Raw genomic sequence first — 230686 nt, forward strand, 5'->3', positions numbered from 1 at the left:
CCGGAATCGAGGGTGGTCTACCCATGCCTGACTCTCCTTCAGGACCTACATAACGGCCCTGCCACTAAGTCTGACGCGCGACACTTGGAACCGAACTCCCACTCGTGGAAGGACATGCCGTCGTAGACCTCGGCGTCGCTCTCGACGAAGTTCTTCCACGCCTTCGAGCCGATGACGGCATCGGATTGCTTGAGCGGAAGCATCGAGACCTCGACGAGCGGGTACTGGTCGGGCTGGTAGGTCGGCAGGAAGAGTGCGATGTCGATGACGTCGGTCTGCAGCGCATGCGTCTCGCCCTTGAGCTCGACGAGCTCACCGCCTGTGAACGACTGGAAGGTCACCGCGCCGTCGGTCGCTTTCTCGACTTCTTCCATCCACGGGACGACCCCCTCGGTCCACGCCAGATTCTGGCTGCTGAGTCCGGAGGCGACGCGCAGCACCAGCGGGTCGGATTCGGCTTCTGCAGAGCAACCGGCGACGAGCATCAGCGATGACAACGCGGCGACTGCCGAGGCGACGAGACGACGTCTCATGTGGTCATAACCTCCTCATTAAGTTCACGAGTGGTGGCGGTTGTGATCCGCCTTACACGCTATGCGGACTAAGGGCTGTGCCAAATCCTGTCCACGAAGTGGGATCCGGATGTCGCTCAGCAGAACTCAGCGACTCAGTCATGGCACCAACCGGATCTAAACATCATTACAACTTTAATGTTGCCATGATTACAAAGTGTGTCTAGTCTCACATCCATGGCGCGAGCGAAGCATGTCGAGATCCGCGAGTGGATCGAGAGCGAGATCCACAGCGGTCGGCTCGTGGTGGGCGATCGTCTGCCATCGGAGCGGGTACTCATGGAGCGCTTCGACGTCAGCCGCAACCCGGTTCAGACTGCCATGTCCAAACTCGTCGAAACCGGTCTGGTCCAACGTCGGCGGGGCTCCGGCACGATCGTGGCGTCAACAGGTTTGCGCAGCAGCCTGATGCGTCTGCTCCACGCGTCCACCGATGGCCCAGAGGTCGAGGGTCTGCACCGCGTCGTCGGAACTCGGGTCATCGCTGCGGAGAAACATCCGCTCGCCCTCGACCTGTTCCCGGTCGGCACCCCGGTGGCAGAGCTTGTGCGCGTAAAGCTCGACAGTTCCTCGCGCGGCATCGTCGTCGAGCGCTGCGTCCTCGACCTGTCTGTCGCCCCGAACATCCTCAACGAGGACCTAGCGGTCCTGACAACCGCGGTGTACTACACGTCGATCGGAATCGCACAGCTCAGAGCATCGAGCATCCTTTCCGCGACTCTCCTCGATGAGCCGGACGCAGAACGTCTCGATCTCGACCTGACGACTCCCGTAGTCAGGCAAGTGCGAACACTGCATACCGGGAACGGTCAGCCGGTTGAACGTCTTGAAATGCTTTTCCACCCCACCAAACTCACTTTGGAGGTCACGCAAATTGAACACTGAGAAACCTGCAACCCAGAAACAGATCGAAGGCGAGCAACGACGTGTCGCCGTCGTCGGAGCTGGAATCATCGGCACGATGTCGGCCTGGCAGTTGGCGCAGCGCGGACACTCCGTCACCGTCTACGACCAGTGGAACACACCCAACGATCGGGGCGCCTCTGCCGGCGAGTCCCGCATCTTCCGGACTCTGTACAAGGAGGGCCCGGAGTACGTCGAGTTCATCCAGCGCTCCGGCGAGAAGTGGCAGGAGCTCGAGTCCGCGCAGAGCGTGCATGTGCTCGAATGGTGCGGCGGTCTCACCATCGGCCGCCCTGACCACCCCGACGTCGCCGCCGTTCTCGAATGCGCTGACGAGCTCGACCTCGACCACCGGGTCCTCGATGCCGACGCCATGCGAAATGAGTTTCCCGCGTACGGCGTCGATGACGATGAGATTGGCGTGTTCGACCCCAATGCTGGAGTCTTTCGTCCTGAACTCGCAGTGCTCGCAGCGCGCAACGAGAGCATCCGATTGGGTACAACGTACCGTCCGTACAGCGAGGTGCTGAATATCCGACCCCTCGCAGACCGAGTCATGGTGCACACTGCAGACAGCGCCGATGCGTTTGACTCGATTGTCATCGCGACAGGACCGTGGGCTGCCGAACTATCAGGCCTCAGCGCCGGGACCATCTTCAACAAGCAGCTCGTCGGCTGCTGGTTCCCAGCCGCTGACGTTGCAGTTCACGAACCGTCACGAATGCCGATCTCCATCCGCCGACACCCAGAAGGCGCGTTCTCCGGTTTCCCGTGTCTCGACGGCGTCGGCGTGAAGATCCTGACCCATCATCTCGAATGGCCTCGCATCGACAATGTCGACAGCCTCTCGCGTTTCGTCGATCCGGCGTTCGTCCGCTCCGCTGAGACCGCGGTCGCCCGCCTCATGCCCGGGCTCGATCCGACAGCAGTCCGAGTATCGACATGGACGGAAGGGTTCACTCCTGACGGTGCGCCGATCGTCGGACCCAGCCCGATCGATGATCGAATCGTCCTCGCGGTGGGCATGTCCGGTCAGGGATTCAAATTCTCACCCATGGTCGGTTCGGTCGTCGCCGACATCATCACGTCGGGAGCGTCCAACGATGCGCTCGACATCATGAATCCGTCCCGTTTCACCACTGGAGCCTCATCATGAACTTCGGCACTATCGCCCTTGTCACCGTCACTGCGTGCATCGTCCTCGGCATCGGCGCTTGGATCTCATTCTATGTCGGCAAGAAACACAATACGGAGGACGACTGGCTGGTCGGTGGACGCAGCCTGCCGATGATCGTCGTCGCGTTCACCCAGTACGCCACTGCAGTCGGTGGTGGCGTGCTCGTCGCGCACGTCGGTATCAGCTATGCGTGGGGTCTGTCGGTCTTCTGGTACGAGCTCTTCGTCATCGTCGGCATGCTCATCATCGCGATGTTCGCTAACTGGCTCCGAAAGGGCCGGTTCTCCACGATCCCTGAAGTCTTCACCCGACTGTACGGGCAGAACAAGGCGCTCCTGTCCATCGTGGCTATCGCGGTGATCCTCGTGCCCTTCGGGTGGCTGGCCACCCAGTTCGTGGCCTTCGCGAATCTCTTCAGCGAGGTCACTGGCATTCCGTTCACCCCGCTCATCATCGCCATGGCGATCATCAGTCTGCTGTTCGTTCTGCCCGGCGGGCTCACCTCCGTTGCATGGTCGGACTTCTTCTTCGGCGTCTTCATGGTCGGCACGTCCATTGTGATCGCCGTGTATGCGGTCATGAGTGCAGGTGGCTGGGGCCAGGTCGTCGAGAACGTGCCGGACGACATGTTCACCATGCCTCAGGGTCTGACGCTGGCCGGTGCCGGCACCATCGTCCTATGGTTCTTCGCCATCGTCCCCGGCACGCTCACCAATCAGCTGTACTACCAGCGCGTTTTCGCGTCCAAATCCGGAAAGGACGCACGCTCGTCCCTCTACCTCGGAGCGATCATGGTGATGATCGCCGGCGTCTACGCATTCTTCATCGGCGTGTCCGTCCGAGCGATGAACCCTTCCCTCGGTGAAGACGGTCGAGAGATGGCCGCCGGATGGTTCCTCACCCAGGTTCCCACGTGGTTGCTGGCCCTCTACGGCGCGTTCCTCATGGCGACTATCGTCTCCACGACAGGGTCAGCGCTGCAGTCCGTCGTGGCAAACCTCATCAATGACCTCCGCGGGGCGCTCATCAAGGAGAAGACGACTCAGAAGAAGACCATCTCGCTGTCCCGCTGGTGCACCGTTGGCGTCACGGTGATCGCAGCAACGCTGGCGATCATCTACCCGCGCGCACTCGAATGGCTCGTTGCTACGTACGCATATTCGGCATCGATCCTCGCTGTCCCGATGCTCCTCGGCATCATCCTCTCGAAGCGCTTCCGAGTACCGGTGCAGGTGGCGTTCCTCTCGATGGGTGTCGGACTTGCAGCCTGCGGGGTTGCATACCTCATGGGCACGACAGTCCCCTATGCAGTTTTCGGGATCATCGGCAGCGGGATCGCCTACGCGGTCGCTCTTGCGATCTGGAAGCCTGCACGCTCGGAGGGCGGTCATGTCGTCGAAGACAACCCGTCACAGGACTCGCCAGCACCCATCTCGACCCAGGACGGTGAGCGCGCATGAAGATCATCGTCATCGGCGCCGGAATTCTCGGCCTGACTGCCGCTTACTCGCTGTCCGAGCGCGGGCACGAGGTCGTAGTGCTGGAGAAAGAAGCTCCGTTTGCCGGCGCCAGCCACCGCTCGTTCGCATGGCTCAATGCGAACAACAAGTTCCCTCGCTCGTATTACCAGATCAACCGATCAGGACTCGACGAGCACAAACGGTTGCAGTTGGAGTTCCCATCGGACCGAACGTGGTTCCACCCATCTGGAAACGTGCTGGTCGATTTCACCGAAACCCGCACCGCGACGTACGAGAAGCGGATCAGCGATGCGAAAGAAATGGGATATCCGGTCGAAATGATCGATCTTTCCACGTTGCGTGCACTCGAGCCATCGATTCAGTGGCCCGAGAAGATCGAGTCTGCGCTCTTCTATCCAGAAGAGGCATGGCTCGACAACGACGTGCTCGGTGAGGAGATCGTCCGGGTGCTGGGCGAACGAGGCGTCGAGATCCGGATCGCACAGGTGGCGAGCATCGAATCCGATGATCGTGGAGCGCAGGTGAACCTGACAGATGGAACTGGAATCTCGGCAGATTTCTCGGTCCTCGCCACCGGCGCGTGGTCGAGAGAATTGGCACAGGCGTCCGGCCTCTTCGTCCCCGTTGCGGACCTTGCCGAGCAGTCCACGCGCACGCACAGTCTTCTCGGACTCACCGAGCCGGTGACCGTTCCGCTTCAGCGGATCGTGATCTCAGACCGCCTCAACGTCCGGCCACGTCACGACGGCAGGATGTGGGTGCAGGTCGCCCGCCTCGAAGAGCGCGTGACAGAGGGTCAGAATCAACGCATGCTCGATGAGGTTGCTTCCGAAATGGAGGTTGAGCTCGAGCGATTCTTCGGACAGAAGGTCCCGATGGAGAAGGTGTACTACTCCGGCCGCAGCTTCCCAGAGGACGGTCATTCGATCGTCGGCTTCCTCGATGAGCCACGAAAGGTGTACACGATCGTCACCCACTCCGGTATGACGCTCGGTCCACTCTTCGGCAGACTTGCGGCCGAAGAGCTCGAGGGACAGGATTCGGAACTCTTGGCCGACTTCCGTCCCTCGCGATTCGCCGGCCGCGAAGTCGAGCCGGCGGAGTTCGACTACTTCATCGGTCGGCAATGAGTGCGGCCTGACTCTCGCGCTTCAACGTCGCCGGGTGTCCCTCGTCAAGCTTGTGGGACACCCGGCGAGGTCTATGGTGTTAACCCACTCATCGAAATGAGCTCCTAGAACTCCGCGCGTTGAAAACGCTTCACCCCACCCCGAGCTCCCGCGCGATGAGCATGAGCTGCACTTCGGTGGTCCCCTCGCCGACCTCGAGGATCTTCGAGTCGCGGTAGTGGCGGGCGACGAGGTACTCGTTCATGAAGCCGTAGCCGCCGTGGATCTGGGTGGCGTCGCGCGCGTTGTCCATCGCGGCATCGCCGGCGACGAGCTTCGCGATCGAGGCCTCCTTCTTGAACGGCAGGCCGGCGAGCATCCGTGAGGCCGCCAGGTAGTACGCCGCCCTGGCCGCCACCACACGCGCCTCCATGCGAGCCAGCTTGAACGAGATCCCCTGGTACTCCCCGATCGGCTTCCCGAAAGACCTCCGCTCGTTCGCGTACTTCACCGACTCGTCCACGCAGCCCTGCGCAGCGCCGACGGACAGCGCAGCGACTGCGATGCGGCCCTCGTCGAGGATGCGGAGGAAGTTCGCGTAGCCGCGGCCCCGCTCCCCCAGCAGATTCTCCTCCGGCACCTTCACGTTGTCGAAGGTCAGCGGATGAGTGTCCGAGGAGTTCCAGCCGACCTTGTCATATGCCGGCTCCACGGTGAACCCGGGCGTGCCGGACGGGATCATGATCGTCGAGATCTCCGGCTTCACCACCCCGTCCTTGCCCGTCCGGGTGCCGGTCACCGCGGTGGCGGTGACGAGCCGGGTGATGTCGGTCCCGGAATTCGTGATGAAGCACTTGCCGCCGTTGACCGTCCACATGCCGCCTTCGAGCACGGCCCGGGTCTTCGTGCCGCCGGCATCGGAGCCGGCCTCGGGTTCGGTGAGGCCGAAGGCCGCCAGGCCGGAGCCGTCGGTGAGCTGGGGCAGCCATGCGCGCTTCTGCTCCTCGGTGCCGAACCGGTGGATGGGCATGGCACCCAGCGACACCCCGGCCTCGAGCGTGATCGCGAGCGACTGGTTGACCCGCGCGATCTCCTCGATCGCCAGGCACAGCGCGAAGTAGTCCCCGCCCATCCCGCCGTGCTCCTCCGCGAACGGCAGGCCGAACAGGCCCATCTGCCCCATCTTCGCCACGAGCTCATAGGAGAATTCGTGCTTGGCGTCGAGCTCCGCGCTCACCGGCGCGACGTCGTCATCGGTGAACTTCGCGACACCCTTCCGCAGCGACTCGTACTCATCGGGGAGCATTCCGGGGGTGAAGGTCGTGGTCATGACTGGCCGTCCTTGTCTGTCGAAGATGCGTCGGTGGAGGAATCGCTGGTCTCAGAAGTGTCGGTGCCCGCGTCATCGGTCACGGTGGCAAGCAGCTCGTCGAGCGCCACCTGGGCGCCAGCGGCGGTGCGGAGGTGCACGGTGCCGGCCATGGGCGCGGTGAGGACGTGCTCCATCTTCATCGCCTCGACGACGATGAGCGGCTGGCCCGCCTCGACCGCCTCGCCGTCCGCGGCGCGCACGTCGATGACGAAGCCGGGCATGGGGGCGGTGACCTCTGCGCCGGCCTCCCCGGGGTCGAGCGTCGGGTCGGCGACCGCGCGGGTGAACCGGAAGATCCCGGTCTCCGAGCGGACCCAGATCTCCAGGGTCGGCCGCTGCGCGCGGGAGTCGATCACCCGGGTCGTCCACACGTGCGCCCGCCGGTCCACCCCGTCCTCCCGGACCGTGATCTCCCGGCCGCGGGGCGCCTGGGCCGAGGTGCCCGCGGGCCTCGCAACACCGGCACCTGCCGTGCCCCCACCACCACTGCCGGCCCCGTCGCGTTCGAACCGGGCGAGGTCGACATTCTCGAGGTCGACCCCGATCAGGCGCTCGTCGCCCTCGTGGGTCAGCGGCACGCGGAGCACCGCTGGCTGGGAGGTGCGCCAACTGCTCGGCCGGTTCCACACGCTGTCCGAAGTCCGGGCCTTCGTCGCGTCCCCGAGCACGGCGAGCGCGGCAAAGGCCCAGTCCGCCTCGCTCGGCGTGTGCTCGATCTCGCTGCCCGTGCTCATCCGGTCGATGAGCCCGGTGTCGAGTTCGCCTGCCACCACGTCCTCGCGGCTCAGCAGGGTGCGGAGGAAGTCGATGTTCGTCACGATGCCGGGCACCGCGGAGCGCTGCAGGGCGTCGCGGAGCTTCGCGACGGCCGCCGGGCGGTCCGGGGCGTGGACGATGAGCTTGGCGATCATCGGGTCGTAATCCGTGGCGATCCGCTGCCCGGCGTCCAGCCCAGCGTCCACGCGGACGCCCTCCCCTTCCGGGAACACGACGTCGAGGGCGGTGCCGCCGGTGGGCAGGAAGCCGCGGGCGGGATCCTCGGCGTAGATCCGGGCCTCGATCGCGTGCCCGGTGAGCGTGACCTCGTCCTGGGCGAAATCGATGCGCTGCCCGGCCCCGATCCGCAGCTGCCATTCGACGAGGTCGAATCCGGTGACCTCCTCGGTGACGGGGTGCTCGACCTGGAGGCGGGTGTTCATCTCCATGAAGAAGAACTCCTCCGGATTGTCGGCGGCGACGATGAACTCCACCGTGCCCGCCCCCCGGTAGCCCACCGAACGCGCCGTGTTGCAGGCGGCCTCGCCGATGCGCGCCCGGGTCGCCGCATCGAGCAGTGCTGAGGGTGCTTCCTCGATGACCTTCTGGTGGCGGCGCTGGAGGGAGCATTCGCGCTCGCCGAGGTGGACGACGGTGCCGTGCTCGTCGGCGAGCACCTGCACCTCGATGTGGCGCGGCGTGGCGACGAGCCGTTCGAGGAACAGCGTGTCGTCGCCGAACGAGTTCGCCGCCTCGCGCCGGGCGGCCCTGAGCGCGGCCGGGAGGTCAGCGGCATCGAACACCGCGTGCATCCCCTTGCCGCCGCCCCCGGCCGAGGGCTTGATGAGGACGGGGAAGCCGACGTCCTCGGCTGCGGTGATGAGCTGCTCGTCGGTGAGTCCCGCCTCGGCGACCCCGGGGACCAGGGGCACCCCGTGGGCGGCGACGGCCTGCTTGGCGGTGATCTTGTCACCCATGGTGCGGATCGCAGCCGCAGTGGGGCCGAGGAACACGATCCCGGCGTCCTCGCAGGCAGCGGCGAACGCGGCGTTCTCCGACAGGAAGCCGTAGCCGGGGTGGATCGCCTGCGCGCCGGTGGCCCGGGCGGCGGCGATCACCTTTCCGATGTCGAGGTAGGACTCACTCGCGGCTGCCGGGCCGAGCCGCACGGCGGTGTCGGCGGCGCGCACGTGCGCAGCGTCGGCGTCCGCGTCGGAGTAGACGGCGACGGTGCGGATGCCGAGCCTGCGGCAGGTGCGGATGACGCGCAGCGCGATCTCGCCGCGGTTGGCGATGAGTACGGTGTCGAAGAGCATGTCACATCCTGAAGACGCCGTAGCCGGGCGCATCGAGTGGGCGGGTCAGCGGTGAGTAGCGGCACGCCTCGAGGGCGAGCGCGAGGACGCGGCGGGTGTCACCGGGTTCGATGATCCCGTCGTCCCACAGCCGGGCGGTCGAGTAGTAGGGGTTGCCCTGCTGCTCGTACTGCTCGAGGATCGGGGCCTTGAACGCGGCCTCCTCCTCGGCCGGCCAGTCCTCGCCGCGGGCCTCGTACTGGTCGCGGGTGACGGTGGCGAGCACACCGGCAGCCTGCTCCCCGCCCATGACGGAGATCCGGGCGTTGGGCCACATCCACAGGAAGCGCGGGGAGTAGGCGCGCCCGCACATCGAGTAGTTGCCGGCCCCGTAGGAGCCGCCGATGACCACGGTGAACTTCGGCACGCGGGCGGTGGCGACGGCGTTGACCATCTTCGCCCCGTGCTTGGCGATGCCGCCGGCCTCGTAGTCGCGGCCGACCATGAACCCGGAGATGTTCTGGAGGAACACGAGCGGGGTGTCGCGCTGGTCGCACAGCTCGATGAAGTGCGTGCCCTTCATCGCCGACTCCCCGAACAGCACGCCGTTGTTCGCGATGATGCCCACGGGGTGGCCGTCGATGCGGGCGAACCCGGTGACGAGCGTGGAGCCGTACTCGGCCTTGAACTCGTGGAACTGCGAGCCGTCGACGATCCGCGCGATGACCTCGCGCACGTCGTAGGGGACCTTCGAGTCGACGGGGACCACCGCGGTGAGCTCCGCGGGGTCCCAGGCGGGTGATTCGGGGGCGGCCCGCTCCCAGGCCGGGGCCGGGCGGGGGGCGAGGGTGGTGACGATGTCGCGCATGATCTCGAGCGCGTGCGGGTCGTTCGCCGCGAGGTGGTCGGTCACACCCGAGGTGCGGGAGTGGAGCGCTCCCCCGCCGAGCTCCTCGGCGGTGACGACCTCGCCGGTGGCGGCCTTGACCAGGGGCGGGCCGCCGAGGAAGATCGTCCCCTGCTCGTTGACGATGATCGACTCATCGGCCATCGCCGGGACGTAGGCGCCGCCGGCGGTGCACGAGCCGAGCACCGCGGCGAGCTGCGGGATGCCGGCGGCGGACAGGGTGGCCTGGTTGTAGAAGATCCGGCCGAAGTGCTCGCGGTCGGGGAACACCTCGTCCTGGTTGGGCAGGTTCGCGCCCCCGGAGTCGACGAGGTAGATGCAGGGCAGGCGGTTGTCCTTGGCGACCTCCTGCGCGCGGAGGTGCTTCTTCACGGTGATCGGGTAGTAGGTGCCGCCCTTGACGGTGGCGTCGTTGGCGACGATGACGCACTCCCGGCCGGCGACCCGGCCGATCCCGGTGATGATGCCGGCGCCGGGCGAGGCGTCGTCGTACATCCCGTTCGCCGCGAGCGGGGAGAACTCGAGGAACGGCGAGCCGGGGTCGAGGAGCTGCTCGACGCGGTCGCGCGGCAGGAGCTTGCCGCGGTCGAGGTGCCGCTGCCGGGACTTCTCGGACCCGCCGCGCGCGGTGGCGGCGATCCGCTCACGGAGCTCGGCGATGAGCTCGGCGTGCGCCGAGGCGTGGGTGGCGCCAGTGGTCGTGTTCAGCGGTGAACCGATCACTTTCATGGATGATCCCCATTTCAGTTAATTGCGGCTAACTCAGTTGGTATCCTAGCGACCATGAGCACGATGGACAAGGGAACGGGCGCGACGATGCGGCAGACCGCGAAGGCCCGGCGGCGGCAGGCGATCCTCGACCACGCCAAGCGACTGTTCGCCGCCTCGGGATTCCGGGCGGTGTCGATCGAGGAGATCGGGGCGGGCGCGGGGATCTCCGGTCCGGCGGTCTACCGGCACTTCGGGTCGAAGGAGGACATCCTCGCCGAGCTGCTCGTCGGGATCTCGGAGTACCTCCATGCCGGGGGCGCGGAGATCGCGGCCGGCGGGGGCGGGCCGGAAGGTGTGGGCGCCTCGGCCGGGGACGGCGCGGTGGTGCGGGAGAGCGACCCGGCGGGCGTCCTGCGGCGGCTCGTCGACTTCCACCTCGCGTTCGCGCTCGGCGAGCCCGAGCTCATCCGGATCCAGGACCGGGACCTCGCCTCGCTGCCGGCCGAGGCGCGCAGCAGCCTGCGCCGCCTGCAGCGGCAGTATGTGTCGCTGTGGGTCGCCGCGCTGAGGCGGCAGGCACCCGGGTTGTCGGAGGACGCTGCGACAGTGACGATCCACGCGGTGTTCGGCATGGTGAACTCGACGCCCTACGTCGTGCGCCGGATCGACACGGCGGTGGTCGCCGAACGTCTCCGCGCCGCGGCGCTGGCGACGCTGGGAGTCGCCGACGTGGTTGCTTACCGGAAGTGATTGTGGGCCGGTGACTCACGGTCGACGGGGACTCAGGACACATGGCCCTTCTCATCCGCCTCCGGAGCAGGGGCGGCGCTCGCTGGCGAACACAGCCGCCGGGGCCGGCGTCGGCCGGGACATCGCCGGTATTCACGATCTCCTGCCAGGTGAGCCCGTCGGTGAAGGTGAGGAGCGGCACCTTGCTCGAGCAAGGAGAAGGTGACACCCAGCCTCACCTCGGTCCCCGGGAACCAGCACCAGAACCTTTGACGATAGAACCTGGGAGTTCTATAGTTTGGTCATGTGGGTCGTTGACATCGAACTGATCTCAGAATGGCTCGCGTCACTCGATGACGACTCCCGCGAACACGTCGTCGCAGCTGTCGAACTTCTCGAGGAACATGGTCCGCACCTGGGGCGTCCACTTGTGGACACCGTGGTCGCATCTCGCCACCGGAACATGAAGGAACTGCGACCGGGCTCGAGCGGCCGGTCGGAGCTGCGAATCCTCTTCGCCTTCGACCCGCGTCGCCACGCGATCCTCTTGATCGCTGGAGACAAGGCGGGACGCTGGAAGAGCTGGTATCGGAGACACATCCCGAGTGCCGACGACCTCTTCGATGAACATCTGCGCACCATGGAAGGAAAGTGACCATTATGGCAATGAAGATCAACGAGTTCCTTGCCGAGCACCCGATCGATCGCGAACGCGTCGATGCGCACAAGGAACGGATGCTCAGCGAAGTGCGCGCCTACCGACTCCGTGAACTGCGGGCCGATGCTGGTCTGACTCAAGTGGAGGTGGCACAACGGATCGGCGTCTCACAGCGCCAGGTCTCGAAGATCGAGCGCGGCGACCTCGAGAGTACGAAGATCGGCACGATTCGCCGCTACCTGGAAGCGGTGGGCGGCGACCTCGCCATCGAATTCGTCACCGGAGACTCACGGGTTCAGGTCGCCTGACACCCGTTCCCACCACTCAGGCGGCGATACAGGACCGGAGGTGCGTCTCGATGGTGTCGGCGGTCCAGCCGTGGGCCTCGCGCAGGCCGTTGCTCAGCATCGACAGGTACGGGGTCGAGGGCACGGTGTGCTCGACGGCGGCACTGCCGTGGGGTGCGGTGAAGGTCAGCATCGGGGTGCCCTCACGGCGGCCGACGTCGATGAGCGTCTCGTAGTGGCCGGGGCCGGCCCGGTGGCGGGCGTTCTCCTCCAGGCCGACGACGATCTCCTCGATCGGGTCCTCGGGGTCCGGGATGCGGTGCATCTCCTGCGCGGCGATGTCGGCGAACTGCCCGGCGGTCACCAGATAGGCCTTGGCCGGGGTCGGGCCGGGCACGTCGTGGTCGTAGAACGCCATCCCGCCACCGCCCCACACGCGGGACTCACCGGCGAAGTAGAGGCTGCCCGGCAGGTCGACGCCCGCCTCGGCGCGGGGCATCGAGGGGTCGCGCGCTCCCCGGTAGGTCACCTGCGCGCCCGGCGGCCGGCCGCCCTGCAGATAGCAGGCGAGGCGCTCGCGCGACATATTGGATCCATAGCTGACGTACCAGACAAGTGTTTCAGACACTCTCTCTACGCTGGTGGCTCGGACGGCGTCGTTCAAGCTCACACGGGGTTTCGGCGTCGATGACCAGACGATTCCCACCGGCCTCGGATGGAGCACGGCGTTCCTCAAAGATTGCTCAGCGCCTTTCAGCGGCGGTGGATGCACTCCCACGGATCGCCTGCCCGCGGCTCCGAGCCCACGGCGAGGCACCCTGTTCTTCATGCGCAGCACGCAGCGCCAGGACGGGCCGCTCACCGGCCGAAGGTGAGCTCCCCACTCGCGACGTCCACCGCGGTGAGCTCGAGTGCGATCCGGCTGCCCACCTCGGCCGCGCCCTCGACGAAGGCGACGACCGCGGGCTCGGGGAAATGCACCTCGAACCGGGGCGAGCGGTCACGGTTGGCGTCGCGCTGGGACACGACGACGCCCTCGAAGGTCTCCCCCACCCGGTCGGCGAGGAGCACGGCCTCGGTGGCCTCGACGACGGCGTTCTCGACCTTCCGCGAGCGCGACCCGGCCGCGCTCATGAGGTCCGGCAGCTCGGGCAGTGCGGCGAGCGCCCACTCCGGTGCCGCGACCCCCTGGGCGGCGGCCCAGGCGATCGGCAGGACGAACCGGTCGACGAGCCGGCGCAGGGGCGCGGTGGTGTGGGCGTAGGGTGCGCCGACCGCGGCCTGCACTGCGGTCTCGGGGTCCATGCCGGGTTCGATGACGGTGTAGCCGGCGCCGCGGAACAGCATGGGCGAGGCGTAGTGGACGGCGAGCGCTGCGGGGTCGGCGCCGGTGTGGTCGATCCGCTCGAGGACCTCCTGGTAGGTGCCATCCGCCTCGAAGCCGAGCGATCGCACGACGGCGGTGAACTCCGCGACCGTCTCCTGATCCGGGCGGGGCAGGGTGCGGAGGATCCCCTGGCCGGCGGAGAGCATGAGGTCAGCGGCCACCCGGCCGGCGAGCAGGGAGATCTGCGCGTTGGCGTCCTCGATCTCCCGGCGCGGCCGGAACGCCAGCGTGTAGGTGTCCTCGTCGCTGCGGGCGACCTCCTGGTCGGGGATCGCGAGGTCGATGCCGCCGCGATCGTGCTGCTGGGCGAGCAGGGCGGCGCCGAGCGCGGGGAGGGCGGCCATGCTCGGGTGCAGCGGGCGGCCGGCGTCGTGGTCGGCCTGGACGGTGTCGTAGTCGAGCTGCGCGACCGAGGCGACGACGGCCCGCACGAGGTCCTGGGCGACGACGGACCCGGATTCGGCGACGTCGACGACGAACACGTAGGCGGCCTTCGCAGCTCCCGGCAGGAGTGAGGCGGCATCTTCGGAGATCACCGGCGGGTGCAGGGGGATGCGGCGGTCGGGCAGGTAGTCGGTGAGGCCGCGGGCGCGGGTCTCCGCATCCAGCGCGCCGCCGGGCCGGATGAACCGGCCGACGTCGGCGATCGCGTAGCGCACCCGCCAGCGGGCGCCCTCGATGGGGCTGTCGCCGAGGTGCATCGCCTGGTCGAGGTCCGTCGCCCCGTCCGGGTCGATGGTGACGAAGGCGAGCTCGGTGAGGTCCTCCCGCTCACCGTCAATGCCGTCGTGACCGGGTGCGTTGGGGTCGGTGAGCTCGGCGACGGCGGCCTGCGCCTCGGCGAGGGCCTCGGGCGGGTACTCCTGCGGGAGCTCGGCGGCGATCCGGTCGTAGGCCTCGGTCAGGACCGGGCCGGGCAGGTGGGCGCGCATCCGGTGGGAGATCATGACAGCACCCTACTGCCGGTCCCTACGTCCGGTGCACGAACAGCCGGGAGGGGCGGCCGCGGCGGCCGTCGGTCATCTCCCCGGTGGGCTGGAGCAGCGGTTCCATGCGGCGGCGGAAGGCGTCGCGCTGCAGCTCCTCGCCGAGGATCGCCTCGTGGAGCAGCTGGAGGTCGCGCAGGGTGAAGGAGCCGGGAAGGAGCCGCCACGGGTCCGGGATGTCGGCGTAGTCGGCGCGCACCCGGGCGAGCGCCTCGGCGACGACGCGCGGCTGGTCGTAGGGCAGGCTGATCGACCCGCCAGGGGCCGCCTCGACGGCGGGGACGAGGGTGATGCGGCCGGCGGCGATCCCGGCGCGGACCACCTCGGCCTCGACGACGTCGAGGTGGGCGACGGTGACGACCCAGCCGCGCTGGTCGCGGTCCGGGTCGTCGAACACCTTGAGCTGCTGGGGTTCACGCCCGGAGATCCCGGCCTTCTGCGCCTGGCTGCGCAGCACTGCGGCGGCGAGGCGCTCACGCTCGTGGACGAAGGTCCCGGGGAGCACGAGCCGGCCGTGCCGGTCGGTGACGAGCACGACGTGGAGGGCCCCCTCGGCCACGGAGAAGGTGGCGGTGTCGACGGCGAGGGACGGCCGCGGGAACGCGGTGAGATCCGATGTCATGGGGACGCAGGTGTCATGGGGCGCGAGGGTCGAGCCGGGGCTCAGTCGGCGCTGCGGCGGTGCGCGAGCGCCGGGTCGTCGCGGAAGGGCACGAGCAGCAGCGAGCACTGCGCGGCGTCGAGCACCTGGGAGCTCGTGCGTCCGAGCTGCACGCGCATGCTCGAGAACCGGCCGAGGCCGCGCTTGCCCATGACGAGCAGGTCCGCGCCGGCAGAGCATTCGGTGAGGACGTCGACGGGGTCGCCCTCGACGAACTCGGTGCGCACGCTCAGCCCGGGGACCTGGGAGCGCAGCCAGGCCATGTCGAGCTCGGTCTGGGCGCGCACGCGGGCGTCGTCGCGCAGCGGCGTGGTGACGACGACGATGGTGAGCTCCGCGCCGGTGCGGGCGGCGTGGGCGGCGGCGTCGAGTGCGGCGACCCCGGCGTAGTCCGAGGTGTCCTGGCCGACGACGACCCCTCCCCCGCCGGTGACGTGGGCGTCGGCGGAGTCGAACTCGCTGGCCTCGGTGTCGCGGTAGATGAGGACGGGGCACAGGGCGTGGCCGGGCAGGCCGGAGGAGATCGTGCCGATCCGCCCACCGGTGCGCTGGTCGGAGCCGTGCTGGCCGATGACGACGAGGCCGGCGTGCTCGGACTTCGCGGCGAGCACCTCGGCGGGGTCGCCGGTTTCGAGCACGGTGTCGAACCGGGCGTCGGGCAGGAGCTCGCTCAGCTGCGCGGAGACGGAGTCGAGGGCCTGCTGAGCGGCGGCACGGGCCTCATCGGTGGGAGCGGAGCCGGGGGCGCTCGGGGCGACGACGGAGACGAGGCGCACGCCGACGCCGTGGTGGCGGGCCTCCTTGAGGGCCCAGGCGGCGGCCTCGCGGCAGGCGCGGGATCCGTCGATGCCGACGATGATCTCGCCGTTGATCTGCATTGCTCCACCTCGCTTCCCGGTGCGCGGACCGGGAATGACCTCGCCGAACGTCTGTTCCCCCGATCCTAGAGAACAAAGCGGTCCGGTGGTAGTCGCAAGCGCCGGTGTGCGTCGGGCCGGCAGTGGGTCCGAGAACGGGCGAGGCCCCGTCACCGGGTGGTGACGGGGCCTCGAGTGCGAGCCTCCTGCCGGAATCGAACCGGCGACCTTCTTATTACGAGTAAGACGCTCTGCCGACTGAGCTAAGGAGGCAACCAGTACAGGGTAACCGGCGGCCCTGAACCGGTCAAAACCGCGGGTGCCGCGACCCCGAGCGGTAGAGTGAGGTGGCGCCCCACCCCGAAAGGACCCAGCCGTCGTGGCCATAGATCTGCAGCGATTCACCCGTGAGTTCGAGGAGCTCATCGAGTGCGAATCGCCGTCCTCGGACCCGGCATCGCTCGTCCGCTCGGCGAACCTCCTCTCCCGCATCGGCACCGAGCTGCTCGGCGTCGCTCCGCGCATCGTCACCGTCGAGGGCTGCCCGCACGTGCTGTGGCGGTTCGGCGATGGCCCGCGCCGCGTGGTCCTCATCGGCCACCACGACACCGTGTGGCCGCTCGGCACGATCCGCCGCCTGCCGTTCTCCGACGTCGAGGGCATCATCCGCGGTCCCGGTGCCGACGACATGAAGGGCGGCGTGCTCGTCGCTCTCTACGCCCTGGCCGCCCTGCAGGCGCGCGGTGCCTTGCTCGACGGCGTGAGCCTCCTCGTCACCGGCGACGAGGAGCTCGGCTCGCTCACCTCCCGCCCGCTCATCGAGGCCGAGGCCGAGGGTGCGCGTGCGGCACTCGTGTTCGAGAGCGGGGGCGGCGACGGGGCGGTGAAGATCGCCCGCAAGGGGGTCGCGATCTACGAGCTCGAGGTGCGCGGTCGCGCCTCCCACGCCGGCGTCGAGCCGGAGAAGGGCATCAACGCCACGACCGAGGTGGCCCACCAGGTGCTGAAGATCGCGCAGATGGGCGACGCGAAGGCGGGCACCTCCGTGGTGCCGACGGTGCTGCACTCCGGGACCACGTCGAACACCGTGCCGGCGCTCGCGAAGGTCGGGATCGATTCCCGCGCCACGAACGTCACCGAGCAGCTCCGCGTCGACGCCGCGCTGCGCTCGCTCACACCGGTCCACCCGAGCGCCCGCCTGCTACTGCGCGGCGGGATCAACCGCGCCCCGCTCGAACCGCGCCAGTCGATGGGCCTCTACGGCCGTGCGCAGCGGATCGCCGGCCGGCTAGGGCACCCGCCGCTGCGGTCGATCGCGGTGGGCGGCGGCTCCGACGGGAACTTCACCGCCGGCATCGGCACGCCCACGCTCGACGGGCTCGGCACTGTGGGCGGCGGTTCGCACGCCGACAGCGAGCATGCCGTGAAGACGTGGATCCCGCGGCGGGTCGAGCTCGTCCGCGACCTCGTCGGTGAGCTCATCCTCGACTGATCGGTTTGGGGCGAGTGCCGGCCGGCCCGTTCCGGCGCCCGCGTGCGTTCAGTCCGCGGTGAGCCAGGGGTTCGACAGCCCGATGAAGGCGGCCTCGACGATGAGCAGCGGGGTCATGTTCGTGCTCAGCCTGGTCCGGGCCTGCCCGATGACGTCGATCCGGCGCAGGGTGCTCAGCGCGTCCGAGGCAGTTGCCTGCTCCCGGATCCGCTCCTCATCACCGCGGTTGATCCAGCCCTCGGTGAGTCCGAGCTGGCACAGCAGCACGTCGCGGTAGAGCGAGAGCAGCTCGAGGAGCATCGCGTCGATCTCGTCGTTGCGCGCCCGGGTGGAGCGTCGCTTCTGCTCCTCCTCGAGCCGTTTGACCTGTCCGCGCACCGCGGGCGGCACGGCCTTGCCCGGTTCCACCCCGAGGGTCTCGAGGAGGGCGGCGCGCTCGTGTGCGTCGCGTTCGGCGGAGCGCTCCTTGGCGCTCTCGGTCGCCTCTTCGACGATCCGTCCGGCCATGCGCACGGTGGAGCCGAGCGAGGTGAGCGTCTGCGGGATGTCGAGGATCCGGGCCCGCCGGGTGCGGGCGTCGTCGTTCGTCGCGAGGTGCTTGGCCCGCCCGATGTGGTTCTGCGCGGCGGCTGCCGCCCACAGTGCGGTCTCTGAGTCGACGCCGTCGCGGGTCTGCAGGAGTTCGGCGATCGCCTCGGTGGGCGGGATGCGCAGAGTGACGCTGCGGCAGCGCGAGCGGATGGTGGTCAGCACGTCCTGCGGGCTCGGCGCGCAGAGGATCCACACCGTGGCCGGCGGGGGCTCCTCGATCGCTTTGAGGAGGACGTTCGAGGTGCGTTCGGCCATCCGGTCCGCGTCCTCGATGATCATCACCCGCCACGGGGCGTTCACCGGGGCGCTCTGCGCCTGGGACACGAGTTCGCGCACTTCGTCGATGGTGATGAGGGACTTCTGGGTGGCCATGATCGTCATCGACTCGTGCGTCCCGGCGAGTGCCCGCTGCGCGGCGGGGCTGCGGGATTCGCCGCGGTCCGGGCTCAGCAGCGCGGCGGCGAAGGCGCGCGCGGCGTTCGAGCGGCCGGAGCCGGGCGGGCCGGTGATGAGCCAGGCGTGCGTCATCGCCGCCGAGGCGCCGCCGGAGTCGGTGGCCCGGGCCGCCTGCCGGAGCTGCTCGATCGCGGTGTCCTGGCCGACGAGCTCGTCCCAGACGCTCACCGGGAGCCGCCGTTCGGGTCGTACCCGCCGCGGTCGCGCGGCTGCTCCCGGCCGGAGCGCCGGAGCCGGGACTGGCGGAGCCGTTCGCGGGCCTGCCGCTCGAGTTCCGCCTGTGCGACGAGCCGGTCGCGGCTCACGCGCTGGTGGAAGTGCGGCAGCGGCATCTCCCGGGCGTTCTCAGCCTCCGGATCGGCGGCAGCGTCCCCGCCGGTTCCCGCGGCCGGACCGGTTCCCGCAGCCGGGTCGGTTCCCGCAGCCGGGTCGGTTCCCGCGGCCGGACCGGTTCCTGCAGCCGGGACGACGACCGGCATCCGAGCGGTCTCACTCGCCGCGGGGCCCGCGGGCTGCCGGGGCGCTGCGTGCGGGTTCGGCTCCGGTGCCCGGGATCCCAGCGGCGGCTGGGAGCCGGGTGCCGAACGGTTCGCGTGGCGGGCCGGGAGCACGGTCGTGGGATCGTCCTCGCCGAACCCTGTGCCGCCAGGGACCGCCGGCGGCAGGACCGTGGTGGGGTCGTCCTCACCGGGAGCTCCGCGGCCGGGGGCCGAGGCGGGCAGCACCGTGGTCTCCGCTTCGGACGGGTCGCTGCCGGCAGTGGCGCTGCCCGCCGGCGGGGCGCCGAGCACGGTGGTCTCCGCCTCGTCCGAGGCAGGCGCAGACACCGGCGACGCCGATGCCGATGGGCCGGACTGGGCTGCGTTACCGGCCTGCTCGGCTGCGTTACCGGGCTGTTGGGCTGTGCTGCCGGGATGCTGGGTTGCACTGCCGTGCCGCTGCCCCGCGGTGCCGGGAAGTGCGGTGTCGGAAGGTACAGTACCGCGGGGTGCTGTGCCGGAAGCTCCAGTGCCGCAGGGTGCGGTGTCACCAGGCGCGGCTAGTCCTCCGGCGTGCGGGTGGTTCTGCGACCGGTGGTCGCCGCGGGAGGACATGTGCGCGTCGACGACCGCGGCGATGTCCGCGGCGACGGCGGCAGGTTCCCGGTTCGCGTCGATGACGGCGTAGCGGGAGGGTTCGCGGGAGGCGAGTACCAAGAACGCCTCCTGCACCCGGCGGCGGAAGGCGAGGTCCTCGCGGTCGAGGTGGTTCTCCTCGCCGCGGGCGGCGGTGCGCTGCGCGGCGGTCTCCGGGTCGATGTCGAGGACGAGCGTGAGGTGCGGCACCAGGCCTTCGGTGGCCCAGCGCGACAGCCCGGCGATGTCCTCGGTGGAGAGCTCACGGCCCGCCGACTGGTAGCCGAGCGAGGAGTCGATGTAGCGGTCGGTGATGACGGTCTCACCGCGCTCGAGCGCCGGGCCGATGAGCGAGGCGACGTGGTGGGCGCGGTCGGCGGCGAACAGCAGCGCCTCGCTGCGCGGCGCCACCCCGGAGCCGCCGAGCACGACCTCGCGGATGGCGCGCCCCGCGTCGGTGCCGCCGGGTTCCCGGGTGAGGACGACCGGGCCGATGCCGCGGGCGCGCAGGTGCTCGTCGAGGAGCTGGATCTGGGTGGTCTTCCCCGAGCCGTCACCGCCCTCGACGGCGATGAAGAATCCCGGCCCGGTGACGTGCTCGGTGGCGTGGGCTGCGAGTTCCGAGGCGGCGGGCACCTCGGCCCGTTCAGCGGCGACCGCGGGGGTGCGGAAGGCGTGGACGAGGTCCACGCCGAGACCCTGGATGCCGTGCGGGGAGAAGGTGAAGAGCGCGATGATGCCGCCGACGAGCGCCACCAGCCCGACCACGGAGTAGGCCACGGTGGTGGCGCTGATGTTCCAGGAGGCGTTCTCGCTGAGCGCGACGACGGTGTCGAGGTCGAGCATGGTGAGCAGGAGCGCTGCGACCACGCCGGCGCCGACCCCGATGCTGCGGGAGAAGTCGTACCGCTGGGCGCGGACGCCCACGCCGACGGCGAAGGTGACGATCGCGGTGAGGACGGCCTTGCCGGACAGCTCCTCGATGATCCCGAGCGCCAGGGTGAGCACTCCGGCGGTGAGCAGTGCCAGGGAGGTCAGGCGGGGGCGCGACATGCCGGGGGCGAAGGTCGGACCGGCCTCGTAGCCGACCGCCCAGCCGAGGAACGCGGCGCACACGATGACGGCGAATCCGGCCTGCCCGAACCGGTGGTCCGCCACGGCGGGCTGCGCGAGGGCGAGGACGGCGCCGAGCACGCCGAAGAGCAGGTAGCACGCCCACGGCCGGGCGATCGGGGTGGGACCGCGCAGCGCCTGGCCGGCCGACCCGGCGGGGAACGCCCCGGTGACCGGGTCTCCGGCACCGGCAGGTGCGCGCATGGCGAGGGCGGAGGACACGAAGAGCAGCACCGCGCCGATGAGCAGGTACCAGCGCACACCACTGATGCCGGCCTGGGTGCCGCCGACGATCTGGAAGGCGTAGGTGGTGAGCAGGAGCAGGACCGCGGCGACCCCGGCGGTGCGCCAGGGCTTGCGGTGCAGGTGCGGGGCCTGGAGGACGAGGAGCGCGGTGGTGATCCCGAGGAACAGCGCGGTGATCCAGATGAGCCAGACGACCGGGAAGAAGAACACGCACACCGACGCCACGGCGGTCGCGGCCGCCCCGCCGGCGAGCAGCCCGCGGCCGGCCGGTGTGCTCAGCCTGCTGAACACCGAATGCGGGACGAACACCCCGGCGGCGACGAGCACGAATACGACGAGCAGGGCGCCGGCGGCCTGCGGAAGGGAGAAGGAGGTGTCCGCGAAGGACTCCGCGATCCGGTGCGCGGCACCCGGGTCGAGCACCCGCCAGACCCCGTGGAGACCGGCGATCCCGAAGGCGAGCGCGGTGAGGGCGAACATCACCATCCACCCGGTGACCTCCACGGCGACCGGGCCGAGGGAGGCCGGGGGCGCTGCGGAATCCGGCCGGGAGGCAGAGCGGTGATCCGTAGTATTCACGCCATCCACTCTACGACCCGGCACGGACACGGCGTCACAGCCGACTGTCGGATTCGCACCTATCCTGGACGGGTGCCGATCACGCTCACCGCCCTGAACGACGTCTCCCCCGACCCGACCATCGCGCTCGCACAGGCGCGCGCGCTCCTCGACGAGGTCAAGGCCGGGCGCCGCGCAGGTGTGCTGCGCCTCTACCGTCCGGAGCCCTCGGCTGCGTTCGGCGCCCGCGACCGGTTCCTCCCCGGCTTCCCCGCCGCGGTGGCCGCCGCCCGCGACCACGGTTTCACCCCGGTGCTGCGTTCGCTGGGCGGTCGGGTGGCCGTCTACCACCGCGACAGCCTCGTCATCGACCACCTCGAGCCCGCCGCCGGTCTGCTGTCCGGCACACAGGAGCGGTTCACCGGGTTCGGCGACTGGTACACCGCGATCCTCCGGGGCCTGGGCGTCGATGCGCGGCTCGGCGAGATCCCCGGCGAGTACTGCCCGGGCGAGCACAGCGTCAACGTCGCCGGTCGGATCAAGGCGATCGGCACCGCGCAGCGGGTGACCCACAGCGGCTGGCTGTTCTCCTCCTCCGTCGTCGTCGCCGACCCGGATCCGATCCGCGCGGTGCTCACCGACATCCAGTCAGCACTCGGCGTCGACTGGGATCCGGCCACCGGCGGGGCGATCAGCGAGGTGCACCCGGACGTCACTGCCGATGCCGTCGAGGCCGCATTCCGCACCGCGTATTCCGAGCGGTTCACCGTGGAGCCGGGCACCCTCACCGCGGTCGAGGCGCGCGCCGCCGAGGGGTACGTCGAGCAGCACCGGCTCTGACTCACGCGGGCCGGTCACGCGGCAGGAGAACGCGAACTGCGCGGTATCCGAAACCGGACGCGCAATTGCGCGCTCGGTTCGGGATACCGCGCAGTTCGGATCAGGCGGTGGTCGGCTTGCCGGTCGACTTCGTCGCCGTGGCCTTCTTCGCAGCCGTCTTCTTCGCCGCGGTGGTCCGCGCCGTCGTCGACTTGGCCGCCGGCTTCTTCGCAGCCGTGGTCTTCGAGCCTGCCGTCTTCGACGCCGTGCTCTTGGCCGTCGTCGACTTCTTCGCGGCAGGCTTCTTCGCGGCAGGCTTCTTGGCTGCGGTCTTCTTGGCCGGGGCCTTCTTCGCGGTCGTCTTCTTCTTCGCAGGCCCCTTGGCCCGCTTCTCCGCGAGGAGCTCGAAGGCGCGCGCCGGGGTGATGCCTTCTACGGAGTCGTCCTTGCGCAGGGTCGCGTTCGTGTCCCCGTCGGTGACGTAGGGCCCGAACCGCCCGTCCTTGACGACGACCGGCTTCTTCGACTCCGGGTCCTCGCCGAGCTCCTTGAGCGGGGGTGCGGCGGCGCGGCGGCCGCGCTGCTTGGGCTGGGAGTAGATCTCGAGCGCCTCGTCGAGGGTGATCGAGAAGATCTGCTCCTCCTCGGTGAGCGAGCGCGAATCGGTGCCCTTCTTGAGGTAGGGCCCGTAGCGGCCGTTCTGAGCGGTGATGACCGTCCCCTCGGCGTCGGTCCCGACCTCGCGCGGCAGGCTCAGCAGCTTGAGCGCCTGCTCGAGGTCGACGGTCGCGAGGTCCATGGACTTGAAGAGGGAGCCCGTGCGCGGCTTGACCTTCTTGCGGCCCTTCGTCTCCTCGGCCTCGGGCAGCACCTCGGTGACGTAGGGGCCGAACCGGCCGGACTTCGCGACGATCGTGTGCCCGGTCTCCGGATCGGTGCCGAGCTCGCGATCCCCGTCGCCGTGGCTGGCGATGAGTTCGCGGGCCTTCTCCGCGGTGAGCTCGTCGGGGGCGAGGTCCTCCGGCACGGACACGCGCTTGGGATCCTCGCCGTCCTGCGCCACCTCGAGGTAGGGGCCGTAGCGGCCCACCCGCAGGTCGATGCCCTCGGCGATCTCGATCGTGTTGATCTCGCGCGCGTCGATGTCGCCGAGGTCGTCGACGGTCGGCTTGAGACCGGGATGATCCTCGGTCCGGTCGCCGAAGTAGAACGCGGTCAGCCAGTCGTTGCGGTCCTCCTCGCCGGAGGCGATCCGGTCGAGGTCGGACTCCATGCCGGCGGTGAACTGGTAGTCGATGAGCCCGCGGAAGTGGAGCTCGAGGAGCCGCACCACGGAGAACGCGACCCAGGTGGGGACGAGCGCATTGCCGCGGGTGCGGACGTAGCCGCGGTCCTGGATCGTGGAGATGATCGCGGCATAGGTCGAGGGGCGCCCGATCCCGAGCTCCTCCATGGTCTTGACCAGGCTCGCCTCGGTGTAGCGCGGCGGCGGAGCGGTGGTATGGCCGGTGGCCTCGGCGCGATCGACGGTGAGCTGCTGGCCCTCGGACACCTCGGGCAGGCGCGATTCGCCGGCCCCGGTGTCGTAGCGGTCGACGTCCTTGCCCTCCTCGTAGGCGGCGAGGAACCCGCGGAAGGTGATGACCGTGCCCGAGGCGGTGAAGCCCGCCGTCTTGTCCTCACCGAGGTCGGCGGTGATCCGCATCGTGGCCGTCTTGCCCTTGGCATCGGCCATCTGGGAGGCGACGGTGCGCTTCCAGATGAGGTCGTAGAGGCGGAACTCGTCGCCGGAGAGCTTCCCGGACACCTGGGCGGGCGTGCGGAAGGAGTCGCCGGCGGGTCGGATCGCCTCGTGCGCCTCCTGTGCGGACTTCTGCTTGCCGGAGTACATGCGCGGCTTGTCCGACACGTATTCGGGACCGTACAGCTCCGAGACCTGACGGCGGGCGGCGGAGACCGCCTGGCCCGACAGCGCCGAGGAGTCGGTGCGCATGTAGGTGATGTAGCCGTTCTCGTAGAGCGACTGGGCCACGCGCATCGCCTGGCGGGAGGACAGGCGCAGCTTGCGGCCGGCCTCCTGCTGCAGGGTCGAGGTGGTGAAGGGGGCGGCGGGTCGGCGGGAGTAGGGCTTGGTCTCCAGCGCGGAGACGGTGAGCCGATCCTTGGCCGTGGTGTTGAGGGTGTTCGCGAGCGCGGTCGCCATCTCCTCGTCGAGCACGACGACGTCGCTCTTGCCCTTGAGCTTGCCGGCGTCGTCGAAGTCGCGGCCGCTGGCGACCTTGGTGCCGTGGTAGGTGGCGAGACGGGCGGAGAAGGAATTGCCCTTGCCCGGCACCGCGAGGTCGATGTCGAGGTCCCAGTAGTCGGCGGACACGAACGCCATGCGCTCGCGCTCGCGCTCGACGACGAGGCGGGTCGCCACGGACTGCACGCGACCGGCGGACAGGCCGCGGTTGACCTTGCGCCACAGCACCGGGGAGACCTCGTAGCCGTAGAGGCGGTCGAGGATGCGGCGGGTCTCCTGCGCGTCGACGAGCGAGGTGTCGAGCTCACGGGTGTTCTCGAGCGCGCGGGAGATCGCCTCGGGGGTGATCTCGTGGAACACCATGCGCTTGACCGGGATCTTGGGCTTGAGGACCTCGAGGAGGTGCCAGGCGATCGCCTCGCCCTCCCGGTCCTCATCGGTGGCGAGGAAGAGTTCGTCGGCGTCCTTGAGGAGGGCCTTGAGCTCGGAGACCTTCTTCTTCTTGCCCGGGTCCACGCGGTAATAAGGAGCGAAGCCGTTGTCGACGTCGACGGCGAACTTGCCGTAGGGCCCCTTCTTCATGTCGGCGGGCAGCTCGGAGGGCTGCGGGAGGTCGCGGATGTGGCCCACGGAGGCTTCGACGTCGTAGCCGTCACCCAGGTATCCCACGATCGTGCGGGCCTTGGTCGGCGACTCGACGATGACGAGTCGGCGCGGCTGCGAGGTGGAGGATGCCACGGCGGTCCTTTCGTGGGCGACTGTCACCGACGCGTCCGTCGGGCAGTCCCGCTGTTGCTGGTGAGAAACTCTGAGAAATGTAGCACTTGCCTCTTCTACCGTCTCACATGTCGATGTGCAGGGTCCGGGCGGGAGGCGGAGCGCGGCGGTGCGGTGCGGGTGCTGCGGGTGCGGATGCCGTGGTGCGGGTGCGGGAGTCGCGCCGGGCGCCGGAGCCGGGCCGCGCTGCGGGTGCGGCTGCGCCTGCAGCTGCGCCTGCACCGCGGGATAGGTCAGCGTTCGGTGTATGGTCAGTACATGCTGACCATTGCCTCTCGCCTCGACGTGATGAACCGCCTCGGCCGCGCGATGGCCGACCCCACGCGCTCCCGGATCCTCCTCTCCCTCCTCGAGTCACCCGGGTACCCGGCGGAGCTCGCCCGCATGCTCGGCCTCACCCGCACGAACGTGTCGAACCACCTCACCTGCCTGCGCGACTGCGGGATCGTCGTCGCCGAGGTCGAGGGCCGCCGCACCCGCTACGAGATCGCCGACGGCCACCTCGCCCGCGCGCTCGACGCGCTCCTCGACACCACCCTCGCCGTCGACGCCGACGCCCCGTGCCTCGACCCGCAGTGCCCGGTGGCCGGATGCTGCGAGGACGGCGCAGGGGAAGGTACGGGCACCGCTGCGGACGGCGGCTCTGCAGGCGAGCCGGATGCCGGAGGAGGCGCCGGCAGCGATGCAGCCGTCGTCACCGGGGCGCGATCGTGAGCGGGTCCGCGTGCGGGTGCGAGGCCACCTCGCTCGCCGACGCCGGTCCGACCGGGTCCGAGGAGCACACTCCGTGGTGGCGCAGGACCTCGGTGATCATCCCGGTCCTCTCCGGCGTCGCGCTCGTCGCAGGCCTCGCGCTCGAGTGGTTCGTCCCCGGCGCCCTGCCGGAGCCTGCCGCGCAGGTGCTGTTCTGGGCCTCGCTCCTCCTCGGCGCCTCGCAGTTCGCACCGGGCGCGCTGCGGGGCCTCGTCACCCGCGGCAGGCTGGGCATCGGCCTGCTCATGACGATCAGTGCGATCGGCGCGGTCGTCCTCGGCTTCGTCGAGGAGGCGGCCGCGCTCGCCTTCCTCTATTCCATCGTCGAGGCGCTCGAGGACATCGCGATGGACCGCGCCCGCACCGGCCTGCGGTCGCTGCTCACGCTCATCCCGGCGAATGCGACGGTTGTCGCACCCCACGGCACGACGCGCACGGTCCCCGTCTCCCAGCTCGCGGCGGGCGACAGGTTCCGGCTCTTCGCCGGTGAGCGCAGCGCCACCGACGGCGTCGTGCGCGCCGGGCGCAGCAGCCTCGACGTCTCGGCGATCACCGGCGAGTCCATCCCGGTGGAGGTCGGTCCCGGGGACGAGGTGCTCGCCGGTTCGATCAACACCTCGGGCGTGCTCGAGGTCGAGGCGACCGCCCCCGGGGCGGACAACTCGCTGACCACGGTCGTCGGGCTCGTCGAGCAGGCGCAGGCGCGGAAGGGCGAACGGGCCCGCATCGCCGATCGTCTCGCCCGGCCGCTCGTGCCCGGCGTGCTCGTCCTGGCACTGCTCGTCGCGGTGGTCGGCTCACTGCTCGGCGACCCCGGCCTGTGGATCGAGCGGGCGCTCGTCGTGCTCGTCGCGGCCTCGCCGTGCGCGCTCGCGATCTCCGTGCCGATCACTGTCGTCTCCGCGATCGGCGCGGCCACGCAGTTCGGCGTGGTCGTCAAGTCCGGCGCGGCATTCGAGCGCCTGGGTGGAATCCGCCACCTCGCGCTCGACAAGACCGGCACCCTGACCAGCAACCGACCCGCCGTCGCCCGGATCCTCACCGTGGACGGGTTCACCGAGGCCGAGGTGCTCGGCTGGGCGGCCGCGCTCGAATCCCACAGCTCCCACCCGCTCGCCGCCGCGATCACCGCCGCCGCACCCGGTTCGGTGCGCGCCGAGGAGCCTGCTGCGGCCGGAAAGGAGACCGGCCGGGCCCAGGAGATCTCCGAGGCAGCCGGACAGGGGATCACCGGTGTGATCGATGGCGACCGGATCGCGGCCGGCAGTCCGCGGTGGCTCGCTCCCGGCGTCTGCGCGGCGGAGGTCGCGGAGCTCGAGGGCCGGGGCATGACCGTCGTCGTCGTCCACCGGGACGGCCGGATGGCCGGTGCCATCGGGGTGCGCGACGAGCTGCGCCCGGAGGCGTCTGAGGTCATCGCCTCGCTCCGTGAGCGCGGACTGGGGACGACGATGCTCACCGGCGACAACGCTCGAACGGCCGAGGCGCTGGCCGGAGAGGCCGGGATCACCGACGTGCGCGCGGAGCTGCGGCCGGAGGAGAAGGCGCGCGCCGTGGCCGAGCTGCAGGAGAGCGGGCGCGGCCCGGTGGCGATGATCGGCGACGGGATCAACGACGCCCCGGCGCTCGCCTCGGCGGACATCGGGATCGCGATGGGCGTCACGGGTACGGATGCGGCGATCGAATCTGCGGACGTGGCGTTCACCGGCGACGACCTGCGGCTCATCCCGCGCGCGGTGGACCATGCGCGCCGGGGGCGGCGCATCATCAACGAGAACATCGTCCTGTCGCTGGCCATCATCGTGATCCTGCTGCCGCTCGCGATCACCGGCGTGCTCGGACTCGCGGCGGTCGTCCTCGTCCACGAGATCGCCGAGGTCGTCGTCATCCTCAACGGCCTGCGCGCGGCCCGCGTGCGGGGGCTCGGGGCAGTGGAACGCCGGTCGGCCTGACCCTCACACCTGCGGGTAGACGACTCCGGCGGGCACGAGTGTGCGGACCTGGGCGATGAGCTGGGCGCGCAGCGCGGACTCCTCGACCTCGAGCAGGCCGGAGAGCGCGGCGGCCACCGCGCCGAGGGTGAGCGAGCCGTCGGCCACGCCGAGGAATCCGGACAGCGCCGCGTCGGAGGAGAATGTCCGTGCGAAGCCGGTGCCCTGCTCGATCGTGATCATCGTCGGCGCCTCCTGGCCCGGCATGAAATGCCGGTGCTCGGTGACGTCCCCGGAGCGGACGAACGCGGTCTCCGCGAGTTCGGCGTCGTCGGCCGCGGCGAGCCATTCGAGCATCGCCAGGCGGGTGTCGAGGTGCGCGGCGATACCGGCGGCGTTCGCGCCGAGCGGCTGATCGAGCTCCTCGAAATGCCGCACCGCTGCGTCGCTGCCCGGGTTTCCGTCGTCATTGCCCGCAGTGCCGGCTTCGGATCCGGTGGCGGACCCGGGTCTGCTGCCGGCCGCGGGCCCGGTACCCGAATCGGCACCGGCGCCCGCTTCTGCCCCGGCGCCGGGTGCCGTCGCGCCGAGCTCGGAGGCCTCGCCGGTGAGGCGGTGCATGCGCACCCACCCGAACCCGATCCGATCGACGGAGCGGGAGGCGAAGTCGGCGAGCCACGCCTCGGTGTCGGCGGCCCAGCGCTGGGTGGCGCGCGCGACTCCCCCGTCGCGGATCCACGTCTCCGCGTACGCCACGGGGTCGAGCCGCTCGCGTTCGATGACCATGATCGAGGTCTGCGCGTCGCCCACCCGGCCGGTGGGGTCGACGGTGTCCGGCCCGTACTCCCAGTTGCCGAGGAACACCGCGTGCCCATCGGGACGCAGGTGGCCGGGCGTCTGGGCGAGGAGGGTGCGCATGATCCCGTCGCCCTCCATCCCGCCGTCGCGGTACTCGAGCTGGCCGTCGCGGCCCTGCGGGGTGATGACGAACGGCGGGTTGGACACGATGAGGTCGAAGGACTCCGGCACCGGGTCGAACAGGGAGCCGAGCCGGAACTCGATGCTCTCCTCCACCCCGTTGAGCTGCGCGGTGAGCGCCGCGAGGTGGAGGGCGCGGATCGAGAAGTCGGTGGCGACGACGCGGTCGGCGTGGCGGGCCAGGAGGATCGCCTGGATCCCGCAGCCGGTGCCGAGGTCGAGCGCGGAGTGCACACGGTGGCGCGGGGTGATCTCCGCGAGCGTCCGGCCGGCCCCGCCGAGTCCGAGCACGAAGTCGTCGGACACCGGTTCGGACTGCGTGAGCGTGCCGTGGTCGGAGAACAGCCACACCGTCTCATCACCGGGGCACTGCCCCCGCGGCACCCCGGTGGGCACCGCGTAGGGGGTGAGTGCCAGGCGCGACATGAGCCGCGGCGGCGAGGCCGCCGGGCGGGCGGCGGACGGGGCCGGGTCGTCCTGCGCCGCAGGGACCGAGCTCGAATCACTCCGAGCAGCGGCGCCCGCCCCCGCAGCACCCGGCGCTGCAGCACGGACCAGGGGAAGCCCGGCACCGAGCGCAGGGGCCGTGCCGGCGATCTGTACGAGCAGTCCGGATTCGGTGAGGGCATCGCAGAGCTCCTCGCCGAGCGCGGCCCTCACCGCGGTGACCGGCTGCGGCACGCGGAGCACGAAGAGCCCGGCCAGCACGGCCTGCGGCTCGCTCCTCCCGCGGAGGCGGAGCCGGGCCGGGGTCGCGTTGTTGCGCTGCAGCGCGGCGTCGGCGTCGACGCCCCACAGTGCCCGCAGACCGGCCGGGGTGAATTGGGCGGCGCGGAGCCGCTCGGCGAGGGCACGGAGGCAGGCGACGTCGGGCTGGGGCAGCGGCGCGGAGGCAGGCGAGGGAGTCACCGCACCAGGCTACGTGGTCGCACATCCGCCCGGCCGCCAGCCGTCGACTCCGCTGCTTCGGTGCAGGTGCCCGTGGGAGAATGTGCGCCATGTCCGACTCCCGTTCCGCGCTCCTCGATCTCATCGGCGACTTCGGGGCGCGCGAGGACCGGATCCGGCACATCGAGCACTTCCCGGCCCGCGTCGGCACCACTGCGGACTGGCCGGAGTGGGCGGACGACGAGGTGGTCGCAGCCCTGCGGTCGACGGGCATCGACCGGCCGTGGACGCATCAGGTGGCGGCCGCGGACGCGGCACACCGGGGTGAGGACGTGGTCATCGCCAGCGGCACCGCCTCGGGCAAGTCCCTGGGGTTCTGGCTGCCGGTGCTCGACTCGGTGGTCCGCACCCGGGATGAGATCCCCACCCGCGCGGCGACGACGCTCTACCTCTCCCCCACGAAGGCACTCGCCGCCGACCAGTACGAGAAGCTCCGCTCGGTGGTGCTGCGGGGCCTGCGGCCGGGCACCTTCGACGGCGACACCTCGCAGGCGGACAAGGCCTGGGCGCGCAAGCACGCGAACGTCCTGTTCACGAACCCGGACATGCTCCACCGCTCGGTGCTGCCGCGGCACGGGTACTTCACCCGCTGGTTCAAGACGCTGCGCTTCATCGTCGTCGACGAGGCGCACCGGTACCGCGGGGTGTTCGGCTCCCACGTCGCGCTGATCCTCCGCCGGCTGGTGCGGGTCGCCCGGCACTACGGCGCCGACCCGGTGATCGTCGGGGCCTCGGCGACGATGGCCGACCCCGCCGCGGCGTTCGCCCGGATCACCGGGCGCGAGGCGATCGCGATCACCCAGGACGCCTCGCCCCGGGCGGCCGGGGACTTCGTCCTCTGGGAGCCGCCCCTCCTGCCGGAGCCGTGGGGCCTGGAATGGGAGGATCCTGATCCCGCCGTCGTCGGTGGCCCGGGGCACGACCCGTTCGCGGACTCGCGCGGCCCATCCGCCCGGGAGTCGGCCTTCACACCTGTCCCCGGCCCTGCCCCGGGGACTGACCAGGAACGGGCCCAGGAGCCCACCGGCACGGATGCATCCCGGCGGAGCACGATCGCGGAGTCCGCCGACCTCCTCACCGACCTCACCTGCGCGGGTTTCCGCTCGATCGCGTTCATCGCCTCCCGCCGCGGCACCGAGGCGCTCGCCGAGGCGGTCCGCGACCAGGTGGCGCGCGTCGACTCCACTCTGCCGCGCACCGTCGCCGCCTACCGCGGCGGCTACCTGCCCGAGGAGCGCCGGCTGCTCGAGACCGGCCTGCGCAACGGCCGGCTCCGCACGGTCGCCTCGACGAACGCGCTCGAGCTCGGGATCGACATCGCCGGTCTCGACGCGGTCGTCATGGCCGGCTGGCCGGGCACGCTCGCCTCGCTGTGGCAGCAGGCCGGGCGCGCCGGCCGGGCCGGACAGCAGTGGGCGGCCGTGCTCATCGCGCGCGACAACCCGCTCGACACCTATGTGGTCAACCACCCCGAGGCGGTGTTCGGCGCACCCGTGGACGGCGGGGTGATCGATCCCGGCAATCCGTTCGTGCTCGCCGGGCACCTGTGCGCGGCCGCGGCCGAGATCCCGCTCACCGAGGCCGATCTGCCGCAGTTCGGCGACACCGCGGAGCAGGTCCTCGCCTCGCTCGCCGAGGCCCGCATACTCCGGCGGCGCCCGGCAGGCTGGTTCTGGGCGAAGGCCGAGGATGCCGCCGCGCTCACCGACATCCGCGGCTCCGGCGGCGGACAGGTGCGGATCGTCGAGGAGTCCACCGGCGCGCTGCTCGGCACCATCGAGGACGCCGGGGCGCACACGCAGAGCCACACCGGGGCGGTGTACATGCACCAGGGGCGCACCTTCACCGTGCGCGAGCTCGACCTCGACGCCCGCGTGGCGTTCGTCGAGGCGGCGAGCGTCGACTACTCGACGCAGGCGAAGTCGGTGACGGAGATCAGCATCGAGTCGACCGACCGCTCGATCACGCTGCCGTCCGGCGCGCGTGTGTTCACCGGGATGGTCGAGGTCGTCGATCAGGTGGTCGCCTACCAGATGCGGCAGCAGCGCACGGGGGTGGTGCTCGCCGAGCACCCCCTCGAGCTGCCCGAGCGCACTCTGCGCACTCAGGCGGTGTGGTTCACGGCCCCGCCGGAGCTGCTCGCCGATGCCGAAGTGGGGCGTGCCGACGTGCCGGGCACGGTGCACGCCGCCGAGCACGCCGCGATCGGCCTGCTGCCGCTGTTCGCCGGCTGCGACCGCTGGGACGTGGGCGGGGTGTCGACCGCGATGCACGCCGACACGGGGATGACGACGGTGTTCGTCTACGACGGACAGCCCGGCGGTGCCGGGTTCGCCGAGCGGGGCTTCGACTGCTTCACCGACTGGCACCGGGCGACGCTCGAGGCGATCGAGTCCTGCGAGTGCATCTCCGGCTGCCCCTCGTGCATCCAGTCGCCCAAGTGCGGCAACGGCAACGAGCCGCTCGACAAGGCCGGCGCGGTGCGCATCCTGCGCGCACTCCTCGGCTGAGACCCTACTCACCTGCTCTCCCCGGTCGGGGATCCGGCGACCGCTGTCGCGCTGACCTTCCCGAGCGGAGGTGGGAGGTCGACCTCGGTGACGACCTTCGCAGTGCCGAGGTCCGGCCGGGCGATGCACTCGGTGACCTCCACTCCGCTGCGCTCCGCGGTCTCCGCGGCGATCTCGCACGGGTCACCGGGGGTGATGCCGCGGGCGGCATCGGCGGCGGCGATCGCGGCGAGGTCAGCCGCACCGTCGGCGCGGGCGTGGGCGAGGAAGGCCTGGGCGCCGAGCCCCAGGCCGGCGACGAGGGTGAGTGCCGCTGCGCCGAGCGACACTGCGAGCACCGTCGAGGAGCCCCGGTCGTCGCGGAGGTGCCCGGGCCGGATCACCGGATGCCCTCCGTCCGCGCGGTGGCGGTGGCGCTCACCGATTCCTGGACGAAGCGCAGGGTTTCCGGCAGCGGCAGCGTGACCTCGACCGTGGTGTACCCGCCCTCGTGGCGGACGGCGACCGTGGATCCGTCACCGGCCTTCTCCGTCGCCTCGTGGCGCACCGTGCGTTCGGGTTCGCCGCGCGCGGCCTCCCGGGCGGCGGCGCGTGCGGCGTCGTGGGCGCGCAGCTGGGACAGGCCGATCGTGCCGGCACCCGTGATGAGCGCGATGAGGAGCACGAGCGCGGGCATGAGCATGGCGAACTCCGCGGTCGCGGCACCGCGGTCATCACGGGCGGCCGACATCGGTTCAGGCCCCCAGTCCGAGGGCGGTGGAGATCACGCCGGTGATCGCCTCCTTGATCGGGTCGGACTTGAGGACGACGACGAGGAGCGCGGCGAAGCCGCAGGCTGCGAGCGTGGTGATCGCGTACTCCGCTGTCGTCGCTCCGCGGTCGTCCTCGAGCACGGCGAGTGCTGCGCTGCGGGTCGGTACGAGTGCCGCGGCGGGGTCGTCTGCGGGTGGGGTGGTCGTCGGGGTGTGTGCGGTGGTGTCCATCGTGAGTCCTTTCCGTGAGATCCGATGGTCCTCCGATCCTCTGCCGCCGCCGCACCGCGGACCAGAGCCCATCTGCGCCTGTGGATGGCGGCGGGCTGTCCACAGGCCGGAGGTCGCAGCCGCGGGAGCCCCTGTGACCAGCCGCCGCGGGCCCGGCTCAGCCGAAGAGCACTCCGAGGTCGTCGACGAGGCTGAGGACCACCGGGACGACGCCGAGCAGGAGGAACGCCGGGAGCACGCACACACCGAGCGGCACGACGAGCTCGACACCCAGGCGGGCGGCCGCGATCTGCCGCCGCCGGTGCTCCGCGCGCCGCAGGTCCCCGGCGAGGCCGCGCAGCAGCGGGGCGAGTGCGACGCCGGTGGAGCGGGAGAAGAGGACGAGCCGGCTGACCGCGGCGAGCTCCTCGTTCGAGTCGTCGATCTCCCCGAGCGCAAGGGACCGGCCGAGCCGGTCGAGCCCGGTCCGGTCGCCCCCGGCGGCTGCGGCGAGCGACAGCGCCCGCTCCGTCGGCAACCCGGTCTGCAGACAGATCGAGACGAGGTCGAGGTCGAAGGCGAGCGCGTCCACAGCACTCATCGCCGAGGTCGGCGACGGGCCCGGCTCTCCGGCACCCGCCACCCTCTCGCCCGAGCCTTCCGCAACCCGACTTCCCATTGCACCGCTGCGCGCACCTCGGCCCCGGTCCGAATCCCCGACGCTCTTCCCACGACCGCCCTGCGGTGCTCCGAGAAGCGACTTCAGCCGGGTGTCCGCGCCGGGATCGAACAGCCACCAGCCGCAGCCGACGAGCAGCCCGGCCACCGCTGCGATGAGGAGGATCATGCCGTCGCCCTCCGCAGCAGGGACCGCATCCACAGCCGGCCGACGAGGAGCAGCACCGCTCCCCCGCCCAGGCTGATGAGCCCGGGCACGGAGGACAGGAGTGCGGCGAGGTCGGTCCCGATGAGCAGTCCGAGTCCCAGTGACAGCAGCGGCAGCCAGGTGAGGACCTTGACCGTCGAGGCGGGCCCGGCGAGCGCCACGGCTCTGTCACGGGCGGAGTCGGCCTTCTCCCGGCAGGTGTCGCCGTAGCGGGCGAGCATGTCGGCGGCCGGCGCCCCGGCGGTCTCCGCGACGAACCACACGGCCGCCATCCCGTCGAACACCTCGGCCGCTGCCGGGATGAGAGAGCCGGTGTGACGGCGGATCGCCTCGTGCGGCGGGTCACCGAGCTCGAGCGAGCGGCTCATCCGCAGCAGTGCCTGCTCGAGGTCGGAATCCTCGGCGAGCCCGGCGAGCTGGGCCATGACGACGGACGGGGGCATGCCGACGCGGAGCAGCTCGACGGCCCGGTCGACGACGGCGACCGCGGCGGCGTGCCGGTCCTCCGGGGTGCGCCGGCGCCGAGGTGCGCTCGCGCGGGGGCGCGGCGAGGTCAGCGCGCGCAGGCGCCGGGCACCGGCGGGATCGGCGAGCAGCCAGTACCCGCAGCCGACGAGCAGCCCGGTGACCAGGCCCAGCTGCCAGCTCATCGCGCCTCCCTCCAGTCCACGACCGGGCTCACGTCGCGGCCCGCTGCTCGAGGAGCCGGCGCACCGCCGTCACTCCCGCCTCGGAGAACCCGTCGCCGGCATCCCACACCGGCAGCATCTCGATCCGGGTGTCACGATCCGCGGCGGGAACCGCGATCTGCGCGATGCCGCGGGTGTTTCCCTCACGGCGGACGTGGATGACGAGGTCGATCGCTGTCGCCATCTGGGACCGCACAGCCGCCGGACTCATCCCGGCGAGCGCACCGAGCGCCTCGAGCCGGGCGGTGACGGCCTGCGCGGTGTTCGCGTGGATCGTCGCGCACCCGCCCTCGTGCCCGGTGTTGAGCGCGGTGAGCATGTCGCGGACCTCCGCACCGCGGCACTCGCCGACGACGAGCCGGTCGGGGCGCATCCGCAGCGCATTGCGCACGAGGTCGGTCATCGCGACCTCGCCGACGCCCTCGACGTTGCTCTGCCGGGCGGCGAGCTGCACGACGTGGGGGTGGCTGATGAGGAGTTCGCGGGAGTCCTCGACGACGAGCAGCCGCTGATCCGCGGCGACCTCGGAGAGCAGCGCACCGAGGAGCACGGTCTTGCCCGAGCCGGTGCCCCCGGAGATGAGGAAGTTCGCCCTCCGGGCGAGCACCTCGAGGAGCAGCTCGTGGGCCGGCGCCGGTACGAACCCGTCGGCGAGGAGTTCGTCGAGGCGGAAGCCGGAGGCGCGCGGAACGCGGAAGGACAGCACGGTGGTGTCCCCGGACAGCGGTGGGATGACGGCGTTGAGACGCACCCCGTCGGGCAGCCGGACGTCGACGAGCGGGCTCGAGTCGTCGAGACGGCGGCCGCCCAGCCCCGCGAGCCGGACGGCGAGCGCCCGGACGTCGGATTCGGTGCCGAGCGAGATCGGCACCGGTTCGAGACCCGCCCCGCGATCGGCCCAGATGTCGCGCGGGCCGTTGACGAACACGTCGGTGGTGCCCGGCGCGTCGAGGATCGGCTGGATCGGCCCGGCCCCGGCGAGCTGCGCGGAGATCCGGGACACGAGCTCGAGCAGGGCGCCGGCGCCGAGCACCCGGCCGGTGCGCTGCACGGCGGTGGCCACGGCTGAGGCGGTCACCGGCCCCGGGTTCTCGAGCAGGTGGTCGCGCACCTCGGCGATGAGGGCGGGCTCGATCCACTCGCTCATGAGGCGATCCCGGCCGCCGCATCGAGGGCGAGGAGGTCTGCGAGGAGGTCCTCGGCGAACCGGCCCAGGCGGGTGCGGCCGGCGGGGATCCCCTCCCCGCGGTCGATCCGGGCGGCGAGCCCGCCGTCGTCGGTGAGCGTCCCGGCGAGGTCGAGCCCGATGGTGTCGGCGACGAGGTGCGGGTCGAGGCCGAACCGGTCGGACTCCCGCACGACGAGGCGCACCCCGGGGTGGACCTCGGCGAGCCGGCGGGCGACGCGGGCGGCGGCGACCGCGGCGCGCACCCGGGCCGGGGTGACGAGCACGAGGTGGTGGCAGGCGCGCGCCCACGCGGCCGGGGCGTGGCGGGGCAGGTCGACGATGACGAGGTCGAAGGCCTGCTGGGAGGCGGTGAGGACGGCGTCGAACACCTCCCCGGTGAGCTCCTCACGGCCCTCCCGGTCCCAGGACAGGATCGCGAGCTCGTCGAAGCGCGGCAGCGCCTGCGTCAGCGTCGAGGGCCGCAGTCGGCCCTTCGAGGCGGTCAGCGCCGGCCAGCGCAGCCCCGGGATGTCCTCGCAGCCGAGCACGAGGTCGAGGCCCCCGCCCAACGGGTCAGCGTCGAGGAGGACGGTCGCGGTCGACTGGCCGGCGGCCTGCCGGGCGAGCGCGCAGGCGAGCACCGAGGCGCCCGCCCCGCCGGACCCGGCGACGACGCCGATCGTCGTGGCCGGGGCGGCCGGGGGTTCGACCGCGGTGATCATCCGCTGGGTCAGCCATTCCCCGGCCGCCGGCAGGAGGGCGACGTGGTCCGCGCCGAGCCGGGCGGCGTTCGACCAGGCGTCGTGCGCCTCGGCCGGGGCGATGAGCACGGTGGGCACGCCGGCGGCCTGGGGCGGGTCGACGACGTCCTCACCGAGCAGGATGAGGACGGCGCCCTGCCACCCGCCGGACTGCGGGGCGAGCACGTCGAGGGTGATGCCGATGCTGTCGGCGATCGCTGCGCAGTGGTCGACGAGGCTGGGGAGCTGGGTGAGGAGCGCGATGCGGGGCATGCTCCCACGGTGCGCCGACGGCCGCCGAGGCGCACGCCGGGACCACCGACCTGTGGACGGACCGGCGCCAGCGAGCGACCTGTGACCTCACGTCGACGGCCTGTGACCTGAGGACGAACCGCGCGGTGTCGTCACTGGTCAGATGTTCTGCGGGATCTTCCCGGACTGGACGGCCTGGCACACGGTGCGGCCCTCCCCGGCGCCCTTCTCCACAGCCGTGGCGCAGGAGACGATCCACCCGGGCACGTCAGAACCGGAGGTGTAGGCCGCCCCGCCCTGGCCGTAGCCCTGCACATCGGAGAGGAACGCGGCCTCGGGCACGCCCACCCCGGTGGGGTCGACGCCGGAGGACACGAGCTGGATCCGGAACAGGGCGCGGGCGATGAGCCCGTTGCCGATCACGAACGGGCGCAGGGCGATGATCTCGCCCTGGAGGATCGCGGCGACGACGAGTCCGGGCAGGGTCGGGTCGGTCAGCAGCGCGTCGAGCTGCCCGAGGCGGTCGGCGAGCTCCTCGGGCCCCGGGGCCGGCGGCAGCCCGCCGAGGTCGCCGGGCACCTCGCCGGCGAGCCGGGGGCGGCCGAGCTGCTCGTCGGGCACGAGACCGGCGCCGGCCGCGAGCGAGAGCTTGGAGAGGATGTGAGCGAGCCCGCCGCGCAGCGCGTCGGGCCGCTCCGAGTACTCCTGGGCGACCGCGGCGACGCGCACGGCGGCGGACAGCTGGGTGCCGGACATGTCATCGGGCACCTCGCGCCCGGCGCCGATCACCTCGCGCACGTAGGCGATGGGATAGCGGGCACCCTCGAGCGCGGACGAGGCGCGGGCGGCGCGCACCGTGGATTCGACGCGGCACTCGGGCATCCGCTTGCGCAGCGCGTTGTGCCAGCGCAGCTCCGTGCACGCATTGCGTGCCCTGGTCACGGCCTCGTCCACCGGGTCGAGAGCGGCCAGGGCACGCAGCGCGGAGCCGAGCTCACTCATGCTCAGCCACGCTGGATGCCCTCGGTGTTGCGGAGGATGCCTTCGCGGCCGTCGGTGTTGCGGACGGTGAACTCCCCGCCGTTGTCCGACAGCGCGAGGAACCACTCACCGGGGGTGACGGTGAACGCCGGGAACCCGGTCGCGGGGTCGACGGCGTCGCGGGGCTCCGGCACGGCGAACCAGAAGGCCTGCTGGACCGGCTGCGCCTGGTCCTGTTGGGCGGCTTGGTCCTGCTGGGCGGCCTGGTATCCGTACTGCGACTGCTGGGCCTGGTCCCCACCGGCGGGCGCGGCGGAATCGACGGCGGTGGCGTCCGTGTCCTCGATCCGGGCGAAGCCCTTCTCCGAGTAGTCGAAGGCCTTGAACCACTGGGTGGGCTCCTCGGCGGCCTCGCGCTGCGCCTGTTCCGGGGCACCCGGCTTCTCCCAGCCCTGGCGCGCGGTGTCGTCCGCCGAGGTGGCGGCCGAGGTGCTCTCACCGACGGCGGGTGCCGGGGCGGAGTCGCCGGTGGGCGAAGCCGACTCCGGCGCGGGGTCGCCCTCGCCGGTGGCGTTCTGCAGGTCTGCGGCCGACATCATCACCGTGGACTCGCCGTCGGTGCCGGTATCGGCAGTCGGGGCGTCGGTGGTCGACGAGTCGGTCGTGGGGTCTTCCGCGGATCCACCGCTGTCGGAGGTCTCGCGATCTCCTGCAGGGGCCTCGGCGGTCGCCCCATCGGTCACTGCGGAGTCGTCGGCGAGTGCACCGTTGGCTGCGGGAACGGGGCCGTCGGTCTCCGGGCGGACGTCGGCGGCACCGGCCTCGGTCGAACCGCTGCCGTACCCCGGAGAGCCGGTGTCCGCCTCGGCGTCGCGCGAGAAGCCGCCGGACATGAAGGACTGGGTGGGCTCGTTCTGGGCGTGCGCCGGGGCGTCGGCCGAGCGACGGCCGAGATAGGCCTGGTCATCGCCCGACACCTGCTGCACCGGGCCGTCGGAGTCCGGCGCGCCCGATCCTGCGGCGGCACCTGCGCCCACCGCGCCTCCTCCGGCGACCGAACCGAAGCTCGGCGCGGCGTCGGAGAGTGCAGGAGCAGAGGCACCCTGCGGGCCCGATCCGAACTGCTGGCCCTGCGCCTGCTGCCCGTATCCCTCCGGGCCGGAGCCGTACTGCTGGCCGACGGGGCCGGAGCCGTAGGGCTGAGCCTGGTGCTGGGCGTCGACGCCGAACTGACCGGAACCGTAGCCCTGGGGACCGGAACCGTACTGCTGGCCGGCAGTGCCCGGGCCGTACTGGTCGCCCGCCGGACCGGAGCCGTACTGGTCGCCGGCGACTGCGCCGCTGTGGCCGAGTGCCCCGAAGCCCTGCGCCGACTCGCCCTGCTGGCCGTGCGCCTGCTGGCCCTGCTGGCCATAGGCCTGCGGGGCGGAACCGTAGGGCTGGGCGCCGGCGTTCGCAGCGGTGCTGCGGGTGACCGGGCGGGCCTTGGGGTGGGCGGGCGCTTCGGCGCGGGCGGTGAACTCGGAGCCGAGGAACGGGATCACGGTGAGCACCCCGGCGAAGAACGCGATGAGCGAACCGAGGAAGGCGAACCATCCGCCGACGTGGAAATGCTGCACCGAGGTGACGAGGACGAGGAAGTTCGTCGCGAAGCCCACGGCGGTGAGCACCGCGATGAGCTGATCGGGGCTGAGCGAGCCGATCCGCTGCGGGAAGCCGCGGACCACCTTGTTGAGCAGGGTGAGGATTCCGGCGGCGAGGATCGTCAGCATGCCGAGGATGAGCCACATCAGGGCGAATCCATTCCAGGAGAAGTTCGGCATCCAGGACCAGATCCATGTCCTCTCCCGGAAGCCCTCGCCGAATGCGAATCCGAGCACCGGGGTGACGAGTGCGATGAGCGCGAACAGGGAGCCGACGAGAAGGAGGATGTCGCGCAGCGTGAGCGGACCGATGATCCCGGCGCCGGGTTTCTTCTCCTTGACCGGCGCCTGCCCGTAACCCGCCTGCCCGTAACCGGGCTGGCCGTAGCCGGCGGGACCACCGGCCTGCTGAGCATCGTAGGGACCCGGCTGGGAGCCGTAGGCCTGCACTGGACCCGAACCATAGGCCTGACCGGGCTGGGAACCATACTGTCCGGCAGGCTGGGAGCCATAGGCCTGGGCAGGCTGGGAGCCATAGGCCTGGGCAGGCTGGGAGCCATAGGCCTGGGCAGGCTGGGAGCCATAGGCCTGGGCAGGCTGGGAGCCATAGGCCTGGGCAGGCTGGGAGCCGTACTGCCCGGCGGGCTGCGAACCGTACGCCTGTCCCGCCTGGGAACCGTACGCTGGGCCGGGGCCGCCGGTCTGGTCACCGGGGACGTCGGACTGCGGGCCCGGAGTTCCGGGCTGCGCACCGTACGGGCCCGGCTGCTGGGCGCCGGAGGACTGGGGACCGGGTGCTCCGTAGGGACCGGGCTGCTGGCCCCACTGCGGCTCGGAGCCGGAGGGCTGATAGGGGGTGCTCATCGTTCGAAACTCCTTCGGAGGCTTCCGGCGGCCGTGACCGGTCCCGGGACGTTCTCGCTCACATCCTGACAAACTACCCCGAGTCTTGCACACCGGATGCGGCACCCAGGCCCGGATTCCGCACTCGCGGGAGGGCACCTCGGGAGCGGGACCCGATCCGACCCGACAGCCGTTCGGGAACCGTGTGCGGGCTTAACCCGTGTCCGGGACTCGTTGTACAGTGCGAACGTGCCCGGCAACGCCGCCGGGGCGTGAGCGCGGGTACCCCGGGCCTCTCACTCTCACCGTCGGAGGGAAGCATGACGAACACGACATCACAGGACCGGCAGCACGGCGAGGAACAGACGTTCGAGCCGAGCGCGGAGTTCGCAGCGCAGGCCAACGCCACCGCCGCCCTCTACGACGAGGCCGCCGCGGACCGCCTGGGATTCTGGGCCGAGCAGGCCCGCGAGCTCATCTCCTGGGACACCGACTTCACCGACACCCTCGACTGGTCCGACCCCCCGTTCGCCCGCTGGTTCGTCGGCGGGAAGCTCAACGTCGCCTACAACTGCGTCGACCGCCACGTCGAGGCCGGCCACGGCGACCGCGTCGCCATCCACTTCGAGGGCGAGCCTGGCGACACCCGCACGATCACCTACGCCGACCTCCAGCGCGAGGTCAGCCGCGCGGCGAACGCGCTCGCAGCGCTCGGTGTGGTGCAGGGCGACCGGGTCGCGATCTACCTCCCGATGATCCCGGAGGCCGTGATCTCGATGCTCGCCTGCGCGCGCCTCGGCGCCGCCCACTCCGTGGTGTTCGGCGGGTTCTCCTCCGACGCCCTGCGCTCCCGCATCCTCGATGTCCAGGCCAAGGTCGTCATCACCGCCGACGGCGGCTACCGGCGCGGCAAGCCCTCGGCTCTCAAGCCCGCCGTGGACGAGGCGCTCGCCGGCGGGGACACCCCGGTGGAGAAGGTGCTCGTCGTCGAGCGCACCGGCGAGGACGTCGCCTTCGACGCCGAGCGCGACCTCCACTGGGCCGAGGCGCTCGCCGCGCAGCCCGACACCCACGAGTACGAGTCCTTCGACTCCGAGAACCCGCTCTTCGTCCTCTACACCTCCGGCACCACCGGCAAGCCCAAGGGCATCCTCCACACCTCCGGCGGGTACATCACGCAGAACGCGTTCGCCATGCGCACGGTGTTCGACATCAAGCCGGAGACCGACGTGTTCTGGTGCACCGCGGACGTCGGCTGGGTCACCGGCCACTCCTACGTGGCCTACGGTCCGCTCGCGGCAGGCGCCACGCAGGTGATGTACGAAGGCACCCCGGACACCCCGCACCGCGGCCGCTGGTGGGAGATCGTCGCGAAGCACGGCGTGACGATCCTCTACGCCGCGCCCACCGCCATCCGCACCGCCATGAAGTGGGGCGACGAGATCCCCGCCGAGCACGACCTGTCCTCGCTGCGCCTGCTCGGCAGCGTGGGCGAGCCGATCAACCCCGAGGCGTGGATGTGGTACCGCCGCGTCATCGGCGGCGACCGCTGCCCGATCGTCGACACCTGGTGGCAGACGGAGACCGGCGCGCACATGATCGCCCCGCTGCCCGGCGTCATCGCGACCAAGCCCGGCTCCTCGCAGCGCGCCCTGCCCGGCATCTCCGTGGCCGTCGTCGACGACACCGGCGAACCGGTCGAGCGCAACGTCGCGGGCTACCTCGTCATCACCGAGCCGTGGCCGGCGATGCTGCGCGGCATCTACGGGGACCCGGAGCGTTTCAAGGACACCTACTGGTCGCGGTTCGAGAACATGTACTTCGCCGGCGACGGGGCACGCTACGACGACGACGGCGACATCTGGTTCCTCGGCCGGGTCGACGACGTGATGAATGTGTCCGGCCACCGGCTGTCGACCGCGGAGATCGAGTCCGCTCTCGTCTCCCACGAGGCCGTCGCCGAGGCCGCCGTCGTCGGAGCGCAGGACGAGACCTCGGGCCAGGCGGTCGTCGCCTTCGTCATCCTCCGCGGCGGCGAGGAGCAGACCGAGGGCACCGTCGAGGAGCTCCGGGCTCACGTGGGCCGCGAGATCGGGCCGATCGCCAAGCCCAAGCGCGTCCACATCGTCGAGGAGCTGCCGAAGACGCGCTCGGGCAAGATCATGCGCCGGCTCCTCAAGGACGTCGCGGACAACCGGCTGGTGGGCGATGCCACGACGCTCGCCGACTCCTCGGTGATGGACGTCATCTCCGCCTCGGTCGCCGGCGAGAAGTCCTCCGACGAGGGGTGAGGCCCCGGTCCTCGCCCGGCCGCACCGTGCAAGTGGGTGCGCGGTCGGGTGAGGGATTAGTCTAGGATCAGATCCGTACGTTTCGCACCGAATTCAAAGGAGCCTCCATGCCCGAGCGGTCGATCTCGCAGCTCATCAAGGACATCAAGGCGGATACTCAGGCCCTGGCCCAGGAGGAGTCCGCGCTCGCGAAGTCGGAGATCCAGGCCGGCGCGAAGAACCTCGGCATCGGAGCCGGGCTCGCCGGCGCCGGGGTCTTCCTCCTGTTCCTCGCCTCGATCATGGCGATCTTCGCCGGCGCCGCGGCCTTCCACGAGGGCCTCGGCTGGCCGTGGTGGGGCAGCTTCCTCATCGTGTTCGGGATCCTCGCACTCATCGCGCTCATCCTCGTCGCGATCGCGATCCCGCTGTTCAAGAAGGGCAACCCGACCCCCACCTCGGCGATCAACGGCGGGAAGTCCGCCGTCGAGGCGCTCAAGCGCTCGCTCACCAACCCGAGCGGCCCCCGCTACTGAGCCCACGGCCGGCTCCCGGCCGGGCGCGTCCGACGGCACTGCCCCGGCTCGGTCACGCCCGAGCGAACCGCTGATCGGGCGGTGCGAGATTGCGATATCCCGCGGATTCCTTCACAGGAACCGCGGGATATCGCTGTCTCGGGTGAGTCTCAGAGCTGGATGTGGATGTAGGCCTCGCGGTCCCAGTCGCTCGCCCAGCCGAGCTCCTCGAGGGCGAACTCGAGCAGACCGGCGGTGAAGCCCCACACGCGCAGCACGCCGACGTCGAATGCCGGAGTCGAATAGGCCCGGTCCGGGGGCGAGAAGGTGCCGCGGTTCGCCGGGGCCACGAGGTCGGCGATCGGCACGCGGTACACCCGGGCGGACTCCCCGTGGTCCATCACGCGCACCTCGGTGGGATCCGGCCACCAGGCGATGACCGGGGTGACGTCGAAGCGGCTCACCGGGATGAACAGCGGGTCCATGGTGCCGATGACGTCGATGCCGTGCGGGTCGAGCCCGGTCTCCTCCTCCGCCTCGCGCAGGGCGACGGCCACGGCGTCCACGTCCTCGGGGTCCCGGCCGCCGCCGGGGAACGCGACCTGCCCGGGGTGGTGCCGCAGGGTCGAGGCGCGCTCGAGGAGCAGCACGTCGACGTCGGCGACCCCGAGCGCGTCGAGGCGCTCCGCCTCCGCCTTCCCGGCCGGGGTGCGCGGCGGCACCCCGCGGCCGAACAGCATGAGGACCGAGGCCTCGCGCACGATCTCGTCCGGCTGGGCATGCCGACGGCGCAGCCACTGCTCGTTGCCCATCGAGCCGGGCAGCGCCTCGAGCGCGCGACGGGCCGGGTCCGGGTGCGGACGCGGATCTGCGGGTTCGGTCGTCATGCGGACGCGTCTCCTCTCGGCCCGGCACCGGACGGTGCGGATCCCCGTGCCTCCGGCTCCCCCGGCGCCCGTCCCGCCGCGTCCGGTCCCGTCCGCGCAGCGCGGTCGAGCTGCACCGCCGTCGCGGTGCGCACGAGTGCCTGGGCCTTCTCCGGGTCGGGCTCGCCGATCCCGAAGCTCGGGCACAGCCGCGTGAGCGGGCAGACCCCGCAGGCCGGGCGACGGGAGTGACAGATCCGACGGCCGTGGAAGATCAGCCGGTGCGACAGCATGGTGAGGTCGCGCGGCGGGTAGAGGGCGGCGACGTCCCGCTCGACGGCCACCGGGTCGGTCGCGGCGGTGAGGCCGAGGCGTCGCACGAGCCGGCCGACGTGGGTGTCGACGGTGAGCCCGGGCACGCCGAAGGCGTTGCCGAGCACGACGAGCGCGGTCTTCCGGCCCGTCCCCGGCAGCGCGACGAGCGCGTCAAGGTCGGCGGGCACCTCGCCGTCGTGGTCGTCGACGAGGTCCCGTGCCAGGGCGACGATGTTGCGGGCCTTGGCGCGGAAGAAGCCGGTGGGGCGGATGATCTCCTCGACGTCGGGGAGTTCGGCGGCGGCCAACGCGGGGGCGTCCGGGTAGGCGGCGAACAGCACCGGGGTCACCCGATTCACCCGCACGTCCGTGGTCTGGGCGGAGAGCACGGTGGCGACGAGGAGCTGGAACGGCGTGTCGAAATCGAGCTCGCAGGCGGCGTCGGGGTGCGCCTCGGCCAGGACCCGGTTGATCTTCCGAGCACGTCGGGTCCGTCCCAGCGGCGTCTCGGCGGCGAACCGGCGCGCGCTCTTCTCCGCAACTGTCAGCACGGATCCCAGCTTAGGCCACCGTGCGGCGGGCCGGCCGACGGTCCGGCGGGAGCATCGCCTGCGGTGATGCCCGCCGGAACTCTCTTCCGACGATCGTGTCCGAATCCGCTACCAGCCTGTAGATTTGAGGGCAGGGAACCTAGAGGAGGAAATCAGTGGACATCGAAGTAGTGCGGAACGCCAGTCTGTTCAACGGTCTCGACGACGAGTCGACCAGTGCGCTGGTGAAGATCATGAAGCCGCGCAGCCTGCGCCGCGGCACCGCGCTGTTCCACGAGGGCGACCCGGGCGACGAGCTCTACATCGTGTCGACCGGCAAGCTCAAGATCGGACGCGAATCCCCCGACGGCCGCGAGAACCTGCTCAGCGTCGTGGGCCCCGGCGAGATCATCGGCGAGCTCACCCTCTTCGATCCGGGCGCCCGGTCGACCACGGCCACCGCCGTGTCCCAGACCGAGCTGCTCAGCCTCAAGCACGAGGACCTCATGACCTGGCTGCGGGAGCGCCCGCAGGCTGCGATGAACCTGCTCAAGTCGCTCGCCCAGCGCCTGCGCCGCACCAACGACATCGTCGGCGACCTCGTGTTCTCCGACGTGCCAGGTCGCGTCGCCAAGTCGCTGCTCGACCTCGCCGAGCGGTTCGGCAAGCAGGCGCCCGATGGCACCCTCGTCGCCCACGATCTCACGCAGGAGGAGCTCGCCCAGCTCGTCGGCGCCTCCCGGGAGACGGTGAACAAGGCGCTGGCCGACTTCGCGGCCCGCGGCTGGCTGCGCCTCGAGGCGCGCGCCGTCGTCATCCTCGACTTCGACCGGCTGCGCAACCGCGCGCACTGAGCGCTTGACGGCGCCGACCGCGCGGCCAGTGTGCGCCCGGTCGGCTGAAGTCGCAGCCTCGTCCACGTCCAGCGGCCCCGGACCACTCGGTCCGGGGCCGCTGTCGCGCTCCGTGTGCCCGCCCGGTGGATCTGCTGGGATCACCGGGCGGATGCTCTGGGTTCACCGCGGTCCGGCGTCCTCCCGGAGGGCGCCCTCCGGGCCGACCGAGTCCTCGGCTCAGAGACGCCCGAGGTAGTCGAGCTGCGCCTTGACGATCTGGAGGGCGGCGCCCCGGACGTCGTCGGGCACGTCGTGGTAGACGGCGTCGCGCACCTCCTCGGGCGTGCGGGCGCCGGCTTCGAGTGCATCGCGGACCTGCTCGATGCGCTCCGCACGGTGTGCGGCGTAGTGGGCGAGCACCTCGGCGGGGTTCTCGATCGTCGGCCCGTGCGCGGGCTCGATGACCTCGACCCGCCCGGTGTCGACGAGTCGGCGCAGCGCTTCGATGCTGTCGAGGTAGTCCCGGATCGACCCCTCCGGGTGGGTGACGACGGTGGTGCCGCGGCCCAGCACGGTGTCCCCGGAGTACAGGGTGGCGCCGTGGATGAGGCTGATGCTGTCGGAGGTGTGGCCCGGGGTGGCGACGACCTCGACCACGTCCTCCGGGGCGTCGCCGAAGGTGATCTCCTGCCCGTGGACCACCGGCTCCGTGTGCCGGGCGAAGCGCTCGAGCACGGCGTGGACGGGCACCTCGGGCGCCCAGTCGTCGATCGAGCCGAGCATCTCCGAATGGTCGGCGTGCTGGTGGGTGAGCACGATCGCGCGGAGCTCTCGCGCGCCGATCTCGGTGAGGAACGCCTCGCGGTGGGCGGCGAGCTCGGGGCCCGGGTCGATGAGCAGCGCGCCGGAGTCGTCGGCGCTGAGGAGCACGTAGGTGTTCGTACCGTCGAGGGTCATGGGCGAGGGGTTGTCGGCTCGGATGCGCATGGGGCCTCTCGTCGTCGAGGAAGGTGCGGATGGCCCCAGTCTATCGAGGTGCGACGGGCAGCCGGGCTCAGGCACCCGATTCGTCGATCACCGGCTCGTCCTCCTCGTCGTCGACGAGCGAGGCGGATTCCTCCTCCGGCGGCTCCTGGAGATCCGTCGCCTCGCTGTCGCGCAGTGCGCGGCGCGCCGGCTCACCGGGGGCACGCACGGTCGCCCACCACCGGTCGTCGTGGCGCACGATCTCCGGGTGCATGGGCCGCACGTCGCGCACCCGCGCCATCGCCGCACCCACCGTCGGCACGGCGGCGAGGCTCTCGCAGACGAGGCGCATCGCCACGGAGATGTGTTCGCCCCCGGAGGGGCCGATCGCCTCGAGCACCTCGGCCGGGGTCATCCAGCCGCCCCAGGAGTCGTTGCGGGAGCGGAACTCGAGCGTCTGCACGTGCGGCAGCGCGGCGACGAAGAACACGGTGTCGAAGCGCCGCAGCTGCCAGGGGGTGTTGACCCAGCGCAGCCACGGATGGAGGAGGTCCGGGCGGAACCGCAGGCTGCGGTCGTCGAGCAGCTGGGGGAAGGTCAGCCGGCGTTCGGCGAGCTCGGACCGCCCGTCGTCCCAGTCGGGGGCGTCCACGGTCGTCACCACGCGCCCGTCGATGTCCTCGGCGAGCAGGATGCCGGTGGTGAGGAGCGCGGCCCGGGCGGCGCCGGCGAAGTACGACAGCGCCCGTCCGGAGCTGCTCATCTGCAGCTGCTCGGCGCACTTCCCCGGCGACCAGCCCGCCAGGGGGAGCCTCCGCAGGTCGCTCGGGCTGAGCTCGACGCTGGGGAACGACCACCGGTTCCGGTCGGCGTTGCCGCGGGCATCGGACTGGCGGGTGACGAAAACCTGCACCCCGGCCGCCGTGTCGCGGATGAGCGCGATCGCGGCGGCCGGGGTGGGGGTGTCCGGGTGCGGGGGCCGGTCACCGGCGGCGAACAAGCTGAGCAGACGCTCGAGCTCGCGCGAGACCGGGAACTCCCTGTCAGACGACGGCATCCAGGCGGCGCACCTTGACGATGAGCTCGATCTCCACCGGGGTGTTCATCGGCAGGGCGGCCACGCCGACGGCGCTGCGGGCGTGCGCGCCGCGCTGGCCGAACACCTCGTGGAGGAACTCCGAGGCGCCGTTGATGACCTTCGGGTGGTCGGTGAAGTCCGGGGCCGAATTCACGAACCCGGTCATCTTGACGACCTGCTCGATGTTGTCGAGGTCGCCGATCACCGACTTGATCGCGGCGAGCGCGTTGAGGGCGGCGATCCGGGCGGCGTCGTAACCCTTCGCGACGTCGACCTCGGCACCGAGGGTGCCGGTCACGGCGAGCTCGCCGTCGACGATCGGGAGCTGCCCGGAGGTGTAGACGAGGTCGCCGACCTCGAGGGCGGGGACGTAGGCGCCGGCGGGTGCGGCGACCTCGGGCAGGGTGAGGCCGATCTCGGAGATCTGGGTCTCGATGCGGGTCATATGAGCCTCCTCGCTCAGGGTGTCGGTGCTGATGTCGTCGCAGCTGCTGCGGCCGGCGCGGCCGTTGCAGCCGGGCCCGTCGTCACTGCTTGGGGCGCTTGAGGTAGGCGACCAGGCCGTTGTTGTCCGGTCCCGGGATCACCTGGACGAGCTCGTAGCCGTCCTCGCCCCACTGGTCGAGGATCTGCTTGGTCGCGTGGACGATGAGCGGAACGGTGACGTACTCCCACTTCTGCATGTCTGGTGCCTTTCTGTCGCTGTCGTGGTGCGGTGTCAGGTGTCTGCTGCCACGGTACCCGGTGTCGCCGTGTCGGGGCTCCGGGTCTCCCCCACCGGGCCGCCGAGGTGCGGGCCGGGTGGTGTGCTGCCGCCGAGGTGTGCGGCGCGCCGGTTCCGTGCCGGTCCGGTCGAGGTCAGCCGCCGATGGCCGGAGCGAGGTCGTTGCCGCCCTCGTCCTCCTGGCCGCCGCCACCGCCACCGGTGTCGCCACCGCCGCCGTTGCCACCGCCGCCGTTTCCTCCACCGTTGCCGCCGCCGTTGTCCGGGGCAGGCGCCGGTGCCGGGCGGTTGTTGCCGCCACCGCCGCCACCGGTGCCGCCGCCTCCACGACGGTTGCGCGGGCCGGATTCGCCCCCGCCCCCGCCGGAGCCGCCGCCGCGCATGATCGAGGGGTCGGGCCGGGCGAAGGACGTGTTGCCGTCGGTGTGGTCGACGGCCTTGCTCATGTAGGACTGCCAGGTCTTGCCGGAGATGGTCGCGCCGTAGACGAAGCCGCGGACCTTGCCCTTGCGGTTCTTGCGCCAGTCCATGCTCTTGTCCGGGTGGCCGGTCCACACTGCGGTGGAGATCGACTTGGTGAACCCGGCGAGCCAGGTGTGGCCGACCTCGAAGTTCGTCGTACCGGTCTTGGCGCCGGCCGGCTTGCCGATCTTGAGCGAGGACGTGGTGCCGCCATTGAAGGTCTGGGTCAGCGCATAGGCGACGCCCTGGGCGACCTTTTTGTCGAGCACCTCATGGCAGTCGGCGTTCGGGATCTCCACCTTCTCACCCTTGCGATCAGTGATCTCGGTGATCGGGGTGGGGCGGCAGTAGGTGCCACCGGAGGCGAACACCGCGTAGGCGCTGGCGAGGTCGATCGGGGCGACCTCGACGGTGCCGAGGACCGAGGACGGCAGCAGGGCCAGGGTGAGGCCGCTCTCCGTCGTGGTGTCGAGCTGCTCGCCGGTGCCGTACTTGAGCCCCATGTCCATCGCGGTCTTCATGGTCCCGCACATGTTGAGCTGATTCGCCATCGCCGCATAGCCGGTGTTGACCGAGCTCTTCGTCGCCTGCAGCGCGGTCATGCTCGAGTTGCCCTTGCCGTCGCCGGCGTTGTTCGGGTTCCAGTTCGCGCCGTTGTTGTCGCAGCCGTCGTACTTCCACGATCCGGCCGCATATTCGCGCTTGGTGCCGTTGACGGTGGTGTTGAGGCTCTTGCCCTCCTTGAGCCATTCGGTGAGCACGAAGGGCTTCCACGTCGATCCCACCTGGAAGCCGTTAGCCCCGTTGTGCTTGCGGTCGACGTTGTAGTTGATCTGGGTGTCCGATCCCTTCTCGCCCTCCGTCACCGTGTAGTTGCGGTTCTGGGCCATCGCGATGACCTGACCGGTGCCGGGTTCGACGGACACGATCGAGTGGCCCGCACCCGAGGGGTCGCCGACGGGGATCCGCTTCTTGACCTCTTTGTCCGCGATCTTCTGGATCTCGGGGTTGATGCTCGTCTTGATCTCGAGCCCGCCGCGCTGGAGGAAGTTGATGCGCTCCTCGTCGGTCTCGCCGAAGGCCGGATCGGTCTCGATGACGCGCTGCACGAAGTCGCAGAAGTACGCCATGTTCCCGGCGGAGGCGCACCCGTTCGGGGTCGTGTGGATGTCGAGGTCGAGACCGGAGTCGACGGCTTCGTCGTACTGCTCCTGGGTGATCTTCTCCTGGTCGAGCATGAGCCCGAGCACGACGTTGCGGCGCTCGATCGTCTGCTCCTCGAACCGCTCCGGGTTGAAGGCCGAGGGGTTCTTCACGATCCCGGCGAGCATCGCGGACTGCGGGATGTCGAGCTCGCTCGCGGACTTGCCCCAGTAGCGGTAGGCGGCGGCTTCGACACCGTACACGTTCGGGGAACCGGAGTAGTTGTTGATGTTGAGGTAGCGGTTGAGGATCTCGTCCTTGGAGTACTTGTTCTCCACCGCGACGGCGAGCTTGGCCTCGCGGAGCTTACGGGCGTAGCCGGCGGTCCCCTCGCTCTCCTTGGCCGCGTCGACACCCTCGGCGTCGTCCACGGCGTGGGCGTTCTCCGCCAGCACGTTCTTCACGTACTGCTGTGTCAGCGTCGACCCGCCCTGGGTCTCGTCGGTGATGAGGTTGTGGACGACGGCGCGGGCGATGCCCTGCACGTCGACGCCGCCGTGCTCGTAGAAGCGGGCGTCCTCGACGGCGACGGTGGCGTCGCGCATCTCCTGCGAGATGTCCTCGAGCGGGACCTCGCGGCGGTTCTGCCAGTAGAACGTCGCGATCTCGGAGCCGTCGGCGGCGAGCATGCGCGACTGCTCGGCGAGCGGACGCTCCTCGAGCTCGGCGGGCAGGGCGTTGAACACGTCGACCGCGGTCTCCGCGCCGGCGGAGACCGCACCGACCGAGGGAATCGCCAGACCGGCACCGACGACACCGGCGATCACGCTGACCGCGATGAATTGGAACCAGGCCCGGACCTTGTTCTGCTGGGGATCTGACGCAGGAGACACCATGCTCGCCATGATAGCGAAGCCGCGCGCCCGGAGCTTTCAGCGCGCGCCCAGCCCGATCGCGGGATTCCGACCCTCCTGATGAGGCGCTGGTGAGGCGCCTGCGGACCCCTGCTCGAACTCCCGAAGCCCTGCTCGAACTCCTGAGCCCCCTGAGGCCCCTGAGGCCCCTGAGGCCCCTGAGGCCCCTGAGGCCCCGTGCTCCATGCTCCGTGCTCCAACTGCGCGGTATCCGAAAGCAACCACGCAATTGAGCGCCGATCTTCGGATACTGCGCAGTTCGCGCGGCCGACGCCCGGCCGGCGCCCGAGCCCGGGCCCGCCTGCGGTGGTGGCCGTCAGTCCGCGCGGGGCACGAGCTCGAGCAGCGACACCTCGGGCGGGCAGGAGAAGCGGGCGGGCGCGAACGGGGAGAACCCGAGCCCGGCCGACACGTGCACCGTCGTGCCGCGGTGGTCGAACACACCGCGCGCCCGTGTCCGGTCGAGGTCGCAGTTCGTCACCGGGGCACCCCAGAAGGGGATCCGGATCTGCCCGCCGTGCGTGTGTCCGGCGAGGACGAGGTCCGCGCCGGTCCGGGCGAAGGCGTCGAGAGTGCGGAGGTAGGGAGCATGGGTGACGCCGAGGCGCACCCCGGCGGTGGGATCGAACGCCGGGTGGTCCGCGGTGATCCGGTCCCGGTCCATGTGGGCGTCGCCGAGGCCGGAGACGGAGAACCGCACCCCGTTGACGGTGAGCTCCGTGCCGCGGTTGTCGAGGAGCTGCCAGCTGCGGGCGGTGAGGGCCTCGACGAGATCCCGGGTGGGCAGGGGATGCGGCGGACGCTCCTCCTCGATCTCCGAGGGACCCCTGAGATAGCGCGCCGGGTTCTTGGCCCGGGGTGCGAAGAAGTCGTTCGAGCCGAGCACGAACACGCCGGGCACGTCGAGCAGCTCCCCGTAGGTGTCGAGGACGGCGGGCAGGATCGGCGCGGACCAGTTGTCCCCGGTATTGACGACGAGGTCGGGCTCGAGCGCGGCGAGCCCTCGCACCCAGGCCATCTTGTGGCGCTGCCACGGCGCGAGGTGGAGGTCAGAGAGGTGGAGCACGCGCACGGGCGCGGAACCGGCAGGCAGGACGGGCAGCCGGTGCCGGCGGATGCGGAACAGGTGCGGCTCGATGCCCAGGGCCCAGACCGCGCCGAACGCACCGGCCGCGGCGAGTGCGCCCGTCGCCCGGCCGAGGCCCTGGCGGTTCAGGATGCCGTCCCACCCTTCTGCGCGGCGATGAGCGCGGCGATCTGCACGGTGTTGAGCGCGGCACCCTTGCGGAGGTTGTCGTTGGACACGAAGAGCACGAGGCCGCGGCCGGCCGGGGCGGACTGGTCGGCGCGGATGCGGCCGACGTAGGACGGGTTCCGCCCGGCCGCCTTGAGCGGGGTCGGCACCTCGTCGAGTTCGACACCGGGGGCCTGGGCGAGCACCTCGCGGGCGCGCTCCGGGGTGATCTCGCGGTCGAACTCGGCGTGGATGCTCAGGCTGTGGCCGGTGAACACGGGGACGCGCACACAGGTGCCGGCGACGAGCAGGTCGGGGAGGCCGAGGATCTTGCGGCTCTCGTTGCGGAGCTTCTTCTCCTCGTCGGTCTCGTTCTCCCCGTCGTCCACCACGGAGCCCGCCATCGGCAGGACGTTGAAGGCGATCGGCTCGACGTAGATCTCCGGCGACTGCTGCACGGCCCCGCCGTCGCGGACGAGCGCGCGGGCCTCGGGCAGCGCGGACTCGGCCTGCGTACAGAGCTCCTCGACCCCGGCGAGCCCGGATCCGGACACCGCCTGGTAGGTGCTGACGATGAGGCGGGTGAGCCCGGCCTCGGCGTGGAGCGCCTGGAGCGGAGGCATCGCGGCCATGGTCGTGCAGTTGGGGTTCGCGATGATCCCCTTGCGCGCCTCGGCGATGGCGCCGGGGTTGACCTCGCTCACGACGAGCGGGACCTCGGGGTCCATGCGCCAGGCCGAGGAATTGTCCACCACGGTGACGCCGGCGGCGGCGAAGCGCTCGGCCTGCGCGCGCGAGGTCGCCCCACCGGCGGAGAACAGCGCCACGTCGAGCCCGCTGGGATCGGCGGTCGCGGCGTCCTCGACGGTGACCTCGCGGCCGGCGAACGGCAGCGTGCTGCCGGCGGAGCGGGCGGAGGCGAAGAAGCGGATGTCGCCGATCTCGAACCCGGGGTCCGCGGCGAGGAGGTCGCGCATGACCCCGCCGACCTGGCCGGTGGCGCCGACGACGCCGATGTTCAGTGCGCTCATCGTCCGGTCCCTCCGTACACGATCGCCTCGGTGTCCGCGGTGTCGAGCCCGTAGGCGGAGTGGGCGGCGCGGACGGCGGTGTCGAGCAGCTCGGCGCTGGTGACGACGCTGATCCGGATCTCCGAGGTGGAGATCATGTCGATGTTGATGTGCGCCTTCGAGAGCGCGTCGAACAGGGTCGCGGTGACGCCGGGGTGCGAGCGCATGCCGGCGCCGATCACCGAGAGCTTGCCGATCTGGTCGTCGTACTGGAGGTGGTGGAAGCCGATCGAGCCCTTGGCCGCCTCGAGCGACTCCATCGCCTTGCTGCCGTCGGCCATGGGCAGGGTGAAGGAGATGTCCGTGCGGCCGGGATCCCGGGTGGAGATGTTCTGCACGATCATGTCGATGTCGATCTCCTGGCCGGCGATCGTCCTGAAGATCTCGGCGGCCTTGCCCGGCACGTCGGGCACGCCGACGATGGTGAGCTTGGCCTCCGAGCGATCGTGCGCGACTCCGGAGATGATTGCCTGTTCCATGGATGCGTCCGTTTCTGGTTCAGTGGTCGAGGTGCGCAGGTCTTCCGGGATGGGCGAGTCGGTCACCCAGGTGCCCTGCCGCTGGGAGAACGAGGAGCGCACGTGGACGGGCACTCCGTAGCGCCGGGCGTACTCGACGCACCGGAGCATGAGGATCTTGGCGCCCGAGGCCGCCATCTCGAGCATCTCCTCGTAGCTGATGATGCCGATCTTCTTCGCCGAGGGCACGATCCGCGGGTCCGCGGTGAACACGCCGTCGACGTCGGAGTAGATCTCGCAGACGTCCGCGCCGAGCGCGGCGGCGAGCGCCACGGCGGTGGTGTCGGAGCCGCCACGGCCCAGCGTGGTGATGTTCTTCGTCGTCTGGCTCACGCCCTGGAAGCCGGCGACGATCGCGACGTTGCCGTCGTCGAGCGCGGACCGGATGCGGCCCGGGGTGACGTCGATGATGCGGGCCCGGCCGAAGGACTCGTCGGTGATGACCCCGGCCTGGGAGCCGGTGAAGGACTGGGCCTCGTAGCCGAGGTTCGCGATCGCCATCGCGAGCACCGCCATCGAGATCCGCTCGCCGGCGGTGAGCAGCATGTCGAGCTCGCGGGCCGGCGGGATCGGGGAGACCTCCTTGGCGAGGTCGATGAGGTCGTCCGTGCTGTCGCCCATCGCGGACACCACGACGACGACGTCGTGCCCGGACTTGCGGTATTCGACGATGCGCCGTGCGACGCGCTTGACTGATTCCGCGTCGGCGACGGACGAACCGCCGTATTTCTGGACGACTAGGCTCACGGCTGTCACTTTCCTCGGGGTGCGTTCGCGACCATTGTACGGTCGGCCCCGCGCACGGTGCGGACCCGCCCGGCATGCGGATCCACGGGCAGGAACGGAGCGAACTGTGGGGCGTTCGGCGGAGAGTGCGACCGTTGATGGTCCTACTCTTCGCCGAAAGTCCTACAGTCGCGTGGTGCCGGGGTCGAGGGGTGTGCGGGTGGGTGTGCTTCCGGGTCGAGGGGTGCCGGTGGGGAAGGTGCCGGGGTCGAGGGACTCGCCGCCTCGGGTCACTCGTTCGGGTCGGTCATTCGACGGTGAAGAGGTCTCCGGGCTGGCAGTCGAGGGCGCTGCACAGGCTCACCAGGGTGGTGTAGCGGATCGCCTTGGCCCGGTTGTTCTTGAGGACCGACAGGTTGGCGACGGTCACGCCGACCTCGGTGGAGAGCTCCGTGAGGGTCTTGCCGCGCTCCGCGAGCAGGCTGTCGAGATGGCAGCGGACGCTGTGGGTGCCGATGTCGACGCTCATCAGATGACCCCTTCGAGCTCGTCCTCGACGCGGGCACCGCGATCGAGGAGCAGGCCGATGACGCCGATGCCGCCGAGGACCGCGAGCCAGCCCCAGATCAGTCCGCTCTGGATGCTGTTGTCGATCGGGAGCTCGGCCAGACCGAGGTCGCGGATCACGAGGTTGTCGCCGAGCATCTGCACGATGCCGGACACCGCGCCGGCGGCGAAGACGGAGAAGAACAGTCCGCGCATCGAGCGTCGCGTGCGGGGGTCGAAGGCCAGCCCCTTGGACACGAGGCCGATCGCGCGCACGGCGCACCAGCCGGCCAGCAGCAGCCCGAGGACGAGGATGATGTCGGCTGCGATGAGGAAGCCCTGGGTCGCACCGGCGAGGTCGTCGGCCGGCAGCCGGAAGTCGATGACGCCCCGGGCGAGCACCTCATGGTCGCCGAGCTGCGTGGTGACCGGCTCCTCGCCGCGCAGGGCGAGATCGACCTCGAAGGTCCGGTCGATGAAGGCCCGGAACAGCTCGGTGACCCGTCCGCCGATGATGAGGATGACGACGACGAGGGGGTAGATCTCCAGTCCCGTCCAGGTGCGCTTCGATCCGCTCGGCGCGGAGGTCTCCGGAGTGGGTGATGCGGGGGTGGGTGAGGGGGTGCTCATGGTGACTCCTTGTCTTCGATGGACTCGATGTCTTCGATGGACTCGATGTCTTCGATGGACTCGATCGACATATCGATTTTCGATGTATCGATAGTCAATATCCTTATCGAGATTCGATATGGAGTCAAGCGGTTCGAGGTATCGATTTTCGATACGCGTGAAGGTGCAGGTGAGGCGGGGCCGCGGGATCGATCCCGGCGCCCCCCTGCGCGGTCGTCCTCGGCCGCGACAGGCGGGCGGCCGGAGCCGAGGTGCGGGCTCAGGTGACGGAGCGGCGGCCCTCGAAGGCGCGACCCAGGGTGACCTCGTCGGCGTACTCGAGGTCACCGCCCACGGGCAGGCCCGAGGCCAGGCGGCTCACCGTGATGCCGACGCTCGAGAGGAGCCGCACGAGGTAGGTCGCGGTCGCCTCGCCCTCGAGGTTGGGGTCGGTGGCGATGACGCACTCGGTGACCTCGCCGGACTGGAGGCGTGGCAGGAGCTCCTTGATCCGCAGATCGTCGGGGCCTACTCCGGCCATCGGGTCGATCGACCCGCCGAGCACGTGATAGAGGCCCCGGAACTCGCGGGTGCGCTCGATCGCGACGACGTCCTTGGGCTCCTCGACGACGCAGATGAGCGTCTGATCGCGGCGCGGGTCCTTGCAGATCACGCACTGCGTGTCCTCGGACACATTGCCGCAGGTCTCGCAGAAGCGCACGCGCTTCTTGACCTCGGTGAGCGCCGAGCTCAGCGCCTCGACGTCCTCCGACGGGCTCTGCAGGACATGGAAGGCGAGACGCTGAGCGGACTTCGGACCGATCCCGGGGAGCTTGCCGAACTCCTCGACGAGGTCCTGCAGGGCGCCTTCGTAGAGCATGCTCATTCGTTGACCTCCTCGATGACGACGCCGCCGAGGAGGCGCTCGACCACAGGCACGCCGAACTCCGGCGCCTCGCTGATGTCGATGTCGCCCTCGGTGTCGTAGTCGACGTAGTTCTCCACCGGGTCGGGCTCCGGTTCGGCGGGTGCGGGTGCGGCGGCGGGTGCGGAACCCTGGCCGCGGCGGGCGGCGAGGTGCGCGAACCGGTGGTCGGCAGGGGGTTCGGAATCGTCCCGGGCGGCTTCGCCAGGGGCCGGTTCGGTCCCGGTGTTGCTCGTGAACGCGATGTCGGGGTCCGCGTAGGCCCCGAGGAAGTCGAGGTCGTCGTCGAGGCCGCCTGCGGTATCGGTGTCGCCGGAGCCGGTGTCCGGGGCGCCCGCGCCTGCGGGGTCGGTGTCGTTGGGGCCGACCCGGTGGGTTTCGGGCGGCTCCGGCTCACCCGGACCGTCGCCATGATCGGGCTCGTCGTAGGGCTCGCCGTAGTCCTCGCCGTAGGGGTAGTCCGGGATGTCGGAGGGAGGCGGGACCGCGACGAAGGGAGCGTCGACCGCACCGCTGCCGGCACTGGTGTCGACGTCCCTGGCCATGCTCTCCATGGGAAGTCCACTGTCGGTCTGCCCGCCGCCGGCCGGTCCGCCGTCCTCGGTGCCTCCGTCGCCGCCGGCCTCTGCGGCGCCCTCGACAGGCACGGAGTCCCGAGCGCGCTCGTCTCCGGCGGAAGGCACCCTGCTGGCAAGGGTCCCGCCGTCTGCAGGCTCCGCACCGGTGGGTCCGGTGCCGTGGCCCGAATCGCGCCCACCCTCGAGCGCGGCGGTCTCCCCGGGAGCGGGGTCCGAGTCCCCGGGGGCGAGGTCGGCGCCCGCGCCGGGCCCATGATCGGCGTCGATCGAGTGGTCAGCCGGCGGGTCGCCCTCCGCGTCGTCGTCGCCGGAGTCCTCGGTGCTCCAGGCACCCGCGGGGGGTGGGGTCTGCCAGAACCGGTCGTGGTCGACGGGCTCACGGTCGGCCTCGCGCGGGCCGACGACCGAGTCGACCTCCTCACGGCTGGGCCGGCGCGCGGCCGGACCGCGGTTCGGCTCGCCGCCGGGTCCCGGCGCGGTACGGCCGACGGTGGCGCCGACCTCGCCGACCTCGACGCGGGCCTCGATGCCGAGGACCTCGGCGACGGATTCGGCGAGCTTCACGGCGTTGGCTCCGCGGGTGAACCCGGAGACCGAGCCCTGGTTGTTGAAGCCGAGGGTGAGGACGCCGGCGGCGAAGGCCTGCGGCACCGCGTTCGAGCTCACGATGGCGCGCGCGAGCTTGCTCCGCCGACCGAGGGCTTCGAGGATGTCCGGCCAGGCGCGGCGGATCGCATCGATCTCCGCACCCGCCGCGGCACCGGGAGCCGCAGGCTCCACGGACCGCGGACCCGGCTGCTGCTGCGAGGTCGGCCGCTGTGGTGCGGCCCCTTGCTGCTGCGCCGCCGGCTGCGGTGAACGCTCCGTCGAGCGCTCCGGCGCCTCGCCCTGTTCCTGGCGCGGGGGCGCCGCCGGTCCCTGCGCGCCGGTTGCGGGCTCTCCCCGCCGGACGGAATCCGCCCGGCTCGCAGCCGGATCTGCTGCGCGTGCCGCGCCCGGCCCCGGCGCAGGTGCAGGCGCAGGCTCAGGTGCAGGGGCAGGTGCTTGTTCCGCACGGGACGAGGGCTCACCGCCGGCAGGACCCCCACCGGACGGTGCCCCATCGTTCGCAGTCCGTCCGCCGCTCGAGGCCGGCCCGGCATCCACGCTCGCTCCGGCACGTGCGGCCGGCCGGGCCGTCGGCGTGGGCCCGGCGGGGTCCTCTTCGAGGAAGGATTCGGCTGCGGCCGCCGCTGCCGCGAAGTCGCCCAGCGCGTCATCGACCTGCCGGGCCGCGGGGGTGGTGGGTCGGCCCGCCTGCTGAGTCATGCCCCGGCCGTGCGCGGTCTCCTCCGGCGCACCGGGGCCCGTGGCCGCCGGGCCCGGGGACCCGGCCTGTCGTCCGAGAACCGGACCACCGGCTCCGGCCCCGTCGGCCACCGTTCCACCGCCGGCCGCGCCTCCGGCACCCGAACCGCCGGCTTCCGATGCTGCAGGGATCGCGCTGCCCGGGACCACGCCGGCGGGGGTCATGCCGATCCGTCGTTCGAGCCGCTCCACCCGGGAGAGTGCTGAGCGGCGGGAGTCCTCCGCACCGGGGAGCAGGATGCGGGCGCACATGAGTTCGAGCTGCAGACGCGGCGAGGTCGCCCCCGACATCTCCGTCAGCCCGGTGTTGAGAAGGTCCGCGGCGCGCGACAGCTCAGCCTGTCCGTAGATACGGGCCTGCTGGACGAGCCGCTCGAGCCGGTCCGCGGGCACCTCGGGCAGGAATGCCGCCGCGTGCTCCTGGGCCGCGCCGATGACCACGAGGTCGCGGAACCGCTCGAGCAGGTCCTCGACGAAGCGGCGCGGGTCCTGACCGGATTCGATGACCCGGTCGACGACCCGGAACACCCCGGCGCCGTCGCCGGCGGCGAATGCGTCGACGATGTCGCCGAGGAGCGAGTCCGGGGTGTAGCCGAGCAGCGCGACCGCCGTCCGGTAGTCGATGCCGTCCGCGGTGGAGCCGGCCATGAGCTGGTCGAGCACGGACAGGGAGTCGCGCACCGAGCCGCCGCCGGCGCGCACGACGAGCGGCAGCACACCCTTGCCCACCGGCACCGACTCCCGTTCGCAGAGCTCGGACAGGTAGCGGGTGAGGATCTCCGGGGGGACGAGCCGGAACGGGTAGTGGTGGGTGCGTGAGCGGATGGTGCCGATGACTTTCTCCGGCTCCGTCGTCGCGAACACGAACTTCACATGCTCCGGCGGCTCCTCGACGAGCTTGAGCAGGGCGTTGAAGCCCTGGGTGGTGACCATGTGCGCCTCGTCGAGGATGAACACCTTGTACCGGTCGCGCGCCGGGGCGTAGACCGCACGCTCGCGCAGGTCGCGGGCATCGTCCACGCCGTTGTGGCTGGCCGCGTCGATCTCCACGACGTCGAGCGAACCCGGGCCGCCGTTGGCGAGGTCGCGGCAGCTGGGACACTCTCCACAGGGCTGCGGAGTGGGCCCCTGCTCGCAGTTGAGGCAGCGGGCGAGGATCCGCGCCGAGGTGGTCTTGCCGCAGCCGCGCGGGCCGGAGAACAGATAGGCATGGTTGATGCGGCCGTTGTCGATGGCGGCCTGGAGCGGCCCGGTGACATGGTCCTGTCCGATGACTTCGTCGAAGGACTCCGGGCGGTAGCGGCGATACAGTGCGGTGGACACATCGACCACCCTACTGGGTGCCGCGGACACGGCCCACCGAACGCTGATCCGCGCCCGGCCGCCCGCCGCGAATGCTTGAGGCGGCCCGCCGCCTCGGGCAGGATGGTCCCATGACGACACCCCCCGCCCGCTCCCCCGAACCTCCCGAGAACACGCCGGCCGACCCGGCCCGGACCATGCGGATCGGCCACGCCGAGCGCGATGAGGTCATCGAGGTGCTGCGGGAGGCCGCGGGCGAAGGCCGCCTCACCACCGAGGAGCTCACCGAGCGGATCGAGCTCACCGCGGCCGCGAAGTTCTACGTCGACCTCGACGCGATCGTCGCCGACCTGCCGGTGCCTCCGCCCTCGGATCGGATCCGCCCGACCCAGCGTCCGCCGCGGGCCGCACCCGGGGCCTCCGACGCCCCCGGTCACCACCCCTTCGACCCGCTCGTCCTGCGCGCCTCCTGGGACAACGCCAAGCGCAAGGGCCGCTGGACTCCCCCGCCCTTCATCCGGCTCGAAGCCGTCGGGGCGACCGCAGAGGTGAATTTCCTCGAGGCGACCACCGACCTGCCCGAGATCGACGTCGAGGTCTCCGGCGGCATGGGCAACGCCGTGGTCGTCGTACCCGAGGACTGGGGCGTCAACATCGATCGCCTGAGCTCCAGCTGGGGCACCGTGCGCTCGAAGGTCGCCGCCGACCCGCAGCCGGGCAAGCCCCTCGTCCGCGTGCACGGCTCGATGGGCATGGGCGCCTTTACCGCCCGCCACGCGGGCTGCTTCGAACGCAAACGGCTGGAGAGCAGCGGGAATGGATGAGCCCCAGATCCTGGTCGTCCTCATCGTCATCGCGTTCTTCGCAGTGGCGCTGTTCGGCGGGGGCTACCTCATCTTCCGGGTGATGAACCGGCCGGACTCCTACATCGGCTCGCACCTTCCCGGTGACCGGGCGGAGGAGACGACGCCCCACTTCGTCGACGACGACACCACGGACGACACCCCCGACGGGTCCCCGCAGGGTCCCGAGGAGCCGCACGAGGACACCGACCGCGGTCCGCGCTACTGAGCGCCGCCACCGGTCCCGACAGTCCCCGCATCCGACAGGCCCCCACATCCGATGAGGACCCCCGCCCGGCGTGCCCGCATCCGACAGGCCCCCACATCCGATGAGGACCCCCGCCCGGCGTGCCCGCATCCGGCAGGATCCGCGTCCGGGCGTGTCCCGTGCCGTCGCGGAGCCGAGGCGCGGGCTCAGTCCGCCGCGGACTCGCTGACCTCGACCCGCGCATGCTCGTCGCGGCCGAACAGCCACAGCAGGAGCTCCACCGGCGTGCCGCGCAGCGTGGTCGAGGCCGCGCCGGTGCGTCCGGCCGAGGTCGTCCCGAACCCGGTCGCCTCCACCACGAGGTGGGTGCCGGACTTGAGGCTCGCCGGCAGGATCATCGCCTTGACGAGCGCGAAGCAGCGGGAGTGGAGCTCCCAGGGCAGGTCGCGCGGCTCCCAACCGGGCTGGGCGCGGCGGACGTCCTCGTGGTGGACGAGGAACTCCGCAGTATTCATGAGCCGGTCCACCGGACCCCAGCTCGCCGGGTTCCAGACCGGAGCACCTTCGGCCACACGGCCGACGAGCTGTTCCCAGGGCAGTGCGGTGAGTTCCGCCTCGGCGCCGGCGGCCCGCTCCTGCAGGAGCTGCGACTTCCCTGCGAGCGCGGGGAACGCATTGCCGACGAGGGCGTCCGGCCGACGGTCGCGGATCACGATGTGCACGGCGAGGTCCCGGGTCGTCCACCCCTCGCACAGGGTCGGGGCATCGGGGCCGACGGTGCGGAGCAGGGCGGCGAGGGAGCGGCGCTCGGAGCGGGCGAAGTTCGTCATCCGTCCAGTCTGCCCTGCCCGTGGGCGCCTGTCGACGCGTCGGGCTTGCGGGCTGCGGGCTGCGGGCTTGCGATCAGCCTGCGCCCTCCAGCGCGCTCTCCCAGACGGCGAGGAAATCGGCGACGCGGCTGATCGAGCGCAGCACGGGGAGCTCATCGGCGCGCGTCGGGCCGTCGGTGACGACGACCACCGGCATCCCGGCCTTGACGGCCGCGCGCACGAACCGCAGCCCGGAGTGCACCGCCAGCGAGGTGCCGAGCACCGCCAGGCCCGAGGCCTCCTCGACGAGGGCGAAGGCCGCGTCGACCCGCGGGCGGGGCACCGATTCCCCGAAGTACACGACATCGGGCTTGAGAAGCCCGCCGCAGCGCGGGCAGTCGAAGACCCGGAAGCCCGCCGTGTGCTCGAGCTCGACATCGCCGTCCGGAGCGGTCTCGAGCGTCTCCGTGGACACCGCGAGCTCGGCGAGGAAATCGGGGTTGAGCGCGTCGAGCTCCTCCTGCACGCGGTCCCGGCCGAGCGTGAGCCCGCAGTCGAGGCACACCACCCGGTCGAGGCGCCCGTGGAGATCGATGACCGGCTCCGAGCCGGCCGCCTGGTGGAGGCCGTCGACGTTCTGCGTGATGATCCCCAGCGGTGCGATCCGGGCGAGCGCACGATGCCCGGCGTTCGGGTGGACCGCAGTCATCCGCTTCCAGCCGATCCACCCGCGTGCCCAGTACCGCGCGCGCTGTGCGGGGTGCGAGAGGAAGGTCTGCACGGTCATCGGGGTCCGCGCCGGGGAACCGGGCCCGCGGTAGTCGGGGATGCCCGAATCAGTGCTGATCCCGGCACCGGTGAGCACCGCCCACCGCTGCGGTGGGATCGGGGTCATGGCGGCGACGATCTGTTCGTCGGTGTGCTCCGGAGCGGGGCGCTCCCGTCCGCGCAGCGGATCCCGGACGACTCCCATGCACCCTCCTCCGCGTCGATGTGCGGCGCTCGTCCGCCGCCGGTCCCAGTGTTCGGGATCCCGGTCCAGCCTACGGCCTCAGCGGTTGTCCGCACGCGTTCCAGGACCGCAACACGGACCCCGTCCCCGTGTCCGCTCCGCACTGTAGTCTTGGCTCTGTCAGCCGCCCCCGAACCCGACCGGAGCCGTCATGGGAGACTTCCTCTCCACCCTCGTCACCGCCGTGATCGTCATCGGGATCGTGCTGGTGATCATCCTCGTCGTCAAGCGGATGCGCGCATCGGATCGCCCCGTGCACGTCGATGCCGGGCCGCGCGCCCACGACCCGTTCGCACCCGGTCAGGACACCGGCGGGGACCCGTTGAAGATCCACGCCGGCGACATCCTCGAGTTCGGTTCGGAGAAGCACTTCGTGCGCGGCACCCTGCGGATCGCGGAGGGCGGCTACACCTGGGCCGAGCACTTCTTCCAGGGCGACGGCAGCGCACAGCGGCAGTGGCTCACCGTGGAGGAGGATCCGGACCTCCAGCTCTCGATCTGGAAGGACCGCCCGGATCTCGACATCGAGCCGCGCTCCGAGCAGATCGACCTCGAGGGGACCTCGTACACCCTCGTCGAGCACGGCACCGCGACCTACCGCTCCGAGGGCACCACCGGGCTGCGGCCGCAGGGCGCGCTCGACTACGTCGACTACGAGGCCGGCGACGGCACCCACCTCTCCTTCGAGCGGTTCGACCACGGCCGCTGGGAGGTCAGCACCGGACGACCCGTGACCCCCGGCTCCTTCACGATCTACCCGGGCAGCTGAGATGCACAGCCTCGACGTCCCCTTCGCCGACACCGCGGCGGCCGACCTCACCTTCTCCCTCGCCCAGGGACGGCTCCCGTCCGTCCACAGCACCGTCGCCCGCCTCACCGCGCGCTCCGGCCACGCCCTGCGGGTCGAGCTCGCCGTGCTCGGCTGCTCCCACCAGGTGATCGTCACCGGCGGCGGTGCCGAGCTCATCGAGACGCTCGCCTGCCTCCCCACCGCGGACCCGACGCTGCCGGAGAGCCGCCTCACCGCCGGGATCGCCGGGACCGGGGTCCATGACTTCCGCTCCCGTGTCGACCATGTGGGGACCGATCGGTTCCTCGCGGCGGTGGACGACATCGTCGCGGGGGCACAGCGGGCCGCGCACCACGCCGTCGTCGACTTCCCCGGGCACCCCGGCGCCGTCACCGCCCTCGCACTGGGTCCCTCCGCGGCCGCCGGGACCGAGGCAGGAGCCGGGACCGAGGCCGGGACCGAGGCCGGAGCCGACGGCACGCAGCGGGTGGGCGATGCGCTGTCCTGGCAGACCTGGCACTGCTACCCGCAGCACGGTGAGATCGTGCACACCCGCACCACCCTCACCGGCCTCGAGCACGCCTTCCGACCGACCGCCGGCGCCCACCCGTGCCCGGCTCGACCGAGCGAAGTCTCGATATGAGCTTCCCGCCCCCGAACCCGCAGCCCGGGCCCGGAGACCGCATCCCGCTCCCCGGCTCCGGCCGGCCCGGCCCAGGACAGTCCGACCGTGGCCGGTCGGGTCCGCGGCAGTCCGGACCCGGCCGCCCCCGGGTGACGATGAGCGGCCGGAGCTTCGACTTCGACGCGGAGAACGGCCGCGGCGGCTCCGGCGGCGGACACCAGCCGTGGACGCCGGGCGAGAACGAGTCGGCCAAGCGCGGCGGCAAGGGCTGCGGCTGCATCATCGGCCTGCTCGTCGTCCTCTTCCTCCTGCTCTCGCTCATCGGCTCGTGCTCGAGCTCGGCGACGACGGGCTCGGCGCAGTGCGGCGACTACGACCTCGTCGACGGCGAGTACGTCAGCGCCCCGAACCGCGGCGACTACGACAAGCAGGGCGAGAACTACACCTACGTCGGGTGCGATTCCTCGTCCCGCTCCGGTGGTGGGGGCTTCTGGTTCTTCCCGTTCATCTTCGGCGGCTCCTCCGGATCCGATTCGAACTACGGCGGCGGCTCCGGCTACCGCGGCGGCGGCTCGGGCACCGGCAAATGACCGGCACTCCCGCACCCGCCGGAATCGCCGAGCACACAGCCGCAGCGACCACCGCCGGGCACCCGGCACCCGACCACCTCAGCTGACATCCACCGTCCGAAAGGCCCATCATGATCGTCCCCCTCCTCATCGAATCCGGAGTCGTCCTGGCGTACGCGGTGGCCGGGCTGCTCCTCATGCTCGTCGGCTACGGCGTCGTCGACCTCATCACCCCCGGCAAGCTCCACGAGCTGCTGTGGACGGAGAAGTCCCGGAACGCCTCGATCCTCGTCGCCTCGAACCTGCTCGGTGTGGCGATCATCGTGGCGGTCGCGATCCGCGCGAGCGCCGGCGACCTCGTCTGGGGGCTCGTCTCGACGATCGTCTACGGCGTCATCGGGATCATCATCATGGCGGCGAGCTTCCTCATCGTCGACGCCCTGACCCCGGGCCGGCTGGGTGAGATCGTCCACTCCGAGACCGTCCACCCCGCGGTATGGGTCAACGCCTCGGCGCACTTCGGCATCGCCATCATCATGGCCTCCGCCCTCCTGTGATCGGCTGACCCGCGACCTCCGTGAGCACCGCCGCCGACCCGGAGTCCATGCGCCTGCCGGTGCGCCCCGGGCCGGCGCGATTCCTCGTCCTCTTCGCCGTCTTCCTGTGCGCCTCGTGCGGCATGGTCTACGAGCTCGCACTCGTGGCGCTCGGCTCGTTCCTGCTCGGCGACACCATCGTGCAGGCCTCGATCGTGCTGTCGGTCATGGTCTTCGCGATGGGCGTCGGATCGATCCTCACCAAGCGGCTGACCCATCTCGCCGCGGTGTCGTTCGCCCTCATCGAGGCCGCGCTCGGGATCATCGGCGGCCTGTCCGTCCTCTCCCTCTACCTCGCGTTCGCCTACCTCGACCTCTACACCGCGGCGATGATCGTCATCGCCTTCGTCATCGGCGTCCTCATCGGGGCGGAGATCCCGCTCCTCATGGAGCTCATCCAGCGCATCCGCGCCCAGCGCGCCTCGGCCGCGGTCGCCGACCTCTTCGCGGTGGACTACGTGGGCGGGCTCATCGGCGGCCTCGCCTTCCCGTTCCTCCTGCTGCCGCTGCTCGGGCTGCCCCGCGGCGTGCTCGCCGTCGGGATCGTCAACGCCGTCACCGGCATCCTCATCGTCGTGTGGCTGTTCCGGCACGAGCTCTCCCGCCGCGTGCGCACCGGGCTGACCCTGCTCCTCGTCCTCATCGTCGGGGTGCTCACCGCCGCCTGGGTCTACACGGATGCGATCGAGGTGACCTCGCGGCAGAAGATCTACCGGGATCCGATCGTCACCGCCGAGCGCAGCGCCTACCAGGACATCGTCGTCACCCGCCATCCGCGCACCGGCGACACCCGGCTGTTCCTCAACGGCGACCTGCAGTTCGCCTCGAACGACGAGCACCGCTATCACGAGTCGCTCGTGCACCCGGTGCTCGACGGCCCGCGTGACCGGGTGCTCGTGCTCGGCGGCGGCGACGGCATGGCCCTGCGCGAGATCCTCAGGTACCCCGACGTCGAGGAGGTCACGCTCGTCGACCTCGACCCCGCCGTCGTCGAGCTCGCCCGGACGGACGAGGCGTTCACCGAGTTCAACGGGGAGTCGTTCGCCGACCGCCGGGTCGACTACGTGCCCGCCGACGCCTTCACGTGGCTGCGGGAGGAGAACGACCGGGCCTACGACGTCGTCATCGCCGACCTCCCCGACCCGGACGACGTGTCGACCTCGAAGCTCTACACCATCGAGTTCTACGGCCTCGTCGAACGCGCGATGAACCCCGGGGCGCGGCTCGTCGTGCAGGCCGGGTCCCCGTTCTTCGCCCCCGAGGCGTACTGGGGCATCGGGGAGAGCATCGCGCAGGCCGGATTCGCCACCACCCCCTATCACGTCGATGTCCCGAGCTTCGGCGACTGGGGTTACTTCCTCGCCGCGACCGGCGAGGCGCCGGAGGTCGAGGTGCCCGTCGATGCCCCGTCCGACCTGCGCTTCCTCACCCCCGAGGTGGCGCGCGCCGCACTCGTGTTCCCGCCCGACCGCGATCGCGCCTCCGTCGGCACGGTCGAACCGTCCTCCCTCCTCCACCCGCGGGTGATCGACCAGCAGCGCGGAGCGTGGATCGGGTACTGATCACCGCCGGCAGGCGCACTCCCCCACGGGCCGGGGCACCCTGCGGATGTCCGCCGGGGGTCCGGCGAACCTTCGCCGGGACCATCGACCGCGGCGCGCTCCCTGCGTAGAGTGGATGCATGAGCACTGTTCTCCTCGTCCACCACTCGCCCTCCGATGCCACCGCCGCGCTCGCCGAGGCTGCCCGCGCCGGGCTGACCATGCCGGAGCTCGACGGGGTGGAGCTCGTCGAGAAGGCCGCGCTCGAGGCGACCGTCGAGGACGTGCTCGCCGCCGATGCGTTCGTGCTCGGCACCACTGCGAACTTCGGCTACATCTCCGGGGCGCTCAAGCACTTCTTCGACACGACGTACTCCGCGACCCGGGAGCAGACCGCCGGCCGCCCGTTCTCCCACTGGATCCACGGCGGCTACGACACCACCGGCGCGGAGCGCGCGATGGAGTCGATCACCACCGGCTACGGCTGGGAGCAGGTGTGCGCCCCGGTCGTCTTCACCGGGGAGGTCACCGAGGAGCACACCGCAGCGGTGACCGAGATGGCGGCCACGGTCGCCGCGACGACGATGGCCTGAGCCGCCGACCTCAGCGGGAGCCGAGCAGGTAGCTCACCGATTGGGCCGCGGCGGCACCGGATTCGAGCGCCCCGTTGTGCGAGCTCGTCCGGTAGCGGTCGCCGGCGACGACGATCGGCCCGTCGAGCGTGGGCTCGCGCCGGTCGAGCACTCCGACTCCGGAGGCCGGCAGGGCGTGGGCGATACGATCGATCGCGACGACCTCCCACCGGGCGGTGTCCACCCCGGAGAGGTCGGCTGCGGCGGCGCGCACCTCGCCCTCGGTGGGCTCCCGGTACTCCGCCTCGCCACCGGGCCCGGTCTCCCCCAGGGGGACGTTGGCGGCGAGCAGATGACGGCCGGGCGGTGCGGCCTCGGGCACGGGAGCGGTGACCTCGGCGAGCGTGGTCACCGGCCCGCGCGGATGCCGGCCGTCGATGCCGAGCAGCCGCTGCTTCTGCGGCGGCTCGTCGGCGGCGAACCACCACGTGGTCATCCCGCGGGTCCGCACCGGCGGCAGCGCCAGGCCGAGGTCGGTGGTGAGCCCGGCGGCGACGACGACGGCCGCGGCCTCGCGCACCTCCGATTCCGTCTCGATGCGGACCCCGGTGCCGGTCGTCCGCACCCCGGTGGTGCGGACGCCGGTCTCCACCTGCGCACCGGCCCGCAGCGCCGCGGCGGCCAGCACCTGGGCGAGTGCCTGCATGCCGCCGGCCGGGAGCACGGGCGTAGTCGAGGCGAGGAGCCTCAGCTGCCACAGCAGGTACTGGGCGCTCGCGGTGCGCGCGTCCTGGGCGACGAGCCCGGAGGTGAAGGGTTCGATCACCGCGTTGCGCAGAGGTCCGGTGATCCGGTGCTCGTCGAGCCAGTCAGCCAACGGGATGTCGATGGTCGGTGCCCGGCCGAGCAGGGCGGTGAGCCGCGGGATCTCGCGCGGGGAGAGCAGGCCCGAGCGCAGGGTGCGGAAGGCGAGCTGCGGCTCCCGGGAGGGGTCGGCGACGACGACGCGGGACTTCGCGGTGCGCACCGACACCCCGGCGGGGAAGGCGGTGAGGTCGAGCGCGTCGACATCGATGGCCTCGCGGAGCGCCGGGTAGGCGGGGTTGACGAGCTGGAAGCCGTGGTCGGGACGGAAGGGGCCGACGGTGCGCCCGCCGATCCGGCCGCCCACGCGGTCCGCGGCCTCGAGCACGCTCACGCTGTGCCCGGCCCCGGCGAGGAGCGCCGCGGCTCGCAGCCCGGCAGCGCCGGCACCGATGACGATGACCTCGCTCAACGCTGACCTCCTTCACGAGTGTGCGGCATGGGCCGCCCCACGGGATCCAGCCTAGTCGGTCCGAGCCCGGGAGCCGGCGGGCGCGGGTCCGGGAGGCGCGGGTGCGGCGGCGGCCGGGGCGATTCCACGGCGGAGTGCAGAGGTGGTCTGCGGTGAATGGCCAACGGGCCGGACGACCTGGTGGTCGTCCGGCCCGTTGAGCGGTGCCACGTTCCGGCGCGGTGCGGCCGGGACTCGGGGCCCGGCCGGGAGAGCGCGGGTCAGTACGTGTTGACCGAGGCGCTTCCCGCCGCGACGACGGCGATGACGATGGCGAGAATGACGCCGAGAACCCCCAGGATCAGGAAGATGATGCCGAGGATGAAGCCCCACTTGCCCAGGGTGTTGTCCGGCAGGCCGGCCTCGCGCGACTTGGTGCGGGCCATCTTGCCGCAGATGATGCCGACGATCGGACCGATGATGGCGAAGCCGATGAAGGTCGACAGCGAGGCGATGAGGGCGACGATGCCGAGGGTCTGACCCGGATCCTGCTGACCCGCTGCGGGCGCTCCGGCCGGCTGCGAGTACTAGTTGGAGTAGCCGGAGTTGTCCGAGTAGGACGAGTTGTCCGAGTAGGACGAGTTGTCCGCCCGCTGGGGATTGTACTGATCGCTCAAGACGACCTCCTTGGATGGTGGTCCACCGCTGGTCTGCGGCGGGTTTTCAGGGAATGCCAGGAACATCGTAACGCCGCCTCGCACCCGGCAGCAGTGACAACACTGTTCCGATCTCGTCACAGCACCGGCGCAGGAAGGGCGGTCGCCAGATCCTGCCGCTGCCGGCGAATGAGCGAGAGGCCCCCTGATCACTGATCAGAGGGCCCCTCGGCGGCGGAGGATAGGGGATTTGAACCCCTGAGGGCGTTAACCCAACACGCGTTCCAGGCGTGCGCCATAGGCCGCTAGGCGAATCCTCCGCAGAGAACGTTACCCGAACGCGGCGTGAATAGGCGAATCAGCCGAGCAGCGGGCGCCGCGGAATACACCTCCCCCGTCGTCCCGTTCCCCTCGTGTACGCAGTCCCGGACGCTCCGCGCGCCGGGCGCACCCGCGCTCCCACAGAGCGCACACCCAGACGAAGGAGCATCACCATGGCAGTGTCCGACAAGAAGGTCGCGTTCCTCCTCACCCGCGGCGTCGAGCAGGTCGAGCTCACCAGCCCGCGCGCCGCGCTCGACGGCGCCGGCGCGACCACCGTCATCGTCTCGCCCTCGGAGGGCACCCTGCAGGCGATGGAAGGCGACTGGGAGCACGCCGACACCTTCGACGTCGACGTGCCCGTCGCCCAGGCCTCGGCGGACGACTACGACATGCTCGTACTCCCCGGCGGCACGCTCAACGCCGACGCCCTGCGCCTCGACGAGGATGCGGTCGCCCTCGTCAAGGCATTCTTCGCCGCGGACAAGCCGGTCGCCGCGATCTGCCACGCCCCGTGGATCCTCGCCGAGGCGGACCTGGCGCGCGGACGGAAGCTCACCTCCTACATCTCCACCCGCACCGACCTCGTCAACGCCGGTGCGGATTGGGAGGACTCCGAAGTGGTCGTCGACGGCAACCTCATCACCTCGCGCAACCCCGGTGACCTCGATGCGTTCAACCGGGCGATCGCCGCAGCGCTGAGCTGATCGGCAGCCGACCGCGCCCGAGGCGATCCGCGGGCATCCCGGCGGGCGCACCTCGGGCGCGGTGACGGCACGGTGGCGGCAGAGCCCGGGTGATTTCTCGTCCCCCGGGCTCTGCACTACACTGGGTGGCGGCTCTCCGTGTGGCGTCATCCTGCGAACCCCCCAGGACCGAAAGGTAGCAAGGGTAAGAAGGCTCTGGCGGGTGCACGGAGAGTCCTTCACATTCACCCGCGCCCGCCACTGCCCCCGTCGGCCTGCGCCCCGTCGGCGTGCGCGCACCCGCCCGAACGTTCGAGACCGACCGGTCACCCCCGACTGTTTCAATCCGACCCGAACGTACGCTAGGGTTCGATTCATGGAAGCACCGGCGCTTTCACCCCGGGTCTGGCCGCTGTACCTGGCGACTTTCCTCTCCACGTACGTGTTCGCCGTCGCGAACATCTCCGTTCCCGGGATGCAGGCCGCACTCGACCTCCCCGGATCACGGACGACCCTGGTCATCGGGGCCTATTCGGTGTCCTTCGCCGCCGGTCTCATCATCTGCGGGCGCCTGGGCGACACCTTCGGCCGACGGCGCCTGTTCCGGATCGGGATCGCGGCGATCCTCGTCTGCTCCGTCCTCACCGCGTTCGCCCCGAGCGTCGAGCTGCTCGTGCTCGGCCGCCTCCTGCAGGGCTGCGCGGCCGCGCTCACCACCCCGCAGATCCTGTCGACCGTCCAGGCCACGCTCACCGGCACCGCCCGCTCCCGCGCCATCAGCGGCTACAGCATCTTCGCCGGGATCGGGACCGTGGGCGGCAACATCATCGGCGGTGCGATCAACAGCCTGTTCCCCGTCGAGTTCGGCTGGCGCGCGGCGTTCCTGTCCATCGCCGTCATCGCCGCCGTCACCTGGGCCGGCACCGGGTACCTCCGCGAATCGCGCTCCCCCGACCCCGAGGGCTTCGACGTCCCGGGCTCCGCGATCGTCGCCTTCGCCCTCCTGTGCCTCATCACCGGCCTGACCAACGCCGCCGCGCTCGATCCGCTCGACCCGTTCTCCACCCCGGGGATGCTCGCGCTCACGCTGGGACTGCTCGCCGCCTCGGCCGTGGGGTTCCTCGTCCTGCGCCGTCACCTCCTCAACCGGGAGCTCTCCCAGCGGCCCTCCGTGCTGCCCCTCCACGTCATCACCGAGCCGGCGGTGAAGATCGGGATGATCCTCGCCGCCCTGTTCTTCCTCATGCTGTCGGCATTCATGTACAACTTCGCCGTGTTCACCCAGCAGGGGCTCGGCTGGCCGCCGCTCAAATCGGGGATGTCGCTGCTCGTCCTCGCGACGTCCTTCGTCATCTCCTCCACCTTCGCCACCCGGCTCCTCGATTCGTTCGGCCCGCGCATCCTGCTCGTCGGCTCGGCCTTCCAGGCGACCGGGTTCGCGACGCTGGCGACCCTCGCCTTCGTCGACGCCCAGCCGTTCCTGCTGTGGTACCAGCTCGTCGGCATCCTCATCGGCGGCGGCCAGGGGCTGATGTTCGGACCGCTGATCTCCGTGGTGATGAACCACGTCCCCAACCGCGTCGCCGGCCTCACCGGCGGGCTCATCGCCACCACCCAGCAGGCCGGGATGGGGATCGGCGTCGCGACCCTGTCGAGCCTCTTCACCGTCCTCTTCACCCTGCTCCCGCCGATGCACGCGTTCGGCTGGGTGCTCATCGCCTCGGTCGTCCTCTCGCTGCTCTTCGGCCTCATCGCCACCCGGCTCGTCCGGCCCGCCGCCGGGGACTGAGCGGCGGGCGCGCGCAGGCCTCGGCCCGGGGACGCCCGCGAGGCGTGGGCGGGCGCCCGGGATGCGGGTCGCGCTCGCACCCCGGCTCCCGCTGTCACAATTCCGCAACGCCTGCACCGATCGAACCCGCAGGTCAGGCAGGTGGGCCGACACATCTGGCTCGGATCCGGGCGCCTTCGCCGGAGGACCGCAACACGCCGACGTCTACTCTGATCCGGAGCCCCCCCCGACCATCGCGCATGCGCGATGCCGCCTCTGCGCTCCCGCGCGGACCGGCACCGCCGCCCGGTCGGATCCGGCTCCGCCCCACCCGCCTCGTCACCAGGAGAGCTCCCGTGCTCCGTCGCCCATCCGCCGCACTCGTCGCCGCCACCGCCGTGGTCCTGCTCAGTGCATGCACCGCCCAGCAGCCCGGCCCGCAGTCCACGGACGGCACCCGGCCGACCGACAGCGCGACCGAGGCCACCGCGGCCGCCCCCGTCGTCGAGGTCGTCGACCCGGATGAGGTGGATGCAGGGGACCAGAAGACACCCGCGGACGATCCCTCCTCGGAGGAGGGATCGGAGCCCGGATCGGGGGGCGGCGGAGCCGAGGCGAGCGCGCCCGAGCAGACCGAACCGGGTCCGTCCGCTCCATCGGGCGCGGCAGGCACGGATGCCGCCGATATCGAGTTCGCCCCCGGCGACACCTTCGCCCTCGCCGTCACCGGCGGTGAGTTCGCCTCGGTCGAGCTCCTCGACGCCGACCACTCCGCAGTGCCGGCCGACCCGGGCACGGTGAGCGAGGACGGCACCGGCTGGCAGGCGCGCGCCGGACTGGCCGGCGGCGCCTCGTACGAATGGCGGGCCGTCACCACCGCGGCCGACGGCAGCGAGCACACCACCACCGGCACCTTCGAGACGAGCGCACCGGCCGGCAGCACGGTGCGGGCGCGCTCGGTCATCGCCGACGACGACACCGTGGGCGTGGGCGCCCCGATCATCATCAACTTCGGCGGCTCGGTCGATGAGGAGTTCCGCGACGACGTCGAGCAGAGGCTGAGCGTCGCGGTCACCGACGAGGACGGCGAGCCGCGCGAGGTCGACGGTGGCTGGGCCTGGCTGCCGAACATCGACGGCCACTCCCGCATCCACTACCGGCCCGCCGAGTTCTGGCCCGCGCACTCGCAGGTCGCCGTCGACCTGCCGCTCGAGGACGTGCCGTTCTCCGAGTCCGCGCACGGCGGCAAGGACATGACGCTCGACTTCGAGATCGGCCGCGAGCAGATCACCGTCGCCGACGCGAAGACCCACCGGATGACCGTCACCCGCAACGGCGAGGAGGTCATGGACTTCCCGGCCTCCCTGGGCGCCCCGCGCTCGCCGTCGTACAACGGCATGCACATCGTCATGTCGAAGGCCGAGTCCTACACGATGACCTCGGAGCAGTGGGGCTACTCGACCCCGGTCACCCACGCGGTGCGCATCCACAACAACGGCGAGTTCATCCACGCCGCCCCGTGGTCGGTGGGCTCGCAGGGCTCGGCGAACGTCTCCCACGGCTGCATCAACCTCTCCACCGAGCGCGCGAGCGAGTACTACGACTCCGCGATCTACGGCGACCCGGTGGAGGTCACCGGCTCCTCCGTCGATCTCACGGTGGATTCCGGCGAGGTCGCCGACTGGGTCTACACCTGGGAGGAATGGCAGGAGCTCAGCGCTCTGGCCGACTGAGCGCGCTGGCCGGCTGAGGCGGGGCGCCTCGACGGCGTCCGGGCCCACACCTCGGGCCCGGCGACGGACGGGGCGGGCGCCTCGGCGGCCACGTCCGCTGGGTGACATCACGCAATGGGTGACGTCACGCCATGGGTGACGTCACTCCATGAGCGCGGAGCGGATGAGGAAGCGCTTGCCGGTGGGTGACTCCACGCTGAAGCCGGCGCCGCGGCCGGGCGCCACGTCGATGGTGAGCTTCGTGTGCTTCCAGTACTCGAACTGCTCCACGGACATCCAGAACTCGAGCGGGCTCGTCCCGCCGTCCGCCAGCGGGACCTCGAAGGTGCCGAGCAGCACGTCGGCGTCCGAGGTGAGGAACTCCCCGGCGGGGAAGCACATCGGCGCCGAGCCGTCGCAGCAGCCGCCGGACTGGTGGAACATGAGCTCGCCGTACTGGGCGATGAGGTCCTGGAGCAGGTCGATCGTCGCCTGCGTCAGGCCCACGCGGGAGGCGGCCTCCCCGGCGATCGCCGGGGTGGATTCCAGGACTGCGGCTGCGGTGCTCATGTCGTCACGCTCCTCCTCCACCGGGCGGGCGGTCCGCCCGGTGTCGTCCTCAGCTGCGGGGCATGCGGCCGAGGAGGTAGAACTCGGGGTTCGGGCGCATCCCGGTGACCGTCGCCAGGCGGTTCGAGAGGCCGTAGAAGCCGGTGATCGCGGTGATGTCCCAGATGTCCTCGTCGTCGAAGCCCTGGGCGTGGAGCACGTCGAAATCGCTGTCCTCGACCGTGCCGGGGGCCGTGCAGACCTTGAGGGCGAAATCGAGCATGACCCGCTGGCGCTCCGGGAGACCGGCCGCGCGGTGGTTGACGGCGACCTTGTCCGCGATGTGGAAGTCCTTGGCGTAGATCCGCAGCAGCGCCCCGTGGGCGACCACGCAGTAGAGGCAGTCGTTCGCCGCCGAGGTGGCGGTGACGATCATCTCCCGGTCGGCCTTGGAGAGCCCGCCGGTGTCCTTGTCCATGAGCGCCTCGTGGTAGGCGAAGAAGGCGCGGAACTCCGCCGGCCGGCGGGCCATCGCGAGGAACACGTTGGGGATGAACCCGGCGCGCTCGGCCTGCTCCTCGATCATCGCGCGGATGTCGTCGGGCAGTTCGGCCAGCTCGGCGGGAGGGTACCGGACGTCGTCGTCGCTCATGACCCCACTGTAGGCCCGCGCCCCGGACCGGTCCAGAGGCGGCTGAGATCGCGGAGTCCGGCGGATCTGCTCTCAGGAACCTCCGGAAACTGCACTCCCGGTCAGGGGGATCGCCGGCGCAGGACGAGCACGACCGCGGCGATGACGACGAACAGCACCGCCCCGACGAGCACCGCCTGCCCGGACACCGTGAAGGCGAGCAGCAGGCACAGGACGAGCCCGAGCACCTGGAGGACGCGCGGATAGAGGCGCTGCGCACCGGTCTGGGTGAACGCGGTGATGTTCGTGATCGCGTAGTAGACGAGCACCCCGAAGGACGAGAACCCGATCGCCTGCCGGATGTCGCCGAGGAGCACGAGCACGACCGCTGCCGCGCACACGAGGAACTCCGCCCGCGCCGGGGTCCGGAACCGTTCGCCGACGTGCGCGAGGAACCCGAAGTGCCGGGAGTCGCGCGCCATCGCGAAGATCGTGCGTCCGAGTCCTGCGGCGAGCCCGAGCAGCGCGCCCAGGCAGGCGAGCGCGGCCCCCACCCGCACCAGTGCCTGCGCCCAGGTGGAGCGGCCGACCGCCTCGGCGAGGGGCACGGCGCTCTGGGCGAGCTGGGCGGGGCCGAGCACGCCCATGACCGCGACGGCGATGACGGCGTAGAGGGCCGCGGTGATGGCGAGCGCGATGATGATGGCGCGCGGGATGGTGCGCCGCGGTTCGCGCACCTCCTCGCCCAGAGTGGCGATGCGGGCGTAGCCGGCGAACGCGAAGAACAGGATGCCGGCGGCCTGGAGCACGCCGAACAGGTCGAAGCCGGCCGGCACGACGAGGTTCCCGGACGCATCGATGCGGGAGGCCGCCGAGGAGATGACGCCGAAGGAGAACTCGTCCCCGGCGGCGATCACGGCGAGCAGCACGCCCAGGATCGCGAGCACGCTGAGAACGATCCAGCGGGTCATCCGCGCCGTCTTCGAGATCCCCAGGGTGTTGACCGTGGTGATCGCGAGGAGGGCGAGGACCGCGAGCGGCTTCTGCCACGCCTCCCCCGCGGCATAGGCCGCGAAAGTCAGCGCCATCGCTGCGGTCGAGGCCGTCTTGCCGATGACGAACCCCCACCCGGCGACGAGTCCCAGGGAGGGGTTCAGCTGCGCCCGGGCGTAGGCGTAGGTGCCCCCGGAGGTCGGGTACTGGGCGGCGAGCTGGGCCGAGGAGGTGGCGTTGCAGTAGGCGACGAGCGCGGCGAGGGCGAGGGCGAGGAACACCCAGCTGCCCGCCTCGGCGGTGGCGGGGGCGAGCGCGGCGAAGATGCCGGCGCCGATCATCGACCCGAGCCCGATGATCACCGCATCGCCGAGGCCGAGGGTGCGCGACAGCGCGGCACCGGGCTGGGAGGCCGCGCTGGTGCGGGCCGGCGGGCGGTCCGGCGAGGAGCCCGAGGGCGGCGGGGGCTGAGTCGTCACACGAGCCGTTGTACCAGAACCGTCCGACGCCCCGGTGAACTCCACGCCGCAGACGCCCATTCGGTGCGGCATCGAATGGGCGAGGGGAACTGCTGCGGCGGGCGCAGCCTGCGAATTCTGCGTCCGCCACCGCCGTTTCCGTCGCACTCCGGCGCGGCGCACAGCGGGAACACTCCCCGAACTCGCTGCCGCTCGGGGGCGCGAAGCCGCCGGCGCGATTCGACGGATCCCCGGTACGAGGCGCCCCGGAAGGCGCTGACCTTGCAGAGATCGGCGGAACCGTTCACAGGAACCGCCGAAAATTGCATGGTGGATGGGGCCTCAGGTGAGCGCGGGGCGGGAGCGGCGCAGGAGCAGGGCGATGACGAACGCGGTGGTCATCATCGCGCCGGTGAGCACGGTGACGCCCCACCAGCCCTGCGCCTCCCAGGCGACCGGGGCGAGGTTCCCGTTGATCGAGGACCCCGTGTAGTAGAAGAGCATGTACATCGACGCCGCCTGCGCGGGCACCCCGACCGTCGCGGTCGAGCGGGAGGCCACCCATGCGGAGGCGAGCGAGTGCATGACGAAGAAGCCCATCGCGAGGATCGCCATCCCGAGCACCACGAGGACGAGCGGACGGGCGGCCATGATCCCGATCCCGGCCAGCGCCATGAGCGAGCCGAGCGGCAGCACGGAGCGCAGGGAGTACCGGTCAGCCGCCCGCCCGGCGAGCACGCTCGCATAGCCGGCGACCGGGTAGATGAGGTAGAGGAGGCCGATCGCCCCGATGCCGAGCAGGTACGGCGCGGCCTCGAGCCGGAAGCCGAGCACGTTGAACGCCCCGACGAAGGTCCCCATCCCCAGCCCGCCGGTGAGGTAGAGGCCGAGCAGCACCGGATCGCGGAAGGCCCGGCCGAACTTCCGCACGAGCGCGGCCGGCGCATCGCGGTGCGGGGAGAAGCCGCGCGACTCCGGGAGCAGGAACCAGCACGCCACCGCACAGCCGATCGACAGCAGCGCGGTGCCGAGCAGCGCCATGTGCGAGGGCGACAGCGGCATCCGCTCCGCGATGCCGAACCGATCGAGGACGTCGATGATCCCCGTCGACACGATCCGCCCGGCGAGCCCGCCGAGCGTGGTGCCGAAGATGTAGATGCCCGTCGCGCTCGTCGCGTACGAGCGGTGGATCTCCTCCTTGAGGTACACCGCGGCGGTGGCCGGCAGCCCGGCGAGCGCGAACCCCATGACGAACCGGGTGAGGAGGAAGAGGTTCCAGTCGTCGACGAGGGCGACGAGCACCCCGAGCACGGAGGCGAGCGCGAGCGACCAGCGGATGAGGCGCACCCGGCCGATCCGCTCGGAGATCGGCACCGCGAGGATGAGACCGATGCCCAGGCCCGCGGTGGCGAAGGACACGGAGAGCGCCGCGACGGCCGGGCTGATGCTGTACTCGCGCGTGAAATACGGCAGGATGGCCTGAGTGTTGTAGAGCAGGGTGAACGTGGCGAGACCGGCCATGAGGAGGCCGACCTCGATCCGCCGCGTCATCGGGTCACCGTGCCGGTACCCCTCGAATCCGCTCATGGAGCACCACACTACGCGCCCGTAGGAACCGTCGACCCGAGGAGTCCGCAGTGCAGACCGAACAGCGACCGGCGTCCAACCCCGTCTGGGACTTCGTCTCCGCACCACCCGACCTCGCACTCCCCGACTTCTCCGCGTTCACCCCCGAGCACCTCCACGATGCCGCGCGCCGGGCGATCGAGCACCAGGAGACGCGCATCGCCCGCATCCGCTCCGCGTCGACGGACCCGACCTTCGCGAACACCACCCTGCAGCTGGGCGAGGCCGGCCACCCGCTGTTCCGGCTCCAGGCGCTCGTCCGGGTCATCGAGGCGAACCTCCTCACCGAGGAGTGGGCGGAACCGGTGGCCGAGGTGACCCAGGTGCTCCTCCAGGCCCGCCTCCATGCGCTGCTCGACGGGGAGCTCTTCTCCCGCCTCGAGCACGTGCCGACCTCCGAGCTCAACCCGGTCGACCGCCGCCGCCACGAGCTGCAGCTCCTCGATGCGGTCCGCGCCGGCGCCCGGCTCGACCTCGAGTCGCGCTCGCACGCCGGGGAGATCATCGCGGAGATCGAGGCGCTGAGCAGCGAGTTCACCCGCATCCTGCGCCAGGAGTCCCACGACCGCGCGCTCCATCTCACCGACCCCGAGGCGCTCGCCGGGCTCGGGGAGACCGCCCGCGGTGCCGCCGCCCGGGAGGCCGCCGAGCGCGGGGTCGAGGGCTGGGTGCTGCCGTTGGCGAACACGAGCCAGCAGCCCGCCCTCGCCCAGCTCACCGACCCGCGCACCCGGGCGGAGCTGTTCGCCGCCTCGCTCTCGCGCGGCTCGCAGCGCGGTCCCGGGGACCTGCGGGAGATCGTCTCCGACATCACCACCCTGCGCGCGGCGCTCGCCGGGCTGCTCGGCTACCGCTCGTACGCCGGGTACGCGATCGACGCGCAGACGGCGAACAGCCCCGACGCCGCCGGAGGTCTGCTCGCCGCGCTCGTCGATCCCGCCCTCGCCCGGCTCGCCGAGGAGCTCGCCACCATCCGCGAGCGCTGGTCCCCCGACCGGCTCGAGGCCGCCGACATCTCCCACTGGGTGCAGCGGCTCGTCGCCGAGGAGTCCGGTCTCGACCCCGCCCGCATCGCCGAATACTTCGAGCTCGACCGGGTGCTGTTCGACGGGGTGTTCTACGCCGCGCACAACCTCTACGGGGTGGAGTTCTCCGAGCGACGCGACATGCCCGCCTGGCACCCCGACGTGCGCGTGTTCGAGGCCTTCGAGGACGGCCGGGTGATCGGCCTCGTGTGCCTCGACGCCTGCGCCCGCCCCGGCAAGGGCGGCGGGGCCTGGATGGACCAGCTCGTCAGCCAGGGCCGGCTGACCGGTGAGAAGCCGATCGTCACGCTCAGCCTCAACCTCACCCCCGCCGCCCCCGGGGCCCCGCAGCTGCTGAGCCCGGACGAGACGATCACGCTGTTCCACGAGTTCGGCCACGTGCTCCACGGCCTGTTCTCCAACTCGACCTACCCGTCGCTGTCGGGCACCGCGGTGCCGCGCGACTACGTCGAGTTCCCCTCCCAGCTCAACGAGATGTGGGCCTTCCACCAGCAGGTGCTGCCCAACTACGCCGTCCACGTGCACACCGGCGAACCCCTGCCGGCCGCGGAGGCCGAGCGGCTGCGCCGCGCCCGCACGCTCGGCCAGGGGTTCCGGACCGTCGAATACCTCGCCGCCGCGCTGCTCGACCTCGGCTGGCACTCGCTCGACCCGGGCGACCAGGTCACCGACGTGCTCGCCTTCGAGGCCGAGGTGCTCGCCGCCACCGGCCTCGACTCGCTCGTCCCGCCGCGGTACCGCACCACGTACTTCGCCCATATCTTCGGCAACGGCTACGCCGCCGGCTACTACTCCTACCTGTGGTCGGAGGTGATCGCCGCGCACGCCGCGGAGTGGTTCGAGGCCCACGGCGGCCTCGACTTCGAGGCCGGCTCCGCATTCCGCAGGGAGATCCTGGCGCCGGGCAACGCCGTGCACCCGATGACTGCGATCATCGACTTCTTCGGCGGTGTCCCGCCCATCGACGCGCTCCTGCGCCGGCGCGGGCTCGATGCCGCAGAACCCGGCGGGAGCGGCACCGGCGGGGACCCCGCCGCGGAGAGCACCACCTCGGCCGCGGAGGCCGGCGCAGTCCCCGAGGTCGACACGAGCGGCGCCGGGTCGCCGGATGACGAGGATGCCCACCACGCCGCCCCCGCCCCCCGAGGAGACTGACATGCACGCCCGCACCGAAGCCGTGATCCGCGACCTGCGCGCCCGCGGCATCGATTCCGAGGTCCGCGACCTCGACACCGGCGCCCACACCGCGCAGGAGGCCGCCGACCACCTCGGCGTCGAGCTCGGCGCGATCGCGAACAGCCTCGTGTTCTCGGCCGACGACGAGCCGATCCTCATCATGACCTCCGGCGCGCACCGCGTCGACACCGACCACACCGCCCGGGCGCTCGGGTACACGCGCATCGGACGGGCGAAGCCGGAGATGGTCCGGGCGGCGACCGGCCAGATCATCGGCGGGGTCGCTCCGTGCGGGCACCCGGCTCCGCTCACCACCTACGTCGACACGGCGCTGCGCGGCCATCCGGTAATCTGGGCCGCCGGCGGGACCCCGGACACCATGGTCCCGCTGACGTTCGACGAACTGCTCACCGTCACCGAAGGAAGAGAGATCTCCGTTGCACCCGACTGACCCGTCCGCAGCCGACCGCCCCGCATCTGGGCAGCCGGGCCGCCCCAGCGACCCGGCGACAACCCCCCGGACCGACACCTCCCGATCCCCCGAGGCACATCCCCCGGCGCACCGCGCCCACCTCGCGGCCTTCGCCTCGACCCGCGGCGCCTACTACGCCGTCATCCTCGCAGTGTTCTGCTGCGTGCTCCTCATCTCCAACATCGCCGCCACCAAGATCATCGGATTCGGCCCGATCGTCGCCGACGGCGGCGCCTTCCTCTTCCCGGTCGCCTACATCCTCGGCGACGTGCTCAGCGAGGTGTACGGCTTCCGCGCCGCGCGCAAGGCCGTGATCACCGGCTTCGCGATGCAGATCCTCGCCTCGGCGGTGTTCTACCTCGTCCAGATCTCCCCGGCCGGGCCCGGCTACGAGCACCAGGAGGCCTTCCAGGCCGTCATCGGATTCTACCCGCGGATCGTGCTCGCCTCGCTCGCCGGCTACGTCGTCGGCCAGCTCCTCAACTCCTTCGTCCTCGTCCGGATCAAGCGCCGGATGGGCGAGAAGCACCTGTGGGTGCGGCTGCTGACCTCGACCGGCGTGGGCGAGGCCGCAGACACCGTGATCTTCTGCACGGTCGCGTTCCTCGGCGTCATCCCGGGCACCGAGTTCCTCAACTACGTGCTGTTCGGCTTCGTCTACAAGGTCGCCGTCGAGGTGCTCCTCATGCCGGTGACGTACCAGGTCATCGGCATGATCAAGAAGCGCGAGGAGACCTACTCGATCGAGACCGACCGGCTCCGCCAGGAGACCGCCGCCCGAGTCTGATCGACCCGCGGCACGACCCGCGGCGCCTCGCGCGCAGCACGCACGGGTCGCACCCGGCACATCCGGACCGTCGATCACCGCTCACCGCGGGGTCGGCGGTCCGGTGTCGTCGAGGGACACCTCGGGAGCCCACCGGATCGGCCCTCGGGGACCGTGGGATCAGCGGCGGTTCGCGTAGTAGCGGCCGAGCACCTCAGCCTCGAGCTCGTGGAAGCGGCCGTCGATGATCGCCTGCCGGATCCGCGCGACGAGATCGACGATGAAGTGCTCGTTGTGGATCGTCACGAGCGTGGAGAACAGCATCTCCTTGGCCTTGTAGAGGTGGCGCAGGTAGGCGCGGGAGAAGGTCGCGCACGTGCTGCACGTGCACTCCGGGTCGAGGGGTGAGAAGTCGCGGCGGTACTTCGCCCCGGTGAGGTTGTAGCGACCGTCGCGCGAGTACACCGCGGCATTGCGCGCCACGCGGGAGGGCGAGACGCAGTCGAAGGTGTCCGCGCCGGCGGCGATCGCGGTGAACAGGTCGTCGGGCTCGGAGATCCCCAGCAGGTGTCGGGGCTTGGCCTCCGGCAGCTCCTCGGAGACCCAGCCGACGATCGTGCCGAGCCGGTCCTTCTCGAGCGCCCCGCCGATCCCGAAGCCGTCGAAGTCCATCGCGCCGAGGTCCCGGGCGGCCTTGCGGCGCAGGTCCTCGTACTGCGCGCCCTGGATCACGCCGAACAGCGCCTGGTAGGGGCGGTGGGAGCGGGCGGCGGTGAGGCGCTCGTGCTCGACGATGCAGCGCTGCGCCCACAGCCGGGTGCGCTCGAGCGCCTCCTCCTGGTAGCCGCGGGTGTTGACGAGCGTGGTGAGCTCGTCGAAGGCGAAGATGATGTCCGCTCCCAGCTGGTGCTGGACCTGCATGGACACCTCGGCGGTGAACCGGTGACGGCTGCCGTCGAGGTGGGACTTGAAGGTCACCCCGTCGTCGTCGACGTTCGCCATCCGCTCCTTGCCCGCCGCCACGGCCTGGTCGCTGCGGGCGCCGGAGAACTCCTCGGACAGGACCTTCTTGAACCCCGAGCCCAGGCTCATCACCTGGAAGCCGCCGGAGTCGGTGAAGGTGGGACCGGGCCAGCCCATGAACGCGCCGAGCCCGCCCGCCTCGTCGATGAGGTCCGGGCCCGGCTGCAGGTAGAGGTGGTAGGCGTTGGCGAGCACCGCGTGCGCGCCGAGCGCGGCGACGTCGTCAGGCTTGACGGCCTTGACAGTGGCCTTGGTGCCCACCGGGACGAACGCCGGAGTGGGGATGTCACCGTGCGGGGTCCGGATCACCCCGGCGCGCCCGCCCGACTCCATCCGCGCCTCGACCGCGAACCCGAACCGGGAACGGTCATTCACGCCGGTGTCGCCCGTCGGGGCGGCGCCGGGTGCCGAGGCGGCGCCGGCCTGTTGCGAGGCGGCTGCGGGGCCGGTGGGTGCCGAGGCGCCGGCCGCCGGTCGCACGGCAGGCGCAGGGCCGGCAGGCGCCGAGGTGGCGTCCGCCGGTTGCGAGGCAGGCGCAGGGCCGGCAGGTGTCGAGGTGCCGACGGGCGATGCGGGAGCAGAGGTGTGCGCGGGGACGGTCACGGCCGAGCTGTGCTCGGGAGCGGGCTGGCTGGAAGTCACCGGACCAGTCTAGTGGCCGACCGCATCCGCGCCCCGGAACACCCGGAACCCCCGAGCACCCGGAACCCCGAGCGCCGCTCCCCGGCCGTTCTATCCCGGTTCGCGGGCTCCGGGGTCACCTGAGTGCGGTTTCACGTTCGAAAACGCACTGTGCTGCACCCGGAATGCAGCGGACCGCACTGGATCGCACCGGGAACCGGCAGACCGCACTGTGCTGCACCCGGAACCGGCAGACCGCACTGTGCTGCACCCGGAATGCAGCAAACCGCACTGGATCGCACCCTGAACCGGCAGACCGCACTGGATCGCACCCGGAACCGGCAGGCCGCACTGGATCGCACCCCGGAACCGGAACCAGTCCGGGACCGGCTCCGCCCTCCCGCCTGCTCAGAGGGAGGCGAGCATCTTGCCGGGGTTGAGGATGCCGAGCGGGTCGAGCGCGCGCTTGATGCCCAGGTGGATCTCCTTGGACACCGGGTCGAGCTCGCGGGCGAGCCAGTCGCGCTTGAGGTAGCCCACTCCGTGCTCGCCGGTGATCGTGCCGCCGAGCTCGAGGCCGGCGGCCATGATCTCGCCGAACGCCTCCTGCGCGATCCGGGTCGACTCGGGGTCACCGGCGTCGAAGAAGATGCTGGGGTGCATGTTGCCGTCGCCGGCGTGGCCGCAGGTGCAGATGGTGATCTCCGGGTGCTCGGCCTCGATATCGACGAGCCGGGCGAAGAACTCGCGCAGCCGGCCGCGCGGCACGCACACGTCGTCGACGAGCTCGCCGCCGCCGTGGGTGCTCGCGTACTTCTCCATCGCCGGGGCGACCGCGCGGCGAGCGGCGACGAGCAGCTCGGAGTCCGCGGGGTCGTCGGAGAACATGACCTCGCTCGCACCGCAGGCGTTCGCGACCTCGGTGAAGCGCTCGAGCTCGCGCACCGCGGCCTCCTGGCTGCCGTCGCCGTTCGACTGCACGAGGAGCATCGCGCCGGCGCCCTCCGGCAGCCCGAAGTCGCCGTAGGCGTTGAGGATCTCGAGCGTCCGGCCGTCGAGGAACTCGAGCAGCGAGGGCCGCGCACCGGTGGCCATGAAGTCGCACACCGCACCCGAGGCGCTCACCACATCGGGGAACAGGCCCACCGCGGTGAGAGGGTCGGGGATGCGCGGGATGAGGTCGAGGGTGATCCCGACGATGACGCCGAGGCTGCCCTCCGAGCCGATGAACAGGCCGGCGAGCTCGAACCCGGCCACTCCCTTGGCGGTGGGCCGGCCGACGGTGGTGACGCGGCCGTCGGCGAGGACCACGGTGAGGCTGCGGACGTAGTCGCGGGTGACCCCGTACTTCACGCAGCACAGCCCGCCGGCGTTCGTCGCGACGTTGCCGCCGATGCTCGAGATCGCCACCGAGCCGGGGTCCGGCGGATAGGCGAGGTCGAAGTCGGCGAGGTGCCGCTTGAGGTCCTGGTTGACGATCCCGGGCTCCACCGTGCACGTCATCTCGACGGTGTTCACCTCGAGCACGCGGTCCATCTTCGACACGCTCAGCAGGAGCGCGCCGTCGGTGGCGTTGGCGGCCCCGGACAGACCGGTGCGGGTGCCCTGCGGCACCACCGGGATGCGGTGCTCGCTGGCGAAGCGGAGGGTGGCCTGCACGTCCTCGACGGTGGTCGCGCGGACGAGGGCGCGGGCGGTGCCGACCTCGCAGAACAGCGCCCAGTCCTTCGAATGGGCGGCGACGACGTCCGGTTCGGTGACGAGCGCGCCGGGCGAGAGCGCCGCGGCGAGCGGGTCGAGGTCGACGTGTGCGGTGGGATCGAGGAGCTCAGCAGTCATCACCCGGACAGTGTAGACCTGCCCGGGCGCGCCCCGCTGGGCCGGTCGCGCGCCGGGGCCCTCAGTGGTAGCGGGCGCGGAACTCCGCGGCGATGTCGACCACCCGGCGCATCGAGGCGTCGGGGCCGATGCTGATCCGCACCCCGTCCTGCAGGTTGCGCACGGCGATCCCGGCGGCCAGGCAGGCCTGCTCGAAGTCCGCGGACTTCGCGTCGAGCGGCAGCCACACGTAGTTGCCGTGGGAGTCCGGCACGTCCCAGCCCTGCTCGCGCAGGCCGGCGATGAGCTCGTCGCGGGTGGCGGCGATCTCCTTGGCCCGCACCTCGACCTCGGAGACACGGGACAGCGATTCGCGGGCGGCGGCCTGGGCGACGGCGGTGACGGCGAACGGGAGCACGGCCTTGCGGAGCTCGAGGATGATCTCCGGGTCCGCGACCGCGTACCCGATCCGCAGGCCGGCCAGCCCGTGGGCCTTCGAGAAGGTGCGCACGAGCACGAGGTTGGGATGGGCATCCAGTGCGGTGAGCCCGTCGACGGCCTCGGGGTCGGTGCAGAACTCGCGGTAGGCCTCGTCGAGGACGACGATGACGTGCTGCGGGACGCGCGCCATGAACTGTTCGAACTCGTCGGTGCGGATCGCGGAGCCGGTGGGGTTGTTCGGCGAGCACAGGAAAACGAGGCGGGTGCTGTCGGTGATCGCATCGGCCATCGCATCGAGGTCGTGGCGGAAGTCCTCGGTGAGTCCGATCCGCCGGTGCGTCGCCCCGCGCAGCGAGGCGATCTGCGGGTACATCTCGAAGGACGGCCAGGGGTAGACGACCTCGGTGCCGGCCTCGAGGGTGATGTTGGCGAGCGCACTGATCATCTCCGAGGCGCCGGCGGAGAACAGGATCATCTCGGCCGGGCGGTCGAGGTGGGCGGCGAGCTCGGCGGTGAGCGCGCTGACCGCGGGGTCGGCGTAGAGCGCCGGAGTGGTGGCGGCGGCGGCGATGACGTCGGTGAGGCCGGGCAGCGGCGGGAGGTGGTTCTCGTTGGAGGAGAGCTTGTACGACTCGATGCCCTCGACGGCCTGGGGCGGCTTGCCCGGGATGTAGGCGGGAGTGGTGGACAGCGCGGAGCGGACGGCGAACTTCTCAGTCATGGCTCGATCATAGTGACTCCGCGCGGCAGCGGGCCGGTAAGGAGGCCGGCGGTGCTCTGCGATACTGGCGTCATGGAATCCACAGGGCCGAGCGCCGACCCCGCGTGGGAGCCCGACCGCCTCGGTGAGGACTTCGAGTGTGCGACGCTGCCCCTGCCCGGCGGCGAGCGCGCCACGCTCATCGCCTTCCGCGGGGAGCGGGCCGCGGACGGTCCGGCCGCCGGACGCACGGTGCTCTACCTCCACGGCTGGTCGGACTACTTCTTCCACGACCACGTCGCGAGGTACTGGGCGGAGCAGGGCGCGGCGTTCTACGCCGTCGACCTGCGGGCCTACGGCCGCAGCCTCGACCTCGAGGACCCCGAGGTGCGGCCCGGCTACATCGCCGATCTCGCCGACTACGACGCCGAGCTCGAGGCGGCGCTGACGATCATCGCGAGCGAGCATCCGAAGGAGCGCCTGATCCTGTGCGGCCATTCGACCGGCGGCCTCGTCGCCGCGCTGTGGGCAGGCCGGAACCCCGGGCGCGTCGCAGCGCTCGTCCTCAACTCGCCCTGGCTCGAGTTCCAGCTCGACTCCTCCACCCGGAAGCTCATCACCCCGTGGCTCACCTGGCGCTCGCGCCGTGCGGAGCAGGCGCCGTTCAAGGTCCGCTTCCCGCACAACTATGCGCGCTCGGTCCTGTTCTCCCGCGGGCGGCTGCCCTATGACCTCGCGCTCAAGCCGCCGGAGAGCTTCCCGGTGTACCCCGCCTGGCTGCGTGCGGTGTTCGCCGGGCACGAGGCGGTGGAGAAGGGCTTGACGATCTCCGTGCCGATCCTCGTCCTCATGTCGACGCAGTCGCTGCGCGAGCGGTCCTACAGCTCGGCGATGAACGCCGCGGACATCGTGCTCGACGTCGACGTGATCGCCCGCCGTGCGCCCTCGCTCGGCCGGACCGTGATGATCGAGCGCGTCCCCGGGGCGCTCCACGACGTCTTCCTGTCCGATCGCGCGGCGCAGAGGTCCGCGTTCGACCGGATCACGCGGTTCCTCCGGGGATACGTGCAGCGCTGAGCCGCATCGCATCGAGCGGCGCCCAGCGGAGTGTGCGGCACCGCGCAGAGCACGTGCGGACGAGCCGCACCGCGGCCGGGTGTCCGGGCTACGATGTCACCATGTCTGCTGCTTCCGATGTGTGGTTCCCCCGGCTCGCCGAACGCGCCCAGGCCGGGCCCAGCGAACTCTCCGCCGTGCTCGCCCTCGCCGCGTCCGGCGGCGACCTCGTCGACTTCTCCGGAGGCTTCCCCGACCCGGCGCTGTTCGACACCCGGCTGCTCGCGGAGACCGCGTCGAAGGTCATCGAGACCCGCCCCGAGGTGGCGCTCCAGTACGCCTCGAACACCGGCCTGCCGGGCCTGCGGGAGGCACTGCGCCAGGACGTCGCACGCACGCAGGCGGTGACACCGGCCGAGGACGAGCTCATCGTCACCTCCGGCGGCGTCGACGCGATGACGCTGATCTCGAAGGCGATGCTCAACGTCGGCGACGCGGTGCTCGTCGAGGCCCCGTCGTACCTCGGCGCGTTCAGCGTGTTCCGCACGCACGAGGGCCGCTGCCTGTCGATGCGCAACGACGAGCACGGGCTCGTCCCCGATTCGGTGCTCGACGTGCTCGAGGACGCGCGGATGGGCGCCTCGCGGCCGAAGTTCGTCTACGTCATCCCCGACTTCCAGAACCCCTCCGGCCTGCGCCTGTCCGAGGACCGCCGTGAGCGGCTCGTCGAGATCTGCCGCCAGCACGGGCTCCTCATCCTCGAGGACGTCGCCTACCGCGATCTCGCTTACGACGGCTCGTACCTCCGCTCGATCTACGAGATCGGCCCCGACGTCACCGTGCAGATCGGCACCTTCTCCAAGACCTTCACCCCGGGCACCCGGATGGGCTGGGCGTGCGGCCCGGCGACCGTCATCGACGCGATGGCCCAGGCGAAGACGAACACCGACCAGTGCGCCGGGGCGCTCGGCCAGTGCATCCTCGAATCACTCCTGCGCGAGGGCCACTACACCCAGGCGCTCCCCCGCCTGCGCGAGGCCTACGCGACGCGCGCCGGCGCCCTGATGAGCGCCTTCGACGCGGGCCTGAGGGACACGGCGACGTGGACGGTGCCCGAGGGCGGCTTCTTCACCTGGCTCGACATCCCCGGTGTGGACACCCGCCGGCTCGCGGAGGTCGCGGTGGAGAACGGGCTCGCGTTCGTCCCGGGCGCACCGTTCTTCGCCGACCGGACCACGAGCTCGAACCTGCGGATGTCGTTCTCACGCACCCCGACGGACCAGATGGCCGAGGGCGTGGAGCGGCTCGTCCGCTCGATCGAGGCCGTGCGCGCCTGACCACAGCCCCGGGCCGGCCGCCGGCGCGCAGCCGCGCGCTGGACGCCGCAGGGGTCCCGCTCGCTGCGATCGGCCGGCAGTCGGCCGCACCCGGCCTCATGCGGCGGAGCGCACCCCGTGCCCGCGGGTGCACAGCGACACCACCTCCGCCCCGGTCCCGTCGACGGGCTCCCCGCCGCGCGGATCCGCGTCGAGCACGAAGGTGCCCACCCGCAGGAGCCCGGGATCGCTCAGGCCCCGGGAGCGGAGCAGCCCGAGCACGGACTCGGTGACCGCCTCGCGCGGATCCGCGACGGCGGCCCGGTGCCAGTTCGGGGAGCTCGTCGCGATCGCCGAGGTCTCCATCGGCGGGGTCCACTCGCGCACCGCGAGCACCTCCGGCCGCTCCTCCCAGACCTCGCTCGGCAGGTACTCCTCGCTCACGATCTCCATCCAGTAGCCGCGCGGGTTCGCCGCGATCTGCGCGTACGGCCAGGCCGCGTCCTCCGGCAGCGCCCACAGCCGGTGCACCTCCGGATTGTCCGCCAGCACGGTCCGGTCCCCGAAGCTCGGTGCCGCCCACGGCTGCTCGACGTCGGCCGAGCGCCGCAGGTCCCGGGCGAGCCGGCGCCGCGGGACGGTGCCGAACGTGCCGTCCGGTGCACGCTCCGGCCGCTGCAGGCCGAGCACCTCGGCTTCGCCGTATTCGATGAGCACGTACTGGTTCCAGGTGCAGGCCGCGAGCCGGGCGATGGTGGCGTCGACGAGCCTGCGCAGGGCGTCAGGTGCTGCGGGTGCGGTGCAGGGATCCGTGCGTGTATCTGTCAGCCGGGTCATGATGTCCTCCTCACGAGCGTGTGGAGTCCATCGTCGCGCGAGCCACGGACACGGGCCCGGCGGGCGTCCCCGGCCACGCACCGCTCCGCATGCGAGCCCCGGTCGACGCGACGGCCGAGTCTCCTCCGCCGACCCGAGCTCCTCGGGTCCCGTCCCCCGGCGCCTCACCTCCCCGGACGGTTCCCCGGATCCGCACCTCCCGGCGGCGGGTCGCGCTCGGCCGCCGCAGCGCTGACCTCGCACTGGAGCAGCGCACCGGTGGCGGGCACGAGCTGCCCGGTCATCTCCCGGTGCACGGCGTCCGAGCGGAGGAACGGGTCGACGATGTCGTCGGCGGCGGGATCGCCGGCGGCGCGGCTGCGACGGCGCCCGACCAGCACGACGGAGGACCGCCACCGGGCATCGGCGGACGCGCCCCGTTCCGCCGGCACCTGGGGCAGGGTGCGCGCGAACTCCCGCAGGGTGAAGGTCCGGTGCAGAGCCTGCGGCACGATCTCCACCACTGCCGCCCGGTGGCTCCGGTCCATCGCGAGGATGAGGTCCGCGCTGCGGATCTGCTCGGCACTGAGCCGACGCGCGCGGAACTCGGTGAGCGACACCCCGAGCCGGCGCGCGATCTCGATCACCTGGGGGGTCGCCCGGTCCCCGGCCCGGGCGTGGGTGCCGGCGCTGCGGACGGCGAACCGGCACAGCGCCGTCGAACCCCGACTGCAGGATCGCCGCGGCCAGCGGCGAGCGGCAGATGTTCCCGGTGCACACCGCGAGGATCTCGAACGCCTCCTCCTCGACCATCCACGACGCGTGCCCTCGTCAACGAGGGCGCAGGCGTGCGCGATGAGCCTGTGGGCCGCGTCCTCGCGGTGCCCGGCGAAGGTGCTGTGCCAGAGGGAGAGTGCGGGGTCGGCATCTTCGCAAGCGCGCATCATCTGCACGTGGAGGGCCGCGCGTTCTCCGGCGGACATCGCCCCGTGGATGCTCGAGCGGATGCGCGGGTCACGGATCCGCAGGTGGGATCCGACCCGACTGACGAGGTCGCGGGCCTCGAGCTCGGCGAGTTCCTCCCCCATGGTCGCATAGCCGGCGAGCAGGGGCAGGAACGACGAGCGCGGAGCGACGGCGAGAGTGCGGAGAATCGTCAGCGCCTCCTCGGACAGCCCGTGCAGCTTTGCCGACGCGAACGCATCCATCGCCTCGGTGGAGCGCAGCGGGTGCGGCAGCGAAGCCCGCCTGATGCGCTGGCGCTCGCCGAGCGTGCCGATCACCTGCTCGAGCGTGAGCAGGTGGCCGACGGCACCGGTTGCGACGAGCCGGGCCGCCGCCGGGTCGAGACCCGGGCTGATCTCGAACGCCGCACGCATGCTCTCGGCCGGATCGAGCCGTTGGAGATCGATGGTCGTCGTGCCGCCGAACGGCCCGTCCGGGTCCAGTGCGGCCACGCTCACCGCGAAGCGCACGCGCCCACCGGTGAGCCGGCGCAGGACGAAACCCAGGAAGGACTGCGTCAGCGGGTCGAGGACATCGGCGTCGTCGATGACGAGGAGGAGGTCCCCGGTTCCGCCGTCGGTGCGCACGGCGGTCATGAAGGTCTCCGCGGCGACCGGCACCTCGGCCTCGTCGAGGTCGAGGTCCTCGATCCGGGCGGCGAGCGTCCCGTCGCCGACCACCCGCAGGGCGGCGGCGAGGATCGCGATCCCCGAGCCCGGCAGCGGCTGCTCCGCGGCGTTGACCGGCACGGTGACGACACGCATCCCGCTATCCTCCGCGGCGGTGCGCAGCACCGTCGATTTCCCGGCCCCCGATTCTCCCTGCACGACGACGTTCTCGCGGGCACCCAGGAGGGGACGAGCTGGTCGATGTCGGTGCGGCGGCTGAGCACGGTGATCACTGATCCTTCGTGCAGGAGGATCCTGCACCTCAGGTGTACGTCGCGACCGGGAGGGCCTCGACAGTGCGGATCTTGGAGCATGAGGGTCGGTGATCCGGTGCTGCCCGTCATCCTGACCGGCCTCCGGCGCCAGGAGCGCCCGTGCGCCGGCGTCCATGCGATCCTGCCCTGGACCCCCACCGGCCGATGGAACGGGGCACGCTGTTCGATTCCCCGGGCCGGGATACGGCGCCGGGTGAGGTCCTCCTGCGGGGAGCCGCACACCGCGGCCCGCGGAGATCGGCGGTCGCCGGGGCGGCTTGCCCGCCGTCCCGGCGGGTCCCCACTTGGTCCGATCATTGGTCCGAGGGGTCAGCGGCCCCGGACAGCCGTGAGGCCCCGGATCCACAGGACCCGGGGCCTCACATTCCATCATTCGAGAATTCATCCCGCTATATGGGCAACGCGGTAGCGGTGGGATTTGAACCCACGGTACGGGGTTACCGTACACAACATTTCGAGTGTTGCACCTTCGGCCGCTCGGACACGCTACCGCCGGATACTCTACCCGGACGGCCCGCTCGGTCCAAAATCGCGCCTCCGACCGACCCCGGTGCCCGCGGCCGCATGGGCGCGGGTCACCGCGGAGCGGTCGGCCCGCGGCGCGTCACCGGCGGGCGGCGAAGAAGTCGCTGAGTCGATCCGTGCACTCTGCGGCGAGCACCCCGGAGTAGACCTCGGGCCGGTGCAGCGACCCGCGGTCGCGGGGCAGGTCCCACACCGAGCCGCAGGCTCCTGCCTTGTCGTCGAAGGCCCCGAACACGATCCGGGAGACGCGCGCGGCGATCGCCGCTCCGGCGCACATCGCGCACGGCTCGAGCGTGACGACGAGCGTCGCACCGGCGAGCCGCCATGCGCCGTGCGCCCGCCCGGCGGCGCGCAGCGCGACGACCTCGGCATGCGCGGTCGGGTCGTGGTCGAGCTCGCGGCGGTTGAACCCGACGCCGAGGATCTCGCCGTCCGCTCCTGCGACGACCGCTCCGACGGGCACATCGTCGCCCGCGGATGCCGCAGAGGCCTGGGTGAGCGCGATGCGCATCCAGGCCTCGTGCTCGGGCAGGTGCTTCAGCGCGCCGCCTCGAGTCGATCGGCGAACCCGGCCTCCTCGCCGACGTGCGCGACGACGCGGGCGGGGTCCGAGGCGTGCGTCCGGGACTGCTCGACGAGCTCCTCGGCAGGCACCCCGAGGTCGGCGAAGATGTCGGCGTCACCGCTCCATTCGGCGTCGTCCTCGAGATCGAGCATCGGCACCTCCTCCACCTCGTCCTCTGCGGCGTCGTCGTCGCCATCGGCCTCCTCGCCGTCCGCGGGGTAGGCGTCCTCGTCGGCCTCGTACTCGTCGTCCTGGGAGTCGAGGTAGTCGACGAACAGCTCCGCGAAGGGGCTGTCGGCCACCGCGTGGACATCGGACAGGAAGACCTTGACCTCGTCGGCGGCGGTGAGCCGGACGAGCGCGAACCACTCGTCCTCGTGCTCGATCACGGCGACGGCCTCGCCATCGCCCTCGCCGCCGTTGCGCATCGTCTCGAGCAGGTCGTCGAGGTCCGCGGCGTCGCGGACGTCGTAGTCGAGCGCACGGTATTCGTCGTCGGACTGCGCCAGTACTGCGGTGAAGTAAGACATGGCCCTATTCTGTCCCCTGCCGCCCCGGTTGCACCACTGCGACGCGGAGGAGCGGACCCTATGACGCCGCCTCGACGACCGCCGCACACCTCGGCGGCGATTCCGGTAGATTCTGGAGCATGCATCTTCACGTGGCTGACCATCCGCTGATCGCTCATAAGCTCACCGTCCTGCGCGACGAGCGCACCGATTCTGCACGCTTCCGACTGCTCACCGATGAGCTCGTCATGCTGCTCGCATACGAGGCCACGCGCGGCATCCGCGTCGAGGACAAGGCCGTGAGCACCCCGGTGGGCCCGATGACCGGGACAGCGCTGTCGAATCCGCGGCCGGTCGTGGTGCCGATCCTGCGCGCCGGGCTCGGCATGCTCGAGGGCCTGCTGCGAATGCTCCCCACCGCGGAGGTCGGCTTCCTCGGCATGGTGCGCGACGACGAGACCTTCGAGGTCACCGCCTACGCCGAGCGCCTGCCGTCCGACCTGTCGGGCCGGCAGATCTTCATCATCGACCCGATGCTCGCCACCGGCGGCACGCTCGCGATGGCCATCGACTACCTGCTCGCCCGCGGGGTCTCCGAGGTCACCGCGATCTGCCTGGTCAGCGCCCCTGAGGGCGTCGCACACATCGAGCACACCTACGCCGGTCGCGCCGACGTCACGATCCACACCGCCGCGCTCGACGAGAAGCTCAACGAGACCGGCTACATCGTCCCGGGACTCGGCGACGCGGGCGACCGCATGTACGGCGTCGTCTGACCCGCGGCGCGGACCGACCCAGCTCCACCAGCGGCGTTCCCCGCTGTCATATTGCGTCTTATTCGAGCGCTTCGGCACCCTCATGCTTGCCGTTCGCGTCGAGCATGAAGAATAATGACGAGCATGCTCAGTTCCTTCCCGGTGCCGCTCCGCCGCACCGCAGACGCCCGGCGCCGATGTCCGCGCCCCCGGTGTGCACAGCTCATGCTGTGCGTTCGCGACTGACCCCGACACTGCCGCACGGTCGCGAACGGTCACCGATGAGCGGCACCCGCGAGGTCCGGCACTCCCGCCTCGCACGCGAACATCGCGCCGACAGAAGGAACCGCACACCATGTCCGTCCCCCAGCCTCAGCAGCGCCCGGTCCACCCACGCAGCGCCGCCGCCACCCGACGCCAGGGAGCCCGCTTGACTCCGGTCGACCCCCGTTCCGCTCCGCGCACCTTCGGCCCCGCAGGCGTGCGCCCCTCGCAGAAGGCCGCACGCGGCATCGTCCTCTACATCGGACTCGACGAGACGAAGGCCGCCGAGGACGGGACCAACCTCGCCGCGATCGCGCAGGCCCTGCAGGAGTACGCACGCGAGCTCGCCTCCCAGGCGGACACCCAGGCCGTCATCGCGCTCGCCCCGGACGGCCCCGGCAAGGACCTCGACGCGGTGCGGGCGGTCGCGATCGGATCGCCCGCCGCCACCGGCGACCCCGCCGGTCGCCACGGACCGGTCCGCTCCCGCATCCCCGCCCGCATGCACCCGCCCGCATCGAGCGAGGACCTCACCCCGGTCGGCGCCCCGGCCCGCCGCCTGCAGATCGACATCCCGCGCCGCGAGGTGCACGTCGACGGTGAGCTCGCCGGGCTCACCACCAAGGAGTTCGACCTCCTCGCAACGCTCGTGTCCCGCCCCGGCGAGACCCTCTCCCGCCTCGACCTCATCGTCAGCCTCTGGGGCACCGAGGACGATGCCCCCGACGAGCGGACGGTCGACGTCCACGTGCGCCGCCTGCGACGCCGGCTCGGCCCGTTCTCTGCGATCGTGCGGACGATCCGCGGCGGCGGATACCGGTTCGACGACCACCCCGACGTCACCGTCTGGCGCGCCACCGCCTCACGCTGAACCGGCACCGCCCGGGGCCGCGGCCGCACCCATCGCGCAGCCCGGCTTCCTCCAGCCTTTCGTCAGTTTCCGGGCATACACTCGGGGGCGATGTCCGCAACTCGAAACCCCTCCAAAGGGATCCTGACCTTCGTCGTCGGCGCCCTCCTCGCAGCCCTGCTCGCGATGCACGAGCTCGTGCCCACCACCCGTGGGCTCGCCCTCGTCGTCGAGTCCGCGCTGCCCTGGACCGGGCTGCTCATCGTGCTGCTCTTCATCGTGGCGCTCTTCCGCTTCTCGGTGCTGAGCATCATCGGCGTGCTGCTCCCGGCGCTCGTCTGGTTCCTCATGTTCGGCAGCTACCTGCGTCCGGCCGACACCCCGGACGACGCCGACCTCGTCGTGGCGACCCAGAACGTCGGCGCGCGGATGCCGCAGCCCACCGCGACGGCGCAGAACATCATCGACCACGACCCCGACATCGTGTCGGTCCAGGAGATCGAATCGCTGTCCGGGGAGATCATCACCGAGCAGCTCACCGAGCACTACGCGCACTCGACGGACCAGGGCACGATCGGCATCTGGTCGAAATGGCCGATGAGCGAGCCCGAGGAGATCGACCTCGGCATCCAGTGGACCCGGGCGATCGCCACGACGATCAGCACCGACCACGGCGATGTGCGCTTCTACAGCGTCCACCTGCCCTCCGTGCGCCCTGGCCAGGAATCGCTGCGCAACAACGCGCTGTCCAAGCTCTCCGACGCGATCGAGGCCGACGGAGCCGAGCACATCATCGTCGCCGGCGACTTCAACTCCGGCAGCGCGGACCGCTACTTCGAGCGCCTCGACGACGAGCTCACCGACACCCGCGAGGCCGTGGGCGGGGGCTTCGGCTTCACCTGGCCCTCGATCTTCCCCGTCGTGCGCCTCGACCACGTCATGGTGCGCGGCCTCGAGCCGGTCGGCGACTCCGTGCTCGACCGCGGCACGAGCGACCACCGCGCGGTCATCGGCTACCTCGACTACCCCTGATCGGCCACCCGACCCCGGGGTGCGACGGACCGGCGCGGCCGCGGCCCGAGCACCGGCCCGGGCTCTCAGCCGGCCGGCGGGGACTGCACCGCGCAGCTGCGGGTGTCGACCGGACGGGTCCGCTCCTGCGCATCGCGCAGCACGCCGTCGATCTCGTCGAGCGTGAGCGCATAGCCGGTCTCCGGGTCCGTGGCGGACTTCGCGAACACCATCCCCACGACCCGACCCTGGGAGTCGAGCATCGGTCCGCCGGAGTTTCCCGGCCGGATGATCCCGCGCATCGAGTAGACCTCGCGAACCACCGTGTCGTCGTTGTAGATGTCGAGGCCGCGCGCATCGAGCCGGTCGCGCACGCGGGTGGGTGAGATCGTGTACGGCCCGTTCTCGGGGAAGCCGACGACCACGGAGTCGGCGCCGACGGTGAGCGTGCTGCCGAACTCGAGCTCCGGCGCGGCGAGCTCCGGCACCCGCAGGACCGCGACGTCGAGCGCCGGATCGAACGCCACGACGTCCCCGGAGTACGGGTGTCCGGTGCCGCCCACCTGCACGCTCAGCGCCTGCGCACCGGCGACCACGTGGGCGTTGGTCGCGACGAGCCCGGAGGAGTACACCCAGCCGGTGCCCTCCTGGAGCGTGCCGCACTCGGTGACGGTGGTGACGATCTTGACCACGGAGTCGTCGACGTCTCGGCCGACGGCGACCATCGCCTCGTTCGGCTCCCCGACCCCCCGGATCTGCTCCGGCTGGCCCTGGAACACCTGCGGGAAGCCGGTGTCGGCGAGAGCGGTGCCGATCTCGCCGAGCGCCTCGGTCGAGGTGATGGGCGCATAGCGGTCGAGCGCGGCGATGATCGCGGACTCCGCAGCCCACCGGTTGGGGGTGAGGAGCGGGGTGGTGGCGATCCAGCCTGCCGCGAGCCACACGATGAGGGTGAAGGCGACGAGCCCGGAGGCGCCGCCGCCGAGCGCATCGACCCCGCGCCCCCAGCGGCTGGGGATCCGGTCGCGCAGGGAGGCGCCGACGAATCCGCCGACACCGGAGAGCACGACGCCGAGCACGAGCGGGAGCGCCACCGTCAGGCCGGGCTCCGCGGACGCGTCGAGCACGCCGGCCCCGGTGAGGAGGTCGGCCGCCCAGGGCCCGAGGAAGCGACCGGCGACGAGTCCGACGACGAACCCCGCCACCGCTCCGCCGCCGGCGAGGAAGCCCTGCTGCCAGCCGAGGAGCGCGGCGAGCAGGGCGAGGGCGAGCAGGGCGAGGTCGACCGGGGTCATCAGGCCCTGCCGGGCCGGTGGGAGCGGTGGTTGACCGCGCCCATGAGAGCACTGCGCTCCATGGTGAACTGCTCGAGCAGGTAGAGCTCGACCTTGCGCTCGGTCTCCCCGCCGACGCCGGCGAGCACCCGGGTGCGGGTGGCCGCGAGGTTGGCGGCGAGCCGGATCATCGTGCGCATGTGGTCGCGCGCGTTCGGGTACTGGCCGGCCCAGCGCTTGCCCGCCCGGCGGCCCTTCCAGGTGCCGAGCATGTCGACCTCGGAGTGGGTGAGCCAACCGGCGTTCGCGTAGTCGCCGAGCGACTGGCGGGTGTGGGTGGACTCGTTGTGGCGGAACACGAGGCCGAGCACGAACCAGCTGATCGCGATGAGGGCGGACAGCACGAACAGGATGCCGAGGGACACGAACACATGGATCGCGCCGGTCGCGACCAGCGCCGAGGTCAGGGTCGCGGTCCCGTTCCACACGGCGTGGAGCACCATGCCGGCGATGAGACCGGGCAGCCACATGATCGCGGTGAGCCACCAGGCGCCGCGGCGGGCTGCGAAGCCGATCGACACGCCGGCGCAGGCGACGAACGTGGAGTGGAGCAGCGGGCTCATGAGGCAGCGGACGATGAAGGTCTGCCACAGCCCCGCATCCGCGTTCTCGACGTAGGCGCTGCCGAGGTAGAGGATGTTCTCCGTGAAGGCGAACCCGGCGCCGATGAGGCTGCCGTAGACCCAGCCGTCGAGCGGCCCCTCGAAGTGTTTGCGGGCGGCCAGCACGATGACGACGAGCAGGACGCCCTTGGTGATCTCCTCGATCACCGGTGCCATGACGACCGCGCCGAATATGTCGCCCGAGGCGTCGAGGCCGACGATGGAGAGCGCGACGAGGCCGAACCAGCTGGCGATGAGGGTCATGATGACCGAGGCCACGGCGCCCCACAGCAGGCACACGAGCAGGAGGAGCTTGGGCTGGGGCTTCCAGCGGTCGAACCACAGCACCATGAGGATGATGAGGACGAGCGGGATCGCGGACAGCCCGATGACGAGCAGGCCGGCGCCGTCGAAGGAGAAGGCGCCGAAGATGAGGATGGCGAGCATACCGAGCAGGAGGATCGCGCCGACGATCGAGGCCGCCACGATGCGGGCGATGTTCGCCCCGGCGGTCGGGTCCTCCTGCGGGAGCCGACGGGCGGCCTGAGCAGCCCACGGGGCGTCGACCGGGGCCCCGGAGCGCTGCTGCACCTGGTGCCGGATCCGCATCTCCTGGGTGACCGTGGGTGAGAACCGCGGCTGGGCGTAGACGCGCTGGGCCGGCTGCTGCGCACCGTGCTGAGGGGCCGGCCGGTACGGACCGCCGGGCTGCTGGGCCTGCGGGTGCGGCGCGCCGTGGGGCACGGGGCCGGAGCCGTACTGCCCGGGCTGCCGGGGGCCGCCCGGGCGGCCGTGCGGAGGCATCCCCTGCGGCAGGGGACCCTGTGGTCCGCGGTGCTGGGGCGCAGCACCCTGCGGCGGCATGCCGGGGTGCGCCGGCGCTCCCTGCGGCCCGCTCGAGTGCCCGCCGGGGGCGGGGCGGGCGTGCTCGTCATGGGGATGGTGGCTCATACCTGCCTCGATCGTCTGCGGCGGCCGGGACGCGCCCGGTGTCTGTGCTCGGATCCAGCATAGGCACTGGCGCGGACGCGCGTGCACCGAACGCGGTGTCGGTTGTGCAACACCGCGGTGCGAGCTCGTCGCACGGGAGACCCGAGTGGGTGCTCGGCACCGTCCTCGGTCCAGCATCCGAGCGACGGGCGAGCGACCGGACGGACGAGGGGCCGGACACCGGTCGTCCGGTGTCCGGCCCCTCGGCGGCGTCGTCTGCCGCGAGTGCGCACGGTGTCAGACCGCGGGCTCGTCCTTGATGAGCTGGAGCGTCCGCGCGGTGTACTCGGAGAGCTCGGTGAGCAGCGTCTCGTCCTCGTGGAGCTTGCGCCCCAGTGAGGGGACCATGGCCTTGAGCTTCGGCTCCCAGCCCGTGTACTGCTGGGGGAAGCAGGTGGCGAGCAGGTTGAGCATGATCGGCGCGGCCGTCGAGGCTCCGGGCGAGGCGCCCAGCAGCGCTGCGATCGAGCCGTCGGCGGCGGAGATGAGCTCGGTGCCGAAGCCCAGCACGCCACCCTTCTTGCCTTCGCGCTTCATCACCTGCACGCGCTGGCCGGCGGTGATGAACTCCCAGGCGCCCGGGTCGACCTCGGGGGTGAACTCGGCGAGCATCTCGTAGCGATCCTTCTTCGAGGAGGCGAGCTCGCCGACGAGGTACTTCACCAGGTCGAAGTTGTCCTTCGCGACGTTGAGCATGACCGGCAGGTTGTTCCCGCGCACGGAGAACGGCAGGTCGGTGATGCGGCCCGACTTGAGGAACTTCGGGGAGAACCCGGCGTAGGGCCCGAACATGAGGTAGCGCTTGCCGTTGACCACGCGGGTGTCGAGGTGCGGCACCGACATCGGGGGTGCGCCGAAGGCGGCCTGGCCGTAGACCTTGGCGTGGTGGCGCTCGACGAGCTCGGGGCGGGAGGTGCGGAGGAACAGCCCGGAGACCGGGAAGCCGCCGTAGCCGCGGCCTTCCGCGATGCCGGACTTCTGCAGCAGGTGGAGGGCACCTCCGCCGCCGCCGATGAACACGAAGCGGGCGTTGACGTCGAACGCGTCGGCGGCTGTGGAATCCTTCACCGACACGCGCCAGCCGTCGGCGGTGCGGTTGAGGTCGGTGACGGCGTGCCCGGTGCGGATCTGCGTGCCCTTGGTGCCCATGTGGGTGAGGAGCTGCCGGGTGAGCGAACCGAAGTCGACGTCGGTGCCGGTCCGGAACCGGGACACGCCGTTGACCTGGCCGGGGCCGCGGTTCTCGAACATCAGCGGCAGCCAGTCCGCCTGCGTCGCCGGGTCGTCGGTGTACTCCATGTCCGCGAACAGCGGGTTGCGGACCATGGTCTCGTACCGCTTGCGGATGTAGTCGCGGCCCTTCTCCCCCCGGCCGTAGCTCATGTGGGGCACCTGGTTGATGAAGGTCGACGGGTCGGTGATGACGCCCTCGTCGATGAGGTAGGACCAGAACTGGCGCGAGACGTGGAACTGCTCGTTGATGTTGATGGCCTTGGTGATGTCGACGTCACCGTTGGCATCCGCCGGGGAGTAGTTGAGCTCGCACAGTGCGGCGTGCCCGGTGCCCGCGTTGTTCCACGGATCCGAGCTCTCGCGCGCGACGTAGTCGAGTCGCTCGTAGACGCGGATGTCCCATTCCGGCTGGAGCTCGGTGAGCATGGCGCCCAGGGTGGCGCTCATGATCCCGCCGCCGATGAGGACGACATCGACGCTTTCCTTGGTGTACGTCATAGTTACCTCGGCTCAGTTCGCACTCGGCGCACCCCTTGCCGGCACGCCCGATTCCATTCCCCGACTCTACTCCGCTCTCGCGGCCTGACCGAACTCGGGTCCGCCCTGCGCACAGGCCCCGGGGCCCGCCTTCCGGGGGCGTCCGGGCGTCCCCTCCGATGCGCGTTCGGCTGTGGAACATCGCCGGCACCGATGCGGTCGCCGAGCTGGGGACAGCTGCTCCCCGTCCACAGGCCGAGCGGGGTCCTGTCGCCGGGGCACCCGGTCGAGGTGCGATGGCGCCATGACCCGATACCCCGCTCCCGACCTGCCCACTCCCGCTGCTCGGCGCCCCGTGCGCGCGCTCGCCCCCTCCCCTCCGCGACGTCCCGCTCGGGCGATGCGGCGGGTCCATGCACTCGTGTCCGCCGCCCTCCTCGCCCTGCTCCTCACCACCGGGCCCGCTCTCTCCCCGGATCATCCCCCGGCTGCCAGCGCCGCCGGGCTCGGACCCACGACCGAGGCGGACTCCGCACGCGCACTCGGGTCCACCGCTCCCGAGGTCCTGGGACCGGGGCGCTGGCATCGCACCAAGGAGGGGCGCACCTGGTACGGGGCGTACCGCTCCCTCGAGGACGGCTTCGCCTACTGCGTCGACGCCGGGCGGGCCACCCCGCTCCCGCGCTTCTTCTCCGAGTCCACCGGCCGGGCCATCACGAGCCCGCGCACGGCCTGGGCGCTGCACACCCACTCCGGCTCGGAGCGGCGCGATGTGCAGTCGGTGCTCTCCGCACTCGCCAAGCTCGATGAGCAGGTGCCGCACCGGCACGTCATCGCTCCCGAGCTGCCTGCCGATCTGGGTCCCGGGTTCCGCGGGGCGGCCGCCGAATTCACCGCGATCTCCGAGGATGCCGAGCGATTCGCCGGCCCGTACACGCTCCACCTGGACATCGCGGAGTTCGCTCCGGGAGCGCACTCGACGACGGTGCGCATCCGGCTCGTGTCCGCGGCCGGGGAGCCCGTCCCCGGCATCCCCGTCGATCTCGAGGCGAGCGGAGGACTGCTCAGGGAGACATCCGTGACCACGGCTGCCGAGCCCGTCGAGGTGGCCCTCCGGGCGATCCCCCGGCTCGAGGCCTACGAGCACGCGCCGACGCAGGGAGCTGCCGGGCCCGGCGAGCGACCGGCCGATGACGATTCGACCGGCGAGCAGGCGAGCGCTCCCGGGGACGGAACGCTCACGGAGGTGAACGTGACCGCCCGGGCGCACGACGTGCCGCCGACCTCGGTCCGGTTCCACGAGGCGCAGGGCCAGGGGGCCACCCGGGTGCAGAACGTCATCGCCGCCGATGCCCCGGATGAGATCATCACCGAGCGATCCCGCACCGCCCGTTCCGAGCCCGCGCCGTCACCGGCACCGCCGACCCACCCGGCCCCGTCATCTCCGGCCCCGACGCCTTCAGCCCCGTCGTCCCCGACCCCTACGCCTTCAGCCCCGACGTCCCCGACCCCTACGCCTTCAGCCCCGACGTCCCCGGCCCCGACGCCTTCAGCCCCGGCGCCGGTGCCGGAGCCCGAGCCGACGCCCGAGCCGTCGGAGCCTGAGCCCGCACCCTCGGAGTCGACTCCCGCGGCTCCTGAGCCGGAGCCCGCACCCTCGGAGACATCTGCGCCGACAGCCACCGCACCGGAGCACGAACCTGCACCCTCTGCGGAACCCGACCACGAGCCGACACCGCCGGCGGAGCCGGGCGCGACCCCGAGCACGCCGGCACCGGGTGCGCCGGCACCCGGTGCTCCCGAGACCCGTTCGTCTGCTCCCGCGGAACCGGCCGGCGGACCGGCACCCGAGGCTCCTGCGGAGCCGGAGCCCGCTCAGGCCGACGAACTGCCGCGGACCGGACCGACCTCGGGCTCCCGGGCCCTCCTGGGGCTCTCCCTCGTTCTCATCGGCACCGGAGCCGGAGCGCTCGTCATCGGCGGCCGGGCCCGGCGGAAGTGACGCCGGACCGCTCGGACAGCAGTCCGTGCAATGGCGCAGCCGCCTCCCGGACACACCGGCGGCGCCCCGGCTGTTCGCCGGGGCGCCGCGGTTCGGAGCTCATCGCAGGAGCAGCACAGGGTGCGCCGTCGGCTCCCGCTCCAGCTCGGGCCTCTTCGTCAGCCGCCGGAGACGGCCGCCGCGAGGCGGTTGAGGGTGTCTTCGAGCTGCTGCTCGGACACGAGCGGCAGGCCGATCTTCTGCGCGGTCTGCGCGTCGACCTTGTCCCAGGAGTAGGTGTGCACCACCCGGGTGGCGTCTGCGCCCTCCGGCTCGAGCTCCCACACCCATTCCCAGCCGGGCGGCTCCGTGCCCGCGGGCGCGGTCTGCCAGGCGAGGAGCTTGCCGTCGTCGTAGCCGGTGACATGGTTGTCGGTCTGGTATTCCCCGCCCATGTGCTCACCGTCCATGTTCATCGTGAAGACCTGTCCGGTGCCGGTGATCCGGTCCGTCTTCGAGTCCGACACGATGAAACCGGAGCCGTCGAGCTCGTGGTGGCGTTCGGGGTTGGACAGCACCTCGAAGATGTCCTTGGCGGGTGCGTCGATGGTGCGCGACACGGTGATGCTGGTCTGATCCGTCATCATGACCTCTCTTTCCTCGTCGTTCGCTGTCCTTCGACGCTATCGGTCCTGCCTGCCGGCGGCAAAGCTCTGGGCGTAATTCACATACCAGTCCAAGATTTCGGGGTCGGCGGCGGTGCCGCGGTTGATCGTGTCCGGGGAGGCGCCCTGGAAGATCTTTTTGATCGGCACTTCCATGAGCTTGCCCGTCCGGGTGGTCGGCACGGCCGGCGCGGCGATGATCTCGTCGGGCACGTAGCGCGGGGACACGTCGGTCCGGATCCGCTGCACGATCCTCTCCCGCAGCGCGTCGTCGACCTCGACGCCGGGTTTCGGCACGACGAACAGCGGCATGTAGTAGTCGCCGCCGGACAGCTCCGCGCCGATCACCATCGAGGACTGCACGCCCTCGACGCCGTCGACGGCCTGGCAGATGTCAGCGGAGCCCATGCGGATGCCGCCGCGGTTGATCGTCGAGTCCGAGCGCCCGTGGATGACGTACTGCCCACCGGGGCGCTTCGTCACCCAGTCCCCGTGGCGCCACACGCCGGGGTAGGCGTCGAAGTACGCGGACTCGTAGCGGCTGCCGTCCGGATCGTTCCAGAACTTCACCGGCATCGACGGCATCGGCTTCGTCACCACGAACTCCCCGACCTCGTCGACCACCGGGCGGCCCTGCTCGTCGAAGGAGTCCGCGGCGACCGCGAGGTAGGCGCCCTGGAGCTCGCCGCGCACGATCGGGTCGTAGGGGTTGGACCCGATGAAGCCCGTGGCGATGTCGGTGCCGCCGGAATCGGAGCCGCAGTGGATGTCGGGACTCACGTGCGCGTACACCCATTCCCAGGTGGAGTCCGGCAGCGGGGACCCGGTCGAGAGGATCGAGCGGAGTGCGGACAGGTTGTAGCGGGCCGCCGGGGACACCCCCGACTTCTCGATCATCGTGAGGATCGCCGCCCCGGTGCCGAAGTTCGTCACCTTCTCCTGCTCGATGATCTCGAACTGCTTGTCGGCGACCCCGGCGACGGGCGAGCCGTCGTAGGTGACGATCGTCGCGCCGACGAGCATGCTGTTGACGAGGAGGTTCCACACCACCCACGTCGTGGCGACGGCCGAATAGTGCCGGCCGCCCTCGAGCGCCTCCTGCTGGAGGGTGTTGGCCTTGAGGGCCTCGAGGGTGACGCCGCCGTGTCCGTGGACGATCCCCTTGGGCTTCCCCGTGGTGCCCGAGGAGTAGAGGACCCACAGCGGGTGGGAGAACTCGACGGGCTCGAACACCGGCTCCTGGGAGACGGCGACGATCTGCGAGTAGAGGGTCGTCGACTCCCGCGCCGCGGCGGTCTGCTCGGCGCGCTCCCCGGCCCCCGGGAACTGGTCGACGAGCACGTGCTCGCGCACCGTGGAGAGGGCTGCGAGCAGGTCTCCGACGGTGCCGGTGGGGTCCTGTTCGCGCCCGTTGAACAGGTAGCCGTCCACGGTGAGCAGGACGGACGGCTCGATCTGGGCGAAGCGGTCGGCGATGCCCTTGACCCCGAAGTCCGGGCTCACCACCGACCACACCGCACCGACAGCGGCACAGGCCAGCAGCGCCTCGACCGCCTCCGGGATGTTCGGGAGCACCGCGCACACGGTGTCGCCCGGCTCCACCCCGTGCTCCCGGAGCCAGGCCGCGAGCGCTCCCACCCGTCCGCGGAGTTCGCGCCAGGTGATCGAATCGCGGCGCTCGTCCTCGTGCAGGCCGACGATCGCCTCGGCGTCCGGGCGGGTGTCGGCGTGGCGCAGGATGTTCTCCGCGTAGTTGCAGGTCGCACCCTCGAACCAGCGCACCCGCGGCATGGTGTCGCCGGTGAGGACGGGTCCGTCACCGCGGTCGCCGACGACGTCGAAGTACGTCCACATGGTCTCCCAGAAGTCCTCGATGTTCTCCACCGACCAGTCGAGGAGCTCCTGGTACCCGGAGGTGGACACCCCGTGCTCGCGGTCGAGCCAGCGCTGGTAGTCGGCGAGCGCGCTCGATTCGACGCGGTCGCGCGGAGGGGTCCAGAGAACGGTGCGTTCGGGGGTGCGTTCGGTCATGCGGGTCCTTCACATCGGTGGGAAGTCAGCTGTCGACCCCACCAGTTCTACCAGCACCGGCGCCGCCTGCGCCGATCCGCTCGCCCTGCGGCACCCGCGACCCGGGCACCACCGCCCGCTGCCCGGCCACCACCGCAGATCCCACCCCTCTGCGCCCACGGCCAGGCGCCGCCACCCACGGCCGGCCACCGCCTACGGCGCTTCAGCACCCGTCCCCCGCCGTGTGCGCCTCAGCCGCCGGTGAGCCGGGCCCACACGGTGACGTCGAAGCCGCGGTGCGCGGCGATCCCGGCCATGTGGCGCACCGCGTTGTCGAGCTTGCCGCGCCAGGCGTCGACCGCGGCAGCCGCATCGCCGACCTCGAGGGCGCGGAGGATCCGGCGGTCGTCGAACAGGATGCGGTCGGTGGCCGGGGTGTAGTCGAGGAGGAGCACGGAGATGTACATCCGCAGGCGCCGGGTGAGGGATTCGAAGGTCCGCGCCGTCTGCGTCAGGCCCGAGGCACGCGCGAGCTCCTGCTGGAAACGCAGGTCCGCGTCGTCGACGTCGGTGCCGCGCCGCAGCGCCGCAATGGCCTCGACCCGCCGCAGCGCCTGCCGGACGGGCACGAGGTGCCGGCGCGGGCGGGCTGCGAGCCCGCGCAGCAGCACGGAGCCGAGCACGAGTCGGGCGGCGTAGAGATCGATGACGTCGTCGGCGGTGACGGCCGGAATCCGCACGCCGCCGCGCGAGCCGTCGAGGAGCTCCTCGTCGATCATCCGACGCACCGCGGCCTCGACCGCCGCCTGCGGCAGACCGAGGCGGGAGGCGAGGGTGCGCGGGCGGATCCGGTCGCCGGACCGGTAGCCGGAATCGATGATCTCCTGCCGCAGCGCGATCGCGAGCTGTTCGGTGAGCGAGAGGTTCGCTCGCGGCAGCCAGTGCGAGTCCGGCACCCACGACCCGGGATCCCGCCCGCGACCCGGATCAGGTCCAGTTGAATCAGAATTCTTGGATTCACTATGCAGGAGACCGGAAGAACTCAAGTCGTTCCACTCGAGTCCCTCGAGTCCGCGATTGACCGTCGCCGCCAGCGCGTTGAGGAGGGACCCGGGCACCGCCTCGACCTGTCGCAGCACTGCACCGACCTCTGCGACGAACCCGTCGAGGTCAGTGCTCGCCACGCTCTCCGACCGGGCCGGCACGATTCCGCGGGGGTCGTACGCAATGATCCGGTCGACCGCCTCGGCGTCGAGCACCGACTGCACCGCCGGCGGCACGACCGGCGGCGCGGCGGTCCCGAACTGCTGCGCCCATCGACCCAGACCGGAGCTCCGCAGCGCGGCCACGAGGCCCGCACCGCGGCGGCGGAAGGCACGCTCGGAGCGGGTCCGGGCAGCGGGCCCGGACTCCCCGGGGTCCGGGAGTGCGGCGAACCCGAGCACGAGCACCGGGTAGGCGGCGGCGACGGCGACCAGGCGCAGCCGCGGCGCCAGCGGCGGGGAGGCGAGCTGGGCCATCGCGCGGGCGACGACGCTCTGGCTCAGCCCGGTGGCGGCGGCGACCGCACGGGTCGAGTAGTCGGCGGTGTCGACGCGGGCACCGGCGGTCGCGAGGACCGCGGACACCACCGCGGTCGCGGTGTCCTGGATGCGCGGCCGGCCGGTGCGCGGCCGGTCGCCGAGCCCTTCGCCGGCGGCCGCCCGCGCCGTCCACCGGCGCACCGTCGAGGCGGACACGCCGAGCGACGCCGCGACCTCCCCGGCCGGGCGCCCGGCAGCCACCTCCCGGCACGCCTCCGCCCGCACCTCGACCGGGACCCGTCTGCCGCCCATCCCCGCCCCCCGTCCGGTGCTGTCCCGCCTGCTCCAACGATATTTTCTGACTCATTGTACGTGCGGATGCTCACACCGGACCCTGGTCGTCCGGACAGCCGCCGCGCACACTGGGAGCACGGACGAAGGCCCGCGCTCGACGACGAGCGGACACCCGGGCCGGGCGGTCGGCGCACGGCCCGCCTGCCGGTCCGGGCGGAGCCCAGCACAGCCGCCGGGCCGGACCAGCAGCACGATTCGAGACGGAGGACATCATGCTCAGCACCCCAGGGACCATGCCAGCACTCACCGACGCCGGACTGGCGCCCCTCACCGACTCCGCAGTGGCGCGGGTGCGCCGCTGGCTGCGGATCTCCGCCGGCACCCCCGCGGCCAAGGACGCCGCCGCGGACCGGCTCGCCGCAGTCCTCTCCGATCCCAATGGCCTCGACTTCACCGTCGGCTTCGTCGACCGGGTCGTCGGCACCGATGACGTCCACGCCGCCGCGGACGCGCTCGTCGACGTCGCCCGCCTGACCCCGGACACCATGTCCGCGCTCGACCGCGCACAGGTCAAGGCCGGTGCCGCGCTCGCCCCGGTGCTGCCGCAGGTCGTCGTGCCCGCCGCCCGCGCGCGGCTGCGCTCGATGGTCGGCCACATGGTCGTCGACTCCCGCGACAAGCAGTTCGGGAAGGCCGTCGCGGAGCTCACCGCCGACGGGCACCGGCTCAACATCAACCTGCTCGGGGAGGCCGTGCTCGGCGAGGAGGAGGCGGACAAGCACCTCGCCGAGACCCGCCGCCTGCTCCAGCGGTCCGATGTCGACTACGTGTCCGTCAAGGTCTCCTCGGTCGCCTCGCAGGTGTCGATGTGGGCGTTCGACGAGACCGTCGACTACGTCGTCGAGCGGCTCCTGCCGCTCTACCGCGAGGCCGCCGCCTCCCCGGCCGGCAGCAGATTCATCAATCTCGACATGGAGGAGTACAAGGACCTCGAGCTCACGCTCGCCGTGTTCATGCGCATCCTCGACGACCCGGAGCTCGCGCACCTCGAGGCCGGGATCGTGCTCCAGGCCTACCTGCCCGACGCGCTCGGCGCGATGCAGCGGCTGAGCGAGTACGCGAGCGCCCGGGTGGCCGCAGGCGGGGCCGGGATCAAGGTGCGCCTGGTCAAGGGCGCCAACCTCGCGATGGAGCGCGTGCACGCCGAGGTCGCCGGCTGGGAGCTCACCATCTGTCCGTCCAAGCAGGCCACCGACGCGAACTACAAGCGCGTCCTCCACTGGCTGTTCACGCCCGAGCGGATGGCCGGGGTGCGGATCGGCGTCGCCGGCCACAACCTCTTCGACATCGCCTTCGCCCACGAGCTCTCGCTCGCCCGCGGGGTCACCGACCGGGTCGAGTTCGAGATGCTCCAGGGCATGGCCGCGGAGCAGGCCGCCGCGGTGAGCGCCGATGTCGGCGATCTCCTCCTCTACGTCCCGGCGGTGCACCCGCAGGAGTTCGACGTCGCGATCTCCTACCTCGTCCGCCGGCTCGAGGAGAACTCGGCGAACGAGAACTTCATGTCCGGGATCTTCGAGCTCCGCAACGGCAACGCCGTGTTCCGGCGCGAGGAGGACCGCTTCCGCGCCTCGGTCGACGACCTCGCCGCCGTCCTCGAGGCCGAGGGCGAGACCGCTCCCCTGCCCACCCGCCGCCAGGACCGCGGTGCCGAGGCGGAGCAGGGTGCGGCGTACACCTCGGGCGCGGAGCTCGGCGGGTTCGCCAACGAGCCCGACACCGACCCCTCGCTGCCGGCGAACCAGCGCTGGGCACGGGCGCTCCTCGAGCAGTCGTCCGCACCGGGCTGGCTCGACACCCGCCCCGCCCCGGAATCCCTGGACTCCGTCGAGGAGGTCGACGACCGCGTCGCCTCCGGCCGCGAGGCCGCACTCGCCTGGCGCGAGCTCGGTGCCCGCGCCCGCGGGGAGATCCTGCTCCGCGCCGCGGACGTGTTCGCCGCCCGTCGCGGGGAGTTCCTCGCGACGATGGCCGCCGAGGCCGGGAAGACGCTCGACCAGTCCGATCCGGAGATCTCCGAGGCGATCGACTTCATCCGCTACTACGCGGACCGCGCCCTCGAGCTCGAGGCGGTGGAGGGCGCCGAGTTCACCCCGGACGCGCTCGTCCTCATCACCCCGCCGTGGAACTTCCCCGTCGCGATCCCCACCGGGTCGACGGTCGCCGCGCTCGCCGTCGGCGCCGCGGTCATCCACAAGCCCTCGAGCCCCACCCCGCACTGCTCGGCGCTGCTCGTCGAGTGTCTGTGGGAGGCCGGCGTCCCGCGCGAGGTGCTCCAGCTCGTCGCCCCGACCGAGGGCGAGGTCGGCAAGGCGCTCGTCGCGCACCCCGGCGTCGACCGGGTCATCCTCACCGGCGCCTCGGAGACCGCGGCCCTGTTCCGGGGCTTCAACCCGGAGCTCGACATCAATGCGGAGACCTCGGGCAAGAACGCGCTCATCGTCACCCCGGCGGCGGACCGCGACCTCGCGATGGCCGACCTCGTCCACTCCGCGTTCGGCCACGCCGGGCAGAAGTGCTCGGCGGCCTCGCTGGCGATCATGGTCGACTCGACCTACGACTCCGAGCGCTACCGCCGCCAGCTCGTCGATGCGGCGTCCTCGCTCATCGTCGACGTGCCCGCGAACCTCCGGGCGACCATGGGCCCGCTCACCGAGGAGCCCTCGGACAAGCTGCTCCGCGCGCTCACCACCCTGGAGCCCGGGGAGAGCTGGGTGCTCGAGCCGCGCCGGCTCGACGACTCCGGCCGCCTGTGGTCGCCGGGCATCAAGGACGGCGTGAAGCCGGGCTCGTTCTTCCACCTCACCGAGTGCTTCGGACCGGTGCTCGGCCTCATGCATGCGGACACGCTGGCCGAGGCGATGGAGCTGCAGAACCAGGTCGACTTCGGCCTCACCGCCGGCATCCACTCGCTCGACGCCGCCGAGGTCGCGACCTGGCTCGACACCGTGCAGGCCGGAAACGTCTACGTCAACCGCGGCATCACCGGCGCGATCGTCCAGCGTCAGCCGTTCGGCGGCTGGAAGAAGTCCTCGGTGGGCCTGGGGTCCAAGGCCGGCGGCCCGAACTACCTCATGCTGTTCGGGGACTGGTCGGACGGCTCGGTGCGCGACGAGGCCTGGCTCGACGCCGCCCGCGCGAGCGATCGGCGGGCGTGGGAGCAGGAGTTCGGCCGCGCCTCCGATCCCACCGGTCTCACCGCCGAGGCGAACATCTTCCGCTACCTGCCGCGCGCCGTCACCGTGCGCGTCACCGCCGCCGCACTGGCTCTCGAGGTCACCCGCACCGCGCACGCCGCGCAGCTCGCCCAGGCCCCCATCACCTGGTCGGTGTCCCCCGACGCCGCCGCCGAGGTGCGCGCCGCGGTCGAGGCCGCCGCCCGGGGTGCCGGGCAGCCGGCAGGGTCTGACGGGCCGGCGGGCGCCTCGGGCACGGCCGGGTCCACCGGTGCGGTTTCCACCAGCGTGGGTGGCGTCGCCATCGAGTCGGCGGCCGACTTCGCCGCGCGCGTGGAATCCGGCGCCTACGACGACGGGGTGGGCGCACGGGTGCGGATGATCGGCGCGGTCGAGCCCGAACTCACCGGCGCGATCGCGCAGCGCCCGGAGGTCGCGGTCGTCGACGATGCCGTGACCGGCTCCGGCCGCGTCGAGCTCCGCTACTTCGTGCAGGAGCAGGCCGTGTCGATGACGCTCCACCGGTTCGGCAACCCGAGCCGCAGCTTCCACGCGCTCGCGGAGTCGCTCTGCCCCGACCGCCGCGCCGGCTGATCGCGCGTCCGTTCGGGAGTGTGGGGCTTCCGGTGGAGTGTGGTGGCGCTGATGCCACCACACTCCACCGGAAGCCCCACAGTCGTGTCCACGGATGCCGTGCACTCGGGCTCGTGCCCCGGGGTGCGCCGGCGGTCTTCCGCGGGGGTGGGCGTTCGCAGTAGCGTGGACGCATGAGTGAGTACGCACCGGCGATCGCCACGGTCCAGATCGACAACGAGTTCACCCGCGTCACCGAGTGGCGGTTCCCCCCGGGCACGGAGACCGGCATGCACGTCCACGAGATGGACTACGTGGTCGTGCCGACCGTCGCCGGCACGCTGACGGTGGTCACGCCGGAGGAGACCTTCGCCAATGAGATCGTCCCCGGCGCCTCGTACACCCGGTCGGTGGGCAGCGAGCACAATGTCATCAACGAGACGGATGCCGAGTGCGCCTTCGTCGAGGTCGAGTTCAAGCAGCGCCGCGGCTGATCGACCGCTCGCGCATCACTGGTACGACACGAACCAGGGGCGCGGTTCGACCTCGTAGGTCTGCTCGGGGGTGAAGGTCGGGGTGTCCTCGTCGTAGAAGTTCTTCCACGCCATGAAGATGCCCTCCGGCAGCCCCTCCTGGAGCGCGTTCCACGTGCCCATCTTGAGGTCCGGGGTGCCGTTGCCGTCGGCGTGGAGGACGATCGCGAGCTCGGGGTGCGAGGTGTCGATGTCCTGCCGGTCGGAGATCATCCCGAGCGAGAACTGGTGGAGGATGAACACCTTCTGCGGCAGTGAGTTCTCCGCGGTGAGCTCGGCGAGCCATTCGGCGGTCTCGTTGACCTCGGCCGCGGTCACCGAGCCGATCTGCTCCATGTGGCGCTGCCCGGGCTCGAGCCGCCATTCGGGGTCGAGCGCGAGCCCGACGTGGGGTTCCTTGAGCAGATCCTCGTACTCCTTGGCCTGGGTGAGGAAGTCGGTGGTGCCGGGCTGCAGGTCGAGGACGACGTACACGCCCGCCTCGCCGGCGGCGTCGACCCATTCGCGGATGAGCTCCGGGTCGAGCTCGGTGGAGTAGTTGCCGTCGGGCCCGGGGACCGCCGAGGCGACTGTCGTGATGATCTCGAACGCCGGCACCACCTGGACGTCGGAGTGCGGCTCGTAGTCCTCGGCCAGCCCCTTGACCCGCTCGATCGTCTCCTCGAGGTCCTGCTCGCCGAGGATCCCGAGCGAGGCGACGCCGGGGGAGCCGTAGGCGGCGATCATGCGCCGGCCCGGGAAGGCGAGCTGGCCGCCGCCGGGGAGCTCGGGGGCGGTCGCCGCGGTGGCGGCCTTCGCGGTGAAGTCGTCAGCCTCGCCGAAGGTCTCGCCGAGGGCGAGCAGACCGCTGGCCGGGTCATCGCCCGCGGCGTCCTTCGTGGCGGCCACGGTGTCGCCGTCGAGGCGCGGGTCGCCGCCGGGCACCTCGGCCACGGATCCGCCGGCGGCCTCGATGTTCGCGCGCGCGGCGACCTCGGCCGGGGACTCCGCCTCCGGGTCGACGAAGAGCGAGGCGCCGGCCGGCTGCTCGTCGACGGCCACCTCGGGAACGGCGCCGGTGTCGTCGGCCTGCACCTCGACGACCTCGAACCCGTCGCCGAGCGCGGCGAGGTCGGTACCTGCCGGGGTGATGAGGGTATCGGCGCCGAGGCGCTCGAGCTCGTCGGCGACGGCCTGCTCGGTGCCCAGCAGGAGCGGCAGCCGGGCCTCCGATGCCACCGGGGCGGCGGCTTCGGCGGCATCTGCGGGCGCGACGACGGCGACGTCGGCGGATTCGAAGAGGAGGGAGCTGAGCTCGACGGCGGTCTGCGCGGCGTCGTCGCCCTGCAGCACAGCGGTGGCGGGCGGCGTGTCGACGAACTGCACGGACTTCTCCGAGTCGGTCGAGCACGCGCCCAGGGTGACGACGAGGACTGCCGCCGCGCCCGCCGCGACGGACCTGCTGATCCAGCCGGACCGACCACTCATCTGCACCGCCACTGCGCACCGCACCCTTCTTCGAAACAAGATTCCTTGGCGCCAGTCTACGACCGCCGGGCAGGGCCGGGATCCCAACGACGCCGGACGCGGCGACGGCACCGGGGCCGGATTGGTGTGATGTTCAACTCGCGTTGCGACGCCGGCCATCCGTTCCTGAGCGTCGCCTGAGTACAGTGCTGACATTCCCGCTTCCGAACGAAGGTTCTCCATGCGTATTCTCAGACTCTCGAGCAGGACGGGAGCGGTGAGCGTCCTCGCCGCGACCGCCGCCCTCTCCCTCGCCGCACTCCCCGGCCTCACCCCGGTCCTCGCCGCCGCCCCGACCGAGATCTCGGAGATCGCCTACGCCGGCGGCGACGACACCGATTTCATCGAGATCAAGGGCGCGCCGGGCACCGACCTGGGCGGCTTCGTCGTCGGCTCGGTGAGCCGCGGCGGCTCCCCGCAGACCGCCGGCCACTGGACCACCCTGCCCGCGGGCACCGCGGTGGACGACTCCGGCACCGCAGTCGTGCGGCTGCCGATCACCAACTCGGTGAACTCCGGCGCCGCGGCGGACGGCAGCTACGGCTCCTCGGTCTTCCTCATCGACCCGGCCGGCACGCTCGTCGACTTCGATCAGATCGGCGGCGTGGTCGGCGGCCGCGGTGTCACCGCCGGGACCGGTGCCGCGGTGCCCGAGGCGCTGCGCGGCGAGACCGCCACGCCCACCGGGGCGACCGCTCCGCGCGGCAGGTCGATCTTCTGGGACGGCACCACCTGGACCGCCGGCGACCCCACCCCGGGCGCGCTCCCCGACGCCACGCCGACACCGGACCCCACGGATCCGACCCCGGATCCCACCGACCCCGCCGACATCACCGCGATCGCCGACATCCAGGGCACCGGTGCGGCGAGCCCGCTCGACGGGCAGACGGTGACCACCCGCGGCGTCGTCACCGCCGTCTACCCGACCGGCGGCCTGAACGGGTACTACATCCAGACCGAGGGCACCGGCGGGGACGAGCATGCACTCGACGGCGCCTCGCACGGGATCTTCGTCTACTCCCGAGACACTGCCGGCCAGGTGCAGACCGGCGACTTCGTCGAGCTCACCGGCCGGGTCTCCGAGTACTACGAGCAGACCCAGCTCACCGTCGCCGCCGGCGGCTTCCGGCCGGTCGCCGAGGCGGCCGCGGCACCCAAGCCCTACGCCGGGGAGTTCCCCGACGGGGACGAGGCGCGCGAGTCTCTCGAGGGCATGCTCCTGCAGCCGTCCGGTCCCGTCACGGTGACCGACAACTACGGCACGAACCGCTACGGCGAGGTCGGTCTGGTCAACGGCACCGACACCCTCCGCCAGCCCACCGACGTCCACCGGCCCGGCACGCCCGAGGCCCAGGAGCTCGCCGCCGCGAACGCCGAGCGCGGCTATGTGCTCGACGACGGCGCGACGGTCGACTACACCCGCGGCGCGACGGAGACCCCGGTCCCCTACCTGGGCGGCGACGTCCCGGTCCGTGTCGGCGCACCGGCGGCGTTCACCTCGCCGATGGTGCTCGGCTACGGCTTCGATGCCTGGCGGATGCAGCCGCTCACCCACCTCACCGGTGAGAATGCGGAGAGCACCCTGCCGGTGACGGTGGAGAACACCCGCGAGGACGCCCCCCGGGAGGTCGGCGGGGACGTCACCGTCGCGAGCTTCAACGTCCTCAACTACTTCGTCTCGCTCGGCGAGGACGAGTCGGGCTGCCGGTACTACGCCGATCGCGAGGGCAACCCGACGACGGCGAACAACTGCGATGTGCGCGGCGCCTACGACCGGGCGAGCTTCGACCGGCAGTGGCCCAAGATCGTGTCGGCGATCAACACGCTCGACACCTCGGTGGTCTCGCTCGAGGAGATCGAGAACTCCGCGCGCTTCGGCAAGGACAGCGACGCCGCGCTCCAGGACCTCGTGACCCGGCTCAACGAGGCCGCGGGCACGGAGAAGTGGGCATACGCCGAATCGCCGGCGCAGCTGCCGGAGAACGGCGAGGACGCGATCCGCACCGCGTTCATCTACCAGCCCGCCGAGGTCGCGCCCGTGGGCGATTCCGTGCTCCTCGACGACACGGCGTTCGACAATGCGCGCGCCCCGCTCGCGCAGGCCTTCGCACCGGTCACCGACGGCCCGGACACGGACGATGCTGCCGGCGCCCGCGCGCAGCAGGCCGCGGCAGACGACGACGCGACCTTCGTGACGATCGCCAACCACTTCAAGTCGAAGGGCTCCGGCTCGGGGCCCGGCAACGCGGATTCCGGTGACGGGCAGGGCGCCTCGAACGCGGACCGGGTCGCACAGGCGCGAGCGCTCGTGACCTTCGCCGACGAGCAGGAGGCCGCGCACGGCACCGAGCGCACGTTCCTGCTCGGGGACTTCAACGCCTACACCGAAGAGGACCCCATGCAGGTGTTCTACGAGGCCGGGTACCGGAACATCGGCAAGGAGATGACCGAGGAGTCGACATACTTGTTCGGCGGCCTCACCGGCAGCCTCGACCACGTGCTGGCCACCGAGCCGCTGTTCGCGGCCGCGACCGGTGCGGACATCTGGAACATCAACTCCGTCGAGTCGATCGGCCTCGAGTACAGCCGCTACAACGCGAACATCACCGACCTGTACGAGACCGGCCCGTTCCGCTCATCCGACCACGACCCACTGATCGTGGGGGTGGACCTGGTGGAGGACGACGAGGCACCCGGTGAGGACCCGAGCGAGGACCCGACCGACGGTCCGAGCGACGACCCGACCGAGGGGCCCGGCGGCGATGACCCGTCCGCGGAGCCGACCCCCTCGGACACTCCCGGCGGCGACCCGGCTCCGAGCGATGAGCCCGGCGACCGGCCGACCGACGACGGCCGGGGTGATGACGGAACCGACGGCGGCGATGACGGCCGCGGCGACCGGGGTCAGGACGATGACGGCCAGGGCGGCGACGACCGGGACGACGACACCGCCGGCTCCGGCGAGCGCGGCTCCGACCGCGACGGCGGCAGCCTGCCGCGCACCGGCTCCGAGCTCGGCGGGCTCGCGATCGGCGCTGCGCTCCTCGCGATCGGCGGCCTCACCCTGCTGATCTCCCGCCGCCGCAGGGGCTGATCCCCGGGCGGCCGGCCTGAGGCTGCGGCTCGCGCCTCGACGTGCGGGCTGCAGCCGGGGTCGAGGGCAGTCGTCCATGAGAGCGGCCCGGCGGGATCCGGTGCACCGGATCCCGCCGGGCCGCTGCGCGCAGGCCGGGGGCCACCGCGTGTATGCCGGAGGTCGTGCACGCAGGTGTGCTGCGCTGAAGCATGAGCATCGATCCTGCAGCGCAGGCCGGCAGCGTCCACCGGCCGGCGCGGCCGGGAAGCGGAAAGCAGAACAGGCCCTCACCGACTGGTGAGGGCCTGTTCCGTGCTGTGCGCCACGAGGGATTCGAACCCCCAACCTTCTGATCCGTAGTCAGATGCTCTATCCGTTGAGCTAGTGGCGCCCGTCGCTCGGCGCAGTGCCGTGACGACCGAAACAACTATACACATCTTCCCGCGGAACCGAAAATCGCTGGGCACCTCTCACTGCGAGCGGCTCGGCGCGGGCCACCCCGGAGCACCACGGGCCGCCCGAGGCCATCAGAGCATCAGGGCATCAGCACTCTGCTCGACTCGTTCCCCCGCCACTCCAGTGCGGTCACGCCGGCTCCCCGGTCACTCCAGTGCGGTTCCAGGGCCGAATCCGCACTGGAGTGCACCTGGAGCTGCCGCGTAAAGGTTCCGGCAACCCCGCTCCCCGGTCACCTCAAGCCCCCGGTTCCCCTGCCAGTCCAGCACGGTCGCCGCTTTCCCCTGCCATTCCAGTGCGGTCGCCCCGTTCCCCCGCCACTCCAGTGCGGTCACGCCGGCTCCCCGGTCACTCCAGTGCGGTTCCAGGGCCGAATCCGCACTGGAGTGCACCTGGAGCTGCCGCGTAAAGGTTCCGGCAACCCCGCTCCCCGGTCACCTCAAGCCCCCGGTTCCTCAGGCCCCCAGCACGCCCCGGGCCAGTGCACCCGCGAGGCACCGGAGAGCACCCCGCGCGGGGCCAGCGAGCATCGTCCTGACATAAACCGCCACTGTATTGGCACAATCCGTCACCGGCATGACCGAGAAACACCATTCGTGATCTCTTTGTGACCCAATCCACAGGCTGGAAACCCTCTACCCGTCAGTCATATTCTGCGCCCGTTCCTAATGTGGAGATCATCCACTTGCGGATGCACAGCACCCGGATCCGGTCGCCGCACACCCCTGGCGGCAGGAGACCCCGACAGATCAGGAGACATCCATGACCGTCCTCGACCGTGGCTCAGTCGAAGACCAGCTCAAGGCTGCACCGACGTCCAATGAGAAGGTCCTGTCCTTCGTCCGCTCCGTCGCCGAACTCGCGACGCCCGACCGCATCGAGTGGGTGACCGGCGACCGCGCACAGCGCCAGGAGATCGCCAACGCGCTCGTCGCCGCGGGCACGCTGATCAAGCTCGACAAGCAGAAGGACTCCTACTACGCCGCCTCCGACCCGGACGATGTCGCCCGCGTCGAGGACCGGACGTACATCTGCACCCACGGGGAATCCGGCGCCGGTCCCCTCAACAACTGGATGGACCCGCAGGAGATGAAGGGGATCCTGAACGATCTCTTCACCGGCTCGATGAAGGGTCGGACGATGTACGTCATCCCCTTCGTCATGGGCCACGTCGACGCCAAGCAGCCGATGTTCGGCATCGAGGTCACCGACTCCCCCTACGTTGTGCTCTCCATGCTCGTCATGGCCCGCTGCGGGACCACCGCACTCAAGGCGATCGAGAAGCTCGATGCCGACTTCGTCGAGTGCGTCCACTCCGTCGGCGCCCCGCTCGCCGAGGGCGAGGACGATGTGCCGTGGCCGTGCAACACCACGAAGTACATCACCCACTTCCCGGAGGACCGCGCCATCTGGTCGTTCGGCTCCGGCTACGGCGGCAACGCCCTGCTCGGCAAGAAGTGCTACGCGCTGCGCATCGCCTCCGCGATCGCCCACGACGAGGGCTGGCTCGCCGAGCACATGCTCATCATCAAGCTCACCAACCCGGAGGGCGAGTCGAAGTTCATCGCCGCCGCGTTCCCGAGCGCCTGCGGCAAGACCAACCTCGCGATGATCGAGCCGACGATCCCCGGCTGGAAGGCCGAGACCCTCGGTGACGACATCGCCTGGATGCGCTTCGGCGAGGACGGCCGACTCTACGCCGTCAACCCGGAGTTCGGCCTGTTCGGCGTCGCACCGGGCACCGGCTACTCGACGAACCCGACCGCGATGCGCGCCATCGAGGCCGGCGGCAACGTGTTCACCAACGTCGCCCTGACCGATGACGGCGACGTGTGGTGGGAGGGCATGACCGACGAGGCACCCGCCCACCTCACCGACTGGCGCGGCAACGACTGGACCCCCGAGTCCGACACCCCGGCCGCCCACCCGAACTCGCGCTTCTGCACCCCGATCGAGAACGTTCCGACGCTCGCGCCCGAGTGGGAGAATCCGGACGGCGTGCCGATCTCCGCGATCCTGTTCGGCGGCCGCCGCAAGACGACGATGCCGCTCATCACCCAGACCACCGACTGGAACCACGGCGTGTTCATGGGCACTGTGCTCTCCTCGGAGACCACCGCTGCCGCCACCGGCAAGGTCGGCGTCGTCCGCCGCGACCCGATGGCGATGCGCCCGTTCATCGGCTACAACGTCGGCGACTACTTCCAGCACTGGCTCAACATCGGCGCCACCGAGGGCGCGCAGCTGCCGGAGATCTTCTACGTCAACTGGTTCCGCCGGGACGAGGACAACTCGTTCCTGTGGCCCGGTTTCTCCGAGAACTCACGCGTCCTCAAGTGGATCTTCGAGCGCGTCTCCGGCACCGCCGAGGCCGTCGAGACCCCGCTCGGCTACGCGCCGGCCGAGGGTGCCCTCGACATCGACGGGCTCGACATCACGCCCGAGCAGGTGCAGAAGGCCCTCGCGATCAAGCCCGAGGAGTGGGACACCGAGCTCGAGTCGATCGAAGCCTGGTACGCGGAGCTCGGCGATGCCGTCCCCGCGGCCCTCCGGTCCGAGGTCGACGAACTCCGCGAGCGCCTCGGCCTCGCCTGATCCGCATGGGTGCGGCACGGCGCCGCCCCGGCGTGAGTCCTGCAGACCGAAGCGGGTGCTGTCCTTGAGCCAGGACAGCACCCGCTTCTTCTGCGTCTCCGGGAGCGAGTCGGTGCTACCCGGCCCCCGGCTCCGCCTCGGCCGCGATCACTGCGAGCACGCGCTCGACGATCGCGCCGGCGCGCTCACCGGTCATGAAGTCGGATTCGACGACCCGGGCGACCGCGATCCCGTCGCAGACCGCGAGCACGGTCTCGGCGGCCTCCGCCGGCGCCGGATGTCCGGGGTGCGCGAGACCGACGAGACGCGCGAACGCTGCGCGCAGCTGCGCCCATCCCGCGCAATGGATCTCCGCAAGAGCAGGTGACACCCGGGCGAGCCCGACGAAGTCGAGCCAGACACCGGCCATCGCCCGATCCTCGTCCCGTTCGATCGCGAGCATTCCGGCGAGCTCCCGGAGCACGTCGCACGCCGAGGCGCCCTCGGCGACGAGCTCGCCGACGCCGGCGGTCACGTTCGCGGAAATCAGCTCCATCGCCGCCTCGAGCATCTCGTCCTTCGTCCGGAAGTGATGCTGCACCGCGCCGACCGACACGCCTGCGCGCTGTGCGACCGCGCGCACGCTCGCGCGCTCGATCCCGGAGTCGGCGATCACCGCGATGATCGCCTCGACGATCCGCGCTCTGCTCTCGGTCGTCATCGTCCTCGCCTCCTCCCGTCGCCGTGCCGTCGGCCCCGGCCGAACTGCGGGGCGGCGTCCGTCGGCACACCGGTGCGGACACCTGGACGACACCGACAATACAAGTGTATTGCACAATGGGCAATACACTTGTATTGTCAGTCCCATGACGCACTCCCCTCACCCCGACATCCCCTCATCACTCCCCTCTTCGCCCGCCGGCGGGCACCGTCCCGAATCCCCCTCCCCTGCCGGGACGGGAGCCGCCGGCGGCGCGACCGGTCGCCGGACGACGGCGGCGCGGATCGGCGGTCTCGACATCGCCCGCGGCATCGCCGTGCTCGGCACCCTCGGCACGAACATCTGGCTCTTCTCCCATCCGGCGGGCATGCTCGGGTCGCTCCTCGATCCCTTCGCCGGACTCAGGCCCGGCGCGGAGACGCTCGCCTACCAGCTCCTCAGCACGCTCACCAACGGCAAGTTCCTCGCGCTGCTCATGATGATGTTCGGCATCGGCGTCACCCTCCAGTACGCCGCCTGGCAGCGCCGGGCCGCGCGGGCCGAGGACCGGCCGGGAGAGGGAGTGCGCCGCCGCGGATGGCTGCGCACCTACGCCCCGCGCGCTGCGCTGCTGTTCGTCGACGGCCTCGTCAACTTCCTCCTCGTCGCCGAGTTCGACATCCTCATGGGGTACGCCTTCACCGGCTTCGTCGTCGCCGCGATCATCGCGACGAGCCCGCGCACGGCCCGGATCTGGGCCTGGATCGCAGGCGCCGTCCACACTGCTCTCATCCTGCTCCTCAGCGCCTCCCTCCTGCTGTTCCCCGAGGCCGCCGGCATCGCCGACGGCAGGCCGGCGGACAGCGCCGCCGCCTGGCCGCTGTGGAACGGGATCAACCCCTACCGCGAAGCGGGCTTCTTCGAGCTCGCGCTCTTCCGCCTCGACTACGCGGTGATGTTCCGGGCGGAGCCGCTCCTTACCTTCGCGATGGGCGTGTGCCTCTTCATCGTCGGAGCACGGCTGTACGACGCCGGGATCTTCGACTCGGCCGGTGCCCGCCGACGGCGCCGCGGGATGCTGCTCGGAGCCGCGGCCGTCCCCGCGGACGTCGCGCTCGGAGTCATCGGCAGCCCGGCCGCGGTCCTCGCCCAGCGCTATCTCACCGCCACCCTCGTGGCGGTCGGGCTGCTCGCTCTCATCGCGCACCTCACCGCACCGCGCGACGGCGCCGCAGTCGAGCGCCCGCGCACCGGGATCCCGGGAGCCGGCCTGTTCGCGGCGGTCGGACGCATGTCCTTGACGTGCTATGTGGGCCAGAACCTCGTCGCCGGCGCACTGTTCTACGGCTGGGGGCTCGACATCGCCGGCCGCTTCCCGGACCACCGGCTGCTCCTCAGCGTGGGCGGGTTCGCCGTCGTCCTCGCCATCATGGTGGCATTCATCCTCACCTGGCAACGGTGGGTCACCGGTCCGGCCCGGCGCGGGCCGCTCGAGTGGCTCAGCCACGCGGCGCTCGAGCGGCTGCGCTGACTCACGGCCGAGGCGAGTGCGAAGGGTTCAGATGTCGTCGGCGGCGACGGGGCCACCCTCGTTCTCCCAGCGCTTGAGCGACCGGGCCTTCGATGCGTTGTGTTTGAGGCGCACGCCCACTCCTCGCTTCTCGTCCTCGGGGATGAAGACGGCGCCGTAGTGCTCGAGCGCGCGCTGCAGGCGCTCGGTGGACGCAGCATCGATGCTGTGGTGGCCGTACTCGAAGCCGTGGATCTGCCCCGGTTCGAGCCCGGCTGTCTGCGCGATGTTCTCCAGGGACACCTCGACCAGCGCTCGCGCAGCTCGAGCCTGGTCCGGCGTGATCTGCGAATTGTGCGTATCCATGACTCCAGCATGACAGAGGCACCCCGATCTGCACCCGGCAATCCTGTGACAATGCGCGACACCGCGCACTCCCGCGCCTGGACCCGCCCCGGCCCGCGCGGGGATCCGCAGTCATGCCGGTGACCGCGCCGCCCCCGGGCGACGCCTGGACACCTCTGCTTTCGCGCGTCCCTGCGCCGATAACGAAACGGCCGCATCTCGACCCAACCCTGTACATATTGTTCAACGATCCATACAGTGGCAGGCGACGCAGTGCGGTGGATCACATCCGAGGCATGACCGCGCTCCGTGCCGGATCACCGGATCCGCAGATCGGTTACGAACAGATCCGCAGGCCGTACATGACACACGAGACACGAGCACAGGGACGAGGAAGCGCGCCATGACCGACAGCCACCCGTCCGAGGAACCCCGGGGCCAGCAGGCCGCCGGAACGCCGACCGGCGAGGAGCGGGACACGCACGGTCAGGGCGCCCGCGACGCCGGTTCACCCGGTTCCGGTTCACGCAGCGCCGCCTCCCGGGTGCGCGACGGCAGCCGGCGCACGGCGGTGCTCGGCGCGATGTTCATCATGGCGACGAGCTCGATCGGCCCCGGCTTCATCACCCAGACGAGCGTCTTCACCGTCCAGCTCGGAGCCGCGTTCGCATTCGCGATCCTCATCTCGATCCTCGTCGACATCGCGATCCAGCTCAACGTCTGGCGCGTCCTCGGGATCACCGGCCTGCGCGCGAACGAGCTCGGCAACACCGTGCTGCCGGCCTGGGCTGGGTGCTCGCCGCGTTCATCTTCATCGGTGGGATGATCTTCAACATCGGCAACATCGGCGGCACCGGGCTGGGCCTCAACGCGATGCTCGGCCTCGACCCCAAGATCGGCGGGGCGATCTCCGCGGTCCTCGCGATCCTCATCTTCCTGTCCAAGCGCGCCGGGCTCGCGCTCGACCGGATCGTCGTCCTCCTCGGCGCGATCATGATCCTCCTCATGATCTACGTCGCGATCGTGTCCGCCCCGCCGGTGGGTGAGGCGCTGAAGAACACGGTGATGCCCGAGCAGGTCGACTTCCTCGTCATCACCACCCTCATCGGCGGCACGGTGGACGGCTACATCACCTTCGCCGGTGCGCACCGGCTCATCGACTCCGGCATCAAGGGCCCCGAGCACTCCGGCACCATCACCCAGGCCTCGGTGCTCGGCATCATCACCACCGGTGTCATGCGCACGCTGCTGTTCCTCGCGATCCTCGGCGTGGTCGCCGGCGGCACGGCCCTCGCGGGGGACAACATCGCCGCCGACGCCTTCCGGGCCGCGGCCGGCGAGATCGGCCTGCGCGTGTTCGGCGTGGTGCTCTGAGCGGCCGGCCTGACCTCGGTGATCGGCGCCTCGTACACCTCGGTCACCTTCATCACCGAGCAGACGGTGAGCCCGCGGATCCGCAACTGGATCACCGTCGCCTTCATCGCCGTCTGCGCGATCCCCTACCTCGTGCTCGATCAGACGCCGCAGACACTGCTGATCTTCGCCGGCGCGGTCAACGGCCCCATCCTGCCGATCGGCTTCGCGCTCGTACTGTGGGTGGCGTGGCGCCGCCGCGACCTGCTGCAGGGCTACCGGTACCCGGTGTGGCTCGCGGTGATCGGCACGCTGACCTGGCTGCTGACGATCTACCTGGGCTGGCGCTCGCTCGAGGGCATCGCCGCCCTGTGGGCGTGAGTCCGATGCCGCAGCCGGACCAGCACTCGCACCCCGACCGCCCTGCCGCCGAGGCGAACGCGGACACCTCCGCCCTCTCCCCGGCCGAGGCGCGCGCCCGGTTCCGCGCCGGGCTCGTCACACCGACGTCCGGGTACAGCGCGGGATTCGCGCAGGCGAACCTCCTCGCGGTGCCGCAGGAATACGCCTTCGTGTTCCTCCTGTTCGCCCAGCGCAACCCGAAGCCGTGCCCCGTGCTCGGTGTGCTCGAGGCCGGTCAGCTCTCCTCGGAGCTGCTCGCCGGGGGCGACATCCGCACCGATGTGCCGCTCTACCGGGTGTACCGGGACGGGGAACTCGCAGCGGAGGTCCCGGATATCCGCGAGCACTGGCGCGACGACCTCGTCGCGTTCCTCATCGGCTGCTCATTCACCTTCGAGTCCGCGCTGCTCGACAACGGGGTGCCGGTGGCGCACATCGAACAGGGCGTCAACGTGCCGATGTACCGCACCCGGGTGCCGGCGGCACCGGCGGGCCGGTTCTCCGGTCCGCTCGTCGTGTCGATGCGCCCGGTTCCGGCCGCGCAGGTCGCCGACGCGGTGCGGATCACCTCCCGGCATCCGGCGGTGCACGGGGCGCCGGTGCACGTGGGTGATCCGGCGGAGTTGGGGATCACGGACCTCGCCCGGCCCGACTTCGGGGATCCGGTGGAGATCGCGGACGGTGCGGTGCCGGTGTTCTGGGCGTGCGGGGTGACTCCGCAGGCCGCGGTCATGGAGTCGCGGCCGCCCCTGGCGATCGCCCACGCGCCAGGTCACATGCTCGTCGCCGATGCCCGCGACATCGCCTACCAGGTCCCCTGACCACTCAATTTCAGAAGGTTCCTGAGAGCGTTTCCGCGATTCTTCGCAATGTCACGACCCGCCGAGGCGCCGCTCGGCCCCACAACCTCCGTCGCCCCAGCACCACCGTCGGCCCAGCATCACCGTCGGCTCGGCTCACCGACCGCACGGCCCTCAGCCGCCGCATTCCCCATCATCAGGACCGGCGCCCCGTCCGTTCCCCGCGAGCAGCACCGGCTCCCGCGGCGGACCCGCTCACCGCAGCAGGTCGGCGAGGCGGTCGCCGGTGCGCATGATCATCGTCCGCAGCAGCCCGGCGGCCTCGGCCCGCTCGCGCGCCTGCAGCAGTCCGACGACCTGCCGGTTCTCGTCGACGTAGGGCGCGTGGAAGTCCGGTTCCGCGGCGAGCACCCGGACGAACACGAGCCGCATCCGGGCGAGCAGCCGGGCCATGGTCTCATCGAGCGCCGGCGAGCCGAGCCCGGCGACGATCTCGCGGTGGAACCGCTGGTTCGCGTCCGCCACCGCATGCCGATCGCCCCGGCCGCGCGCCTCCTCGGCCGCGGTGACGATCTGGGCGAGCAGCCCCACGTCGAGGTCGCGGCCCCACTGGAGCGCCGCCGGTTCGAGCGCGGCGCGGGCGCCGTAGATGTCGCGCACGTCCGCGATCCCGGGGCTGCTGATGAACACTCCGCGGTTGGGAACCCGGGTGATGATCCCGTCGCCGGACAGCGCGGCGAAGGCCTCGCGGAGGGTGTTGCGGGACACCCCGAGGGTCGCGGCGAGCTCCTGCTCGTTGACCTTCTCCCCCGGCTCCCACAACCCGGCGGAGATCCGCTCACGCAGCGCGGTGAGCGCGTACTGGCGGGCGTTCGGGGAGGGCCCCGGCTGTGCGGACATGCCGCTCAGTGTACGACCCGCAGCGCGGGCCCGTCCGGGCGCATCATTCAGCTGCTGATCGTGGCGAGGACCTGGCCCTCGCTCACCTCGTCGCCGGCGGAGAGCTCGGCGAGCGCCACGGTGCCGGCGGCCGGGGCGACGACCGGGGACTCCATCTTCATCGCCTCGATGACGGCGATCTCGTCGCCGGCGGCCACCTCGGCGCCGTCCTCGACGCTGAACCGCACGAGCGACCCGGTGTACCCGCACGTCACCTCGGCACCCCCGGATCCCGCTCCTGAAGCGTCCGCTCCTGCGGAGCCGTCCGCATCGGATCCCGTGCCCGAGGCCCCTGCCTGCCCGGCACCGCCCGTTCCGTCCCCCGGCCCGCCGGCTCCCGCGGCGGCGCGGAGCACCTCGGCGGGGAGGACGAGTTCGTGGCGCTTCCCGTCGAGCTCGATGGTGAGGCGGGTGCGCTCGGCGTAGGATTCCGCGACGTCGTCGCCGGCTGCCGCGAGTCCCGGCTGGTACACCGTCTCGATCCAGCCGGTGTGGACGTCGAGGGAGTCGCCGGTGAAGTCGGGGTGGTCGACGACGTCGCGGTGGAACGGGACGACGGTGCGCACCCCGGTGATCTCGAGCTCGGCGAGCGCATCGCGGGCGCGGGCGAGCGCGATGTCGCGGGTGGGGCCGTGGACCACGAGCTTGGCGATGAGCGAGTCGTAGGAGCCGGGCACCGCGGAGCCCGAGCGCACGCCGGAGTCCACGCGGATGCCGGGACCGGTGGGTGCGGCGAAGGCGATGACGGTGCCGGGCGCGGGGACGAAGCCGTGCGCGACGTCCTCGGCGTTGATGCGGAACTCGAGGGCGTGGCCGGACGGTTCGGGGTCCGCGCTCAGCGACAGCGGCTTGCCGGCGGCGATCCGGAACTGCTCGGCGACGATGTCGACCCCGGTCACCGCCTCGGTCACGGGATGCTCGACCTGGACGCGGGTGTTGACCTCGAGGAATGCGATCGTGCCGTCCTCGGCGAGGAGGAACTCGACGGTGCCGGCGCCGACGTACCCGGCGCGCGCACACACGTCACGGGCGCCGTCGACGATCCGGGAGTGCTGCTCGGCGGTGAGGAACGGGGCGGGCGCCTCCTCGACGAGCTTCTGGTTGCGTCGCTGCAGGGAGCAGTCGCGGGTGCCGAGCACCACCGTGGTGCCGTGGGTGTCGGCGAGGACCTGCGCCTCGACGTGACGGGGGCGCTCGAGGAACTTCTCGACGAAGCACTCCGCGCGGCCGAACGCCGCCTGTGCCTCGCGCCCGGCCGAGGCGAACGCCTCCTCGATGTCCTCGACCTCGTTCACGACCTTGAGGCCGCGGCCGCCGCCGCCGAAAGCGGCCTTGATGGCGATCGGCAGGCCGTGCTCGGCGGCGAAGTCGCGGGCGGTCTGCCAGTCCTCGATCGGGTCGTCGGTGCCCGGCGCCAGGGGTGCGCCCGCCTCGGCGGCGAGCCGACGCGCGGTGACCTTGTTGCCGAGCAGGTCGATGGTGTCCGGGGACGGGCCCACCCAGGTCAGCCCGGCGTCGATGACGGCGCGGGCGAAGTCGGCGTTCTCGGACAGGAAGCCGTAGCCGGGGTGGATGCAGTCGGCCCCGGCGCGGGCGGCGATGTCGAGGAGGGCGGGGACGTTCATGTAGGTGTCGGCCGCGCTCGTGCCCGGCAGCGCGTAGGCCTCGTCGGCGATCTCCGCGTGGAGGGCATCCGCGTCGAGCTCGCTGTAGACGGCGATCGAGCGGATGCCGAGGTCGCGGGCGGCGCGAGCGATCCGCACGGCGATCTCACCGCGGTTGGCGATGAGCACGGCGGTCAGCGGGGCGGGGGCGCGGGTCATGAGGGGTCCTCGGGGTCGTCGTTCGGGGTGGCGGTGTCGGGTCGGACCGGGTGAGCGGCTGCCGGCCCGGCGGCCGCAGCGGAACCGGTCGCGGCATCGGCACCGGCAGTGTCTTCGGAACCGGCAGGGCCTTCGGAACCGCTCGCGGCCTCTGGCCCGGCGGCGGCGAGCGGGGTGAGCGTGACGGGGTCCACGGGGGTGAACGTCACGGCGCTGCCGGGCGGGAGCTGGCCGGCGATGTCGAGGTCCTCGGCGACGACGGTGGCGATGACGGGGTAGCCGCCGGTCACCGGGTGGTCGGCGAGGAACAGCACGGGGTTCCCGTCGGGCGGCACCTGCACCGCACCGGTGATCATCCCCTCGCTCGCGAGCTCACCGTCGCGGGAGCGGGTGAGCGGCGCGGCGCCGTCCCCCGGCTCGAGGCGCAGGCCGATCCGGTTGGACCGGCCGCTGACCTGCCACGGGACCTGCGTGAAGCGGGCCTGCTCGGCGGCGTCGAACCAGTCGGCGCGCGGTCCCATGATGCAGCGCAGCACTGCCCGCTCACCGGTGACGCGCAGCGGGTTGGGTGCGGGTGCGGCGACCGCGGCGATCGCTCCGGTCTCCGGTTCGGGTGCGTCCGCAGGCGAGGTGCCCAGCGGGGTGGCGTTCACCGGGGCACCGGGCGCCGAGCCGGTCGTCGGTGCGGGCTCGCCGCCATTTCCGGCGCCGGCCGGTCGTGGCCGGTTGCGCACGCGCAGGGTGTCGCCGGTCCGGACCGGCTCGGTGCCGAGGCCGGAGAGCAGGTCGGTCGCGGCCGAGCCGAGTACGCGGTGGGCGGCGAATCCGCCGCGCACCGCGAGATAGGACCGCATGCCGAGGCGCGGGCCGCCGACCGTGAGCTCGTCGCCGGTCCGCAGCAGGAGCGGGTGGGCGAGCGGGTGCCGGCGCGGGTCCCCGGCTCCCGAGGCGCGGCCGGGCGCGACGGTCAGCGGCGCCTCGGCCCCGGTGACGGCGACGACGGTGTCGACGAGTGCGGTGACCCGCAGCCCGCCGATCGATTCGAGGACGGCGGAGGCTCCGCCGTTGCCGACGAGCCGGTTCGCCGTCCACGCCGAGGCGCGGTCGAGCACACCGGAGGAGGCCACACCGAGGTCACCGTAACCGGCCCGCCCGAGGTCCTCGATGAGGGCGAGCAGTCCGGCGTCCTCGACCCGGAGCACGGGTCGGCCGGGTGCCGCGGGCGCGGACGGGGCGACGGGCTGCGGGGGCGTCGCGGAGGCGTCCCCGCCGGGACGCGCCTCGGCGGGGGGCCCGCCGTGGTCGGATGATGCGGGCTCCGTGCCGCCCGGTGCCCCGGCACCCGCCTCGACGGTGGGGCGCACGGCCCGGTAGCGCACGGTGTCGCCGGGGGCGATGAGAGCGGGAGGGTCGGCGGACTCGTCCCACATCGGGGTGTCGGTGCGGCCGATGAGCTGCCATCCGCCCGGGGTGCGCCGCGGGTACACGGCGGAGAACTCCCCGGCGAGCGCCACGGATCCCGGCGGGACGGCGGTGCGCGGGGACTCTCGGCGGGGCACGTCCCAGCCGCCCGCGGCAGGGACGCAGTAGGTGAAGCCCGGCGCGAAGCCGCCGAAGGCACCCGTCCAGGTCTCCGCGGTGTGCTTCTCGACGAGTGCCTCCGGGCTGAGACCGAGGTGCTCGGCGAGCGGGGCGAGGTCCTCGCCGTCGTAGACGACGTCGAGGGTGATCTCCCGGCCGCCTGTCTGCGCGGAGGTCTCCGGCGCGAAGTCGCGCAGGAGCTCGAAGGCCCGGGTGGCGGCGTCCGGGGTGTGCGCGGTGAAGAGCAGGGTGGAGGCGGCGGCGACGATGCCGCGCTGTGCGGGCAGCGGGTCCGCGGTGAGGGCGGCGTGCCAGGCCATGACCGTGTCGAGGTCCGGGAGGTCGACGAGCACCGCACGGGTTCCGACCCGGTGGAGGGCGAGCGCGCCACCGGGTCCGGTCGAGCTCGGGTGGGTGCCGGGACTCGGCCCCGGACCGGAGGGGCTCAGGCCCCGGTCGGAGGGGCTCAGGCCCCGGTCGGAGTCTCCTGGTGCGGTCGGTCCGGCGGGGTTCATAGAAAGCTGCGGATCTCGATGCCGGCGTCCTGCAGGGCGTCGACGATGCGGCGGGCGAGCTCGACGGAGCCCGGGGAGTCGCCGTGCACGCACAGGGACTCCGCGTCGATGTCGATCGTGCTGCCGTCGCGGGCGAGGAGTGTGCGCTCCCGGGCGAGCTGCACGACGCGGGCGGCCACCGCGTCCGGGTCGCTGACCACGGCGTCGGATTCGCGGCGGGAGACGAGCGTGCCGTCGGGGTCGTAGTTCCTGTCCGCGAACGCCTCGCGCACGGCGCGCAGCCCGGCCTGCTCCGCCTTCTCGATCGCGACGGCACCGGGCAGCAGCAGCACGGGGAGCTCCCGGCTGAAGGCCCTGATCCCGTCGATGACGGCCTGCGCCTGCTCCTCGTGGTGGACGATCGTGTTGTAGAGCGCGCCGTGGGGCTTGACGTAGGTGACCGCGGTGCCCTTGGAGCGGGCCAGCGCGTCGAGGGCGCCGATCTGGTAGAGCACCTCGTCGGCGAGCTCGGCGGGATCCATGTCGATGAAGCGGCGGCCGAAGCCCGGGACGTCGCGGTAGCCCACGTGCGCGCCCACGGCGACCCCGCGTGCGGCGGCCGCCTCGACGGTGCGGGCGATGTCGTGCGGATCGCCGGAGTGGAAGCCGCAGGCGACGTTGGCGCTCGACACCACCTCGATGATCGCGGCGTCGTCGCTCACGGGATTGCCGCCGACGGATTCGCCCAGGTCGGAGTTCACATCGATGGCGGTCATGATCATCATCCCTCTCGTCGGGCGGTGAAAGCTGGCCGTGATTGTTGAACAATCCTAGCGCGGAATGAGGCGTGCGTCACGGGATCGGATCACCGGGCCGGGGTGCCGGGGCGCCGGACGCTGGTACGGAAGTGCCGGGGCCACCGGCGCCGAGGTGCCGGGCGCCTCGGCCCCGGGCTGTCCCCAGCTGCTCCCGGGCCACCCCGGTCGTCCACGGAGGATTTCCCCTGTCGGACCTCCGGAGGCGCTCCATAGCCTGGAAGCATGACCGCATCCCCACTCGACGACCCCGACCGTCCGGCCGCCTCGACCCCCGGCCATCGCCTCGGCGGTGGCACTCACCGCGTACGTGCTCGTGTCGTGGGCGCTGGTCCGCTGGATCGACCGCCGCTCGTTCGCCGCACTCGGCCTGCGGCTCGACGGGCGGGCGGCCCTCGGCCTGCTCGCCGGGGTGGGGGATCGCGGTGGTCGCCGGCGCACTCGCCGCCTGGGGCACGGACGCACTGGGGCTCGCCCGGGCTCTCGATCCGGAGGTCGTGGCGCAGCAGGTCGCCCGGCAGTCGGTGCTCACCGTCGTCGTCTTTACGATCCTGCGCGCGTTCGTCCTCCAAGGCATCGGCGAAGAGGTGCTGTTCCGCGGCTATCTCCTCCAGTCGCTGCGCTGTCGCCCGGCCCGCGCCGGGGTCATCGCCGCGATCGCCTTCTCCCTGCCGCACTTCGCCTCGAGCGGCGGGCAGGAGAACCTGCTCGAGCGCGTGCTCTACCTCGCGGTCCCGTTCGGGTTCTCTATCAGCGCCGGTTCCTCGCGATCGCCTGCCGCTCGGTGTGGGCCGCAGTCGGCATCCACGGCGGCTTCCATGTGGCCTCGGCCATCAACCTCGCGCTCGGCCTCACCGCCGACGGGCCCGGCATGTGGCTCACCGCCGGTGCCCTGCACGTCGTCATCGGCGTGGTCGTCGCGCTGCTCATCCCCCACCGTCGCTGGGTCGAGGTGCGTGAGCTCGGACCGTACGGGCGGCCGGTGCGGTCTGGGCGCTAAGGGCCGGCGGGCCGGTGAGGAGGCGCCGCACCCCGTGCACCCTGCGGCCGCCGGCCCTCGCCGCGCGGACGCACGAAGACCCCCGGCGATCCTCTGATTCCAGAGGGTCTCGGGGGTCTTGCGAAGAACGCGGAGCCGGTGGGATTTGAACCCACGGTCCCCAATTCAAGGGACTCCACCTTAGCAGGGTGGTGCTTTCGGCCGCTCAGCCACGACTCCATCTGCCGCGCCGCGCGCGACCGACACAAGACTACTCGACCCGGTCCCGAGGCGCCAAAGCGATCACGGACCGGCCCACCTCCTCCCGGGCACAGACCGCTCCTCGGCCCGCACCTCAGCCACTGCCCCACGCAGCACCTCACCCCGCGCACCGGGGGGCGACGAAGGCGCCGCACCCACCGTTCACGCGCATCCACCCCGCACCCACCGGGATTACACTGTTCCCACAGAGTCGAGCCGTACACTCGGGCTTCGACCATTGCACTGTTGTCGACCGTCGCACGATCCCCGGCCGGGTCGGGTTCCGCTGAGCCCCGCCCGCCGCGGGTGCCTCTCCGGCGGCGATCCAGCCCCACGAGGAGTCCGCACTTGGCGCAGAACGACACCGGGAGCCCCGACCAGCGCCCCGACGGCGACCCGTCGACTCCTGCCTCGTTCCGCGCATCCAAGCGCCCACGCCTGCGCGGCGACTCCCAGGCAACAGGTCACCCGAGCACCAACGGTTCGTCCACACCCGAGGCACGGAGGAGGAGCCCTCCCCGAGAATCGTTCGATTCGCGCGGTTCGCGCGAGACCTCTGCGACTCCGAAACGGGGGGCCGAGCCGTTCGAGCCCCCGCCGGTCCCCGCGCGCGACCATGTCAACTCTCCGCGCCACGCCGCCCAATCGAAGAGAAGGCGATCGAGCTCTCGAGAGGAGTCCGACCGGCCCTCCGACCGCGCTGCCCGGCGGCCGGTGCGGGTGTCTTCCGCGTCGGAGGACTCGACCCCGCTGTCGGCACGCCTCCTTGCGGCCGCGCGTCAGAAGGACCCCAGCCCGCGCCGGTCGAGCCGGCGGGGGGACGCGTTCCCCCGCATCGTCGGCTGGACCGCGCTCGGCACCGCGATCCCCGGGCTCGGAATCCTCCAGGCTCGCAATTCGCGCCTGGGGTGGGCGCTCTTCATCGGCTTCTTCGGCGCGATCCTCGCAGTCGTCGCCTTCGTCGTCTACCGCGGCCCGCTGCGCGCAGTCAGCCGCATCGTCGCCAGCCCTGTGCTCCTCGATGTCACCGCCGTACTCCTCACCGTCGCCGCCCTGATCTGGCTCATCGTCATCTTCCGCACGTACCGGGAGCAGCGGCGCGGCGAAGCCCTGCAGAGGTCTCAGAAACTGCTCGGCGGAGTCCTCGTGAGCTCCCTTGTGCTCTGCGTCGGCATCCCGCTCCTCGTCGGCGCCAGCTTCGCTCGCGTGCAGAGCACCACCGTGACGACAGTCTTCGGGAACTCCGGCGCGGCCGTCGTCGACAAGGACGAGCTGTGGGCGGACAAGCCTCGCATCAATGTCTTCCTCATCGGTCGCGACACCGGTGAAGGCCGCGAGGGCACCCGCCCCGACACCATGCTCGTCGCCTCCATCGATACGAGGACCGGGGCGACGACGCTGATCTCCGTCCCGCGCAACCTGGCACTGCCCGTGTTCCCCGAGGGTTCGCAGCTCGCCTCGGTCTTCCCCGACGGATTCAACGCCTTCGGGTACTCGGAGAGCATGATCAACGCCGTGTGGACCTGGGCCGAGGAGTACCCCGAGCAGGTGGGCGACACCGGAGGTCTCGAACCCGGGATGTACGCGACCATGCAGGCGGTCGAGGGATCGCTCGGGCTCGGGCTCGACTACTGGGCCTCGGTGGACATGAAGGGATTCGAGGACGTCATCGATGCCATCGGCGGGGTCGAGATCGATGTCGAACGCCCGATCCCGATGGGCGGCGGCACCAGCCTCGCTACGGGTGTGAAGAACGAGGTCTTCGACTGGATCGCTCCCGGTCCGCAGACGCTCGACGGGTTCCGGGCGCTCTGGTACGTCCGCTCGCGCGAGGGCAGCGACAACTACGACCGGATGTGCCGCCAGCAGCGCATGCTCAAGACGACGATCGACCAGATCGACCCGCAGGAGATCGCCGTCGCGTACCCGCGGCTCGCCGGCAGCGCGGGAAAGAACATCGCCACGAGCATCCCGCAGGAGCAGGTCAACGCCTTCATCGAGCTGGCGGTCGCGATGCAGCAGTCGGAGATCAAGTCCGCCCAGATCAACAACGACGTCGTCAACACCACGCAGCCGGATTTCGACACCCTCCACCAGTGGGTGCAGGATCAGGTCGATCCTCAGGAGCCGAGCCAGGCCGAGGAGGACGCCGCTGAACCGGCTCCGGAGGAGACGGAGACGCCGGAGGAGACCCCTGAACCCACCGAGGAGCCGCCCCCCGGTGTCGAGGACTCCGCCGGCAAGTGCTTCCCGAAGGGTTACGAGCCCGGCGACCCGTGGCCGGGGTATCCGCGGAACCCCGACGCGCCCGCGGGCACCGAGCAGGGAACGGGTGCGGGCGCCGGCACCGGAGCCGGTCAGTGACGGACGAGGCGCCCTACCGGATCGCGATCATCGGCGCCGGGCCGCGCGGCCTGAGCGTGTACGAGCGGCTCGTCGCTCTCGCCTCGGCGAAGGGCCCCGAGGCGCTCGCGCAGCGCCCCCTCGAGATCCACCTCGTCGACCCGTACCCTCCGGGTCCCGGCATCGTGTGGCGCACCGACCAGGACCCGAACCTGCTGATGAACACGACGATCGGTGAGCAGACCGTGTTCCCCGACCCGAGCTGCCGGGTGTCGCCGGACTCCACCGGTCCGGACATGGGCACGTGGTACCGCGAGCGCGGCGGGACGGCCGACCCGGCGAGCACCTTCGGCTCCCGGGCGCTCTACGGCGAGTACCTCGAGTGGTCCTACGAGCACATCCGCACCTCCGCCCCGGCCCATGTCACCACGATCCACCACCCGCAGCGGGCCACCGCGATCGTCGAGCCCGCGGGGATCGATCCGGCCGGCGCCGAGGTGCGCGATCGGACCCAGCTCGTGCGCCTGACCGACACCACCACGATCGCCGCCGACGCCGTGGTCCTGGCCGTCGGCCACATCCCCTCCGAGCTCACCGACGAGCGTGCCGCCTTCGCCCGGTTCGCGCGCTCGGGCCGCCTGACCTACCTTCCCCCGGGTCTGCCCGCCGAGGCGCCCGTCGACCGCCTGGCTCCCGGTGAGCGTGTGATCTTCCGCGGCTTCGGACTCAACTACTTCGACCTGCAGTCGATGCTCACCGTCGGCCGCGGCGGCCGGTTCGAACCGCGGGAGCCGGCCCGCGCCGGGAGCACGGACACCCGCGATGCCGGGGATAACGGGGATAACGGGAATGACGGGAACGACGCCTCGGGCTCCGGCGCGGCACCCGGCGCACTCGTCTACATCCCCAGCGGCCGCGAACCGATCCTCGTCCCGTCCTCGCGCCGCGGGGTGCCCTACCGGAGCAAGCCGATCACCCCGGCCCATCCGCTCGCCGACCACCGGCTGCGCGCGTTCACCCCGGAGAACGTCGCACGTCTGGCCGGCCCGGAGGAGCCGCTGCTCTTCAACGACCAGCTGTGGCCGCTCATCCTCGCCGACCTCCGCCACGCCTGGTACTCCGCGCTCGCGCGCTCCGAGCCGCAGGCGTTCGCCACCGACCCCGGCCGCGTCACCGAGGCGCTCGCCGAGGGCGTCGACCGGCATCTGAGCCGCCGCGCCGCCGCCGAGGTCCGCGAATCCGATCACCGCCCCGGCCGCCTGACGAGTGCGTCACCGGCCTGGTCGGCGATCGAGCGCGAGGTCCTCGCCGATCCGTCCCGCGCCCTCGACCTCCACGAGCTGCTCCGTCCCCTCGAGGGCGCGCGGTTCGCCTCCCGCTCGGGCGGGCACGGCTCCCTCACCGAGTGGATGCTCGACTTCCTGCGGGCGGACCTCGCCGCGGCGCACCTCGGCCCCGAGCGCTCCCCGGAGAAGGCGCTGTTCGCCGTACTGTGGGCCGCGCGCGCCTATCTCAAGGAGCTCGTCGCCGCCGGCCGGATCGCACGGGAGAGCTTCGTCGCGGAGGTGCGCGGCTGGTTCGAGGACTTCGTGTCCGGCATCTGCGACGGCCCGCCGCCGCAGCGCTACGCGGAGCTCATCGCGCTCACCGAAGCCGGGCTCGTCGAATTCGTCGGGCCCGAGGTGCGGATCACCACCTCGCGCGCGGACGAGCAGGCGGTCTTCCGCGCCGTCTCGCCGGCCGTCGACGCCCTGGTGACGGCCTCCGCTCTGGTCGATGCCGCCTCGCCGGCCAACCAGGTGCGCTACGCCGCCGACCCGCTGATCTCCGGGATGCTCGAGCGCGGTCAGCTGGCGGTGGCGACGCACGAGGATTCCAGCGGACGGGTGCAGCCGCTCAGCGGCATCGCCGTCGCAGGGCCCTCCCACCGCACCGTCGATGAGCACGGTCGGGTGCACCCGCACCGGTACTGCCTGTCGATCCAGCTCTCGGCCGTGCAGCTGGGGCTGGCGATCACGGCGAACCCGGGACGGCGGGCGCAGTCGCTCGTCGACGCCCACCGGATCGCCGAGGATGTCCTCGCGTCCGCCCGCAGCTGAGGCGCACGGCGCCAGACCGGTCGGGGGCCTGCGGGAGCGGGGCTGCGCCTGAGCAGCCCGGCCGCATCTGAGCATCATTGCAGAACTGCAGAACTGCAGAACTGCAGAACTGCAGAACTGCAGCATCTGAGGCTCTTCGCAGTCGTCGACCTGCCGTTACCGCTCGAACTGCCACTTCTGCTCGGTCTGACCATCGACCTGCCACTTGTGCTCGATAATCCGGGTCGCATCGGAGCACAGATGGTAGGTCGACGAACGCGTCGAGCACAGATGGCAGGTCGATGACGCGGGCACTGCCGCCCCGAGCACTGATGTCCCGGAGACGATCGCTCTGAGCACTGTCACTCCCGGTCACGACCGCGTGAGACCTCGATATCCGAAGGTTCCGCTCTCAGGAACCTTCGGATATCGAGGTGTCAAGCGGGGACGAGGCGGGAGGCCTGGCCGGCCGTGAGCGTCCGCCTCCGGGCCACCGCGATGATCGCCGCGCCGGTGCCGATGACGAACCAGCCGAACAGTCCGGCCCACGCCGCCCCCAGGCCCGGCGCTCCGGTGGCGATCGCGGTGACCCCGTCGAAGGCCGGGGTGAGCGGCAGGAACGGCGCCACGGCCTGGAAGAAGTCCGGCGTCGCCCCGAGCGCCCGGCCGGCGACGGCGAGCACGACGAGCGCCACCGACACGAAGCGGCCGACCCCGCCGAACCAGGCGACGAGCGCGTAGTTCACCACCATGAATACGATCCCGGCGAACATCGCGAGCACGAGCAGCGCGGTGAGATCGAAGAAGTGGAGCTCGAGCACGATCTGCCCGACAAACGTGAGGATCACCGCCTGGACGATCGCCACGAGCAGCCCCGGCAGCAGACCCCGGGCCATGATCGCCCACGACGGCTTCCGGGAGGTCACGGCGGTCGCGGACACGGCGCGCACCACGGTGTAGGTGATGAGCGCACCCAGCCACAGCGCCATGACGAGCAGCAGCGCGATCGTCGAGGCCTGCGAGATCGAGCCCAGCAGCCCGTCGTCGGCGGCGACCGGCTCGGACACCGCTTCGGCGAGCGCATCGCGCTCGGGCGCGGTGTAGGACGGGATCTGGTCCTTGCCCTCGTCGAGGCCGTCGGCGAGCTGGCGGGTGCCCTCGGCGAGCTCCCCGGTGCCCTCGTCGAGCTCCGTCAGACCGGTCGCCAGGTCGCCGGCTCCGGTGGACAGCTGGCCCACCCCGTCGGTGTAGGCGCTGAGCCCGGTGGTGAACTCCCCGGCCCCGGCGGACAGCTCGTCGGCGCCCGAGGCGAGCTGACCGGTGCCGTCGGCCAGCTGCCGGGCGCCCGAGGCGAGCTCACCCGTGCCGTCGGCCAGCTGGTCGGTGCCGTCGGCGAGCTGGGAGGCGCCGTCGGCCGAGGCGCCGATCCCGTCGCTCAGGTCCCCCATGCCGTCGGCGAGCTGGTCGGTGCCGTCGGCCAGGCCCGAGGCGCCCTCGCGGAGCTGCCGGGAGCCGTCGAGGAGCTCATCGGAGCGGTCGGTGAACTCGGCGAGGCCCTCGACGAGCCCGGTGAGCGCGGCGCCGAGTCCGGAGGCGAGCTCCTGCACCCCGTCGTCGAGCTGGGAGGCCCCGTCCTCGAGCTCGTCGAGCCCGGAGTTGATCGACTGCCCGGTCCGCGGGTCCTGCTGATCGAGTCCCGCCGAAGCGCCCTCGAGCGCGCCGGCGGTGCCGGAGAGCAGACCGGTGACGAAGGCGCGCTCCGTCCCGGCGCACACCTCGGCCGGCGTGCCCTCGGGGCACAGCTGGGCGCGAGCGGCCTCCGCCTCGGATTCGGTCATGAGACCGGCGGCGACGAGGTCGTCGAGACTCGTCGCGGAGCCGGCGAGGTTCCCGGCGGCCGCCGCCTGGTCGTCGAGGCCCTGCCGGTACTCCCCGAGCCCGTCGTTGATCCCGGCGACTCCGTCGGCGAGCTGCGAGGAGCCGTCGGAGAGTTCGTCGAGGCCGTCCGTGAGGTCCTCGATCGACCCGTCCTCACCACCGGTGTCGAACTCGCCGAGCTGGCGGACGAGCTCATCGATGCCGCCGGTGTACTCGTCGACGCCCTCGGACAGCTGGGAGGCGCCGTCGGCGAGCTGCCGGGTCTGATCCGGCAGGTCCGCGGTCTGATCCCGCATCTGGCCGAGCCCGTCGGACAGCTCATCAGCGCCATCGGCGAGCTCGCCGGCGCCCCCGGCGAGCTCTTCGGTGCCGTCGGCGAGCTCGTTCGCACCGCCGGACAGCTCACGCGCTCCGGTGGCGAGGCCGCCCGCGCCGTCGGCGATCCCATTCGCCCCTTCGACCAGCGGGCCGGAGCCGGCGTCGAGCTGCTCGGCGCCGTCGGCGAACGCGGTCGCGCCCTCGGCGGCGTCCCCGGTGCCCTCGGAGAGCTGCTCGGTGCCGTCGGCGATCTCGCCGGCGGCGTCGGCGACCTCGCGGAACTGCTCGCCTATGTCGTTGAAGCCCAGGTAGATCTTGTCGAGGTACTGGGAGGTGAAGCCGGTGTTGAACTGGGTCCGGGCGACCTCGGCGATCGCCTGCCCGATCGTCGCGTCGGCGAGCGGGGACACCTGGGAGGAGGTGACGTCGATGGTCGCCTGGCGGGCGAGCAGCGGGTCGTCCTCGCCGCTCGACATCACGGCGCGGGAGAAGCCCTCGGGGATCGTGATGACGGCGGCGTACTCGCCGCTGGCCAGGCCGTCGGCGGCATCCGCGTCGTCGGACAGCACCCAGTCGAGGTTGTCCTCCTCGGAGTCGACGAGCCCGGCGGACAGCTGCCGGCCGAGCGGCACGGTCTTACCGTCGACCTCGGCGCCCTCGTCGTTGTTGACGACAGCGGCGCGCACGGAGTCGAGCCGGTCGTTCGCCTGCCAGGCGGCGAACACGAACCCGGCGGCGATGATCACCGGGACGAGGATGAGTCCCAGGATCGAGAGCCAGGTGACGGGACGGCCGGTGTCGGCGCGTTCGAACAGTGCCATCAGCGGGTTCCTCCGATGAGTTGCGCGTGGTCGGTGTCGCCCCGGGAGCCGTCTGCCGGCCCGGGGGCGTCGGGGCCGGCGGGGCGGCCGCCGGCCGGTCCGGATCCTCCGCGGCCGGCCGACGCGCCGGGCGCGGAGTCCGGGGCGCGGCGGTGGTCGTCGAGGTCGAGGAAGGTGTACGAGGTGCGTGCCGGGACCATCCAGTCCGCCTGCGGGTGGCTGACCGCGAGCACGACGGCGGAGCCGGCGTCCACCGCTGCGGCGACGAGCGCGGTGACGAGGCGCGCGGACTCCGGGTCCGCGGGCTGGTCGGCGCGATCGACGACGAGCAGCGCGGGCGGGTCCTGGGCGAGTGCGCGCAGGCGGGCCGGACCGGCGGTGAGCGCGGGGTCGGCGGCGCTCACGACGACGAGCGGGGTGCGGGAGCGGACGCGGCCGGCCTGCTCGGGCATGACCTCCCGGCCGATCTTGAGCTCGCCGCGGTCGAGCGGCAGCCGGCCGGACAGTGCGAGGAGCAGGTGGCCGGACCCGCGACCGGTGGCGACGAGCACCTCGCCGGGTAGGAGCGCGACGTCGACGCCGTCGAACAGCGGGTCGGAGCCGGCACCGGCAGCGTCGAGGCCGAGCCCTTCGCCGTACACGCGGTACGGGGAGTCCGGCTGCGGCCAGTCGCGCAGCGCCACCTGGTGGAAGAGCCCTTCGCCCTCGACGTCGAAGTGGGGCATGATCCGCTCGAGCCACTTCGGCAGCCACCACGCACGGTCCCCGAGGAGCGCCATGACGGCGGGCACGAGGGTCATGCGGACGATGAACGCGTCGACGAACACGCCCACGGCGAGCGCGAGCGCGATCGACTTGATGATCGCCTCGCCCACGGGCACGAAGGCGCCGAACACCGAGATCATGATGACCGCGGCCGCGGTGACGACGCTCGCCGAGCCGAGGAAGCCCTTGCGGACCGCCTCACGTGCGCCCGCGCCGTGGACGTAGGCCTCGCGCATGCCGGAGACGAGGAACAGCTCGTAGTCCATCGCGAGGCCGAACAGGATGCCCATGAGGATGATCGGGAGGAAGCTGATGACCGGTCCGGTCTGCGCGACGCCCATGATCGACGACAGCCAGCCATCGTGGAACACGAGGACGACGACGCCGAACGCGGTGACGACGCTGAGCAGGTAGCCCACGGTCGCCTTGATCGGCACCCAGATCGAGCGGAACACCATGGTCAGCAGGATGACGGAGAGGCCGACGACGAAGATGCCGAAGGGCAGCAGAGCCTTGCCGAGCTGGTCGGACACGTCGATCGCGACGGCCGTGTAGCCGGTGACCGCGGTGTCGAAGCCGTAGTCGTCCTCGATCTGCGGGGCGAGACCCCGGAGGTCCTCGACGACCTGGTTGGTGCGGTGGTCGTCGGGCGCGAACTCGGGGATGATCTGCACGATCCCGGTGTCGGCGGTCCGGTTGGGGGTGGCCATGACGACGGAGTGGACGCCGTCGACGGCCTCGATGTCCTCGGCCAGGGACTCCATGTCGCCGAGCGGGTCGGTGGAGGAGATGATGCCGGCCGTCATGACGAGCGGGCCGTTGAAACCGGGGCCGAAGTGCTCCTCGATGAGGTCGTAGCTCTCCTTCGCGGGCGTCCCGGCCTCCGCGCCGCCGTTGTTCGGCAGGGCGAGCTCGAGGCGCTGGGCGGGGATCGCGAAGAGGCCCAGGCCGACGATGATGATGACGACGGTGAGCGCCGGGACCTTCGTCGCGATGGTCTCCCAGGCGCCGAACAGCCGCCGGTCGAGGCGCGGCTTCTCGGTGCCGTCGCGGCGCGCCTTCCGGGGCTTGGGCCGCAGCTTCTCCCCGCCGAAGCCGAGCAGGGCCGGGACCAGGGTGACGGCGATGACGACGGCGATCGCGACGGTGATCGCTGCGGCCACGCCCATCACGGTGAGGAAGGGGATGCCGGCGACGCTGAGGCCGACGAGCGCGATGATCACCGTGGTGCCGGCGAACACGACGGCCGAGCCCGAGGTGGCCGTCGCCCGGGCGGCGGCCTCCTCCGCGGAGTGCCCGTCTGCCATGAGGTCGCGGGCCCGGTAGATGATGAAGAGCGCGTAGTCGATGCCGACGGCGAGGCCGAGCATGAGGGCGAGCATCGGGGTCGTCGAGTTCACCACGAAGAAGCCGGTGGCGAGCACGATGAGGACCATGCCGATCGCGACGCCGAGGATCGCGGTGACGAGAGGCATGCCGGCGGCCCGCAGCGAACCCAGGGTGAAGAGGAGGACGACGAAGGCGACGACGACGCCGATGGCCTCGACCCATGACAGGTGCACCCCGGTGACGCCGAACAGCTCACCGCCCGGGGAGGCCTGGGTGCCCTCGGGCAGGTCCGCGACGAGGGCGTCGGTGGCCTCGGCGAGGGCGTCCTTGACCGGGTCGCCGAGCTCGGCGACCGCGCCGTCGTACTGGATGTTGACGAGCGCGGCCCGGTCGTCGTCGGAGATCACGCCCTCGATTCCGTCCATGAACGGCGAGGTCGCTGAGTTGACGGAGTCGAGTTCGCCGAGGTCGTCGGCGAAGTCCTCGAGGGCGCTGCGGTAGGGCTCGGCGGTGATGTCGTCCCCTTCGGCGGCGACGACGACCACCTGCGCGGCGGTGCCGCTGACCTCGGGGAAGGTGAGGGCGAGCGAGTCGAGTGCCTGCTGCGACTCTGAGCCGGGCAGGGTGAAGTCGTCGTCGAAGTCACCGGCGAGCAGGCCGGCGAGGCCGCCGAGCACGACGAGCAGGGCCACCCAGATCGCGGCGACGGTCTTCCGGCGCCGGAACGCGGCCCGCCCGAGTTCGTAGAGAAAAGAGGACACGACACCACTCTCGATACGGAAATGTATTGGATACAGTTGTGTATTATTCTGGGCCGGAGGCCGGATGGCAAATGGACCGAGCAACAAGGACGTGAGGAATCGATGAACACCGTGGACCGCTGCGAGGCCGCCCCCGCAGCACAGTCCGCGCAGCCCCCCGGCGACGGCTCGTCCGTCGTTGCGGCGGCAGCTGCCCCGGCACCCGCCGCCGAGTCGATCTCACCGCGTCGGCTGCGCACGCGGACCAAGCTCATCGAGGCCGCGATCCCGTTGCTCGCCGCCAAGGGCGTCGCGGGCACCTCGATCGAGGAGTTCGCCGAGGCCGCCGGGATGACGCGCGGCGCCTTCTACTCGAATTTCGCCTCCCGTGACGCGCTCGTCCTCGCCGTGTGCGACTCCGGGATCAAGCGTGCCATGGACCGCGTGAACGAGGCCGCCGAGTCCGGTCTTGACGAGGTCGCCGATTCGATCGGCACCGCGGACCCGCAGCGCCTCATGGAGCTCGCTCTGGAACGCTTCTTCATCGAATACCCGGAATCGGTCGACTGGGTGCTCGCCGAACGCGAGATCCACCTCCACGCCCTACGCGTCCCCGAGCTGCTCGACAAGTACGAGGAGCTGCTCGCCGCCTATTTCCGGCAGTTCGCCGCGGTCATCGATACAGTGCTCGACCGGCTGGGCGGTCGCACGACGATCCCGGCGGCCGCTCTCGTCGAGCTCCTCGCGGTGGTCGTCAAGGAGGCCTCGGTGAAAGCGATCCCGGAGTGGCCCGGCACCGGCCCGCTGATCATCGACCCGCAGCCGACCTTCCGGATCCTCCGGGCGTTCGTCGTCTTCGACTGAGCACTCGTGCACTCGTCCCTGCCCGCGCTCCCCTGAGTGTGCTCCCCCGCCAGGCCCCGGACGGGCTTCCGGCCACTAGGGTGGTGGGCATGACCGACGCGAACCCCACCGACCCGAACCCCGCCGCCCAGGACCCTGCGGTCCAGGACTCCGCAGTCCAGGACCCTGCGGCTGCGAGCATCCCCGGCACGAGCGAGGCCGTCGGAGACGCCGCACCCGGCGCGGCCGACGCCGAGGCGAAGCGCGCCGAGTTCCGTGCTTTCCTGTCCAACATGCCCGTCAAGCTCGGGTCGTTCGTCGAGGCCGTTCTGCCGCGCGCGATCACCGTCGGCGAGGACGACGAGGAGAGGGAGTTCCGCAAGGACTTCTCCCCGGCCTCCCTGCCGTGGGTCGAGGCGTTCGCGCTCACCCGCCTGCCCTCCCCGGCGGCCGTCGCTGCCGCGGAGAATCAGCCGTTCTCCGAAGGGCTGGTCCGCTACGTCGGCGAGACCCTGCTCCGCACGGTGGGCGGCACCTGGGACATCGACCCGGACGGTGGTACCGGCCATGGGATGCCCTTCATCCGACCGGACTCGCCGGCCGGGGAGGCCGCCGGAACCCCGATCTCCCTCGTCGGACTCCTCATGACCGCGGTGCAGGAGCGCCGCGGCGACACCTTCGTCACCGCACTGGCGAACGCGCTCGCGGAGTTCGGCGAGCAGGGCACGCCGAACCGCTCGAGCACGGGCATCGACCTCTCGGCCGGCGGGGAGCGCCCCTCGCAAGCGGAGCAGGACCACCTCGACGCCTTCCTCGGCGGGGTCGAGCCGGTCATCGCCGCGTGGATCCACGAGCAGGGCGGCGGGATGGAGGCCTGGGCGTACGGCCGTGCAGCGCTCGAGCGCCTCACAGCGGACCTGCGGGAGCGCTACTCCGATGCGGAGGCGATGACCGGCCAGGACGAGCAGGCCTACCTGGCCGGTGCGGTGCGCTACGTCGGCGAGGTGATCCGGCGGGCAGGGTTCGGCACGTGGCGATTCGCGGCCGAGGTCCCTGCCGACGACCCCCGTTCGGGCCAGCCGTTCGTCCGGTTCGCCGGCGGCGATGCCGACGGCGGCGCGGAGGGCTTCGATGTCGTGCCGTGGCAGCTCATCCGGGACGCCCTCACCGACGATGACGCCCTCGTGGCCGCGTACGACCGGGCTGCGGCGACGGTCTAGCCCGGAGCGGTCGCCCCCGCGTCACTTCGTGGGACGGCATGACCGATGCCGGGCAGTCCGAGAGCGCCGGCGGCATCCCCCGCCGGCTCAGCGCACCCTCAGATCTCCGGGTGGCGCAGGTGGTGGCCGGTCGCGGTCTCGAAGGCGTGTGCGACGCGCAGCAGGTCGACGTCCCGGCCGGGGGCGGCGACGATCTGGATGCCGACCGGCAGCCCGGAGGCGGTGAGGCCTGCCGGCACGGAGATCGCCGGGCACCCGGTGGCGGAGATCAGGGTCGCCGAGCGCATCCAGTCGAGGTAGGTCTCGAAGGGCACCCCCTCGATCTCGGTGGGATACTCGATCCCCGCGTCGAAGGGCAGCACCTGCGCCATCGTGGTGACGAGGACGTCGTGCTCGGTGAAGTACTCCGCCACGTCCTCCCGCAGCCGGGCGCGCGCCCGGTCCTTGGAGATGATCTCGTCCGCGGTGAGCGCGAGCCCGCGCTCGGTGTTCCACACCACGGCCTCCTTGATGTCCGCACGCCGGGACCGCACGAGTTCGCCCCAGTTCAGCGCGAAGTCGTAGGCCCGCTGGGTGTCGAACACCTCGTCGGCGTCGTCGAGCCGGATGCACGCCTCGCTCATCTGCGCCCCGAGCTCCTCGAACACCGGGCCCGCGGCTCGCACGATGTCGAGCACTGCCGACTCGACCCTGACGCGCCCCGCGAAATCGGGGGCGAAGCCCACCCGGAGTCCGTCGAGGTCGGGCTCGTACCGGGCACCGAGCCGGAACTCGGGCAGGTCGAACACCGTTCCGGGCTCGTCGATCGATCCGGGTCCGCGCGGGTCGGGCCCGCACGCGGCCTGCATGAGGAGCGCGACGTCACCCACGGTGCGCGCCATGAAGCCCGATTGCGAGAGCCAGGACCATGGGTCCTGCGGTGGCACGTGCGGGAGCCGGCCGTTCGTCGGGCGCAGACCGACGACATTGTTGAAGGACCCGGGGATCCGCAGCGATCCGCCCATGTCGGAGCCGTCTCCCGAGGCCTGGATGCCGGCGGCGATCACCGCGCCCACGCCACCGGAGGAGCCGGCCGCCGACCGGGACGGGTCGTAGGGGTTGACCGTCGTGCCGAACAGCGGGTTGAAGGTGTGGGAGCCCGCGGCGAACTCCGGGACGTTGGTCTTGCCCGTGGTGTTCACCCCCGCGGCTCGGAGCCGGGCGATGACGAGCGAGTCGGCATCCGGCACGTTGTCGGCGAACACCGGCGAACCGAAGGTCGTGCGCATCCCCTCCGTGCTGTGCGTGTCCTTGTGCGTCATCGGCACCCCGTGGAGCAGCGGCAGCCGCTCACCGGCGGCGTAGGCGCGGTCGGCCTCCACCGCCCGGGCGAGCGCGGCCTCGGCGTCGAGGGTGACGACGGCGTTGATGGTGGGGTTCACCTCGGCGATCCGCTCGAGATGGTCGTCGGCGGCGTCGACGGCGCTGAGCTCACCGGTGCCGATGAGGTGGGCGAGTTCTCGGGTGGACAGCCAGGTGAGCTCACTGGTCATTGCGCGCCTTCCTGCGGAGCGGGGTGATCGTTCGCGGGTGGAGCCGGGGCGCCTCAGCGGGAGCCGAGGTGCCCGAGGAGTGCGGTGAGAGCCGCGCGCACCCCCGTGCCGAGCGTGGTCTCGACCTCGTCGGGACCGAAGAACGGGGAATGATTGCTCAGCACCTCCTCGGGGTCGTCGACCTTCGCCTGCGAATAGCCGCCGAAGAACCAGAATACGTACGGCACGTCGATCGCGTCGCCGAACCGCCCGAAATCCTCCGACCCGGTGACCGGCGGGGTGACGTTGACCGCGTCCTCGCCGAGCTCGTCGCCGAGTGCACGGATGAGCGAGGCGGTGAGGTCCGGGTCGTTGTCCACGGGCGGGAAGCCGTACATCGGGCGGATCTCCGGGGCGGGCGCCCCGGAAGCCTGCGCCTCGGCGGTGATGATGCGCTCGACGGCGGTCAGCACCGTCTCCCGGACGGCCTCATCGTAGGTGCGGATGTTGATGGTGAAGCGGGCGCTGCTCGGGATGATGTTCTCCTTGAGCCCGCCGTTGAACACGCCGATCGTGAGCACCGCGGAGTCCCGCCCGGAGATCTCCCGGGACACGATCGTCTGCAGGCGGGTGATCATGAAGGCTCCGAGCACGATCGGATCGACCGCGTTCTCCGGCTGCGAGCCGTGCGCCTGCTGCCCGTGGACGATGACCTCGAGGGAGTCGGCCATCGCCATCGCCGTGCCCGAGGTGATGTTCACGGTGCCGGCCACGCCGGGCCACACATGCTGACCGTAGATCGCGTCCGGGCGGGGCACCCGGTCCCAGATCCCGTCCTCGAGCATCGCCGCAGCACCCGCGCTCGTCTCCTCGCCCGGCTGGAAGATCATGATCGCGGTGCCGGACCAGCGGTCCCGGTGCTCGGTCAGGAGCTTCGCGGCACCCAGGCCGGAGGTGATGTGGGTGTCGTGGCCGCAGCCGTGCATGACCGGGGTCTCGGTGCCGTCCGGCAGGGTCCCCGTCGCTTCCGATGAGTAGGGCAGCCCGGTCTGCTCGGCGATCGGGAGGCCGTCGGTATCGGCGCGGAAGGCGACGACGGGCCCTTCGCCGTTCTCGATCACGGCGACGACCCCGGTCCCGCCGCAGCGGAACGGCTCGAGGCCGTACGAGCGCAGGTGCTCCTCGATGGCGTCGGCCGTGCGGTGCTCCTGCATCGAGAGCTCCGGGTGCCGGTGGAAGTGCTGATACATCTCCACGAGCGCCGGGATCTCGGCGTCGAGCGCGGAGCGGAAGGTGGGATCGAGTGCCATGAGGTCTCCTTGGAGTCGGCGTGTGGCCAGCGTATCGGGTGAGTCGTGTCAGTTGATATGGGCAGTGTCGGAGCTGCTGCGGACCTTGCGGTCCCGCGCGTACCAGGTGATGACGATCGTGGCGATGACTGCGATGGCCGTGGCGAAGGACTTCACGAGCGGTGGGCTGAACGGCACGATGAGTAGGACCACCACGGCGGAGACGACGAGAGCGATGATCGTCGCACGCACCTGGTTGAGCGTCGCGATGAGCTGGACGGTGACGCCGCCGAGGATCGCGGGCAGGATGTACAGCCGTGCGACCTCGGTGATCGGCTCCGGGGTGATCGAGACCAGCCAGGTGCCGAGCAGGCCGACGAGCACGAGCATGGAGAGCACATGCACCACGGCGGCACCGCAGATCGCGGCGGTCGCCGAGTACGAGGCCTTTCGAGTTCCCGGTTCGGCTCCGATGGTCGACTGGGCGACGATCGCCGACGGCACGAGCTTGTTGGAGATGTTGCCGATCATGAACGCCTGGTACATCCCGGCAGGACCGAGGATGGGGAAGTACGTCACGGGTTCGACCACCCAGAACACGCCGTAGACGGCGGCCACCGCGATGAAGGCGGTGACGATATGCGACACCTCGATACCGAGGTCGGTCGAGAAATAGAGGTAGAACGGCACTGCGGTGGCCAGCAGAAGGCAGGCCACCATCGTGATATTGCCCCACAGATAGGTCGTCTTGGAGTAGTTGCGATGCAGCGCTTCGAGATCCGGGGCGGCAGTCGTCATGATGGTTCTCCTTACTCGATGCTCACGCAGCGCCGAAACCGGCGTGGTGGACGGCGTAGGCGGCGATCAGACCACCGACGATTGCGATTCCCAGCGCCCATTCCCGCAACCAGGCCTGGGACAGGACGCGCGCGAGCACCAGGCAGATCGCCATGACGATGGCGGAGGCGACCACTGCCGCGATGTGCGCAAGGGATTTGGGGATCTCCGTGATCGTCAGAGCCGCGAAGGCTGCGAGCAGAGCCGCTGCGGGCACGATCGACATGAGCGCAGGATTGACCCGGGAGAGCGCGTCGCTCCCCTTGCCGAGCAGCGGGGTGAGCACGAGCGTGCTGATCTGCCACATCGCCCCCGACAGGCTCATCGCCATGAGTGCGACGACGAACACGGCCTGGGTGTAGCCCTCCCCGCCGAGTTCGGCCCCCATCGTTCCTGCTGCCAGGGAGGCCGAGGCGGTCTCGGTGGCAGCGGAACCGATGAGTCCGATCCGGACGAGCACGGGCGGGGTCCCGAACAGCGGGAGCAGTGCCACGGAGACCAGCACGACGGCCAGTGACGGTCCGATTGCGGCGACGCCGCCGGCTCGGAAGGAGGCGTTGACCTCCGCCTGGCTCATGTCCGCCGCCTGAGCGTTGCGTTTGACCGCGAGCATGTAGATCGCGGACTGGATCAGGATGACGGCGAACACGGCCGCGGCCAGCACCCACAGGAGCGGCGCATTGGCGATGATGCCGATGTCAGTCGAATTGGCCTGGGCGACTACCATCGGCAGCTCCTCGAATTCAGATCACAGTGGGGAACGGATTGACGCCTCGACCATAGCAATCTGTGACGCCGATCACGTGAACGCCGTGTTTCAGACCGTGATCGTGCCCTTGAGGCAGACCGTTCCCTCGGGATCGACCGCGCCGACCTCGTAGGTGCCCTCGCCGGTCTCACGACCGACGTAGGCGACGGGGGTGTTGTCGAAGATCGGCTTGCGCGCCTGGAACGCGAAGGTCTTGAGCTCTACGCCCGGGTGGTTGCGCATGAAAGCGTCGACCATGAGGGTCGCCGACAGCGGGCCGTGGACCACCAGGCCCGGGTAGCCCTCCTCGTTCAGGCAATAGTCCCGGTCGTAGTGGATGCGGTGTGCGTTGAAGGTCAGCGCCGAATAGCGGAACAGCTGGGTCTCGGTGGGGCGCACCACATAGGAGTAGTCCCAGTCCGAGGTGTCGGCCGGCGCGAGCGCGGCACGCTCGGCCGCCGACTGCTCGGGAGCCCGCTGGGCGGGGGCGGCCTCCCGGTAGACGATCGTCTGCACGTCGGTGACCGCGAGCTCGCCGACGGCGAAGATCTCGTGGTCGACGGTGAGGAACACGAGGTCGCCGGAGCGCCCCGACTTGTGGACGACGTTCTTGATGGTCTGGACCTCGCGCAGCGGGTCCCCCACCGCGATCGGCCGGTGGAAGGTGACGTCGGAGCCGGCCCACATGCGCCTCGGGAACGGGATCGGCGGGAGGAACCCGCCCTTGTGCGGGTGGCCGTCCGCGGCGAGCTCGTGCTGCGGGGCATCCGGGGTGAAGTGGAGCCAGTAGCCGACCGGGAACAGCTGACCGCCCCAGGGGTCGGAGTCGTAGTCGAGGGTGGCGCGCAGCCCGGCGGACTTGGCCGGAGTGGCGAGGTCCTCGAGGCTCTGGGATCGGCCGATCCACTCCTGCAGCTGGGCGATGTCGACGGTCTCGCTCATCGGGGCTCCTTCGGGTGTGCGGGCTCGTGGGGTGAGCAGGGCGGTTCCAGCAGTCGAGCCCAGCCTACTCAGTGCCGCTGACGCTGTGCAGACCCGTCCACGGAGCGCGCGTGCCAGGGGCACTGCTTTCTCACAACTGATCTTGAGGTTTCGTGCATAGGGTCGAGGTGCAGGGTCGACCAGGAGGGTCGGCCCGACGACCGAAGGAGCTGCATATGGGACTCGGTGACAAGATCTCCAACAAGGCCGACGAGATGGCCGGCAAGACCAAGGCCGGAGTCGGCGACGCCTCCGACGACCAGTCGCTCAAGAACGAGGGGCACGCGCAGGAATCGGGCGCGAACCTCAAGCAGGCCGGCGAGAAGGTCAAGGACGCCTTCAAGAAGTAAGGCCCGCACGAGCGCACCGGAGCCCCGTCGTCCGCAGGGACGGCGGGGCTCTGCCGTGCCCGAGCAGGCCGGTAGTCTGGATCATCCGCCGGCATGAGCGGACACGGGCCGGCCACGGAGGGGGAGCAGGTGGACTATCGGGCGTCGGCGGGCACCTGGGTGCTGCGCATCTGGTTCGCGCTCGCCTTCCTCATCCACCTCCTCGCGCTCTACAGCCCGGGCAGCGGTGAGCCCGGCGCGCTCCCCGGACTCGACAAACTCGGGCACTTCGGGATGTTCGCCGCCCTCGTCACCCCACTGCTCCTCCTCGGCTCCCCGGTCGGCTGGACGCTGCTGATCGCCGCGCTGTACGGCGGGGCGAGCGAGGTGATCCAGGCGTTCGGCGTGCCGCGTCGCGCCGGTGAGTTCGGCGACTGGGCGGCCGACCTCCTCGGCATCGCACTCGCCTGGGCGATCTGGCGGGCGGTGCCGGTGGAGGAGCCCGGGCCCGAGGCGCCCGCCGCACCTCGGCGCTGACCCCGCCCGGTGCCCCTGCGACCGGCCCCGATTCCGACAAGGATCCTGGTAGCCGCCAGATGTGAAATCCGTGCATATCCGTCGTTTCGTGAGATCACGGTGTCCTCGCCCCGGCGCGGCACTGTAGCGTGGGTCATATCGTCGCCTAAACGTACTTGGATCGCTTCGCACCACGCTTCTCATGTGAACCCGGGCAGCCCCACGCACCGACGTCTCGAGGATTCACCATGACACCCACCACCGCAGCGGCCACCGTCGCCGACTCCCCCACAGCGACAGCACCGCGGCCCCGCCCGGCGGGCGCCCGGTCCCGCGCCGCGACGAGCGACTTCGCCGCCCTCAAGCGGCTCGTGCTCGATGCCGGCCTCATGGAGAAGACCCCGGTCTTCTACTGGGTCATGACGACCGTGCTCATGGCGGCCCTCGGCGGCTGCATCGCCGGCTTCGTCCTGCTCGGCGACTCGTGGTTCCAGCTCCTCGTCGCCGCTGCATTGGGCATCGTCTTCACGCAGATGTCGTTCCTCGGACACGAAGCGGTGCACAAGCAGATCTTCACCTCGCACAAGGTCAGCGACTGGTACGGCCTCATCACGGGCAACCTCATCGTCGGCCTGTCGATCGGCTGGTGGACCCAGAAGCACAACCGCCATCACGCGAACCCGAACACCAAGGGCAAGGACCCGGACATCTTCGACCCGGTCGTCGCCTTCACCCCGGAGCAGGCGCAGGCCCGCACCGGGCTCGCGCACGAGTTCACCAAGCGTCAGGGCTACCTATTCTTCCCGCTCCTCCTCCTCGAGGGCCTCAACCTCTACCGGGACGCGATCCTCACCGTCCTCACCCGCAAGAAGCTCAAGAACCGCACCGCGGAGATCGTGCTCCTGAGCATCCGCCTCATCGCGCTGCCGGCACTCGTGTTCTGGTACCTGCCGCTCGGCATGGCGTTCGCGTTCCTCGGCGTGCAGGTCGCTGTCTGGGGCTTCTACATGGGCGCCTCGTTCGCCCCGAACCACAAGGGCATGCCGCAGCTGGAGAACCGCTCGACGCTGAACTTCCTGCTCCGCCAGGTGACCACCTCGCGCAACATCGTGGGGACCACCTTCAACACGTACCTCATGGGCGGACTCAACTACCAGATCGAGCACCACCTGTTCCCGAGCATGCCGCGCCCCCACCTGAAGAAGGCGCAACGGATCGTCCGCGAGTTCTGCGCCGAGCGCGACATCCGCTACACCGAGGTCACCCTCGTCCAGTCCTACGGGGCCGTGGTGGACTACCTCAACCGCGTGGGCATCAAGGCCCGCGACCCGTTCGAGTGCCCGATGGCCGGGGCGGGACGCGCGATCTGACGCGACTCCCCGCACCCACTACCGCCGAGGCGCGGGCACAGGTTCCCGTGCCCGCGCCTCGGCTGTCGGGTGACAGCACAGCGTGGAGCGTCGGTGCGACGCAAATCGTCAGTGCACCTGGCCGGGCACCGGCGCACTGCGGGACGTCTGCACACGGCAGGGCACCGACGTGTGAGCGTGCCTGCGCCTGATGTCACCGCGCCGTCGTGCTGAACTCCACCGCCTGCGCCCGGCCCACGTCGTTCGGGCTGCCGGGGCTCATGACCACCCGGCCTGCCACGGGGTCGAACTGGACGGTGACGAGGGTCGCGGTCCGCTCCCCGAATCCCTTGCCGGGCTCGGGCACGCGGCACACCGGCGCCTCCCCCGGTCCCGTGCAGAGGTGGCCGAGCATCTCCGCGGTGTCCGCCGGCGCCGGGGCGTCCGCGACCTGTGATTCGATGAGCGCGAGGCGCTCCTCGGACATGCTCGCCGCGTTGAGCGGGAGCGCCCCGTCGAGCAGCTCTGAACCCACGAAGTGGTTCGTGTGGGCGAACCAGCCGTCGGCGCTCAACGCCTGTGTGCCGGCCGGGCCGATCTCGACCATGACCGCGGCGTCCGGTCCGGTCACCGTGATCACCGAGGACGAGGTGGTGCGCGCGGAGCGGATGATGTCGACCGCTTCGGCCACGGTGCGACCGCGCTGCAACGCGGCGGCGAGGACCGAATGGACGGGCACGCCGCCGGCCGAGTCCTCGGCGTTCTTGAGGATGTTGAGCATGACGCCCACCCGCGCGGAGTTCATGCCGATCTTGCCGAGCATGCCGTACTCGGCGAATCCGTGGTGGTCGAGTTCGCCGTCGACCCCGGTCACGCTCTGGTAGTGCCAGACATCGGCGAACTCCGCGTGCCAGTCCCAGGTCTGGACGGCCTTCGTCCCACCCGGGGCCGCGTGGACGAGGGTGGAGCATTCACGCGGGTCCACCTGGGCGAGGGTGAGGATCTCGGTGCGCGCATTGACGAGCCCGACCTGCCACAGCTCCAGGCCGGCACCGGCCGCGACGCCGGTGAGCTCGTCGACCTGCGCGGGGTCCCAGTCGGCGAGTGCGGCGAGCGACTGCTCGGCGGCGCTGCGCTGGGTGTCCACAGTGATCCCGAGGCGGGAGAAGAGTGAGGAGTAGGCGTCGACGGTGAGCGCGATTCCGCGGGCGGCCTGCTCACCTCGGCCGCGGCCGCGGGCGGCGTGGTCGGCGCCGGACACGGTGAGGAGCTCCGGCTCCACGAGCGCCGGGTCGACCACCCGGTCGGTGTCGAAGCGGGACGGCTGCGGGTCGTGCGTTTCCGTAGGTGACATGGTTCTCATGCTATCCGCGCAGCCGGAAGCCCGACAGGACCGCTCGGAAGGCGGGTTCGCCGAGCAGTTCAGTGCGGTTGCGAGGTTCCAGGTGCAGCTCAGTGCGGGCCCGGCGTCTCCAGGTGCAGCTCAGTGCGGTCCGGGCGTTCCGAGGTCAGTCCAGTGCGGCCCGGGTGTTCCGAGGGCAGTTCAGTGCGGTCCGGACGCTTCCAGGTGCAATTCAGTGCGGATACTCAGGAGTAATCGCACTGAAGTGACCGCCGAGCGGCGCGCCGGCTCCGGTCCGCACCGCGAACCCCACCCACCTAGCCACTCGCAGGCCACTCCCGCGACGCACGAGCACCCGGCAACGCCTCCGGCGCACGACCGCCCGGCCGCCCGGCCACTCCCGTGGCGCACCAGCCGGCCACCCGGCACTCCCACGGGCCCACCAGCCACGCAAGCCCCGCCGCCGATCTCACCAGCACACGCCCAGCCTTGAAAAGTCGGCACGCGGACCGTACCGTCGGTATTCAACACTGTCCGTTCGTTCGTTCGGTTCGGTGAAATTCCCGGAGAGGCGCATCACGCAGCTCGCACCGCGCATCTGCACCGCGCTTCCGTCCACACGGCACGTCGAAGGAGAATCCCGTGATCACAACCCGCTTCACCGAACTGCTCGGCATCGAGCACCCGATCGTCCAGGGCGGCATGCAGTGGGTCGGCAAGGCCCCGCTCGCCGCAGCCGTGTCCGAGGCCGGCGGCCTCGGCATCCTCACCGCGCTGACCCAGCCCACCCCGGAGGACCTCCGCGCCGAGATCCGCCGCACCCGCGAGCTCACCGCCAAGCCCTTCGGCGTCAACCTCACCATCCTCCCCACGATCAACCCGGTCCCCTACGACGAGTACGTCAAGGTCGCCGTCGAGGAGGGCATCACCGTCATCGAGACCGCCGGGGCCAACCCCGAGCCCTTCATGCCGCTGTTCAAGGAGCACGGCGTCAAGGTCGTCCACAAGTGCACCGCCGTGCGCCACGCCCTCAAGGCCGAGCGCGTCGGCGTCGACGCGGTGAGCATCGACGGCTTCGAGTGCGCCGGCCACCCCGGCGAGGACGACATCCCCGGCCTCATCCTGCTCCCGGCCGCCGCCGACAAGCTCTCCATCCCCTTCATCGCCTCCGGCGGGTTCGGCGACGGCCGCGGCATGGCCGCAGCCCTGGCGCTCGGCGCCGACGGCATCAACATGGGCTCGCGCTTCCTCGCCACCCAGGAGGCCCCGGTCCACGACAACGTCAAGCAGGCCATCGTCGAGGGCTCCGAGCTCGACACGATCCTCAACTTCCGACCCCTGCGCAACACCGTGCGCGTGCGCAAGAACGCCGTGTCCACCGAGGCCGTCGACATCCTCGCCAAGGGCGGCGAGTTCAAGGACGTCCAGCACCTCGTCGCCGGCGCGCGCGGGCGCAAGGTGTTCGAGGACGGCGACATCGAAGCCGGCCAGTGGACCGTGGGCATGGTCCAGGGCCTCATCACCGACGTCCCCACCTGCGACGAGCTCATCACCCGCATCATCAGGGACGCTGAGCAGATCATCACCGGCCGCCTCGCCGACATGGTCCGCTGACACCCACCCGGGTGCACGCCACCAGGGTGGGCGTCCCGCACCGCCACCCGGACGCACGCCGAGGGGCGGCTCTCCACGATCGGAGAGCCGCCCCTCGACGCGTTCCGCAGCTCACCCGAGGCGTTCCGCACCTCTCCCGAGGCACCCGCACCCTGCCTGGTCGGCGCACCTCGGCGGAGCCGTCGGCCCCTCCCGGGGCGCCTGCGACTCAGCCGTGCAGGCCCACCTCGGGGTCGGGCTCGGGGGCTGCGTCGGGGCCGACGGGCAGGCCCAGGTAGTACATGTGCGCGGCGGTCTCGGCGAGCGCGGCGAACAGGTTGAAGTTCTTCAGCCCCTCAAAGCCGCGCGCCCAGTGGAGGCCCTGCGCGATCGAGTACACGGAGTGGTCCTCGTTCTCCTCCCATCGCACGCGGATCTCCGCGAGGCGCTCGTCGTGGTGGAGGGCGATCTCCTCGGCCCGGACCTGCAGGCCACGGAACCGGAACCCGTGGGCGGGCAGCACGGTGACGGCCTCGTCGAGCCCGGACATGCGGCGCAGGGACTCGAGGTAGTCGGCGAGGCTGTGGGTGATCGAGGGCGCGTCGAGGCCGATGTTCGGGGTGATCGTCGGCAGCACGTGGTCGCCGGAGAAGAACATCCCGGCGCCGGCGTCGTGGAACGCGGAGTGGCCATAGGTGTGGCCCGGGGTCCACATCGAATGCACCGTGCGCCCGGAGATCGGCAGCTCGTCGTGGTCGCCGAGCACGATGATCTGCTGCGGCCAGTCCGGCACCTTGAAGGCGTCCGCGCGACGGCGCCCCTCGAGGTGGGAGATCTCCCCGTGACGCTCCTCGGGGACCCCGTAGATCTCCGCGATCGAGGCCTTGCCGTGGGCGCCGGTGACCGCCCCCTTCTCCCGTCGCCGGAAGGTGTCGAGGGTGGCGATGTCGTGGGAGTGGAGGGCGAGCCACATGTCCGGGTTCTGCGCGAACAGCGCGGGCACGAGGCCGAGGTGATCGCGGTGGTAGTGGGAGATCGCGACCCCGGTGATGTCGGTGAGCGTGAAGCCCGCCTGTGCGAGGCCCTCGCTGAGCGCCGCGAGCTGCTCCTTGCCGTCCCAGCCCGGATCGATGAGCGCGACTCCGCGGTCCTCGGCGATCGCGTAGCAGTAGGTGTAGACGAGCGGGTTGTTCGGGATCGGCACGGGGATCGCCCAGACACCCTCGGACACCTCCTGGACCGGGGGCAGCACCCGATCCTGCCAGGCCTGCCGCTGCTCGGTGCTGAGGGATTCGATCTTCATCGATCGCGCCTTTCGTCTCCGCCGGTCGTGACAACCGGCTCTTTGAAGCCATTGAACAATCGTTCGTCACATTAGCACTTCGGCCCCGGTGCAGGGTGTGCTGGCCGCGTCTCCTGCACTGCGGCACCGGCCCCGCGACGGACTCGGCGCCCGGCCGCACCCGGGCCGCCATCGGCACCTCATCGGTCCCCACCGGGGAATACCGGACGTCCCGCAGGCGTTCCCAGGACATCCGCAGATCGAAAAGGAGCCTTGTCATGAAGCGCACGCTCAAGCGACCCGCACTCACCATCGCCGCCTCCGCCCTGGGGTTCGGCCTCGTCCTCTCGGGATGCGGCGGGACCGACACCCCGGACGACGTCGAGGGCCAGACCGGCGACCCGAATGTCGATGCGCCGACGAGTGATGCTCCGGACCAGCGGCCGACCACCTCGACCGAGGATTCCGGCGGCGAGACCGAGGGCTCCGGACAGGGCATCGGCAACATCGATGTCGTCGAGACCGCGATCGCCACCGCCGAGGGCGAGGGCGGCACTGCCATGTCGATCGATTCCGACGACAACGGCACGTGGGAGGTCACGACGCTCGACGGGGAGACGAAGTTCGAGTACTCGGTCTCCGCCGACGGCTCCTCGATCGAAGCGACCGAGGAGGATTCAGCGGACACCGAGGACACGGAGGAGCTCGGCGCGGCCGACATCTCCCTGCTCGAGGCCATCAACGCCGTGGGCGAAGCGCACCAGGGCGACCTCGACGACGCCGAGCTCGATACGGAGAACGGCGAGGTCCGCTACGAGATCTCCCTGCAGGGCGAGCGGATGGACTACCTCGTCGATCCCTCCACCGGCGAGGTCACCGAGGACAGCCGCTGACCCGCTCGGAGCATTCCCGGCCGCAGCAGCGCATCGACTCCCTCGAACCGCAAGGACACTTGTCGGCTCGAGGGGGTTCTCCGTGTCCCGGCGGAGGAGTACTGTCGGTTACGGGGACCGGCGACCGCCGGCCCGCCGGGACCGGAAGGAGATCCACGATGTCCGATGTGACCACCATGCTGGAGACCCACCCGAACGACTCCACCGGAGTCGACCGCACAGTCCTCGCCGAGTGCATCGCCGCATGCTTCGCCTGCGCGCAGACGTGCACCGCGTGCGCTGATGCCTGCCTGGCCGAGGACATGGTCGCCGAGATGCGCCGCTGCATCACCACCGACCAGAACTGTGCGGACATCTGCGCCGCCACCGGCGCCGTCCTCACCCGCCGGACCGCGGTCGATGACGCTGTGACGCGCGCTCTGCTCGAGGCCTGCCGGGCGGCGTGCAGGGCCTGCGCGGAGGACTGCGAGCAGCACGCGGAGATGCACGCGCACTGCCGGGTGTGCGCCGAGGCATGCCGCCGCTGCGAGAAGGCCTGCGCCGCACTCCTCGACGTGCTGAGCTGAGGCGCTGACCAGCCGGTACCCGAGCCGCTCCGCACCGACCCTCTCGTCCCGATTCCTGTGCTCGGGCCGCGGGGGTTCTGTGTGTCCCCCCGAGGATCCTTCCGGCCCGGATGTCTAGAATGTGGACAAGCACTCGCCACCGCCCCCAGGGAGACCCGTGACCGACCCGCGCAGCACCTCGGACTTCGACCGCCTCTTCTACGAGGATGACCCGGGCGCTCCGTCCGAATCCGCCCCCGGGCGTCGGCGTCCGCGGAAGAAGAAGACCGGACGGCGCGTCCTCGTCGGTGCACTGATCCTCGTCCTCCTCGCTGTGCTCGGCCTGGGGGCGTACGGCTTCTACATCGCGAACCTCTACGACTCCGGGAAGCAGGAGGTCACCGACGAGGAGGCTTTCGGCGGGGCGCGGCCGGAGACCTCGGGCGAGGGCATGAATGTCCTGCTGCTCGGCTCCGACGCGCGCGACGAGGATGTCGACTACGAGAACTCGCGCGGATTCCGCAGCGACACGATCATGGTCATGCACGTGCCCGAGGATCGCTCCGGTGTCCAGATCATGTCGATCCCCCGCGACATCTGGGTCGACATCGAGGGCCACGGTCAGGCGAAGATCAACGCCGCGATGTCCTTCGGCGGACTGCCCCTGGCCACCTCCACGGTGAGCGACTTCATCGGCGCCCCGATCCACCACGTCGCGATCATCGATTTCGAAGGGTTCCAGGCGCTCACCGATTCCCTCGGCGAAGTCGAGGTCGAATCCGAGCAATCCTTCGAGTCCGGCGGCCACTCCTTCCAGGAAGGCACGAACACCCTCGACGGCGAGCAGGCGCTCGCCTTCGTGCGGGCCCGCAAGAACTTCGGCGACGGCGACCTCCAGCGCAACCGGAACCAGCAGGCGTTCCTGTCCGGTGTGATGAATGAGCTCATCAGCCGCGACACGCTGAGCGACCCGACCCGGATCTCCGGGATCGTGCGTGACTTCTCGCCGTACATGACGGTCGACTCCGGTCTGAGCTCGGGGACCATCGGTTCGCTCGCCTACCAGCTGCGCGACGTCCGCCAGGACGACATCGAGTTCTTCTCCGCACCCATCGGCGGCCTGGGGACCTCCTCGGACGGGCAGTCCTACCTCAGCGTCGACGAGGATGAGCTCGAGAAGGTCCGCACGGCGTTCGCCGAGGACACCGTCGGCGATTACGCGGCACAGGCGGAGACTCAGCACCTGTAGGAGCGCGGTCCTATACTCGGACTCGTCCCAGTCCCCAGCCGGAGGTGGTGCGTGCCCTTCACCCGGACGGTCCTCGACGTCGCCGCAGACCATCCCGCCCGGCCCGCCGTCGTCGGGTCGGATGAACGCCTGACGTACGCCGAGCTCGTCACCGACTCCGCGCGCCTGTTCGCCGCGGTGTCCGGGCTCCACGCTGAGCAGGTCAGTCCGCCTGAGCCCGTCCCGGAGACCCACGGCATCCCGATCACCGCGGTGAGCCTGACCTCGGCCTTGCACACCGCCCGGATCATCGCCGGCCTCGGACTGCACCGCGCCGTGTCGGCCACGATCGACCCGCGCTGGCCGCTCGCCCACCAGGTGCGCGTCATCACGACCACCGGGATCGGCGTCGTCGTCAGCGACTCCGCAGAGCTCGCCGAGGCGCTCGCCGCCGCCGGCTGGACCGGCACCGTGATCCCCCTCGACCGACTCCGCGAGCGCGAGGCCCGGTCCCACCCCACCGAGCGGCCCGGGGTGCGCGACGGCGCCGAGGCGTTCCTCCTCCTCTTCTCCTCCGGCACCACCGACAACCCCAAGGCCTTTCTCAAGACCCGGCGCCAGTACCGCGACAACTACGCGGTCTCGAGCGCGCACCTCGAGCCCTGCCCCGGCGTCGCCACGCTGGCGCCCGGCCCGATGTCCTACAGCCTCACCCTCTACGCCCTCATCGAATGCCTGGCCTCGGGCGGGAGCTGCCACGTCGCGGACCGCTTCGATGCGATCGACGCCGGGCGGCGCGTCGCCGCGGAGTCGATCACCCGGGTCGTCGCGGTGCCCGCGGTCGTCCAGGGTCTCACCGATGCCGCGCGCCGCGACCCGGAGCGGTTCACCGGCCTCGAGCTCGTCGTCACCGGAGGGGCGAACCTGTCTGCGCGGATCCGCGAGGGCTTCGCCGCCGCGCTGCCGGCCGCTCGCCTCATCAGCTACTACGGGGCCGCGGAGATCGGCTTCATCGGCGACAGCCGCGCCGGCGACGGCACGCTCATCAGCATCTACGAGGGCATCACCGTGAGCATCCGCGACGACGCCGGGGCCGAGGTGCCCGCCGGCGAGGTCGGCACCGTGTGGGTGCACGCGGCCGCCTGCTCCGACGGTTACGTCGGCGCGACGAGCACCGCACGCCTGGTCGGTCCCGATGGGTTCGCCACGGTGGCCGACCAGGGTCGGATGGTCGACGGCCGGCTGAGCCTGAGCGGGCGGGCCGGGGACATCGTCGTCACCGGTGGGCACAAGGTCTCCCTGCCCGAGGTGGAGCGCGCCTTCGAGACCGTGGAGGGCCTCGGCGAGGTGTGCGCTGTCGGTGTCCCGAGCGCGCAGCTCGGAACCGTGGTCGCACTCGTCATCGAGGGCGGGGCACCGCCCAAGGCGCAGCTCCTCGCCCACGCGCGGGCGCATCTGGCCCCGCAGTTCGTCCCGGGCCGCTGGTACTCGGTGCCGCAGCTGCCGCGCACCGTCGGCGGCAAGATCCGCCGCGGCGAGACGACGGAGCTCGTGCTGGCCGCCGGGACCGGGGTGACGCGCCTGTGAGCCGGGGCGGAGTGGAGCGCCGGGGCGTCGTCGTCACCGGGATGGGGGCGATCACCCCGAGCGGACTCAGCGTCCGGGAGACCTGGGATGCTGTGGTCGCCGGTCGCAGCGCCATCGACGTGCTCGACGGGGAGGAGTTCGCGGACCTCCCGGTGCGGATCGGGGCGCAGGTGCGCGGATTCGATCCCACGGCCGTGGTCCCGAAGTCCCTGGCCCGGCGGCTCAGCGCCGTCCAGGCCTGGGCGATCGCCGCCGCCGACGAGGCGCTGCGGCAGGCGGGCCTGCTCGAGGGCGGAACGTCGGCGACCGGCACCACCGCGAGTCCGCAGGCGCCGGTCGTCGCACTGCCCTGGGACGCCCACCGGTTCGGCATCATCGCCGCCTCCGGCTCCGGGCCGGTCGCGGCGATGCAGGACGCCACTCGCGCACTCCTCGCCGACGGTCCGCGCGGCGTGCCGCTGACCCTGGCGATCTACGGCGCCCCGGATGCCGCCGCGGCCCTCCTGAGCCAGCGCTATGCCGCGACCGGCCCGGCGCAGGGCGTCAACGCGACCTGCGCGAGCGGTGCAGTGGGGCTCGGCGAGGCGCTGCGGAGGATCCGCCACGGCTACGCCGATGCAGTGCTCGTCGTCGGGATGGAGGACTGCCTCAACCCGGTCAACCTCGCCTCGAACATCAACATGCGCGCGCTCGCCGCCGGGTACGAGGACGAGCCGAGCGCGGCGAGCCGGCCCTTCGACGCGGGTCGGACAGGGTTCGTCATGGCGGCGGGCGCCTCGGCGATCCTCCTCGAATCCGCGGACGCCGCCCGGGCTCGCGGCGCGGAGGTGCTCGCCGAGCTCGCCGGGGCCGGTGCGGCGAGCGACGCCCACCATCCGACCGCCCCGCACCCGGAGGGGCGGGGTGCCGCGCAGGCGATGCGCGACTGCCTGGCCGACGCCGGCCTCGGCCCCGAGGCGGTCGACCACATCAATGCCCACGGCACCGGCACCCCGCAGGGCGATGCCGCGGAGATCCGGGCGATCGACGCGGTGCTCGGCGCGCGGGCCCGGCGGGTGCCGATCACCGCGACGAAGTCGAGCACCGGCCACCTGCTGGGCTGCGGCGGGGTGACCGAGGCGATCCTCGCCGTGCGCACACTCGGCACCGGCCTCATCCCGCCCACGCTCAACCTCGACGAGCCCGCATTCCCCGACCACGACATCGTGAGCGGTGCCGCCCGAAAGGCCGAGGTATCCGCCGTGCTGTCGAACTCGTTCGGGTTCGGCGGGCACAACGCCGCCGTGCTGCTGCGCCGGCCGGAGTGGCCCGGCAGCACCCCAGGGGCCCGCGCCCGACGATCCCGACCAGACCACCTGCCCGAGAAGGAGACCCCATGACCGACCGTGAGACCCGCCACGCCGAGCTCGCCGACCGCTACCTGCCCGCCGAGCTGCTCGAGCGGATCCGGGGGCGGGCGGCGCGCTACGACCGGGAGAACGCGTTCTTCTCCGAGGACCTCGAGGAGCTGCGGAAGGCCGGGTACCTCTCCCTGTTCGCGCCGGAGGAGTTCGGCGGGCCGGGGCTGAGCGTCAACGAGGTCTCCCGCCTCCAGCAGCGGCTCGCGACCGCGGCTCCGGCGACCGCGCTGGGCATCAACATGCACCTCGTGTGCACCGGCACGATCCGGGCGATGCACGAGCGCGGCGACCGGTCCCTCGACTTCGTGTTCGACGAGGTCATGGCCGGTGAGGTGTTCGCGTTCGGGATCAGCGAGGCCGGCAACGACTGGGTGCTCCAGGGCTCGAACTCGTCCGCGGTGCCCGAGGACGACGGCGGGTACCGGATGACCGGGAAGAAGATCTTCACCTCGATGTCCCCGGTGTGGACTCGGCTGCTCGTCCACGGGCTCGACTCCTCGGACCCGGAGGAGCCGACGCTCGTGTACGGGTTCCTCGAGCGCAGCGCGGACGGGATCTCCGTGTCGGAGAACTGGGACGTCATGGGGATGCGGGCCACGCAGAGCCGCTCGACGACCCTGGACAACGTGCGGATGCGGCCGGAGAAGGTGGCCAGGCGGATCCCGGCCGGGCCGCACCCGGACCTGCTGACCTTCGGGATCACCGCGAACTTCCAGCTCCTCATCGCCTCGGTGTACGCCGGGCTCGCCGCCCGCGCGCTCGAGGTGGCGGCGGAGTCGCTGCGGAAGAAGTCCTCGGCCAAGCACGGCACGACCTTCGCCGAGATCCCGCAGTTCCGCGACCGGCTGGCCGATGCCGCGCTCGACCTCATGCCGGTGGCCGCGCAGCTCGAGGCGTACACGCGGGATCTCGACGAGCTCGTCGACCACGGGGCCGGCTGGCCGCGTCGGCTCGTGTCGGCCCGGATCAAGGCCGGCGAGGCGGCCAGGCGCGCGACCGAGTCCGCGCTCCACTGCTCCGGCGGGGCCGGCTTCGACAACAGCCACGAGCTGGGCCGGCTCTACCGCGACGCGCTGGCCGGGCTGTTCCACCCGGCGAGCCCGGATGCCGCCCGCCCGATGTTCGCCGCCGCGCTGTTGGACGATTGAGGCTCCCGATCGCGGCTGCGCTCACCGGACTCCGCTCGATTCGAACGAGACCTCGATGGTCGGCATCGCACTGGCCGCTCTCGGGCCGCTCGCGTTCGGCTTCGGCCTCGAGGTGTCGCGGTCGTGGACCTTTCCGATGATCGGGCTCGGAGTCATCCTGCTCCTCCAGGCGATGAACGGGATGCGATCCGGCCGAACCGGGTCCGGGGCGGCGTAGGATGAGCCCCACCCGCACCTCGTCGAGGAGGACCCCATGTCACTCGATCCGACCGGATACGACGCCCTGAGCTTCGACTGCTACGGCACGCTCATCGACTGGGAGGCCGGCATCGCTGCCGTGATCGGCCCGTGGGCCCGGCGGCACCGACCGGAGATGTCGGACGAAGGCGTGCTCGTGGCGTACTCGGAGAACGAGGCCGCGGTGCTCCGCGAGACCCCGGGGATCCTGTACCCGGATGCGCTGCGAGAGGCGTTCCGGCGCACCGGCGAGGCCCTCGGCCTGCCGGTGACCGACATCGAGGCCGATACTCTGGGCGACTCGGTGCCCGATTGGCCCGCTTTCGACGACTCCGCCGAGGCGTTGGCGATCCTCAAGGATCACTACGCGCTCGTCATCCTCTCCAATGTGCACCGCGCCGGTTTCGCGGCATCGAACGAACGGCTGGGTGTGGAGTTCGACGAGATCCTCACCGCTCAGGACATCGGCTCCTACAAGCCGAATCCGGCGAACTTCGAGGCGCTGGAGCGGAGGGCCGCGGAACGGGGGTGGTCCGGACGCCTCCTGCACGTGGCCCAGTCGCTGTTCCACGACCACGTGCCGGCGCAGCAGTTCGGGCTGCCCGGCGTGTGGATCAACCGTCGTCACGACCGGCCCGGTTGGGGCGCGACACCGGATCCGCAGGCATCCGTGGACATCGCCGCCGAGTACCCGTCACTCATGGACTTCGCCCGGGACGTGGAGAGAGCGTTGGGGAGGGAGAACTGACACCACGATCTGTCATATGACAGATCATGACGTTATTCGACACCCGCGGATTGACCGAGCCGGAGGTTCTGCGGCCTACTGAGGTGGTCCGCCACGGTATCGGATGGCCGGTTCGCATCCGCTGTCGAACCTTCCGGCCGTGATGCGGACTCCATCATCCGACGACCGGAGCGTGATCCGCCATGAGCCGTGCCCCCGAGCATCCCCGCTTCACCGAGTCCCCCGATGACGCCCAGTCCAAGACCCTGCGCGCCGCCGGGACCTGGACGGGTCAGCAGCAGACGCGCGTCGAGGCGCGGGACTTCACCTTCACGGTGGACGAGCCGGAGAGGATCGGCGGCCGTGACGAAGGCCCCACTCCCATGGAGTACCTCGCCGGATCAGTCGGTGCCTGCATCACCGTCGTCATCGACCAGGTGGCCGGCCGCCGCGGCCTCGCGCTCACGGGCATCTCCACGTACTCGCTCGCCCGCCAGGACCAGCGCGGGCTCGCCGGCACCGCCGACGTCCAGCCGTACTTCCACAGCTACCGCCTGCAGGTGTGCGTGGGGACCCCGGAGACCGACGAGCAGGTGCTCCGGGACTTCGCCACCGCGGTCGAGCACTCCTGCCCCGCGGTGAACCTCCTCCGCGATGCCCGCATCGACCTCACCGTCGCGTGGTCGTTCGCCGCCGGGGTCGAGGACGGCGCCGCTGAAGCCGCGTGCAACACCGCACTCGGCTACACCTCGCCGTCCGAGGACTTCACCGAACCCGTCATCACGTTCGAGAACGCGGATGCACCCGCACCCGCCGTCGGCGCCGAGGAGACGGGCGCACGCGCATGACCGCCGTCGGACTGTGGACGATCGGACTCGCCTCGGCCTACACCCTCTGGCTCGTGGTGGGCGGCCGGGTCGCGCTGCGCCGCCGGGAGACGGGTCGAGCCGGATTCTTCGTCGGGGGACGCACCTTCAGCCCGTGGACCGTGGCCTTCTGCATCACCGGCCTGTTCTCCGGCTCGTCCTTCATCGCGATCGTCGAGCTCAGCTACCGGACCGGTGTGTCCGCCGTCTGGTACGGCGTCGCGGAGACCGTGCAGGTGCTCCTCATCGCCCTGCTCCTGGTCAAGCCGCTGCGCGAGAAGCTCGTGGTGACGGTGACCGGCATCATCGGTGACCGGTTCGGACGGGCGGCGAAGGCCATCAGCTCGATCATCACCGGCCTGACCTTCCCGATGTACTCCGTCGCCACCACGATCGCCTTCGCCTCCGCGCTGCACATGGTGACGGGCCTGACGCTGCCGCTGTCGATCGCGGTGACCGCCGCCGTCCTCCTCGCGTTCCTCTCCTCCGGAGGCATGCACTCGGTGGCCTTCAGCCAGACGATGAACGTCATCATGATCTCCCTGATGTTCGCCGTCGGCGTGTGGGCGATCACGGTCTCCCCCGGGTTCGGCGGAATCGCGGACTTCCGGACCGGCAATCCCGAGATGTTCGATCTCTCGAGCGCCGGCGTCTCGCTCATCGCCGCATGGTTCGGCACCTTCGTCATCAACGTTCCGCTCGCCCAGGCCGCTTTCCAGATGTCGATGTCGGCCAGCAGCCCGGAGAACGGCCAGAAGGGCCTCTATCGGGCCGCGATCATCGGCGTCCCGCTCATCCTGCTCGGGGTGTTCCTCGGTGTCGCCGCGGCGGCGATCGTGCCGGATGCCGCACTGCCGCTCGTGGCCATCCCCGAGTACATCGTCGGCGTGCTCCCGGCGTGGGCGGCCGGACTGTTCTTCGTCGGACTCTGGGCCTGCGCCCTGGGCTGGGCCGGACCGTGCCAGTTCTCCGGCGCCACCTCGCTGGGCCGGGACCTGGGTTCGGCACTCAACCCGCGCGCCACGGAGGCCCAGCTCGTCCGCTACACCCGCTGGGCTCTCGTGGGGCTCACCATCGTCATGGTGATGTTCGCCCTGCTGCGGTCCGAGCAATCCGCGTGGTGGAACGTCATGGCGTGGACCCTGCGCAACGGCGCGACCTTCGCCCCGGTGCTCGCCGCGTTCTTCTGGCCGCTCGCCACGCGGTCGGCCGTGCTCACCGCGCTGCTGGCCGGATTCGGCTCCGGGCTCACCTGGTACACGCTCTCCGACTTCGATCCGACGGCCTTCTTCCTCGGCATCCACCCGGTGTGGGTCGGCATGATCGCGAACCTCACCGGCCTCACCGTCGTCACCCTCATCCACCGTCGCTGGGGCACGGTGCCGGTCGGGCGGCGCAGGCAGCGCGGACAGGCCTTCCTCCTGCTCGCCGCGGTGATGCTGACACTCTCAGTGTTCGTTTGGCCGTGGCTCGCCGGGCACGGTCTCATCGGGATGGCCCTGTTCATCGTCGTCGTGGCGCTGTTCGCCGCCACGGTCTCCCTCACGGTCGCCGCACCGGGCCGAGGTGAGAAGGCGGAAGCCGCGGATCCGGCCGAGACGCACAGCGCGCCGACGGGTGGGTGACGACGGCCTCGGCTGCCAGCCGCCGCTAGAACTCGCGGTCGGCGACCCGCACGCGGTGCACGGCCGCGAGCGCGGCGCTGAGCTCGGCGGCCGGAACCGGCCCGGCAAGGGCCTCGAGCATGCGCTCGCCCGGGGTATCGGGGTCCGCGAGGTAGAGGCGGGTGTACGCGGTGGATTCCGGTTCGAAACGCCATGCCTCCGACAGAGGACCGGCATCGACGACGTCGAAGCCGATCTGCTCGATGAGGGCGGCGGCCTGTTCCTTCGCCGCCGGATCGTCCCCGGCGATCGGCAGAGCCGTCCGATCGGACGCACCGGCCGGCCGGGCGAGCTGCGGGATGTGGTGCGCGAGGATGCTGCTGAAAGCCTTGACGACGCGGGCGGTCCCGAGGCGCGCCTGGACGTATTCGCCCTCGGTGACCTCCTCGTCGTCGAGCACCGAGATGCGACCGTCCCTGAACGGGTAGTAGTTCGTCGTGTCGAGCACGGTCTTCCCGGCGAGCGCATCGACCGGCAGGTCGTCGACGGCGGTGAGCGGCACGGAGACGACGACGATGTCTCCGGCGGCCGCCGCCTCTGCCGGCGTGCCCGCCGAGGCGCCGTCGCCGAGTTCCGCAATGAGCTCGTCAAGCGTCTCCGGGCCGCGCGAATTGCTCAGCACGACGTCGATCCCCGCGGCGACCGCGAGCCGTGCGATCGCGGTGCCGATGGCTCCGCTGCCGATGATTCCGAGAACGGTCATGGGGTCTCCTTCTTCAGTCAGCACTGCCGACAGGGTCCGGCTGGGATCCGTGCCCGGCCGGGGACGGCACAGGTGGCGTCTTCCGCCGGGAGGTGCCCGGCACCTCGGCGACGGAGGAACCGCGCCATGGCGGTGAGTCAGGGATTCGAACCCTGGGAAGGGGGTTGCCCTTCAACGGTTTTCAAGACCGTCACATTCGGCCGCTCTGTCAACTCACCTCGCACCGCGAGGCCGGCCGGGAGACCCGTTTTGCCTGGCGGTGCATCCCATATTCTGTCATATCCGCACCCTCCGCCGAGGCTCCGCGATGTCCCCGCTGCGACACCCAGGTGTCCTATAACTGTCCACCCGATCCGGATCGGGTCCCGCCCGCGCGCCCGCACCTCGGGACCGGTGAGATCGTGTCCCCGCCAGTCGGTAGGCTAGGAGGCGGACCCATCGGTCCCGTGAAACCGAGCCTGTCAGGAGACATCCTCAATGCAAGTGTGGCCAGGAACGCCCTACCCTCTCGGTGCGACCTACGACGGTACCGGAACGAACTTCGCGATCTTCTCCGAGCCCGCGGAGAAGGTCGAGCTCTGCCTCTTCGACCAGTGGGGCAACGAGGACCGCATCGAGCTCACGGAGAAGGACGCCTACGTCTGGCACTGCTACCTCCCGCAGGTCGAGCCCGGACAGCTCTACGGCTACCGCGTCCACGGTCCCTACGACCCCGACAACGGCCTGCGCTGCAACCCCAACAAGCTCCTCCTCGACCCCTACGCCAAGGCGGTCTCCGGGCAGATCGAGTGGGGCCAGGCGATGTTCTCCTACCCGATGGGCGGCGACGGCACCGGTTACAACGAGGACGACTCCGCGGACTCGATGATGCTCGGCGTCGTCATCAACCCCTACTTCGACTGGCGCGGCGACCAGCATCCCAACCACCCGTACTACCAGTCGGTGATCTACGAGGCGCACCTCAAGGGCCTCACCCAGATGCATCCCGACATCCCCTCGGAGCTGCGCGGCACCTACGCCGGCGTCGCCCACCCGAGCGTCATCAAGCACCTCAAGAAGCTCGGCGTCACCGCCCTCGAGCTCATGCCCGTCCACCAGTTCGTGCAGGACCAGCGCCTCGAGGAGGAGGGCCTGCGCAACTACTGGGGTTACAACACTATCGGCTTCCTCGCCCCGCACAACGAGTACTCCGCCTCCGGCCAGTCCGGCCAGCAAGTGCAGGAGTTCAAGGAGATGGTCCGCGCCCTCCACCACGCGGACATCGAGGTCATCCTCGACGTGGTCTACAACCACACCGCCGAGGGCAACCACATGGGCCCGACGATCTCCCTGCGCGGCATCGACAACACACATTACTACCGTCTCGTCGAGGACGACCGCAAGCACTACATGGACTACACGGGCACCGGCAACACCCTCAACGTCCGGATGCCGCACTCCCTCCAGCTCCTCATGGACTCCCTGCGCTACTGGGTCACGGAGATGCACGTCGACGGCTTCCGCTTCGACCTCGCCGCCGCCCTGGCCCGCGAGTTCTACGACGTCGACCGGCTCTCGACATTCTTCGAGATCATCCAGCAGGATCCCGTGGTGAGCCAGGTCAAGCTCATCGCCGAGCCCTGGGACATCGGCCCCGGCGGCTACCAGGTGGGCAACTTCCCGCCGCTGTGGTCGGAGTGGAACGGCAAGTACCGCGATGTCATCCGCGACTTCTGGCGCGGCGAGCACTCCACGGTGGGCGAGTTCGCCTCGCGCATCTCCGGCTCCGCGGACCTCTATGCGAACTCCGGCCGGCGCCCCTTCGCCTCGGTCAACTTCGTCACCGCCCACGACGGCTTCACCCTGGCCGACCTCGTGTCCTACAACGAGAAGCACAACGAGGCCAACGGCGAGGACAACCGCGACGGCGAATCCCACAACCGCTCGTGGAACCACGGCGCCGAGGGCGAGACCGACGACCCGCAGGTCCTCGCCCTGCGCGCCCGCCAGCAGCGCAACTTCATCGCCACCCTCGCGCTGAGCCAGGGCGTGCCGATGCTCAGCCACGGCGACGAGCTCGGCCGCACCCAGAACGGCAACAACAACGCCTACTGCCAGGACTCCGAGCTCGCCTGGATCGACTGGGAGAACGCCGACCAGCCGCTCATCGAATTCACCGCCCGCGTGTTCGAGATCCGCGAGCACCACCCGACGTTCCGCCGCTCCCGGTTCTTCGACGGGCAGGTCGTGCGCTCCGACGTCGACCAGCCCCTGCCGGACCTCGTGTGGCTCAACACCGACGGCGAGGAGATGATCGTCACCGACTGGCACACCTCCTTCGCCCACGCCGTCGGCGTCTACCTCAACGGCAGCGGCATCCAGGGCATGGACAAGCGCGGTCGCCCGATCCGCGACGAGGACTTCCTCGTCTTCTACAACGCCTCCCTCGAGGACGTCGACTTCGTGTTCCCCGGCGAGGACTTCGCCCCCGGCTGGGAGGTCCAGCTCGACACCGCCGGCGAATTCACCGAAGAGGACGTGTTCACCGCCGGGGAGAAGATCACCCTGTGCGGCAAGTCCATGCTCATCCTCAAGGAGGCGAGCACGCAGGAGGAGACCGCGATGACCGTCGAGGCCTCCCTCGCCTCGCGCAGCGCCGCCGGTCAGGCCGCCGGTGACGAGCCGTCGAGCCGCACCGGCACCCGGCAGGTCGAGGACCTCGGCGTCCCGGGCCAGGCCGGCGAGAAGGTCCGTCCCGGCTACGAAGAGATCTGAGCGCCGCCCGAGCCCACCCGACCGAGCAGGAGTGAGATTGAGTCAGCGCCCCACCCCCGTCCCCGCGTCCACCTACCGGTTCCAGCTCACCTCCGACTTCACCCTGTTCGATGCCGCCGAACAGATCCCCTACCTCGCCGGCCTCGGCATCGACTGGGTGTACCTCTCCCCCGTCCTCGCCGCCGAACCCGGGTCGACCCACGGCTACGACATGGTCGACCCCACCCGGGTCGACGAGGCACGCGGCGGGCGGGCCGGGCTCGAGGCGCTCTCCCGCGCCGCTCACGCCGCCGGCATGGGGGTGCTCGTCGACATCGTCCCCAACCACATGGGCGTCGCCACACCCGTGCACAACCGGTATTGGTGGGATCTGCTGACCTTCGGCGAGGCATCCCGGTACGCCCAGTGGTTCGACGTCGACTGGGCGGCCGGCGCGGACGACACCGCGCCGTTCCGCCCCGCCGACGGCTGGACCCGCCCGGCCACCGGCAAGCTCGTCCTCGCCGAGCTCGGTGCCCCCGAGGACCTCGGGAAGCTCGAGATCCGCGAGCACGAGGGCAGCCCCGTGCTGGCCTACTACGACAACCTCTACCCGGTGGCCCCGGGCAGCCTGCAGGACGGGATGACCCCGCAGGAGCTCCACGCGGTGCAGAACTACCGGCTCGTCCACTGGAAGCACGAGGACTGGGGGCTCAACTACCGCCGCTTCTTCTCGATCAAGACCCTCGCCGGGATCCGCGTCGAGGACCCCGCCGTGTTCGCAGCCACTCACCGTGAGATCGCCTCCTGGTTCACCGCGGGCCTGGTCGACGGGCTGCGCATCGACCACATCGACGGGCTCGCCCGGCCCGAGGAGTACCTCGCCCGGCTCACCCACCTCACCGGGGCCTACATCGTGACGGAGAAGATCCTCGCCCTCGAGTCCCGCGGTGCCCGCGAGCTGCTGCCGGCCGGCTGGGCCGAGGCCGGCGCCCGCGGCACCACCGGCTACGAGCTCATCGCCTACATCGACGGTGCGCTCACCGACCGTGCCGGGTTCTTCCACCTCGAAGCCGCCCGCCAGCAGCTCTTCGCCGGCGGTCCGCTGCCCGGTGAAGCGGGCGAGGGGGCGGACGCCGCCGAGGAGCCGGCGGACCTCGCAGCCGCCGGCCGCCACCTGCAGCGCCACCCCACCTCCGTGCACGGCCTCTTCACCCAGATCGAGCAGGCCGCCAAGACGCACTTCGCTTTCGGCCCGCTGTCCGGGGAGATGCTCCGTCTGGCCCGCGAGCTCAAGGCGATCGGCTGGTTCCACTGCGATGCCCGCTCCCGCGCCGTGATCGGCGCCGACCCGCTCGACATCGACATCGAGCAGCTCGCCGACGTGTTCGGGATCCTCGCCGCCTCCCTGCCCGTCTACCGCGTCTACCGCCCGGCGCCCACCGACCGCGAGCACTTCCTGGCCCAGCTGTCCGACACCGTCGATACCGCGGACCTGCCGCCGCTGAGCGAGGACGGCCAGATCATCATGCGCGCGCTGTCAGCGATCCGCTCGACGGCCCGCTCCGCGACCGCCTCGGACCGGCTGCTCGCGTACCTCGGCGTCGTGCTCACCACCGCGAACCACCCCACCTTCATCCGGTTCGCCCAGTCCACCGGCGCGATCATGGCCAAGGGCGTGGAGGACACGACCTTCTACCGCTACGCCGCGCTCACCGCGCTCAACGAGGTGGGCGGCCGGCCGGAGGAGCCGTTCGAGCCGACCGCGCTGTGGCAGGAGTTCGAGCGCCGCATGCGCACCACCCCCTACGGCCTCAACTCGCTGAGCACGCACGACACCAAGCGCAGTGAGGACACACGCGCCCGCATCCTCGCTCTCGCCGAGCTCCCCGGCGAGTTCCTCGCGTTCCTCGCCGCCGCCCGGCAGCGCACCTCCGTGCGCTACCGGCCCGACGAGTCCGACCTCATGGTCACCGCCGGAGCACAGTACGGCGTCAACGCGAGCATCGAGCGCACCAAGGCGCCGCTCGCGGCGGACACCTCGTTCGACATCCTCCTGTGGCAGGCGGTGCTCGGTGCCTGGCCGGCCACCCCGGAGCGGCTCACCGAGTACGCGCTCAAGGCCGCCCGCGAGCAGAGCCTCTACACCTGGTGGACGGACAACCACGAAGAGTTCGAGGGCGAGCTGCGCGCCGCCATGGAGGCCACCGAGCAGGATCCGGAGCTCCGCGCCCTCATCGAGGACATGGACGGCCGGATCCGTGCAGCCGGGCACTCGAACGGACTGGTCGCCAAGGCGCTCCAGCTGCTCGCCCCCGGCGTCCCCGACGTCTACCAGGGCACCGAGCTGTGGGACCGCTCGCTCGTCGACCCGGACAACCGGCGCCCGGTGGACTACAGCGAGCGCGGCCGCCACCTCGGCGGCATCGACCGGCTCGATCTCAGCGATGAGGCGGCCTGGGACTCCGGCGCGGTCAAGCTCCTCCTCACCTCCCGCCTGCTCCACCTGCGCACGCGCCTGCGCGAGGTGTTCGTCCCCGACAGCCCGCTGCTCACCGGCCCGCCGGTGCCGGTGGGGCGGACGGGCACGCAATGGGAGCATGCGCTGGCCGTGCTGTTCGGCGGGCGCGTGCTGCTCGTCGGAACCCGCCTGCCGATCGGCCTGGCAGCGGCCGGCGGGTGGGCCGACACCGCGGTCACCGTCGCCGCCGAGGACCTCCGCCCGCTCGAGGAGGACGCCTACCTCGCCCAAGTGCTCGCGGAGACGGACCCCGACCGCTCCGCTGGCGGCCTCCCCGCGGACGACACCGGGACCAGCGCCGCCGGCACCACCGGTTCTGCGGAGTCCAGCGAGGCCCCCGCGCCCGAGGCGCCCTGCCGCTGGCGGGACGTGCTCACCGGAGCCGAGTACACCGGCACCCGCCTGCAGGTCGCCGAGCTCCTCGACCGCCTGCCCGTCGCCGTCCTCGAACGCGTGGAGTAGACCCATGACGCGATACCCCGGCATCGACGCCACCTACCATTTCCCCGACTACCCGAGCATCCCGCGCGGGTTCGTGAACGGCCCCGAGGCCGGGCCGGGCTCCGATGCGGGTTCCGGCACCGGCATCAACCCGGTCACCGGCAGCGACCCGGTCACCGGCAGCGACCCGGTATTCCGCGTCTGGGCCCCGGCTGCCGGAACCGTGCGCCTCGCCTGGCGCCTCGCGGACGCGCCCTACGGCACCGACTTCGCCCGCACCCAGTACCGCGAGGCCCCCGTTCAGGGCGAGGAGCTCAGCGCACTCGGCTTCCACACCGAGGCGATGGAGGCCACGCCCGCCGGCTGGTGGGCCGTCACCGCTCCCTCCGCTGCGCTCACCGCCGTGCTCCGCGATCTCGCGGACCACGCCGCGGGCGCCGCCGGCGGCACCGAGGCCCCCGTCATCGAGTACGGCTACCTCCTCGACGAGGATCCGACGCTGCGCCCGGACCCGCGCTCCCGCCGGCAGCCCTACGGGCCGCATGGCCCGTCGGCCACGGTGCCGGTCCTCGGACAGCCGGGGAGCACCTCGGCAGCGGGCAGCAGCCCGAACGGCGGCTGGGCCGACCGCGCCGACGGCGAGCCGGCCCCCACCTCGGCGTCGGACGCCCCTGCGGCGAACCGCGCCTCGGACGGCGGCTGGGCGGGCCGGGCCTGGGACTCTTCCCCGGTCTACGAGCTCCACATCGGCACCTTCACGAGCGCCGGCACCTTCGACGCGGCGATCGAGAAGCTCGACCACCTCGTGCGCCTGGGCATCGGCTGGGTCGAGCTGCTCCCGGTCAACACCTTCGCCGGCCTCCACAACTGGGGGTACGACGGGGTGGGCTGGTTCGCGGTGCAGGAGAGCTGCGGCGGGCCGGAGGGGTATCGGCGCTTCGTCGAGGCCGCCCACGCCCGCGGGATCGGCGTGATCCAGGACGTCGTGTACAACCACCTCGGGCCCTCGGGCAGCTACCTGGGGATGTTCGGGCCCTACCTCCACGCCGCGGCGGCGAACCCCTGGGGCGACTCGATCAACCTCGACGGCCCGGGCTCGGACGAGGTGCGTGCGCTCATCCTCGACGACCTCGCGATGTTCGCCGCCGACTACGGCGTCGACGCGTTCCGGCTCGACGCCGTCCACGCCCTTCTCGACTCGCGCGCCCTGCCGATCCTCGAGGACATGACCGTCCACATGGAGGAGCTGGCCCGCACGCTCGGACGCACCCACCCGATCCACCTCATCGCCGAATCCGATCTCAACGCGCCCCGGCTCATCACCGCTCGCGACGACGGCGGGGACGGCCTCACCGGCCAGTGGAGCGACGACTTCCACCACGCCGTGCACGTCGCACTGACCGGGGAGACCGAGGGCTACTATGCCGACTTCGCGGACCCCGAGGCGCTCCCGAAGGTGCTCCGCAGCGGCTTCTTCCACGACGGGACGCTCTCGACCTTCCGCGGCCGCGCCCACGGCCGGCCGATCAACGGGGACCGGGTGTCACCGGGCCAGCTGATCGTCTGCATCCAGAACCACGACCAGGTGGGCAACCGGGCGGCCGGAGAGCGGCTGTCGCACCTCGTCGGCACCGATGCGCTGGCCGTCGGGGCGGTCCTCCTCATGCTCGCGCCGAACACCCCGATGCTCTTCATGGGTGAGGAGTGGGCGGCCTCGACCCCCTGGCAGTTCTTCACCGACCACCGCGAGGACTGGCTGGGCGAGGCGGTGTCGAACGGCCGGAAGTCCGAGTTCGCGCGCATGGGCTGGGACGAGTCCGCGGTGCCCGACCCGCAGGACCCGGAGACCTTCACCCGCTCCGTCCTCGACTGGACGGAGTTCGGTGAGGGCGGGAGCGGAGATGACTCGGCTGAGGAAGCCGGAGCCGGGGTTCCTGGATCCGAGGCGGCCGGAGCCGGGGCCGCGGATGCCGGGTTCGCCACTTCCGGGCTGGGCACGGGATCGGCTCTCGGGGCCGGGCCCGCAGCCCGGCGGGCGATCTTCGAGCTCTACTGCGCTCTCGGTGCGCTGCGCGCCGAGCGGCCCGAGTTCCGCGAGCTCGCCTTCGCCGACATCACGGTGGACGCGGCCGCGGACGGAGGGAGCGCCGGTGACCGGTGGGTCGCGATGACGATCGGCGGTCTCCACGTGGTCGCGAACCTCGGGACCGCAGCGGCCTCGGTGCAGCTGCCTGGGACCGCTGGGACGATCCTGCTCGACACCGCCGGGTTCCTCGCCGAGCGCGGCGCCGGGTCGGGTGAGGACTCGCATGCCTCACGAGACGCCGGTGGCGCGACCGGCGCCGATGGCGAGCTCTTCGCCTCGACCGACGCCGGCACCGTGCGCGTACCCCCGATGTCCGCGGCCGTGCTCACCACGGCGAGCTGACCCCGCGGCGCTGCCCCGGCGGCACATGTCCAGCACGACGCGCCGACCCTGCGACGCGCCGACCCTGCGGTGCACTGAACCGGCGAGGCGCTGCGCAAGCGGCGATCCGCCGCTTCATCCAACTGCGCAGTATCCGGAACCCGGCGCGCAATTGCGCGCTCGGGGCACGATACCGCGCAGTTGGATGATGCGAGTCATCCGGACGGACGGTTCACTCGAACGGGTCAGCCGGCCAGACGACTCAGCCCGCGGCCTCGAGGTCGGCGATGACGATCTTCTCCATCCCGAGCATCGCCTGCATCTGCGCCGGCGTCCGGACGAGCTCACTCATCCGCGCCGGCACCACCTGCCATGACACTCCGAACCGGTCCTTGCACCAGCCGCACTGCTCCGATTCCGGGACGTGGGAGAGCTTCTCCCAGTAGTGGTCGATCTCCGCCTGGTCGGCACACGCGATCGCGAACGACACCGCCTCGGTGATGGTGAAGTACGGCCCGCCGTCCAGGCAGCCGAACCTCCGGCCGGCCAGCGTGAACCACGCAGCGTTGACCTTCCCGGCCATACCCTGGAACTGCTCCCCCATGACTTCGAGGTCGGCGGAGTAGCGCATGATCTCGTCGATCGAGGAGTCGGGGAACACGGAGACGTAGTACTCCATCGCCTCCTCGGCGCAGTCCGCGAACCAGAGGAACGGGGTGATCGTGTCGACGACGGCCATCAGGATCCCGCTCCCGGGCCGCCGGGGAGCGGCTGGTTGATCTGGAAGCTCGCGCCTTTCGGGTCCGCGACGGTCGCGACCCGGCCGAACGGGGAGTCGATCGGCCCGTCGAGCAGCTTCCCGCCGGCCTTCTCGATCGCGGCGACGGTCGCATCGGCGTCGGCGACCCCGAAGTACGGCCGCCAGAACGATTTCGTGCCGGCGGGGAACCATTCCTTCGCCTCGCACATCCCGGCGCTCGCCTTCTCCCCGGGTGCGTTCGTCGCGTACCGGAGGTCGGGCTGCGGGTCGTCCTCATCGCTGTCCATGAGCGTGATGTCGAAGTCGAAGACCGCGGAGTAGAAGGCCGCCGAGGCGTCGAAGTCCATGCTCATGAGTTCGAACCACACCGGGGTGCCCGGCTTGCCGGAGAACACGTAGCCCTCGAAGCCGCCGTCCTCCCACAGTCCCACGAACGCCCCGGTGGGATCGCAGATCCCGGTGAAGGTCCCCACGCCCTCCATCCGGGCGGGCTCGACGACCACCCGGGCACCGTTCGCGCGGGCCTTCTCGAGGCGCTCGTCCACGCTGTCCACGGCGAGGTAGACGTCCCACGTGGGGGTGAGTTCCTCGCCGTCCGGACAGGTCATCCCGGTGGTGTCCATGAACCCGGACTGGCGGCTGCCCTCTGCGACGGCCATGCAGTAGTGATTCATCTCCGGGCCCAGATCATCGAACTCCCAGCCGAAGATCTGTCGGTAGAAGTCCATGGGATCTGCGATCCCGTTCGCACTGTACTCGAGCCAGGTGGGCTCTCCGGTCGGACGTGCCATGGTCGTGCCTTCTCTCTCCATCGCGCCGGTCGCTGCGATCGGCGGTCCGTTGTGTCCGTGTCCGGAATCGGTTGATTCCGGCCCTGTCGGTGTTCCCCACGGTAAGCCCGTACGGGCGGGCGTGATTATCCGTTCCTGCGCTCCTGCGCCCACAGCACCGGCAGGGCGGACAGCAGGGGCGCCGAGGTGCCCGGCGCCGGGCCGAGGTCGAGCGTCACCTCGGCTCCGGCCGGCAACGGTTGGGTGAGGGGGGTGCGGTGGACCGCGACGACGGGACGACCGAGTGCGAAGTGGTCGCTCACCTGCGCTGCGGGCGGCACGACGAAGGCGAGCAGCCACGGGTTCCCGGGGCACAGGGGCAGGTCGACGAGCTCTCGGTCCCGCACGAGCACACCCGCGGCGGGCAGGCCGATGGGTGCCGGCTGCGGATACCAGCCCAACCAGGTGTCTGCGCCGCCCCATCCGTCGTCCGGGTAGCGGATCCGCACCCGCACCGGGGCGTGGCCTCCGCGGGTCTGCTCGAACGGCCGAGGCGGCTGCTCGCCGACGCTCTCGGCGAGCCGGCGCAGCGCGGCCGGGGTGGTGCCGACGGCGCGGGAGAAGCGGCGGGTGAAGGTCGGCAGCGAGTCGAAGCCGACGGCGGCACACACCTCGGACACGGCGAAGTCCTCGGCCAGCAGCAGGCGCTTGGCGGCATCGAAGCGGACCGCGGCGAGGTACTGCCCGGGGCTCAGGGAGGTGACCTGTGCGAACGCACGGGAGAAGTGGGCCGGGCTGTAGCCGACGTGATCAGCGACGTCGTCGACGGTGATCCGGTCCGCGTGGAGGCGGCGCATGAACGCGATAGCGGAGAGAGCCGTGGTGTGACTCATGCCACCACTGTACGACCTCTCCCGCCGGTGCGGCAGGGCGCTCTGCGCCGCCGGTGGGATCGGCGGCACGGTGTGCGGTGCTCCGCACGAACCGGGCGCAGGGATGCGTGGAGGGGTCGTGGAGATGTGGAGCGCCGGCAGTGCGCGCCGCGCGAGGCTCCGGCCGGGCGCGGAACCGGTGACGGAGGCCTCGGCCGCGGCTAGGGTGGACAGCATCATGACTGCTCAGACTGCCGCCCCCACCGTCGGGGCCGTACGCGCCATCGCCACCCCGCACACGCTCGCCACCGAAGCCGGTCGGCAGGCGTTCGCCGACGGCGGCTCCGCCGTGGACGCGGCGATCGCCGCCGATGCCGTGCTCACCGTCGTCTACCCGCACAACACGGCGATCGGCGGGGACCTCATCGCACTCGTCGCGCGCACCGCCGCCGCGGATGCGGGTGCGGACGGGGACCCGCCCACGTCAGCGGCACCCGCCCCGGGCGCCGGATCGCAGACCACGCTCGAGCTCGTCGACGGGTTCGGGTACGCCCCGCGCGCCGTCGACCCGGCGGCATGGGGCACGAGTGGGCGGGTGCCCGCCTTCGGCCCGGAATCCATCACCGTCCCCGGCACGCTGCGCGGGTGGAAGCACCTGCACGACACCTACGGCAGGCTTCCCTGGGCGCGTCTGCTCGAACCGGCCATCGCCTGCGCCCGCGACGGCTACCCGATCAGCGAGTCGCTGCGCGGGGCGATCGACCGGACGGCCGCCTCGGGGCCGGAGGGACTCGCCTTCGTCGAGGCGATGTTCGGACCCGACTGGGCGGAGGCCGAGCAGGCGTCCAACCCGGCGCTCGCCCGCACTCTCACCCGTCTCGCCGAGGCCGGCCCGGACGACTTCTACGACGGCGCGGTCGCCGCGGACGTGCTCGCCTACCTCCAGCAGGTACGGCCGGACTTCGCGGCGGAGGACCTCGCCGACTACACGGTGCACATCGGTGAACCGCTGAGCACCGAGTTCGCCGGGCTCACGGTGAACACCGGTGGCGCGCCGTGCCAGGGGTTCGCACTCCTGCGGTACCTCGATGAGCTCGGCGAGGCCGCCGAGCCCCGTGGCGCTGCGGGGCCCGACGGTGTCGGCGGTGCCGCTGGGTCCGACAGTGTCGGGGCCAGTGGTGTCGGCGAGTCCGGTGGTACCGGCGAGTCCGGTGGTGGCAATGGGTCCAGCGGTGCCGACAGTATCGACGACGGCGCTCTGACCGACGCCGCGCTCGCCCGCATCTGGACCGGGTCCTTCGCCGCCTCGGATGCGCTGCGCGACTCCGTCCTCGCCGAGGACACCGATCCGGCGCTCCTCCTCGACCGCTCGGGGCGCCTCGGCAGCGGTGACCCCGGCGCCTCCCCCACCGGCAACGCCTCTGCCGCCGGCTCCGCCTTTCCCACCGGCGGCGCCTCCCCGGCCGACACCGTACGACCCGACGCCACCCCGCCGGCCGACGGGGACACCGTGGGGATCGCGGCGAGCGACGGGGAGGTGAGCATCTCCCTCATCCAGAGCCTGTACTCCGCGTTCGGCTCGCGCTGCCTCGACCCGCACACCGGGATCGTGTTCCAGAACCGGGGCTCGATGTTCTCCCTCGACCCGGACTCACCGCAGCTGGTCCGGGGCCGGACGCGGCCCGCGCACACGCTCATGCCGGTCATCGTCACCGACCCGACCGGCCGCCCGGCCCTCGTGCAGGCGACGATGGGCGGCAAGGCCCAGGCGCAGATCCACGCCCGCCTGTTCACGCACCTCGTGCGCGGCGGCACCGCGGCCGAGGCCGTCGCGCTGCCCCGCTGGGTGACCGGCGTTCGCCATCCGGACGACACCCCGCAGTCCGTCCATGCAGAGGAGGACGTCCCCGCCGAGGCCGTCGCGGAGCTCGAGCGCTCGAGCCCGGAGCCGGTGCAGTGGACCGCCCCGCGCACCGACTGGATGGGCCACGCGAATGTCATCGACCTGCGCGGGGAGACGCCCGAGGCCGCCTCGGACCCCCGCGCCGACGGCTCCGCCTGGGTGGGCTGAGCGGCCGGGCGGCGAACCCGTACTTGCCCGTGCCTGACCTTTCCCGCGCCTGACCTTTCCCGCGCCTGACCTTTCCCGCGCCTGACCTTTCCCGCGCCGGTGGGCGGGTCGCTCCGCCCAACTGCGCGGTATCCGAAACCGAACACGCAATTGCGCGGTGATCACCGGATACCGCGCAGTCGGCTCGTGCTCGACCCCACCGATGTGCGGTGCACGTGTGGAATCCCTGCTCACGGCTGCGACTCCTCGCCTGTGGAACGAGCACCCGTATCCACATCGCCGTCGCCGCACTTCCCGTCGCATTCGACCGCACGCACCATCGGCGCATGTACAACGTCTTCACGTATCGCGACATCGCCCATCACCCCTCGGCTGAACATCGCATCCGAACCGCGCTGTCCTGCTGCATCGACCGCCTGTCGCACGGAGTCTTCGAAGTCATCGCGCAGTGCGGTGTCCCTGGGCATCGCCCGTTCGGGTACTTCGTCGACGACCCGGGAGGCCTGCGCCCGCGCGGATCCGCGGTGGGCACACCCCGTAGCAGCGACCCGCGCTGGCGCCGATACCTCCGCCGCCGCCACCTCGGCTGGGTGCTCGCCCACGAATCGCTGTGTCCGGATGACACGGTGAGCCACCGCTCCGCTGGTCTGCTTCTCGGGATTCCGTACATCGGCCCGGAGCCGAACCGCATCGAGCTGGTCAACCCCCGGCGCAGCCGCAGCGCGAGATCGATCCACCGACGCCAGCGCATCGTGGACGCTGCGCACACGATGTCCATCATCGAGGTCCTCGCTCACCGATCACCCGTTCTCGACGATCAGACAGCCGCCGAGGCGCCCGCCCTGCCGGCGCCGCCAGTACCAGCCCCCGATAACCCGGGAACCACCGGGACGCCTGCCCCGGATCGCTCAACAGTGAGGGTCGTGGCGACCGGCTCTGCGGCGGCCATTCACGGGCCCGGCCCGGCGACGGCGGCCATCCGGTCCACGGGTGCATCGATACGATCGCTCTCGCCGCAGGCGCCTTCGACCGAATCAGGATCCGCAGCGACGGCCGGTGCCGATCGGATGATCACCACACGAGCGCGCACCGTGGTCGACCTGGCTCGCGACAGCGGCATCCAGACCGGTGTCGTCGCGCTCGACGCCTTCCTCGCCCGCGGCGAACGCGTCGGTGCCGCGGACCGGCGCAGGGGCGAGTTCCCGCCGGAGCCCGAGGCGATCGCAGCCCGCAGGGAGACGCTCGCTGAGATCATCGAATCGACCGGCCACGGTCCCGGGCGTCGTCGACTCCTCACTGCATTCGAGTGGGCGACCGGGCTCGCCGAATCACCGGCGGAGAGCTTGGCCACTGTGGGGTTCCACCACCTCGGCGTCGAGGGAGTCCAGCAGCAGGTGTGGATCGAGGATCGGCACGGGTTCCGCGTCGCGCAGGTGGACTTCCTGCTTCAGAGCAGACGACTGGTCATCGAGGTCGACGGGCTGGGCAAGTACGCGTCCGCCGCGGATCCCAACCTCATGCGGCGCGACGTCCTGCTCGACGAGAAGGAGCGCGAACAGCGCATCCGCGAATGCGGGTACACGGTCGCGCGACTCACGTGGGCCGACGTCATCGATGTCCACCGGTTCCGCCGCGCGCTCATGCGCATGGGCCTCCTGTGAGTGCTGTAGGTTCGGGGCGCCGGCGGCTCGGCGTCACCCGACTGCGCGGTATCCGAAACCGAGCGCGCAATTGCGCGGCGCCCTTCGGATACCGCGCAGTTCGATGACAGGACCACGCCCGCGCCACCGCCCGCGCCGACGGCTCCGCCCGGGTCGGCTGAACGACCCGGCTCACCCCGCCCACCTGCGGCGCAAGGTGAATTCTCGCTTCGGCACCACCCTGGCCGGCGCTTTCGGGGGCACACTGGAAGCACGCACCGTTCCCGAGCAGGAGGATCGCCATGAATTTCATCAACGGACAGCCCTGCTGGGCCGGGCTCAGCACACCCGAGGTCGACGCCTCGGTGACGTTCTACCGCGAGGTCTTCGGCTGGGACATCGAATCCCAGGGACCGGAACACGGCGACTACCGCATCGCATCCGCGCGCACCGACTCCGGACCGGTCGCCGTCGCCGGCCTCGGCGCTGCGATGGACGACACCTCGCCCTCCGACGCTCCGGCGCACCACGACGCCGGGTCCCAGCGCTCCGTCTGGCACCTCTATCTCCACTTCGACGACATCGAGCAGAGTTTCGACGAGGCACTCCACCTGGGCGCCACCGCGATCATTGAGCCGACCGACGTCGGTGAGCAGGGCACGATGGCGCTGCTCCACGACCCCGCCGGCGCGGTCGTCGGGCTGTGGCAGCCCGGCACGCATCGCGGGTTCGGGGCGGCCGCCCAGCCCGGCTGCCCAGCCTGGTTCGACCTGCACACCAAGGACTTCGACGCGGCCCGGGCCTTCTACAGCCGCTGGCTCGGCGTCGAGTTCGAGCAGCCCGAGGGATTCCCCGACACCTATGCGAGCGCGAAGGGACCCGAGGGCGACTACCTGTTCGGGATGATGGACGTGTCCCAGGTGTACCCACCCGAGCAGCCGAGCACCTGGAACACGTGCTACCTCGTCGACTCCGCCGGTGACACGCTGCGCCGCGCGGTCGACCTCGGCGCGTTCGCGATGATGGACGCCGACCCCTCGCCCTACGGCTTCATCTCCGCCTTTGCGGACCCGCGCGGCGCGACGATCTTCGCCATCGGCGGGCAGTGACATCGAACGCGAACTGCGCGGTATCCGAATGCGGCCGCGCAATTGCGCGCCTGGTTCCGGATACCGCGCAGTTCGCGGTGTGGAGCGGCGTCCGTGAGCGCCCCGTGCACCAGACCCGCCCCGTGCGGCCGCCCCGGGCTCAGCGCCCGGGGGTGAAGTACAGGGCGCCGAGGGCGGGCACGGTGACCTCGGCGGAGGCGTCGAAGCCGTTGAATCCCCCGGGCTCGCCGTCGATCCACCCCATGTTGCCCACGTCGGAGCCGCCGTAGGCCTCGGCGTCGGTATTGAGGCGCTCGGTCCACACCCCGCCGAACGGCAGCGGGATCCGGTAGTCGCCCAGCGTCCGCCCGGAGAAGTTCACCACGCACACGAGCGGCTCCCCGGAGGTCGACCAGCGGACGAAGGACAGCACGGAGTTCCCGGAGTCGGCCCCGTTGAGCCACTGGAACCCGGCCTGCACCCCGTCCTGCTCCCACAGCGCCGGGGTGTCCTGGTACAGCTGATTGAGGTCGGCCACGAGCCGCTGCACCCCGCGGTGGCCGGGGATGTCGGCCAGCCACCAGTCGAGGCCGTGCTGCTCGGACCACTCGGCCTCCTGGCCGAACTCCGAGCCCATGAACACGAGCTTCTTGCCCGGGTGCGCCCACTGGTACGCGAAGAAGGAGCGCACCCCGGCGAGCTGCTGCCAGCGGTCCCCGGGGAACCGAGCGAGCAGCGAGCCCTTGCCATGGACCACCTCGTCGTGGGAGATGGGGAGCACGTACTGTTCGCTGAAGGCGTAGACGAGCGAGAAGGTGATGTCGTTGTGGTGCCAGCTGCGGTACATCGGGTCGCGTCCGATGTAGCCGAGCGAATCGTGCATCCACCCCATGTTCCACTTGAGGTCGAAGCCCAGTCCGCCGCCGGACGTCGGTGCGGTGACACCGGGGAACGCGGTCGACTCCTCGGCGATGATCGCGACCCCGGGGTGCTTCTTGCCGACCGTCGCGGTGACCTCCTGGAGCAGCGCGATCGCGTCGAGGTTCTCCCGCCCGCCGTGCTCGTTGGGCAGCCACTGGCCGTCCTCACGCGAGTAGTCGAGGTAGAGCATCGAGGCGACCGCGTCGACGCGCAGCCCGTCGATGTGGAACTCCTCGATCCAGTACAGCGCGTTCGCGACGAGGAAGTTCCGCACCTCGGGCCGGCCGTAGTCGAAGATCAGCGTGCCCCAGTCGGGGTGCTCGCCGCGCCGCGGGTCCGGGTGCTCGTAGAGCGGCTCGCCGTCGAACCGGGCGAGCGCGAACTCGTCCTTGGGGAAGTGGGCGGGCACCCAGTCGAGGACGACTCCGATCCCGGCCTCGTGGAGCGCATCGACGAGGTGACGGAACTCGTCCGGGGAGCCGAACCGGGAGGTCGGGGCGTAGTACGAGGTGACCTGGTACCCCCAGGAACCGCCGAAGGGGTGTTCGGCGACGGGCATGAATTCGACGTGGGTGAAGCCGAGCTCGGACACGTAGTCGACCAGCTCGCGGGCGAGCTCCCGGTAGCCCAGGCCCAGGCGCCAGGAGCCGAGGTGGACCTCGTAGGTGGCCATCGGGCGGTCGGTCGGAACGGAGGCGTCGCGCGCGGCGATCCAGCCGGCGTCGCGGAAGGTGTACTCCGAGTCGGCGATCACCGAGGCGGTGCCCGGCGGCACCTCGGCGGCCCGGGCGAGCGGGTCGGCCTTCTCCACCCAGCGGCCGTCGCGGGTGAGGATCCGGAACTTGTAGATCTCGCCGGTGCCGAGGCCGGGGACGAAGATCTCCCACACGCCGGTGACACCGAGCGAGCGCATCGCATGAGCACGGCCGTCCCAGCCGTTGAAGCTCCCGATCACCTGGACCGCGCGGGCGTTCGGTGCCCACACGGCGAAGCTCGTGCCGGAGATCGCAGGGCCGCCGAGGCCGTCGAAGGTCCGGCGGTGCGCGCCGAGCACCATCCACAGCTTCTCGTGGCGGCCCTCGGCGACGAGGTGGAGGTCGAGCTCGCCGACGGTCGGGAGGAAGCGGTAGGGGTCGTCGGTGACGACGGGGCCGGAGCCCCAGTCGATCGCGAGGCGGTAGTCGGGGACGTCCGCACGGGCCAGGCGGGCCTCCCAGACGCCGCTGCGCACGTGTTCGGCAGGGATGTGCTCGCCGTCGACGACCACGGCGACGGAGTCGGCCATGTGGGCGACGGTGCGCACGACGACGTGCTCCGCGTCGAGGCGGTGGGCGCCGAGCTCGCCGTGCGGGTCGTAGTGCGCTCCCGCCGCGATCGTGTCGAGCAGCTCGGGGGTGAGTTCGCTCATGGTTCCGTCATCCTCCTGTGCGCGGATCCGCGTCTGGGGTGGTCCGCATCAGCGGTCGAATCCGAAGCGCGGCGGGGCGGGCGGCCGCGCCGGCATCGGGGGTGCGGCGTCCGCCGTCGGGTCGGTGTCGGGGCGCTGGGGTGCGGGCGGTTCCGCGACCTCCTGGTCGAGCTCGTCGTCCGGGTCGTCGGGATCCGGGGACAGACCCTCGAAGGCGCTCGGCACGGAATCCGCGGGGGCGGGTTCCGAAGCCGAGGCGGGCGCCGACTCCGGAGTCGCGGCAGGCACGGGATCCGCGTCCGAGGCAGGCTCCGGGTCCACATTCTCGACCGGTCCGGGGACCGCCCCAGCAGCCGCCGGCTCAGCAGCCGCCGGCTCTCCCGCGGATTCCTCCGTGGGAGCCACCTCGTCTGCGACGGTCACCTCCGCAGGGGCCGCATTCGCGGGGGTCCCCTGCGAGGCCTCCGCCTGCGTGGGGGTCTTCTCCTGGGCGCGGTCCTCCTCGGGCGGGATGACGGGGGCCTGGTCCACCGAGGCCTGCGAGAACTGCTCGGCGCTGACCTCCGCGGCGGTGGCCGGGGCGGCCCAGGCGCGGGCGGCGCCCTCCTCGTCCGCGGTGGGCACGTCGTGCTCGAGCCGGCCGCCGAGCAGCAGGGTGAGCGTCGCGAGCGGGACGATGAGCCAGGTGGGGCGGTTGCGGAGCTCGGTGACGACCTCGACGAGGAGGCGGTCGACGAGCACCGCGCGCAGCACCGGGTCGTGGAGGCCGACGGAGGCGTTGACCGCGTGCGAGTAGCCGGTGAGGAGCGAGTTCTGTGCCTGCGAGGACCACAGGTACTCCGGGGAGTCGACGACCTCCTGCATGGACTCGCCCGATTCCTCGAGGCCGGAGAATCCGAGCACCACGGGCTGCGCGTCGAGTTCGAGGGCGCCGGTGCGGCGGAGCCGGGCGTATCCGGCGGCGTAGTCGATGCTGCGGAGCAGGGCGACGAGGTCGATCGCCGGGGGCTTGGGGAACTCCTGCGTGTCCTCGGAGAAGTTCACCACCCGGAAGCCGGCAGCGGGGCTCGTCACCACCTGGTTGAGGGTGAGCTCGCCGTGGATCCGCTGCAGCCCGCCCAGCGTCGTGAGCTCGCCGAGCGCATCCCGATGAGCGCGCAGGCGGGTGCCGAGCGAGCCGAGCGCGAGCGGAGCGCGGGCGAGCGCCCAGTCCACCCGCTCCTGCCACTTCTTCACCCAGTCCGCGGTGGGTTCGCCGGTGCTGCGCACGACGCCGAACTCCGCGGCGAGGTCGAGGTGGAGCTCGCCCACCCGGGCGCCGAGCGCCATCGCCCGCTTGTTGTAGGAGCCGAGCGAGCCGGAGTCCACGGTGCAGGCGATCTCGACGGCCTCGCGCCAGGCGGGCTGCGATTCGCGCTCGGTGCGGCTGAGGATCGCCAGCGGGGCGCTCTGGGTGTCGAGGTCGGCGGCGTCGAACCAGCGGCCGGCCGACCAGCCGATGACCTCGGGCACGGCACCGGATTCGGCTTCGGTGAGTGCGACCGGGATCCGCACCGCGGAGCTCAGACCAGGGCGGATGACGCGGAAGAAGGTGAGCACGCAGGGGTCGGCCGGGTCGTCGATGACGACGCTCGACTCGTTCGTGCGGCTGTCGATGAGTCCGAGGCGGATGACCTCGGAGTGGGCCAGGAGCGACTCGGGATCGTCGAGCCGGGCGAAGAGGTGCTCGTGCTCGCCGACGCGATCGGCCTGCACCTGACCGCCCTGGAACCGGTGCCCGGTCGCCATGGCCTGGGCGTAGGCGAGGACGAACACGGGGTCGGCGGTGCCGTCGTAGACGTAGCAGCGGCCGAGCGTGATGTCGTCGACGGTGCCGATGAGATGCGGACGGAGTGCGTAGTCCTCCTGCGTGCGGAACGACAGGGGGATGTTGAGACGGCGCAGGGTGCGTCCGTCGCCCACGGAGATGATCGCCTGGTGGCCCTGCACGGTGCCGAACGCCCGCAGCGGACCGGGGGTCGGCGAAGCACCGGCAGTCGGGGGCTGCGCCGCCGGTTCCGGCTGCGGCGTGCGGTTGTCGATGATGCGGTAGTGCTCGGTCTCGGTGCCCGCACGCCCGGCACCTGAGCGTGGGGAGTCGGTGCGGTCGGCGTCCGACCGTCCGGCGAGGTGCGCCTCGGCCGCCGTCCCGCCTGCCGGATCCGCGTCCGGCGACCCGGCCCCGGGGGCGTCCTGGTTCGCACCCGCGACCGCGTCGGTGTCGAACTCGAAGAGCTGGGTGACGGACATCGGGGTGATGTCCGGGTCGGCCCCGAGCTCGGTCTCGAGCTTGGGGAACCACCCCTGGCGCGGCAACCACGAGGAGAGCAGCTGCTCCAGATCACTGCTGATGGCCACCGATGTCCCCCTTGCCGTTGAAATGCCTGCCCCCACTCTAGCGAAGGCGACGGCACGCGCGGGCGAACGCGCCCCGCGGCCTGCAGATTCGCCCGCCCGGTCCGATCACGGGAGCGAGCCCGCGCCTCGGCCCCGTGGCCGGCACTCGGACATGCAGGCGGATCGGCACCCCGTGGCCGGCACCAGCCGGATCCGGACCCCGCGGCCGGCGCCCATCCCCAGGACCCGGCCCGGACCGGCGGCCGGCGCTCAGTCCTGCGGCCAGCGCACCTCGAGGATGTGGGCGGGCTCGTCGCGCGGGTCGAGGCGGACGTAGTTGTCCGCACCCCACCTCCACGTCTGCTCGGTGATGAGGTCGTGGGCCTCGAACTCCGTGGCCGTGCGGGAGGCCGGCAGCGGCACCGGCGGATGGTACTCGACCTTGCCCTCGGGGTGCTCGACGTCGTCGGGGGCGATCGTCGTGTGGCCGGGGGGTGCCTCGGTGAAGAGGGAGAACGGCCGCAGTGCGTCGAGATCGAGGTGGACCATGGTCTCCCGGGTGGCATGCGGGTCGACGTTGAGGACGACGACGAGGACGTCCTCGCCGGTGCGCTTGGAGAACACGAGCACCGCATCGTCGTCCGAGGTGTGGAAGGTGATGTTGCGCAGCTCCCCGAGCGCCGGGTGGGCGCGCCGGATCGCGTTGAGTCGGGTGACGTACGGCGCGAGCGAGCGGCCCTCGGCGAGCGCCCCGGCGAAGTCGCGGTCCTTGAACTCGTACTTCTCGTTGTCGATGTACTCCTCCGCCCCGGGCCGGGCGACGTGCTCGTAGAGCTCGAAGCCGGCGTACATGCCCCACAGCGGGGACGAGGTGGCCGCGAGCGCCGCGCGGATCCGGAAGGCCGCCGGCCCGCCGTACTGCAGGTACTCGGTGAGGATGTCCGGGGTGTTGACGAAGAAGTTCGGGCGCAGGAACGCACCGGTGTCGTCGCGCAGCTCGGTGAGGTAGTCCTCGATCTCCTCCTTGGTGTTGCGCCAGGTGAAGTACGAGTACGACTGCTGGAACCCGGCCTTGGCGAGCGACTGCATCATCGCCGGGCGGGTGAACGCCTCGGCGAGGAACACGACGTGGGGGTGGTCGGCGTTGACCTTGCGGATGAGCCACTCCCAGAAGCGCAGCGGCTTGGTGTGGGGGTTGTCGACGCGGAAGATCGTGACGCCGCGGGAGATCCACAGCCGCACGATCCGCAGGATCTCCTTGCGCAGGCCCTTGTAGTCGTTGTCGAAATTGAGGGGGTAGATGTCCTGGTACTTCTTGGGCGGGTTCTCCGCATAGGCGATGCTGCCGTCGAGCTGGGTGGTGAAGTACTCGGGGTGCTCAGTGGCCCAGGGGTGGTCCGGGGCGGCCTGGAGCGCGAGGTCGAGCGCCACCTCGAGGCCGAGCTCGTGGGCGCGGGTCACGAAGTGCTCGAAGTCCGCGACGGTGCCGAGCTCGGGGTGGATCGCGTCGTGGCCGCCGGCCTTCGACCCGACCGCCCAGGGCGAGCCCGGGTCCTCCGGGCCGGCGGTCAGCGTGTTGTTCGGGCCCTTGCGGTTGACCTCGCCGATCGGGTGGATGGGCGGCAGGTAGATGACGTCGAATCCCATGTCCGCGACGCGCGGCAGGCTCTCTGCGGCGGTGCGGAGAGTGCCCGAGGTCCAGGTCTTCGACCCGGGATCGTAGTGCGCACCCTCGGACCGGGGGAAGAACTCGTACCAGGCGGCATTGCCGGCCAGCGGGCGGGAGACCAGGAGCGGCAGCGGCGCGGAGCGGGAGATGAGCGAACGGATCGGCCGGCGCGTCATGAGCTCGAGGAGCGCGGGGCTGAGCGCGCGCTGCAGGCGTTCGAGCGGTTCGCCGCGGGAGGACTCGAGGTGCCCGAGCGCCTCCTTGAGGATGTCGCGGTCGCGGGCCACCCGGCCCGGCGCCTTCCGGTAGGCGTCGAGGAGTTCGACCCCTTCGGCGAGCATGAGCTCGACGTCGGTGCCCGCGGAGATCTTGACCTCGGCGCGGTGCTTCCAGGTGGCGAAGTCGTCGCCCCACCCTTCGATGACGATGTGATGGAGGCCGGTGGCCCGCGGCACGACGAAGCCGGAGTAGCGGTCGACGTCCTCGATCGTGTTGAAGAGCAGTGAGCGGTGCACCTCGCGCCCGGTGTCGTCGCGGAGCACGGCGTTGACGCCGATGATGTCGTGACCCTCGCGGAACACCGTGGCGGCGACGGGCACGGTCTCGCCGACGATCGCCTTAGCGGGGAACACGCCGCCCTCGACGAGCGGCTGCGGGTCGAGGATCGGGATGCGGGAGAAATGGGTGCTCACGTGCGACACGTTAGGACGGCTCATGGTCATCACCCTAGCGGCGCGATGAATGCGGTGTGAATGCCTCCGGGCCGGTGGCGGGGCCGGTCCGTGGGCCGGTGACGGCGAGCCCGGCGCGGCTCGGCCCGGCGCGGCTCGACCCGGCGCCCGCCTCGGCGCCGTCCCGTCCCGGCACCGTCCCGACTCGGGCACCTGTCGGCCCGGCGCCGTCAGCCCCGCGGTGCCGGCACGACGAGGACGGGGCACACCGCGCGGGCGAGGACGGCGCGGCTGACGGAGCCGAGCAGCAGCCCGGCGAACCCGCCGCGACCGCGGCTGCCGATGACGACGAGCGAGGCGGTCCGGGTCGCCTCGCCGATGACCTCGGCGGGCAGCCCGTCGTAGAACCGCCATTCGACCGGCAGACCGGGGTGGGAGTCCGCGACCGCGGCGGCGATCTCCTTGAGGCGGCCGACCGCGGCACCGCGCACCCGGGGCGCTTCGAGCAGGGGCCGCTGGCTGCGGGTGGGCACCCAGGTGCTCGATTCGACGCCGAGTGCGAGCGCGGAGACGAGGGCGAGCCTGCGGCCGGCCTCCTCCGCCCAGTCCGCGGCCCGCTGTGCGAGGTCGCTGCGCGTGTCGCCGGGGTCGACGGCGAGCACGACCGCGCCGGCGAAGTCGAGGTCGGGCGGGACCGGCGAGGTCACCGCGGCCGGGGCACCGGGGTCTTCGGCAGGGGCAGGCGCGTGGGTGGGCGCGGGCACCTCGGCCTCGGGTGAGCGGGCGCGGAGCTCGGCGGTGATCGCGGGCACCGGCTCGCCGGCGACTCCCTCGACCTCGGGGGCACCGGCCGCCTGAGCCGGCTCGCCGGTCCATGCCTCGGGCACGACGAGGACCGGACAGCGCGCATGGGACACGAAGGAGGAGGACACGCTGCCCATGAACCGCCCGCCGAACGGGGTCCGGCCGCGCTTGCCGACGACGCCGAACACCGCGTCCTCGCTCGCCCGCATGAGGACGCCGGCCGCATCCCCCTCGCGGATCTCGAGCCGGGTCCCGACGCCGGCGTCCGCCGCGCGGGCGACGAGCGGGTCCGTCGCCTCACGGATCCGGGCCTCGACGGCCCGCCGGAACTCCGCGCGCTCGTCGGCGACGGCGGGGTCGGTGGGATCGACGTAGGAGAACGGGTAGGTGAAGGCGCCGACGAGCTCGATGTCGAGGTCGCGGCTCGACGCGATCCCGAGTGCGATGTCGAAGGCGCGCGAGGCGTTGAGGGAGCCGTCCACGCCGACGAGGGCCGCAGCCCGCGCAACAGGGTCAGGGGTGCCGGCCGCTGGTTCCCGGCCGGAGGTGTCCGGTGCCATGATGCTCCTCCTCGCGGCATCGCCATCGGTGCCTCCCGACAAGGGTACGTGCCGGATCCGCAGCCCCGTCGAGTGGTCCACGTCACCGTCACCGCGTTCTCACACCGTGGACCTGCGACCCCTCGGCGGACCCTCGGCGGCTCCTCGTCCGCTCCCGAGCGCGCCTCGCCCGCACCCTGCCGGCACCCCCGCTAATCCCACAGTGCGAGCGCACATTGTCCGAAGGTTGGTACTGACCGGGTGCCAGGAGCACAATGGTGGGGTGCTCAACAACGAAGCGACGACCAGCGAGCTCGTCACCGCGACCGAGGTGGAGGCCGCCGCCGCGCGCATCGCGGACTCCGTGATCACCTCCCCCCTCCATGTCTCGGAGCGCCTGTCGGAAGTGACCGGGGCCACGGTCTACCTCAAGCGCGAGGACCTCCAGGCGGTCCGCTCGTACAAGATCCGCGGGGCCTTCAACTTCATGCTCCAGCTCACCGCCGCCGAACGCGCCCGCGGCGTCGTGTGCGCCTCGGCCGGCAATCACGCGCAGGGCTTCGCGCGGGCCTGCAACGAGCTCGACATCGCCGGTGTGATCTTCGTGCCCAAGACCACCCCGCGTCAGAAGATCGACCGGATCCGGCACTTCGGAGGCGAGGACGTCGAGGTCGTCATCGACGGCTCGACCTACGACGACGCCTCCGACCTCGCCAAGGCGTGCGCCGCCCGCACCGGGGCGCTGCTCGTGTCCGCGTTCGACGATCCGCGCACGATCGCCGGGCAGGGCACGATCGCAGCCGAGATCCACGCCCAGCTGCCCGCTGAGCCCGACGCGATCATCGTGCCGGTGGGCGGCGGCGGGGTGCTCGCCGGGATCGCCGCCTACGCCGCGGAGCACATGCCCGACACGACGGTCATCGGTGCCGAGCCGGAGGGTGCCGCCTCGATGATCGCCGCGCTCGCCGCGGGCCGGCCGGTCACCCTCGAGGACATCGACTCGTTCGCCGACGGTGCCGCGGTGCGCCGGGCCGGCGAGATCACCTTCCGGATGATCCAGGAGCTCGGCCTGCCGATCGAGCCGGTGCCCGAGGGCCGGACCGCCTCAGAGATGCTCAACCTCTATCAGGTCGACGGCATCATCACCGAGCCCGCCGGGGCGCTCGCCTCGGCTGCGATCGGCGCACCCGGTTCGGCCGCTCCGATCACCGTGCACCCGGGGTCGACCGTCGTGTGCCTGGTGAGCGGCGGGAACAACGACATCTCACGGTATTCGGAGGTCCTCGAGCGGTCCCTCGTCCACGAGGGCCTCAAGCACTACTTCATCGTGAACTTCCCGCAGGAGCCCGGGGCGCTGCGCCGCTTCCTCGACGAGGTGCTCGGACCCGACGACGACATCGCACTGTTCGACTACGTCAAGCGCTCCGACCGGGAGACCGGCCCGGCGTTCGTCGGCATCACCCTGGGGCGTCCGGACGATCTGGCCGGCCTGCTCGAGCGGATGGACGCCTCGCCGCTGCAGATCGAGAAGGTCCCCCAGGACTCCCCGCTCTTCCGCATGTTCGTCTGACACCTCTCAATTCTCGACGGTTCCTGAGAGCGATTCCGCGATTCTTTGCACGGTCACGCCCGGCATCGCCACCCCCGGATCCGCTCCGGTCACACCCGGCACCGCACCCTCCGGATCCGCTCCGGTCGCCCGAGCCCCGGACGCCTCCGAGCCGCATCCCGGCCGCATCCCGTTCGCTCCCGGACGGTTCCGGGGCAGTTCCCGGGCAGCCGGCCCTGCGCCGCGTCCCCATCTGTCGCTAGGCTGAGGACATGTTCGCAATCACGATCCCGAATCCCGGCGGGCCCGCCGCCCTGGTCCTCGACGAGGCGCCGGTCCCGGACCTGGCACCCGGCTCCGTCCTCGTCAAGGTCCACACCGCCGGTGTCAATCGCGCCGACATCCTCCAGCGGCAGGGCCATTACGACCCGCCGGAGGGCGCGACCCGGATCCCCGGGCTCGAGGTGTCCGGCACGATCATCGAGCTCGGCGCCGAGGTCACCGACTGGGAGGTCGGCCAGCACGTGGCGGCCCTCCTCACCGGCGGCGGTTATGCGGAGATCGTCGATGTGCCGGCCGGGCAGCTGCTCCCCGTCCCGGAGAACCTCACCCTGCAGGAGGCCGCAGCCCTGCCCGAGGCCCTCTGCACCGTCCATTCCAATGTCTTCGCCGCCGCCCGGCTCCTGCCCGGCGAGTGGCTGCTCGCCCACGGCGGCGGCTCCGGGATCGGCACCGCGGCGATCCAGCTCGCCAGGGCACTCGGTGCCAAGGTCGCGGTCACCGTCGGCTCCCAGCGCAAGGCGGACTTCTGCACCGAGCTCGGTGCGGACGCCGTCATCAACTACCGCGAGGAGGACTTCGTCGAGCGCATCCGCGCGATCACCGCAGCGGACCAGGAGGCGGCCGGTGCGAGGCCGGGCGCGGACGTCATCCTCGACCTCATCGGCGCGAAGTACCTCGAGCGCAACATCAAGGCGCTGTCCGACGACGGCCGGCTGATGATCATCGGCCTGCAGGGCGGGGTCAAGGCCGAGATCAACCTCAACGCCCTCATGCGCGCCCGCAAGTCCGTCATGGGCACCACGCTGCGCGCCCGCCCCGGCCGCCAGAAGGCCGCGATCGTCGAGCAGGTGCGCCGCGACGTGTGGCCGCTCGTGGCCGACGGCACGATCAAGCCGATCATCCATTCGGTGCTCCCGCTCGCCGACGCGGGCGAGGCCCAGCAGCTGCTGGAGAACGGCGACAGCATCGGCAAGGTCCTCCTCGATGTGGAAGGTGTGCGATGACGGACGAGACGACCGGGCAGCCCCGGCAGAACGCGCCCGAGGCGCCCTTCACCACCCCCGCAGAGGCGCCCCGGCCCGCGGCCGAGGACCGGCTGCCGGATCCGGCAGCCGACCCGACCGAGACCGACCAGCCGTCCGGCGCGCACACCCCCAGCGACGCCGGTGACACCGGCTCCTCCGAATCCGGGGACGCCGGTTCCGGGAACGCCGGCCCCGACGGCGAGGACGACGACAGCGGCGAGGTCGCGGTCTCCGAGCCGGGCAAGGTCATGCGCATCGGCACCATGGCCAAACAGCTCCTCGAAGAGGTGCGGAACATGGAGCTCGACGAGGCCGGGCGGGCGCGCCTGGCCGAAATCTACCGGCGCACGATCGACGAGCTGTCCGAGGGCATGTCCTCCGAGCTCGCCGATGAGCTCAAGCGCCTCAACCTGCCCTTCGACGGCGAATCCGCACCGACGGCGGGCGAGCTGCGGATCGCGCAGGCGCAGCTCGTGGGCTGGCTCGAGGGCCTGTTCCACGGCATCCAGACCGCGATCATGGCGCAGCAGGCGCTCGCCCAGCAGCGCGGGGGCAACGCCCAGGGCGCGCTGCCCCCGGGCATGGTCGTCGTTCCCCAGGGCGGCGAGGGTCGGTCCTCCGGGAACCCCAAGGACGACGGCCACTCCGGGACCGGCAACTACCTCTGAGCCGCGATGGGGATCTGGGATCGGCTGTCCCGTGCGCTGCGCGGGGCGGCCCGCAACCATGCGGCGGATCCGACCGGAGCCCTGCGCAGCACAGCGGGCGGACGCGGCCGGGCCCGGGGCGCCGAGCGTCCGGGCGGTGCCCGCGCTGCTGATGCCCAGGGCCTCGATCACCGGCTCGGGACCGGTCTGTGGCGGCAGCACCACGACCGCTTCCTGCGCGCCGTCGACCGGTTCTACGCGATCGCCGTGGATCTCCATTCCACGGCCGGGTCCGTACCCGGGGAGGCGGACGCACCGGTCACCTCGGCGACGGAGTCCGCTGAGATCATCGCCCAGCAGACGCTCGTGCTCAACGGGCTCGCGGACCGGGTCGGTGCCCTGACGGAGACCGTCCACGCGCGCTTCCCGCTCGACGGCCTGGTCGTCCCCGCCGAGGTGCGGGCCCGGGTCGGGCAGCTGCCCGCACTCCTGTCGAAGGCCGCGGCGAAGACCGCCGAGGCGGGTCAGGCCGCGGCGATGGCGCGAGCCGCGCTGCGCTCCGGCACCGACCCGCTGCCCGCCGCCCGCTCCGCGCGCTCCTACGCCACTGATGCCATCACGCTAGTCGACGCCTGCGAAAGGGCACTCCACCATGACTGATCTCTCGGCCCCGGAGCAGGCGCACGCCACCGCACTGCCGGACCCGGCAGCGCGGGCCCCTGCCGGCGTCCGGCTCATCGCGAGCGATGTCGACGGCACGCTCCTCCACGACTGGCAGCCGATCCCCGCGCCCACCGTGGCCGCGATCAGGGACTGCCTGAGTGCCGGCATCCCGTTCGTCCCCGTCACGGGCCGGCCGCTGCGCTGGCTCGCCCCGATCCACGCGACCGTGCCGGAGCTCGGCCCGGTGATCTGCGCGAACGGCTCGATCGTCTACGACCTGGCGCAGGCCCGGGTGCTCACCGCGCACACGGTCGACGGCGCAGTGCTCCGGGATTTCGTCGGGCTGGTCCGCGAGCGGATGCCGGCGGCCGTGCTCGGCTTCGAGACGCTGACCGGGCTGCTCCTCGAACCGGGGTTCCGGACCCGCTTCCCCGCGGACGCCACCTGGATCGACCCGGCGGACAGCCCGGAAGTCCGCGACGTCGTCAAGGTCATCCTCCGCACCGGGTCCCGGGACTCCGACGCGATCCTCGCGCAGGTGCGCGAGGTCATCGGCCCGGTGCTCCACGCCACGCATTCCAATCCGCGCAACGGACTCGTCGAGCTGTCGGCGAACGGCGTCACCAAGGCCCGGACGCTCGCGGCATGGTGCACGGAGGCGGGGATCACCGCCGATCAAGTGGCGGCGTTCGGGGACATGCCCAACGACATCGAGATGCTCGAGTGGGCGGGGCACAGCTACGCGATGGCGAACGGCCACCCGGACGCGCTCGCGGCGGCGGACGGCATCGCACCCGCAGTGCTCGACGGCGGGATCGCCGAGGTGCTCCGCACCATCGCCGCCCGCCGCTGAGCAGTCGTCAGAGCTCGAAGTACTCCTCGAGCGCGGTCGCCAGGCCGTCGTCGACGACGGAACCGGTGACGACATCGGCGACGCCCTTGAGCTTGTCGCCGGCCTGGCCCATCGCGATGGCGTGGCCCACCCATTCGAGCATCTCCATGTCGTTGGAGCCGTCGCCGGCTCCCACCGTATGCTCCTGTGCGATGCCGAGCTCGCGAGCCACGATCTGCAGTCCGCTCGCCTTCGAGACCCCGTCCGGGGCGATGTCGAGCCAGTTGCTCCAGCCCACCGCGTAGGTCACGCCGTGCAGGCCGATCCGTTCGACGGCGGCGGCGAACTCCTCGTCAGTGCCCTCGAGCTCGCGCATGACGATGCGTGTCGCGGTCTTGGTGGTGAGCTCCTCGAACGGCACCGTGCGAAGGTTGGTGATCGAGGCGAGCTCGCCCTCAGGGAAGTTGCCCGATGCCCAGCGGGTGAGCTCGGTGTCCTCGACCATGTAGAGCGCGGTCGGCAGCACCTCCGACATCCGGCGCAGCGCGGGCTCGGGGTCGAAGCTCTCGACGTGGAAGATCTCCCAGCCGTCCTCGAGGTCCTGGCTCAGGCGGGTGATCACCGAGCCGTTGGAGCTCACGACGAATCCCTCGACGAGCCCCAGTCGGTTGGCGACCTCATGGGAGCCGCTCACCGCGCGACCGGTGGAGATGACGACGTGATGTCCGGCCTCGGCGACCCGGGTGATGGTGTCGCGGACGCGCTCGGTCATCATGTCGTCGTAGTCGACGATGGTGCCGTCGACGTCGAGGGCCACGATGTGCGGTTTCATTCTTCCTCCGGTTCAGGGGATCAGGCGTGCACGGGCCCGTCGGGGCCGTAGGCGGTCATCCCGCCGAGGTAGGGCTGGAGCGCCGCCGGGACGCGCACGGTGCCGTCGGCCTGCTGGTGGTTCTCGAGCAGCGGCACGAGCCAGCGGGTGTTCGCCATGGTCCCGTTGAGGGTCGCCACCGGACGGGTGGTGCCCTCCGGCCCGCGCTCGCGGATCTTGAGGCGGCGCGACTGGAAGGTCGTGCAGTTCGAGGTCGAGGTGAGCTCCCGGTAGGTGTCCTGGGTGGGCACCCAGGCCTCGCAGTCGTACTTGCGAGCGGCGGAATCGCCGAGGTCGCCGGCGGCGATATCGATGACCCGGTAGGGCAGTTCGCACTTGGCGAGCATGTCCTCCTGGAGCGCGAGCATCCGCTGGTGCTCGTCCTCGGCCTGCTCGACGGGGACGTAGGAGAACATCTCCACCTTCTGGAACTGGTGGACGCGGATGATGCCACGGGTGTCCTTGCCGTAGGAGCCGGCCTCGCGGCGGTAGCACGAGGACCAGCCGCCGAACCGGATCGGGCCGTCGGATAGGTCGATGATCTCGTCCTTGTAGTACCCGGCGAGCGCCACCTCGGATGTGCCCACGAGGAAGAGGTCGTCCGCTTCGAGGCGGTAGATCTCGTCTGCGTGCTCGCCGAGGAACCCGGTGCCGGCCATGATCTCCGGCTTGACGAGGGTGGGGGTGATGACGGGGATGAACCCGGCCTGCTGGGCGGCGTCGATTGCCATGGTGAGCAGCGCGAGCTCGAGCCGTGCGCCGAATCCGGTGAGGTAGTGGAACCGCGCGCCAGAGACCTTGGCCCCGCGCTGGGTGTCGATCGCCTTGAGGCTCTCGCCGAGCGCCAGGTGGTCCTGCGGCTCGAAGCCCTCCGCGGCGAAGTCCCGCGGAGTGCCCTCGCGGCGCAGCTCCACGGAGTCTTCCTCGCCACCGGGCGGCACCCCGTCGATGATGAGGTTGGGCAGCTTGGCGACGAGAGAGTCGAAGGCGAAATCGGCCTCGTCGGATTCCGCCTGGAGCACCTTGACGGAATCGGACAGGGTCTTGGCCTGCATGACGAGCTTCGCCTTGGCCTCCTTGTCCTTCTCCTGGGCGACGGTCTTGCCGAACGCCTTCTGCTCGGCGCGGGACTCCTCGAACGCGGCGAGCGCCCGGCGCCGGGCGGAATCGGCGGCGAGGACCTCGTCGACGAGCGACTCCTCCGCGCCGCGAGCGCGCTGGGAGGCCTTGAATGCCTCGGGATGGTCTCTGAGCTGCTGGATGTCGATCACGATTCCAGCCTACATTCCGGCGCGGACACGGGGTGACCCGCTCGGGGCGCGCCGGTGGTCGGGCCAAGAAGTCAGCGGGCGGCGGAGCGGGCCGCCCGCCTGACCGTGACGTCAAGGCCCCCTGCATCCGGACCGACCTGCATCCGGCACGCAGGCCCAGCGGCTAGATTGGTCACATGGACACCGGAACCGATCTGCTCATCGGCATCATCATCGTCGTCGTCATGCTGCTCGTCGGTCTGGGGGTCGGCCTCGCGGTCGGCCGCCGCTCCTCGGCCTCCCGCGGCGGGGACGGCAAGGGGCGCGACCGCAGGGTCGACCTCGCCGGCGGTGCCCAGGACCTCACGCCGATGACGAGCGCGGACGAGGATTCCGGTCAGGAGACCGTCGTCCCGCCCAAGCCGCGCGTCGCGATCATCGTCAATCCCTCGAAGCCCGATGCCGCCGGCCTCGAGGCAACCGCCGGGGCCGTGTGCCGGCAGGAGGGCTGGGACGCCCCGATCATGTTTGAGACCGAGGTCGAGGACCCCGGCTGCACGATGGCCCGACAGGCGCTCGAGCAGCAAGTCGACCTCGTCGTCGCCGCCGGCGGCGACGGCACCGTGCGCGCCGTGGCCGAAGTGCTCGCCGGGACCGGCGTCCCCATGGGCGTCGTGCCGATGGGCACCGGCAACCTGCTGGCCCGGAACCTCGACATCGTGCTCGGCCGACCCGAGTGGGCGCTGCGGATCGCGCTGTGGGGCGAGGACACCGCCGTCGACGTCGCGCACGCGCAGATCGAGCCCGGCGGCAAGGACCACGCGTTCATGGTCATGGCCGGCCTGGGCTTCGACGCCGCAGTCATGGCCGACACCGATTCCGACCTCAAGTCCAAGGTCGGCTGGCTCGCCTATCTCGAGGCCGGCAGCCGCAAGCTCGTCGGCACGCGCACCAAGGTGCGTGTGACCGTGGACGGCGGGGAGCCCTTCACCGAGAAGATCCGCTCGGTCGTCGCCGGCAACTGCGGCAAGCTCCAGGGCGGCATCACCCTGCTGCCCGAGGCCGAGCTCGACGACGGCATCCTCGACGTCATCGTCATCGCCCCGAAGAACGCCGTCCAATGGATCGGCGTCGCGGCGTCGGTGCTCGGCCGGAACAAGCGCAAGGGCCTCCACACGGAGATCCACCGGTGCAGGGAGATCATCATCGAGTCCGAGGAGGAGATCGAGGTGCAGCTCGACGGGGACGCCGTCGGCTCGTCGACCTACCTCGCGATGCAGGTCGAGGAGCATGCGCTCACCATGCGCACCGCGACCCGTCAGCAGAAGCGGGCGATCCGCGCCGAGGGCTGGCCGATCCCCGTCGGATGATCCGGCCCCGGCGGGTGCCGGTCGGGTGAGCGCGGCACCGATCCGAGCAGGACTCGGCCTGAGCGGGCAGGCGGGACGAGCAGGACGATGATCCGTACTCTGCTGGCTGAGCACCAAGCGCGATTCACCTGTTGTTCATGTTCTATTCAGCACATATTCACGCTCATTCCGCGCGATCGGATTGAATGAGGCCAAGGATCACTGCTGCTCCCGAACCGCGGGCGCGCCTTCCCTGTGAATGAGGTTGTCATGAAGAAGTCGATCGTCCTCGCTCCCGCCGTCGCCATCGCGCTCACCGGCCTGGGCACTCCCGTCGCTTTCGCGCAAGATGCCGAGCCCACCGAAACCCCCAGCGAGGCGACTCCGGAGGCGGCTGCCGAGGCCGAGGAGCCCGCCCCCGCCGAGGAGCCGAAGGCCGAGGAGACCACGGACGAGGCCGAGGAGCCGGCTCCGAAGAAGGAAGCCGAGCCGAAGCCCGCCGAGGAGCCGGTCCCCGAGAAGGCCGAGAAGGACTCGGAATCAGCACCGGACGGTTCTTCGGAGTCGGACGATTCCGAGGACCAGGATGCGAACGATGCCGAAGCCTCGACGGGTTCGATCACTACCGAGAAGACCACAGTCAACGCCGATGAGGTCGAAGCCGGTTTCGTCATCACCGTGAAGAATGATTCGACGACGGCGGGCATGTCAGTCACCGCCACCGCGGAGCCAGGCGGATCGAAAGAGCTCACCGTCGCACCCGGGGCAGAAGCACGAATCAACGTCACCGAGCTCTCAGCCGACATCGCCGCTCTGCGGACAGATGGTGGCACGATCACCGTCACGGGGACTATCCCCGATGACGGGGACGGTCAAGTCGAACCACTCAACATCACGGTCAATGCCGACGACGGCAACGAAACTCCTCCCCCGGGTGACGGCGACGAAGGCAACGAGACCCCTCCCCCCGGCGACGGTGACGACGAGACTCCCCCTCCGGGTGACAACGAGGACGGCGAAACCCCTCCCCCGGGCGACGGGGACGAGGACGACGACACCCCGAGCCCCGAGACGCCTCCGAGCGAGGACGACGATGCGGACGATGCAGCGGCCCTCAGCCTCTCGATCTCGCCCGAGCAGATCAGCGCGGCGGACTTCGTCGACGAGGACAAGGGCGTGACGATCGTCGCATCCGGCTGCGAGCCGGGCACCGAGGCCACGATCCGTGTCAACCTCGACGGGTCCGGCGACATCGACGGGCTCGACGACGTCGAGACCGTCGCTGAGGACGGCACCGTGTCGTTCCGCGTCTGGGGCGACTCCGCCCGCAACCCCGCGGCCTACGAGGGCACGTACAACGTCGTCGTCGACTGCGAGGGCGAGGACGCGCTGACCGGCAGCTTCCGCGTCGGCGATCCGACCCCGACCCCGGGCGACGACGATGACGACGACGGCGCCCGCCCCGGTGACGATGACGACGACGCGCGCCCGGGCGACGACGACCAGGACGAGGCGGTCGCGCGGTCGCTCGCGATCGACCCGGAGCGGATCTCCGCGGCGGACTTCGTCAAGGAGCAGGCCGTGTCGATCACTGCGACCGGCTGCACGCCGGGCACCGCGGCGACGCTCACCGTGACCCCGTCCGGCTCCTCGGGGGTCACCGGCCACACGGACACGCAGACCGTCGGCGAGGACGGCACGGTCACCTTCGGCGTCCGCGGCATCAACGCCGACGCCCCGCACGTCTACGTCGGCACCTACGAGGTGCGCGTAGCCTGCGAGGGCGGCGAGGACCTCACCGGCCGGTTCGTCGTCGGCGATCCCGGTCGCGGCGGATCCGACGGCGGCCACGACGACGGCCGCACCCTGCCGCGCACGGGCACCGAGCTCAGCGGTCTCGCCGCAGGGGCCGCGCTGCTCGTCATCGGCGGTGCCTCGCTCCTCGTCACCCGCCGTCGCGGCGCCGGCAGCGCTCCCGGCGACATCTGATCCCCGGCCCGCAGCTGCGGCCCCCGTCCTCTTTCGGACGGGGGCCGCAGTCGTCTTCGCAGACGTTCGGTTCGCGACCACAATGAACACAAGTTTTCACGCCGGATGCGCCCGGTTACGTTGAGGCCAGTCAATCTTTTCATCCACGAAAGGCACCACCGTGAAGAAGTCGATCATCCTCGCCCCTGCTGTCGCCATCGCGATCAGCGGCTTCGGCGCCACCGCCGTGTCCGCCGCCCCCACGCCGTCCCCGGCTCCGACCCCCACCGAGACGGAGACCGCGACCCCGGAGCCGGAGGCTGCCGAGCCGACCGCCTCGCTCAGCGCTGAGACGGTTTCCGCTGATGACTTCGTGAACGAGGACACCGCTATCAAGGGGTCCGGCCAGGACTTCCCGACCGGGACGTACACGCTCCAGGTCAACCCCTCCAGCGATTCGGTCAAGGACTACGAGCTGGACGCCACCGTCGCTGAAGACGGCATCCTCGGCGTGACCATCTTCGGCCAGAGCGCCGACAACCCGGATGCCTACGTCGGTGACTACACCGTCCAGATCATGGGCCCCGACGGCAACCAGGTCGGGGCTGCTCTGCAGTTCACCGTCACCGCCTCCGACGATGACGACGAGACCGAGACCCCGTCGCCGACCCCCACTGAGACCGAGACCGCGACCGCTTCGCCGACCCCCACCCCGACCGAGGATGACGACGCGGACGAGGACGAGTGGACCTGGAACGGTGCCGAGCTCAAGGAAGGTCTCAACCTCGAGTCCGATCGGGTCACCCCGGAGAAGTTCGTCGACGAGGGCGTCGCCTTCGCCGTCCGCGGCTGCGAGCCCGGCCAGGACGTGACCTTCGAGGTCCGCGCCGGCCGTGACGACGTCCGCCCCTACACCGAGACCGTCGCCGCCGACGAGAACGGCATCGCCGTCCACGGCGTCAAGGGACTCGACGCCGACCAGGCCGAGGCCTACATCGGCGAGTACACCGTGACCGCCACCTGCGGTGAGAACTCCTGGACCGACGCGTTCACCGTGGGCTACGGCGACGACGATGCCAACCCGGGTGACGACGACTCGAGCGACGACAACGGCTCGGACGACAACGCCGGGGGCAACGACCTGCCGCGCACCGGTACCGAGCTCACCGGCCTCGCCGCCGGCGCCGGACTCCTCGTCATCGGTGCTGCGACGATGATGCTCACCCGCCGCCGCGGCGCCAAGACCGGCCCGGCCGACATCTGAGCCAGCCCGAGCTGAGCGCTGCCGCACCGGCACCGCGCACCCGGAAGGCCCGCGAACCCCACGGTTCGCGGGCCTTCCGCATGCGCCGACGGGAGTGTGGGGCTTTCGACGAAGAGTGGTGGCGTCATCGGTCGCACTCTTCTTCGAAAGCCCCACAGTCTGTGCAACTGCCCGCAGATCGCACGCGCCGCATCCGTCGCACGCTGTAACCGGGAACACAGCGCGCCCTGCCGGAATCGTGCGCATGAGATGAGGGGAACCGCAGGTCAAGACCCCCACCCGGATCGACCGGCCGACTCCTATCCTGGTCCCGGAGACCCCCACCGGGGCCTCGCACCCGGACACGGAATCAGGTGAACCCGATGATCCCCCCGCAGAACAGCTCCCGGCTCCGCTCGAAGGCGGTCAAGCGCTCCCGGCTGCAGGACGAGGCCCGCGCAGAGCAGCAGGCCGTCGCCCGCCAGGAGACCGCGACCGCGGGCTCCCGCCAGCCCGACGGCTTCTTCGCCCACCTCAACCTCAAGCCGATCTGGTTCGGCGTCGCCTTCCTCGCGATGTTCGCCGTCATCCTCTTCGTCCCCACCGGCGACGGCCTCTCCGTCGCCGCCCAGCGCGCGCTCGCGATCCTCGTGTTCGCCGTCATCATGTGGGTGACCGAGGCGGTGTCCTACTCGGTGAGCTCGGTCCTCATCATCGGGCTCATCGCGATCCTCCTCGGGTTCTCCCCCGGCCTCGAGGACCCCTCGACCACGATCGGCTCCTCCGACGCCCTGCGGATGGGACTCGCCGGCTTCTCATCCACCGCCGTCGCGCTCGTCGCCGCCGCCCTCGCCCTGGCCGCCGCCATGCAGGCCACCGGCCTCCACAAGCGCCTGGCCCTGTGGGTCCTCCGATTCTCCGGCGAGAAGACCCGCAACGTCCTCATCGGCGGCATCGTCATCGCGATCATCCTCGCCTTCTTCGTCCCCTCGGCCACCGCCCGTGCCGGTGCCGTGGTGCCGATCCTGCTCGGCATGGTCGCCGCCTTCGGGCTTGCGAACAACTCCCGCCTCGGCGCGCTCCTCATCATCGCCGCCGCCCAGGCCGTCTCCATCTGGAACGTCGGCATCAAGACCGCGGCCGCCCAGAACCTCGTCGCCGCCGGCTTCATCGAGGATCAGCTCGGCATCACCATCTCCTGGGGCCAGTGGTTCCTCTACGCCGCCCCGTGGTCGATCCTCATGTCGATCGCGCTCTACTTCATCATGCGCTGGGCGATCAAGCCCGAGGTGGATTCGATCGCCGGCGGGCGCGAGGTCGTCAAGCAGAACCTCGCCGAGCTCGGTCCGATGACGGGCAAGGAGATCCGGCTCATCGTCATCGCCTGCCTCCTCCTGCTCATGTGGGCCACCGAGGGCATCCTCCACCCGCTCGACTCCTCGACGATCACGATCATCGCGATCGGCCTGCTGCTCGTCCCGAAGATCGGCGTGTTCTCCTGGAAGTCGCTCGAGAAGCTCGTCAACTGGGGCACCCTCATCGTGTTCGCCACCGGCATCTCGCTCGGCACCCTGCTGCTCGACACCGGCGCCGCCGCATGGCTGTCGCAGAACACCTTCGGTGCGCTCGGCATCAGCCAGATGCCGCTTCTTACGACGATCGCGCTCGTCTCGCTCTTCACGATCCTCATCCACCTCGGCTTCGCCTCGGCGACCTCGCTCGCCTCGGCCCTGATCCCGGTCTACATCGCGCTCGCCGCGACCCTGCCCGGGGCCGCCGACGGCGGATTCGGATTCGTCATCATCCAGCAGTTCGTCATCAGCTTCGGCTTCCTCCTGCCGATCTCCGCGCCGCAGAACATGCTCGCCTACGGCACCGGGGCCTTCACCGCCAAGCAGTTCCTCAAGACCGGCATCCCGCTCACCATCGTCGGCTACCTGCTCGTGCTGCTCCTGTCGGCGACCTACTGGAGCTGGATCGGCCTGGTCTGAGGGAGGCTCCGGCGCAGTCCGGCACCCGCCGCATGCCGCCGGCGCCGGCGGAGTCCGCTCGGCACCCGCAGCACCCCTCCGGCACCACCGGCACCCGCCAGGCACCCGCCCGGCGGGGAACCGCACCCGCGGCCGGGAGGCCGAGTCCACCGGCACGCACCGGCCTTCGTGTGCCCCGCGAATCCGGGGCACACCGCGACCTCCCGGCCCGGGACGCACCGCGTCCCGGGCCGGTTCGCACCCCTCGCCATCGGGCCGCACCGCCTTCTGCCAGGAACTTCACACACCGGGAGCCTTGCCGAAATCCCCCAGAAGTGGTTGGGTGAAAAGGCAAGGGCCCTTGAAAGCGGGGCCCATTTCCACCGATTCCTCAAGGAAGGTCTGATCGATGACCGACAACTACAACTCCGCGGATTCGGGCAGCGCACTCGGCTCCGACACCCCGTACCCGGGAACCGATGTGCCGCAGCAGCCGGTGCACTCCGCATCGCAGGGTGCCGCGCTCAGCAGCGACCAGCCCGCATCCTACGGACGCCACGGCGTCAGCACCGACAGCACCGGCACCGCCGATGTCGCCAAGGACGAAGGCCGCCGCCTCCAGGGCGAGGCCGGCGCCGCCGCGCAGAACGTGGCCTCGACCGCGCAGTACGAGGCCGGACAGGTGGCCGAGGAGGCCAAGCAGCAGGCTTCGAACCTCTGGCACCAGCTCCAGCGCGATGCCGGCGACCAGGCCTCGCACCAGCAGGGTCGTGCCGCCAAGTCCGTCCGCGCGGTGTCCGACGACCTCGCCGGGCTGCGCCGCGGCGAGGAGCCCAAGGACGCCGTCACGCGCGACCTGCTGAGCATGGCCGACGAGCGCGTCTCCGCGATCGCCGACCGGCTGGAGAACTCGAACCCGCAGGATCTCGTGCAGGACGTGCGCCGCTTCGCCTCCACCCGTCCCTTCACCTTCCTCGCGATCGCCGCCGGCGTGGGCCTCATCGCCGGTCGCGTGACCCGCGGTCTCGCCGACGCCAACAACGACTCGAACGGCGGAGGCACCTCGGGAACGGGCACCGGCGAGTACGGCTACCCCGTCCAGGGCGGGTACCCGACCACCGGCTACCCGGCCCAGGGCTACGGCCAGCAGGGCTATGCCGCACAGGGATACGCGCAGCAGGGCTACCCGACCGGAGGCCAGTACTCCGCCGGGCAGTACAGCGATGCGAGCGGTCAGTACGGCCAGCAGGGCTACGCCGCCGGGCAGCAGTCCGCAGGCCAGTACGGCGCGGGCCAGGGCTATGAGGCCGGCCAGTACGACGACGGCCAGCAGGGCTACGGCACCGGGGAGACCAACCGATGAGCTACGACCCCAACCAGGGCGCGCACCCGGGGCAGCACCCCGGCCAGCACCCGGGCGGCGGGTACCCGGGCCAGCAGGTCCCGCACGCGGGCCAGCCGGTCCACCCCGGCCAGCCGCATCCGGGCCAGCCCGGCGTGGTCCCGCCCGGGCCCAATCCGCAGACCGCCTACGTGGCGCAGGAGCCGCCCCGACCCGGTGAGGAGTACCCGGCGAACGCCGCCGGGCACGGCTGGGACCGCGGCTACGACCGCGAGGCCTACGCCGAGGCCCAGGCCGAGGTGCGCGCCGAGAGCCAGTCGATCGGCGAGATGTTCTCCTCCCTGAGCCGGAACACCACCCAGCTCATCCAGCAGGAGATCGCCCTCGCCAAGGCCGAGGCGACCCAGTCGGCGAAGCGCGCGGGCGCAGGTGCCGGCATGCTCGCCGGGGCCGCGATCGCCGCGCTGTTCTTCCTGCTCTTCCTGTCCAATGCCCTGTGGATGGCGCTCGCCAACCTCATCGGACTGGGCTGGGGGGCGCTCGTCGTCGGAGTCATCTGGGCGATCGTCGCCACCGTGCTCGGCCTCGTCGGCAAGAGCAAGCTCCAGCAGGTCAAGGGCATCCCCGAGACCGTGGACACTGCCAAGGACATCCCGCCCACCATGAATCCCGCAAAGGAAACGCCATGACCTACACCCATGATCACGGCTACCAGGCCGACCCCAACCGTCCCGTCGCGACCCACGGCAACGCCGGCTACGGCACCGCAGACTACCCGACGGACAACTCGAACAAGTCCCCCGAGCAGATCCGCGCGGAGATCGAGCAGACCCGTCGCAACCTCGGCTACGACGTCGACGCGATGGCGGAGAAGGTCTCCCCGGCCAAGGTCGTCGAGCGCCGCAAGAACAAGGTCGCCGATCGCCTGAACCACTGGAAGGAATCCATCATGGGCTCCGCCGACGACGCCAACGCGCAGCTCAACCACCAGCGCCAGCAGTTCGCCGACTCCGCCCACGGTGCGGCCGACCAGGCTCGCGACGCCGCCTACCAGGCCCGTGACGCCGCCTCCCAGGTGCCCGGCCGCATCAAGCAGGGCACCCGCGGCAACCCGCTGGCCGCCGGCGTGATCGCGCTCGGCGCCGGCTGGCTCATCGGCTCGCTGATCCCTGCCTCGCAGAAGGAGCAGCAGCTCGCCGGTCAGGCGAAGGACGCCGCTCAGCCGCTCGTCCAGGAGGCCCAGAGCGTCGCCAAGGACATGGGGCAGAACCTGCAGGAGCCGGCGAAGGAGGCTGCGGAGAGCGTGAAGTCGCAGGCCCAGTCCGGCGCCGAGCGCGTGAAGTCCGACGCCCAGTCCGAGGCCGACCACCTCAAGACCGAGGCCCAGTCCTCCGGTCAGACGGTCAAGGAGACCCGCGAGTGACCCTCGCCCTCCGATGAACCATCGCAGCGCCCGCGGAAGCCCCGAGCTCCCGCGGGCGCTGTGCTGTCCGGGCACTCCAGCCCGGGCACCGGCGGCATTCTCGCCCGAAGTGGATGCCGCACCGTCGCCCGGGCGCGCCTGACCTCCCCCGCCGTCGCCCAGGCGAACTAGAGTGACCACCATGGACATCGACACGAATGCGCTCGAGCGCGACCTCGGCTTCCGGCTGCTCGGCGAGACCTTCTACCTCCAGGCCCTCGATCAGCTTTCCGTCAACGGCCTCGATGAGCCGTCCCTCGTCCCCGATTGGACGCGCAAGCATGTGGCCCTCCACGTGCTCTACAACGCCGAGGGCTTCCTCCGGCTGCTCGAATGGGCGAAGACGGGCGTGCAGAATCCGATGTACCCCTCCCGGGAATGGCGCGACCAGCAGATCGCCGACGGGGTGGCGCACACCTCGGGCGCGGACACGATCACGCTCGCGCATGAGGTGGCCGACGACCTCACCGCCGAGCTCGACTCGATGTCCGACGACGACTGGGGATCACAGGTGGTGTCCGGGCGCGGTGCGGACATCCTCGCCGCGGAGATCCCCTGGCTGCGGGCCCGCGAGGTGTGGATGCACAGCCTCGACCTGGGGATCGGCATGACTGCCCGGGATTTCCCGGCCGAGGTCGTCGACCGGCTGCTCGATGACGTCGATACGGCCTGGGGTGCCCGCGACGAGCCCGTGCACTACCGGGTCCGGCTCACCGACCGCGACGACCGCTCGGAGCGGGTGATCCGCCACGGCACCGAGGGCAGCACGCCCGCCGAGCCGATCGAGGTCACCGGCGAAGCCGCCGAGGTGCTGTCCTACCTCACCGGCCGCGGCTGGCCGGCCTCGGTGTCCGGGGACACGGACAAGGGCGGCACCGGCAGCACCACGCCGCAGGACCTCCCGGCGCCCCCGAACTGGCTCTGAGCCGCCGGCGCGGCATGTGTGCCCGGGAGTGTGGGACCTTCGACGGAGTGTGGGGCCATCAACGGCACCACTCTCGTCCGAAGGTCCCACAGTTGCGCGGGGTGCCGGCGGTGGGTGCCGGTGACGGGCGTATCCGGATCCGGTGGAGCCGGGCGCGCCGCTTGCGCTGCGCCTCAGCCGGAGCGGCGGCGGTAGAGCGTGAGCTCACCGCTGCGCCGTCCGCCGGCGCGCGCGGTCGCTCCGGGTGCCAGCGCCCCGGCGATCCGGAGCTCGGGCCGGGTGCCGTGGACGATCGAGACGACGTCACCCGCGGCGCCGGCGGCGAACACGCGGCCGCCGCCGCTGCGCATCACCTTCTCGAGGCGCTGGGCGAGGGTCCGGGTATGCGCCCCGAGCGTCTCGACCTCGCGCTGCAGCTCGAGTATCCGCTTGATCCCGGCGAGGTTGATTCCCTCCTCCTGGGAGAGGCGCTGGATGAGCTGGAGCCGGGAGATGTCGGCGGCGGAGTAGCGCCGGCCGCGGCCGGCGGTGCGCTGGGGCACCACGAGCCCGAGCCGGTCGTACTGCCGCAGGGTCTGCGGGTGCATCCCGGCGAGCTCCGCGGCCACCGAGATCACGTAGACTGCGGCGTCCTTGTCGATCTGCATCGTGCTCTCCACCTCCTTCGCTCGGTCGTCGCTCTACTTGCTGTGGTCTCCTGCGCTGCGCCCCGATACTCAGGGCTCCCTGTCATCGTCCGGCCGCGGGAATCGAGTCCGGCCCGGATCCAGCCGGTGCGCGCTCAGCTCGCCTTCGCCCGGGCGTACAGCTCGGCACGCGGGTCCTCACCCTCGGTCGCCTTCCGGTAGGCTTCGACGGCCTTTCTGGCGTCCGGGCTGAGGTTCCGCGGCACGGCGACCTCGATGGTGACGAGCAGGTCACCGGTGTGATTCTTGCCCTCGATGCCCTTGCCGCGGATCCGCAGCACGCGACCCGACGGAGTGCCGGCGGGCACCTTCATCCGCACGGGCATGCCGGACAGGGTAGGCACCTCGACCTCGGCGCCGAGCGCTGCCTCGTCGAAGCTCACCGGCAGCTCCATCCTCAGGTTGTCGCCGTCGCGGCTGAACACCGGGTGCTTCTCGACGTTGATGGTGAGCACGACGTCGCCGTTCTCCCCGCCGTTGGGGCTCGGCTTGCCCTTGCCCTTGACGCGGATCTTCTGGCCGTCCTTGACGCCCACCGGGGTGCGCACGCTCAGCGGCTTGCCCGAGGGCATCGTGAGCTTGACGGTGGCACCCTTCGCCGCTTCGGTGAAGGACAGCGAGGTGCTCGCCTTGATGTCCCCGCCCTTCTGCGGGCCGGTGGAGAACCCTCCGCCGTAGGGGCTGCCGCCGTAGGGCTGACCGCCGAACAGGTCCGACAGGTCGGGCGGCACGTCACCGTAGCCGCCGTAAGGGCTGCCGCCGCCGCGCGTGGTGTAGCGCGGGTACTGGCTCCTGCCCGCGCCGGTGTTGAACAGGCCGGAGAAGATGTCCTCGAACCCGCCGCCGGATCCGCCCGCACCGGTTCCGCCGCCGGAGCCGGCGGAGAAGCGGGCGCCGCGGCCCATGGCGCGGACCTGGTCGTACTGCTCGCGGGTCTCCTTGTCGGAGAGCACCTGATTGGCCTGGCTGATCTGCTTGAACTTCTCCTCGGCGGCCTTGTCGCCGGGATTCGTGTCCGGGTGGTACTTGCGGGCCAGCTTGCGGTAGGCCTTCTTGATCTCCGCGTCCGTGGCGTCCTTGGAGACGCCGAGGGTTGTGTAGTAGTCCTTGTCGAACCATTCGTTCTGAGGTCCCGTATTCACCTGGCACCTCCTTCCTGTGAGCTCACGCTCGCATCGATCTGCTGATTCTCATGTGTCATGTGTGCTGCTGTCTTCCTCACGTGCCGAGCGGCAGGCGGTCGGATGGGCGCGTCCTGCTCGCCGGGCCCGTGCCCGAGGCGCCCCGCCGGGATGCCCAATCTCCCACCGGTGGGGTGGGCCGGGTGCCGGCGGGCGCCTCGGGAGCGGATCATTCGGCCGGCGCCTGCACACCCACGCGGGCGGCCCGGATGACGCGTTCGCCCAGCCGGTAGCCCGGCTGCATGACGAGGAAGACCGTGGCGGTCTCGACCTCGTCGGACGGCTGCTGCATGAGCGCCTCGTGGATGCTCGGGTCGAACTCCTCGCCCGGCTCCCCGAACTGGACGACCCCGACCTTCTCGAGCGACGCGATGAGCTTCTTCGCGTGCGTCTCGAAGGGACCGGTGAGGTCGCCGTTCTCCCGGGCGAGCCGGAGCTCGTCGAGCACCGGGTAGAGCGCCTCGACGACGGACTGGACGCCGGCTTCCCGGGCCCGGTCCTGCTCGCGCTTGGCGCGCATCCGGAACGCCGCGTACTCCGCGTTGATCCGCTGCAGGTCGGCGAGCCGTTCGGCCGCGAGGCGGGCGTCGGCGGACTGCTCGTCCTCGACGCCGCCCTCGACCGGGGCCGCGGTGTCGTCGATGCCGGAGATGTCGTCCGGGACCTCGACGCCGGGTTCGGCGGGCTCCGCGCCGGGGTCCGCAGGCGCTGCGGCCTGCGGGTCCGGCTCCGGGTCCCCGCCCGACCCGGCAGCTGCCTGGGCCGACGGATCAGCGGGGTTCCGGACCTCCCCGGTCTCCGGGTCGATGCGGCGCTTGTCGCTGAACGAGAAGCCCTGCTCGGCTGCGCCGTTGTCGGGATCCTCGGCAGTCATTACTTCTTCTCCTCGTCCTCGTCGTCCACGACCTCGGCGTCGACGACCTCGTCCTCGGTGTCGGCGGATCCGCCTGCGGCATCGCCCTCGGGCGCACCGGCGGACTCGTCGGGCTGCGCGTAGAGCGCCTCACCGAGCTTGGTCTGGCTCTGCGAGAGCTTGTCGACGGCGGCCTTGACGGCGTCGTCGTCATCGCCCTTGAGCGCTTCCTTGACGGCCTCGACGTCCGCGCTGACCTCGGACTTGACGTCCTCGGGCAGCTTGTCCTCGTTGTCGGAGATGAGCTTCTCCGTCGAGTAAGCGAGGTTCTCGGCGAGGTTGCGGTTGTCCGCCGCCTCGCGGCGCTGCTTGTCCTCGTCGGCGTGCTCCTCGGCCTCGCGGACCATCCGGTCGATGTCCTCCTGCGGGATCGCGGACCCGCCGGTGATCGTCATCGACTGCTCCTGACCGGTGCCCTTGTCCTTGGCGGACACGTGCACGATGCCGTTGGCGTCGATGTCGAAGGACACCTCGATCTGCGGCAGGCCGCGCGGGGCCGGCGCGATGCCGGTGAGCTCGAAGGTTCCGAGCGCCTTGTTGTCGCGAGTGAACTCCCGCTCGCCCTGGAAGACCTGGATCGACACGCTCGGCTGGTTGTCCTCGGCGGTGGTGAAGGTCTCCGACTTCTTGGTCGGGATCGGGGTGTTGCGCTCGATGAGCTTCGTCATCACTCCACCCTTGGTCTCGAGACCGAGGGACAACGGGGTGACGTCGATGAGCAGCACGTCCTTGCGCTCGCCCTTGAGGACACCGGCCTGGACGGCGGCGCCGATCGCGACGACCTCGTCCGGGTTGACGCCCTTGTTGGGGTCCTTGCCGCCGGTGAGCTTCTTGACGACCTCGGACACGGCCGGCATCCGGGTCGAACCGCCGACGAGCACGACGTGGTCGATGTCGGAGAGCTTGATGCCGGCGTCGGCGATGACCGCCTCGAACGGCTTCTTGGTGCGCTCGAGGAGATCCTTGGTGAGGTCCTCGAACTTCGCGCGGGTCAGGGTCTCATCGAGGTGGATGGGCCCGTTCTCGCTCATCGACAGGTACTGCAGCGAGATGTTCGTGCTCGTCGCGCTGGAGAGCTCCTTCTTCGCCTGCTCAGCGGCCTCCTTGAGGCGCTGCATCGCAGTGGTGTCCTTGGACAGGTCGACGCCGTAGCCGTTCTTGACCTCGGACACGAGCCAGTCGACGATCCGCTGGTCCCAGTCGTCGCCGCCGAGCTTGTTGTCGCCGGAGGTGGCGCGCACCTGAATGGTGGAGAAGTCGTCCTCGTCCTTGCCGACCTCGAGCAGGGAGACGTCGAAGGTGCCTCCACCGAGGTCGAAGACGAGGATGAGCTCGTCCTCCTTGCCGCGCTCGAGGCCGTAGGCCAGGGCGGCGGCGGTGGGCTCGTTGATGATGCGCAGGACATTGAGGCCGGCGATCTGCCCGGCGTCCTTGGTGGCCTGACGCTGGGCGTCGTTGTAGTAGGCCGGGACGGTCACGACGGCGTCCGTGACCTCCTCCTGCAGGTACTCCTCGGCATCGTGCTTGAGCTTCTGGAGGATGCGGGCGGAGATCTCCGGGGCGGTCAGGGTCTTGCCGCCGATCTCGGTGCTCCAGTCGGTGCCCATGTGGCGCTTGACGGAGGCGACGGTGTTCTTGACGTTGGTGACGGCCTGGCGCTTGGCGATCTCGCCGACAAGCCAATCGCCGTTCTTGTTCACCGCGACGACCGAGGGGGTGGTGCGCCCGCCCTCGGCGTTCGCGATGACCTTGGGCTCGCCGCCCTCGAGGACGGCGACGACCGAGTTGGTGGTGCCGAGGTCGATGCCTACTGCACGTGCCATGAGTAGAACTCCTTTTCGTAGTTGTGCGAGCCGGTGCCCCGATGTGCTCGGCCGGACGGCTCCGCGGCCGGACTTCCGACCGTGGCCCCTGGAGCGGGCCCCGCCCGGGGAGCCGGAGCGGAACCGCGCGCCCGAACACATTGAGCGCCATTGGCTCAAGTCTTGAACGCCGCGATCGCGGTGTCAAACCACGATCACGAAAGTTGCGTACACCTGACTCAACTTTGCTCAGCGGGGTTTTATTCCGGCCGTCGGAGAGGTTTCTCCGGTCCACCCGGTGATCTCCGGGCTCCGAGTGCTAGGCCGACGCTCGCCCGCGCGGCCGCACGGGCGTTCCGTCCCAGCGGCGCACGCAGCGCCAGCGGTCGACGACCGAGGCGTGGGTGAGCCGCTCGGGCTCCGACCACGGCAGGGTCATGAGCATCCAGACCACGGCGACGACGGCGATCTCCACACCGATGTACCACGGCCACCCGCCGAGCAGGTCGAGCACGGAGAAACCGGCCGGCGCCTGCGCCAGGTAGCCGTAGTTCGCTCCGGTGGCGCAGTTGACCGCCGCCGCGAGGACGGCCCAGGCGAGCGCCGACACGTAGGCGACGCCGAAGCCGCGCCAGGTGGGCCGGTAGCCCAGCCCCCAGACGAGGACGATCGGCGCCCACTGGGCGAGGGCGTGGAGGATCCAGAACACGGTGAACTCGAGCTCGGGGTTCTGCATGTAGTTGAGGTCGGGGGTGACGACCGACTGGAGGTTGAGCGTGAGCCCCCAGTAGTAGGTGATGGCGATCGCCCAGCCCGCGCGGGTGATGAGGGCGATCGCAGTGACGATGCGGAGCACGTCGGAGAAGTGGAAGGGCAGCGACTGACCGATGTCCCAGTGGCTCGGCAGCATCCCCCACACCGTCCACCCCACGGCCACGACGAGGAGCACCCATCCGGTCGCACGGGTGATCCGGAGCTCGGTGCGGGTGCCGCGCTTCCGCCGCGCCATGACCACGAGGACGACCGCCCCGACGACGATCCCGGCGAGCGCGGTCAGGTGCTCGGGGCCGAAAAGGGCCATCCGGCCGATCGGCTCCGCGATCTCCATGGGCGCCCCTTCCCTGCTCGTCCTCGACAGGCACGACGGTGGTGCCCGCACCGCTCCGGCCTCATCATGAGTGTAGAGTCTGCCCGGCCCGCAGGCGCGCCGTTCTCCGCACCGGCTTGCGCAAGACCGGCCGCTGCGGGAGAGTCCGGAGAGGACCACACGACGAGGATGAGCGGGAGCACACCATGACCGGCCCAGCACGGAACCCCCACCGGCCACCCCCACCCAGCGGGGGCCGGGGTCAGGCCCCGCCCCCTCCACCACCCGGCGCGCCGCCTGCGCCCCCGCAGCCCGGGGGAGCCCCGGGCGCGCCTCGGAAGAGGCGCCACTTCATCGCCCCCGGCGTGACGCTCCTCGTCCTCGGTCTGCTCGGCATCGCCGCGGCGGTGCTGATCTTCATCATGCCGTTCGGCCTGTTCCTCTTGGGCGGCGGCGGGAACACCGAGGCGTTCGACGATATCGCCGCGAACTTCCGCCTGGTCGCCTCCCTCGTCGCCGGAGTGAGCGTGCTGATGGCCGGCGGCGGGATCGCCCTCATCGTCGTGGCCGGCCGCCGCGGGTGACCCGAGCACCCGTTCCGCGCACCCCAGTCCGACCCGGCCCGCGAGGGTTGCCCTGACCACAGGCCGCTCCAGGACGAATTGGCAGGCGACCCAGAGCCCGACCGCCTCCGCAGGCCGTCTCGGAGAGCGGTGGCACCACCCGCCCGGCTTCACCGGCTACCATGACACGAACGCCTGCGGACCCCGGCGGGCTCCGCGCTCCTCGCGCCGCTCGATCACTCTGCGCCCACCCCGACACCGAAGGACAGACCGTGGTCCCCGAACCGTCATCCCCGCGCCCCGAATCCCCGGGCGCACCCGGCCCGGCGAGCGACAGCACCCAAGCCGAGGACACCGCATCACCTGCGGACACGGCGTCATCCACGGTCACCGCTCCTGCTGACGGCTCGGCTTCCGCGGACAGCGCAGACACCGCCGGCGGCATGAAGAAGGAGCCGCCCCAGTCCTGGGACGACCTCAAGCCGTGGAAGGGCGCGGCGGCTCCGACGGACAAGTTCCTACTGTTCGCGATCTTCGCCGTCCCAGCGTTCTACCTGGGCATGATGCCGTTCCGGCCGTTCCTCATCGCGCACCAGCCGATTCTCCTCGAGTTCCTCACCGGCGCGAAGACCGCGATCGTCGGCGCAGCCGCCTATGCGCGGGTGGGCGAGTTCCCGCTCTGGCTCGTGCTCGTCGCCGGTTTCGTCGGGATGACGAAGTTCGACTGGCTGTTCTGGCTCGCCGGCCGCCGTTGGGGCGACGGCATCCTCAGCATCTTCACCTCCACCGACCGGCAGCGCCGGCAGGTCGAGAAGTTCCGCCGGATGCCCCCGTGGCTCCTCTTCCTCCTCGTCGTCATCAGCCGCGTGCCCGGCATCCCCGGGACCCTCGTATGGCTCGTCGCCGGCTGGAGCGGGATGCGATTGTGGGTGTTCCTCATCGCCGATTTCCTCGCCTGCCTCATCCTCACCGTCGGTGTCGCACTGCTCGGCTACTCGCTCGGCCAGGCGGCCGTCGACGTCATCCAGACCATCGACCGCTACGCGCTGTGGCTCAGCCTCGGCCTCGTCGTCCTCATCGCCGTGTGGTCCGGCGCGAAGGCGAACAAGCAGGCGAAAGACGCCCAGGCCTGACCTCGTCCACGGCTTTCCCGGCTTCCACGGATCCGGCCCCGGGCCGAGGCGCCGGCACACCCCGCAGGCCCGTGCGGATCGCCGTGCTCCGCGCCGTAGACACCGTGGCCCAGCAGCGCGCCATGCGCGCCATGCGCTCCTTGCGCGGCTGAACCCGGCAGGCGCTCGAACAGCTTGGCATTGGAACCCTGAACCGGGCCTGCGGATCCCCGCACCGGATGTGCGGGGTCCCGTCGCGGCGCCGGGCGTCGACTACGATGACGAGCATGCATCCCCCGCGCCCGATGCTGCCGCTTGCCGCCGCGTCCCTCGTGCTCGCCGTCTCCGCCTGCACCCCGGCGGACTCCGCACACCAGGTGAACGCCGGGGCCACGCCGACCGCGGCCGTCGCCCCGGAATCGATCCCGGCACCCGGGCAGGCCGCCCCGGGCACTCCGACACCCACCGAGGTCCCCGTCTCCGGCAGCGGCGAGTGGGCGAGCAGCGATGAGCCGGTGGAACCGTCGACCGAGGACGGCCGGCCCTTCGCCGTCGCCATCCGGGTCGAGGACGACATGCCTATCGACGCGGATGAAGCCGCGGAGTTCGTCATCGCGACTCTCCAGGACGAACGCGGCTGGCAGACGCTCGACGGCGTCGCCTTCGAACTCGTCGTCGACACCGCGGAGGCCGACTCGGTGATCAGCATCGCGAGCCCCGACACCGTGGACCGGATGTGCGCACCGCTCATCACCGACGGCGAGCTCTCGTGCCGCAACGGCCCGAACGTCAACCTCAACGCCAAGCGCTGGATGCAGGGCACGGAGGATTTCGAGTCGCTCGAGGTCTACCGCCAGTATCTCATCAACCACGAGGTCGGGCACGCGCTCGGGCACGGCCACGTCAGCTGCCCCGGTGACGGGGAGCCCGCTCCTCTCATGCATCAGCAGTCGAAGGGGCTCGACGGCTGCCGGCCGAATGCCTGGCCCACCGTGGCCTGAGCGGAGGTAGGATCTCCTATACGCAGTTTCGAGCACCACTCGCATGATCGCCCTTCCGCACCATGAACCCGGACGGCCGCTGCCTTGCATGCGGGCCGCATGGAGCGATCCCATCTCGGTGGAATGTCATTGAACGGCAGAATGTTCAGTCAAACCGGTGTACAGTGACCGGGAATCCGCCGGATTCCGTCGGTCATCAACACGGCGCGTTGCCTCACCCCGTCCTCAAATGGCCGACCCACTGCTTTGTCCACCGAAAGGTCCTGACGTTGTTCTCCCGTGCCGAAAGCGGTACCACGCGCCCCAACCCGGTATGGAAGCGCATCCACGACGACCTCAGCTCCCGGATCTACTCCGGCGAGTTCACCGAAGGCTTCCCCGGTGAGGTGCAGCTCGCCGAGGAGTACGGCGTGAGCCGAGGGACAGTGCGCCAGGCACTGCGCCCGCTGCGCGAGGCCGGCATCATCATCTCCCACCGCGGCCGCGCGCCCCAGGTCCAGACCACCGACCCGTGGACCTCGAGCGGCCCGGTCCACAGCCTGCTGCCCCCACTCGAGGGCGACATCTCCCGGGGCACGACCCACACGACGGTCCAGCGGGCCGAGCTCAACAAGGAGGCGGCGGCGCATCTCGGCGTGGAATCCGACACCGCGCTCCTCCACCTCGCCTGGACCTACCACCCCGACGGCCCGCCGATCTCGCTGGGTCACAGCTGGATCCCGCTGCGGTACGCCGAGCCGCTCACCGATCTCGACTTCACCCATACGAGCGTGTACCGGGAGCTCAGCGTGGTCTGCGGCATCAGCGTGGACGGGGGCAGGGAGACACTCCGGGCGGTCGCGGCCGATGCGGAGGAGGCCGCGGCGCTCGAGTGCGAGCCCGGTACTCCGCTGCTCGCGTATACCCGCATCTCCGCGTCCGGCGACACCCCGGTCGAGTACCGCACCGGGTCGATGCTCGGCTCCGCGATCAGCGTCACCCACCGCTTCTGAGGCTCTCCTCCCCGAGATCGAGACGCCGACCGGTCCACCCGGCGCGCAGCCGGCGATCGTGCGAGGCGATGACGACGGCACCCGGATAGTCCGGCAGCGCATCCTCGAGCTGGGTGACGAGGAACAGCGAGAGATGATTCGTCAGCTCGTCGAGCAGCAGCACGTCCGACCGACTGAGCAGGAGCCAGACCAGCGACAGCCGCGCCACCTGGCCGCCGGACAGTTCGCCGGTGCGTCGACCGCGGGCGATCCCGCCGAGGCCGTGCCCGGTGAAGGTGGCCTCGACGTGCGCGTCGACCGACCATGCGTCGGGCCGCCGCGCGCGTTCGAGCGCGGCGACGGACTGCGCACCCTCGGGGTCTTGAGCGAGGGCCGCCGCTGAGGTGTCGACGGCGGCTGCCGCAGCGCGCGGGGGCGCGGCCGCGCGCTCGCGCTCCTCGCCCACCGTGGTCCCGGCGGTGAACGGCGGCTCCTGGTGGAGCAGGCCGGTCCGCGCCGCACCGCCGGGCGCATGGGCGACGACCACGATCGGTGTGCCGCACGGTCCACGGGCGAGCGCGGCCCAGGCGCGCACCCGGCGACGTGGACCGGGCGCGCCCCCACAGATGTGCCTCAGGCGCGCAGGGCGAGCGCGAAGGGCAGCACGGCCGCGGCGCCGGCGCGGCGGAGCTCCCGGGCGGCCGCCGTCATGGTCCAGCGGGACACGATCTCGTCGTCGACGAGCAGCACCGTGCGGCCCTCGACCGCAGCGGCGAGCTCGGGGCTCACGGCGAAGGCGTCGTGCACGTCTCGCACGCGGAACGCACTGTTGACGTCGGGGCTGCCGGTCTCCCGGCGGGCCGTCAGCGGCCCGGCCTCGTGCAGCCGGCCCACGCGGGCGAGCTCCGCGGCGAGAGAGGCGACCGTCGTAGGCCGGCGCGCGTTGGGGATGGAGACGACGACCTCGGGCCGGGCGTCCCAGCCCCAGTCCGCGAGCACGCGGAGGCAGTGCGCGCCGATCTCCGGCGGGACGGGCAGGTCCTCCGCCCCGGGCGCCAGGAATCCGCGCAGCAGCTGCCCGGGGCCGAGGTCGGTGAGCCGCGCGACGACCCGGCCGACGGCGCTGCGCTCCGATTCCGGGATCCTCCCCTTGAGGTCGACCCCGATCGACGGGAGCCCGGACGGCCACGAGGCGCGGGGTTCGACCGGCAGCCCGACCGCGCTGAGCACCGAGCGGGCGGCGGAGCGTCCGGAGTCGGAGACCTCGTCGGACCACCACTGGCCGGCGCAGGTGTCGCACCGTCCGCAGTCGGCGGCCTCCGGGTCGTCGAGCTGCTCGGCGAGGAACCGCATGCGGCAGCCGCCCGTCGCCTCGTAGTCGAGCATCGCCTGTGCCTCCCGCTTCCGCGCGGCGGCGACGTTGGCGTAGCGCTCGGCATCGTAGGTCCACCCGCGGCCGGTGGAGACGAACCCGCCGGCCACCCGATCCACGGCACCGTCGACCTGGAGGGTCTTGAGGAGCAGGTCGAGGCGGGCGCGCTTGACGCCCACGAGGGTCTCCAGCCGCGGCACGGACAGCGGCTCCCCGCCAACGTCGGTGAGGGCTGCGAGGACTGCGGCGGCATCGTCCTCCGCGGGCATCGACGCGGTCGCGAAGTACTCCCAGATGTCGGAGTCCTCCGCGCCGGGCAGAAGCAGGACGTCGGCGGACTCCGTGGCACGGCCGGCACGGCCGACCTGCTGGTAGTACGCCACCGGGGAGGACGGCGCACCGAGGTGGACGACGAATCCGAGGTCGGGTTTGTCGAATCCCATGCCGAGCGCGGAGGTGGCGACGAGCGCCTTGAGCCGGTTCGCCTTGAGGTCGCCCTCGAGCCGTTCGCGCTCCTCCGGGTCGGTGCCCCCGGTGTAGGCGGCGACGTCCCAGCCCGCGGATCGCAGGGCGCGGGCGGTGTCCTGGGCGGCGGCGACGGTCAACGTGTAGATGATGCCTGATCCGGGGAAGTCCCCCAGGCGCTCACCGAGCCAGGCGATCCGCTCGCTCGGCTGGCGCACCGGGGCGACGCCGAGGCGCAGCGAGGCCCGCGACAGGGGGCCGCGGATCACCAGGGTGTCCGCGCCGAGCTGCTCGGCGACATCGGCGACCACCCGCTCGTTGGCCGTCGCCGTCGTCGCGAGCACCGGCCGGTCCGCCGGGAGCTCGGCGAGCAGGGCGCCGATGCGCCGGTAGTCGGGCCGGAAGTCGTGCCCCCAGTCGGAGATGCAGTGCGCCTCGTCGACGACGATCATGCCGACCTCGGTGAGGAGGTTCTGGAGCACGTGGTCGCGGAACTTCGGGTTGTTGAGCCGCTCCGGGGAGATGAGGAGGACGTCGACGGCGCCGTCGCCGAGCGCGGCGAGCACCGAGTCCCACTCCGTGACGTTCGAGGAGTTGAGGGTGACGGCGCGGACCCCGGCGCGTTCGGCGGCCCCCACCTGGTCGCGCATGAGGGCGAGCAGCGGGGAGATGATGAGGGACGGGCCGCGGCCGGCGGCACGGAGCAGCCGGGCGGCGACGAAGTAGACGGCGGATTTGCCCCAACCGGTGCGCTGCACGACGAGGGTGCGGCGGCGACCGGCGACGAGCGCCTCGATCGCCTCGAACTGCCCGGGATGGAACTCCGCGTCGGGACGACCGGTGAGTTCGCGCAGTGCGCTGAGGGCCTGGGTCCGGAGTTCGCTGCTGTCCATGGTCCCGAGTCTAGGTCCGGGCACGGACACGGGAGAGGCACGGACACGGAAGATGCCCGGGCACGGGAGAGGGGCACCACGATCCCGGCAGTAGACTCCATCGCATGAGCGAATCCTCCGAGCACCCTGTGATCTCGACCGCGCACGTGCGCACCGACCGCCCCGCGCGCTACGCCAAGCAGCTCGTGTCGCACATGAGCCGCAAGGTGCCGGGCGTGTGGGATGCCGACACCGGCAAGGGCACGATCGAGTTCGCAGACGGGTCCGTGCTCGCCGCACTCACCGACCGCGGTGACTCCCTCGACATCGAGCTCACGGCCACCGCCGATTCCGTCGAGCGCTTCGAGGGCGTCGTCGGTCGGCACCTCGTGCGCTTCGGCTCCCGCGACGAGCTGGTGTGCACGTGGACCCGCTCGGATGACTCCCCCGGCACCGAGCAGCGCTTCACCGCCGACGCCGACTGACACGTCCGGCCCGGCCGGTGGATCCGGCCCGGCCGATCGGCCGGTCCCGGACCGATCGGTCCCCGTCCGATCGGTCGCCGGCCTGCGACATCGGTCTGCCGCGGAGCCTGCCCGTCAGCCGGCCTGCGATTCGAGGGACTCGACGAGCTGCCCGTATCCCTCGTCGAGCTTCTGCTGCCCGTCGACAGCCATCTCCGGCACGAACGCGCCGAGGACGAAGGCATTGCCCACGGTTCCGAAGACGATGTTCACGTCGATGGCGACCCCGCCGGCCTGCGTCGTCATCGTGTATCCCGTCGCCCCGTCCGGTGCCTGGTCATACGGGGCGATGGCGACCTCACCGGTCTCGCCCGCCGCGTTCGTCATCGTGAACTCCGCGCACCGCTCCGGCATCTGCTCCTGGGCGGCGAGCAGCTCCTCGGCGGTCTGTGCATCCTCGAGGGCCGAGCCGCCGAACATCATCCCGTTGTTCGCGATGCCGGAGACGGCTGCGCTCTCCGAACTGCCGACGCCCGGCATGTTCTCGAGCGCCGCCCGGCACTCCGCCGGCTCGACCTTGTTCTCGTCGAGCGCCTCGTCCGCGCCCTCGGTGGCCGCGGAATCGGTGACCGTGAGGTCGACGCCCTCGACGTCGATCGCCTCGATCGCGGTGCGGATCTGCTCATTGGTCACGGCGGCGGGAGCGGGCTCCTCGGCGGGCTGCTCCGGCTGCTCCGCCGAAGCCTCCTGACCGGGGGCGGGGTTCTCCTCGCCACCGGCCGGCTCACCCCCGCCGGAGGAGCACCCGACGAGCAGCAGGGTGCTGCCGAGTGCCATGGGAACGAGGGTCCGCAGGGAGGAGGGTGTGCGCATGGGTGCGAGTCCTTTCGCATGGGCCGACTGTCGCGGTGCTGTCGACTCCAGGGTAGGCGCCGCACCGCGGTCCCTGCCCCGTGCGCATGTTCCGATCCGGGAACAGCGGTGGGCTCAGATGTTCCTCCACGACAGCTCGTTCCGCTTCTTCGCCATGAGGGCGATCGCACCGAGAGAGAGCACGAGCACGCCGATTCCGATGAGGTCGAGCAGGCTGTCCGGGGTGAGGAACAGCACGGACCCGACCACCAGCGCGATCCGCAGCACCCAGGGCACGGCGACCATGAGGAAGCCCTCCGCGGCGACGGCCAGCAGGAGCACTCCGACGGTCGCGGTGACGATCACCTGGATCGCCTCGAGCACCTGCACGTCCTGCATGAGGAGCACCGGGTTGTAGACGAACACGAACGGCACCACGTACCCGGCGAGCGCGAGCTTCATCGCCGCGAAGCCGGTGCGCATCGGATCGCCTCCGGACAGCCCGGCTGCCGCGAAGGCCGCGAGCGCTACGGGCGGGGTGATGTTGGCGAAGAGCCCGAAGTAGAACACGAACATGTGCGCCGCGAGCGGCTCCACCCCGAGCTGGGTGAGCGCGGGGGCGGCCATCGTCGCGGTGATGATGTAGGCCGGGATCGACGGCAGGCCCATGCCGAGGATGATGCAGGCGAGCGCCGTCATGATCAGGGTCGGCAGCAGGAAGCCGCCGCCGATCGTCACGATCGCGTTCGCGAGCTTGACCCCGAACCCGGTCTGGGTGGCGACGCCGACGATGATGCCCACGCAGGCGCACGCCACGGCGACGGACACCGCGGTGACCGCGCCGTCGCGCAGGGCGTCGATGATGTCGCCGAGGCCCATGCGCGTGGTCTTCCGGATCATCGCGACGATCACGGTGACGAAGATCGTGGTGACCGCGGCGAAGAGGATGGTGAAGCCGCTGAAGAACAGCATGTAGAGCAGGTAGGCGAGCGGGATGAGCAGGTGGCCGCGCTCCTTGAGCACGTCCATGACGAGCGGCAGGTTCTCCCGCGAGATCCCCTTGAGGCCGAGCCGGGTGGCGCGCAGGTGCACCTGCATGATGATGCCGATGTAGTAGAGCAGCGCAGGGACGATCGCGACGAGCGCGATCGTGCGGTAGGGGATACCGAGCGTCTCGGCCATGATGAAGGCGGCCGCACCCATGATCGGGGGCAGGATCTGACCGCCGACCGAGGCGGAGGCCTCGACGCCGCCGGCGAAGTTCGGCTTGTACCCGATCTTCTTCATCAGCGGGATGGTGAAGGCGCCGGTGGTGACGACGTTGGCGATCGCCGAACCGTTGATCGAGCCGAGGAAGCCCGAGGCGATGACGGCGACCTTGGCGGGCCCGCCGCGCGTCTGGCCGGCCAGTGCGAGGGCGATGTCGTTGAAGAACTGCCCCATCCCCGACTTCTGCAGGAAGGCGCCGAACAGGATGAAGAGGAAGATGTAGGTCGAGGACACCCCGACGGCGGTGGAGTAGACGCCCTCGGTGGTGGTGAGCATGAAGTTGAGGATGGTGTCGAAGTCGTAGCCGCGGTGCCGGAACAGCCCGGGCATCGACCGCCCGTAGTAGTCGTAGACGATGAAGAGGACCGCGAGCGCCGGCAGGATCCAGCCGGTGAGCCGCCGGGCCCCTTCGAGGACGACGAACAGGAGCACTCCGCCCATGACCACGTCGATCATCTCGAAGCGCCCGCCGCGGGTGGCGATGGTCTCGTAGTTCGTCGCGAGGTAGATCGCCACCGACGCCGAGGCGGCGATGAGGATGTAGTCGAACCAGGGGATGGTGTCGCGCTTCTCCTTCTGGTACGGCCGGTAGATCGAGAAGGCGAGCACGAGGATCGCGGCGACGTGGATGCTGCGGTGGACCAGTGTGGGCGGCGTGCCGAGCAGCGCGGTCCACACGTGGTAGACCGACAGGGCGACCGCGACGATCGTCACCGGCCACTTGAGGAAGGTCGTCTCGACCTTGCGCGTGCGCGATTCGCGGTCGTACTTCTCCAGCGTCTCCTGGTCGACGACCTCGGCCTCGGCCAGGGGCTGCGGGGTGTGGCTCATGGGACTCTTCGCTTTCAGACGACTGCCAGCTCGGCGCGGCAGTGATGGGGGACGGCTTCGGGAGCGATGAGCAGGGCGCCGCCGACGACGATGCGGTGGTCGACGGCGCGGGAGTGGATCCAGCGCACTGCGTCGAAGGTGAGATCGAGACCGCACATCCGGGTCTGGTCCCCGGAGTAGCTGACCTCCGGCGCGCTCGACGGGGTCCCCGCGCCGGTGAGGCTCATCTCGGTGCAGTCGAGGACGAGTTCGCGCCCGGCCACCCGGTAGAACTCCGTCCACGGGGTGCCGTCGACGGAGTGGATCCAGGAGAACTCGACGATGTCGCCCTGGCCCGCCGGGATCCGGGCGAACTCCCGCCTGCCGGGCCGCTGCTCCCGCACCACGAGCGCGGCGACCGGGGTCGCCGAGGTCAGGAGCGGCAGTGCGAGTGCGGCGGCCAGCACCCCGCGGCGCGCGATCATCGCGATCGCGCCCCCGAGGTGCCGGCCGTCGTGCTCATGGGATCAGCTGCCGGCTTCGTCGTAGTAGCGCTGCGCACCCGGGTGGATGTCGGTGACGGTGACATCGGTCGCGTTCTCGAGCGTGATGTCCTTCGCCGCGTTGTGCGTGGCGTGCACCTGGTCGATGTTGTCGAAGATCGCCTTGGTGATGTCGTAGACCGCGTCCTCGCTGAGCTCGGGGCTGGCGAGCAGGAGGTTCGGGATGGTCAGGGTCTCCGCGGCCTCGGCGGTGTCGTAGACATCGGCGGGCACCTCGCCCTCCCCGAAGTAGTCGTAGTCGTTGAGCAGGGTCTCGCGCCCCTCACCGGTGATCGGCACGACCACGACGTCCTCGGTGGTCGACAGGTCGGTCACCGCGGAGTTCGGCAGACCGCTGGTGACGAACGCCGCCTGCACCTGCCCGTTCTTCATCTGGTCGATCGCCTCGGCGTAGGACAGGTAGTCGGCGGTGAAGTCGTCGTAGCTCATGCCGTAGGCGTCGACGACGGTGCGGGCGTTGAGCTCGACGCCGGAGTTGATATCGCCCACGGAGACGCGCTTGCCGGCCAGGTCCTCGACGGATTCGATCCCGCTGCCCTCGACGGTGATGAGCTGGAGGTACTGGTCGTAGAGGCTCGCGATCGCCGGCAGGGAGTCGACCGCGCCGTTCTCCTCGAACGGGCCCGCGCCCTCGAGCGCCTGGGTCGTGGCATCGGCCATCGCGAAGGCGACCTCTGCGCCGCCCTCGGTGAGCAGGGTGATGTTCTCCACCGAGGCGCCGGTCGCCTGCACCGAGGTGTCGGAGCCGAGCTGGTCGGCGAGCAGCTCGGACATGCCGGCCCCGACCTGGTAGTAGACGCCGGAGGATCCGCCGGTGGCGATGGTGATGAATTCGGTGCCGAGGTCGCCGCCGCCCTCGGCGGATCCGTCACCTCCGCCGCTGCCGCCGCTGCCGCCTCCGCAGGCGGAGAGGACGAGTGCGGCCGAGGCCAGTCCGGCGGTGAGAAGTGTGGTGCGAGTGCGCATGATGCGGTCCCCTGTCGACGTCGGTGTCAGTTGCGATCGGTGTCGGTTGCGAGCGGATTCGGTTGCGGCCGGGCCCCGGTGCGATCACTGGGATCGCGCCGGAATGTCCGGGTGCGTCGGTCACCACTCACCCTATGAAGTAATCCCCGTCACACCTCGCAGACCTCCCGACCCGTTACGGAAGCGTTACGGCAGCGCGGGCGATACAGGCGGTGCGGGTGAAGCGGGCGGCGCACGATCGGACGGCGGGGACAGCACAGCCGGCCGGCCGAGGTCACTGCGCACAGCCGTCCGTGCGACCGAACAGCCGTCCGTGTGACGCGTCTCACCATGAGGGACCATCGCGCCGCTCGCCGCCGAACGTCTGTATGCTGGGCCCACGAAGTTCCGGGGACGGTGAGATTCCGTACCGGCGGTACAGTCCGCGAGCCGCTCGATCTGCAGCAGCAGGGAGATCCGGTTGACTCGGTGAGATTCCGAGACCGACAGTCAAAGTCTGGATGGGAGGAACTCGACGCGCACGGGTGTGCTGTCTCGACTTCGCAGTCGAACGCATCCCCTGCATTCATCGAACCGTTCGGTGACGATCCTCCCTCCTCCCGGTGCAGACCAGGAGGAGACAGTGGACGCAGACCGGACGGTTCCGTCGTTCCCGGAGACCGGGGCATTCCCGGAGACACACGCATTCCCGGAGACACGCGCATTCCCTGAGACACGTGCGTTCCCCGGGACACAGATGTTGCCCGAGGCACGGACTCGTGCAGGGACACGGGCATCCCGGGAGGCGCGAGCGATGTCCGCCGCGCTCGAGGCGGCGGCCCGCGGGGAGCGCGGGGCCAACCCGCTCGTCGGCGCGGCGGTGCTCGCCGCGGACGGCACCGTGGTCACCGGCTGGCATCGCGGTGCCGGCACCTCCCACGCCGAGGTCGACGCGGTGCAGCGCGCCCGCACGGCCGGCATCGACCTCTCCACCGCGACGATGGTCGTGACCCTCGAGCCCTGCAACCACACCGGGCGCAGCGGGCCGTGCTCTCAGTTCCTCCTCGACGCCGGGATCCGGCGCGTGGTCCACGCGATCGACGACCCCAACCCCCGTGCCTCCGGCGGTGCGGCCCATCTGCGCGCCCACGGGGTCGAGGTCGTCTCCGGCGTCCGGGCGGAGGAGGCCGAGCGGCTCAACGCCCGCTGGATCGCCGCCCAGCGCGCCGCGCGTCCCTATGTCACGCTCAAGCTCGCGCAGAGCCTCGACGGCCGGATCGCCGCCGCCGACGGCACGAGCCGGTGGATCACCTCGGCGGAGTCCCGCGCCCACGCCCACACCCTGCGCGCCCGGGTCGACGCGATCCTCGTGGGCACCGGCACCGCGCTCGCCGACGATCCGCGGCTCACCGCCCGCACCCCGGACGGGCGACCCGCCGGGGCGCAGCCGCGCCCGGTGGTCATGGGGTTCCGCGAGCTCGCCGCCGGTTCCCACCTCGCCCGCGATCCGCGCACCCTGCACCTGCGCACCCGCGACCCGCTCACCGCCCTGCGCGCACTCGCCGCTGCCGGGGTCGGGCACGTGCTCGTCGAAGGCGGGGCGCACATCGCCGGCGCGTTCCTCGCCGCCGGACTCGTCGACGAGCTCCACCTCTACACCGCCCCGATCCTGCTCGGCGACGGCCTGCCCGCCCTCGCCGGGCTGGACGTGGGGACGCTGGCCGAGGCGCACCGCTTCGTCACCGACCCCGCCGGGCCCGCCGTACCCGCGCGACTCGGACCCGACACCTTCCATCGCCTCGTCCCCGCCGTTGCGCACGACGGCGAGCAGAGCACCGGCGACGAGGGAGCACGCACCCCGGCGGTCATCGCGGGGACCGCGGATCCGCCCCTCTCCCCCGCGCCCACCCCTGCCGTCGCCCACGACCCGCCCCGCCTTTCGGCGCCGGCCCTGTCGAGTCACTGAAGGAGCCACCATGTTCACCGGAATCATCGAATCGCTCGGGACCGTCACCGCCGTCGACGTCCGCCCCGACGGCGGTTTCGCCCGCATCACCATCGCCGCCGGGGAGATCGTCGCCGACCTCCCGCGCGGCGGATCGCTCGCCGTCAACGGGGTGTGCCTCACCGCGGTGCCGGGCACGGGCGCGGACCACGATCCCCACGGCACCCACGACCCCCACGGCACCCGGCCGGTCGGCACGGACCCCTCCGGCGTGTTCTCCGCCGAGGTCATCGGCGAGACCCTCGCGCGCACGAACCTCGGCTCGCTGCGCGTCGGCGACCGGGTCGACCTCGAGCGCTGCATGCCCGCCGGGGGCCGCTTCGACGGGCATGTGGTGCAGGGTCACGTCGACGGCGTCGGCACCGTCAGCCGGTTCGACGACGAGGGCGGCTGGGTGCGGATGCGCGTCGACCTGCCCGCCGAGCTCGCGCCGTACACCGCGGAGAAGGGCTCGATCGCGCTCGACGGGGCGAGCCTGACGCTCACCGCGGTGAGCGCTCCGGGCGCCTCCCCCGCCTGGGTGGAGGTCGGTCTCATCCCCGCCACGCTCGAACACACGGTGTTCGGCTCCGCGGCCGTGGGCCGGACGGTCAACGTCGAGGTCGACGTGCTCGCGAAGTACGCGGCCCGACTCCTCTCATTCACCACCGGGGGTCACACCACCCCGGACCTCGCCCCGATCGGAGACCCGTCATGACCGCCCAGCTGCACGTCACGCACCCCGCAGCGCCCGCCCCGGACGGGCGGGCCCAGGACCAAGCGCACCCGGGGCAGCCACGGCACCGGCCGGCCCGCACCCTCGACACCATCGACGCCGCGATCGCCGAGGTCCGCGCCGGCCGGCCGATCATCGTCGTCGACGACGAGGACCGCGAGAACGAGGGCGACCTCATCATGGCCGCCGAGCTCGCGACGCCCGCATGGATGGGGTTCATCGTCCGGCACACCTCGGGCGTGATCTGCACCCCGATGACTGCGGCACGGGCGAGCGCGCTCGAGCTGCCGCCGATGACCTCGGTCAACGAGGATCCCAAGGGCACCGCCTACACCGTGTCCTGCGACGCGATCGAACACACGAGCACCGGCATCAGCGCCGCCGACCGCGCGCAGACCGTCCGCGTGCTCGCCGAGGCCCGGCCGCGCCCGCAGGCGCTCTCCCGACCCGGGCACATCTTCCCGCTCATCGCGAAGGACGGCGGGGTGCGCGAGCGACCCGGCCACACCGAGGCGGGCGTCGAGCTCTCCCGGCTCGCCGGCCTGCAGCCGGTCTCCGTCATCGCCGAGCTCGTCCACGACGACGGCTCGATGATGCGTCTCGACGCGCTGCTCGCCTTCGGGCGGGAGCACGGGCTCGTCACCGTGTCGATCGAGGACCTCGTCGCCTGGCTCGAGGCGCACGACGACGGGGAGGCGGACGGCGGGAGCACGGCCGGTTCCGGCGCCTCCGCGGCCACCTCGACCGCCGGAGCACGGCCGGCCGCGCCGGCTCTGCCCACGCCGGTCCTGCCCGGAACATCTCTGCCCACAGCTCCAGTGCCGGGAACGAGTCTTCCCGAGGCGGCCCCGGGCGCACCCGTCGCGCTCCCCTCCGCCCATGGTCGGCTGCGGGCTCAGGCGTGGACGGTCGGCGGCGTCGAGCACCTCGTCATCAGCGGGGAGGCGCCCGCCGGCACGGTTCCGCTCGTCCGCCTGCACTCGGAGTGCCTGACCGGAGACGTGTTCGGCTCACACCGGTGCGACTGCGGCGAGCAGCTCCACGTCGCACTGCGACGGATCGCGGCCGAGGGCGGAACGCTCGTCTACCTGCGCGACCACGAGGGGCGCGGGATCGGGCTGGCGAACAAGCTCGCCGCCTATGCGCTCCAGGAGCAGGGCATCGACACGGTCGATGCGAACCGGGAGCTCGGCTTCGCCGACGACGCCCGCAGCTACGCGGCCGCTGCGGCGATCCTCGCCGCGCTCGGTCTCGACCGGGTCCGGCTGCTGACGAACAATCCCGCGAAGATCGCCGCGCTCACGGCCCACGGCATCGCAGTCGAGGCGCGCGAGCCGATCGAGGTGCCCGTGCGCGTGGAGAATGCCCGCTACCTGGAGACCAAGCGGGTGCGCATGCACCACTCGCTCACCGCCGGCACAGATGGGACGGAGGCTGCGGGAGAGGCGATAGGCGCGGCGAGCACCGAACGCACAGGGCCATTCGACCACGCAGTGCCATTCGACCAGGCAGCGTCCTTCGACCAGGCAGCGTCCTTCGACCAGGCAGTGCCGACCGAACGAACAGAACCCGACGAGCAGACAGCACCCACCGAACAGACAGAACCCTTCGAACATATGGAGAGGACCGACATGGACGAACAGAGGAGAGCCGGCTAATGGCACACCACGGAGCACCGGATCTGGCGCCGAGCGCGGACAGCGGACTGACGATGGCGATCGTCGCCTCGTCGTGGCACGACACGGTCATGGACGGACTCATCGCCGGCGCGCAGAAGGCGGCCGCGGAGGCCGGGATCGAGGCGAGGCTCGTGCGGGTGCCGGGCAGCTTCGAGCTCCCGGTCGTGGCGCAGAGGCTCGCGGCGACGCACGATGCGGTGGTGGCGCTCGGCGTCGTCATCCGCGGCGGCACCCCGCACTTCGACTACGTGTGCACGGCCGCGACCGAGGGGCTGAATCGGGTCGCCCTCGACACCGGCACCCCCGTGGGCTTCGGGCTGCTCACCTGCGACACGGACGCACAGGCGCTCGACCGTGCGGGACTTCCTGATTCGCGCGAGGACAAGGGCTACGAGGCCGCGACCGCCGCCCTCGCCACCGCGGAGCTCCTCCGCACCCTCTGACCCGAGAGTGCAATTTTTGAAGGTTTCTGGGAAGAGATCCTCCAGAGATTGCACTCTCGAGCAGCCGCCGGTGGGCCCGGAGCCTCACGTCAGGTGGTCGAACTCCCCGGACACCCAGGCGATGTAGCGTTGCGCCGACTCCTCGACCGCGGCCTTCCCGCCCGAGCGGAGCTGCTGGCCGAAATTGCCGTACATCCGGTCGAAGTCGAGGTCGGCCACGGCGTCGGCCATGCGCCGGACGACGGCGCCGGACAGCGGCAGGTAGTTGGGGAAGCTCCGCATGAAGGTCACCCATCCGCTGCGCACGACCGGGCTGATGGTGTCGCCACCGAGGAACACCCCGACGCCGTCCTCCGGCGAGCGCCACACCGCGATCGAGCTGCCGGAGAAATGCCCGCCGATCTGCCGCACGAGCACGCCCGGGACCGGCTCGATCTGCCGGTCGTACTCGACGAGCGGACTCGCGCCGGCACCCGCCTCGGCCGGCCCCTCCGCCTCGGCAGTCTCCGTGTCACCCGGCGCGCCCGCACCCGCCCCGACACCCGCATCCGCCCGGGTGCGGCGCTGCACCCAGCCGGCGTCCGCGCGGGACACGAACACCGGGGCGTCGTCGAAGGCCGCGCTCCACTCGAGCTGCATGCCGTACATGTGCGGGTGGCTCGCGACGATCGCCGCCACCCCGCCGAGCTCGGCCACTGCGGCGACCGCCTCGGCGTCGAGGTAGGGCGGGACGTCGAACAGCAGGTTCCCCTGTTCCGTCCGGGCGAGGTAGCAGGTCTGGCCGATGCCCAGGCGCGGCACCACGCGCAGCGCGTGCAGGCCGGGTTCGACCTCGCGGATCGTCACCGCGTGGCCGGCGGCTTCGAGCTCGGAGCGGCGCGCCCACTCCTGCCCCGAGCGCGGTACGAACTGGCGCTCGTCGGCGCAGACGGGACACACCTCGGGCACGGGCGCGGAGAACTCGACGCCGCAGGTGGCGCAGATCGTGACTTCGGCGGGCTGCCAGTTCGTCATGGTCCGAGTGTAGGCCCGGCCCCGGTTCCCGGTCATCGCCCGAGTGCCGAGTCCACTGCCCTGAGTGGCCTGCTGCGCTGAGCCGCCCACACCCCTGAGCCGCCCACTGCAATGAGCCGCCTGCTGCGCTGGGCCCGGCAACCCGCGCCCCTGTCACCCCTGCCGCCCCGAGCAGCCCCGCTACGCTGACCGTATGCGGACCCTGATCTTCGCGCCGGTGACGTTCAATCTCGCCGAGACCACCCGGATGATCGTCATCGCCCGGGCGCTCGGCCCCGAGTGGCGCGCGATCTTCCAGGTCTACGAGGACCCGTACACGCACCTCATCCGCGACGCCGGGTTCGAGGTGCGCAGGCTCGCCCCCGTGCTGACACCGGATCAGCAGGCGCAGGCGCTCGCGCTCGACCAGGGCCGCTCGATCCGCCACCCGTTCAGCACCCGGCTGGTGCGCGCCCGCGTCGCCGCCGAACGGCGCCTCATCCGACAGACCGAGGCCGAGGCGGTCGTCATGGGCACGAACGTCACCTCGCTGATCTCCGCCCGGGCCGAGGCGGTGCCGCTGTTCTACGCCGTTCCCTTCGCGCTCACCCGCCCGCACGTCGAGCAGACGGCCCGGTTGGGACTCGCCCCCGGGAGCGGTCCGCTGCCCGGCGCCGTCGATGCAGAGCCCGGCGTCCCCGATGCGGTGCCGGGCGCCCTCGATGCGGTGTCCAGTGCGGTGCGCGGTGCGCTCGATGCGGCGG

Annotated in this window: 183 protein-coding genes, 6 tRNA genes, 1 other RNA gene, 3 pseudogenes and 1 riboswitch (1 of these 194 cut by a window edge); of the genes and pseudogenes, 92 read left to right on the forward strand and 101 right to left on the reverse strand. The window is 71.2% G+C overall.

Annotation, left to right across the window (positions count from 1 at the left end; genetic code table 11):
* Positions 1 to 38 precede the first annotated feature (38 nt).
* Positions 39 to 533 (reverse strand): hypothetical protein, encoded by a 495-nt coding sequence (locus ABD883_RS04270; RefSeq protein WP_345030142.1) that lies wholly within the window; start codon positions 531 to 533, stop codon positions 39 to 41.
* A gap of 216 nt (positions 534 to 749) precedes the next feature.
* On the opposite strand from ABD883_RS04270, the gene ABD883_RS04275 reads away from it, so the two are divergent.
* From ABD883_RS04275 to ABD883_RS04290, 4 genes are read left to right on the forward strand one after another with little or no spacing between them, the layout of a single operon-like run.
* Positions 750 to 1457, forward strand: coding sequence for a GntR family transcriptional regulator (locus tag ABD883_RS04275; RefSeq protein WP_345030144.1), 708 nt, complete (start codon positions 750 to 752; stop codon positions 1455 to 1457).
* Positions 1447 to 2631, forward strand: a complete 1185-nt coding sequence (solA, locus tag ABD883_RS04280) for an N-methyl-L-tryptophan oxidase (protein WP_345030146.1) — start codon at positions 1447 to 1449, stop codon at positions 2629 to 2631. The genes ABD883_RS04275 and solA overlap by 11 nt, the downstream gene beginning before the upstream one ends.
* Positions 2628 to 4112: a sodium:solute symporter family protein gene (locus tag ABD883_RS04285; protein ID WP_345030148.1), complete on the forward strand. Its 1485-nt coding sequence runs from the start codon at positions 2628 to 2630 to the stop codon at positions 4110 to 4112. Before solA ends, ABD883_RS04285 begins: the two co-directional genes overlap by 4 nt.
* Positions 4109 to 5263: an NAD(P)/FAD-dependent oxidoreductase gene (locus tag ABD883_RS04290; RefSeq protein WP_345030150.1), complete on the forward strand. Its 1155-nt coding sequence runs from the start codon at positions 4109 to 4111 to the stop codon at positions 5261 to 5263. The genes ABD883_RS04285 and ABD883_RS04290 overlap by 4 nt, the downstream gene beginning before the upstream one ends.
* 130 nt (positions 5264 to 5393) lie before the next feature.
* On the opposite strand, the gene ABD883_RS04295 is transcribed toward ABD883_RS04290, so the two are convergent.
* From ABD883_RS04295 to ABD883_RS04305, 3 genes are read right to left on the reverse strand one after another with little or no spacing between them, the layout of a single operon-like run.
* The gene (locus tag ABD883_RS04295; RefSeq protein ID WP_345030152.1) at positions 5394 to 6572 is read right to left on the reverse strand and encodes an acyl-CoA dehydrogenase family protein; all 1179 of its coding nucleotides are present in this window, start codon (positions 6570 to 6572) and stop codon (positions 5394 to 5396) included.
* Complete coding sequence (locus tag ABD883_RS04300) at positions 6569 to 8686, reverse strand: acetyl/propionyl/methylcrotonyl-CoA carboxylase subunit alpha (protein WP_345030153.1); 2118 nt, start codon at positions 8684 to 8686, stop codon at positions 6569 to 6571. Before ABD883_RS04300 ends, ABD883_RS04295 begins: the two co-directional genes overlap by 4 nt.
* Before the next feature lies 1 nt (position 8687).
* Complete coding sequence (locus ABD883_RS04305; protein ID WP_345030154.1) at positions 8688 to 10301, reverse strand: carboxyl transferase domain-containing protein; 1614 nt, start codon at positions 10299 to 10301, stop codon at positions 8688 to 8690.
* Positions 10302 to 10355: 54 nt separating this feature from the next.
* Between ABD883_RS04305 and ABD883_RS04310 the strand changes: the two genes are divergently transcribed.
* From ABD883_RS04310 to ABD883_RS04320, 3 genes are all read left to right on the forward strand, one after another.
* The gene (locus ABD883_RS04310; protein ID WP_345030155.1) at positions 10356 to 11033 is read left to right on the forward strand and encodes a TetR/AcrR family transcriptional regulator; all 678 of its coding nucleotides are present in this window, start codon (positions 10356 to 10358) and stop codon (positions 11031 to 11033) included.
* Between the two features lie 283 nt (positions 11034 to 11316).
* Positions 11317 to 11667, forward strand: coding sequence for a type II toxin-antitoxin system RelE/ParE family toxin (locus ABD883_RS04315; protein ID WP_137318085.1), 351 nt, complete (start codon positions 11317 to 11319; stop codon positions 11665 to 11667).
* 11 nt (positions 11668 to 11678) lie between these two features.
* Entirely contained in the window at positions 11679 to 11978 is a 300-nt protein-coding gene (locus ABD883_RS04320) for a helix-turn-helix domain-containing protein (protein ID WP_254668848.1), read from the forward strand.
* A gap of 16 nt (positions 11979 to 11994) precedes the next feature.
* Here the strand turns inward: ABD883_RS04320 and ABD883_RS04325 are convergent, their stop codons facing one another.
* The 5 genes from ABD883_RS04325 to ABD883_RS04345 form a co-directional block, all read right to left on the reverse strand.
* Positions 11995 to 12543, reverse strand: coding sequence for a histone deacetylase (locus ABD883_RS04325; protein ID WP_276087679.1), 549 nt, complete (start codon positions 12541 to 12543; stop codon positions 11995 to 11997).
* A 272-nt stretch (positions 12544 to 12815) separates the two neighbouring features.
* The gene (locus tag ABD883_RS04330) at positions 12816 to 14291 is read right to left on the reverse strand and encodes an RNB domain-containing ribonuclease (RefSeq protein WP_345030159.1); all 1476 of its coding nucleotides are present in this window, start codon (positions 14289 to 14291) and stop codon (positions 12816 to 12818) included.
* A gap of 22 nt (positions 14292 to 14313) precedes the next feature.
* Positions 14314 to 14952, reverse strand: coding sequence for an NUDIX hydrolase (locus ABD883_RS04335; protein ID WP_345030161.1), 639 nt, complete (start codon positions 14950 to 14952; stop codon positions 14314 to 14316).
* A 41-nt stretch (positions 14953 to 14993) separates the two neighbouring features.
* Positions 14994 to 15869, reverse strand: a complete 876-nt coding sequence (locus ABD883_RS04340; RefSeq protein WP_345030163.1) for a universal stress protein — start codon at positions 15867 to 15869, stop codon at positions 14994 to 14996.
* 179 nt (positions 15870 to 16048) lie between these two features.
* Positions 16049 to 16121, reverse strand: a tRNA-Thr gene (locus tag ABD883_RS04345).
* 106 nt (positions 16122 to 16227) lie between these two features.
* Between ABD883_RS04345 and ABD883_RS04350 the strand changes: the two genes are divergently transcribed.
* Positions 16228 to 17340 (forward strand): M20/M25/M40 family metallo-hydrolase, encoded by a 1113-nt coding sequence (locus tag ABD883_RS04350; RefSeq protein ID WP_345030165.1) that lies wholly within the window; start codon positions 16228 to 16230, stop codon positions 17338 to 17340.
* 48 nt (positions 17341 to 17388) lie between these two features.
* Here ABD883_RS04350 and ABD883_RS04355 read toward each other — a convergent pair whose 3' ends face one another.
* Together ABD883_RS04355 and tmk are read right to left on the reverse strand one after the other, a co-directional pair.
* The gene (locus ABD883_RS04355) at positions 17389 to 18555 is read right to left on the reverse strand and encodes a DNA polymerase III subunit delta' (protein ID WP_345030167.1); all 1167 of its coding nucleotides are present in this window, start codon (positions 18553 to 18555) and stop codon (positions 17389 to 17391) included.
* Positions 18552 to 21440: a dTMP kinase gene (tmk, locus tag ABD883_RS04360; RefSeq protein ID WP_345030169.1), complete on the reverse strand. Its 2889-nt coding sequence runs from the start codon at positions 21438 to 21440 to the stop codon at positions 18552 to 18554. The genes ABD883_RS04355 and tmk overlap by 4 nt, the downstream gene beginning before the upstream one ends.
* A gap of 72 nt (positions 21441 to 21512) precedes the next feature.
* Here tmk and ABD883_RS04365 point away from each other — a divergent pair, with 72 nt between their 5' ends.
* Positions 21513 to 22259, forward strand: coding sequence for a lipoate--protein ligase family protein (locus tag ABD883_RS04365; RefSeq protein ID WP_345030171.1), 747 nt, complete (start codon positions 21513 to 21515; stop codon positions 22257 to 22259).
* 100 nt (positions 22260 to 22359) lie between these two features.
* Here ABD883_RS04365 and topA read toward each other — a convergent pair whose 3' ends face one another.
* Positions 22360 to 25221 carry a type I DNA topoisomerase gene (topA, locus tag ABD883_RS04370; RefSeq protein WP_345030173.1) on the reverse strand — a complete coding sequence of 954 codons (2862 nt, stop codon included), beginning with the start codon at positions 25219 to 25221 and terminating at the stop codon, positions 22360 to 22362.
* A 297-nt stretch (positions 25222 to 25518) separates the two neighbouring features.
* Between topA and cmtR the strand changes: the two genes are divergently transcribed.
* The gene (gene cmtR / locus ABD883_RS04375) at positions 25519 to 25974 is read left to right on the forward strand and encodes a Cd(II)/Pb(II)-sensing metalloregulatory transcriptional regulator CmtR (RefSeq protein WP_137318096.1); all 456 of its coding nucleotides are present in this window, start codon (positions 25519 to 25521) and stop codon (positions 25972 to 25974) included.
* The gene (locus ABD883_RS04380; protein ID WP_345030175.1) at positions 25971 to 27965 is read left to right on the forward strand and encodes a heavy metal translocating P-type ATPase; all 1995 of its coding nucleotides are present in this window, start codon (positions 25971 to 25973) and stop codon (positions 27963 to 27965) included. Before cmtR ends, ABD883_RS04380 begins: the two co-directional genes overlap by 4 nt.
* A gap of 3 nt (positions 27966 to 27968) precedes the next feature.
* On the opposite strand, the gene ABD883_RS04385 is transcribed toward ABD883_RS04380, so the two are convergent.
* The gene (locus ABD883_RS04385; RefSeq protein WP_345030177.1) at positions 27969 to 29831 is read right to left on the reverse strand and encodes a DUF7059 domain-containing protein; all 1863 of its coding nucleotides are present in this window, start codon (positions 29829 to 29831) and stop codon (positions 27969 to 27971) included.
* Positions 29832 to 29920: 89 nt separating this feature from the next.
* Between ABD883_RS04385 and ABD883_RS04390 the strand changes: the two genes are divergently transcribed.
* Positions 29921 to 32380, forward strand: coding sequence for a DEAD/DEAH box helicase (locus ABD883_RS04390; protein WP_345030179.1), 2460 nt, complete (start codon positions 29921 to 29923; stop codon positions 32378 to 32380).
* A gap of 8 nt (positions 32381 to 32388) precedes the next feature.
* On the opposite strand, the gene ABD883_RS04395 is transcribed toward ABD883_RS04390, so the two are convergent.
* From ABD883_RS04395 to ABD883_RS04435, 9 genes are all read right to left on the reverse strand, one after another.
* Complete coding sequence (locus ABD883_RS04395) at positions 32389 to 32763, reverse strand: Rv3654c family TadE-like protein (protein ID WP_345030181.1); 375 nt, start codon at positions 32761 to 32763, stop codon at positions 32389 to 32391.
* Positions 32760 to 33110: a TadE family type IV pilus minor pilin gene (locus ABD883_RS04400; protein ID WP_137318099.1), complete on the reverse strand. Its 351-nt coding sequence runs from the start codon at positions 33108 to 33110 to the stop codon at positions 32760 to 32762. Before ABD883_RS04400 ends, ABD883_RS04395 begins: the two co-directional genes overlap by 4 nt.
* 4 nt (positions 33111 to 33114) lie before the next feature.
* Positions 33115 to 33363, reverse strand: coding sequence for a DUF4244 domain-containing protein (locus ABD883_RS04405; protein ID WP_137318100.1), 249 nt, complete (start codon positions 33361 to 33363; stop codon positions 33115 to 33117).
* A gap of 157 nt (positions 33364 to 33520) precedes the next feature.
* Positions 33521 to 33943: a type II secretion system F family protein gene (locus ABD883_RS04410; RefSeq protein WP_175406795.1), complete on the reverse strand. Its 423-nt coding sequence runs from the start codon at positions 33941 to 33943 to the stop codon at positions 33521 to 33523.
* Between the two features lie 242 nt (positions 33944 to 34185).
* Positions 34186 to 34878 (reverse strand): type II secretion system F family protein, encoded by a 693-nt coding sequence (locus tag ABD883_RS04415; RefSeq protein WP_137318102.1) that lies wholly within the window; start codon positions 34876 to 34878, stop codon positions 34186 to 34188.
* A 28-nt stretch (positions 34879 to 34906) separates the two neighbouring features.
* Positions 34907 to 36064 carry a TadA family conjugal transfer-associated ATPase gene (locus ABD883_RS04420; RefSeq protein WP_247425483.1) on the reverse strand — a complete coding sequence of 386 codons (1158 nt, stop codon included), beginning with the start codon at positions 36062 to 36064 and terminating at the stop codon, positions 34907 to 34909.
* Positions 36061 to 37098, reverse strand: a complete 1038-nt coding sequence (gene ssd / locus ABD883_RS04425) for a septum site-determining protein Ssd (protein WP_247425486.1) — start codon at positions 37096 to 37098, stop codon at positions 36061 to 36063. The genes ABD883_RS04420 and ssd overlap by 4 nt, the downstream gene beginning before the upstream one ends.
* Positions 37099 to 37236: 138 nt before the next feature.
* Positions 37237 to 38079, reverse strand: coding sequence for a Fic family protein (locus ABD883_RS04430; protein WP_345030191.1), 843 nt, complete (start codon positions 38077 to 38079; stop codon positions 37237 to 37239).
* 2 nt (positions 38080 to 38081) lie between these two features.
* Positions 38082 to 40565: a hypothetical protein gene (locus tag ABD883_RS04435; RefSeq protein ID WP_345030193.1), complete on the reverse strand. Its 2484-nt coding sequence runs from the start codon at positions 40563 to 40565 to the stop codon at positions 38082 to 38084.
* Between the two features lie 299 nt (positions 40566 to 40864).
* Here ABD883_RS04435 and acs point away from each other — a divergent pair, with 299 nt between their 5' ends.
* Together acs and ABD883_RS04445 are read left to right on the forward strand one after the other, a co-directional pair.
* Positions 40865 to 42835, forward strand: a complete 1971-nt coding sequence (acs, locus tag ABD883_RS04440; RefSeq protein WP_345030196.1) for an acetate--CoA ligase — start codon at positions 40865 to 40867, stop codon at positions 42833 to 42835.
* 107 nt (positions 42836 to 42942) lie between these two features.
* On the forward strand, positions 42943 to 43350 hold the full coding sequence (locus ABD883_RS04445) for a phage holin family protein (RefSeq protein ID WP_137318108.1): 408 nt from the start codon (positions 42943 to 42945) through the stop codon (positions 43348 to 43350).
* A gap of 149 nt (positions 43351 to 43499) precedes the next feature.
* Here ABD883_RS04445 and ABD883_RS04450 read toward each other — a convergent pair whose 3' ends face one another.
* A complete protein-coding gene (locus tag ABD883_RS04450) occupies positions 43500 to 44216 on the reverse strand; it encodes an NUDIX hydrolase (protein ID WP_345030200.1) in 717 nt (238 codons plus the stop codon).
* Positions 44213 to 45061 carry an endonuclease III gene (nth, locus tag ABD883_RS04455; protein WP_425548418.1) on the reverse strand — a complete coding sequence of 283 codons (849 nt, stop codon included), beginning with the start codon at positions 45059 to 45061 and terminating at the stop codon, positions 44213 to 44215. Before nth ends, ABD883_RS04450 begins: the two co-directional genes overlap by 4 nt.
* Before the next feature lie 155 nt (positions 45062 to 45216).
* Here nth and ABD883_RS04460 point away from each other — a divergent pair, with 155 nt between their 5' ends.
* Positions 45217 to 45894 (forward strand): Crp/Fnr family transcriptional regulator, encoded by a 678-nt coding sequence (locus ABD883_RS04460; RefSeq protein ID WP_247425494.1) that lies wholly within the window; start codon positions 45217 to 45219, stop codon positions 45892 to 45894.
* Between the two features lie 219 nt (positions 45895 to 46113).
* Here the strand turns inward: ABD883_RS04460 and ABD883_RS04465 are convergent, their stop codons facing one another.
* The 12 genes from ABD883_RS04465 to ABD883_RS04520 all read right to left on the reverse strand — a co-directional run bounded on the left by ABD883_RS04465 (position 46114) and on the right by ABD883_RS04520 (position 60039).
* Complete coding sequence (locus ABD883_RS04465; protein ID WP_345030204.1) at positions 46114 to 46863, reverse strand: MBL fold metallo-hydrolase; 750 nt, start codon at positions 46861 to 46863, stop codon at positions 46114 to 46116.
* 67 nt (positions 46864 to 46930) lie between these two features.
* Positions 46931 to 47899: an NUDIX hydrolase gene (locus tag ABD883_RS04470; RefSeq protein ID WP_345030206.1), complete on the reverse strand. Its 969-nt coding sequence runs from the start codon at positions 47897 to 47899 to the stop codon at positions 46931 to 46933.
* Positions 47886 to 48365 (reverse strand): RidA family protein, encoded by a 480-nt coding sequence (locus tag ABD883_RS04475; protein WP_247425497.1) that lies wholly within the window; start codon positions 48363 to 48365, stop codon positions 47886 to 47888. The genes ABD883_RS04470 and ABD883_RS04475 overlap by 14 nt, the downstream gene beginning before the upstream one ends.
* An 82-nt stretch (positions 48366 to 48447) precedes the next feature.
* Positions 48448 to 48603: a Sp36 family protein gene (gene sp36 / locus ABD883_RS04480; RefSeq protein WP_175406797.1), complete on the reverse strand. Its 156-nt coding sequence runs from the start codon at positions 48601 to 48603 to the stop codon at positions 48448 to 48450.
* A 175-nt stretch (positions 48604 to 48778) separates the two neighbouring features.
* Positions 48779 to 51145 carry a transglycosylase domain-containing protein gene (locus tag ABD883_RS04485; RefSeq protein ID WP_345030210.1) on the reverse strand — a complete coding sequence of 789 codons (2367 nt, stop codon included), beginning with the start codon at positions 51143 to 51145 and terminating at the stop codon, positions 48779 to 48781.
* Positions 51146 to 51479: 334 nt separating this feature from the next.
* Entirely contained in the window at positions 51480 to 52229 is a 750-nt protein-coding gene (locus ABD883_RS04490; protein ID WP_345030212.1) for a metallophosphoesterase, read from the reverse strand.
* A gap of 146 nt (positions 52230 to 52375) precedes the next feature.
* Positions 52376 to 53428 carry an aspartate-semialdehyde dehydrogenase gene (locus ABD883_RS04495; protein WP_345030213.1) on the reverse strand — a complete coding sequence of 351 codons (1053 nt, stop codon included), beginning with the start codon at positions 53426 to 53428 and terminating at the stop codon, positions 52376 to 52378.
* A complete protein-coding gene (locus tag ABD883_RS04500) occupies positions 53425 to 54732 on the reverse strand; it encodes an aspartate kinase (RefSeq protein WP_137318117.1) in 1308 nt (435 codons plus the stop codon). Before ABD883_RS04500 ends, ABD883_RS04495 begins: the two co-directional genes overlap by 4 nt.
* A 286-nt stretch (positions 54733 to 55018) precedes the next feature.
* A complete protein-coding gene (locus ABD883_RS04505) occupies positions 55019 to 55240 on the reverse strand; it encodes a helix-turn-helix domain-containing protein (protein WP_295687887.1) in 222 nt (73 codons plus the stop codon).
* Positions 55240 to 55887 (reverse strand): hypothetical protein, encoded by a 648-nt coding sequence (locus ABD883_RS04510; RefSeq protein WP_137318119.1) that lies wholly within the window; start codon positions 55885 to 55887, stop codon positions 55240 to 55242. The genes ABD883_RS04505 and ABD883_RS04510 overlap by 1 nt, the downstream gene beginning before the upstream one ends.
* Before the next feature lie 259 nt (positions 55888 to 56146).
* A complete protein-coding gene (gene recR / locus ABD883_RS04515; protein WP_137318120.1) occupies positions 56147 to 56752 on the reverse strand; it encodes a recombination mediator RecR in 606 nt (201 codons plus the stop codon).
* Positions 56749 to 60039, reverse strand: coding sequence for a DNA polymerase III subunit gamma and tau (locus ABD883_RS04520; protein ID WP_345030219.1), 3291 nt, complete (start codon positions 60037 to 60039; stop codon positions 56749 to 56751). The genes recR and ABD883_RS04520 overlap by 4 nt, the downstream gene beginning before the upstream one ends.
* 110 nt (positions 60040 to 60149) lie before the next feature.
* Here ABD883_RS04520 and ABD883_RS04525 point away from each other — a divergent pair, with 110 nt between their 5' ends.
* Entirely contained in the window at positions 60150 to 60842 is a 693-nt protein-coding gene (locus ABD883_RS04525; protein ID WP_345030223.1) for a DUF1707 SHOCT-like domain-containing protein, read from the forward strand.
* The gene (locus ABD883_RS04530) at positions 60835 to 61089 is read left to right on the forward strand and encodes a hypothetical protein (RefSeq protein WP_247425512.1); all 255 of its coding nucleotides are present in this window, start codon (positions 60835 to 60837) and stop codon (positions 61087 to 61089) included. The genes ABD883_RS04525 and ABD883_RS04530 overlap by 8 nt, the downstream gene beginning before the upstream one ends.
* A 185-nt stretch (positions 61090 to 61274) precedes the next feature.
* Here ABD883_RS04530 and ABD883_RS04535 read toward each other — a convergent pair whose 3' ends face one another.
* Complete coding sequence (locus ABD883_RS04535) at positions 61275 to 61898, reverse strand: TIGR03085 family metal-binding protein (RefSeq protein WP_345030225.1); 624 nt, start codon at positions 61896 to 61898, stop codon at positions 61275 to 61277.
* Between the two features lie 73 nt (positions 61899 to 61971).
* Positions 61972 to 62850, reverse strand: a complete 879-nt coding sequence (locus ABD883_RS04540) for a Sir2 family NAD-dependent protein deacetylase (protein WP_345030227.1) — start codon at positions 62848 to 62850, stop codon at positions 61972 to 61974.
* Between the two features lie 190 nt (positions 62851 to 63040).
* On the opposite strand from ABD883_RS04540, the gene ABD883_RS04545 reads away from it, so the two are divergent.
* The 6 genes from ABD883_RS04545 (at position 63041) to ABD883_RS04570 (ending at position 67603) form a co-directional block, all read left to right on the forward strand.
* Positions 63041 to 63658: a DUF4178 domain-containing protein gene (locus tag ABD883_RS04545; protein WP_345030229.1), complete on the forward strand. Its 618-nt coding sequence runs from the start codon at positions 63041 to 63043 to the stop codon at positions 63656 to 63658.
* A 1-nt stretch (position 63659) separates the two neighbouring features.
* A complete protein-coding gene (locus ABD883_RS04550) occupies positions 63660 to 64322 on the forward strand; it encodes a DUF2617 family protein (protein WP_345030231.1) in 663 nt (220 codons plus the stop codon).
* A gap of 137 nt (positions 64323 to 64459) precedes the next feature.
* A complete protein-coding gene (locus ABD883_RS04555; RefSeq protein ID WP_345030233.1) occupies positions 64460 to 64894 on the forward strand; it encodes a hypothetical protein in 435 nt (144 codons plus the stop codon).
* Positions 64895 to 65004: 110 nt separating this feature from the next.
* The gene (locus tag ABD883_RS04560) at positions 65005 to 65430 is read left to right on the forward strand and encodes a DUF350 domain-containing protein (protein ID WP_247425524.1); all 426 of its coding nucleotides are present in this window, start codon (positions 65005 to 65007) and stop codon (positions 65428 to 65430) included.
* Positions 65431 to 65450: 20 nt separating this feature from the next.
* Complete coding sequence (locus ABD883_RS04565) at positions 65451 to 67031, forward strand: polyamine aminopropyltransferase (RefSeq protein ID WP_345030236.1); 1581 nt, start codon at positions 65451 to 65453, stop codon at positions 67029 to 67031.
* 119 nt (positions 67032 to 67150) lie between these two features.
* Complete coding sequence (locus tag ABD883_RS04570; protein WP_345030238.1) at positions 67151 to 67603, forward strand: flavodoxin family protein; 453 nt, start codon at positions 67151 to 67153, stop codon at positions 67601 to 67603.
* Positions 67604 to 67613: 10 nt separating this feature from the next.
* On the opposite strand, the gene ABD883_RS04575 is transcribed toward ABD883_RS04570, so the two are convergent.
* From ABD883_RS04575 to ABD883_RS04585, 3 genes are all read right to left on the reverse strand, one after another.
* Complete coding sequence (locus tag ABD883_RS04575; protein WP_345030241.1) at positions 67614 to 68858, reverse strand: FAD-dependent oxidoreductase; 1245 nt, start codon at positions 68856 to 68858, stop codon at positions 67614 to 67616.
* A gap of 260 nt (positions 68859 to 69118) precedes the next feature.
* Complete coding sequence (locus tag ABD883_RS04580) at positions 69119 to 69283, reverse strand: hypothetical protein (RefSeq protein ID WP_295690055.1); 165 nt, start codon at positions 69281 to 69283, stop codon at positions 69119 to 69121.
* Positions 69284 to 69728: 445 nt separating this feature from the next.
* Positions 69729 to 69813 (reverse strand) — tRNA-Ser (locus ABD883_RS04585).
* A gap of 174 nt (positions 69814 to 69987) precedes the next feature.
* Between ABD883_RS04585 and ABD883_RS04590 the strand changes: the two genes are divergently transcribed.
* From ABD883_RS04590 to ABD883_RS04605, 4 genes are all read left to right on the forward strand, one after another.
* Positions 69988 to 70521, forward strand: coding sequence for a type 1 glutamine amidotransferase domain-containing protein (locus ABD883_RS04590; protein ID WP_345030244.1), 534 nt, complete (start codon positions 69988 to 69990; stop codon positions 70519 to 70521).
* Between the two features lie 127 nt (positions 70522 to 70648).
* Positions 70649 to 70743, forward strand: an RNA gene (gene ffs, locus ABD883_RS04595) — signal recognition particle sRNA small type.
* Positions 70744 to 70876: 133 nt separating this feature from the next.
* Positions 70877 to 72289 (forward strand): MFS transporter, encoded by a 1413-nt coding sequence (locus ABD883_RS04600; RefSeq protein ID WP_345030245.1) that lies wholly within the window; start codon positions 70877 to 70879, stop codon positions 72287 to 72289.
* 335 nt (positions 72290 to 72624) lie between these two features.
* Positions 72625 to 74001 (forward strand): L,D-transpeptidase, encoded by a 1377-nt coding sequence (locus tag ABD883_RS04605; protein WP_345030247.1) that lies wholly within the window; start codon positions 72625 to 72627, stop codon positions 73999 to 74001.
* A 141-nt stretch (positions 74002 to 74142) separates the two neighbouring features.
* On the opposite strand, the gene ABD883_RS04610 is transcribed toward ABD883_RS04605, so the two are convergent.
* The 4 genes from ABD883_RS04610 to ABD883_RS04625 all read right to left on the reverse strand — a co-directional run bounded on the left by ABD883_RS04610 (position 74143) and on the right by ABD883_RS04625 (position 78198).
* Complete coding sequence (locus tag ABD883_RS04610; RefSeq protein ID WP_345030249.1) at positions 74143 to 74550, reverse strand: DUF779 domain-containing protein; 408 nt, start codon at positions 74548 to 74550, stop codon at positions 74143 to 74145.
* Between the two features lie 49 nt (positions 74551 to 74599).
* Positions 74600 to 75181: a peroxidase-related enzyme gene (locus ABD883_RS04615; protein WP_345030251.1), complete on the reverse strand. Its 582-nt coding sequence runs from the start codon at positions 75179 to 75181 to the stop codon at positions 74600 to 74602.
* A gap of 101 nt (positions 75182 to 75282) precedes the next feature.
* A complete protein-coding gene (locus tag ABD883_RS04620; protein ID WP_345030253.1) occupies positions 75283 to 76632 on the reverse strand; it encodes an APC family permease in 1350 nt (449 codons plus the stop codon).
* A 321-nt stretch (positions 76633 to 76953) separates the two neighbouring features.
* Positions 76954 to 78198, reverse strand: a complete 1245-nt coding sequence (locus ABD883_RS04625) for an MFS transporter (RefSeq protein WP_345030255.1) — start codon at positions 78196 to 78198, stop codon at positions 76954 to 76956.
* 50 nt (positions 78199 to 78248) lie between these two features.
* On the opposite strand from ABD883_RS04625, the gene ABD883_RS04630 reads away from it, so the two are divergent.
* Genes ABD883_RS04630 through ABD883_RS04640 form a run of 3 tightly spaced genes read left to right on the forward strand, consistent with a single transcriptional unit; the run spans position 78249 to position 81718 of the window.
* Positions 78249 to 80438, forward strand: a complete 2190-nt coding sequence (locus tag ABD883_RS04630; protein ID WP_345030257.1) for a M3 family metallopeptidase — start codon at positions 78249 to 78251, stop codon at positions 80436 to 80438.
* A 1-nt stretch (position 80439) separates the two neighbouring features.
* Complete coding sequence (locus ABD883_RS04635) at positions 80440 to 80910, forward strand: YbaK/EbsC family protein (protein WP_137318140.1); 471 nt, start codon at positions 80440 to 80442, stop codon at positions 80908 to 80910.
* Positions 80897 to 81718 (forward strand): queuosine precursor transporter, encoded by an 822-nt coding sequence (locus tag ABD883_RS04640; RefSeq protein WP_247425544.1) that lies wholly within the window; start codon positions 80897 to 80899, stop codon positions 81716 to 81718. Before ABD883_RS04635 ends, ABD883_RS04640 begins: the two co-directional genes overlap by 14 nt.
* A 159-nt stretch (positions 81719 to 81877) precedes the next feature.
* On the opposite strand, the gene tgt is transcribed toward ABD883_RS04640, so the two are convergent.
* The 3 genes from tgt to hisC all read right to left on the reverse strand — a co-directional run bounded on the left by tgt (position 81878) and on the right by hisC (position 86321).
* Complete coding sequence (tgt, locus tag ABD883_RS04645; RefSeq protein WP_345030686.1) at positions 81878 to 83095, reverse strand: tRNA guanosine(34) transglycosylase Tgt; 1218 nt, start codon at positions 83093 to 83095, stop codon at positions 81878 to 81880.
* A 654-nt stretch (positions 83096 to 83749) separates the two neighbouring features.
* Positions 83750 to 85180, reverse strand: coding sequence for an FAD-binding oxidoreductase (locus ABD883_RS04650; protein WP_345030260.1), 1431 nt, complete (start codon positions 85178 to 85180; stop codon positions 83750 to 83752).
* A gap of 61 nt (positions 85181 to 85241) precedes the next feature.
* On the reverse strand, positions 85242 to 86321 hold the full coding sequence (gene hisC, locus ABD883_RS04655) for a histidinol-phosphate transaminase (RefSeq protein WP_345030262.1): 1080 nt from the start codon (positions 86319 to 86321) through the stop codon (positions 85242 to 85244).
* 72 nt (positions 86322 to 86393) lie between these two features.
* Here hisC and ABD883_RS04660 point away from each other — a divergent pair, with 72 nt between their 5' ends.
* Positions 86394 to 87377 (forward strand): alpha/beta hydrolase, encoded by a 984-nt coding sequence (locus tag ABD883_RS04660; RefSeq protein WP_345030264.1) that lies wholly within the window; start codon positions 86394 to 86396, stop codon positions 87375 to 87377.
* Between the two features lie 101 nt (positions 87378 to 87478).
* Positions 87479 to 88693, forward strand: a complete 1215-nt coding sequence (locus tag ABD883_RS04665; RefSeq protein WP_137318144.1) for an aminotransferase-like domain-containing protein — start codon at positions 87479 to 87481, stop codon at positions 88691 to 88693.
* Positions 88694 to 88789: 96 nt separating this feature from the next.
* Here ABD883_RS04665 and ABD883_RS04670 read toward each other — a convergent pair whose 3' ends face one another.
* From ABD883_RS04670 to ABD883_RS04690, 5 genes are all read right to left on the reverse strand, one after another.
* Positions 88790 to 89509: a hypothetical protein gene (locus ABD883_RS04670; RefSeq protein ID WP_265809511.1), complete on the reverse strand. Its 720-nt coding sequence runs from the start codon at positions 89507 to 89509 to the stop codon at positions 88790 to 88792.
* 164 nt (positions 89510 to 89673) lie between these two features.
* A complete protein-coding gene (locus ABD883_RS04675) occupies positions 89674 to 91821 on the reverse strand; it encodes an arsenate reductase/protein-tyrosine-phosphatase family protein (protein ID WP_345030267.1) in 2148 nt (715 codons plus the stop codon).
* An 18-nt stretch (positions 91822 to 91839) separates the two neighbouring features.
* Positions 91840 to 91927 (reverse strand) — tRNA-Ser (locus ABD883_RS04680).
* 113 nt (positions 91928 to 92040) lie between these two features.
* Complete coding sequence (gene tadA, locus ABD883_RS04685) at positions 92041 to 92493, reverse strand: tRNA adenosine(34) deaminase TadA (RefSeq protein WP_282599256.1); 453 nt, start codon at positions 92491 to 92493, stop codon at positions 92041 to 92043.
* A gap of 5 nt (positions 92494 to 92498) precedes the next feature.
* The gene (locus ABD883_RS04690; protein ID WP_265809513.1) at positions 92499 to 93056 is read right to left on the reverse strand and encodes a tRNA adenosine deaminase-associated protein; all 558 of its coding nucleotides are present in this window, start codon (positions 93054 to 93056) and stop codon (positions 92499 to 92501) included.
* Positions 93057 to 93175: 119 nt separating this feature from the next.
* On the opposite strand from ABD883_RS04690, the gene upp reads away from it, so the two are divergent.
* The 3 genes from upp (at position 93176) to ABD883_RS04705 (ending at position 95936) form a co-directional block, all read left to right on the forward strand.
* Complete coding sequence (upp, locus tag ABD883_RS04695; RefSeq protein ID WP_265809514.1) at positions 93176 to 93811, forward strand: uracil phosphoribosyltransferase; 636 nt, start codon at positions 93176 to 93178, stop codon at positions 93809 to 93811.
* Positions 93812 to 94220: 409 nt separating this feature from the next.
* A complete protein-coding gene (locus tag ABD883_RS04700; protein ID WP_345030269.1) occupies positions 94221 to 94925 on the forward strand; it encodes a winged helix-turn-helix domain-containing protein in 705 nt (234 codons plus the stop codon).
* Positions 94926 to 95015: 90 nt separating this feature from the next.
* Positions 95016 to 95936, forward strand: a complete 921-nt coding sequence (locus ABD883_RS04705) for an endonuclease/exonuclease/phosphatase family protein (RefSeq protein WP_137318151.1) — start codon at positions 95016 to 95018, stop codon at positions 95934 to 95936.
* A gap of 65 nt (positions 95937 to 96001) precedes the next feature.
* Here the strand turns inward: ABD883_RS04705 and ABD883_RS04710 are convergent, their stop codons facing one another.
* The 3 genes from ABD883_RS04710 to ABD883_RS04720 all read right to left on the reverse strand — a co-directional run bounded on the left by ABD883_RS04710 (position 96002) and on the right by ABD883_RS04720 (position 100572).
* The gene (locus tag ABD883_RS04710) at positions 96002 to 97210 is read right to left on the reverse strand and encodes a MarP family serine protease (RefSeq protein ID WP_345030272.1); all 1209 of its coding nucleotides are present in this window, start codon (positions 97208 to 97210) and stop codon (positions 96002 to 96004) included.
* Positions 97210 to 98802, reverse strand: coding sequence for a PrsW family glutamic-type intramembrane protease (locus ABD883_RS04715; protein ID WP_345030274.1), 1593 nt, complete (start codon positions 98800 to 98802; stop codon positions 97210 to 97212). Before ABD883_RS04715 ends, ABD883_RS04710 begins: the two co-directional genes overlap by 1 nt.
* A 276-nt stretch (positions 98803 to 99078) precedes the next feature.
* Positions 99079 to 100572, reverse strand: a complete 1494-nt coding sequence (locus tag ABD883_RS04720; RefSeq protein ID WP_345030277.1) for a malate:quinone oxidoreductase — start codon at positions 100570 to 100572, stop codon at positions 99079 to 99081.
* A 283-nt stretch (positions 100573 to 100855) separates the two neighbouring features.
* On the opposite strand from ABD883_RS04720, the gene ABD883_RS04725 reads away from it, so the two are divergent.
* The gene (locus ABD883_RS04725) at positions 100856 to 102553 is read left to right on the forward strand and encodes an Ig-like domain-containing protein (RefSeq protein WP_345030280.1); all 1698 of its coding nucleotides are present in this window, start codon (positions 100856 to 100858) and stop codon (positions 102551 to 102553) included.
* Positions 102554 to 102711: 158 nt separating this feature from the next.
* Here the strand turns inward: ABD883_RS04725 and ABD883_RS04730 are convergent, their stop codons facing one another.
* From ABD883_RS04730 to ABD883_RS04740, 3 genes are all read right to left on the reverse strand, one after another.
* Positions 102712 to 103176: an SRPBCC family protein gene (locus ABD883_RS04730; protein WP_137318155.1), complete on the reverse strand. Its 465-nt coding sequence runs from the start codon at positions 103174 to 103176 to the stop codon at positions 102712 to 102714.
* 39 nt (positions 103177 to 103215) lie between these two features.
* Positions 103216 to 105228 carry an acetoacetate--CoA ligase gene (locus tag ABD883_RS04735; protein WP_345030284.1) on the reverse strand — a complete coding sequence of 671 codons (2013 nt, stop codon included), beginning with the start codon at positions 105226 to 105228 and terminating at the stop codon, positions 103216 to 103218.
* A 230-nt stretch (positions 105229 to 105458) separates the two neighbouring features.
* On the reverse strand, positions 105459 to 107042 hold the full coding sequence (locus tag ABD883_RS04740; RefSeq protein WP_345030286.1) for an FCD domain-containing protein: 1584 nt from the start codon (positions 107040 to 107042) through the stop codon (positions 105459 to 105461).
* Positions 107043 to 107296: 254 nt separating this feature from the next.
* Between ABD883_RS04740 and ABD883_RS04745 the strand changes: the two genes are divergently transcribed.
* Together ABD883_RS04745 and ABD883_RS04750 are read left to right on the forward strand one after the other, a co-directional pair.
* Positions 107297 to 110854: a bifunctional proline dehydrogenase/L-glutamate gamma-semialdehyde dehydrogenase gene (locus tag ABD883_RS04745; protein WP_345030288.1), complete on the forward strand. Its 3558-nt coding sequence runs from the start codon at positions 107297 to 107299 to the stop codon at positions 110852 to 110854.
* 173 nt (positions 110855 to 111027) lie between these two features.
* Entirely contained in the window at positions 111028 to 111327 is a 300-nt protein-coding gene (locus ABD883_RS04750; protein WP_101652542.1) for a cupin domain-containing protein, read from the forward strand.
* 15 nt (positions 111328 to 111342) lie between these two features.
* On the opposite strand, the gene ABD883_RS04755 is transcribed toward ABD883_RS04750, so the two are convergent.
* On the reverse strand, positions 111343 to 112833 hold the full coding sequence (locus ABD883_RS04755) for a hypothetical protein (protein WP_345030291.1): 1491 nt from the start codon (positions 112831 to 112833) through the stop codon (positions 111343 to 111345).
* Positions 112834 to 113053: 220 nt separating this feature from the next.
* Between ABD883_RS04755 and ABD883_RS04760 the strand changes: the two genes are divergently transcribed.
* Entirely contained in the window at positions 113054 to 115966 is a 2913-nt protein-coding gene (locus ABD883_RS04760) for an ExeM/NucH family extracellular endonuclease (RefSeq protein WP_345030293.1), read from the forward strand.
* A 300-nt stretch (positions 115967 to 116266) separates the two neighbouring features.
* Here the strand turns inward: ABD883_RS04760 and ABD883_RS04765 are convergent.
* Positions 116267 to 116339 (reverse strand) — tRNA-Arg (locus tag ABD883_RS04765).
* 827 nt (positions 116340 to 117166) lie between these two features.
* Between ABD883_RS04765 and ABD883_RS04770 the strand changes: the two genes are divergently transcribed.
* A complete protein-coding gene (locus ABD883_RS04770; RefSeq protein WP_295688913.1) occupies positions 117167 to 118999 on the forward strand; it encodes a phosphoenolpyruvate carboxykinase (GTP) in 1833 nt (610 codons plus the stop codon).
* A gap of 115 nt (positions 119000 to 119114) precedes the next feature.
* On the opposite strand, the gene ABD883_RS04775 is transcribed toward ABD883_RS04770, so the two are convergent.
* Positions 119115 to 119699 carry a TetR/AcrR family transcriptional regulator gene (locus ABD883_RS04775; RefSeq protein WP_295690567.1) on the reverse strand — a complete coding sequence of 195 codons (585 nt, stop codon included), beginning with the start codon at positions 119697 to 119699 and terminating at the stop codon, positions 119115 to 119117.
* A 145-nt stretch (positions 119700 to 119844) separates the two neighbouring features.
* Here ABD883_RS04775 and ABD883_RS04780 point away from each other — a divergent pair, with 145 nt between their 5' ends.
* Positions 119845 to 121209: a DUF418 domain-containing protein gene (locus ABD883_RS04780; RefSeq protein WP_345030296.1), complete on the forward strand. Its 1365-nt coding sequence runs from the start codon at positions 119845 to 119847 to the stop codon at positions 121207 to 121209.
* Between the two features lie 27 nt (positions 121210 to 121236).
* Here ABD883_RS04780 and ABD883_RS04785 read toward each other — a convergent pair whose 3' ends face one another.
* The gene (locus ABD883_RS04785; RefSeq protein WP_137318164.1) at positions 121237 to 121554 is read right to left on the reverse strand and encodes an XRE family transcriptional regulator; all 318 of its coding nucleotides are present in this window, start codon (positions 121552 to 121554) and stop codon (positions 121237 to 121239) included.
* A gap of 382 nt (positions 121555 to 121936) precedes the next feature.
* Here ABD883_RS04785 and ABD883_RS04790 point away from each other — a divergent pair.
* Both ABD883_RS04790 and ABD883_RS04795 read left to right on the forward strand, forming a co-directional pair.
* Positions 121937 to 123267, forward strand: a pseudogene (locus tag ABD883_RS04790) (NRAMP family divalent metal transporter).
* 5 nt (positions 123268 to 123272) lie between these two features.
* Complete coding sequence (locus ABD883_RS04795; RefSeq protein ID WP_345030299.1) at positions 123273 to 124109, forward strand: putative hydro-lyase; 837 nt, start codon at positions 123273 to 123275, stop codon at positions 124107 to 124109.
* Positions 124110 to 124343: 234 nt separating this feature from the next.
* Here ABD883_RS04795 and ABD883_RS04800 read toward each other — a convergent pair whose 3' ends face one another.
* From ABD883_RS04800 to ABD883_RS04815, 4 genes are read right to left on the reverse strand one after another with little or no spacing between them, the layout of a single operon-like run.
* The gene (locus tag ABD883_RS04800; RefSeq protein WP_345030301.1) at positions 124344 to 124988 is read right to left on the reverse strand and encodes a GntR family transcriptional regulator; all 645 of its coding nucleotides are present in this window, start codon (positions 124986 to 124988) and stop codon (positions 124344 to 124346) included.
* Between the two features lie 47 nt (positions 124989 to 125035).
* Entirely contained in the window at positions 125036 to 126850 is a 1815-nt protein-coding gene (locus ABD883_RS04805; protein WP_345030303.1) for an ATP-binding protein, read from the reverse strand.
* A complete protein-coding gene (locus tag ABD883_RS04810; protein ID WP_345030306.1) occupies positions 126847 to 128946 on the reverse strand; it encodes a 5-oxoprolinase subunit B/C family protein in 2100 nt (699 codons plus the stop codon). The genes ABD883_RS04805 and ABD883_RS04810 overlap by 4 nt, the downstream gene beginning before the upstream one ends.
* On the reverse strand, positions 128943 to 129701 hold the full coding sequence (locus ABD883_RS04815; RefSeq protein ID WP_345030309.1) for a LamB/YcsF family protein: 759 nt from the start codon (positions 129699 to 129701) through the stop codon (positions 128943 to 128945). The genes ABD883_RS04810 and ABD883_RS04815 overlap by 4 nt, the downstream gene beginning before the upstream one ends.
* Positions 129702 to 130264: 563 nt before the next feature.
* Between ABD883_RS04815 and ABD883_RS13760 the strand changes: the two are divergent.
* Both ABD883_RS13760 and ABD883_RS04820 read left to right on the forward strand, forming a co-directional pair.
* Positions 130265 to 130435, forward strand: a pseudogene (locus tag ABD883_RS13760) (CPBP family glutamic-type intramembrane protease); the annotation flags it as partial.
* A gap of 89 nt (positions 130436 to 130524) precedes the next feature.
* Positions 130525 to 130740: a hypothetical protein gene (locus ABD883_RS04820; protein WP_345030312.1), complete on the forward strand. Its 216-nt coding sequence runs from the start codon at positions 130525 to 130527 to the stop codon at positions 130738 to 130740.
* A gap of 130 nt (positions 130741 to 130870) precedes the next feature.
* Here ABD883_RS04820 and ABD883_RS04825 read toward each other — a convergent pair.
* A tRNA-Ser gene (locus ABD883_RS04825) sits at positions 130871 to 130959 on the reverse strand.
* A 741-nt stretch (positions 130960 to 131700) separates the two neighbouring features.
* On the opposite strand from ABD883_RS04825, the gene ABD883_RS04830 reads away from it, so the two are divergent.
* The gene (locus ABD883_RS04830; protein ID WP_345030315.1) at positions 131701 to 133344 is read left to right on the forward strand and encodes an LCP family glycopolymer transferase; all 1644 of its coding nucleotides are present in this window, start codon (positions 131701 to 131703) and stop codon (positions 133342 to 133344) included.
* On the forward strand, positions 133341 to 135422 hold the full coding sequence (locus tag ABD883_RS04835) for an FAD/NAD(P)-binding protein (RefSeq protein WP_345030318.1): 2082 nt from the start codon (positions 133341 to 133343) through the stop codon (positions 135420 to 135422). Before ABD883_RS04830 ends, ABD883_RS04835 begins: the two co-directional genes overlap by 4 nt.
* 416 nt (positions 135423 to 135838) lie before the next feature.
* Here the strand turns inward: ABD883_RS04835 and ABD883_RS04840 are convergent, their stop codons facing one another.
* A complete protein-coding gene (locus ABD883_RS04840; RefSeq protein WP_345030320.1) occupies positions 135839 to 138418 on the reverse strand; it encodes a YhgE/Pip family protein in 2580 nt (859 codons plus the stop codon).
* Positions 138418 to 141273: an MMPL family transporter gene (locus ABD883_RS04845; RefSeq protein ID WP_345030322.1), complete on the reverse strand. Its 2856-nt coding sequence runs from the start codon at positions 141271 to 141273 to the stop codon at positions 138418 to 138420. The genes ABD883_RS04840 and ABD883_RS04845 overlap by 1 nt, the downstream gene beginning before the upstream one ends.
* 102 nt (positions 141274 to 141375) lie before the next feature.
* Between ABD883_RS04845 and ABD883_RS04850 the strand changes: the two genes are divergently transcribed.
* Positions 141376 to 142116, forward strand: a complete 741-nt coding sequence (locus ABD883_RS04850; RefSeq protein WP_345030324.1) for a TetR/AcrR family transcriptional regulator — start codon at positions 141376 to 141378, stop codon at positions 142114 to 142116.
* A gap of 89 nt (positions 142117 to 142205) precedes the next feature.
* Positions 142206 to 143315 carry a hypothetical protein gene (locus ABD883_RS04855; protein ID WP_345030326.1) on the forward strand — a complete coding sequence of 370 codons (1110 nt, stop codon included), beginning with the start codon at positions 142206 to 142208 and terminating at the stop codon, positions 143313 to 143315.
* A 98-nt stretch (positions 143316 to 143413) separates the two neighbouring features.
* Here the strand turns inward: ABD883_RS04855 and ABD883_RS04860 are convergent, their stop codons facing one another.
* The 5 genes from ABD883_RS04860 to ABD883_RS04880 all read right to left on the reverse strand — a co-directional run bounded on the left by ABD883_RS04860 (position 143414) and on the right by ABD883_RS04880 (position 148642).
* Entirely contained in the window at positions 143414 to 144847 is a 1434-nt protein-coding gene (locus ABD883_RS04860) for an amidase (protein WP_345030328.1), read from the reverse strand.
* Positions 144848 to 144900: 53 nt separating this feature from the next.
* The gene (locus ABD883_RS04865) at positions 144901 to 146136 is read right to left on the reverse strand and encodes an amidohydrolase (RefSeq protein ID WP_137318175.1); all 1236 of its coding nucleotides are present in this window, start codon (positions 146134 to 146136) and stop codon (positions 144901 to 144903) included.
* 48 nt (positions 146137 to 146184) lie between these two features.
* Positions 146185 to 146913 (reverse strand): hypothetical protein, encoded by a 729-nt coding sequence (locus ABD883_RS04870; protein WP_345030330.1) that lies wholly within the window; start codon positions 146911 to 146913, stop codon positions 146185 to 146187.
* 22 nt (positions 146914 to 146935) lie between these two features.
* Entirely contained in the window at positions 146936 to 147679 is a 744-nt protein-coding gene (locus ABD883_RS04875; protein ID WP_137318177.1) for a DUF5058 family protein, read from the reverse strand.
* Positions 147680 to 147769: 90 nt separating this feature from the next.
* Positions 147770 to 148642: an HTD2 family dehydratase gene (locus ABD883_RS04880; protein ID WP_345030334.1), complete on the reverse strand. Its 873-nt coding sequence runs from the start codon at positions 148640 to 148642 to the stop codon at positions 147770 to 147772.
* Positions 148643 to 148857: 215 nt separating this feature from the next.
* Here ABD883_RS04880 and ABD883_RS04885 point away from each other — a divergent pair, with 215 nt between their 5' ends.
* From ABD883_RS04885 to ABD883_RS04895, 3 genes are all read left to right on the forward strand, one after another.
* The gene (locus ABD883_RS04885; RefSeq protein WP_137318179.1) at positions 148858 to 149031 is read left to right on the forward strand and encodes a CsbD family protein; all 174 of its coding nucleotides are present in this window, start codon (positions 148858 to 148860) and stop codon (positions 149029 to 149031) included.
* 93 nt (positions 149032 to 149124) lie between these two features.
* On the forward strand, positions 149125 to 149547 hold the full coding sequence (locus tag ABD883_RS04890; RefSeq protein ID WP_295688388.1) for a VanZ family protein: 423 nt from the start codon (positions 149125 to 149127) through the stop codon (positions 149545 to 149547).
* Between the two features lie 227 nt (positions 149548 to 149774).
* Positions 149775 to 150896, forward strand: a complete 1122-nt coding sequence (locus ABD883_RS04895; protein WP_345030339.1) for a fatty acid desaturase family protein — start codon at positions 149775 to 149777, stop codon at positions 150894 to 150896.
* A 193-nt stretch (positions 150897 to 151089) separates the two neighbouring features.
* On the opposite strand, the gene ABD883_RS04900 is transcribed toward ABD883_RS04895, so the two are convergent.
* Entirely contained in the window at positions 151090 to 152229 is a 1140-nt protein-coding gene (locus ABD883_RS04900; RefSeq protein ID WP_345030341.1) for a C45 family autoproteolytic acyltransferase/hydrolase, read from the reverse strand.
* A gap of 630 nt (positions 152230 to 152859) precedes the next feature.
* Between ABD883_RS04900 and ABD883_RS04905 the strand changes: the two genes are divergently transcribed.
* Complete coding sequence (locus ABD883_RS04905; protein ID WP_247425567.1) at positions 152860 to 153831, forward strand: NAD(P)H-dependent flavin oxidoreductase; 972 nt, start codon at positions 152860 to 152862, stop codon at positions 153829 to 153831.
* A gap of 208 nt (positions 153832 to 154039) precedes the next feature.
* Here the strand turns inward: ABD883_RS04905 and ABD883_RS04910 are convergent, their stop codons facing one another.
* The gene (locus ABD883_RS04910) at positions 154040 to 155113 is read right to left on the reverse strand and encodes an MBL fold metallo-hydrolase (RefSeq protein ID WP_345030343.1); all 1074 of its coding nucleotides are present in this window, start codon (positions 155111 to 155113) and stop codon (positions 154040 to 154042) included.
* A gap of 257 nt (positions 155114 to 155370) precedes the next feature.
* Here ABD883_RS04910 and ABD883_RS04915 point away from each other — a divergent pair, with 257 nt between their 5' ends.
* From ABD883_RS04915 to ABD883_RS04960, 10 genes are all read left to right on the forward strand, one after another.
* Positions 155371 to 155985 carry a PepSY domain-containing protein gene (locus ABD883_RS04915; RefSeq protein ID WP_345030344.1) on the forward strand — a complete coding sequence of 205 codons (615 nt, stop codon included), beginning with the start codon at positions 155371 to 155373 and terminating at the stop codon, positions 155983 to 155985.
* Between the two features lie 158 nt (positions 155986 to 156143).
* Positions 156144 to 156551 (forward strand): four-helix bundle copper-binding protein, encoded by a 408-nt coding sequence (locus ABD883_RS04920; protein WP_247425573.1) that lies wholly within the window; start codon positions 156144 to 156146, stop codon positions 156549 to 156551.
* Between the two features lie 157 nt (positions 156552 to 156708).
* Entirely contained in the window at positions 156709 to 157779 is a 1071-nt protein-coding gene (locus ABD883_RS04925) for an LCP family protein (RefSeq protein ID WP_345030347.1), read from the forward strand.
* A gap of 51 nt (positions 157780 to 157830) precedes the next feature.
* On the forward strand, positions 157831 to 159345 hold the full coding sequence (locus ABD883_RS04930) for a class I adenylate-forming enzyme family protein (RefSeq protein WP_345030350.1): 1515 nt from the start codon (positions 157831 to 157833) through the stop codon (positions 159343 to 159345).
* Positions 159342 to 160724, forward strand: coding sequence for a beta-ketoacyl-[acyl-carrier-protein] synthase family protein (locus tag ABD883_RS04935; protein WP_345030352.1), 1383 nt, complete (start codon positions 159342 to 159344; stop codon positions 160722 to 160724). The genes ABD883_RS04930 and ABD883_RS04935 overlap by 4 nt, the downstream gene beginning before the upstream one ends.
* Entirely contained in the window at positions 160721 to 161893 is a 1173-nt protein-coding gene (locus ABD883_RS04940) for an acyl-CoA dehydrogenase family protein (RefSeq protein WP_345030354.1), read from the forward strand. Before ABD883_RS04935 ends, ABD883_RS04940 begins: the two co-directional genes overlap by 4 nt.
* Before the next feature lie 55 nt (positions 161894 to 161948).
* Positions 161949 to 162110 carry a hypothetical protein gene (locus ABD883_RS04945; RefSeq protein WP_175406804.1) on the forward strand — a complete coding sequence of 54 codons (162 nt, stop codon included), beginning with the start codon at positions 161949 to 161951 and terminating at the stop codon, positions 162108 to 162110.
* Positions 162111 to 162146: 36 nt separating this feature from the next.
* A complete protein-coding gene (locus ABD883_RS04950; protein WP_345030358.1) occupies positions 162147 to 162878 on the forward strand; it encodes an HAD-IA family hydrolase in 732 nt (243 codons plus the stop codon).
* A 182-nt stretch (positions 162879 to 163060) separates the two neighbouring features.
* Complete coding sequence (locus ABD883_RS04955) at positions 163061 to 163705, forward strand: OsmC family protein (protein WP_345030360.1); 645 nt, start codon at positions 163061 to 163063, stop codon at positions 163703 to 163705.
* On the forward strand, positions 163702 to 165348 hold the full coding sequence (locus tag ABD883_RS04960; RefSeq protein WP_345030362.1) for a sodium:solute symporter family protein: 1647 nt from the start codon (positions 163702 to 163704) through the stop codon (positions 165346 to 165348). Before ABD883_RS04955 ends, ABD883_RS04960 begins: the two co-directional genes overlap by 4 nt.
* A gap of 25 nt (positions 165349 to 165373) precedes the next feature.
* On the opposite strand, the gene ABD883_RS04965 is transcribed toward ABD883_RS04960, so the two are convergent.
* Both ABD883_RS04965 and ABD883_RS04970 read right to left on the reverse strand, forming a co-directional pair.
* Positions 165374 to 166090, reverse strand: a complete 717-nt coding sequence (locus ABD883_RS04965; protein WP_345030365.1) for an NADPH-dependent F420 reductase — start codon at positions 166088 to 166090, stop codon at positions 165374 to 165376.
* A 127-nt stretch (positions 166091 to 166217) separates the two neighbouring features.
* Positions 166218 to 166308: transfer RNA gene (locus ABD883_RS04970), tRNA-Ser, on the reverse strand.
* A gap of 259 nt (positions 166309 to 166567) precedes the next feature.
* Here ABD883_RS04970 and glgX point away from each other — a divergent pair.
* Genes glgX through treZ form a run of 3 tightly spaced genes read left to right on the forward strand, consistent with a single transcriptional unit; the run spans position 166568 to position 174213 of the window.
* Positions 166568 to 168844 (forward strand): glycogen debranching protein GlgX, encoded by a 2277-nt coding sequence (glgX, locus tag ABD883_RS04975; protein WP_345030367.1) that lies wholly within the window; start codon positions 166568 to 166570, stop codon positions 168842 to 168844.
* A 37-nt stretch (positions 168845 to 168881) separates the two neighbouring features.
* A complete protein-coding gene (locus ABD883_RS04980; RefSeq protein WP_345030369.1) occupies positions 168882 to 171806 on the forward strand; it encodes an alpha-amylase family glycosyl hydrolase in 2925 nt (974 codons plus the stop codon).
* A 4-nt stretch (positions 171807 to 171810) separates the two neighbouring features.
* On the forward strand, positions 171811 to 174213 hold the full coding sequence (gene treZ / locus ABD883_RS04985) for a malto-oligosyltrehalose trehalohydrolase (RefSeq protein ID WP_345030371.1): 2403 nt from the start codon (positions 171811 to 171813) through the stop codon (positions 174211 to 174213).
* Between the two features lie 241 nt (positions 174214 to 174454).
* Here treZ and ABD883_RS04990 read toward each other — a convergent pair whose 3' ends face one another.
* From ABD883_RS04990 to ABD883_RS05000, 3 genes are all read right to left on the reverse strand, one after another.
* Positions 174455 to 174931 carry a VOC family protein gene (locus ABD883_RS04990; protein ID WP_345030373.1) on the reverse strand — a complete coding sequence of 159 codons (477 nt, stop codon included), beginning with the start codon at positions 174929 to 174931 and terminating at the stop codon, positions 174455 to 174457.
* A complete protein-coding gene (locus tag ABD883_RS04995) occupies positions 174931 to 175743 on the reverse strand; it encodes a VOC family protein (protein ID WP_345030375.1) in 813 nt (270 codons plus the stop codon). The genes ABD883_RS04990 and ABD883_RS04995 overlap by 1 nt, the downstream gene beginning before the upstream one ends.
* A gap of 125 nt (positions 175744 to 175868) precedes the next feature.
* Positions 175869 to 176615 carry a helix-turn-helix transcriptional regulator gene (locus tag ABD883_RS05000; protein WP_345030377.1) on the reverse strand — a complete coding sequence of 249 codons (747 nt, stop codon included), beginning with the start codon at positions 176613 to 176615 and terminating at the stop codon, positions 175869 to 175871.
* 217 nt (positions 176616 to 176832) lie between these two features.
* Between ABD883_RS05000 and ABD883_RS05005 the strand changes: the two genes are divergently transcribed.
* A complete protein-coding gene (locus ABD883_RS05005) occupies positions 176833 to 178665 on the forward strand; it encodes a gamma-glutamyltransferase (RefSeq protein WP_345030379.1) in 1833 nt (610 codons plus the stop codon).
* A gap of 230 nt (positions 178666 to 178895) precedes the next feature.
* On the opposite strand, the gene ABD883_RS05010 is transcribed toward ABD883_RS05005, so the two are convergent.
* Positions 178896 to 179462, reverse strand: coding sequence for a hypothetical protein (locus ABD883_RS05010; protein ID WP_345030382.1), 567 nt, complete (start codon positions 179460 to 179462; stop codon positions 178896 to 178898).
* Positions 179463 to 179732: 270 nt separating this feature from the next.
* Here ABD883_RS05010 and ABD883_RS05015 point away from each other — a divergent pair, with 270 nt between their 5' ends.
* Both ABD883_RS05015 and ABD883_RS05020 read left to right on the forward strand, forming a co-directional pair.
* Complete coding sequence (locus ABD883_RS05015) at positions 179733 to 180326, forward strand: PDDEXK family nuclease (RefSeq protein WP_295690166.1); 594 nt, start codon at positions 179733 to 179735, stop codon at positions 180324 to 180326.
* Positions 180327 to 180607: 281 nt separating this feature from the next.
* Complete coding sequence (locus tag ABD883_RS05020; protein ID WP_345030386.1) at positions 180608 to 181414, forward strand: VOC family protein; 807 nt, start codon at positions 180608 to 180610, stop codon at positions 181412 to 181414.
* 139 nt (positions 181415 to 181553) lie between these two features.
* On the opposite strand, the pseudogene glgB reads toward ABD883_RS05020, so the two are convergent.
* The 4 genes and pseudogenes from glgB to ABD883_RS05040 form a co-directional block, all read right to left on the reverse strand.
* Positions 181554 to 183704 (reverse strand): annotated as a pseudogene (gene glgB / locus ABD883_RS05025) (1,4-alpha-glucan branching protein GlgB); the annotation flags it as partial.
* A gap of 66 nt (positions 183705 to 183770) precedes the next feature.
* Entirely contained in the window at positions 183771 to 186119 is a 2349-nt protein-coding gene (locus ABD883_RS05030; protein WP_345030389.1) for a maltokinase N-terminal cap-like domain-containing protein, read from the reverse strand.
* A gap of 249 nt (positions 186120 to 186368) precedes the next feature.
* Positions 186369 to 188483, reverse strand: a complete 2115-nt coding sequence (locus tag ABD883_RS05035; protein ID WP_345030392.1) for an alpha-1,4-glucan--maltose-1-phosphate maltosyltransferase — start codon at positions 188481 to 188483, stop codon at positions 186369 to 186371.
* A 185-nt stretch (positions 188484 to 188668) separates the two neighbouring features.
* Positions 188669 to 189802: a universal stress protein gene (locus ABD883_RS05040; RefSeq protein WP_345030394.1), complete on the reverse strand. Its 1134-nt coding sequence runs from the start codon at positions 189800 to 189802 to the stop codon at positions 188669 to 188671.
* A 262-nt stretch (positions 189803 to 190064) separates the two neighbouring features.
* Here ABD883_RS05040 and ilvA point away from each other — a divergent pair, with 262 nt between their 5' ends.
* The 5 genes from ilvA (at position 190065) to ABD883_RS05065 (ending at position 194800) form a co-directional block, all read left to right on the forward strand.
* Complete coding sequence (ilvA, locus tag ABD883_RS05045) at positions 190065 to 191351, forward strand: threonine ammonia-lyase IlvA (RefSeq protein ID WP_345030396.1); 1287 nt, start codon at positions 190065 to 190067, stop codon at positions 191349 to 191351.
* 251 nt (positions 191352 to 191602) lie between these two features.
* Positions 191603 to 192616, forward strand: a complete 1014-nt coding sequence (locus ABD883_RS05050) for an NAD(P)H-quinone oxidoreductase (RefSeq protein ID WP_295690357.1) — start codon at positions 191603 to 191605, stop codon at positions 192614 to 192616.
* Complete coding sequence (locus ABD883_RS05055) at positions 192613 to 193305, forward strand: proteasome activator (RefSeq protein ID WP_295690359.1); 693 nt, start codon at positions 192613 to 192615, stop codon at positions 193303 to 193305. The genes ABD883_RS05050 and ABD883_RS05055 overlap by 4 nt, the downstream gene beginning before the upstream one ends.
* Before the next feature lie 6 nt (positions 193306 to 193311).
* On the forward strand, positions 193312 to 193944 hold the full coding sequence (locus ABD883_RS05060; RefSeq protein WP_295690360.1) for a hypothetical protein: 633 nt from the start codon (positions 193312 to 193314) through the stop codon (positions 193942 to 193944).
* Positions 193937 to 194800, forward strand: coding sequence for an HAD family hydrolase (locus ABD883_RS05065; protein ID WP_295690362.1), 864 nt, complete (start codon positions 193937 to 193939; stop codon positions 194798 to 194800). The genes ABD883_RS05060 and ABD883_RS05065 overlap by 8 nt, the downstream gene beginning before the upstream one ends.
* Positions 194801 to 194807: 7 nt before the next feature.
* On the opposite strand, the gene ABD883_RS05070 is transcribed toward ABD883_RS05065, so the two are convergent.
* Entirely contained in the window at positions 194808 to 195611 is an 804-nt protein-coding gene (locus ABD883_RS05070; protein ID WP_137318221.1) for an HAD family hydrolase, read from the reverse strand.
* A 20-nt stretch (positions 195612 to 195631) separates the two neighbouring features.
* Positions 195632 to 196921, reverse strand: coding sequence for a serine--tRNA ligase (gene serS, locus ABD883_RS05075; RefSeq protein ID WP_345030405.1), 1290 nt, complete (start codon positions 196919 to 196921; stop codon positions 195632 to 195634).
* Positions 196922 to 197097: 176 nt separating this feature from the next.
* Here serS and ABD883_RS05080 point away from each other — a divergent pair, with 176 nt between their 5' ends.
* The 8 genes from ABD883_RS05080 (at position 197098) to ABD883_RS05115 (ending at position 207159) form a co-directional block, all read left to right on the forward strand.
* Entirely contained in the window at positions 197098 to 198270 is a 1173-nt protein-coding gene (locus ABD883_RS05080; RefSeq protein WP_345030408.1) for a diacylglycerol/lipid kinase family protein, read from the forward strand.
* Between the two features lie 249 nt (positions 198271 to 198519).
* Positions 198520 to 200238 (forward strand): LPXTG cell wall anchor domain-containing protein, encoded by a 1719-nt coding sequence (locus tag ABD883_RS05085; protein WP_345030410.1) that lies wholly within the window; start codon positions 198520 to 198522, stop codon positions 200236 to 200238.
* Positions 200239 to 200398: 160 nt separating this feature from the next.
* Positions 200399 to 201481 carry an LPXTG cell wall anchor domain-containing protein gene (locus tag ABD883_RS05090; protein WP_345030412.1) on the forward strand — a complete coding sequence of 361 codons (1083 nt, stop codon included), beginning with the start codon at positions 200399 to 200401 and terminating at the stop codon, positions 201479 to 201481.
* A gap of 362 nt (positions 201482 to 201843) precedes the next feature.
* Positions 201844 to 203451 carry an SLC13 family permease gene (locus ABD883_RS05095; RefSeq protein ID WP_345030415.1) on the forward strand — a complete coding sequence of 536 codons (1608 nt, stop codon included), beginning with the start codon at positions 201844 to 201846 and terminating at the stop codon, positions 203449 to 203451.
* Between the two features lie 388 nt (positions 203452 to 203839).
* Positions 203840 to 204793, forward strand: coding sequence for a hypothetical protein (locus ABD883_RS05100; protein WP_345030418.1), 954 nt, complete (start codon positions 203840 to 203842; stop codon positions 204791 to 204793).
* Complete coding sequence (locus ABD883_RS05105; RefSeq protein WP_345030420.1) at positions 204790 to 205461, forward strand: phage holin family protein; 672 nt, start codon at positions 204790 to 204792, stop codon at positions 205459 to 205461. The genes ABD883_RS05100 and ABD883_RS05105 overlap by 4 nt, the downstream gene beginning before the upstream one ends.
* Complete coding sequence (locus ABD883_RS05110; RefSeq protein ID WP_345030422.1) at positions 205458 to 206195, forward strand: DUF3618 domain-containing protein; 738 nt, start codon at positions 205458 to 205460, stop codon at positions 206193 to 206195. The genes ABD883_RS05105 and ABD883_RS05110 overlap by 4 nt, the downstream gene beginning before the upstream one ends.
* Before the next feature lie 181 nt (positions 206196 to 206376).
* Positions 206377 to 207159, forward strand: coding sequence for a maleylpyruvate isomerase family mycothiol-dependent enzyme (locus tag ABD883_RS05115; RefSeq protein ID WP_345030424.1), 783 nt, complete (start codon positions 206377 to 206379; stop codon positions 207157 to 207159).
* 173 nt (positions 207160 to 207332) lie between these two features.
* On the opposite strand, the gene ABD883_RS05120 is transcribed toward ABD883_RS05115, so the two are convergent.
* The 5 genes from ABD883_RS05120 to ABD883_RS05140 form a co-directional block, all read right to left on the reverse strand.
* Positions 207333 to 207806 (reverse strand): heat shock protein transcriptional repressor HspR, encoded by a 474-nt coding sequence (locus ABD883_RS05120; protein ID WP_345030427.1) that lies wholly within the window; start codon positions 207804 to 207806, stop codon positions 207333 to 207335.
* A 134-nt stretch (positions 207807 to 207940) separates the two neighbouring features.
* On the reverse strand, positions 207941 to 208987 hold the full coding sequence (locus ABD883_RS05125; RefSeq protein WP_345030430.1) for a DnaJ C-terminal domain-containing protein: 1047 nt from the start codon (positions 208985 to 208987) through the stop codon (positions 207941 to 207943).
* Positions 208988 to 209195: 208 nt separating this feature from the next.
* Positions 209196 to 209900, reverse strand: a complete 705-nt coding sequence (locus ABD883_RS05130; protein WP_345030432.1) for a nucleotide exchange factor GrpE — start codon at positions 209898 to 209900, stop codon at positions 209196 to 209198.
* Positions 209900 to 211762, reverse strand: a complete 1863-nt coding sequence (gene dnaK, locus ABD883_RS05135) for a molecular chaperone DnaK (protein WP_295690190.1) — start codon at positions 211760 to 211762, stop codon at positions 209900 to 209902. Before dnaK ends, ABD883_RS05130 begins: the two co-directional genes overlap by 1 nt.
* 298 nt (positions 211763 to 212060) lie before the next feature.
* A complete protein-coding gene (locus ABD883_RS05140) occupies positions 212061 to 212849 on the reverse strand; it encodes a YwaF family protein (RefSeq protein WP_345030436.1) in 789 nt (262 codons plus the stop codon).
* 344 nt (positions 212850 to 213193) lie between these two features.
* Here ABD883_RS05140 and ABD883_RS05145 point away from each other — a divergent pair, with 344 nt between their 5' ends.
* From ABD883_RS05145 to ABD883_RS05160, 4 genes are all read left to right on the forward strand, one after another.
* Complete coding sequence (locus tag ABD883_RS05145) at positions 213194 to 213412, forward strand: hypothetical protein (RefSeq protein WP_137318236.1); 219 nt, start codon at positions 213194 to 213196, stop codon at positions 213410 to 213412.
* Between the two features lie 251 nt (positions 213413 to 213663).
* Positions 213664 to 214524, forward strand: coding sequence for a DedA family protein (locus ABD883_RS05150; protein ID WP_345030439.1), 861 nt, complete (start codon positions 213664 to 213666; stop codon positions 214522 to 214524).
* A gap of 266 nt (positions 214525 to 214790) precedes the next feature.
* Positions 214791 to 215504 (forward strand): DUF3152 domain-containing protein, encoded by a 714-nt coding sequence (locus tag ABD883_RS05155; RefSeq protein ID WP_345030441.1) that lies wholly within the window; start codon positions 214791 to 214793, stop codon positions 215502 to 215504.
* Positions 215505 to 215773: 269 nt separating this feature from the next.
* A complete protein-coding gene (locus ABD883_RS05160; protein WP_175406810.1) occupies positions 215774 to 216496 on the forward strand; it encodes a GntR family transcriptional regulator in 723 nt (240 codons plus the stop codon).
* Here the strand turns inward: ABD883_RS05160 and ABD883_RS05165 are convergent.
* Positions 216480 to 217070 (reverse strand): ATP-binding cassette domain-containing protein, encoded by a 591-nt coding sequence (locus tag ABD883_RS05165; RefSeq protein WP_217494880.1) that lies wholly within the window; start codon positions 217068 to 217070, stop codon positions 216480 to 216482. The genes ABD883_RS05160 and ABD883_RS05165 overlap by 17 nt on opposite strands.
* 38 nt (positions 217071 to 217108) lie before the next feature.
* Positions 217109 to 219205 (reverse strand): RecQ family ATP-dependent DNA helicase, encoded by a 2097-nt coding sequence (locus ABD883_RS05170; protein ID WP_345030445.1) that lies wholly within the window; start codon positions 219203 to 219205, stop codon positions 217109 to 217111.
* 104 nt (positions 219206 to 219309) lie between these two features.
* On the opposite strand from ABD883_RS05170, the gene ABD883_RS05175 reads away from it, so the two are divergent.
* Positions 219310 to 219669, forward strand: coding sequence for a DUF2218 domain-containing protein (locus ABD883_RS05175; protein ID WP_137318242.1), 360 nt, complete (start codon positions 219310 to 219312; stop codon positions 219667 to 219669).
* 114 nt (positions 219670 to 219783) lie between these two features.
* On the opposite strand, the gene ABD883_RS05180 is transcribed toward ABD883_RS05175, so the two are convergent.
* From ABD883_RS05180 to ABD883_RS05195, 4 genes are all read right to left on the reverse strand, one after another.
* A complete protein-coding gene (locus ABD883_RS05180) occupies positions 219784 to 220521 on the reverse strand; it encodes a hypothetical protein (RefSeq protein ID WP_345030448.1) in 738 nt (245 codons plus the stop codon).
* Between the two features lie 114 nt (positions 220522 to 220635).
* Positions 220636 to 222600 carry a TRAP transporter permease gene (locus ABD883_RS05185; RefSeq protein ID WP_345030450.1) on the reverse strand — a complete coding sequence of 655 codons (1965 nt, stop codon included), beginning with the start codon at positions 222598 to 222600 and terminating at the stop codon, positions 220636 to 220638.
* A gap of 14 nt (positions 222601 to 222614) precedes the next feature.
* Positions 222615 to 223064 carry a DUF1850 domain-containing protein gene (locus ABD883_RS05190; RefSeq protein ID WP_345030452.1) on the reverse strand — a complete coding sequence of 150 codons (450 nt, stop codon included), beginning with the start codon at positions 223062 to 223064 and terminating at the stop codon, positions 222615 to 222617.
* Between the two features lie 42 nt (positions 223065 to 223106).
* Positions 223107 to 224108: a TAXI family TRAP transporter solute-binding subunit gene (locus ABD883_RS05195; protein WP_247618211.1), complete on the reverse strand. Its 1002-nt coding sequence runs from the start codon at positions 224106 to 224108 to the stop codon at positions 223107 to 223109.
* A gap of 379 nt (positions 224109 to 224487) precedes the next feature.
* Positions 224488 to 224624: riboswitch (FMN riboswitch) on the forward strand.
* Positions 224625 to 224901: 277 nt separating this feature from the next.
* Between ABD883_RS05195 and ribD the strand changes: the two genes are divergently transcribed.
* Genes ribD through ribH form a run of 4 tightly spaced genes read left to right on the forward strand, consistent with a single transcriptional unit; the run spans position 224902 to position 228929 of the window.
* The gene (gene ribD, locus ABD883_RS05200; RefSeq protein WP_345030458.1) at positions 224902 to 226053 is read left to right on the forward strand and encodes a bifunctional diaminohydroxyphosphoribosylaminopyrimidine deaminase/5-amino-6-(5-phosphoribosylamino)uracil reductase RibD; all 1152 of its coding nucleotides are present in this window, start codon (positions 224902 to 224904) and stop codon (positions 226051 to 226053) included.
* Positions 226054 to 226063: 10 nt separating this feature from the next.
* Positions 226064 to 226789 (forward strand): riboflavin synthase, encoded by a 726-nt coding sequence (locus tag ABD883_RS05205; protein WP_345030461.1) that lies wholly within the window; start codon positions 226064 to 226066, stop codon positions 226787 to 226789.
* Positions 226786 to 228465, forward strand: a complete 1680-nt coding sequence (gene ribB, locus ABD883_RS05210) for a 3,4-dihydroxy-2-butanone-4-phosphate synthase (protein ID WP_345030464.1) — start codon at positions 226786 to 226788, stop codon at positions 228463 to 228465. The genes ABD883_RS05205 and ribB overlap by 4 nt, the downstream gene beginning before the upstream one ends.
* Complete coding sequence (ribH, locus tag ABD883_RS05215) at positions 228465 to 228929, forward strand: 6,7-dimethyl-8-ribityllumazine synthase (RefSeq protein ID WP_295691135.1); 465 nt, start codon at positions 228465 to 228467, stop codon at positions 228927 to 228929. The genes ribB and ribH overlap by 1 nt, the downstream gene beginning before the upstream one ends.
* Positions 228930 to 229013: 84 nt before the next feature.
* Here ribH and ABD883_RS05220 read toward each other — a convergent pair whose 3' ends face one another.
* Positions 229014 to 229943, reverse strand: a complete 930-nt coding sequence (locus tag ABD883_RS05220; protein ID WP_345030467.1) for an MBL fold metallo-hydrolase — start codon at positions 229941 to 229943, stop codon at positions 229014 to 229016.
* A gap of 193 nt (positions 229944 to 230136) precedes the next feature.
* Between ABD883_RS05220 and ABD883_RS05225 the strand changes: the two genes are divergently transcribed.
* On the forward strand, positions 230137 to 230686 hold the start of the coding sequence (locus ABD883_RS05225; RefSeq protein ID WP_345030469.1) for a glycosyltransferase. 764 nt of this gene lie beyond the right edge of the window; the window shows 550 of its 1314 coding nt (coding positions 1–550); the start codon lies at positions 230137 to 230139; the stop codon falls past the right edge of the window.

Source organism: Brevibacterium pityocampae, assembly GCF_039541555.1.
GTDB classification, from domain to species: domain Bacteria; phylum Actinomycetota; class Actinomycetes; order Actinomycetales; family Brevibacteriaceae; genus Brevibacterium; species Brevibacterium pityocampae.

Excerpts from the sequence above, each read along its gene's own strand:
- ABD883_RS04270 (WP_345030142.1), bottom strand. The coding sequence starts at position 533 with ATGAGACGTCGTCTCGTCGCCTCGGCAGTCGCCGCGTTGTCATCGCTG.
- ABD883_RS04275 (WP_345030144.1), top strand. The coding sequence starts at position 750 with ATGGCGCGAGCGAAGCATGTCGAGATCCGCGAGTGGATCGAGAGCGAG.
- ABD883_RS04285 (WP_345030148.1), top strand. The coding sequence starts at position 2,628 with ATGAACTTCGGCACTATCGCCCTTGTCACCGTCACTGCGTGCATCGTC.
- ABD883_RS04290 (WP_345030150.1), top strand. The coding sequence starts at position 4,109 with ATGAAGATCATCGTCATCGGCGCCGGAATTCTCGGCCTGACTGCCGCT.
- ABD883_RS04295 (WP_345030152.1), bottom strand. The coding sequence starts at position 6,572 with ATGACCACGACCTTCACCCCCGGAATGCTCCCCGATGAGTACGAGTCG.
- ABD883_RS04300 (WP_345030153.1), bottom strand. The coding sequence starts at position 8,686 with ATGCTCTTCGACACCGTACTCATCGCCAACCGCGGCGAGATCGCGCTG.
- ABD883_RS04305 (WP_345030154.1), bottom strand. The coding sequence starts at position 10,301 with ATGAAAGTGATCGGTTCACCGCTGAACACGACCACTGGCGCCACCCAC.
- ABD883_RS04310 (WP_345030155.1), top strand. The coding sequence starts at position 10,356 with ATGAGCACGATGGACAAGGGAACGGGCGCGACGATGCGGCAGACCGCG.
- ABD883_RS04315 (WP_137318085.1), top strand. The coding sequence starts at position 11,317 with ATGTGGGTCGTTGACATCGAACTGATCTCAGAATGGCTCGCGTCACTC.
- ABD883_RS04320 (WP_254668848.1), top strand. The coding sequence starts at position 11,679 with ATGAAGATCAACGAGTTCCTTGCCGAGCACCCGATCGATCGCGAACGC.
- ABD883_RS04325 (WP_276087679.1), bottom strand. The coding sequence starts at position 12,543 with ATGTCGCGCGAGCGCCTCGCCTGCTATCTGCAGGGCGGCCGGCCGCCG.
- ABD883_RS04330 (WP_345030159.1), bottom strand. The coding sequence starts at position 14,291 with ATGATCTCCCACCGGATGCGCGCCCACCTGCCCGGCCCGGTCCTGACC.
- ABD883_RS04335 (WP_345030161.1), bottom strand. The coding sequence starts at position 14,952 with ATGACATCGGATCTCACCGCGTTCCCGCGGCCGTCCCTCGCCGTCGAC.
- ABD883_RS04340 (WP_345030163.1), bottom strand. The coding sequence starts at position 15,869 with ATGCAGATCAACGGCGAGATCATCGTCGGCATCGACGGATCCCGCGCC.
- cmtR (WP_137318096.1), top strand. The coding sequence starts at position 25,519 with ATGCTGACCATTGCCTCTCGCCTCGACGTGATGAACCGCCTCGGCCGC.
- ABD883_RS04390 (WP_345030179.1), top strand. The coding sequence starts at position 29,921 with ATGTCCGACTCCCGTTCCGCGCTCCTCGATCTCATCGGCGACTTCGGG.
- ABD883_RS04400 (WP_137318099.1), bottom strand. The coding sequence starts at position 33,110 with ATGTCGGCCGCCCGTGATGACCGCGGTGCCGCGACCGCGGAGTTCGCC.
- ABD883_RS04405 (WP_137318100.1), bottom strand. The coding sequence starts at position 33,363 with ATGGACACCACCGCACACACCCCGACGACCACCCCACCCGCAGACGAC.
- ABD883_RS04410 (WP_175406795.1), bottom strand. The coding sequence starts at position 33,943 with ATGAGTGCTGTGGACGCGCTCGCCTTCGACCTCGACCTCGTCTCGATC.
- ABD883_RS04415 (WP_137318102.1), bottom strand. The coding sequence starts at position 34,878 with ATGAGCTGGCAGCTGGGCCTGGTCACCGGGCTGCTCGTCGGCTGCGGG.
- ABD883_RS04420 (WP_247425483.1), bottom strand. The coding sequence starts at position 36,064 with ATGAGCGAGTGGATCGAGCCCGCCCTCATCGCCGAGGTGCGCGACCAC.
- ssd (WP_247425486.1), bottom strand. The coding sequence starts at position 37,098 with ATGCCCCGCATCGCGCTCCTCACCCAGCTCCCCAGCCTCGTCGACCAC.
- ABD883_RS04430 (WP_345030191.1), bottom strand. The coding sequence starts at position 38,079 with ATGAGTGAGCTCGGCTCCGCGCTGCGTGCCCTGGCCGCTCTCGACCCG.
- ABD883_RS04435 (WP_345030193.1), bottom strand. The coding sequence starts at position 40,565 with ATGAGCACCCCCTATCAGCCCTCCGGCTCCGAGCCGCAGTGGGGCCAG.
- acs (WP_345030196.1), top strand. The coding sequence starts at position 40,865 with ATGACGAACACGACATCACAGGACCGGCAGCACGGCGAGGAACAGACG.
- ABD883_RS04445 (WP_137318108.1), top strand. The coding sequence starts at position 42,943 with ATGCCCGAGCGGTCGATCTCGCAGCTCATCAAGGACATCAAGGCGGAT.
- ABD883_RS04450 (WP_345030200.1), bottom strand. The coding sequence starts at position 44,216 with ATGACGACCGAACCCGCAGATCCGCGTCCGCACCCGGACCCGGCCCGT.
- ABD883_RS04465 (WP_345030204.1), bottom strand. The coding sequence starts at position 46,863 with ATGCGCATCCGAGCCGACAACCCCTCGCCCATGACCCTCGACGGTACG.
- ABD883_RS04470 (WP_345030206.1), bottom strand. The coding sequence starts at position 47,899 with ATGCCGTCGTCTGACAGGGAGTTCCCGGTCTCGCGCGAGCTCGAGCGT.
- ABD883_RS04475 (WP_247425497.1), bottom strand. The coding sequence starts at position 48,365 with ATGACCCGCATCGAGACCCAGATCTCCGAGATCGGCCTCACCCTGCCC.
- sp36 (WP_175406797.1), bottom strand. The coding sequence starts at position 48,603 with ATGCAGAAGTGGGAGTACGTCACCGTTCCGCTCATCGTCCACGCGACC.
- ABD883_RS04485 (WP_345030210.1), bottom strand. The coding sequence starts at position 51,145 with ATGGTGTCTCCTGCGTCAGATCCCCAGCAGAACAAGGTCCGGGCCTGG.
- ABD883_RS04495 (WP_345030213.1), bottom strand. The coding sequence starts at position 53,428 with ATGAGCGCACTGAACATCGGCGTCGTCGGCGCCACCGGCCAGGTCGGC.
- ABD883_RS04505 (WP_295687887.1), bottom strand. The coding sequence starts at position 55,240 with ATGAGCGTCGACATCGGCACCCACAGCGTCCGCTGCCATCTCGACAGC.
- ABD883_RS04510 (WP_137318119.1), bottom strand. The coding sequence starts at position 55,887 with ATGAGCACCCCCTCACCCACCCCCGCATCACCCACTCCGGAGACCTCC.
- recR (WP_137318120.1), bottom strand. The coding sequence starts at position 56,752 with ATGAGCATGCTCTACGAAGGCGCCCTGCAGGACCTCGTCGAGGAGTTC.
- ABD883_RS04525 (WP_345030223.1), top strand. The coding sequence starts at position 60,150 with ATGACGACACCCCCCGCCCGCTCCCCCGAACCTCCCGAGAACACGCCG.
- ABD883_RS04530 (WP_247425512.1), top strand. The coding sequence starts at position 60,835 with ATGGATGAGCCCCAGATCCTGGTCGTCCTCATCGTCATCGCGTTCTTC.
- ABD883_RS04535 (WP_345030225.1), bottom strand. The coding sequence starts at position 61,898 with ATGACGAACTTCGCCCGCTCCGAGCGCCGCTCCCTCGCCGCCCTGCTC.
- ABD883_RS04540 (WP_345030227.1), bottom strand. The coding sequence starts at position 62,850 with ATGGGAGTCGTCCGGGATCCGCTGCGCGGACGGGAGCGCCCCGCTCCG.
- ABD883_RS04545 (WP_345030229.1), top strand. The coding sequence starts at position 63,041 with ATGGGAGACTTCCTCTCCACCCTCGTCACCGCCGTGATCGTCATCGGG.
- ABD883_RS04550 (WP_345030231.1), top strand. The coding sequence starts at position 63,660 with ATGCACAGCCTCGACGTCCCCTTCGCCGACACCGCGGCGGCCGACCTC.
- ABD883_RS04555 (WP_345030233.1), top strand. The coding sequence starts at position 64,460 with ATGAGCGGCCGGAGCTTCGACTTCGACGCGGAGAACGGCCGCGGCGGC.
- ABD883_RS04560 (WP_247425524.1), top strand. The coding sequence starts at position 65,005 with ATGATCGTCCCCCTCCTCATCGAATCCGGAGTCGTCCTGGCGTACGCG.
- ABD883_RS04570 (WP_345030238.1), top strand. The coding sequence starts at position 67,151 with ATGAGCACTGTTCTCCTCGTCCACCACTCGCCCTCCGATGCCACCGCC.
- ABD883_RS04580 (WP_295690055.1), bottom strand. The coding sequence starts at position 69,283 with ATGGCCCGCACCAAGTCGCGCGAGGCCGGCCTGCCGGACAACACCCTG.
- ABD883_RS04590 (WP_345030244.1), top strand. The coding sequence starts at position 69,988 with ATGGCAGTGTCCGACAAGAAGGTCGCGTTCCTCCTCACCCGCGGCGTC.
- ABD883_RS04600 (WP_345030245.1), top strand. The coding sequence starts at position 70,877 with ATGGAAGCACCGGCGCTTTCACCCCGGGTCTGGCCGCTGTACCTGGCG.
- ABD883_RS04610 (WP_345030249.1), bottom strand. The coding sequence starts at position 74,550 with ATGAGCACCGCAGCCGCAGTCCTGGAATCCACCCCGGCGATCGCCGGG.
- ABD883_RS04615 (WP_345030251.1), bottom strand. The coding sequence starts at position 75,181 with ATGAGCGACGACGACGTCCGGTACCCTCCCGCCGAGCTGGCCGAACTG.
- ABD883_RS04625 (WP_345030255.1), bottom strand. The coding sequence starts at position 78,198 with ATGAGCGGATTCGAGGGGTACCGGCACGGTGACCCGATGACGCGGCGG.
- ABD883_RS04635 (WP_137318140.1), top strand. The coding sequence starts at position 80,440 with ATGCACGCCCGCACCGAAGCCGTGATCCGCGACCTGCGCGCCCGCGGC.
- ABD883_RS04650 (WP_345030260.1), bottom strand. The coding sequence starts at position 85,180 with ATGACTGCTGAGCTCCTCGATCCCACCGCACACGTCGACCTCGACCCG.
- hisC (WP_345030262.1), bottom strand. The coding sequence starts at position 86,321 with ATGACTGAGAAGTTCGCCGTCCGCTCCGCGCTGTCCACCACTCCCGCC.
- ABD883_RS04660 (WP_345030264.1), top strand. The coding sequence starts at position 86,394 with ATGGAATCCACAGGGCCGAGCGCCGACCCCGCGTGGGAGCCCGACCGC.
- ABD883_RS04665 (WP_137318144.1), top strand. The coding sequence starts at position 87,479 with ATGTCTGCTGCTTCCGATGTGTGGTTCCCCCGGCTCGCCGAACGCGCC.
- ABD883_RS04670 (WP_265809511.1), bottom strand. The coding sequence starts at position 89,509 with ATGACCCGGCTGACAGATACACGCACGGATCCCTGCACCGCACCCGCA.
- ABD883_RS04675 (WP_345030267.1), bottom strand. The coding sequence starts at position 91,821 with ATGAATTCTCGAATGATGGAATGTGAGGCCCCGGGTCCTGTGGATCCG.
- ABD883_RS04690 (WP_265809513.1), bottom strand. The coding sequence starts at position 93,056 with ATGTCTTACTTCACCGCAGTACTGGCGCAGTCCGACGACGAATACCGT.
- upp (WP_265809514.1), top strand. The coding sequence starts at position 93,176 with ATGCATCTTCACGTGGCTGACCATCCGCTGATCGCTCATAAGCTCACC.
- ABD883_RS04705 (WP_137318151.1), top strand. The coding sequence starts at position 95,016 with ATGTCCGCAACTCGAAACCCCTCCAAAGGGATCCTGACCTTCGTCGTC.
- ABD883_RS04710 (WP_345030272.1), bottom strand. The coding sequence starts at position 97,210 with ATGACCCCGGTCGACCTCGCCCTGCTCGCCCTCGCCCTGCTCGCCGCG.
- ABD883_RS04715 (WP_345030274.1), bottom strand. The coding sequence starts at position 98,802 with ATGAGCCACCATCCCCATGACGAGCACGCCCGCCCCGCCCCCGGCGGG.
- ABD883_RS04720 (WP_345030277.1), bottom strand. The coding sequence starts at position 100,572 with ATGACGTACACCAAGGAAAGCGTCGATGTCGTCCTCATCGGCGGCGGG.
- ABD883_RS04725 (WP_345030280.1), top strand. The coding sequence starts at position 100,856 with ATGACCCGATACCCCGCTCCCGACCTGCCCACTCCCGCTGCTCGGCGC.
- ABD883_RS04730 (WP_137318155.1), bottom strand. The coding sequence starts at position 103,176 with ATGACGGATCAGACCAGCATCACCGTGTCGCGCACCATCGACGCACCC.
- ABD883_RS04735 (WP_345030284.1), bottom strand. The coding sequence starts at position 105,228 with ATGACCGAACGCACCCCCGAACGCACCGTTCTCTGGACCCCTCCGCGC.
- ABD883_RS04740 (WP_345030286.1), bottom strand. The coding sequence starts at position 107,042 with ATGGGCGGCAGACGGGTCCCGGTCGAGGTGCGGGCGGAGGCGTGCCGG.
- ABD883_RS04745 (WP_345030288.1), top strand. The coding sequence starts at position 107,297 with ATGCTCAGCACCCCAGGGACCATGCCAGCACTCACCGACGCCGGACTG.
- ABD883_RS04750 (WP_101652542.1), top strand. The coding sequence starts at position 111,028 with ATGAGTGAGTACGCACCGGCGATCGCCACGGTCCAGATCGACAACGAG.
- ABD883_RS04755 (WP_345030291.1), bottom strand. The coding sequence starts at position 112,833 with ATGAGTGGTCGGTCCGGCTGGATCAGCAGGTCCGTCGCGGCGGGCGCG.
- ABD883_RS04760 (WP_345030293.1), top strand. The coding sequence starts at position 113,054 with ATGCGTATTCTCAGACTCTCGAGCAGGACGGGAGCGGTGAGCGTCCTC.
- ABD883_RS04770 (WP_295688913.1), top strand. The coding sequence starts at position 117,167 with ATGACCGTCCTCGACCGTGGCTCAGTCGAAGACCAGCTCAAGGCTGCA.
- ABD883_RS04775 (WP_295690567.1), bottom strand. The coding sequence starts at position 119,699 with ATGACGACCGAGAGCAGAGCGCGGATCGTCGAGGCGATCATCGCGGTG.
- ABD883_RS04780 (WP_345030296.1), top strand. The coding sequence starts at position 119,845 with ATGACGCACTCCCCTCACCCCGACATCCCCTCATCACTCCCCTCTTCG.
- ABD883_RS04785 (WP_137318164.1), bottom strand. The coding sequence starts at position 121,554 with ATGGATACGCACAATTCGCAGATCACGCCGGACCAGGCTCGAGCTGCG.
- ABD883_RS04795 (WP_345030299.1), top strand. The coding sequence starts at position 123,273 with ATGCCGCAGCCGGACCAGCACTCGCACCCCGACCGCCCTGCCGCCGAG.
- ABD883_RS04800 (WP_345030301.1), bottom strand. The coding sequence starts at position 124,988 with ATGTCCGCACAGCCGGGGCCCTCCCCGAACGCCCGCCAGTACGCGCTC.
- ABD883_RS04805 (WP_345030303.1), bottom strand. The coding sequence starts at position 126,850 with ATGACCCGCGCCCCCGCCCCGCTGACCGCCGTGCTCATCGCCAACCGC.
- ABD883_RS04810 (WP_345030306.1), bottom strand. The coding sequence starts at position 128,946 with ATGAACCCCGCCGGACCGACCGCACCAGGAGACTCCGACCGGGGCCTG.
- ABD883_RS04815 (WP_345030309.1), bottom strand. The coding sequence starts at position 129,701 with ATGACCGCCATCGATGTGAACTCCGACCTGGGCGAATCCGTCGGCGGC.
- ABD883_RS04840 (WP_345030320.1), bottom strand. The coding sequence starts at position 138,418 with ATGGCACTGTTCGAACGCGCCGACACCGGCCGTCCCGTCACCTGGCTC.
- ABD883_RS04850 (WP_345030324.1), top strand. The coding sequence starts at position 141,376 with ATGAACACCGTGGACCGCTGCGAGGCCGCCCCCGCAGCACAGTCCGCG.
- ABD883_RS04855 (WP_345030326.1), top strand. The coding sequence starts at position 142,206 with ATGACCGACGCGAACCCCACCGACCCGAACCCCGCCGCCCAGGACCCT.
- ABD883_RS04860 (WP_345030328.1), bottom strand. The coding sequence starts at position 144,847 with ATGACCAGTGAGCTCACCTGGCTGTCCACCCGAGAACTCGCCCACCTC.
- ABD883_RS04865 (WP_137318175.1), bottom strand. The coding sequence starts at position 146,136 with ATGGCACTCGATCCCACCTTCCGCTCCGCGCTCGACGCCGAGATCCCG.
- ABD883_RS04870 (WP_345030330.1), bottom strand. The coding sequence starts at position 146,913 with ATGACGACTGCCGCCCCGGATCTCGAAGCGCTGCATCGCAACTACTCC.
- ABD883_RS04875 (WP_137318177.1), bottom strand. The coding sequence starts at position 147,679 with ATGGTAGTCGCCCAGGCCAATTCGACTGACATCGGCATCATCGCCAAT.
- ABD883_RS04880 (WP_345030334.1), bottom strand. The coding sequence starts at position 148,642 with ATGAGCGAGACCGTCGACATCGCCCAGCTGCAGGAGTGGATCGGCCGA.
- ABD883_RS04885 (WP_137318179.1), top strand. The coding sequence starts at position 148,858 with ATGGGACTCGGTGACAAGATCTCCAACAAGGCCGACGAGATGGCCGGC.
- ABD883_RS04890 (WP_295688388.1), top strand. The coding sequence starts at position 149,125 with ATGAGCGGACACGGGCCGGCCACGGAGGGGGAGCAGGTGGACTATCGG.
- ABD883_RS04895 (WP_345030339.1), top strand. The coding sequence starts at position 149,775 with ATGACACCCACCACCGCAGCGGCCACCGTCGCCGACTCCCCCACAGCG.
- ABD883_RS04900 (WP_345030341.1), bottom strand. The coding sequence starts at position 152,229 with ATGTCACCTACGGAAACGCACGACCCGCAGCCGTCCCGCTTCGACACC.
- ABD883_RS04910 (WP_345030343.1), bottom strand. The coding sequence starts at position 155,113 with ATGAAGATCGAATCCCTCAGCACCGAGCAGCGGCAGGCCTGGCAGGAT.
- ABD883_RS04915 (WP_345030344.1), top strand. The coding sequence starts at position 155,371 with ATGAAGCGCACGCTCAAGCGACCCGCACTCACCATCGCCGCCTCCGCC.
- ABD883_RS04920 (WP_247425573.1), top strand. The coding sequence starts at position 156,144 with ATGTCCGATGTGACCACCATGCTGGAGACCCACCCGAACGACTCCACC.
- ABD883_RS04940 (WP_345030354.1), top strand. The coding sequence starts at position 160,721 with ATGACCGACCGTGAGACCCGCCACGCCGAGCTCGCCGACCGCTACCTG.
- ABD883_RS04945 (WP_175406804.1), top strand. The coding sequence starts at position 161,949 with ATGGTCGGCATCGCACTGGCCGCTCTCGGGCCGCTCGCGTTCGGCTTC.
- ABD883_RS04950 (WP_345030358.1), top strand. The coding sequence starts at position 162,147 with ATGTCACTCGATCCGACCGGATACGACGCCCTGAGCTTCGACTGCTAC.
- ABD883_RS04955 (WP_345030360.1), top strand. The coding sequence starts at position 163,061 with ATGAGCCGTGCCCCCGAGCATCCCCGCTTCACCGAGTCCCCCGATGAC.
- ABD883_RS04960 (WP_345030362.1), top strand. The coding sequence starts at position 163,702 with ATGACCGCCGTCGGACTGTGGACGATCGGACTCGCCTCGGCCTACACC.
- ABD883_RS04965 (WP_345030365.1), bottom strand. The coding sequence starts at position 166,090 with ATGACCGTTCTCGGAATCATCGGCAGCGGAGCCATCGGCACCGCGATC.
- glgX (WP_345030367.1), top strand. The coding sequence starts at position 166,568 with ATGCAAGTGTGGCCAGGAACGCCCTACCCTCTCGGTGCGACCTACGAC.
- treZ (WP_345030371.1), top strand. The coding sequence starts at position 171,811 with ATGACGCGATACCCCGGCATCGACGCCACCTACCATTTCCCCGACTAC.
- ABD883_RS04990 (WP_345030373.1), bottom strand. The coding sequence starts at position 174,931 with ATGGCCGTCGTCGACACGATCACCCCGTTCCTCTGGTTCGCGGACTGC.
- ABD883_RS04995 (WP_345030375.1), bottom strand. The coding sequence starts at position 175,743 with ATGGCACGTCCGACCGGAGAGCCCACCTGGCTCGAGTACAGTGCGAAC.
- ABD883_RS05000 (WP_345030377.1), bottom strand. The coding sequence starts at position 176,615 with ATGAGTCACACCACGGCTCTCTCCGCTATCGCGTTCATGCGCCGCCTC.
- ABD883_RS05005 (WP_345030379.1), top strand. The coding sequence starts at position 176,833 with ATGACTGCTCAGACTGCCGCCCCCACCGTCGGGGCCGTACGCGCCATC.
- ABD883_RS05015 (WP_295690166.1), top strand. The coding sequence starts at position 179,733 with ATGATCACCACACGAGCGCGCACCGTGGTCGACCTGGCTCGCGACAGC.
- ABD883_RS05020 (WP_345030386.1), top strand. The coding sequence starts at position 180,608 with ATGAATTTCATCAACGGACAGCCCTGCTGGGCCGGGCTCAGCACACCC.
- ABD883_RS05035 (WP_345030392.1), bottom strand. The coding sequence starts at position 188,483 with ATGAGCCGTCCTAACGTGTCGCACGTGAGCACCCATTTCTCCCGCATC.
- ABD883_RS05040 (WP_345030394.1), bottom strand. The coding sequence starts at position 189,802 with ATGGCACCGGACACCTCCGGCCGGGAACCAGCGGCCGGCACCCCTGAC.
- ABD883_RS05050 (WP_295690357.1), top strand. The coding sequence starts at position 191,603 with ATGTTCGCAATCACGATCCCGAATCCCGGCGGGCCCGCCGCCCTGGTC.
- ABD883_RS05055 (WP_295690359.1), top strand. The coding sequence starts at position 192,613 with ATGACGGACGAGACGACCGGGCAGCCCCGGCAGAACGCGCCCGAGGCG.
- ABD883_RS05060 (WP_295690360.1), top strand. The coding sequence starts at position 193,312 with ATGGGGATCTGGGATCGGCTGTCCCGTGCGCTGCGCGGGGCGGCCCGC.
- ABD883_RS05065 (WP_295690362.1), top strand. The coding sequence starts at position 193,937 with ATGACTGATCTCTCGGCCCCGGAGCAGGCGCACGCCACCGCACTGCCG.
- ABD883_RS05070 (WP_137318221.1), bottom strand. The coding sequence starts at position 195,611 with ATGAAACCGCACATCGTGGCCCTCGACGTCGACGGCACCATCGTCGAC.
- ABD883_RS05080 (WP_345030408.1), top strand. The coding sequence starts at position 197,098 with ATGGACACCGGAACCGATCTGCTCATCGGCATCATCATCGTCGTCGTC.
- ABD883_RS05085 (WP_345030410.1), top strand. The coding sequence starts at position 198,520 with ATGAAGAAGTCGATCGTCCTCGCTCCCGCCGTCGCCATCGCGCTCACC.
- ABD883_RS05095 (WP_345030415.1), top strand. The coding sequence starts at position 201,844 with ATGATCCCCCCGCAGAACAGCTCCCGGCTCCGCTCGAAGGCGGTCAAG.
- ABD883_RS05100 (WP_345030418.1), top strand. The coding sequence starts at position 203,840 with ATGACCGACAACTACAACTCCGCGGATTCGGGCAGCGCACTCGGCTCC.
- ABD883_RS05105 (WP_345030420.1), top strand. The coding sequence starts at position 204,790 with ATGAGCTACGACCCCAACCAGGGCGCGCACCCGGGGCAGCACCCCGGC.
- ABD883_RS05110 (WP_345030422.1), top strand. The coding sequence starts at position 205,458 with ATGACCTACACCCATGATCACGGCTACCAGGCCGACCCCAACCGTCCC.
- ABD883_RS05115 (WP_345030424.1), top strand. The coding sequence starts at position 206,377 with ATGGACATCGACACGAATGCGCTCGAGCGCGACCTCGGCTTCCGGCTG.
- ABD883_RS05120 (WP_345030427.1), bottom strand. The coding sequence starts at position 207,806 with ATGCAGATCGACAAGGACGCCGCAGTCTACGTGATCTCGGTGGCCGCG.
- ABD883_RS05130 (WP_345030432.1), bottom strand. The coding sequence starts at position 209,900 with ATGACTGCCGAGGATCCCGACAACGGCGCAGCCGAGCAGGGCTTCTCG.
- dnaK (WP_295690190.1), bottom strand. The coding sequence starts at position 211,762 with ATGGCACGTGCAGTAGGCATCGACCTCGGCACCACCAACTCGGTCGTC.
- ABD883_RS05140 (WP_345030436.1), bottom strand. The coding sequence starts at position 212,849 with ATGGAGATCGCGGAGCCGATCGGCCGGATGGCCCTTTTCGGCCCCGAG.
- ABD883_RS05155 (WP_345030441.1), top strand. The coding sequence starts at position 214,791 with ATGCATCCCCCGCGCCCGATGCTGCCGCTTGCCGCCGCGTCCCTCGTG.
- ABD883_RS05170 (WP_345030445.1), bottom strand. The coding sequence starts at position 219,205 with ATGGACAGCAGCGAACTCCGGACCCAGGCCCTCAGCGCACTGCGCGAA.
- ABD883_RS05175 (WP_137318242.1), top strand. The coding sequence starts at position 219,310 with ATGAGCGAATCCTCCGAGCACCCTGTGATCTCGACCGCGCACGTGCGC.
- ABD883_RS05180 (WP_345030448.1), bottom strand. The coding sequence starts at position 220,521 with ATGCGCACACCCTCCTCCCTGCGGACCCTCGTTCCCATGGCACTCGGC.
- ABD883_RS05185 (WP_345030450.1), bottom strand. The coding sequence starts at position 222,600 with ATGAGCCACACCCCGCAGCCCCTGGCCGAGGCCGAGGTCGTCGACCAG.
- ABD883_RS05190 (WP_345030452.1), bottom strand. The coding sequence starts at position 223,064 with ATGATCGCGCGCCGCGGGGTGCTGGCCGCCGCACTCGCACTGCCGCTC.
- ABD883_RS05195 (WP_247618211.1), bottom strand. The coding sequence starts at position 224,108 with ATGCGCACTCGCACCACACTTCTCACCGCCGGACTGGCCTCGGCCGCA.
- ribD (WP_345030458.1), top strand. The coding sequence starts at position 224,902 with ATGTCCGCCGCGCTCGAGGCGGCGGCCCGCGGGGAGCGCGGGGCCAAC.
- ABD883_RS05205 (WP_345030461.1), top strand. The coding sequence starts at position 226,064 with ATGTTCACCGGAATCATCGAATCGCTCGGGACCGTCACCGCCGTCGAC.
- ribB (WP_345030464.1), top strand. The coding sequence starts at position 226,786 with ATGACCGCCCAGCTGCACGTCACGCACCCCGCAGCGCCCGCCCCGGAC.
- ribH (WP_295691135.1), top strand. The coding sequence starts at position 228,465 with ATGGCACACCACGGAGCACCGGATCTGGCGCCGAGCGCGGACAGCGGA.
- ABD883_RS05220 (WP_345030467.1), bottom strand. The coding sequence starts at position 229,943 with ATGACGAACTGGCAGCCCGCCGAAGTCACGATCTGCGCCACCTGCGGC.